Consider the following 183197-nt stretch of genomic DNA (forward strand, 5'->3'; position numbering starts at 1 on the left):
CCAACCCGGTCAGCGGCGAGAAGGTGCCCGTCTTCATCGCCGACTACGTCCTGATGGGCTACGGCACCGGCGCGATCATGGCCGTGCCGGCGCACGACGCACGCGACTTCGCGTTCGCCCGCGCCTTCGAGCTGCCGATGCGCTGTGTCGTCGACCCGTCGGACGACCGCGGCACGGACGCCTCCACCTGGCAGGACGCCTTCGGCTCGCACGACGCGAAGCTGGTCAACTCCGCGAACGAGGAGATCTCGCTGGACGGCCTGGGCGTCCTCGACGCCAAGGCGAAGATCACCGAGTGGCTGAAGGCACACGGCGCAGGCGAGGGAACCGTCAACTTCCGGCTGCGCGACTGGCTGTTCAGCCGCCAGCGCTACTGGGGCGAGCCCTTCCCGATCGTGTACGACCAGGAAGGCATCGCCCACCCGCTGCCCGAGTCGATGCTCCCCCTGGAACTGCCGGAGGTCGAGGACTACTCGCCACGCACCTTCGACCCGCAGGACGCGGACTCCAGGCCCGAGCCTCCCCTCTCCCGGAACGCCGACTGGGTCAACGTCACCCTGGACCTGGGCGACGGCAACGGACCCAGGCAGTACCGGCGCGAGACCAACACCATGCCCAACTGGGCCGGTTCCTGCTGGTACGAGCTGCGCTACCTGGACCCGGACAACGACCGGCAGCTCGTCGACCCGGCCATCGAGCAGTACTGGATGGGCCCGCGAGAGGGACAGCCCGGCGGTGGTGTCGACCTGTACATCGGCGGCGCCGAGCACGCCGTCCTGCACCTCCTGTACGCCCGCTTCTGGTCCAAGGTGCTGCACGACCTGGGCCACATCTCGTCCTCCGAGCCGTTCCACAAGCTGTACAACCAGGGCATGATCCAGGCCTTCGTCTACCGCGACAGCCGTGGCATCGCCGTCCCTGCCGCCGAGATCAAGGAGCGCGACGGCGCCTTCTACCACGAGGGCGAGAAAGTCAGCCGCGTCCTGGGCAAGATGGGCAAGTCCCTCAAGAACGCCGTCACACCGGACGAGATCTGCGGCGAGTACGGCGCCGACACGCTGCGCCTGTACGAGATGGCGATGGGACCCCTGGATGTGTCGCGGCCGTGGGACACGCGTGCTGTGGTCGGTCAGTACCGGCTGCTGCAGCGGCTGTGGCGCAACATCGTCGACGAGGAGACCGGTGAGGTCACCGTCGTGGACACGGAGCCCGGCGAGGACACGCTGCGTGCGCTGCACAAGGCGATCGACGGGGTCGGCCAGGACATGGCCCAGATGCGTTTCAACACGGCGATCGCCAAGGTCACCGAGCTGAACAACCACCTGACCAAGGCCGGCGGCCCGCTGTCGAGGTCGGTGGCCGAGCGGCTGGTCCTGCTGGTGGCGCCGCTGGCACCGCACGTGGCGGAGGAGCTGTGGCGGCGCCTGGGCCACACCGAGTCCGTGGTCCACCAGGACTTCCCGGTGGCGGACCCGGCGTACGTCGTGGACGAGACCGTGACCTGTGTCGTGCAGATCAAGGGCAAGGTCAGGGCCCGACTGGAGATTCCCCCGTCCATCACGGACGAGGAACTGGAGGCACTGGCGCTGGCCGACCCCGCGGTCGTGGCCGCGCTGGGCGGGGCCGGGATCCGCAAAGTGATCGTGCGGGCGCCCAAGCTGGTCAACATCGTCCCCGAGTGATGCCTGCCGTACGCGGTTAGGTTTTGGTCAGGGCTTTCCCCTACGGGCAGGTTGGGGGTTCCGATGGAACCCTTGGCCTGCCCGTTCCGTTTACGGTGGAAGGGGCACCGGTACCGGCAGCCGCATCGACAACCGAGGGGCGTCCATGGAAGCCGCGATCACGATCCTGGCGCTTCTCTTCGTCGCGTTCGTCGCGCTGGGTGTGTACATCGGAGTCAAGGCGGTCCGCGCGGCCAAACGGGGCGTGGACCGCACGATCACGCAGGCGCGACGCACCGTGGAGGACACCACACTCCGGGCGAAGAGCTACGGGCAGGTGGGTGTCGCGGGTGCGCTCGCGCAACTGCGGCTCGACCTGCGTACGTCCATGCGGGCCACCCAGGACGCGTTGCAGGCGGGCGTGGCGGAGGACGCCTCGCTCTCGGAGTCCCTGGGCCTGTTCGAGCGGCTGAGCGTCCATGGACGCGAGCTAGACGACGAGCTGAAGCGGCTGGAGCGCGAGCCGGACCGGGCGACGGTCGCCGCGCTGTTGCCGAAGCTGAAGGAGCGCACGGAGCGGATCACGCATTCGGCGGATTCGCTGCGGTGGGCGGCGCGGGACCGTGCGCAGCGGTTCAACGAGGACGATCTGGACGCGCTGAACGCGCAGATCGACGTCGAGGCGGGGGCGCTGCGGCACTGGACGGTGGAGGACCCGCAGGCACCCGGAGCGGGTGCGGGACCGGCGGCGGGGGCGGCCGGCACCGGACCGAGGACGGATACGGAGCGGGGGCGCGGCCCGGGTGTGGAGTGGCCGGAGCCGTCCGCGGGAGCCGGGAGCAGCAGTACGGCCGAAGCGAGCTGGACGGGTCCGGCCGACGAAGAGGTGCCGCAGGCGATCACGGCTCCGGACCCGCGGCTCCGGACCAGCTATCCGTGGCAGAAGTCGGCCAGGCCGGAGACGACGAACTGAGGCCCGGGCAGGCGCCCCGTACGGTCGGCGGGGTGCGCGCCGCGTGTGAGCGAGGGTGGCAGGATGCGTGGCGAAGCGACCGCGAATGATCAGCGGTCCGGGGGCGGGCTCCCGGACCACAGTCCCGGAAGGTAATCTCCGGCTCATGTCCCGCCATGTCGCGATCGTCACCGATTCAACGGCCCACCTGCCGCGCCAGGCGATGGAACGGCACGGCATCACCTCAGTGCCGCTGACCGTCGTCCTGGGCGATCAGGCACTGGAAGAGGGCACGGAGATCTCGGCCCGCTCGCTGGCTCTCGCGTTGCAGAAACGCCACTCCGTGACCACGTCCCGGCCCAGCCCCGAGGTCTTCGCCGCGGCGTACCGGGCTGTGGCCGAGGCGGGGGCTTCCGCCATCGTGTCCCTGCATCTGTCGGCCGAGCTCTCGGGCACCTACGACGCCGCGCTGCTCGCGGCCAAGGACGCGCCGGTGCCGGTACGGGTGGTGGACACCGGAATGGTCGCCATGGCGCTGGGGTTCTGCGCGCTGGCGGCGGCGGAGACGGCGGAAACGGGCGGCAGCCTGGACGAGGCGGTGGCGGCCGCAGAGAAGCGGGCGGCAGGAACGTCCGCGTATTTCTATGTCGACACGCTGGACTATCTGCGCCGAGGCGGCCGTATCGGCGCGGCACAGGCGCTGCTGGGTTCCGCGCTGGCGGTGAAGCCGATCCTTCAGCTGGACGGCGGCCGGATCGATCTGCTGGAGAAGGTGCGGACGGCGTCCAAAGCCATCGCGCGCCTGGAAGAGATCGTTGCCGAGCGAGCAGGTGCGGGCTCGGTGGACATCGCCGTACACCACCTCGCCGCGCCCGACCGTGCCGAGCGGCTGGCCGAGCGGCTGCGCGAACGGATTCCGGGACTGGGCGACCTCCACGTCAGCGAGGTGGGCGCGGTGATCGGGGCGCACACCGGGCCGGGACTGCTGGGCGTGGTGATCTCGCCGCGCTGAGTTGGCTGTGGTGTGGTCACCGTGGTGAGCGCGTTGTGGTGAGTGCGCCGTGGAGAGACCGCCGTGGTGAGCGTGGCCTTGAGGTACACCCGGGAGGGTGGCGAAGTTATCCACAACTGGGCGGTTATCCACGGGAATCGGAGCTGCTCGGCGGGTTCGGGCCGATGTGCCTAATGTCGTGAGGCATGGCCCTTCGATCACTTCGGACACCCGTTCCCGCACCGGCTTCGGCCCCCGTTCCGGCACGCTCTCCCGACCTCGGTACTGGTTCTGACCTCGGTACTGGTCCTGACCTCGGCCGTGGTCGCGCCGCTGGTCCAGGTCCCGGTCCAGGTCCCGGTTCCGGTCTCGATTCCGGTCCCGGTCCAGCGCCGGGCGGCCGGGCGCGACATGGGCCCGGTCGCGGCCCCAGCGGTGCGGCGGGCACCGGCCCCGGCGCTCGCCATGGACGGCGGCGGCCTCCACGTGGGCAAAGCGCAGCCGTTGCGGCGGCTTCGCGTCGTCGGGCGGATGCGCTGATGACGAACGCCCTCGACGGCGTGCTCGGCTCGACTGCGGCGGAGCCGGGTTCGCTCCCGTCCTTGTCTTCGGCTTCGGGTTCGGCCTCAACTCTGTCTTCGGCTTCGGTCCCGGCTTCGGTCCCGGCTTCGGTCTACGTTCCAGTCCCGGCACCGGCGTCGGCTCTCACGACGTCCGTCGGTGGACAGGGCACGGGCCTGTCGCGGCGGAGTCGGCGGCTGGTACTCGCGCTCCGCGAGAGGCTGCCGATCTGGTTGCAGCTCCGGTGCGGTCTGGAGCCGAAGACGCTTGCCGCGCTGGCCGTTGTTCTCGTCGGAGCCGCGGTCCTTGCCGCGGTGCACTTCTGGACCGTCCGCCCGCAGTCGGTACGTGCACCTGAGCCGGTGAGAGGGGGAGAGGCTGCCCCGGCGGCCGTTCGGGAACCCGCGCACCCCGGAAGCCCGGCGCCGCCAGGCCCGTCCGCCGGGCAGCCGCCCGCAGCTGACCCCGGAGGCCAGATCGTCGTCGATGTGAGCGGCAAGGTGCGTATGCCAGGTATCCGGCGGCTGCCGGCCGGTTCGCGGGTCGCCGACGCGTTACGGGCGGCCGGAGGCGTGCGTGAGGGCACGGACATCACCGGTATCAACAGGGCGCGGGTCCTCATGGACGGCGAACAGGTCGTGGTGGGGCCCGCCGCGGTCCCGTCCAACTCCGGGACAACAGGCGGCGGTGGTCCTGCAGCGGGTCTGCCGGGGCCGACGGCGCCGGTGAGTCTGAACACGGCGACCATGGATCAGCTCGAAACCCTTCCCGGGGTCGGCCCCGTCCTGGCGCAGCACATCGTCGACTACCGCACGGAACACGGTGGTTATCGCTCCGTCGGCGAACTCCGTGAGGTCAACGGAATCGGCGACCGCCGGTTCGCGGACCTTCAGCCTCTGGTCCGGCCATGATCAGCCCCGGTACGGGGCCCGGGGCCGTTCCTCGGGGCAGCACAGGGGGCAGCGCCATTCCCCGGGGCAGCACGAGCGGCAGCGCCGACAGCCCTGGCAGCGTCGACGTTCACAGGACGTCGGGGCGGCGTCTCGGCGTGCCGGATCCGCGGCAGGAGGGGGCGGCGGATCTACGGCTCGTCCCGCCCGCTCTCGCAGCCTGGGGGGCCGCGTGGCTCGGTCTCGGACTGCCGGGGCGGTGGACGGTCTGGGGAGCCGTGGTCTGTGCCGGCCTGGCTCTGGGACTTCTGGCCTCGCTGCGGCTGTCGGCCTCGGCGGACAGGAGAAGGCGGACCAGGGCCACTGCCGCGGGAGCGGTCCTGCTCTGTGCGGCGGCCGGGGCGGCGACTGCCGGGCTGCACGGCGCCGATGTCCGGCGGGGGCCCGTACCCGCTCTGGCGCAGTCGTACGCGCGGATCGATGCGGAGGCGACCGTCACCTCGGATCCCCGGAAAGCCCGGTCACGGGTCCGCGGTGACCACAGCACGCCCGCCACGCTGCTGCTCGACGCCGAGGTCACCCGGGTAACCGCTCCCGACGGTGCCGTCACCCGGATCAGTACGCCGGTACGCGTCATGGTCTCGCCCGGCGGCACCGCGGCGCCCTGGGAGCGGCTGCTGCCGTCCACCCGTCTCCAGCTGACCGGCCGCCTCGCGCCACCGACGCACGAAGGGGAACGTATTGCCGCCGTACTGCGGGTGGAGGGCGAGGGGCCACCGCGGATCACCGGGCCTCCGTCGCTTCTCCAGCGCACGGCGGGGGAGCTGCGTTCCGGGCTGCGTGAGGCGACCGACGGGCTCGACGCGGATGCGCGGGCTCTGCTGCCGGGCCTCGTGGTCGGCGACACCTCCAGGATTCCGCCCGAACTGCACGACGCCTTCAAAGCCACCGACCTCACACACCTGCTGGCCGTATCGGGCGCCAATCTGTCGATCCTGCTCTTTCTGCTCGTCGGGCCGCCAGGCAGCGCCCTGCGGGCGGAACGGCGGGGGCTGGCACCCCGGTTGGGGATCTCCCTGCGGGCGACCGCGCTGATCGGCGGGGCACTCACTCTCGCGTTCGTCGTCGTCTGCCGACCCGAGCCGAGCGTCCTTCGCGCGGCTGCATGTGGCCTGATCACCCTGCTCGCCATCGGAACAGGCCGTCGCAGATCCCTGATTCCCGCACTTGCGGCGGCTGTTCTGCTCCTCGTGCTGTACGACCCGTGGCTGGCCCGTAGTTACGGATTCCTGCTGTCCGTGCTGGCCACCGGTGCGTTGCTCACGCTCGCGCCCCGGTGGAGCGCGGCTCTGCAACGGCGACGGGTTCCTCCCCGGCTCGCCGAGGTGCTGGGCGCGGCCGCGGCCGCCCAGGCGGTGTGCGCGCCCGTGGTCGTGGTCCTCGCCTCGCGGGTCAGCCTGGTGGCGATCCCCTGTAACCTGCTGGCCGAATTCGCGGTGGCGCCCGCGACGGTTCTCGGGTTCGCCGCGCTCGCGGTGGCCCCGGTGGCCATGCCGGTGGCCGAGGTGCTGGCCAGGGTCGCGGGCTGGCCGGTCGGGTGGATCGCGTCGGTGGCCCGTACCGGGGCGGGTCTGCCCGGGGCGGAGGTCGAGTGGCCGGGAGGATGGGCCGGGGCGGCGTTGCTCGCCGGACTCACGGGCCTGTTGGTGCTGTTCGCCCGCCGCCTGGCCCGGCACCCGTGGGTCTGCTCGGCTGCCGCGTTGCTCCTGGTCCTTGCGCTGCTGCGGCCGGTGCCGCTGACCCGGATCCTGACGGGTTGGCCGCCTCCTGGCTGGGCGTTCGCGCTGTGTGACGTCGGGCAGGGCGACGCCATGGTGCTCGCCGCGGGGGAGGGGGCCGGGGTGGTCATCGACACCGGGCCCGAACCCCGGTTGATGGACCGGTGCCTCCGGGACCTCGGAGTCACCCGGGTACCGATACTGCTCCTGACCCACTTTCACGCCGACCACGTCCGGGGTCTGCCCGGTGCGTTGCGCGGCAGAGCGGTGGGCGCGATCCAGACGACGAGCCTCGACGAACCGGCCGAGCAGGCCGCGTTCGTGCGGAGGACGGCCGCCGCCGCGGGGATTCCGGTGGTGCGGGCGGTGCCGGAGGAGCGACGCCGCATCGGCCCGCTCGACTGGCGTGTTCTCTGGCCGGGCGACGGAACGGGGCGCGCACCGGCAGGGCGTACGGAGGCGGGGCGTACGGGGGCGGGTCGTACAGAGGCGGGGCGTGTGGGGGCGGAGCGTACGGGGGCCGGGGGAGCGGGTGGGGGCTTTGGCACGGCGGAGCCGAACGACTCCAGCGTCACCCTTTACGTACGGGCAGCGGGAGGGCTGACGCTGTTGCTCCTGGGCGACCTCGAACCCCCGTCGCAGCAAGCGCTGTTACGTACGTATCCGTCCATGCCACAGGTGGACGTTCTCAAGGTGGCCCACCACGGCTCCGCCTTCCAGGACACCGCGCTCCTGCACAGCACACGGCCGAGACTGGCTCTCATCTCCTGCGGCACGGGCAACCCGTACGGCCACCCGTCGGCCCGTACCGTCGACGCGCTCAGGACCGGAGGAGCGCAGGTGCTGCGTACGGACAGGGACGGCGCCATCGCGGTGACCGGAGCCGGGAAACAACTGCGGGCGGTGGGCCGGTCCTGACCACGGACACCGCAGCGGAGACCCAGCCTCGGTCGGCGGTCCCAGGACCTGTGGCTCATGGCGGGGGAGCACGCACCGGGACAGACTACGGTCATGAATCCGCAACCGCCGCAGGCCGCCGACGCCGCAGCACCAGGCCCCTCCGCAGGCCCCTCCACAACCCACGACGCCACGGCCTCCGGCTCCGCCGGACCGGAGATGGTCGCGGCGTACCTCGACCGCATCGGTGCCGAACGGCCCGCGCGGGCCGATGCCGAGGCGTTGCACGTGTTGCAGCTCAGGCACCTCAGGACCGTGCCCTTCGAGAACCTCTCGATCCATCTCGGCGAGGAGATCGTGCTGGAGGAGCAGGCGCTCCTGGACAAGGTGGTGAACCGTGGGCGGGGCGGCTTCTGTTACGAGCTGAACGGTGCCTTCGCCGTGCTGCTGAGGGCCCTCGGCTTCCGTGTGACGCTGCTCCAGGCCCGGGTCTTCGGCGACGGTGGGCGCCTCGGCATTCCGTACGACCACATGGCGCTGCGGGTGGAGACCGAGGACGGTACGGGGCCGTGGCTGGCGGACGTGGGCTTCGGCGACCACGCCCTGCGGCCGCTCGCGCTGGACGACCGTGCCGAGCAGGAGGATCCGCGCGGTGTGTTCAGGTTCCGGGCGGCGCCGCAGGGCGATCTCGACCTGCTGCGGGACAACTCGCGCCAGTTCCGCCTCGATCTGCGGCCTCGGGTACTGGCGGACTTCCGTGCCGGGGCCTGGTACCACCGCACCTCACCCGACTCCCACTTCACCCGGTCCCTCGTCTGTTCACGGGTCACCGATACGGGCCGGGTGACGCTGAGCGGCCGTTCGCTGGTCACGACCGTCCGGGGCGAGCGGCACAGCACGGAGCAGGCCACGGACACCGAGGTGCTCGCCGCCTATCGCGACCACTTCGGTCTGCGACTCTCCCGGCTGCCCGAAGTCCATGAGCGCCGCGACATCCCGCACAAGTGACCGGCGGTGAGCGGAACGGTCAATTCGGACCTTCGGTGATACCTCGCCACAATCCCCTCCGAGCGCTCCGTTTGCCTCGAACGTCGCATCAGTGGTCGAATGCATGCTCGTCGGTGGGCCGCTGCTCCGACAACGACGAGCATGCTGTCAGAGGCCCCGAAGTGTGAAACCGCCACTGGGAGTGCGTAAGAGATGTTCGGCCGTTGGCTGGGAAGCAGGAGTCGCACGGGCGCCGCGCACCAGGGCGCCTTCGCCGGGTTGGCGGTGCCGCGTTCCGCCGGTGTGCTCAGCTGCCGGGTGCTGGACCCGGTCAACGAGCCGGTGCGGCATGCCGAGTACACGGTGACCGACAGTGCGGGCCGCAGGGTCGTCGGCGGTGAGACCGACCCCTTCGGCAGTGTCCTCGCCACCGTCCCGGCGGGCGATTACCGGCTGGCGGTCACGGCGGACGGCTTCACCCCGTTCCATGGGGCGGCCGTCGTCTCCGAGAACGCCCACGCGAGCCTCGGCGATGTGACGCTTCAGATGTCACAGCCCCCGCAGCTGCCCGACCCCGGCGAGTGGGAGGTCGAGCCGAACCACTCGCAGATCGGCTTCACCGCCCGCCACATCGGCATGGCCCGTATCCACGGCAGGTTCAACACCTTCGCCGGTGCGGTACGGATAGCCGACCGCATGGAGGACTCCGCCATGCACGTGATCATCGACGCCGCCTCGATCGACACCAACGTCCAGATGCGCGACGACCACCTGCGCTCCGGTGACTTCCTCGATGTCGGGCGCTACCCGACGCTGGAGTTCTACAGCGACCGCTTCGTCCACCGCGGCGGCAGCCGCTGGGGCGTCACCGGTGCGCTCACGCTGCACGGGGTCAGCCGTACGGTGACGCTGGACACGCAGTACCTCGGTCTGGGCAACGGCCTGGAGGGCGAGGTCCGCGCCGCCTGCCGTGCCTCCACCGAACTGCACCGGGAGGACTTCACCCTCACCTGGCAGACGATGCTGGCCCGCGGCATCGCCGCGGTCGGCTCCAGCATCTCCATCGACATGGACATCCAGATCGTCCCCAAGGGCTGAGCCGGAGCACGCCCGGCCAACCGTGCACGAGCTGGTCAGGGCACCTCCAGCCACCCCTCGTACTCCGCGGCGAAGGCGTCGAGCGAGGCCGGGTCCAGGCGCCCGGCCGGGTCCTCGACGACCACCAGCCACTGGGCGTCCTCGGCGTCGTCCTCACCGGCCAGCGCGTCCCGTACGAGCTGCGGCTCCTCGGCCACGCCGAACCGGTCGGCCAGCTCCCCGGCCACCTCCTCCGCGGTGTCGCGGTCGGGCAGCACCAGTACATGTCTCACATCGCTCACCTGCCCATTCTCGGGCACCGGGACGGGTGCCCCGGGCCGGTGGTCCGTCCCCGGGCTGTCAGTGGGGCGTGGGATGCTGGAACGCGATGGCCACCAGGAAGAATTCTGCCGACGATCCGCTCGCCCCCGTCACGCTCGCCGTGGGCCAGGAGGACCTCCTCCTGGACCGTGCCGTGCAGCAGGTGGTGGCGGCGGCCCGCGCCGCCGACGCCGATACGGATGTCCGCGACCTCAGCTCCGACCAGTTGCAGCCCGGCACGCTCGCCGAGCTGACCAGCCCCTCGCTCTTCGCCGAGCGCAAGGTGGTGATCGTGCGCAATGCGCACGACCTCTCCGCCGACACGGTCAAGGACGTCAAGGCGTACGTCTCCGCGCCGGCCGAGGAGATCACCCTCGTTCTGCTGCACGCCGGGGGAGCCAAGGGCAAGGGGCTGCTGGACGCGGCGCGCAAGGCCGGCGCGCGTGAGGTCGCCTGCCCCAAGACGACCAAGGCGGCCGAGCGGCTGTCCTTCGTACGGTCCGAGTTCCGTGCGCTGGGGCGTTCCGCGACGCCGGAGGCGTGCCAGGCGCTGGTCGATTCCATCGGCAGCGAGCTGCGGGAGCTGGCCAGTGCGGCGTCCCAGCTGGTCGCCGATGTCGAGGGCACGATCGACGAAGCGATCGTCGGGCGCTATTACACGGGCCGTGCCGAGGCGTCCTCGTTCACCGTCGCCGACCGGGCGGTCGAGGGCCGGGCGGCCGAGGCGCTGGAGGCGCTGCGCTGGTCGCTGTCGACCGGGGTCGCGCCCGTCCTGATCACCAGCGCGCTGGCACAGGGCGTGCGGGCGATCGGCAAGCTCTCCTCGGCCCGGGGCGGCCGGCCCGCGGACCTCGCCCGCGAGCTGGGCATGCCGCCGTGGAAGATCGACCGGGTGCGGCAGCAGATGCGGGGCTGGACGCCGGACGGGGTCGCGGTGGCGCTGCGGGCGGTGGCGGCGGCCGACGCGGGCGTGAAGGGCGGCGGGGACGATCCGGAGTACGCCTTGGAGAAGGCCGTCGTCGCCGTTGCCCAGGCTGCGCGCTCGGGGCGGTAGCCAAGGGTTGCGCCGAGCGCGGCACCTGTGCCGGACTTTTCCGTAGCCCGTAGCCCGTAGCCCGTAGCCCGTAGCCCGTAGCCCGTAGCCCGTAGCCCGTAGCCCAGCCGCGCCGCGTCCCGTGGCCACCCCATCCTCGTACGGGTGCGTACGCGAAAGCCCCGGTCGCCGTCCTGGGGAGGACGAGCTGCCGGGGCTGTCGGTTCAAGCGTTTTGTGCGCCGCACCCGCGTGGCGAACGCAGGTTCGGTGTGCGGCACGGGGTGCCGGTCAGGAGCGGGAGAGAGGGCCCGCTGAGTCCGTACCGGCGATCACATCAGAAAGTTCAGGCCTGGAGAGCGGCAACCTTGGAGGCCAGCGCCGACTTCTTGTTGGCGGCGGCGTTCTTGTGGATGACACCCTTCGAGACAGCCTTGTCGAGCTGACGGGAGGCGTCGCGGACGGCCGTGGTGGCCTTCTCGACGTCACCGGCAGCGGCGGCCTCTCGGGCCTTGCGGACCGCGGTCTTGAGCGACGACTTGACGGCCTTGTTGCGCAGGCGCGCCTTCTCGTTGGTCTTGTTCCGCTTGATCTGGGACTTGATGTTCGCCACGAAAGAGCCTTTTCAGGTTCGTTGGATCTTCGATGTGCGCCACGCCGCTCGTGAGAGCCACGAGGCACAGCTGCCCACGTTACCAGTCACTCTGCGACCGGCCTAAACCGGTCTCTGCCCCGCGGCCATGGGACGATGGAAGCTACGTATTGATCCGACCGACCCGACATCGACCCGAGACACGGCGTTCGGCGTCTCAAGAATCAGGACCCTGCGTGCCCGCGACTCCTATCCACGTGCCCGAGCCGAGCCGTACCGACCCGGCGCTGATCCGCAATTTCTGCATCATCGCGCACATCGACCACGGCAAGTCGACCCTTGCCGACCGGATGCTTCAGCTGACGGGCGTGGTCGACCAGCGGCAGATGCGCGCTCAGTACCTCGACCGGATGGACATCGAGCGCGAGCGCGGCATCACCATCAAGTCCCAGGCGGTACGTCTGCCCTGGGCGCCCAACACCGCAGAGGGCAAGGGCAGCACCCATATCCTCAACATGATCGACACGCCGGGCCACGTGGACTTCACCTATGAGGTCTCCCGTTCGCTCGCCGCCTGCGAGGGCACGGTCCTGCTGGTCGACGCCGCGCAGGGCATCGAGGCCCAGACGCTCGCGAACCTCTATCTGGCGATGGAGAACGACCTCACCATCGTCCCCGTGCTCAACAAGATCGACCTGCCCGCCGCACAGCCCGAGAAGTTCTCCGAGGAGCTGGCCAACCTCATCGGCTGCCAGCCGGAGGATGTCCTCAAGGTCTCCGCGAAGACCGGTGTCGGCGTGGACGCCCTGCTCGACCGGGTGGTCCGGGACGTGCCCGCCCCGGTCGGCAAGGCCGACGCCCCCGCCCGAGCGATGATCTTCGACTCGGTCTACGACTCCTACCGCGGTGTCGTCACCTACGTCCGTGTCATCGACGGCCAGCTCAGCAAGCGCGAGCGCATCCGGATGATGTCCACGGGCGCCACCCACGAGCTGCTGGAGATCGGTGTCTCCTCCCCGGAGATGACCCCGGCCGACGGCATCGGCGTGGGCGAGGTGGGCTACATCATCACCGGTGTGAAGGACGTCCGGCAGTCCAAGGTCGGTGACACGATCACCTCCCTCCACAACGGTGCCACCGAGGCGCTCGGCGGTTACAAGGACCCCAAGCCGATGGTGTTCTCGGGGCTGTACCCGCTGGACGGCTCGGACTACCCGGACCTGCGCGAGGCGCTGGACAAGCTCCAGCTCAACGACGCCGCCCTGGTGTACGAGCCGGAGACCTCCGCGGCGCTGGGCTTCGGCTTCCGCGTCGGCTTCCTCGGCCTGCTCCACCTTGACGTGGTCCGTGAGCGTCTGGAGCGCGAGTTCGGTCTCGACCTCATCGCCACCGCCCCGAACGTGGTCTACCGCGTCGAGATGGAGGACGGCACCGAGCACATCGTCACCAACCCGAGCGAGTTCCCCGAGGGCAAGATCGACAAGGTGCACGAGCCCGTCGTGCGCGCCACGGTCCTGGCCCCGAGCGAGTTCATCGGCGCGATCATGGAGCTCTGCCAGAACCGGCGCGGCACCCTGCTCGGCATGGACTACCTGTCCGAGGACCGGGTCGAGATCCGTTACACCCTGCCGCTCGCCGAGATCGTCTTCGACTTCTTCGACCAGCTGAAGTCCAAGACCCGCGGCTATGCCTCGCTCGACTACGAACCCACCGGCGAGCAGTCCGCGCAGCTCGTCAAGGTCGACATCCTGCTGCACGGCGACAAGGTGGACGCGTTCTCCGCGGTCACGCACAAGGACAAGGCGTACGCGTACGGCGTGCGGCTCGTCGCCAAGCTGCAGAAGCTCATCCCGCGGCAGAACTTCGAGGTGCCCATCCAGGCGGCCATCGGCGCCCGGGTCATCGCCCGTGAGACCGTCCGCGCCATCCGCAAGGACGTCCTCGCCAAGTGTTACGGCGGTGACATCTCCCGTAAGCGGAAGCTGCTGGAGAAGCAGAAGGAGGGCAAGAAGCGGATGAAGATGGTCGGCAACGTGGAGGTTCCTCAGGACGCCTTCATCTCCGTGCTGTCGACGGACGAGTCGGCCGGCGAGGCCAAGGGCAAGAAGTAGCCCGACGCGGAGAAGCCCCGGCCATCCGTACCGACGAGTAGCGCAACGGGCCCCCGTGCCGCAGAACCCTGCGGCGCGGGGGCCCGTTCGTTATGAAGCGGCGGCCGGTTGCCTCTTACATGGCGCTCCCGCGCGCTCTACTCTGATCACAACCCGTTGGTTACTCACCAGTTAAACAAGCGTGATCCAACGGCAACGAGCGAGAGCGTCGAGCGAGAGCGTCGAGCACGAACGTCGAGCAAGTACCACGCGCCAGAACGACGAGCGAGAACGACGAGCAGGATCAGCAGAAGCAGCCGCAGTACCAAGAAGCCGGTCGAAGCAATGCCGCAGGCCCGGAGGACGCGTCGTGAGCGACACACAGACCTTGATCGATAACCGACCGCCCTCCGTGGCGACCCTCTTCATCGACCGCGTGGCGGCCACCCCGGACGGGGAGGCGTACCGCTATCCGGTGCCCGCCGTCTCGGGCCGGGGCCCCGACGAGTGGAAGTCGCTGAGCTGGGGGCAGGCCGCCGAGCGGGTCTACGCGATCGCCGCCGGGCTGATCGCGCTCGGGGTGGAGCCGGAGGAGCGCGTCGCGCTCGCCTCGGCCACCCGCGTGGAGTGGATCCTCATCGACCTCGGTGTGATGTGCGCGGGCGGCGCGACCACTACGATCTACCCCTCCACGAACACCGAGGAGTCCGCCTTCATCCTGGCCGACTCCGAGAGCCGGGTCCTGATCGCCGAGGACGCCGCGCAACTGGCGAAGGCCCGTGAGGCCCGCGCCGAGCTGCCGAACCTCGCCCATGTCGTCGTCATCGACCCGGCCGGTGCCGAGCCCGTCGAGGGCGACCCGGAGGGCTGGGTCCTCACCCTCGCCGACCTGGAGGCGCGGGGCGCCGAGCACCTGGCGAAGCACCCGGACGCGATCACCGACCGCGTCTCCGCCATCACGGCCGACCAGCTGGCCACCCTGATCTACACCTCGGGCACCACCGGCCGCCCCAAGGGCGTCCGGCTGCCGCACGACAACTGGTCGTACATGGCCAAGGCCACCGTGGCGACCGGTCTGATCACCGCGGACGACGTCCAGTACCTCTGGCTGCCCCTCGCGCACGTCTTCGGCAAGGTCCTCACCTCCGGGCAGATCGAGGTCGGTCACGTCACCGCGGTCGACGGCCGCATCGACAAGATCATCGAGAATCTGCCGGTCGTCCAGCCGACCTACATGGCCGCCGTCCCCCGGATCTTCGAGAAGGTCTACAACGGGGTCGCCGCCAAGGCACGGGCCGGTGGCGGCGCCAAGTACAAGATCTTTCTGTGGGCCGCCGGGGTGGCCCGGGAGTACGCGAAGGTCTCCCAGGACAACTTCCGGCGTACCGGCACGGCTTCCGTGCCCTTCGCGCTCGGCGCCAAGCACAAGGTCGCCGACACACTCGTCTTCGCCAAGATCCGCGAGGCGTTCGGCGGCCGGCTGCGCGCCTGTGTCTCCGGCTCCGCGGCACTGGCCCCCGACATCGGCTACTTCTTCGCCGGGGCCGGGGTCCACATCCTGGAGGGCTACGGCCTGACCGAGAGCAGCGCCGCGTCCTTCTGCAACCCGGGCGAGGCCTACCGCACCGGCACCGTAGGCAAGCCGCTCCCCGGCACCGAGGTGCGGATCGCGGACGACGGCGAGGTCCTGCTGCGCAGCCCCGGCATCATGCAGGGCTACCACCGGCAGGCCGACAAGACCGCCGAGGTGCTGGAGTCGGACGGCTGGCTGCACACCGGCGACATCGGTGAGCTCTCCCTCGACGGCTACCTGCGGATCACCGACCGCAAGAAGGACCTGATCAAGACGTCCGGCGGCAAGTACGTCGCCCCGGCGGAGGTCGAGGGCCAGTTCAAGGCGGTGTGCCCGTTCGTCTCCAACATCCTGGTGCACGGCGCGGACCGTAACTTCTGCTCCGCCCTCATCGCGCTCGACGGGCCCACCATCCTCGGCTGGGCCGCCGAGAACGGCCTGGAGGGCAAGTCGTACGCCGAAGTGGTGGCGGCGCCCGCGACGGTCGAACTCATCGAGGGCTACGTGAAGCGCCTCAACGAGGGCCTCCAGCGCTGGCAGACCATCAAGAAGTTCCGCCTGCTGCCGCGCGACCTCGATGTCGAGCACGGCGAGCTGACCCCCAGTCTCAAGCTGAAGCGGCCGGTCGTCGAGCGCGAGTACAAGCAGCTCATCGAGGACATGTACGCGGGCTCGCGCGAGGCGTAACGGGCGGTTCGGGCGCCGGGGGCACCGTCAGGTCTGCCGGAGAGTCGGGGCACCGTCAGGTCTGCCGGAGGGGGCGTCGAGCAACGGACGCGCCCTGCGGGACGCGCGTGGCGCGGGCGGGAGCGGCAGATGTGTACGTATCTCCCGCACCCGCCCGTCTTCCGCTTCTACCTGCCCACCCGCGTTCTGCTTCCTGCCACATTGCGTTCGAATCTGCTCGAATTTCTGCCCACTTCGGTAACTCGGTGCTTATGCACGCGGCCGGTCTGTCACTCTGTCGTTGTTGTCGGCGGCGTTTCGTGAGACCGGTAGGAGCCGCACGTGGGGCCCATTCCCTTGCAGCGGGACATCGTGCACCGTCCCGTCACCGGCGGTGCCGGTCAGTTCGACGACCCGCGCCTGGTCAGCCGTACCAGCCTGCCCGGAATACCGCTTGCCCCGTCCGCGGCGCGCAAGTTCGTGCGCGCCGCGCTCGCGGAGTGGGCCGGGATCGGGGTGCCCGCGGCCGTGGGCTTCAGCGACCGGCTGGCCGATGACGCGGTGACCGTCGCCAATGAGCTGGTCACCAACGCGGTCGTGCACGCCGGGACGGCCGTCGACCTGCTCTTCCGGCTGGAGGAAGCGGCCGACGAGACACCCGCCGCCCTCGTGCTGGAGGTCACCGACCACCACCCGGCCCGCCCGGTGAGCGGCGAACGGTCCGGGGCCGCGGCCGGCCCGCCGACGGAGCGGCCCGACCCCGCCGAGTACGGCCGCGGCCTCCAGCTCGTCGCCACCCTCGCCGAATCCTGGGGCATCACCTACCGCACCGGCCTCAAGACCGTCTGGGCCCGCCTGTCCGTCGACGAGTGGAGCGCGCCGCCGGGACCGTCCGAGGAGGACACCCTGCGGTGCGGCCTGCGGGCCGCCGAGATCCTCGCCCCCACCGTCCGGCGCGCCGAACGCGACGACGCGGGCTGGGACAACCGGGGCGCGCTCTCCTTCCTCGCCGAGGCGTCCGACCTGCTGGCGGGCCAGCTCGACGAGGACCTCGTGGCGGCCATAGCGGGACAGCTGCTGGTGCCCAGGCTCGCGGACTGGTGCGCGATCTGGCTGGAGAGCGAGGGCGGCGGGCCCGCGGCGGCACCCCGGCTCGCCCGCGTCTGGCACCACGACGAGACGGGAACCGAGGCGCTGCGCTCGGTGCTGGAGAAGGAACCACTCCGGCTGCCCGGCAGCGCCGGCTCCGGGCCCGTACCCATGCCCTGGCCCACGGACGGCGGTCCGGAGGCCGGCGAGCGGCACGGATCGCCGGACGGCGGCACAGGGGCCGGCGAGCGGCACGGGCCGCCGGACGGCGGCGCTCCCGAGGAGGAACCGGACGCGCGGCCCGGCGGCCGTGACGGGGCCGCCCTCGCCTACCGGATCACCGCGGGCGGCCGCACGCTCGGCGCCGTCCTCGTCGGACGGGAAGGCGTCGCCCGGGTCCCCGACGAGGTGGCCGCGCTGATCGAGGACTTCGTCCGCCGCCTCGGCCTCGCCGTCGGCGCGGCCCGCGCCTACACCCGGCAGGCCACGATCAGCCGCATCCTCCAGCGCGGACTGCTGCCCAGCAAGGTCGCCGAGATCCCCGGAGTCACCAGCGCCCTGGTGTACGAGCCGAGCGACGACGGCGTGGTCGGGGGTGACTTCTACGACATCTTCCCGTGCCCCGGCGACCGCTGGTGCTTCGTGCTCGGCGACGTCCAGGGCAGTGGCCCCGAGGCCGCCGTCGTCACCGGACTGGCCCGCCCCTGGCTGCGGCTGCTGTCCCGGGAGGGCTTCGGCGTCGGCGAGGTCCTGGACCGGCTCAACCGGCTCCTCCTCGACGACGCCATGGAGGCCGCGGAGGCCGCCGCCCTGATGGTCGCGGCGGCGGGCGGGCAGCAGCTCCAGGACGGCTCCCAGTCCCGGTTCCTCTCCCTGCTGTACGGGGAGATCGTCCCGCTCCCGGACGGCGGGGTGCGCTGCACCGTGGTCAGCGCGGGCCACCCGCTGCCCCTGCTGCTGCGGCCCGACGGTTCCGTACGTCCCGCGGCCGATCCCCAGGTGCTGCTCGGCGTCGTCGAGGACGTCGCGTACGAGAGCCAGAGCTTCGACCTGGCGCCCGGGGACGCCCTGCTCTGCGTGACCGACGGGGTGACCGAGCGGCGTTCGGGGCGGCTCCTGTTCGACGACGGGGACGGGCTCGCGCGGGTGCTCTCCGGATGCGCCGGGCTGCCCGCGGAGACGATCGCCGACCGGATCAAGCGGGCCGTCCACGAGTTCGCCGAGCTGCCGCCGGACGACGACGTGGCCCTGATGGTGCTCCGGGCCGACTGAGGGCGGGCGAAGGGACCGCCCCGGCCCCGCAGCGGGTCGGGGCCGCTCCCGCGGCGAGTGACAATGGACGGTATGCCTTCCGTACTGCCCGATGGTGAGCCCGTGCCCGACGACGGGGCGCTGCCCCGCCATGCCCTGGAAGGCGCCGCCGACCGACCGCTCGGCTTCTATCTGCATGTGCCCTACTGCGCCACCCGCTGCGGCTACTGCGACTTCAACACCTACACCGCCACGGAGCTGCGCGGCTCCGGCGGCGCCCTGGCCTCCCGCGACAACTACGCCGCGCACCTGATCGACGAGGTCCGCCAGGCCCGCAAGGTCCTGGGCGACGACCCCCGGCCGGTCCGGACCGTGTTCGTCGGCGGCGGCACCCCCACGCTGCTGCCCGCCGCCGATCTCGTACGGATGCTGGGGGCGATCCGCGACGAGTTCGGGCTCGCGGACGATGCCGAGATCACCACCGAGGCCAACCCGGAGTCCGTCGATCCGGCCTATCTGGCCGCCCTGCGCGAAGGCGGCTTCAACCGGGTCTCCTTCGGCATGCAGAGCGCCCGGCAGCACGTCCTGAAGATCCTGGACCGTACGCACACCCCCGGGCGCCCCGAAGCCTGTGTCGCCGAGGCCAGGGCGGCGGGCTTCGACCACGTCAACCTGGACCTGATCTACGGCACCCCCGGCGAGTCCGACGACGACTGGCGGGCCTCCCTGGACGCGGCCATCGGCGCCGGCCCCGACCATGTGTCGGCCTACGCCCTGATCGTCGAGGAGGGCACCCGGCTCGCCCGGCGCATCCGGCGCGGCGAGATCCCGATGACCGACGACGACGCACACGCCGACCGGTATCTGATCGCGGACGAGGCGATGGCCGCCGCGGGCTTCTCCTGGTACGAGGTGTCCAACTGGGCCCGGACCCCCGAGGGCCGGTGCCTGCACAACGAGCTGTACTGGCGCGGCGCCGACTGGTGGGGCGCCGGGCCGGGCGCGCACAGCCACGTGGGCGGGGTGCGCTGGTGGAACGTGAAGCACCCGGGGGCGTACGCACAAGCGCTCGCCGAGGGTCGCTCGCCCGGGGCGGGGCGCGAGATCCTCGCCCCCGAGGACCGCCGGGTCGAGCGGATCCTGCTGGAGCTGCGGCTGCTCGAAGGGTGCCCACTGTCGCTGCTCAGGCCGGACGGCCTCGCGGCCTCGCGACGGGCCCTCACGGACGGGCTGCTGCAGGCCGGTCCGTACGAGGAGGGGCGCGCGGTCCTCACCCTGCGGGGGCGGCTGCTGGCCGACGCGGTGGTGCGGGACCTGGTGGACTGAGCCGCCCCGGGCCGGTACCTGCCCCGGGCCGGCCCCCGCCCCCGGTGCCTGCCCCCGCCCCGCTACGGCTTGCAGTCCTCGCGGGCCAGCGGCTTCGGTATGCCCGCCGGTTTGCCGCACAGGACGGTCCGTTCGGCGTCCGGCCCGGGGCGGACCACCTTGATGATGTTGATGCCGTGCATGTTCTCGGCGGGGGACGCCTTGTCCCTGCTGAAGGTGATCGTCCCCGTGGGCATGCTGTTGAGGTCCACCGTGTGCAGCGTCGCCCAGGTCTCCGCCGCGCTTCGCCGGGTGTCCCCGCGGGCGGCGGCGTCGTACAGCGCGGCCGTCGCGCTGTAGGAAAGTGCGGTCTGACCGCTGGCGAACAGCTCGTCCTCATAGGCGGGTGCGCCCGCCGACAGCGCCGTCAGCTCCCCGTCGGGGTGCAGGTCGGCCAGCGCGCTGCGGGCATCGCTGTAGAAGCCGGGATTGGCGCCCTTGTCCAGCGGGGCCAGCGAGCTGTGGTAGAGCGTCACGTTCGCGGCGATGGACGTGCTGGCCTCGAAGGTGCCCTTCGTCAGATCGTCCCCCGTGAACACCGTCATGGGCTTCTTGGAGCAGAGCCCCTGCGAGAGGCCGCTCATCAGGTTCGGGACGTCCTCGACCCGCCCGGCGAAGTACAGCGCGTCGGGCACCGGGTCCAGCTTGCAGATCGTGGTCACCGGGGTGTTGAGGCTGGCGCCGCCGGAGAGCTTGTACGTGATGTCGTCACCCACGCCGAACCCCGCCTTGCGGAGCATCGACCTGCCCGCCTCGCGCTGCTCGGCCGTGTACCGGTCCTTGTCGCCGTTGCGCAGTTCCCGGGAAAGGACGATCGCGCTCGGGGCGGTCCTCCCGCCCTTGAGCTTCTCGGCGATCTGCCGGGCGACCAGACCGAGGGCGTACGCCTGCTCCTCGTCGGTCGCGGCGAGACCGAAGTAGTTCGGGTAGTCCCGGGGCAGGTCGCTGCTCGAATTGGTGGTGTCGACCAGCGGCAGACCGGCCTTCCGGAGCCGGCCGGTGGCCGCCGCGCTCTCCTGCGTATTGCGGCCGAAGCCGACCACGCCGACCACGGTCGGGTCCCGCTCCGCCACCTCGATTATCTTGTCCACCGTGGTCAGCTGATGGAGCATGTCCTGACCGCCGTTGGCCGTGAGGACCCGCAGCTTGACGGGCCGGTGCAGCGTCTTGTTCACCGAACGCTGGTGCAGATAGACGCCGGTCAGCTCCTCCAGCCCCTTGCGGGTGAGCTTGTCGTCGCCGTTCCGTGCGGTGAGCGGCCCCGCGTAGACGATGGTGACGTAGTTCTCGTTCGGCCCGATGTCCGCGTTCTCGTCTCGTATCGCCTTCTCGACGCGCTCGAAGCTGATGCCCGCGCCCACGCCGTTCAGTGTCAGCTTGTTGCCCTTGGCGAAGAGCACCTCGGGGGACGTGGCCACCCCGACGCACTCCCTGTCCTTCCCCGAGCCGCTCCAGATCGCGTCCGTGTTGCGGTCGGTCAGCGGGCCGTGGCAGTACTCCTTCTGCCAGTGCTCGCTCCACAGGAAGGTTCCCAGCAGACTCCCGACGAGGACGAGCGCGACGGCCGACCTGGACATCACCCACCACGCCCAGGTCCGCCGGACCCGATGGGTGACGAGTTCCGCGTGCGCGTGCTCATGGGTCAGCTTGCCGGTGGACAGCGGCAGCCGGAGCACCCACGCCAGCGTCGCGGCCGCGACGGGGGACTGGCCCAGGCTCAGATCGTCGACCCAGCGCTCGTAACGGGCCCGCGCCGCCGCGGAGAAGGTGGGCCCGCTCGCGGGCGGCGGGTCCGCGGGCAGCGGCGGGGTGTGCCGCATGATCCCGGCGGCGGGCAGGGACGCCAGCAGCAGCAGCGGGTCCACCTCGCTGCGCCGGGAACGTACGTTGTTGATCGCGTTGATCAGCAGGATGCCGCCGTTGTCCTGGGTGGCCGTGGGCAGGAACACCACCGGCGGGACCGTCCGCTTGCTGCGCCGCCAGTCCAGCGTGTGCGGCCGGTAGTTGTGCAGCAGGTCCTCCAGCAGGGCCTGGACCCGCAGCTCCAGATGGAACTGGCGCGCGTGCTCGTCGCCCGCCCGCGCGTCGGCCACCCGCTCGGCGACCGCCGCCGCGCGGGCCCGGATCACCCGCCAGGAACCGCTCGGCGAGAACCGGGACCAGCCGTCGGAGGGGTACCCCGTACTGGACGCGGCCAGTGAGGAGGTGGTCGCGAACCACCGGCTGGCCCGGCGCAGCCACAGCAGCGGGGGCGCGGCGCTGCTCAGCAGCCGTACGACGGCCAGGCCGAGCAGGGCGACGGCCGCCACCAGGGCGGTCAGCAGCCAGCCGATCTCGCCGAGCAGCACGCTGAGCACGGCGATGAAGACGGCGCCCATGAAGGTCTCCGGCCGCACCGAGGCCCGCAGCGAGTCCCACCAGTTGTTGCTCCCCGACCGGCTCGCCCGCCAGCGCAGCCTGCCAAGCTGCTCAAGAATCCTTTCCTCACGTCCGCGCGCCGAGCGCTCGCCGGGCTGCGCGAGCACCGTCGTGGTGGCCTGCTCGATGGCACCGAGGAGGCGTGAGCGGGGGAAGGAGAACGGCTTGTACTGCGAGCTCTCCCGGGTCTCCCAGGGCTCCTCGCTCAGCCTGCGCACCATGTCGAGCGCCGCGTCGTACGGGGTCCGGCCGTCGCCGTCGAGCAGCTTCACCGGGACCCGGCGCAGCTGATTGGCCCGGTGGATCTGGAGCACGATCTGCTCGACGCGCGCGTCGATCTCCGGGCCCACGTCGGCGTCGGCCGCCTGTGCGACCACCAGGGGCATCACCGGCCGGTTGACCTTGTACTGGTCGATCAGCTGCTGCATCAGGTGGAAGACGGCCGAAGCCGCCTCGTTCTCCGCACTGTCCTGCCACACCTCGCGTGTCATATTGCCCCCGTGCCTTCCCGTCGCCCGCCGAGCCCCTTCACCCCTCAATAACCGATGGTGCGTGTGTGGCGCAGGCGTTCAGCGGGATCGGTACCGGATCCTCTTCAACGGGGGCCGGACTTCAATCAGGAAGCGTGACGAAGTCGATCAACTCCTCGACCCGACCCAGGAGTTGCGGTTCGAGATCGCGGTAGGAGCGGACCTTGGAGAGGATGTGCTGCCAGGCCGCCCCGGTGTTCTCCGGCCAGCCCAGCGACCGGCACACCCCTGTCTTCCAGTCCTGGCCGCGCGGCACCACCGGCCAGCCCGCGATCCCCACCGACGAGGGCTTCACCGCCTCCCAGACGTCGATGTACGGGTGGCCCACCACCAGCACGTTCGCGTCCGACACCTGACCGGCGATCCGGGACTCCTTGGAACCCGGCACCAGATGGTCCACCAGCACCCCCAGCCGGGCGTCCGGTCCCGGTGAGAACTCGCGCACGATCGCCGGGAGGTCGTCGATGCCCTCCAGGTACTCGACCACCACACCCTCGATCCGCAGGTCGTCGCCCCACACCCGCTCGACCAGCTCCGCGTCGTGCCGGCCCTCCACATAGATCCGCCCGGCCCGCGCCACCCGCGCCCGCGCGCCGGGCACCGCCACCGAACCGGACGCCGTACGGGCGGGCCGCACAGGACCGGCGGCCGAGGGGCGTACGAGCGTGATGACCCGGCCCTCCAGCAGGAAGCCGCGCGGCTCCATCGGGAACACCCGGTGCTTGCCGAAGCGGTCCTCCAGGGTGACCGTCGGGCCCTGGGCCGTCTTCTCGCAGCGGATCACCGCACCGCAGAAGCCGGTGGAGACCTCCTCCACGACCAGATCGGGCTCGGCGGGGACCTCCGGGGCGGGGGCGGACTTCTTCCACGGCGGGGTCAGGTCCGGCTGATAGCTGCGCATGGCACGACGATAAGTGGGCGGCCTCTCACGACACGCCGAAGCGCTCCGCCAGCCGGTCCCGCTGCGCCCGTACGAACGCCGCGTCCACCACCGCCCCGTGCCCCGGTACGTACAGCGCGTCCTCGCCGCCCAGCGCCAGCAGCCTGTCCAGCGCGGCCGGCCAGCGGGAGACGACCGCGTCCCCGCCCGCCTGCGGTTCGCCGGACTCCTCGACCAGGTCGCCGCAGAGCACCACCGCCGGCTCCCCGTCCGACCCCGGCACCAGCGCCGCCAGATCGTGGCCGCTGTGCGCCGGACCGACATCGGCCAGCAGCACCTGCCGGCCGCCCCCGAGGTCGAGCGTCCACTCCCCGCACACTTCGTGGCGCGGGGCCACCAGGACATCCACCGCCTGCGCCGCCTGCTCCTCGGGCACCCCGTGGCGCACCGCGGAGGCGCGCAGACCGTCCGCACCGCGGTCGAGGAGACCGGCGATGCCGACCGCCCCGTACACCTGGGCCCCGGCGAACGCCGCGGTGCCCAGCACATGATCGAAATGCGGGTGGCTCAGTGCGATATGTGTCACCCTGCGGCCGAGCAACGCCTCCGCCTGCGTCCGCAGCTCGACGCCCTCGCGCAGCGTCGACCCGGTGTCGTAGAGCAGCGCCGCGCCCGCCCCGGCCACCAGCGCGACCGTCGCATCCCACCCGGGAAGCCGCCGCCGGCCCACACCGTTGCCCAACCGCTCCCAGCCGAACTCTTCCCAAGAGACGTCCATACGGCGACGCTATCGGCAACGACCTGCGCAGTCTCGCGGTAGCGTGGCCGGTCGCCCTTGCCTGGGGGGCACCCCGCCCCCGTACACTGGCCGGGGAGGATTGCTGGCACTCGAACGCACAGAGTGCCAGGCAGACACCGGAGACGACAGCTGGAGGTGTGCGCGATGCTCAGCGAACGCAGACTCGAAGTGCTGCGCGCCATCGTCCAGGACTATGTCGGCACCGAGGAGCCCGTCGGCTCCAAGGCGCTCACGGAGCGGCACAAGCTCGGGGTCTCCCCGGCCACCATCCGCAATGACATGGCCGTGCTGGAGGATGAGGGATTCATCGCCCAGCCGCACACGAGCGCGGGGCGCATCCCGACGGACAAGGGCTACCGGCTCTTCGTCGACCGGCTGGCGGGCGTCAAGCCGCTGTCCTCGCCGGAGCGCCGCGCCATTCAGAATTTCCTCGACGGCGCGGTCGACCTCGACGATGTCGTGGGCCGCACCGTACGGCTGCTCGCGCAGCTGACCCGGCAGGTCGCCGTCGTGCAGTACCCCTCGCTGACCCGCTCGACGGTGCGGCATGTGGAGCTGCTGGCGCTGGCTCCCGCCCGGCTGATGCTGGTCCTGATCACCGACACCGGCCGGGTCGAACAGCGTATGATCGACTGCCCCGCGCCGTTCGGTGAGACCTCTCTCGCCGATCTGCGGGCCCGGCTCAACAGCCGGGTCGTCGGACGCCGCTTCGCGGATGTTCCGCAACTGGTGCAGGAGCTGCCGGAATCCTTCGACAGCGAGGACCGGGCCACCGTCTCCACGGTGCTCTCCGTCCTTCTCGAAACGCTGGTCGAGGAGACGGAGGAGCGGCTGATGATCGGCGGCACCTCCAACCTCACCCGCTTCGGGCACGACTTCCCGGTGATGATCCGGCCGGTGCTGGAAGCACTGGAGGAGCAGGTCGTGCTGCTGAAGCTGCTCGGTGAGGCAACGGACTCGGGCATGACCGTACGTATCGGGCACGAGAACGCCCATGAGGGGCTCAACTCCACGTCCGTCGTCGCGGTCGGCTACGGTTCGGGCGACGAGGCAGTCGCCAAACTCGGCGTGGTCGGACCGACCCGCATGGACTACCCCGGAACGATGGGAGCGGTACGCGCAGTGGCACGTTACGTCGGACAGATCCTGGCGGATTCGTAAGTGGCCACGGACTACTACGCCGTACTAGGCGTGCGCCGCGACGCATCTCAGGACGAGATCAAGAAGGCATTCCGGCGGCTCGCCCGCGAGCTGCACCCGGATGTCAACCCGGATCCGAAGACCCAGGAGCGGTTCAAGGAGATCAACGCCGCTTACGAGGTGTTGTCGGACCCGCAGAAGAAGCAGGTCTACGACCTCGGTGGCGACCCGCTGTCCGCCTCCGGCGGAGGTGGCGCGGGCGGATTCGGACAAGGTGGCTTCGGCAACTTCTCCGACATCATGGACGCGTTCTTCGGCACGGCATCGCAGCGCGGACCCCGTTCGCGTACCCGGCGGGGCCAGGACGCGATGATCCGGCTGGAGATCGACCTCTCCGAGGCGGCCTTCGGCACCACCAAGGACATCCAGGTCGACACGGCGGTCGTCTGTACGACCTGCAGTGGCGAGGGCGCGGCCCCCGGCACCTCGGCCCAGACCTGTGACATGTGCCGCGGTCGCGGCGAGGTCTCCCAGGTCACCCGGTCCTTCCTGGGCCAGGTCATGACCTCGCGGCCCTGCCCGCAGTGCCAGGGCTTCGGTACGGTCGTGCCGACGCCCTGCCCGGAGTGCGCCGGTGACGGCCGCATCCGCTCGCGGCGCACCCTCACCGTGAAGATCCCCGCGGGCGTCGACAACGGCACCCGCATCCAGCTCGCCGGTGAGGGCGAGGTCGGCCCCGGCGGCGGACCGGCCGGCGATCTGTACGTCGAGATCCACGAGCTGTCGCACGCGGTGTTCCAGCGGCGTGGCGACGATCTGCACTGCACGGTCACCATCCCGATGACGGCGGCGTCGCTCGGCACCAAGGTGCCACTGGAGACGCTCGACGGCCTGGAGGAGATCGACATCAGGCCGGGCACCCAGTCCGGTCAGTCGGTGCCGCTGCACGGGCGCGGGATCACGCATCTGCGCGGCGGTGGCCGGGGCGACCTGATCGTGCATGTCGAAGTACTGACCCCGTCCAAGCTGGACGCGGAGCAGGAGCGACTGCTGCGCGAGCTGGCGAAGCTGCGCGGCGAGGAACGGCCCATCGGCCAGTTTCAGCCAGGTCAGCAAGGGCTGTTCTCCCGGCTGAAGGACGCTTTCAACGGCCGCTGAACCGGTCTCGGCCTGTCACCGCACCGCCCGTCGGTCTTGTACCGACGGGCGGTGCTGCGTACAGCGGTATACCGGTCATGCCGTCTCATGGCTGATTCGGCCCTGTGCGCCGGACATGGCACGATGCGGTCATGTCCTCCGAGTTGACCGATCTCTGCCGGTATCCGATCGTGCAGGCCCCTATGGCGGGCGGTGTCTCCTCGCCGGAACTCGTCGGCGCCGTCGCCGCCGCCGGGGGGCTCGGGTTCCTCGCCGCCGGGTACAAGACGACGGACGGCATGTACAACGAGATCAAACAGGTGCGCAGGCTGACCGGCGGGCCGTTCGGCGTCAACCTCTTCATGCCGCAGCCCGCCCTCGCCGACCCGAGCGCAGTCGAGGTCTACTGCCACCAGCTCGCCGGTGAGGCCGTCTGGTACGAGACCCCGCTCGGCGACCCGGACACCAGCGGCGACGACGGCTACGAGGCCAAGGTCGCGATCCTCCTGGAGGACCCGGTCCCCGCGGTCTCCTTCACCTTCGGCTGCCCCACCCGCGACACACTGGACGCCTTCGCCAAGGCGGGCACGTACACCGTCGTGACGGTCACCACCGCCGAGGAGGCGCAGTGCGCCCAGTGGGTGGGCGCCGACGCCGTCTGCGTCCAGGGCGTCGAGGCGGGCGGCCACCAGTCCACGCACCGCGACGACCCGCAGGCCGACAACACCGGCATCGGGCTGCTCTCCCTCGTCGCCCAGGTCCGCGAGACGGTACAACTGCCCGTCATCGCGGCGGGCGGGCTGATGCGCGGCTCCCAGATCGCCGCTGTGCTCGCGGCGGGCGCGGACGCGGCCCAGCTCGGCACGGCGTTCCTGGCCTGCCCCGAGTCCGGGGCGCATCCCCTGCACAAGCAGTCCCTGACCAACCCCCTGTTCGTCCGCACGGCGCTGACCCGGGCGTTCTCCGGCCGCCCGGCCCGCGGCCTGGTCAACCGCTTCATGACCGAGCACGGCCCGTACGCCCCCGCCGCCTACCCGCAGGTCCACTATGTGACGAGCGGGCTGCGCAAGGCCGCCGCCCGCACCGGGGACGCCCAGGGCATGGCACTGTGGGCCGGACAAGGGCACCGGATGGCACGCGAGCTGCCCGCCGGAGAGCTGATCGACCTGCTCGCCACCGAACTGGAAGCCGCCCGGGTGGCAGTGAGCGGAAGGAGTGCCCAGTGACGGCACCGGTCTTCGTCGTCGAACGGATGCCCAGCGGGCCCGAGTTCGTCCTGGACGGCCCCGAAGGGCGGCACGCCGTCTCCGTGCGGAGGCTGCACGCCGGTGAGGACGTCGTCCTGACGGACGGTCTGGGCCGGTGGGCGGAGGGCGTCGTACGGGCCGCCGAGGGCAAGGACCGGCTGGTGATCACGGACCTCGCGACCGTTCACGAGGAGCCCGCGCCCACCCCCCGTATCACCGTCGTCCAGGCCCTGCCCAAGGGTGACCGCGGCGAGGTCGCGGTGGAGACGATGACGGAGACGGGCATCGACGCCGTCGTCCCGTGGCAGGCCGCGCGCTGCATCACGCAGTGGAAGGGCGACCGCGGCCTCAAGTCCCTGGCGAAGTGGCGCGCCACTGCCAGGGAGGCGGGAAAGCAGTCGCGCCGGGTCCGGTTCCCCGAGATCACGGAGGCGATGACGACCAAACAGGTCGCCGCCCTGCTGGCCGCGGCGGACTTCGCGGGCGTGCTGCACGAGGACCGGGACTGCGACAGCGAACCGCTCGCCACCGCCGAACTCCCGGCGCGGGGCGAGATCGTGCTCGTCGTCGGCCCGGAGGGCGGCGTCTCCCCGCAGGAACTCGCCGCCTTCGCCGAGGCGGGCGCGCGGCCCTACCGGCTGGGCCGCAGCGTGCTGCGCACCTCCACGGCGGGGACGGCCGCTGCCGCCCTGCTGCTGGGCCGCACCGGACGCTGGGGCTGAGGGGCCGGAAGGGCGGAGTCCGGTAGCTCCGGGGGCTGTTGCGGCCGGGACCGGCATGTTCCGATTCGGACCGGCATGTTCCGATCCGGACTGGGCTGTTCCGGCCTGGATGCCCCGGACCGGCATGTTCCGTCCCGTGAGCGGACGTGTTCCCGAACCGGACCGGGCTGTTCAAGGACGTCCGGCTTCCGGCGAAGGCCTCGGCGTACGCCGACGCGCTCACCGCGGACCCGGGCTCCGCGCTGCTGCGCGCCAAGCTGGACCTGACCGTGTTCCGGATGCTGCGCGGCACCCGCTGGCTCGCCGTGCTCAGCCTCTGCATCGCGGGCGTGTCGATCGACCTCTTCCCGACCGAGGGCGAGGCCCCCAGGGAACTGCCCCTGTCGTTCGGCACCCGGCTGTACGCGATCGCGCTGATGGCCGTGGCCTGGGGCCTCGGCGCCCTCCTCCGCTACCGCCGACTGCGCAACGGGATCCGGCTCACCCTCCGGTCCCTGCTGAGCCGCGAACGCGGCATCCCCCAGGCGCTGTTCTGGACGGGCCTGATACCGGTCCTGCTGACGATCTGGTTCGACCGGCCGCGCAAGAAGTGATCCGCACCGACCCGGATAGCATGCCCCTGTACTGATCACCGACGACCGAGGAGACCCGGCCATGGCGGGAGAGCCGCAGACCGACTGCCTGTTCTGCAAGATCGTCTCGGGAGACATCCCGGCGACCATCGTCCGCGAGAGCGAGACGACCGTCGCCTTCCGCGACATCAACCCGCAGGCCCCGACACACGTCCTGGTCATCCCCAAGGCGCACTACCCGGACGCCGCCTCGCTGGCCGCCGCCGAACCGCAGATCGCCGCGGACATGCTGCGCGAGGCCGGACAGGTCGCCGCCGACGAGAAGATCGACGGGAGCGGCTACCGGCTGGTCCTCAACACCGGCTCCGGCGCCGGCCAGACCGTCTTCCACGCCCACGCCCATGTACTGGGAGGCCGCGGCCTCCAGTGGCCCCCCGGATAACGGGCGCCCCCAGCCATGTCCGTACGAGAACTGGTGGTGCTCGGCACCGCCAGCCAGGTCCCCACCCGGCACCGCAACCACAACGGCTATCTCCTGCGCTGGGACGGCGAGGGCATCCTCTTCGATCCCGGCGAGGGGACCCAGCGCCAGATGCTCCGGGCCGGTGTCGCCGCGCACGACATCAACCGGATCTGCGTCACGCACTTCCACGGCGACCACTCGCTGGGCCTGGCCGGAGTGATCCAGCGGATCAACCTGGACCAGGTGCCGCACCCCGTCACCGCGCACTACCCGGCGAGCGGGCAGCACTTCTTCGAGCGGCTGCGGTACGCGACCGCCTACCGCGAGTCCGTCGAGCTGACCGAGGCGCCCGTCGCCGCCGACGGGGTGCTGGCCACCACGGACACGTACACCCTCGACACCCACCGGCTCTCGCACCCCGTCGAGTCGTACGGCTACCGGCTGACCGAACCCGACACCCGGCGCATGCTGCCCGCCAGGCTCGCCGAGCACGGCATCCGGGGCCCGGACGTCGGCCGGATCCAGCGCGAGGGAGCACTCGGCGCGATCACGCTCGACGAGGTCTCCGAGCACCGGCGCGGACAGCGGTTCGCGTTCATCATGGACACCAGGCTCTGCGACGGCGTGTACGCGCTCGCCGAGGGCTGCGACATGCTGGTCATCGAGTCGACCTTCCTCGACGAGGACGAACGGCTGGCCACCGACCACGGCCACCTGACCGCCGGACAGGCGGCCCGGGTGGCGAAGGAAGCGGGCGTACGGCACCTCGTGCTGACCCACTTCTCGCAGCGGTACAACGACCCGGGGCTCTTCGAGGCCCAGGCCCGCGCCGCAGGGTTCGAGGGCGGACTCACCGTCGCCCAGGACCTGATCCGGGTCCCGCTGCCCACCCGGCACCTCTGAATCACGGCAGCACCCGAAACACACCAGCACCACCATTCGTGAGCGAGACGACGTGCACCTCCCCAAGGCAGAACTCCACCTCCACATCGAAGGCACCCTCGAACCCGAGCTGGCCTTCGCGCTCGCCGAACGCAACGGGGTGAAGCTGCCGTACGCCACCACCGAGGAGCTGCGCACCGCCTACCTCTTCGACGACCTCCAGACCTTCCTCGACCTGTACTACGCGCTGATGGCGGTGCTGCGGACCGAGGACGACTTCACCGAACTCGCCGACGCCTACCTCACCCGCGCCGCCGCCCAGGGCGTACGGCACGCGGAGATCTTCTTCGACCCGCAGGCGCACACCGCCCGCGGCGTCCCGATCGGCACCGTGATCGAGGGACTCGGCAGGGCGCTGGAGCGCAGCGAGGAGACGCACGGCATCTCCACCCAGCTGATCCTGTGCTTCCTGCGCGACCGGTCGGCCGAATCGGCGCTGGAGACCCTGGAGGCGGCGAAGCCGTATCTGCACCGGATCAGCGCCGTCGGCCTGGACTCGGCGGAGGTCGGCAACCCGCCCGCCATATTCCGTGAGGTGTACGAGGCGGCCGCGGCGCTCGGACTGCGCAAGGTCGCCCACGCGGGGGAGGAGGGCCCGCCGGAGTACATCCGGGAGGCCCTGGACGTCCTGGGCGTCGAGCGCATCGACCACGGACTGCGCTGCATGGAGGACCCCGGCCTGGTACGGCGGCTGGTCGCGGACCGGATCCCGCTCACGCTCTGCCCGCTGTCCAACGTACGGCTGCGCGCCATCGACATCCTGGAGGACCACCCCCTGCGGGAGATGATGGCCGCCGGGCTGCTCTGCACGGTGAACTCCGACGACCCCGCCTACTTCGGCGGGTACGTCGGAGACACCTTCCACGCGGTCCACGAGGCGCTCGCCCTGGACCACGAACAGCTGCGCACGCTGGCCCGCAACTCCTTCGAGGCGGCCTTCCTCGACCACGACGAGGAGCGCAGGGCGCGCTACCTCTCCGAGGTCGAGGCGTACGCGTTCGACTGACCGGACCCGCCCGCCGGACCGGCCGTCCGGAACGCGTTCCGGCCCAGGCGCCTGCGGCGCAGCGCGGGCACCGCGAGTTCCGTGACGGCCTGTTCCGGTGCACCGAGCTTGGGCACGGCGCCGGGCAGGCCACCGGTGGTCGCGGCGAGCAGCGCGGCCGGGGCACCACCGCGACGGCGGACCGAGCCGGGCACCAGCGGACGGCCACCGGTGTGGAGGGCGACGGCGGTGACGGGGGCCGCCACCAGCAGGGTGACCGCTCCCAGGACCAGGCCCATCGCCGGATAACCGGCCTGCTCGGAGAGCACACTGCCCAGGAGCGGGCCGCAGGCCACCCCGACGGACGAGGCCGAGCCCGCGAGGACCGCCCAGCGTCCGCGTATGTCCAGCGAGGCGGCGAGGCCGATCAGATACGACAGGACCACCGGGTAGACGGTGTTCCACAGGATCTCGCCGGTCGCGAACGAACCGAGGTCCCGCGCCGAGGAACTGAGCACGATGCTCACCGCGATGATCATCGTGCCGAGCCCGATCGGTACTGCCCTGCCGAGCCGCGCGCCCAGCATTCCGGCACCCATCACACCGAGCAGCCCGGCTCCGAGCGCGGCGGCGAACACCGCGCCGATGGTGACCTCGGAGAGCCCCACCTGTACGACACCGATGCGGCTGCTCACCCCCCACAGCGCGTTCTGCGCCATGGACCAGATGAGCATCCCGGCCGCCAGCACCAGACCGGAGCGGCGGTGCGGCAGGCGTCCGGAGACCTGCGCCGGGCTCCGCGCCGCCGTGGCGGTACCGAGCCGTGCGGCGGCGGGCCAGACGAGCAGGGCGACCAGTGCGATCGAGGCGAACGGCAGCCGGTGGCCGCCGCCCAGGTGCGGGATCGTCAGATAGAGGGCGCCCGCGGTCGCGGAGACGGTGAGCAGCCCGAGCGACGAGGTCCGGTGCGGGTCGCGCTGGGCGGCGATCCCGGCGGCGGCGACGGCGGTCGCCGTACCGGAACCGAGGCCACCGATCATCGCGCCCAGGACCACCAGCGGAACGGACCCGGCCAGCGCGGCACAGCCGTAGCCCACTATCGCCAGCGTCAGTCCGATACGTGCCGGTCTCCGCGCCCCCCAGCGCTCGACGCGGCCCGCCAGAGTGAAACCGGCACTGGCCGAACTCAGCAGTAGTGCACTGCCGACCAGGCCCGCCTGGGCCGCACTGAGGCCCAGATGGACGCTGAGCCGGCCGACGATGGTGGGGAGCAGATAGGCGGCGAGGTAACCGGCGGTGAACACGGCAACCAAGGGCCACGCGGCGCGAGGGCGCGAGGACATGGGCGTTCCTGAAGACATGCCTGAGAAGGCAGGGGGTGGCAAGGCGGGGAGGGTGGAACGAGGGGGGTGGAGCCAGGGGTGAAGACAGGGGTGGGGCAAGGGGGAAAAGCGGAAAATGAGGGGAGATGGGGCACTCGTCGGTAACAGCCCCCAACGGTGCTCGCGGGCCAATTTGTATCAAGTGCTCCCAGCCGATCGAAAGCCGCTCCAGTGTGATCTAGGTCACTTATGCGTTTATGCATTCCAGAGCCGGGTAACAGCGCATGTTTATGCAGGTCAGGTCGGTCTGAGCGGCACGGCGCAAACACCCCGTCCGACGACGCGAATCGGGCACACTGACCGGATCGGGCAGCGAACGCACGGACCAGATCCGCCACGGCCGGGGAGCGCACGGTGAGCACAGACATTCCAGGCATCGACCCGCTGCTGGCGCTGCGCGCCCCGCAGGACCCCGCGTGCGACGTCTTCCTGACCGGCACGGTCTTCCTCGACATCATCTTCACCGGGCTGGACAGCGCCCCGGTGCGCGGCACCGAGTCCTGGGCGCGGGGCATGGGCTCCAGCCCCGGCGGCGTCGCCAACATGGCCACCGCCCTCTCCCGGCTCGGCCTGCACACCTCACTGGCCGCGGCCTTCGGCGACGACCACTACGGGGAGTACTGCTGGGACGCCCTCGAACAGGGCGAAGGCATCGACCTGTCGATGTCCCGCACCGTCCCCGGCTGGCACTCGCCGGTCACGGTCTCCATGGCCTACGAGGGCGAGCGGACGATGGTCTCCCACGGCCACGAGGCGCCGGCCCCCGCCATGGCCACCGTGCCCGGCCGGACGTTCCCGCACTGCCCGCCGCGCGCACGGGCCGCCGTCGCCTCACTCGCCCCGGGCCGCAGCGAACCCTGGGTGGCCTCCGCCGCCCGGCACGGCGCCCGGATCTTCGCCGATGTCGGCTGGGACGAGACCGGCCGCTGGGACCTGGACGCGCTGCCGGACCTGGCGCACTGCGAGGCGTTCCTGCCCAACGCCGAGGAGGCGATGCGCTACACCCGCACCGACTGCCCGCGAGCCGCCGCCCACGCACTCGCCGGCCGCGTGCCCCTCGCCGTGGTCACCCTGGGCGCGGAAGGGGCGTACGCGGTCGACGGGCGGACCGGCGCCACGGCCGAGGTGCCCGCCATCGACGTGGCGGCACTCGATCCGACCGGCGCCGGTGATGTCTTCGTCGCCGGGTTCGTCACCGGGACCCTCGCCAACTGGCCGCTGGCCGACCGGCTGGCCTTCGCCGGGCTGACCGCGGCCCTCTCGGTGCAGGAGTTCGGCGGCTCGCTGTCCGCTCCCGGCTGGGCGGAGATCGCCGCCTGGTGGCAGCAGGTGCGCACCTGCGCCGACCAGGACCCGGCCGCGCTGGAGCGGTACGCGTTCCTCCAGGAACTGCTGCCCGCCGCCGCCCGCTCCTGGCCGCTGCGCCGCGCGGTGCCGACGATCGGCTTCCGTCAGTGAGCGGGTGAGCCGGTGAACACGTGCCCGGTAAAACCTCTCGGTGTTGTCGGTGGTGAGTCGTAGGCTTGGTAATCCAGAGGTTGTCGAGCAGCGAGAACCCTGCAACGGGAGGTATGCGCAGGCCCGCGGGCCGGCCCATGACTCAGACACCCACACAGCCGCAGGCGCGTGCCCAGATCAGGATTCCGGCCGCACACCCCATGGTGATGCTCCTGGGATCGGGCGACTCGCTGCTGCGCGTGATCGAAACGGCTTTCCCGGCGGCCGACATCCATGTCCGGGGCAACGAGATCAGTGCCACGGGCGAGGCAGCCGATGTCGCCCTGATCCAGCGCCTGTTCGACGAGATGATGCTGGTGCTCCGCACCGGGCAGCCGATGACGGAGGACGCAGTGGAACGGTCGATCGCCATGCTCCGGGCGAGCGGCAACGGGCAGGGGGGCCCGCACGGCGAGACACCCGCCGAGGTGCTCACACAGAACATCCTCTCCAGCCGCGGCCGCACCATCCGCCCCAAGACCCTCAACCAGAAGCGGTATGTCGACGCGATCGACAAGCACACGATCGTCTTCGGCATCGGACCCGCCGGTACGGGCAAGACCTACCTCGCCATGGCGAAGGCGGTCCAGGCCCTCCAGTCCAAGCAGGTCAGCCGGATCATCCTGACCCGGCCCGCCGTCGAGGCGGGGGAGCGGCTCGGCTTCCTGCCGGGCACGCTCTTCGACAAGATCGACCCGTATCTGCGCCCGCTCTACGACGCCCTCCACGACATGCTCGACCCCGACTCGATCCCGCGGCTGATGGCGGCGGGCACGATCGAGGTGGCGCCGCTGGCTTATATGCGGGGCCGGGCGCAACCCGTCTTCACGAACGTCCTGACGCCGGACGGCTGGTGCCCCATCGGCGATCTCCGGGTCGGTGACCTCGTCATCGGGTCGAACGGCGAGCCGACCCCGGTGCTGGGCGTCTACCCGCAGGGCGAGAAGGACATCTACCGCGTCAGCGCACAGGACGGCTCCTGGACGCTGTGCTGCGGCGAGCACCTGTGGACCGTTCGCACGGCCTCCGACCGCCGCCGTGACAAGCCGTGGCGGGTCCTGGAGACCCGGGAGATGATCGGCAACCTCCGCGCGGCGCACGCCCGCCGCTACGAGCTGCCGATGCTGACCGCGCCGGTGAGCCACCCCGAGCGTGACGTTCCCATGGATCCGTACGCGCTGGGGCTCCTGCTTGGCGACGGATGCCTCACCGGCTCCACCACGCCGTCGTACGCCACGGCGGACCCGGAGCTGGCCGAGGCACTGGAGGGAGCCCTCACGGGCATCACCCTGCGGCACCGGGGCGGGCCGGACTACGTACTGAACCGGATCAAGGCGCCGGGCGACGTGGTCACCCTGGAGAACCCCGTCACCGGCATCCTGCGTCAGCTGGACCTGCTGGGGACCCGGTCGCACTCCAAGTTCGTCCCGGACGACTATCTGCTCAACTCCGCCGAGGTGCGCCTGGGAGTGCTGCAGGGACTCCTCGACTCCGACGGCGGTCCGGTCACGCAGGCGGACCGCACCTGCCGTATCCAGTACTCGACGTTGTCGATCGCCCTGCGGGACGATGTGATCGCCCTCGTGCGGTCGCTGGGAGGCGTCGCGTACACGCGCCGCCGGGCCGCCGAAGGGCGGGCACCCGGCCCCGCCCAGGGGCGGGAGGTGCACCACCGCTACGACGCCCACGTCGTCGATATCCGTCTTCCCGAGGGCATCGAGCCCTTCCGTCTCGCCCGCAAGGCGGACGCGTACCACGCTGCCGGCGGCGGCGGACGCCCCATGCGCTTCATCGACGGCATCGAGCCGGCGGGCCGTGAGGAGGCCGTTTGCATTCAGGTGGCGGCCGAGGACTCGCTCTACGTCACCCAGGACTATCTGCTGACGCACAACACCCTCAATGACGCCTTCATCATTCTCGACGAGGCGCAGAACACCAGCGCCGAGCAGATGAAGATGTTCCTCACCCGGCTCGGCTTCGACTCGAAGATCGTCGTCACGGGTGATGTCACCCAGGTCGACCTGCCGAGCGGCACGAAGAGCGGTCTGCGGCAGGTCCAGGACATCCTGGAGGGTGTCGAGGACGTGCACTTCTCCCGGCTCACCTCCCAGGATGTCGTCCGGCACAAGCTGGTCGGCCGTATCGTCGACGCGTACGAGAAGTACGACAGCCGAGACAGCCACAACGGGAAGTAGTCGCAGCGCACCATGTCGATCGACGTCAACAACGAGTCCGGAACCGAGGTCGACGAGCAGGCGATCCTCGACATCGCCCGCTACGCGCTCGCCCGGATGCGGATCCACCCGCTGTCCGAACTCTCGGTGATCGTGGTGGACACCGACGCCATGGAGCAGCTCCACATCCAGTGGATGGACCTCCCCGGTCCGACGGATGTCATGTCCTTCCCGATGGACGAACTGCGTCCGCCGGCCAAGGACGACGAGGAGCCCCCGCAGGGGCTCCTCGGTGACATCGTGCTCTGCCCGGAGGTCGCGAAGAAGCAGGGTGAAGAGGCGGAGACCCAGCACTCCATGGACGAGGAGCTTCAGCTCCTGACCGTTCATGGAGTGCTGCATCTGCTGGGCTACGACCATGAGGAGCCGGACGAGAAGGCCGAGATGTTCGGTCTTCAGGCGGCCATCGTCGACGGCTGGCGCGGCGAGCACGGACTCACCGGCGCCTCGCCCGCCCCCACCGTCTCGTGAGCCTCCCGCTCATCACCGGTGCCGTCCTGCTGGTCGTCGTCGGCTGGCTGGCGGCCTGCGCGGAGACGGGCATCGCCCGCACGTCGAGCTTCCGGGCGGCGGAGGCGGTACGGGCGGGGCGGCGCGGCAGCGCGAAGCTGGCGCAGATCGCGGCCGACCCGACCCGGTATCTCAATGTCGCCCTGCTGGTGCGGGTCGCCAGCGAGATGTCCGCCGGGGTGCTCGTCACCTACGCCTGCCTGAAGGAGTTCCCGCAGACCTGGGAGGCGCTGGCCGTGGCGATGGGCGTGATGGTCCTCGTCAGCTATGTCGCCATCGGGGTCTCCCCGCGCACCATCGGCCGCCAGCACCCGCTGAACACGGCGACGGCGGCGGCGTACGTCCTGCTGCCGCTGGCCAGGATCATGGGCCCGATCCCCCAGCTGTTGATCCTCCTCGGCAACGCGCTGACGCCCGGCAAGGGGTTCCGCAAGGGCCCGTTCGCCAGCGAGGCGGAGCTGCGGGCGATGGTCGACCTCGCGGAGGCGGAGTCGCTGATCGAGGACGACGAGCGCCGCATGGTGCACTCGGTCTTCGAACTGGGTGACACGCTCGTACGCGAAGTGATGGTGCCGCGCACCGACCTGGTCTGCATCGAGCGCTACAAGACGATCCGTCAGGCCCTGACGCTCGCCCTGCGCTCCGGTTTCTCGCGGATCCCGGTGACCGGGGAGAACGAGGACGACATAGTCGGCATCGTCTATCTCAAGGACCTGGTCCGCAAGACGCACATCAACCGGGAGTCGGAGGCCGATCTGGTCTCCACGGCGATGCGGCCCGCCGCGTTCGTGCCGGACACGAAGAACGCCGGGGACCTGCTGCGGGAGATGCAGCAGGACCGCAGCCATGTCGCGGTCGTCATCGACGAGTACGGCGGCACGGCGGGCATCGTCACGATCGAGGACATCCTGGAGGAGATCGTCGGTGAGATCACCGACGAGTACGACCGCGAACTCCCCCCGGTCCAGGAGCTGGAGAACGGCTGCTACCGGGTGACCGCACGCCTCGACATCGGCGACCTCGGCGAGCTGTTCGGGATCGACGAGTACGACGACGAGGACGTGGAGACGGTCGGCGGGCTTCTCGCGAAGGCGCTCGGCCGGGTCCCGATCGCCGGTGCGTCCGCGGTGGTCGACCTGCCCGACAGCAGGAAGCTCCGGCTGACCGCGGAGTCCCCGGCGGGCCGCCGGAACAAGATCGTCACGGTGCTGGTGGAGCCGGAAGGGGCACAAGCGGAATGACACCGGAGCGGCTGAGGGCGTTCTGCCTGGAGTTCAACGCGAGCGCGGAGGAGTTCCCGTTCGGCCCGGAGACCTCGGTCTTCAAGGTGCTCGGCAAGATGTTCGCGCTCAGCGCGCTGGACGGGCGGCCGCTGACGGTCAACCTGAAGTGCGACCCGGACGAGGCGGTACGGCTCCGGGAGGAGCACGCCGCGATCGTCCCCGGCTGGCACATGAACAAACGCCACTGGAACACGGTGACGGTCTCCGGGGTGCCGGACAGGAAGCTGCGCGAGCTGATCGAGGACTCGTACGACCTCGTGGTGGCGGGCCTGCCGAAAGCGGAACGGCTGCGGCTGGACCGGCCGTAGCGCGCCTCGACCACGGTTCTCGCACGGCCCCACGGGCCCGCTCCACGGTGTGACCGGTCGTGGAGCGGGCCCGTGGGTCTGTTCATCCGCGGCGCAGCCCCGCCGCCACCGCCGCTCCGGCCACCAGCAGGATCGCCGCGGCCACCGCCGCCACCGTCCGTACGCCGTCGAACAACACGTCCTGCGTGGTCGCCAGCACCCCCAGCAGCGGGATGCCGATGGTGATGCCGACCTGCTGGGTCGTGGTGACCAGCCCCGTCGCCAGGCCCTGCTCCTCGTCCGGGACACCCGATGTCACCGCCAGGCCGTACGAGATGATCGCGCCCAGGTGGCACATGCTCGCCAGCGAGACGGCCACGGTCGCCAGCAGGATGCCCGAGTCCTCGCCGAGTCCCAGCAGCGCGCCGATGAACACGCCCTGGCCGAGCAGTGACAGCGCCAGCGTCCGGCGGGCGCCGATGCGGCCGATGAGCTTCGGGGCGTACATCCCTGCCAGCACCGAGAACACTCCCTGCACCCCGAAGACCAGCCCCGTCCCGAGGGCGGACAGGTCCAGGACCTCCTGGAGGTACAGGGTCAGGACGAACACGACGGTGCTCATCATCGAGAAGGTGATCAGACCGCCCAGATTCCCGAAGGCCACCGTCCGCCGCCTCAGCATCGGGAGCGAGACCAGGGGTGCCGCCGAGCGGGACTCCACGACCACGAAGGCGATCAGCAGGGCCACGCCCAGGACCAGCGTGACCAGGACGTCCGCGCCGCCGAACCCGCGCTCGGCCGCCGTCGACAGGGCGTAGATCAGGGCCAGCAGACCACCGGTCACACTCACCGCGCCCGGCACGTCGAGCTTCGGCCGGTCCGTCGTACGCGACTCGCCGAGCACCTTCGGGGCCAGCACCAGCACCACGGCGGCGGCGATGCTCAGCAGCCCCATCGTGGAACGCCAGCCCAGTGTGTCGGTCAGTACGCCGCCCGCCACCATGCCCACCGTGAAGCCCAGCGAGAGCAGGGTCCCGCTGATTCCCAGCGCCCGGTCCCGCAGCGGGCCCTCCGGGAACGTGGTGGTGAGCAGCGACATCCCGGTCGGCACGATCACGGCCGCGCCGAGCCCCTGCAACGCCCGCCCGGCCAGGAACGAGGCCGGGTCCCAGGCCAGTGTCGCCAGCAACGAGGAAGCCCCGAAGACGACGAGCCCGGCGAGAAACAGCCTGCGCCTGCCGTACAGATCGGCGATCCGGCCGAACAGCAGCAGGAATCCGCCGGACGGCAGGGCGAACGCGGTGACCGCCCATTGCAGCCCGGACGTGCCCAGGCCCAGGTCCTTGCCGAGTACCGGCAGTGCCACGTTCAGTACGGAGAAGTCGAGCGCCACCATGAACTGGGCGGCGCACAGCACGAAGAGGACCAGCCGGGCCCGGCCGGAGAGCCGTTCCGGGGCGCCGGCCGGTGCCGAGGTGCGGGAGGCCGAGGAAGCCGGGGAGGCCGGGGAGGCCGGGGAGGCCGGGGACGGGGGAGTGTCGATCGCCATGGCCCCACCCTGCGGCCACAGGAATATCCGTGGGGAGCGGGAACTTATCCTGTTGCTCGCACCACCAGGCAGGAGCGCGCACGGACAGCAGGGGGAGTACGTGGCCACACCGGCCCAGCACGCGACGGACGGCATCAAGGCGCACCGGCTCGCCGAACTGCGCGAATTCCTGATGAGCCGACGGGCCCGGGTCACCCCGGCCGAGGCGGGTCTGCCGGACGGCGGTGCCCGTCGCCGCACCCCAGGACTGCGCCGCGAGGAGGTCGCCGTCCTCGCCGGGGTGGGCGTCTCCTGGTACCAGTGGCTGGAGCAGGGGCGCGACATCACCGTCTCCCCGCACGTGCTGGACGCGGTCGCCCGGGTGCTGCGGCTCAGCAGCGCCGAGCGCCGCCACCTCTACGCCCTGGCCGGGCTGAACCCGCCCCCGGCCGAGGTCGACCCGGCCCACGCGGACATGTGCGAGGGGCTGACCCGGCTGATCGACGCCTGGATGCCGTTCCCGGCCCACATCATGGACCGCTACTGGAACACCGTGCTGTACAACGACGCGGCCTCGATGGTGCTGGGTATGCGCCCCGGCATCGTGCAGAACTGTCTGATCGCCTTCTTCACCGATCCGGTCTACCGCTCCCGGTCCGGGACCGGCTGGTCCGCGCTCGCCCCGCAGGTCGTGGCGCAGTTCCGGGCCGCCTGCTCGGAGTGCCCGGACGACGAGGGCTTCCGGGCCGTCATCGACGAGGCGAAGGGGGCGAGCGCCGAGTTCGCCGAACTGTGGCAGCGGCGCGACGTCGCCCCGGGCGGCCAGGTCCGCAAGGAGCTGCACCACCCGGTGGTGGGCACCCTGTCCGTGGAGTCCACCCAGCTCCGGGTGCCGGCCCGGCCCGACCTGGCGATCGTGCTGCACACCCCGCTGCCGGCCACCGGCACGGAGAGCAAGCTCCAGTGGCTGGCCTCTCCGGAGGGCCGGCGCGGTTCGATGTACCCGGTGCCGGGGTGAGGCACCCCGTTGCCGCGTCCGGGTCCGCCCGCTTCGTATGCTCGTGCCATGACTGAGAGCACCGACCTCGACCCCGAGGACCGCAAGATCGTCACGCTGGCACGCAGCACCCGCGCCCGCAACGGGGTGCCCGAGGGCGCGGCCGTACGGGACGAGACGGGGCGTACGTATGTCGCGGGCACGGTGGCGCTGGAGTCGCTGAAGCTGAGTGCCCTGCAGACCGCCGTCGCGATGGCGGTGGCCAGCGGTGCCACGTCGCTGGAGGCAGCCGCGGTCGTCTCCGCGGCCGAGACCCCTTCGGACGCGGACCGGGCGGCGGTACGGGACCTGGGCGGGCCGGACACCCCGGTGCTGCTCGCCGGGCCCGACGGCACCGTACGGGTCAGGGTGACGGCGGGCTGATACCCCGGCAGCGGCGTACCGGCCGGCGAAGTGCCGCACCCGGCCCGTCAGCTCCGCCCGCCCCCGTCGCACCGCCCTTCCGCGACGGGGCCGTCGGCTCCGCCCGAGCCCCGATGCGGCACGCCCGCACCGCTCTGTACCGACGCCCCGCACCTCCCCGGTGAGGGGCGTCCGGCGTTGCGGCGGCACGGGATCATGACAGCGTCTGATGGGCCATCAGTCGCCGCGATTCGTCTCCCTTGACTTCTTTCCGGCCGAGGCCGTCAATGGCCCCCCGCCGGCGCAGAGGAGCCGCTGTGCCGCCATCCCGCAGGAGGGGCACCCGTTCATGCGAGCAGCCATGCGAAGAACCCCCGGCCCGTGGCACCGCCGGGCCGCCGCGCTGGGCGTCACCGCACTCGTCGTCGCCGGTGCGGGAGTGCTCGGCGGCGGTCCGGCCCTGGCCAGGACGGCGGACTCCGCCGCGGTGGACTTCCCCACCCACTGCGTCCCGCCGCCCATCGCCGGAATTCCGCCCATCGACGGTCCCACCACCGCCGAGATCGCCGTCGACAACGCCGCCCCGAAGGTGGGCGACACCGTCACGGTGACGTACACCGTGGTCGAGCCCGCCGCGAGCAACCCCGTCGATCTGGCGCTGCCCGCCGACATCATGACGCCGACCGGGAAGGTCGTCGTCGCCGGTGCGCAGTCCGCCGAGGTCACGGTCGCCGGTCCGAGGAAGAACGAGCCGGTCCCCGGCAAGGGCGCCTTCCCGTCGTTCTCGATGACGGGCACGTTCACGGTCACCGCGCCCGGCGAGATCACCCTGTCGCCCGGCGACTACAACATCCACACCAGCTATCTCATGGAGCTGGACACCCCGTGCACGGTGACGGACCCGCCCGCCCCCGTCTCACGGACGATCGTCGCGACGGAGGGCGGCGGCCAGACCCCCGACGGCAGCCAGCGGCTCACCGCGTCCGTACGGGCGGGCACCCTCTCCATGGTCCAGGACGGCGACGGCGTCGAGATGTCGGCGGTCGACTTCGGCCGGGGCGGCGCCTCCCGCGGCTCCCTGCGGACGGTGACGGTCGAGGACTACCGCGGTGGTCCCGCGGGCTGGTCCCTGACCGGCAGGGTCACCGACTTCCAGGGCCCCGGCGACGCGAGGATCGGCGCCGGCGCGCTGCGCTGGACCCCGGTCTGCGCGACGAAGCCCGGCAGCCCGAGCACCTGCGCGGCCGGTTCGGCGGGCGCGGTCGGCAGCGCGGGCGCCACCCTGGCCTCCACCCCCGACGGCGCGTCCACCGGAGGCGAGTTCCGCGTCGACGCCCGGCTCGCGCTGGACGTACCGGCGTACACCGCCACCGGCGCGTACTCCGGAGTACTGACGCTCACCCTCACCTGACGGCGCGGCCCTGATCCACCGGGCGGGCCGGGCGCGCACCCGGCCCGCCCGCCCGCTCCGTCCGGACAAGCTCCGCAAGCTCCCTGGGGGTCCCGCACCGTGCGCAAGCTCTCCGTACTCCTCCTCACCGGCGCCCTGCTGCTGATCGCGCCGCCCGCCGCCCACGCCGCCGACAACGGCAGCTGGTCCGTCTACCCGGCCGCCGCCGGGTCCGCCGCGCGGCCGTACTTCTATCTCTCCGCCGACCCCGGCGCCACGCTCACCGACCGGGTCACCGTCACCAACAAGACCGCCCGGCCGCTCACCTTCCGGCTGTACGCGGCCGACGCGTACAACACCGCACGCGACGGCGGGTTCGCGGTCCGCGCGCAGGACGAGAAGCAGCGCTCCATCGGCGCCTGGGCGCGAACCGGCCGCGACCGGGTCACCGTGAAGGCGCGCGGCTCGGTCACCGTCCCGGTCACCATCACCGTCCCCGAGGACGCCGAACCCGGCGACCACCCGGGTGCCCTCATCGCCCTCGACGAGCGTGTCGAGGACGCGGAACAGGGCGCCGTCGCCCTCGGTGTCCGCAAGGCCGTCGGCGCCCGGATCTATCTGCGGGTGAACGGGCCCACCATGCCCGCGCTCTCCGTCGACGACATCCGCGTCGAGCACAGCCGGCCCCTGGTCCCCGGCACCGGAAAGAGCCGGGCCGTCATCTCGTACACCCTGCGCAACCGCGGCAACGTCACACTCGACCCCGAGGTCGCCCTCCGGGCCGAGGGACTCTTCGGCCGCACCCTGCTCGCCCGCGACCTCAAGAAGATCCCCTCCGAGCTGCTGCCCCGCCAGCAGGTGCGGCTGACGGAAACCTGGGCCGGAGCGCCCCAGCTCGAATGGGGCGAGATCCGCCTCACCGCCACTGCCCGGGACACCCGCGAGTCCGCGACCGCCTCGTACATCGCGCTTCCCTGGCTGGTCGCGGCGGCCCTGGGGGTGATCGTCGCGACGGGTACGGGGCTGTGGATACGGGCCCGCCGGGGCCGTGCGCGCACCTCCTGAGGCGTCCGCGACAAGCCCCGGTGCGGACCGCTGTGCGGCGCAGCCGCCGGGATCGGGGAGAATGGTCGCCATGAGCGCTCGACCGAACCCAGAAGCTGCTGCGCAGCAGGCGGAGAACAACGCCCCCCACCGGGCCGGCTTCGCCTGCTTCGTGGGCCGCCCCAACGCGGGCAAGTCCACCCTCACGAACGCTCTGGTCGGTCAGAAGGTGGCGATCACCTCCAACCGCCCCCAGACCACCCGGCACACGGTGCGCGGCATCGTGCACCGCGACGACGCCCAGCTGATCCTGGTCGACACCCCCGGCCTCCACAAGCCGCGCACGCTGCTCGGCGAGCGGCTGAACGATGTCGTGCGGACCACCTGGGCGGAGGTCGACGTCATCGGTTTCTGCCTGCCCGCCGACCAGAAGCTCGGCCCCGGCGACAAGTTCATCATCAAGGAACTCGCGGGCATCAAGAAGACCCCGAAGATCGCGATCATCACCAAGACCGACCTGGTCGACTCCAAGGCGCTCGCCGAGCAGCTGCTCGCCGTCTCCCGCCTCGGTGAGGAGCTCGGCTTCGAGTGGGCCGAGATCGTCCCGGTCTCCGCGGTCAAGGACCAGCAGGTCAGCCTGCTCGCCGACCTGATCGCCCCGCTCCTGCCGGAGAGCCCGCCGCTCTACCCCGAGGGCGATCTCACCGACGAGCCCGAGATGGTCATGGTCGCGGAGCTGATCCGTGAGGCCGCGCTGGAAGGCGTACGCGACGAGCTGCCGCACTCCATCGCGGTCGTCGTCGAGGAGATGCTGCCGCGCGAGGACCGCCCGGCGGACAAGCCGCTGCTGGACATCCACGCGAACGTCTACATCGAGCGCCCCAGCCAGAAGGGCATCATCATCGGCCCGAAGGGCAAGCGGCTGAAGGAGGTCGGCACCAAGTCGCGCAAGCACATCGAGGCGCTGCTCGGTACGCCGGTCTTCCTGGACCTGCATGTGAAGGTCGCCAAGGACTGGCAGCGCGATCCGAAGCAGTTGCGGAAGCTCGGATTCTGACCGCTGCGGGACGGCGCGTCCGGCCGTTCCCGCACGTCCGCACAGGGCCGGTCCCACACGACGACACGGCCGGTCCCACACGATGGGGCCGGCCGGTCCCACACGACGGGGCCGATCTCACGCACCCTCCTTGAGGATGCGTGAGATCAGCGTGCGCTGCGCCCCGGTCAGATCGGGGTCAGCGCAGTACACGGTCCGGTCGCCGATCGTGAGGCGGTACCGGAACCCGTCCGGCACCCCGGTCGGCGGGCTGTCCCGGCCGGCCGCGAGTGCCTCCTTGGCCAGGGTCTCCCACTCGGCCGCGTCCGGCCGCCCCGAGGTGTCCACCTCGCGGTGGCGTGCGATGCCCGCGAAACCGCCGGTCCGACTCACCTGAATACGCATGGGTCCTGTCTAGCCGGGGCGGGGGAGGGACTCAAGCGATCGAGTCCGGACGGGGGCGGGACATCAGCCGTGGAGTCCCTGTGTGCGGGACTCAAGCGGTCGGTACGCCCACCTCCGACCATGCCTTCAGGACCGCCTCGCGCTCGTCACCCTCCCCGAAGCGTTCGCGTGCGGCGGCCACGGTCAGCCGGGCGAATTCGGCGAAGTCCGCGTTCGCCGTCAGCTCACCGCCGGTCAGCACGTCGAACCAGATCTGGCCCGCCCGCTCCCAGGCGCTGCCGCCGAGCGCGGTGGCCAGCAGGTAGAAGGCGCGGTTGGGGATGCCGGAGTTGAGGTGCACCCCGCCGTTGTCCTCGTCCGTCTCGATGTAGTCGTCCATCGACGCGGGCTGCGGGTCCTTGCCGAGCACATCGTCGTCGTACGCCGTGCCCGGAGCCTTCATCGAGCGCAGCGCCACCCCGTTGACGCGGGGCGCGAGGAGCCCCGCGCCGATCAGCCAGTCGGCCTGCTCGGCGGTCTGGCCCAGGGAGTACTGCTTGACCAGCGAGCCGATGACGTCGGAGACCGACTCGTTGAGCGCGCCGGCCTGGCCCTCGTACGTCAGATTGGCCGTGTACTGGGTCAGCCCGTGGGCCAGCTCGTGGGCGATCACGTCCACGGCGACGGTGAAGTCCAGGAAGATCTCCCCGTCACCGTCCCCGAAGACCATCTGCTCGCCGTCGAAGAACGCGTTGTTGTACTTCTCGTCGTAGTGCACGGAGCCGATCAGCGGGAGGCCCTTGCCGTCGATCGAGCTGCGCCCGTACGCCGTGAGCAGCAGCTCGAACGTGGCGCCGAGGCCCGCGTACGCGCGGTTGACGCTGGCGTCCCCGGTGGGCTCCTGGCCCTCGGCGCGGACCCGGTGGCCCGGCAGGTTCGTGCGGTGGCGGCAGTCGTACAGGGTGCGGTGCGGCTTGGTGGGCACGGCGCCCGCGGTGGGCGGGGCGGCGGGTGAGCCGGCCAGGGCGGTCATCCGGCGCCGGGTGCGCCGGTTGCCGTCGGCGGCCAGGGTGCGGCGCGCCGGATCGGCGAGGAGCGGGTCGTCGGACTGCGACAGCTTGTCGAGGAGATGGGGCGGCACGATGGTGCAGAAGACGGGACGGAACCCGTCGTCGGTTCGGGGCTGCATACATCGACTGTGGCACTCCGTCATCGTCCTGTCACTGGTTGCGACGATGATTGACGAAATGGAGTGATGAGTCACTGTTTACCCGGCATGGATGTCCGGTCCCGCATACTGATACGGGCCGACGCCCCGGGTGTCTCTCGGTTACTCTCGTCGCATCATGCGTTTCGGGCTGCTTCTCCTTAGCTGCCGCGGCGAGGGCCTGTAGTCGTAGGCCGACCCCCTCCCCGCGGAGTCTGGTGCTGCAGCGACACAGTCGGCCGTTCCCCTTGCCGGACCCCCGAGGAGCCCTACGCCATGACCGCCACGAACATTTCCGGTCCGTCCGATTCCGGTGATTCCGTCGGCCGCCCCACGCCGGTCACCAACGCGACGCAGCTGCAGAAGCCGTCCGGGATGCCGGTCCACAAGTACCGCGGTTACGACGCCGTGGACATCCCCGACCGCACCTGGCCCGACAGCCGGATCACCGTGGCGCCGCGCTGGCTGTCCACCGATCTGCGCGACGGCAACCAGGCACTGATCGACCCGATGTCCCCGGCCCGCAAGCGCGAGATGTTCGATCTGCTCGTGAGCATGGGCTACAAGGAGATCGAGGTCGGCTTCCCGTCCTCCGGCGAGACCGACTTCGCGTTCGTGCGCTCCATCATCGAAGAGGGCGCGATCCCCGAGGACGTGACGATCTCCGTCCTGACGCAGGCCCGCGAAGAGCTGATCGAGCGGACCGTCGAGTCACTGGTCGGTGCCCGTCGCGCCACCGTCCACCTGTACAACGCCACCGCCCCCACCTTCCGCCGCGTGGTCTTCCGCGGTACGAAGGAGCAGGTCAAGCAGATCGCCGTGGACGGCACCCGGCTGGTCATGGAGTACGCCGAGAAGATCCTGGGCCCGGAGACGGTCTTCGGCTACCAGTACAGCCCGGAGATCTTCACCGATACCGAGCTGGACTTCGCCCTGGAGGTCTGCGAGGCCGTCTGCGACGTCTGGCAGCCCGAGGAGGGCCGCGAGATCATCCTGAACCTGCCCGCCACCGTGGAGCGTTCGACGCCCTCCACGCACGCGGACCGGTTCGAGTGGATGTCGCGCAACCTGTCCCGCCGCGAGTTCGTCTGTCTGTCGGTCCACCCGCACAACGACCGCGGCACCGCCGTCGCCGCCGCCGAGCTGGCCATCATGGCCGGTGCGGACCGGATCGAGGGCTGTCTGTTCGGCCAGGGCGAGCGCACCGGCAACGTCGACCTGGTCACGCTGGGCATGAACCTGTTCTCACAGGGCGTCGACCCGCAGATCGACTTCTCGCAGATCGACGAGATCCGCCGCACCAGCGAGTACTGCAACCAGATGGAGGTCCACCCGCGCCACCCCTACGCGGGCGACCTGGTCTACACCGCCTTCTCCGGCTCCCACCAGGACGCCATCAAGAAGGGCTTCGACGCCATGGAGGCCGACGCGGCCGCCCGGGGCGGGACCGTCGACGACATCGAGTGGGCGGTGCCGTACCTGCCGATCGACCCGAAGGACGTCGGCCGCTCCTACGAGGCCGTCATCCGGGTCAACTCGCAGTCCGGCAAGGGCGGAATCGCCTACGTCCTGAAGAACGACCACAAGCTGGACCTGCCGCGCCGGATGCAGATCGAGTTCTCCCGGATCATTCAGGCCAAGACCGATGCCGAGGGCGGCGAGGTCACCCCGGCCCAGATCTGGTCCACGTTCCAGGACGAGTACCTGCCGAACCCGCGGAACGCCTGGGGGCGCGTACAGATCCGCTCCGGTCAGACCACGACCGACACCGACGGCAGGGACACCCTGACCGTCGAGGCCACGGTCGACGGCACGGACACCGTACTGACCGGTACCGGCAACGGCCCGATCTCCGCGTTCTTCGAAGCACTGCAGGCCATCGGCATCGACGCCCGCCTGCTGGACTACACCGAGCACACGATGAGCGAGGGTGCCAGCGCCCAGGCCGCCTCGTACATCGAGTGCGCGATCGACGGCAAGGTGCTGTGGGGCATCGGCATCGACCCCAACACCACGCGCGCCTCGCTCAAGGCGGTCGTCTCCGCGGTCAACCGCGCGACCCGCTGACACCGCGGCCGGACCCCTTCGTACGGGAGTCCGGTTGACCCCGGAACGACACGGTCCGAGAACCCCGTCCACCCGCTCGCGGTGGGCGGGGTTCGGCCATATCCGGGGGTTGTGACCTCCGGGATACTGACGTCGCATCACGCATGTGGCTAACATCACGTCCAACACACGGCAATGTTGCCGGAGCGTTACGGAGGTGCACGACGTGCGGTCAGCCAGGGGACAACGTGCTCTGAAGCCGGTCATCTACGGCATCCGCACCGTCTGGGACGCCGTCGGTGACGGCGAGTTCTTCTGCCCCGGCTGCGGGGGCGACCGCAACTACCGCCGCCTCACCGGGCGTCGGCGCTTCACCGTGCTCGGTGTGCCGCTGCTGCGGCGCGGCAGCGCGGGGCCCGTCGTCGAATGCGCCGTCTGCCGGGCGCACTTCGCCACCGACGCCCTCGACCACCCCACCACCACCCGGTTCTCCGCGATGCTCCGGGAGGCCGTGCACACGGTCACGCTCGGCGTCCTCGCGGCCGGCGGCACCACCTCCCGCACGGTCCTGGACACCGCGGTCGCCACCGTGCGCGACGCCGGGCTCGACGACTGCACCCGGGAACAGCTCTTCACCGTCGTCGAGGTGCTCGCCGCCGACACCGGGCACGGCCCCGGCGCCGACCCCGCGGCCGAGGCGTGCGGGCCGACCCTCGCCATCGAGCTGCACGAGGTCCTGGGCCCCCTCGCGCCCCACCTGGCCACCGCGGGACGCGAGTCGGTGCTGCTCCAGGGCGCCAGGATCGCACTGGCCGACGGCCCGTACAGCCCGGCGGAACGCGAGGTGCTGACCACGGTCGGCAGCGCGCTCCAGCTCTGCGCCGACGACACCGCCCGCCTCCTCGCGGCGGCCGCCCGCACCCCCTCGTAACCGTCACCGACGGCCCGGCCGCCCGGTGGGCGACAATGGGTGCATGAGCTTGTTCCGGGACGATGGCGTCGTGCTGCGTACGCAGAAACTGGGCGAGGCCGACCGGATCATCACGATCCTGACCCGCGGCCACGGCCGGGTGCGCGCCGTCGCCCGCGGGGTGCGCCGCACCAAGTCCAAATTCGGCGCCCGCCTCGAACCGTTCTCCCATGTGGACGTGCAGTTCTTCGCCCGCGGCAGTGAGCTGATCGGCCGCGGCCTTCCGCTGTGCACCCAGAGCGAGACGATCGCTCCGTACGGTGGCGGCATCGTCGCCGACTACGCCCGCTACACCGCGGGCACCGCGATGCTGGAGACCGCCGAGCGGTTCACCGACCACGAGGGCGAGCCCGCGGTCCAGCAGTACCTGCTGCTCGTCGGCGGGCTGCGCACCCTCGCCCGGGGGGAGCACGCGCCGCATCTCATCCTCGACGCGTTCCTGCTGCGTTCCCTCGCGGTCAACGGCTACGCCCCCAGTTTCGAGGACTGCGCGAAGTGCGGAATGCCCGGACCGAACCGGTTCTTCTCCGTCGCGTCGGGCGGTGTCGTCTGCGGCGACTGCCGGGTGCCCGGGAGCGTCGTACCCTCGGCGGAGGCCCTCGTACTGCTGAGTGCGCTGCTCACCGGTGACTGGGAGACGGCGGACGGGTGCGAGGCGCGTCATGTCAGGGAGGGGAGCGGACTGGTGTCCGCCTATCTGCACTGGCATCTGGAGCGCGGACTGCGCTCGCTGCGGTACGTAGAGAAGTGACACAGGGAGACTGAGAAGCTCATGGCAGTACGCGGGATCCTCGGCGGCCGTAACCGGCGCACGTACAAGACCCCCGAGCCGCACCCCTCCGGCGCGACGCCTCCGAAGATCCCCGGCGAGCTCGTGCCCAAGCACGTCGCCGTCGTGATGGACGGTAACGGCCGCTGGGCCAAGGAACGGGGTCTCCCGCGCACGGAGGGCCACAAGGTCGGTGAGGGCGTCGTCATGGACGTTCTCAAGGGCTGTATCGAGATGGGCGTCAAGAACCTCTCGCTGTACGCCTTTTCCACCGAGAACTGGAAGCGTTCGCCGGACGAGGTGAAGTTCCTGATGAACTTCAACCGGGACGTCATCCGCCGCCGCCGCGACGAGATGGACGAGCTGGGCATCCGCATCCGCTGGGTGGGCCGGATGCCGAAGCTGTGGAAGTCCGTCGTCCAGGAACTCCAGGTCGCCCAGGAGCAGACCAAGGACAACGACCGGATGACGCTGTACTTCTGCGTCAACTACGGTGGCCGCGCCGAGATCGCCGACGCCACGCAGCGCATCGCGCAGGATGTGGCGGCCGGGAAGCTCGACCCGTCGAAGGTCAACGAGAAGACGTTCGCGAAGTACCTCTACTACCCGGACATGCCGGACGTGGACCTCTTCGTGCGCCCCAGTGGCGAGCAGCGCACCTCCAACTACCTGATCTGGCAGAGCGCTTACGCCGAGATGGTCTTCCAGGACGTCCTGTGGCCGGACTTCGACCGCCGCGACCTGTGGCGCGCCTGTCTGGAGTACGCACAGCGGGACCGCCGCTTCGGCGGGGCCGAGGAGGCGGCGGCCCAGCAGGGCTGAGCGGGTCGGGGGCCGGCTCTCCGGCCCCCGTTCGCGGGCCCCGGGGCGTTCGCGGGCCCCGGGATGTTCGCGGGCGCGGGTGTCAGCTCTTCGTCCGCGCGCACTCCGCGCAGGTCCCGAAGATCTCCACGGTGTGCGCGACGTTCACATAGCCGTGCTGTGCGGCGATCGTCTCGGCCCACTGCTCCACCGCGGGTCCTTCGACCTCGACGGCCTTGCCGCAGATCCGGCACACCAGATGGTGGTGGTGGTCGCCGGTCGAGCACCGCCGGTACACCGACTCGCCCTCGGTCGTGCGCAGCACGTCGACCTCGCCCGCGTCGGCGAGGGACTGCAGGGTGCGGTAGACCGTGGTCAGCCCCACCGAGTCGCCGCGGTGTTTGAGCACATCGTGCAGCTCCTGCGCGCTGCGGAACTCGTCCACCCCGTCGAGCGCCGCCGCGACCGCCGCGCGCTGCCGGGTGGACCGGCCGCGTACCGGGGCTGCGTTCGTGCCACTGATCGGCGCCGTGGCCACTGGTGCCTCCTCGTGTCGCCCGTTCATCTGTCGGGCCATTGTGCCAGCCCGCCCCGGTGACCCGGTCAAGCCCGCGCATCCTCCGTGACCTGGCGGGCGGCCGGTACCTCAAGGGTGCACCCGTCCCGGTCCGCCGTGTTCGCACGGGCGCGCCGTTTCGCGAGCGGCGTGGCGAGCGCGGTCAGCAGCACGAACGCGGCGATGGCCATCAGCACGATCGTGGCGCCGGGGGGCACGTCCTGGTAGTACGTCGTCACCGTTCCCGCGAGGGTGACGACGGTGCCGATGACGACGGCCAGGACGAACGTCACCTTGAAGGACTTCGAGATCTGCTGCGCCGCCGCGACGGGCACCACCATCAGCGCGCTGACCAGCAGCAGTCCGACGACGCGCATCGCGACGGTGACCGTCACCGCGGCCGTGACCGCGACCAGCAGGTTCAGCGCGCGCACCGGCAGTCCGGTGACACGGGCGAACTCCTCGTCCTGGCTGACCGCGAACAGCTGCCTGCGCAGCCCCACGGTCACCAGCATGACGAAGGCGGCCAGGACACAGATCGCGGTGACGTCGGCCTCGGAGACCGTGGACAGCGAGCCGAAGAGGTACGACATCAGGTTCGCGTTGGAGCCGGTGTCGGACATGTTGATCAGCATGACGCCGCCCGCCATGCCGCCGTAGAAGAGCATGGCCAGGGCGATGTCGCCGCGGGTGTGTCCGTACCAGCGGATCAGCTCCATGACGACCGCACCGGCCACGGCGACGGCCGTGGCCATCCAGACGGGGCTGGTGGAGAGCAGGAAGCCGAGGCCGACCCCGGTCATCGCGATGTGGCCGATGCCGTCGCCCATCAGGGCCTGGCGGCGCTGGACCAGGTAGATACCGATGGCGGGGGCGGTGATGCCGACCAGGACGGCCGCGATCAGGGCCCGCTGCATGAAGGGGGGGTTCAGGAATTCCAGCATGATCAGGTCAGCAGTCCCGTCCGGACGGGCTCGGAAGCCGCGTGGGGGTGTACGTGGTCGTGGCCGGGGAGGGCGTGCTGGCCCAGGGCCTCGGGGGGCGGTCCGTCGTGTGTCACGCAGCCGTCGCGCAGCACGATCGCCCGGTCGATCAGGGGCTCCAGCGGGCCGAGCTCGTGCAGGACGAGCAGGACGGAGATGCCGGCGGCCACCTGCTCGCGCAGGGTCGAGGCGAGGATCTCCTGGCTGGCCAGGTCGACCCCGGCCATCGGCTCGTCCATGATCAGCAGTTCCGGTTCGGCGGCGAGGGCGCGGGCGATCAGGACCCGCTGGTGCTGGCCGCCGGACAGGGCGCTCACGGAGTCCTTGGCGCGGTCGGTGAGGCCGACGAGCTCTATGGCCCGGTCGACGGCCGCCCGGTCCGCCCTGCCGGGCAGCCGCAGCTTCGTACGGGACAGCCGCCCGGAGGCCACGACCTCGCGGATCGTGGCCGGGACGCCGCCCGCCGCCGTGGTGCGCTGCGGTACGTAGCCGACGCGCCCCCACTGGCGGAAGCGGCGCAGCTCGGTGCCGAACAGTTCGACGGTGCCGCCGGTGAGCGGGACCTGGCCGATGACGGAGCGGACGGCGGTGGACTTGCCGGAGCCGTTGGCGCCGAGCAGGGCCACGACCTCACCGCGGTGGACGGTCAGGTCGACACCGCGCAGCACGGGGCGTGCGCCGAGGGTGGCCGTGGCGCCGCGCAGGCTGATCACGGCTTCTGGTGCGGTACTCCCGGGCTCAGGCATGAGCGCCTCCGATGCTGCTGCGGGTGGGGCGGGTGTTACGTCGGTCACTTCGCGCCGAGTGCCTTCTGCAACGCGGTCAGGTTGGACTCCATGACCTCGATGTAGTCAGCGCCCTTGGACGCGCCGGTGATTCCCTCCAGCGGGTCCAGGACGTCGGTTTTGAGGCCGGTGTCCTTCGCGAGGGTCCTGGCGGTCTTGTCGCTGGCCAGCGTCTCGAAGAAGACGGTGGTGGCCCTGCTCTTCTCCGCGACGGTGTGGATCTCCTGGATCCGGGCCGGGCTGGGCTCGGCCTCGGGGTCGATCCCGGCGATGCCCTCCTGGGTGAGCCCGTAGCGCTCGGCCAGGTATCCGAAGGCGGAGTGGGTGGTGATGAAGGTCTTGGTGGCGGTGTCCCGCAGACCGGTCTCGAACGACGTGTTCAGCGCGCCCAGCCTGTCGACCAGGGCGGTCGTGTTCTTCGCGTAGTCCGCGGCGTGGTCGGGGTCCGCCTTCTGGAGGGACTTCCCGACGCCCTTGGCGACCTCGGCGTACTTCACCGGGTCCAGCCAGATGTGCGGGTCGGCGCCCGCTTCCCCGCCCTCGTGCTCGTGGCCGTGCTCGCCCTCGTGGCCGTGCTCGCCCTCGTGACCTCCGACCTCGGCGCCGTGGTCCTCCAGCGTGGTGAGCTTCGCCGCGTCGACGCTGTCCTTGACCCCGGACTGGGCGATCGCGTCGTCGACGGCGGGCTGGATGCCCTTGAGGTAGAGGACGTAGTCGGCGTCGCTCAGGCCGCCTATCTGCCTCGGGGTGAGCTCCAGGTCGTGCGGCTCGACACCCGGCTTGGTCAGGGTGGTGACGTCGACGTGCTTCCCGCCGATCTCCTCGGCCAGGAACTGCATGGGGTAGAAGGACGCCACCACCTTCAGCTTGTCACCGCTCCCGCGGTCGGTGGCGTCGGAGCCGGCGCAGCCGGAGAGCGCGGTGAGGCCGAGCGCTACTGATCCGGCGACGACGGCGGTGGGTATGAGGCGGCGTACGTTCATGACAGTCATTTTCAACAAAAGTGGAAACGATTGTCAACAAGGCTGATGAGATGCCCGGAAGGACGCCCGAAGATCGCTTGACCCCCCACCGATTTGATCCGGGGGGTGCGCCCGCCGGTAATCTGAAGCATTCGCCCGCTCGTCACCCGATCACCACCCCCCACCGAGGCGCTCCGCGCCGCCCCTGTCCCATTTCACCGTCGTAATGAAGAGAGCACCGTGGCCGCCGACAAGATCGACACCATCGTCAGCCTGAGCAAGCGCCGTGGCTTCGTCTACCCCTGCAGTGAGATCTACGGCGGCCAGAAGGCCGCGTGGGACTACGGGCCGCTGGGCGTGGAGATGAAGGAGAACCTCAAGCGTCAGTGGTGGCGTTACATGGTCACCTCGCGCGAGGACGTGGTCGGTCTCGACTCGTCGGTCATCCTGGCCCCCGAGGTCTGGGTCGCCTCCGGCCATGTCGCCACCTTCTCCGACCCGCTCACCGAGTGCACCTCGTGTCACAAGCGCTACCGCGCCGACCACCTGGAAGAGGCGTACGAGGAGAAGCACGGCAAGCCCCCGGTCAACGGGCTCGCCGACCTCAACTGCCCCAACTGCGGCAACAAGGGCACGTTCACCGAGCCCAAGCAGTTCTCGGGCCTCCTCTCCACGCACCTCGGCCCGACCCAGGACTCCGGCTCGGTCGCCTACCTGCGCCCCGAGACCGCGCAGGGCATCTTCACCAACTTCGGCCAGGTCCAGCAGACTTCGCGCAAGAAGCCGCCGTTCGGCATCGCCCAGATGGGCAAGTCCTTCCGGAACGAGATCACGCCGGGCAACTTCATCTTCCGCACCCGCGAGTTCGAGCAGATGGAGATGGAGTTCTTCGTCAAGCCGGGCGAGGACGAGCAGTGGCAGGAATACTGGATGGAGCAGCGCTGGAACTGGTACACCGGCCTGGGCATGCGCGAGGAGAACATGCGCTGGTTCGAGCACCCGGCGGAGAAGCTCTCGCACTACTCCAAGCGCACCGCTGACATCGAGTACCGCTTCCGCTTCGGCGGCAGCGAGTGGGGCGAGCTGGAAGGCGTCGCCAACCGCACGGACTACGACCTCAAGGCGCACTCCAAGGCCTCGGGCACGGACCTGTCGTACTTCGACCAGGAGGCCGGCGAGCGCTGGACTCCGTACGTCATCGAGCCCGCCGCCGGTGTCGGCCGCTCGCTGCTGGCCTTCCTGCTGGACGCGTACATCGAGGACGAGGCGCCCAACGCCAAGGGCGTCATGGAGAAGCGCACCGTGATGCGCCTCGACCCGCGCCTGGCGCCGGTCAAGGTCGCGGTCCTGCCGCTGTCCCGCAACCCGCAGCTCTCGCCGAAGGCCAAGGGCCTGGCCACCGACCTGCGCAAGAACTGGAACATCGAGTTCGACGACGCGGGCGCCATCGGCCGCCGTTACCGTCGCCAGGACGAGATCGGTACGCCGTTCTGCGTCACCGTCGACTTCGACACCCTCGACGACAACGCGGTGACCGTGCGCGAGCGCGACACCATGCAGCAGGAGCGCGTCTCCCTGGACCAGATCCAGGCCTACCTGGGCGCCCGTCTGCTCGGCTGCTGACGCCCCGCACCCGACAGCGGCGAAGCCCCCGGTTCCGTGGACGGAGCCGGGGGCTTCGTTGCACACTGGGGCCCACGCTCCCCCTCAGGAGGCACGCATGCCGTCCATGACCACGAGCAAGGTCACCAGATCGGACCAGCACGGCGGTGAACACACCGTCCAGGTACGGAAGTCGGGGACGCAGCGCCGGCTGACCTGCGACACCTGCGGGTGGCACATCGTGGCGCAGTTCCTGCCCTGGCTGAAGGCCGGGGAACACCTGGCCGAGGCCCATCGGGCGACGGTCGACCCGACGGCCTGAGCGGCCCGGAAATCGGGTACGTGGCTCCACCCCGGTCGCGGTACGGTTTCCCTCATGTATTCGTTCTTCCAGATCTACGAGTGAGAGCGCGGCGGGCTCGACCACCCGCCGCCCACCGGATCGATCCAGATCAGTTCATTCCTCACTTCTCACCACGAATGGGAGAACGCCGTGGCAAAGAGCCGCAACAACCTCCTCGGTGTGGGCGGACAGCGCAAGAAACTGTCCCGCGCCGAACAGCAGGGCGCGGGTCCCGCGCGCAACGCCGACCGCAAGACGGCCGAGGAGAAGAAGCAGGAGCTGCTGCGCAAGATGCGCGAGCGCGCCGAGGGTGCCCAGGCCGCACCGTCGGACGACGCCGCGGCAGCCGGCCCGGCGGCACAGCAGGACACCCCCGCCGGCAGCTGACGCCTTCTCGGTTTCCGTACGACCGTGGGCCCGGATCACCTCAGGTGATCCGGGCCCACGGTCGTACGCGCCCTCAGCCCACCGTGCGCGGCAGCCGCAGGCTCAGCAGGGTCGTCAACGCCACCGCCGCCAGCTGCACCAGCAGTGTCACGATCAGCGCGTCCCGCATCCCCGAGCCCGGCACCAGCGCGAGGAACAGCGTCCCGAGCGTCGCCACGCCCAGCGCCAGCGCCGCCTGCTGCGCCGTCGTCATCACACCGCCGCCCACACCCGCCCGTTCGGCCGGTACGTCCGAGAGCACGATGCGCAGCAGGACGGGCAGTTGGAGCCCCTGCCCCAGACCGGCGATCGCGACGCCCGGCAGCAGCCCCGGCAGCCCGAGTGCGGGCCACCTGAGCCACACGGTGAGCGCCAGCACCACCACGCCCAGCCCCTGGATCAGCCCGCCCGCCGTCACGACCCGGCTGCCGAACCTGCGTACCAGCCGCGGACCGGCCAGCGAGGCGGCGAAGAAGGCCACCGCCATCGGCGCCAGGGAGAGCCCGGCGGCCGCCGGGCCCAGCTTCAGGCCCTGCTGGAGCGCCACCGCGATCACGAACATGAAGCCGCCGAAACCGATCGAGAACGGCACCACCAGCGCGAGCCCCCGCCGCAGCGATTCGAGCCGCAGCAGGCTCGGCGGCACCAACGGCATCCGCCCGAGCCGGTCGGCCCGCCGCTCCACCCGGTAGAAGGCGTACGCGGCGAACGGGAACAGCCCCAGCGACACCCACGTCCACACCGGCCACCCCGCGGCACGCCCCTCCGTCAGCGGCGCCAGCAGCGTCACCAGCGACAGGGCCAGCAGCAGCGTCCCCGGTACGTCGATCGGCGCGGGCCGCTCCGAACGGGTCTCCGGCACGGCACGCGCGGCCAGGACGAGCCCCACCGCGGCCACCGGAACGTTCACCAGGAACACCGACCGCCAGCCCGCGCTCTCGCCGAACACCGAGGACATCGGGGCGGCGGCGACCAGCACCCCGCCCAGGATCTGGCCCGCGACCATGGAGAGCCCGGCCGTCGCCCCGTACAGGCTCATCGCCCGCGCCCGCCGGTGACCGGCCGTCGACGCCTGGATGGTGGCGAGCACCTGCGGCAGCATCAGCGCCGCGGAGGCACCCTGTGCCACCCGCGCCCCGACGAGAGTCCAGGCGTCCGGGGCCAGCCCGCAGGCGAGCGAGGTCAGCCCGAACGCGGCCATGCCCAGCAGGAAGAGCCTGCGGCGGCCCGCCATGTCGCCGAGCCGTCCGCCGAGCACGAGCAGGACGGCGTAACTGAGTCCGTAGCCCGCGACGACGAGTTCGAGCAGGGCCGGACCCGCGTCCAGGCTGTGGTCGATCGTGGGCAGCGCGACATTGACGATGAAGAAGTCGATCAGCGGCAGGGCCGCCCCGAGCAGCACGGTGAACAGCCCGAGCGGTCCGAGCACCGGGGTGGGGTGGTCGTGGCGGGCCACCGGGGTCCCGGCGGCGGCAGGCTTCACGCGGGTCGCCCGGGGGGCCCGTGTGCGGGTGTGCGTTCGTACGGAGGATTCACTCACAGCGTCGACTCTCGCCCCGTTCCCAGCCTGGTACCAGAGTCTCCTTATCCTGGTACAACCAGTACCTGGCATCCTGCCGCTCGCTTCGGCAGGCTGGAAGGATGACGACCATGGCGCCCGAGTCCGACATCCGGCGGCACGAACTCGCGGGCTTCCTGCGCAGCCGCCGCGAACGGATCACCCCCGAGCAGGTCGGCCTGGTCCGGGGCCGGCGCAGACGCACCCCCGGGCTGCGCCGCGAGGAGGTCGCCCAGCTCTCCGCGGTTGGCGTCACCTGGTACACGTGGCTGGAGCAGGCACGCGACATCCAGGTCTCGCCCCAGGTCCTCGACGCCCTCGCCCGTGCCCTGCTGCTCGACCGGAGCGAGCGCTCCCACCTGTTCGCGCTCTCCGGCGCCACCGACCCGGCACCGGGCACCGAGTGCCCCAGCGTCACCCCGGCGCTGCGCACCCTGCTGGAGCAGCTGGAACCCATCCCGGCCTGCGTCCAGAACAGCCGGTACGACATCCTCGCGTACAACCGCACCTACGGGCGGCTGCTCTGCGACCTCGACGCCCTGCCGCCCGAGGACCGCAACTGCATGATCCTGGCCTTCACCAACGCCGACTGGCGGGCCGCGGTCGTCGGCCTTCCCGAGGTCAACCGCACCATGGCGGCCAAGTTCCGTGCCTCCATGGCCGGTCATCTCGCCGAGCCCGCGTGGAAGGCGCTGCTCAAGCGGCTCGAAACGGAGTCGGCCGAATTCCGCGAGGTCTGGGAGCGGCACGAGGTCGTGAACCAGGGCGGCCGGACCAAGTACATCCGCAACGCGGAGGTGGGGCTGCTCCACGTCGAGCACACCAACCTCTGGCTCGGCCCCGCCAGCGGCCCGCGGCTGGTGAGCTACCCGCCCGCCGACGCCGGGACCCGGGAGCGTCTGGAGCGCCTGCGGTCCCTGGCAGCGGCCGAGCCCCCGTCGTACGGGACAATGGGGGAATGACCACGCTCGCCCCCGCGCTCCCGCAGCTCCGTATCGGCCCGCACACCGTGCAGCCGCCGGTGGTGCTCGCCCCCATGGCCGGTATCACCAATGCCCCGTTCCGGACCCTGTGCCGGGAGTTCTCCGGCGGCAAGGGGCTGTTCGTCAGCGAGATGATCACGACGCGGGCGCTGGTCGAGCGCAACGAGAAGACCATGCAGCTCATCCACTTCGACGCGAGCGAGACCCCGCGCTCCATCCAGCTGTACGGAGTGGACCCGGTCACCGTCGGCAAGGCGGTCCGGATGATCGTCGACGAGAACCTCGCCGATCACATCGATCTGAACTTCGGCTGCCCGGTCCCCAAGGTCACCCGCAAGGGCGGCGGCTCCGCGCTCCCGTACAAGCGGCCCCTGCTGCGGGCCATCCTGCACCAGGCCGTCTCCCACGCGGGCGCGCTTCCGGTCACCATCAAGATGCGCAAGGGCATCGACGACGACCACATCACCTACCTCGACGCGGGCCGCATCGCCGTCGAGGAGGGCGTCACGGCCGTAGCCCTGCACGGCAGGACCGCGGCCCAGCACTACGGCGGCACCGCCGACTGGGACGCCATCGCCCGCCTCAAGGAGCACGTCCCGGAGATCCCGGTCCTCGGCAACGGCGACATCTGGTGCGCGGACGACGCGCGCCGGATGATGCGCGAGACGGGCTGTGACGGGGTGGTCGTCGGCCGGGGCTGCCTGGGGCGTCCCTGGCTCTTCGGCGACCTGGTGAGCGCCTTCGAGGGGACGCCGACGCGCCGGGCGCCGGGGCTGCGCGAGGTCGCGGACGTCATGCTGCGTCACGCGACGCTGCTGGGGGAGTGGATCGGCGACGAGACCCGTGGCGTGATCGACTTCCGTAAGCACGTGGCCTGGTACCTCAAGGGCTTCTCCGTCGGCTCCGAGATGCGCAAGAAGCTGGCGATCACCTCCTCGCTGGAGGAACTGGGCGGTCAGCTGCGCGAACTGGACCTGGACCAGCCCTGGCCGGACGGCGCGGACGGGCCGCGCGGGCGCACTTCGGGCAACAACCGGGTCGTCCTGCCGGACGGCTGGCTGAAGGACCCCTACGACTGCGCGGGCGTGAGCGCCGACGCGGAGCTGGACACCTCGGGCGGCTGAGCCCGTCACGCGCTGTGCCCGGAGGGCAGGCGGCAGGCACCGGGTGCCTGCTTCCTGTCCTTGCTCGTTTGAGCGCGAGATGCGGCGAGGTTCGGCAAGGTTCGGCGGGAAATCGCCGGTGCCGGACCGTCCTGGGGCACCGTCCGGCCCCGATTTCCCTCCGCAGGTCGCTCTTGGTGCTTCCGGCGTGACCCAGTGGCGTCATCGGGGCGTCCGGATGGTGACATCTGAGCATCACCGGTAGCGTGATTCGCGCCACTCCTGAGGGGGTGGCAGCTCAGATGAGCGTCGTATGGGGAGGTGTACTTCTCAAATGGTGGCACTCGGTGCCAGGCGTCTTTGGTTTGATCGGCCGAAGTCGTCGCCACGCACCGTGGATGAGTCAAGGGAAATCTGTTGCTGTGTGTGCCTGTTCATTCAAGAAGTGAAGGCAGTGGTCCGGTCGGCGGATCGGCGTCGTCACTTTCGATCTGCTGGCGGACGGGTGGTTGAGACCGCATGACGCGCAAGTGGACGTACCCAGACACCTTCGATCTGGGTATGTTCCTCGCCGTCAGGGCAGCCACCGCGTCCTCGAGGAGTCGAGACCCGTGTCGGAAAACAAAGATCCCCAGAAGTTCGTCTACGACTTCACCGAGGGCAACAAGGATCTGAAGGACCTCCTGGGCGGCAAGGGCGCCAACCTCGCCGAGATGACCAACCTCGGGCTGCCCGTCCCTCCGGGCTTCACCATCACCACCGAGGCGTGCAAGGTCTACCTCGACAGCGGCGAGGCGCCCGCGGCGCTGCGCGAAGAGGTGAGCGCGCACCTCGCGGCGCTCGAAGCGCGGATGGGCAAGAAGCTCGGCCAGGCCGACGACCCGCTGCTGGTCTCCGTCCGCTCCGGCGCCAAGTTCTCGATGCCCGGCATGATGGACACCGTCCTCAACATCGGCCTCTCCGACGCCTCCGTCGTCGGTCTCGCCGCCCAGGCGGGCGACGAGCGCTTCGCGTGGGACTCCTACCGCCGCCTCATCCAGATGTTCGGCAAGACCGTCCTCGGGGTCGACGGCGACCTCTTCGAGGAGGCGCTGGAGGCGGCGAAGACGGCCAAGAAGGTCAGCGTCGACACGGACCTCGCCGCGGCCGACCTGAAGAAGCTCGTCGCGAAGTTCAAGAAGATCGTCGGGGCGGAGGCCGGACGCGACTTCCCGCAGGACCCGCGGGAGCAGATGGACCTCGCCATAAACGCGGTCTTCGACTCGTGGAACACCGACCGCGCCAAGCTCTACCGCCGCCAGGAGCGCATCCCCGGCGACCTCGGCACGGCCGTCAACGTGTGCTCGATGGTCTTCGGCAACCTCGGTCCCGACTCCGGTACGGGAGTGGCCTTCACCCGTGACCCGGCCAGCGGCCACCAGGGCGTCTACGGCGACTACCTGCAGAACGCGCAGGGCGAGGACGTCGTCGCCGGTATCCGCAACACCGTGGCGCTCGCCGAGCTGGAGTCGATCGACAAGAAGTCGTACGACCAGCTGATGCAGATCATGGAGAAGCTGGAGACCCACTACAAGGATCTCTGCGACATCGAATTCACCATCGAGCGCGGCCAGTTGTGGATGCTCCAGACCCGGGTCGGCAAGCGCACCGCGGGTGCCGCCTTCCGGATCGCCACCCAGCTCGTCGACCAGGGCCTGATCGACGAGGCGGAGGCGCTCCAGCGCGTCAACGGGGCGCAGCTCGCGCAGCTGATGTTCCCCCGCTTCGACCACGAGGCCACGACCGAGCTGCTCGGCCGCGGGATCGCCGCGTCCCCGGGCGCCGCCGTCGGCAAGGCGGTCTTCGACTCGTACACGGCCATCAAGTGGTCCCGGTCCGGCGAGAAGGTCATCCTCATCCGCCGCGAGACCAACCCGGACGACCTCGACGGCATGATCGCCGCCGAGGGCATCCTGACCTCCCGCGGCGGCAAGACCTCGCACGCCGCGGTCGTCGCCCGGGGCATGGGCAAGACCTGTGTCTGCGGCGCCGAGGACCTGGAGGTCGACACCAAGCGGCGCCGGATGACGGTGGGCGGCCGGGTGATCGAGGAGGGCGACGTCGTCTCCATCGACGGCTCCAACGGCAAGGTGTACCTCGGCGAGGTACCCGTCGTACCGTCCCCGGTCGTCGAGTACTTCGAGGGCCGGATGCACGCGGGCGCCGACGACGCCGACGAACTGGTCGCCGCCGTGCACCGGATCATGGCGTACGCGGACCGGGTGCGCCGGCTGCGCGTACGGGCCAACGCGGACAACGCCGAGGACGCCCTGCGGGCCCGGCGCTTCGGGGCCCAGGGCATCGGCCTGTGCCGCACCGAGCACATGTTCCTCGGCGAGCGCCGCGAGATGGTCGAGAAGCTGATCCTCGCGGACACCGACGCCGAGCGCGAGGCCGCCCTGGCTACGCTGCTGCCGCTGCAGAAGGCCGACTTCATCGAGCTGTTCGAGTCGATGGACGGGCTGCCCGTCACCGTACGGCTGCTCGACCCGCCGCTGCACGAGTTCCTGCCCGACATCACCGAGCTCTCGGTACGGGTCGCGCTCGCCGAGTCCCGCAACGACGCCAACGAGAACGATCTGCGCCTGCTCCAGGCGGTCCACAAGCTGCACGAGCAGAACCCGATGCTGGGCCTGCGCGGAGTACGTCTGGGCCTGGTCATCCCAGGTCTGTTCGCGATGCAGGTGCGCGCCATCGCCGAGGCGGCCGCCCAGCGCAAGAACGCCAAGGGCGACCCGCGCCCCGAGATCATGATTCCGCTCGTCGGCACGGTCCAGGAGCTGGAGATCGTCCGCGAGGAGGCCGACCGGGTCATCGCCGAGGTCCAGGCGGCCACCGGAACCAACCTGAAGCTGACCATCGGCACGATGATCGAGCTGCCGCGCGCCGCGCTGACCGCGGGCCAGATCGCCGAGGCGGCCCAGTTCTTCTCGTTCGGCACGAACGACCTGACCCAGACGGTGTGGGGCTTCTCCCGCGACGACGTGGAGGCATCGTTCTTCACCGCGTACCTGGAGAAGGGCATCTTCGGGGTGTCGCCGTTCGAGACGATCGACAAGGACGGCGTCGGCGCGCTGGTGCGCAGCGCCGTCGAGGCGGGCCGGGCGACCCGCCCCGACCTCAAGCTCGGCGTCTGCGGCGAGCACGGCGGGGACCCGGAGTCGGTGCACTTCTTCCACGAGGTGGGCCTGGACTACGTCTCCTGCTCGCCGTTCCGTATCCCGGTGGCACGCCTGGAGGCGGGCAGGGCCGCCTCGGAGCCGAGGGGCAGCGACAGCCGCTGACGCGGGGCCGCCCGAGCGGCGGGGGCCGCCGACACGGCGCCGAGGACCATCACCGAGAGACGGCGGCACCCTGTGCGGGGGTGCCGCCGTTTCGCTGGTGCGGTGCGGTGCGGTGCGGTGCGGTGCGGTGCGGTGCGGTGCCGTGCGGCAGTGGTGTCTGCGGTGCCGTGAGGCGTGGGTTCCGCGGCCCTCGTCCGCCGGGGTGCGGGTGCGTCCGGACGAAGGGGCCTCGCGCCGTTTCGCGCCGCAGACCTCCCATGTCTATTCGCTCCGGCGCTTCGGGGTGCGCGGCCGAATCCGCCCCGGCCGTCTCCGCCCCGTTCCGCTCCCCTTGCTTCGTTTAGTGCGCAAAGAAAGAAGACGTAAGGACCGGGGTGCGGCCCATGGATCCCCACCCATGGACCGCACCCGGCTTACCCCCGCCGGGCACGGAGCCGCACCGTCGCCGACCGCCGCCGAACACACAAAGCCCCCCACGGCCTTCACGCGTTCTTCCGGTGGCGCCGGATTCGTACCCGACGCCGTACAGCCTTTCGGGTGAAGCGGAACGGGGCGAGACGTTTCAACTGTGGCCGAAACCCCGTGGTGACCTCCTGTGACTGCCCGCATACCCTTTGGTGGGGGCGATTGCGGTGCAACAGGTGGGGGAACGGTGCTGCGTATCCATGTGTCCGGGTCGGACCTTTCCAAGGTGCGGATGGCCACCAGGCCCGACGCATTGTGGGAAACCATTCTCAGTTTCCATCGATTGAGAGACCGACGCGCTTCCACGGTGTTCGGGAAATGGCGAACGGAATCCCGGGCCCGGTTGAATGGTGAAGCACACCTGCTGGCCGCGGTAGTTCCACCGCGTGGTTATTTCCCGGATTTCCTGACGCCTTCCCGGGAAGGCAACGAGCCATTCGGCCTCGATGTCGGAATAGAAGCCCTCCGTGACACCCCCGCCGACCGGCTCCACCAGGAACTGGCGCTGCTGGCCGCCGGACGGCAACGAGGGGGACGGCCGCCGGGCGAGCGGGCCCACGGTGCGCCCGGCCGCTCGCCCGAAGCCCTGCTGGAGGCGCTCTCCGCAGGCCGCACCGAACCGCTCGGCCGTCTCATAGGTGCCCTGCGCAGCTACCACCGCGCCGCCGTCGAGCCGTACTGGCCGCACATCCGGGCGAGCATCGAGGCCGACCGGGCCATCCGGGGCCGCGCCCTGCTGGACGGGGGCGCAGACGGGCTGCTGGCCACCCTGCCGCCCATGATCCGGTGGCGCTCACCCGTGCTGGAGGCGGACTATCCCGTCGACCGCGAACTGCACCTGAACGGGCGGGGGTTGCTGCTCCAGCCGTCGTTCTTCTGCCGGGGCACCCCGGTCGTCTACCGCGACCCCAGCCTCCCGCCCGTCCTCGTCTACCCGGTGACCCACCACGGCGCCCCGTTCTTCGCCGAACCCGGTCCGTGGCTCGGCCGGCTCGTCGGGCACACCCGCTCCGCCGTCCTCCAGGCCATCGGCAACGGCTGTACGACGAGCGAGCTCGCCCGCAGGGCCGGGGTGTCCCTGGCATCGGCCAGTCAGCACGCCTCCGTGCTGCGCGAGGCGGGCCTGGTCCTCACCCTGCGCCACGGCAGCTCGGTCCTGCACACGCTCACCCCGCTGGGCGGCTCGCTGCTCAGGGGCGGCGCTCCGCTCGCCCTTTCCTGACCCACCGGGCAGCAGGCCCCGGGAGCGGGGCTCCGCAGGCCGAAGCCCCCCCCCATGAAGCGCTGACGGAGCCCGATGAACCACTACTGGGTAACGTGGACCGGGACAAAGTGCCACATAGCGCATGACGCGGGGGTCATGGCGCCACCGAAACGAGAAGCGAGACAGTCATGCCTCAGATGATCTTCGTGAACCTGCCGGTGAAGGACCTGGAGACGTCGAAGAACTTCTTCGGAAAGCTCGGGTACGACTTCAACCCGCAGTTCACCGACGAAACAGCGGCCTGCCTGGTCATCAGCGACACGATCTTCTTCATGCTCATCACCGAGTCGCGCTTCAAGGAGTTCACCAAGAAGGACATCGCCGACTCCGCGAAGTCGACGGAGGTCATCCTCTGTCTGAGCGCCGAAAGCCGCGCCAAGGTCGACGAAGTCGCCGACGCCGCGCTCGCCGCCGGAGGGTTCCCGGCCAACGAACCCATGGACGAGGGCTATATGTACGGCCGTTCCTTCCAGGACCCCGACCACCACCTCTGGGAAGTCATGTGGATGGACCCGGAGGCCGTCGTGGGCGAGGGCTGATCCTCCGGCGCTCCCGCCGCGGCGGTGTTCCGGGCGTCTCGTCCCGGAACACCGCGTCAGCCGTATCAGGCGCGTCTTGGCCGTACCGGGCGCCTCAACCGTCCCCCGCGCGCCTCAGCCGTATCAGGCGCGGAACGGGCCCTTCACCTCGTACGTGATGCCGCCCGACGAACTCCCGCTGGTGCCGCGCTGCGAGGAGAAGTAGAGCCGGGTGCCGTCCGGGGAGAACGCGGGTCCGGTGATCTCCGAGCCGGACTGGCCGGTGATCCGCAGGAACGGGGCGACGGTGTCGTCCGGGGTGATCAGGCAGATCTCCATGTTGCCGCCGTCCTCCGCGACATAGAGGTCCCCCGAGGCGGACCGCGTCACGTTGTCCACGCCGGTCAGCGGAGCGCCGCCGCTGACCAGGGAGTCGTCGTAGGCGAGCGACAGGGATGAGGCGCCGGCGTCGTACGCCCACACCCGGTTGTCGCCCTTCGTGGTGAACCAGCAGGTGCCCGCCGCGTAGAAGCAGCCCTCGCCGCCGTTGAAGACCTTGGCGCCGGAGACCTGGTAGCGGGTCTGGGTGGGGGAGCCGTCCGGGTCGGGGACGGTTGCCCAGGTCACCGGGCCCGAGGTGCCGGTGCCGGCCACCAGCACCTGGAGCGTGCCGCTCGCGAGGTTGCCCCAGGTCGTGGGCCGGAAGCGGTAGAAGCGCCCGTCGGACTCGTCCTCGGTGAGGTAGACGTACCCGTGGTCCGGGTCGGACGCCGCGGCCTCGTGCTTGAAGCGGCCCAGCGCGGGCCGCTGTACCGCCGCGTTCACGCCCCACGGGTCGGTCTCGTAGACGTACCCCCGGGTGACCTCCTCGCAGGACAGCCAGGTGTTCCACGGGGTCTTCCCGCCCGCGCAGTTGTTGTTGGTGCCGGACAGGATCCGGTACGCGGAGGTGACGGTGCCCGAGGAGTCGAAGCGCACGGCGCTCGCCCCGCCGCCGCTGCCCGAGGACACCTCGGCGTTGGACACATAGATCCAGCCGGTGCCGTCGGCGTACGTCGCCCCGCCGTCGGGGGCGCTGTGCCAGCGGTACGAGGTCCCGGTCACGGTCTGTCCCGAGCGGGCGACGATCCGGCTGCTGAAGCCGCTCGGCAGTTGGATGCCGTTGCCGTTGGCCGCCTGCGGCGCGCCGTACGGGCCGGTGCCGGGCTGGGCCGGGTCGGCGAAGGCGGCACCCCGCCACAGGGTGCCGCCGAAGGCCGCCGCCGAGCTGCCGATCACGGCTGTGCGCAAGAAGGTCCGACGTTCCACGATCACTCCACGAATGACGGGAGGGCCCGCCGGTCCGGTCGGCCCGGCGAGTCGCGCGTCAGGACAGTAGAGCCACCGAATTGACGGTGCGTCAACAACCGGTGAAGGGCGTGTGGATACGGTTCGTCCGTTCGGGCTCCAGGCGTACGGCGGAGAGCGTGCGGACTCCCCGTGTACACGGAGAACCGTACGCGGACCTCGTCGTCGGACCGGTCCGGGGCGAGCGGGTCCGCGTGCCCGCGACCGGGCCGTGCGAGGGCGGCGCGGAGGTGTCGCCTAGTGTCGAGTACATGCCCGAGATCACCCTGACCACCCTGATACTGCTCTGCCTCGCCGCCGCCGTGGCGGGCTGGATCGACGCGGTGGTCGGCGGCGGTGGGCTGCTGCTCCTGCCCGCGTTGCTGCTCGGCCTGCCGCATGTCCCGGCCGCCCAGATCCTCGGCACCAACAAGGCGGTCGCGATCGTCGGCACCTCGGGCGCCGCCGTGACGTATGTGCGCAAGGCGCCGGTCCAGGTGGGGACGGCCGTCCGGATCGGGCTGATGGCCCTGGCCGGGTCGATGACCGGGGCGTTCTTCGCCGCCGGGATCAGCAGCGATGTACTGCGCCCGGTGATCATGGTGGTGCTGCTGGGGGTCGCGGCCTTCGTGATGCTGCGGCCGGCGTTCGGCACGGCGGCGGCGGCGGGCGGCGGTACGGGCAGGAAGGTCACCCGGGCCCGTACGGTCACCGCGATCGTGCTGGTCGGCGGTGGCATCGGCTTCTACGACGGACTGTTCGGGCCGGGCACGGGCACCTTCCTGGTGCTGGCGCTGAGCGCGGTGCTCCATCTGGATCTGGTGACCGCCTCCGCCACCGCCAAGATCGTCAATGTGTGCACGAACGGCGGGGCGCTGGCGATGTTCGCCTACCAGGGCACCGTGCTGTGGCAACTGGCCGCCGTGATGGCCGTGTTCAATCTGGCGGGCGGCATGATCGGCGCGCGCATGGCCCTGCGCAAGGGCAGCGACTTCGTCCGCGGGGTGCTGCTGGTGGTGGTGTTCGGACTGGTCGCCAAGCTCGGCTTCGACCAGTGGACGGCGTAGCCCCGATCCGCCACGTGCCCCGTTCCGCCACGTGCCCCGTTCCGCCGCGCCCCGGCACTTCGGTGACTCGGCACTCCGGCGCCTCGGTACTCCGGTGCCTCGGTTCAGCGGACCTCGGTGAGGTGTGCGTACGCCACCACGTTGCCCTGGTAGCCGGTCTCCTTGCTGAAGCCGCCGCCGCAGGTGATCAGCCGCAGTGAGGCGTGCGGCGAGTCGCCGTAGACCCGCTGGTCCGGGAAGTCCTCGCTCTCGTACACCTCGATCGCGTCGATCGAGAAGACGGCCGTGCGGCCGTCCTCGCGGACGACCTCGACCGCGGTGCCCTTCTTCAGCGCCCCCAGCGCGTAGAAGACGGAGGGGCCCCGCGCGTTGTCCACATGCCCGGCGACGATCGCGGTGCCCTTGGCGCCGGGCGGGACGCCGTCCTTGTACCAGCCGGCGATGTTGCGGTTCCCGGCCGGCGGCACGTCGAGGCTCCCGTCGGCGCCCAGGCCCAGCCGCGTCATCGGCGCGTCCACGTCGATGCTCGGGATGCGGATGCGGACCGGCGCGGAGGGCCGCAGCGGTTCGGCGACCGGGGAGCCCGGCTGGAGTTGCGGCCCGGCGGCGAAAGCCTGGGCGGTGGACGGCTGGGGCGGGATCAGCTGGGTGGCGGAGCCGTTCTGGACGAGCCAGATACCGCTCAGTACGGCGATGCCCACCAGCCAGCCCTTGGCCTTCTGCGCCTTCTGGGACACGTCGTCGTCCTTGGTCGTGTCATGCCGTTGTCGTGCCGTGCCGTTGAGGAGGAGTGGGCCCGGGGGGCCGGAGCCCCGCTCCCCGGATCAGCCGCCCTGGGTGCTGTCGGAGCGACGGCGCATCAGCCACACCCCGCCGACGGTCGCCGCGCCGAGGACGCCGATGCCCGCCGTGATCTGCGTGGTGTCGGGCCGCACGCTGCCGCCGACCCCGGTCTTCACGTGCCCGGAGGGCCGGTCGTGCTCGGAGGACTGGTCGTGCTCGGAGGGCTGGTCGTGTTCGGGCTTGGATTCCGGCGGGGTGGGCTTGCCCCCGGCGATCACTTCGAGGTCGCCCGCGGCTTCCTTGCCGTTGTCGCAGGAGACGCCGATCTCGTACGTGCCGGGCTCGGTGTCGTGCGGGACCGTGAACTGGCCGACCGCGGACTCCTTGTGGGTGCCGGGGCGCACCTCGAAGTCCCCGGCTTCCAGGGAGTTCGCGTCGCCGATGCCCGATCCCTTGGGGCCGCAGGCGGTGGTGTTCACGGTGACCGTGGCGCCCGGCGCGGCGGACGCCGGGGTGATCTCCAGCCGGCCGAGGTCTCCCGCGTACGCGGGAGCGGCGGCGGTGAGACCGAGCGCCATGACGGTGAGCGCGGCGGAAGCGGTGCCGGTCACGAGGCGGGCAGGACTGCGCATGGGGATCCTCCGTGCAGACGGCGCGAGCGGGTGTGTCCTGCTTCCGAGATAACGGGCGCCCCGCCGTCCCTGCCTTCTGACGTCCGATCAGCTTTCACCCGTACGGCCGGGCGCGGCACCCTTGCCGGAGGGAGTCCGCGCAGGTCGTGGCGGTGCGGCTGGGCCGTACGGTCCGCCCGCCGCTGTGTGGTGCCGATCGAGTGAGACGTACAACTGGAATGTGATGCACGTCACAGGAATGGCTCCCGTGGTGCCGGGCACACGTGTGACACCCCCCCACGGGACGGATTACCACCGCCGCCCCCACGGCAACCGCCCTCACCGGCCCACCCCCCCTGGGCCCGGTGGGGGCGGTTTCTTGCCGTCCGGGAGTCACCTGGCGCCCTCCGGGCCCGGCCTCTGCGGCGTTCCGGTGTCACAGGCCGTTCGTGGCGGTCCAGGTGACGAGCGGCGGGCGCACCCGGGCGCACAGCGGCTGCCCCTTGGCGTCGGTGAGCCGCAGTCGCGCGGTGAGGTGCCCGGTCCGGGCGGCGGCTTCGAGGGCGGCCGGATCGATGTCGCTGAACATCAGTTTGGCGCGCCGGAACATGCTGAACAGGCCGGTGTCGTCCACCGTCCCCCACGACAGGTAGACGAAGCGTCCGCCCAGCCGGTTCTGGACGTACGGCCCGGTGACCTCGATGCCGTCCGCCGTGGCCGTCGCCGTGCAGTCCAGCGTCCAGGTGGCGGACGGGGCGTCGCCCGGGTGCGGGTCGAGCAGCTCGTCGGGCCTGTCCTTGCGCTGCACGCCGACGTGGATGTTGTCGAAACCGGGGAAGTCGGTGTCGGGGCCGCAGGTGCGGCCCGGGAGATCGGAGGCTTCGATATGGATCTGCATGCCCCCATGCTCCTGCACCGGCCCGGCGGCCGGGCGGCCCCGGTGTTCCCGTCCCCTCATGTCCCGTCACCCCGGCGTGCACCCCGGCGTCCGTGGGTCCTGCCGCCCCGGCGCCGTACGCCTCGGCTCAGACGGAGTCCCAGGGGGCGTCCTCGTACACCTTCGTCAGCCGCCCCATCAGCTCCTCGTCGACCGCGAACTCCGTGTCGTCGATCCGCCGGACCGGAGCGATGCCCTGCGAGTTGGTGACGAAGGCCGCCCGGTACGCACCGAGGCCGTCCAGGGTCACCGGGCGTCGTACCGACGGCCGGTCCGTTCGGGCCAGTCCGCTCTCCAGCAGGGTCATGGTGATGCCGGTCAGGGCGGGTGCCTGCGGCCACACCACCGAAGTGCCGTCCCAGAAGCCGATGTTGGTGATCGCACCCTCGGTCACCACACCGCCGGGCGCGGTCAGCAGCGCCTCGTCGAAGCCCGCCCGCTCGGCCAGCCGGCCGTAATAGGTCTGCCCGAATTCGCCGGGGCGCTTGATGTGCGGAACCACCCGTGCGTACGGCACCGACATCAGGCTCTTCGCGTCCGTGGCCATCCGCGCGGGCGCGCGCACCGTGACCATGAGCGTCGTCTCCGTCCCGCCCGGCGGCAGGAAGCCGTGGACCCGGGTGGAGGCGTCCCGGACCCCGGCGCCGTCCAGGGCGTGCCGGATCAGCTCCCGTACCCGCTCCCCGTCCAGCGCGAGCGCGAACAGTTCGCGGCTCGCACGGTCCAGCCGGTCGAGGTGGAGGGCGAGGCCGCGCACCCTCCCGTCCCTGATCTGCATGGCCGTGAAGTGGCCGTAGTCGAAGAAGGCCGGGATCCGCAGATCCTCCTCGGTGGCCGGGTGCCCATTGACCTCGACGTACAGCGCCGGTGCGGGAGTTGTCATGCGGTCCACCGTATGCCGCGGCACTTCCCGGCGGCGAGGCTTGACCTCAACCATGGTTGAGGCGTGAGTCTCTCCGGCATGGACCTCAACACGCCCGCGTCACCCGTCACGACCGCCGCCCCGCTGAAGGTGGCCGTCATCCTCGCCAGCACCCGCGACGGGCGCTTCGGCCCGGTCGTCGCCGACTGGTTCCTCGCCCACGCGGCGGATCGTCCGGACATCGAGACCGACCTGGTCGATGTCGCCGAACTCGACCTGCCGTACTCCCTCTCCTACCGCCCGGATCCCGCGACGCTGACCCAACTCGCCAAGGTCACACCCCGGTTGGCGCAGGCCGATGCCTTCGTCGTCCTCACCCCCGAGTACAACCACTCCTTCCCCGCCCCGCTGAAGAACCTCATCGACTGGCACCACGCCGAATGGCAGGCCAAACCGGTCGCCTTCGTCTCGTACGGCGGGATCTCCGGAGGGCTGCGGGCCGTCGAACACCTCCGTCAGGTCTTCGCCGAACTGCACACCGTCTCCGTACGCGACACCGTCTCCTTCCACAACGCGGGCGCGCTCTTCGACGACGAGGGCCGGCACAAGGACCCCGCGGTCCCCGACGCGGCGGCGAAGACGCTGCTCGACCAGCTGGTCTGGTGGGGACACGCCCTGCGTGAGGCCAAGGTGAGGCGTCCGTACGGCGCCTGAGCCCGTTCGGGCCGACAATCGGGGGAGGCCCAGAGGGGGCAGGAGCCCCCCGTACCCCGCCCCCCGTACCCCGAGGAGACCGACGATGACAGCGCCGGCATGGCTGACCGTACTGACCACGACGGACAGCGAGGACAAGGCCCACGCCCTGGCCCGGGGCGCGGTGGAGGCACGGCTCGCCGCCTGCGCCCAGATCTCCGCGCCCGTCTCCTCGGTCTACCGGTGGCAGAACGCCATCGAGACCAACGAGGAGTGGCAGGTCCTCCTGAAGACGACGGCCGAGCGCTACGACGAACTGGAGGACCACATCCGGGCGGCGCACGACTACGACATCCCGGAGATCATCGCGATCCCGGTGGTCCGCGGCAGCGCCCGTTACCTCGGCTGGGTGACGGCGGAGACGGCGCCCGAAACCGCCCTGTGACGGCGAGCGTGAGCGCCGCCTCGCCGGAGTCCGGATCCGGCGAGCTGCCGTTCTTCGTGTACGGCACGCTGCTCCCCGGTGAACCCAACCACGACCTCTTCCTGCGGGGGCGTACGGCAGGGGAGCGGCCGGCCGTGCTGCCGGGCGCCCTGCTCTACGACGGCCCTGGATACCCGTACGCCATCGAGGGCCCCGGCACCGTCCACGGCACCCTCATCAGGGCGGTGCCGGGGGTGTACGGGGAGCTGCTGGGGCTGCTCGACCATCTGGAGGAGTACCTGGGGCCGGGGCACCCGCGCAACCTGTACGAGCGGGTGATCCGGAAGGTCGAGGTCCCGGCGCCCGAAGAGCCGGTGCACGGTCCGGCGCCCGAAGCACTGGAGGCAGTCGGCCCGGCACCCGACGGGCCGGTGCACGCCTGGGTCTATCTGGCGGCGGCGGCCGTCACCCGCTCGCTGCACACCGGCGGCACTCTCATCCCCGACGGGCGGTGGACCACCGGGCGGCCGCCACCCGGAGCGCGCACACCCTGAACTCCGGCACCCGTGACACCGGGTCGAGGGCCGGGTCCGCCGGTCGGTCGGCCCGGCCCGGCCCACAGGTGCGGTCCGGCCCTTGCGGCCGACGCCCCGCATACCGCTGTCCGCGCTCACGCCGGTCCGCGCTCACCCTCGCCCCCGCTCACCGCTTTCCGGCGGCGAGGGCGTCCGTCACGCCCGGTTCCTCGGGCCCCAGGAAGTGCGGATCGGGTTGGAACACCGCGTCCACGGCCGCCTTCCCCGCCGCGAACATCTCCCGCGCCCCGCCGTAGTACCAGGTCGCATCGCGCTTCGCGTCGACCCCGACCCCGTACGCGTCGATCCCGGCGGACCGGCACAGGGTGATCGCCCGCCGGATGTGGAAGCCCTGGCTCACCAGGACGGCCCGGTCGACCCCGAAGATCTTCTTGGCCCGTACACACGAGTCCCAGGTGTCGAACCCGGCGAAGTCGCTCACGATCCGCGCGTCCGGCACCCCGCGCCCGGCGAGATACGTGCGCATCGCGTCCGGCTCGTCGTACTCCACCCGGCTGTTGTCCCCGGTGACCAGCACGACCTTCACCTTGCCGGTCCGGTACAGCTCGGCGGCGGCGTCCAGCCGGTGCGCGAGATAGGGCGAAGGTCTCCCCTTCCACAGCCCGGCCCCGAACACCACGGCGACATCCCGGGCCGGAGCGTCGGCCGTGGTCCGGACCCGGGCGTCGGCGGTGGTGTGCATCCAGGTCGCGGGCGCGATCCCCACCACACAGGCGAGCATCAGGCCCTGCGCCACCCGCCGCTGCGCGCGCCGGGTGCGGGGCAGTGGCAGCCGCGGCGCCGTCCCGGACCGCCCCAGCGCTTCCGGCCGTCGCGGACCTCGCAGCCGTCGCAGCGGCTTCGGCCACGTCGGTCGAGTGAGTCGCATGGGAGCCCCCCCTGTCGATCTGCTGTGCGGTCCCACCTGATCGGACGAGCAAAACGGCCAAAAGGTTCGCCGACCTGGGAAACCGGCCCTCCATGCCCCTGGAACCGACCCCGTCATCGCAGCAGCCCGGCCGCAGTCATCGCATCAGGCACGACCTGCCCCGGCGGCGCCCGGCGGGCGAACGGATGCGGGCCTCCGCCCGGCTCCGGGGGCCCGTGCCCGGCGCGTTGTCCGCCCCGGTCGCTACTGTCGGGACCATGGACGGGACACAGGGCGCACGCGGGGCATACGGCGCACACGCCGCACAGGACATCAGAACCAGCCCTTACGGGCCGGGCGACACCGAGCGCTGGGACACCGAGCCGGACAAACGGCCCGGCCGTACCGCCTTCCAGCGCGACCGGGCCCGGGTGCTGCACTCCGCCGCGCTGCGCAGGCTCGCCGGGAAGACCCAGGTGGTGACGCCCGGTACCCGCTCCAGCGCCTGGGACGCCAGCCCCAGGACCCGGCTCACGCACTCCCTGGAGTGCGCCCAGGTCGGCCGGGAGCTCGGCGCCGTGCTCGGCTGCGATCCCGATCTCGTGGAAACGGCCTGCCTCGCCCACGACATGGGCCACCCCCCGTTCGGCCACAACGGCGAACAGGCGCTCAACGACTTCGCGTCCGACTGCGGCGGTTTCGAGGGCAACGCCCAGTCGCTGCGTCTGCTGACCCGCCTCGAACCGAAGCGTTTCGTCCGCGACACCCGGACCGGGGAACTGGCCAGCGTCGGGCTCAATCTGACCCGCGCCGCCCTGGACGCCGCCACCAAGTACCCCTGGCCGCGCGGCGCCCACCCCACCGACCCCGGCTCACCGAAGTTCGGGGTCTACGAGGACGACCTGCCGGTCTTCGAATGGGCCCGCAAGGGCGCCCCGCAGGACCGCACGTGCTTCGAGGCCCAGGTCATGGACTGGTCCGACGACGTCGCGTATTCCGTGCACGACTTCGAGGACGGGCTGCACGCCGGGCACATCGACCCCAACTGCCTGCACGCCGAGCCGGAGCGGCGCGAGATCGGGGCCGTCGCCATCGGGCGCTACGTACCGGCGGACACCGACCCGCAGGAGCTCTCCGACGCCCTGGACCGGCTGCTCGAACAGGACTGGTGGCCGCACGGCTACGACGGCTCCGCCGTGGCCCAGGCCCGGCTGAAGGACGCCACGAGCCAGCTCATCGGCCGCTTCTGCCAGGCGGCCGAGACCGCGACGCGCGAGGTGTACGGGCCGGGGCGGCTCGGCCGGTACGGGGCGGAACTGGTGCTCCCGCGCGAGGTCCGCAACGAGTGCGCGGTGCTCAAGGCGGTCGCCGACCGCTATGTGATGCAGCGCGCCGAGCAGGAGGCCATCCGCGCCGACCAGCGGGTCGTCATCGCGGAGCTGGCCGCCGCTCTCACCGCCCGCGCCCCGGAGGGCCTGGAGCCGCAGTTCCGGTCCCTGTACGACGAGGCGCCCGACGACCGGGCCCGCAAGCGGGTCCTGGTCGACCAGATCGCCGCCCTCACCGACGCCTCGGCCCGCTCCCTGCACGCCGCCCTCACGGTCCGCCACCACTGAACGTGGTGTGCTGGGAGCACGTACCGCGCCGAGCGCGGGGACTCCGGCTCCGTACGGGTGCGGGGGCCCCGCGCCGCGCGGAGCCGGCACGGGTCGGCAGACCGGCCCATGACCACCGGGTGTGACCTGATCGGGGTACACCCTCTTTCGTCATCACGCTGCGTGCGGGACGCTCGCAGGTGGTGGCGCCGCGCAGCACTGCACTGAGGAGGCATCAAGTGGTCGACGCACATCGGACGTTCGTCATCATCGGCGGAGGACTCGCGGGAGCGAAGGCGGCCGAAACACTCCGGGCGGAGGGTTTCAGCGGCCGGGTGATCCTCATCGGCGATGAGCGCGACCATCCGTACGAACGGCCTCCCCTGTCCAAGGGGTACCTGGCCGGCAAGGAGGAGCGCGACAGCGTCTTCGTCCACGGGACGGCCTGGTACGCGGGCGCCGACGTCGAGCTGCACCTCGGCCAGCCCGTCACCGCCGTCGACCGCTACGCCCGCTCCGTACAGCTCGGCGACAACACCGTCATCCACTACGACAAGCTGCTGCTCGCCACCGGTGCCGAACCGCGCCGCCTCGACATCCCGGGCACGGACCTGGTCGGCGTCCACCATCTGCGCCGCCTCGCCCACGCCGACCGGCTGCGCAACGTCCTGTCCGCGCTCGGCCGCGACAACGGCCATCTGGTGATCGCCGGAGCCGGCTGGATCGGCCTGGAGGTCGCGGCGGCGGCCCGGAGCTACGGCGCCGAGGTCACCGTCGTCGAGCCGGAAGCGACCCCGCTCTACCAGGTCATCGGCCCCGAACTGGGCCAGATCTTCACCGAGCTGCACAGTGAGCGCGGCGTCCGCTTCCACTTCGGCGCCCGCCTCACCGAGATCACCGGCCAGGACGGCCTGGTCTTCGCCGCCCGCACCGACGACGGGGAGGAGCACCCGGCCCACGACGTGCTGGCCGCGATCGGCGCCGCCCCGCGCACCGCGCTCGCCGAGGCCGCCGGACTCGAACTCGCCGACCGCTCGCGCGGCGGCGGTATCGCCGTCGACGCCTCCCTGCGCACCTCCGACCCGCACATCTACGCCGCCGGGGACGTCGCCGCGGTGGACCATCCGCTGCTCGGTACCCGGCTGCGGGTCGAGCACTGGGCGAACGCGCTCAACGGCGGACCGGCCGCGGCGCGAGCCATGCTCGGCCAGGAAGTCAGCTACGACCGGGTGCCGTACTTCTTCTCCGACCAGTACGACCTCGGTCTCGAATACTCGGGCTGGGCGCCGCCGGGCAGCTACGACCAGGTCGTCATCCGGGGGGACGCGGGCAAGCGGGAGTTCATCGCCTTCTGGCTGAAGGACCGCCGGGTGCTGGCCGGGATGAACGTCAACGTGTGGGATGTCACCGACACCGTCCAGGAGCTGATCCGGGCCGGACAGCAGATCGACCCGGAGGCGCTGGGCGACCCCTCGGTCCCGCTGGGATCCCTCCTCTGAACGCCGCGCGTCCGCCCGGAGCCCTGCCCTGCGCGGACGCGACCCGGGGTGCCGTACCCACAGCGCACGTCCGGCACCCCGGTACCTGCCCGCGCCTTCCTCTCCGGGATCTCCCCCTGGGACATCCCCCCGGACCTGCCCGCCGGGTCCGGCCCGCGTCCGGTTGTCCGAGCCCACCCGTAGACTTCACCCGTGGCTGGCAGGATCAATGACGACGACGTGAAGGCGGTACGGGACGCGGTCCCGATCGACTCCGTCGTGTCCGAATACCTCCAGCTCCGTAACGCGGGCGGCGGAAACCTCAAGGGGCTCTGCCCCTTCCACGACGAGAAGTCACCCTCCTTCCAGGTCAGCCCCAGCAAGGGGCTCTTCCACTGCTTCGGCTGCCAGGAGGGCGGCGACACCCTCGCCTTCGTGATGAAGATCGACCACCTCACGTTCTCGGAGACGGTCGAGCGCCTCGCCGCCCAGGCGGGCATCACCCTGCGGTACGAGGAGGGCGGCTACAACCCCTCCCACCAGCGCGGCGAACGCATCAGGCTGATCGAGGCGCACAAGGCCGCCGCCCAGTTCTACGTGGAGCAGCTGGACGGCCCCGAGGCCGAGCTCGGCCGCAAGTTCCTCGCCGGACGCGGCTTCGACCAGGCGGCCGCCGCCCACTTCGGCGTCGGCTACAGCCCCGCGGGCTGGGACCACCTCACCCGCTATCTGCGCGGCAAGGGCTTCAGCGACAAGGAACTGATCACCTCCGGCCTGTCCCAGGACGGCCGCCGCGGCCCCATCGACCGCTTCCGCGGCCGGCTGATGTGGCCGATCAGCGACACCTCGGGCGAGATCGTCGGCTTCGGCGCCCGCAAGCTGCGCGACGACGACAACGGGCCGAAGTACCTCAACACCCCCGAGACCTCGATCTACAAGAAGTCCCAGGTGCTGTACGGCATCGACCTGGCCAAGAAGGACATCGCCAAGGCCAGCCGCGCCGTCGTCGTCGAGGGCTACACGGACGTCATGGCCTGCCATCTGGCCGGGGTCACCACCGCGATCGCCACCTGCGGCACCGCCTTCGGCAACGACCACATCAAGATCCTGCGCCGCCTCCTGATGGACAACGGCAGCGCCCGGGTGATCTTCACCTTCGACGGCGACGCGGCCGGTCAGAAGGCCGCCCTGCGGGCCTTCGAGGACGACCAGAAGTTCGCCGCGGAGACCTACATCGCGATCGCCCCGGACAACATGGACCCCTGCGACCTGCGCCTGGCCAAGGGCGACGAGTCCGTCCGCGACCTGGTCGAACCCCGCACCCCGCTCTTCGAGTTCGCGCTGCGCCAGATCGTCCGGCGCTACGACCTGGAGACACCCGCGGGCCGCGCCGCGGCGCTCGACGAGGCCGCCGCCGTCGTCGCCAAGATCAAGACGAGCAGTGTGCAGCGCGAGGTGGCCGTCCAGCTCGCCGGTTTCGTGGGCATCCTCGACCAGGAATTCGTCGTGCACCGGGTCGCGCAGCTCGCCCGCTGGGCCCGCAACGACCGGGGCGAGCGGGGCTCCGCGTCGGGCGGTCCCTCCCGAGGCTCCGCCGCGCAGCAGTCCGTCCAGGCGCCCACCGCGCCCGCGGGCCCCGCGCTCAACCTCCGCAGCCCCGCCCACCGCACCGAGCGCGAGCTGCTCAAGCTCGCCCTCCAGAAGCCCGCCCTGGTGTCCCCGGCGTTCGACGCCTACGGCATGGACGAGTTCACGGCCCCGCCGTACGCCGCCGTACGCCAGTGCATCGCGGACGCGGGCGGCGCCGAACAGGGCCTGGCCGAGACCCGCGAGTATCTGGTCGCCGTCCTGGACGCCGCGCCCAACGACACCGTGCGCAACCTCGTCACCGAGCTCGCCGTCGAGGTCTTCCACGGCAAGTCCATCGACGAGACCTACGCGGGCATGCAGCTCGTCCACGTCCGGCTGCGCGCCGTGGACCGCCGGATCAACGACGTCCAGGGCAGCCTCGCCCGCCTCGGGAGCAATGTGGCGCCGGAGGACCTGGCAGCCGCGCAGAACGAGGTCTGGGTGCTCCAGCAGTACTCCCAGTCCCTCCGCGCCAACGGCGCCGACGCGCTCTGACCCGCGCCCCCAATCGCTGGTGACCCACGTCCCCACGCATCAGGACCCACGCCCCAAGCGCCCGGCGACCGCACCCCCACGCGCCCGGCCTCACGCTCCCCAGCTCCCGGTGCCCCGCGCCCCCACGCGCCCGCTCCGGCCCGGGGACCGTAACGGCGTCCCGGAACCGACCGCCCCCAGCATCCCGAACCGACCGTCCCCAGCATCCCGTAATCGCCCGGTCACGCACCGGACCCAGAAAGTGGTCGCACGCCCCTCGTGGGAGCCATGTGTCGTGCCCCACACTGGGAGCGGTGCCTGAGGCATCGGAGCGCGAACGGTCCACGAAGGCGGACCCCCACCCCCGCGATCCGCGCAGCGATCACCTGGAGGTCGCCCCCGTGCAGACCCGGACCGTGACGACGACGACCGAGCATGTGCCGGCCATTCCGGCGCAGAACCGGGCCGTGCACCACCCGGAGACCGCGGTGGACCCGCCGTCGGAACCCGACGCGGTCATGGAGGAGTCGTCGGAGGTGCCCGAGCTCCCGGAGCCGCGGAGCAGACCGGACGCCGGTGGTCCGTCGTCCGACCTCTTCCGGCAGTATCTGCGGGAGATCGGCCGGATACCGCTGCTCACCGCGGCCGACGAGGTGGACCTCGCCCGCCGCGTCGAGGCCGGGCTCTTCGCCGAGGAACGGCTCGCGAGCACCCCCGACCCCGACTCCCGGCTCGCCGTCGACCTGGACCGTCTCGTCGTCATGGGGCGGATGGCGAAGCGCCGGCTCATCGAGGCCAACCTGCGCCTCGTCGTCTCCGTCGCCAAGCGGTACGTGGGCCGCGGCCTGACGATGCTCGACCTCGTCCAGGAGGGGAACCTCGGACTGATCAGGGCGGTCGAGAAGTTCGACTACGCCCGGGGCTACAAGTTCTCCACGTACGCGACCTGGTGGATACGCCAGGCCATGTCCCGCGCGCTCGCGGACCAGGCCCGGACCATCCGGGTCCCGGTCCATGTCGTCGAGCTGATCAACCGCGTCGTACGGGTCCAGCGCCGGATGCTCCAGGAACGCGGCTACGAGCCGACCGCCGAAGAGGTGGCCGCTCAGCTCGACCTGACCCCGGAACGGGTCGTCGAGGTCCGGCGCCTGGCCCAGGAACCCGTCTCGCTCCACGCCCCCGTCGGCGAGGAGGACGATGTGTCCTTCGGCGACCTCATCGAGGACGGCGACGCTGCCTCACCGGTCGAGTCCGCCGCGTTCCTGCTGCTGCGCGAACACCTGGAGGCGGTGCTCTCCACGCTGGGCGAGCGGGAACGCAAGGTGGTCCAGCTGCGCTACGGGCTGGCCGACGGGCGGCCCCGCACCCTTGAGGAGATCGGCCGCATCTTCGGCGTGACCCGCGAACGCATCCGCCAGATCGAGTCCAAGACCCTCAGCAAGCTGCGGGACCACGCCTTCGCCGACCAGCTCCGCGGCTACCTCGACTGAGGAGCCCGCCCGGACGGGCCCGAAACCCCGGCCCGTCCGGCAACGCGTCCGGCCTGGGCACCGGTCCGGTCCCGGACCGACCGGCACACGGGGGCGGCGTCGCGCCCCATGCGCCGGTCGCCGCCCCCATGTACCGGTCCGGTCTCAGTCCACCTCGGCGAGCGCCTCGGCGAACTGTGCCGCGTACAGCCGGGCGTAGGCGCCCTTGGCCGCCAGCAGCCCGTCGTGCGAGCCCTGCTCGACGATCGACCCGTTCTCCATCACGAGGATGACATCGGCGTCCCGGATCGTGGAGAGCCGGTGCGCGATCACGAAGCTGGTCCGGCCGTGCGCGAGGCGCGCCATCGCCTTCTGGATCAGCACCTCGGTACGGGTGTCCACCGAGCTGGTCGCCTCGTCGAGCACCAGGATCACCGGGTCGGACAGGAACGCCCGCGCGATGGTGATCAGCTGCTTCTCGCCCGCGCTGACCCCGGAGCCCTCGTCGTCGATCACCGTGTCGTAGCCGTCCGGCAGGGTACGGATGAAGCGGTCGGCGTGGGCCGCCCTCGCCGCCTCCTCGATCTCCTCCCGGCCGACCTCGCGCGAAGCGCCGTACGCGATGTTGTCCGCGATCGATCCGCCGAACAGCCAGGTGTCCTGGAGGACCATGCCGATCCCGGACCGCAGGTCGTCGCGCGACATCTTCGCCACATCGACGCCGTCCAGGGCGATCCGGCCGCCCGTCACCTCGTAGAACCGCATCAGCAGATTGACCAGCGTCGTCTTGCCGGCACCCGTCGGGCCGACGATCGCGACCGTCTGACCCGGCTCGACGCTCAGCGACAGATCCTCGATGAGCGGCTTCTCCGGGTCGTAGCGGAACGACACCTTCTCCAGCGAGACCCTGCCGAGCAGCTCCTCGGGACGCTCCCCGTTCTCCGGGTCCGCGCCCTGCTCCTCCGCGTCCAGCAGCTCGAAGATCCGCTCGGCCGACGCGACGCCCGACTGCACCAGGTTCGCCATCGAGGCGACCTGGGTCAGCGGCATCGAGAACTGCCGCGAGTACTGGATGAACGCCTGCACATCACCGATCGACAGCGCACCGGAGGCGACCCGCAGCCCGCCGACGACGGCGACGAGCACATAGTTCAGGTTCGACACGAACATCATCAGCGGCTGCATGATCCCGCTGTTGAACTGGGCCTTGAAGCCCGCCTCGTACAGCGCGTCGTTCTGCTCGGCGAAGTCCCTCGCGGACTCCTCCTGCCGCCCGAAGACCTTCACCAGGGTGTGCCCGGTGTACATCTCCTCGATGTGGGCGTTGAGCTTGCCCGTCACCTTCCACTGCTGCACGAACTGCGGCTGCGAGCGCTTGCCCACCCGGGCCGCCACCACCACCGACAGCGGGATCGTCACCAGCGCGACCAGCGCCAGCAGCGGCGAGATCCAGAACATCATGATCATGACGCCGACGATGGTCAGCAGGGAGTTGATGAGCTGGCCCATGGTCTGCTGCATCGTCTGCGAGATGTTGTCGATGTCGTTCGTCGCCCGGCTGAGCACCTCACCGCGCTTGGCCCGGTCGAAGTACGACAGCGGCAGCCGCGCCATCTTCGTCTGGATGTCCTCGCGCAGCTGGAACACGATCCGGTTGATCACCCGGATCGAGATCCGGGTCGACACGAACATCAGCAGCCCGGCGCCGATGTAGACCACCAGCGCCATCAGCAGGACGTTCCCCACGGCGCCGAAGTCGATGCCCTCGCCCGGAGTGAAGTCCACCCCGGACAGCATGTCGGCCAGTCCGCCGCTGCCCTTCGCGCGCAGCCCCTCGATGGCCTGCGCCTTGGTGGTGCCCTCCGGCATCCCCCGGCCGATCACGCCCGCGAAGATCAGGTCGGTCGCCCGGCCGAGGATCTTCGGGCCGACCACCGAGAAGGCCACACTCAGCACCCCGGCGGCCAGCATCAGATACAGCGAGGACTTCTCCCGGCTGAACCTCTTCAGCAGCCGCTTCCCGGACCCCTTGAAGTCCATGGACCGCTCGGTGGGCCCTCCGGCCATCATCCGTCCGCCCGGCCCGGCCATTACGCGGCCTCCGCTTCCGTCAGCTGGGAGAGCACGATCTCCCGGTATGTTTCATTGCCGTCCATCAGTTCGCGATGGGTGCCGCTCCCGACGACCCGCCCCTCGTCCAGCACCAGAATCCGGTCGGCGTCACGGATGGTGGACACCCGCTGCGCCACGATCACCACGGTCGCCTCGGCCGTCTCCCGGGACAGCGCCGCGCGCAGCGCCGCGTCCGTCGCGTAGTCCAGCGCCGAGAACGAGTCGTCGAAGAGATAGATCTCCGGCTGCTGCACGAGCGTCCTGGCGATCGCCAGACGCTGCCGCTGACCACCGGAGACATTGGTGCCGCCCTGCGCGATCGGCGCGTTCAGCCCGTGCTCCAGCCGCTCCACGAACTCCTTGGCCTGGGCGACCTCCAGCGCGTGCCACAGCTCCTCGTCGCTCGCGTCCGGATTCCCGTACCGCAGATTCGTCGCGACCGTCCCCGAGAACAGATACGGCTTCTGCGGCACCAGGCTCACGGTCTTCGCCAGCAGGACCGGGTCCAGCGTCCGTACGTCCGTACCGTCGACCAGCACCTCGCCGTCCGTCACGTCGAACAGTCGCGGTACGAGGCCGAGCAGCGTCGACTTCCCGCTGCCCGTCGACCCGATGATCGCGGTCGTCTCACCGGGGCGCGCCACCAGGTCCACGGTCCGCAGCACCGGCTCCTCGGCACCCGGGTACCGGAACTCCGCGCCCCGCACCTCCAGATGACCGTGCCTGGTCAGTTCCGTGACCGGGGCGAGCGGCGGCACGACGCTCGAATCGGTCTCCAGGACCTCCTGGACGCGTTCGGCACACACCTCGGCACGCGGCACCATCATGAACATGAAGGTGGCCATCATCACCGACATCACGATCTGCATCAGATAGGCGAGGAACGCGGTCAGCGCGCCGATCTGCATCCCGCCGCTGTCGATGCGGTGCGCACCGAACCAGACCACCGCGATGGACGACAGGTTCACCACCGTCATCACGGTCGGGAACATGAACGCCATGAGCCGGCCGGTCGACACCGACACATCGGTCAGGTCGTTGTTCGCCCCCCGGAACCGCTCCTCCTCGTACCCGTCGCGCACGAAGGCGCGGATGACGCGGTTGCCGGTGATCTGCTCGCGCAGCACCCGGTTCACCGTGTCGAGCCGCTCCTGCATCGTGCGGAACAACGGCCGCATCTTCTTCACGATGAGGCTCACCGCGATACCGAGGATCGGCACCACCGCCAGCAGGACCGCGGACAGCGGCACGTCCTGGCCGAGGGCCATGATGATGCCGCCGACACACATGATCGGCGCCGACACCATCAGCGTGAACGCCATCAGCACCAGCATCTGGATCTGCTGGACGTCATTGGTCGTCCGGGTGATCAGCGAGGGCGCACCGAAGCGCCCCAACTCACGTGCCGAGAAAGCCTGCACCCGGTCGAAGACCGAGGCCCGGACGTCGCGCCCGAGAGCGGACGCGGTGCGCGCGCCGTAGTAGACGGCGCCGATGTTGCAGAGCACCTGCAGGACGCTGACGGCGATCATCACGCCGCCGAACTCCAGGATGTAGCCCGTGTCCCCCTTCACGACACCGTTGTCGATGATGTCGGCGTTGAGGCTGGGCAGATAGAGGGTGGCGCAGGTCTGCAACAGCTGGAGGAACACCAGCAGCGCGATGGGTTTTCTGTACGGGCCGAGATAGGCCCGCAGGAGTTTTATGAGCACGCGTATCTCTCGGAGTCGGCGAACGGCAGGGGTCGACCCATTTTCCGGTACGCCGTACGCAGACCGCGAACGCTTTTTCTCAAGGCCGGGTCAAAATCCTGCCGCGCCCGACGGGGCCCGGCCCGCCGCGGAATCGGGCGGAAACGGGCGGCTCGGACGCGGCCCGACCCCGTACGCAGGGGCCCTGCCCGCGTCCTGCCTCAGGCCCCCGCGCCCACGTCGGCTCCGGACGCTCCGGCTCCGGAAGTCCCGGTCCCGGAGGCTCCGGTTCCGAACGCCCCGGCCCCGGACACCCCGGCCCCGGACACCCCGGCCCCGGACACCCCGGCCCCGGACACCCCGGCCCCGGACACCCCGGCCCCGGACGCTCCGGCTCCGGATGCCCCGGCCCCGGACGCTCCGGTTCCGAACGCCCCGGGATGAATCTGATCGCGCGTCGCCGCGTACTGCTGACGTACCGCCCGGCCCTCCGCCAGTTCCTCGCCCGGCTCCAGCACCTGCGCCGCCGCACCCTGCCAGGCCGGGGGAGTGCGCGGATCGAGGGTCCCCTGGGAGACCCCGAGCGCCCAGGCCGCCTGCCGTGCCGCACCGAGTGCCGCGTACTCGGCGGGCTGCGGGACGACCACCTGGGTACCGAACACCGCGGGTGCCAGTGCCCGCACGGCGGGCAGCTCGGCGGCCGCTCCCAGCAGGAACACCCGCCGCACCTCCACACCGCGCCCGCGCAGCACGTCCAGCGCGTCGGCCAGCGAGCACAGCATCCCCTCGAACGCCGCCCGCGCCAGATGCTCCGGCTTCATCGCCTCGCGCCGCAGCCCGGACAGCGTCCCCGCGGTGTGCGGCAGCTGCGGGGTGCGCTCGCCCTCCAGATACGGCAGCAGCACCAGCCCCGAGGCTCCCGGAGTCGACTTCAGCGCCAGCGCCGACAACTCCTCCAGCCCCTCCACACCCAGCATCTCCGCGGTCCCGCGCAGCGCGCGTACCGCGTTCGAGGTGTGGACCACCGGCAGATGCATCCCGGTGGCGTCGGCGAACGAGGTGATCATCCCGGTCGGGTCGGCCAGCGCCTCGTGGTGCACCGCCATCACGGACCCGGAGGCCCCCAGCGACACCACCGCATCGCCCACCGCGACCCCGAGCCCGAAGGCCGCGGCCATCGTCTCGCCGGTCCCCGCCGAGATCAGCAGCCCCTCCGGCGTCGTCCCGGCACAGTCGGCGGGGCCGAGCACCTCGGGCAGCGCCGCCTGATGTCCCAGCGCCAGCTCGACCAGATCGGGCCGGTACGAACCGGTCCCCGCCGACCAGTAGCCGGTCCCGGACGCGGCGCCCCGGTCGGTGGTCCGCCGGGCCGGTCGGCCCAGCAGCTGCCACACCAGCCAGTCGTGCGGCTGTGCGACGGCGGCGACGCGCTGGGCGTTCTCCGGCTCGGCCCGCGCCAGCCAGCGCAGCTTCGCCACCGGCTGAGCGGCCTGCGGTACGGACCCGACCGCCTCGGCCCAGGCCTGCCGCCCGCCGAGCCCGTCGATCAGGTCGGCCGCGGCGACCTGCGCCCGCCGGTCGTTGCCGAGCAGCGCCGGACGGACGAGATTGCCCTGGTGGTCCAGGGGGACGAGCCCGTGCTGCTGCGCGGACACACCGATGGCCTGCACTCCTTCGAGCAGACCGCCGGAGGCCGCCTCACCGAGTGAGAGCAGCCATGCCTGCGGGTCGACCTCGGAGGCTTTCGCCTCGACCGGATGCGCGGCATACCCCTGCCGCAGCACGGCGCCCGTGTCCGTGTCGCAGACGACGATGTGAGTGAAGGCGGAAGAACTGTCCAAGCCGGCGACTATGCCCATACCCAGATTCTGCCGCACCCCGGGACCTTTCCCGCAACCGGCGCCGACCGGCACCGGCGCCGGCACCGGTCCCGGCCCCGGATCCTCAGGTGTTGGTGGTGCCCCAGTCGTCCTCCGCGCCGTTCAGGCTGCTGCGCTCCCGCAGCGACCTGACCCGCTCGGCCACCGACGCGGGCATCTTGTCCCCGACCTTCTCGCTCACCGAGTGGTACGCCTTGCCCGCGAAGTCCCGGCCGCTGCTCGCCGCGGACTCGGCGGCGTTGCGCACCGCGGGGTTCTCGGCGAACTGACGTGCGGACTTCTTCAACTGCTCATAACGCTCGCGCCCGGCTCGCGTGCCGAGCACGTAACCGAGGGCCAGTCCGGCGATGAACGTGAGCCGGTACCGCATGGCTGCCACCCTTCCTTCGCTCCGTGCGACGTGTGCAGGCCGCCTACCCGCGCGCACCCGAGATCACCCGGAGCGATACCGATTGGCGGAGCACCCCCCTGCTTGCGCTAATGTATGTGTCGCAGCGAACGCGCGCCGCCCGGCAGCCGCCAGGTAGGTACGATTCGAGGCAACGCAGCAATCCCCTGTAGCTCAATTGGCAGAGCAGCCGGCTGTTAACCGGCAGGTTACTGGTTCGAGTCCAGTCGGGGGAGCGCGGTCCCCTGTAGCTCAATTGGCAGAGCATTCGGCTGTTAACCGGAGGGTTACTGGTTCGAGTCCAGTCGGGGGAGCGGAACGGAAGAGGACCCCTCGGGGTCCTTTTTCGTGTGCCCGCACCTGGTGCCGGGGGGGTCCGGAAGTGACACTTTCGGGTCTGCTTCGCGTCACCTGGAACCGGGCAGCGCAAAGCGCGGTCCTCATGGTCAGGCGAAGTCGACCATCCGAAGCGAGAGATCGTATGACCGGCTATGCTGCGGCAGACGGTGCGCACACATGTACGCGCCACGCCGAAACGGGGCGGTAGCTCAGCCGGTTAGAGCAGCGGACTCATAATCCGTCGGCCGTGGGTTCGAGTCCCACCCGCCCCACCGAGCGCCCCAGGCAGAATCGATTCTGACCTGGGGAAACGCGTTTTTCGGGGGCGTTTCGCGTGTGGCGGTCGCCTCGCGGCGGTGTGGCGAACGGGGGGGCCTTCGCGCGCCGAGGTGAGCTCTGAATGGGCTTTGACCTGGAGTTTTGTAGCGACGCCTCCGTGGGAGCGTTGTGGAACGGTCCCACGGCTGTTGGGGGAGGCGCCGTACTCCGCTCGCCCGGCGTCACGTGATGTTGCTCCTTCCGTACCTGTCGGAGCGGATCAGGCTGGACGAGGTCGACCGTGAGCATCGGGTGGGATCAGGCGGACAGACTCCTGTGCCGCACAGAGTCAAAGTGTGGGTCGCATCGTTCGTACCCTTCATGATTGGAAATCTGCGCGACCGCCCGCTCGTTTCTGATGGTGGTCGGCTCCGCCCGACCCGACGCGCGGCATCGTTCCTGGCTCACTCCTCAGGGCGAGGGCGCACGCCGTCGTCACATCCCAGACAGTCTTCGGTATCGAGGGCCTGGACCGTCCGACAGTGGTTGCAACTCCAGTGCGTCGGGGCGGGTGTGGCCTGATGCGCATCTTTCGGACGGACCGACAGGTCCGCGTCCCGGCGCAGCATCTTCTCGATCGAACCGTTGGGGTCGAGGCGCGGTATGGCGGAGATCAGCAACCTTGCTGCCCATCGGTGGTCTGCCGAATCAGATGAAGCGGCCCACGCGAGAAGCGAAGGACGCCTATCGCCCGAGGTCATAATGGCGACGGCGTGAAAGAGGCCTGCCCGGTAGCGAGGCCAGGCGGTCATATCCCGGTCGACCAGCTTCTGACCGTCCCACGGAACGTGACCTCCCTCCAGGTTAATCAGTACGTTCGCTGCCGACCACGCCATCCACGAGGAGTCTGCTTCTAGAGACGCCAGCAACGCCGTCTGCTGGGCGTCCGTGAGGATCTGCCCGATACCTGGGAGCAGCGACGGCTCGACCAGGGGCGGTGTGCTCGCGAAGAGCCATTCGTCCAGCAGAGGACCGGGCTCGGTGATCTGCTGGAGGCGATGCGCCTGGGCTGCCACGGTCGCCTTGTCGATGCCGTATGCGTCCGCCGTCGCGTCGAGCCACGCCCGGCGCTTGGCCGCGCTGACGTGGGCGAAGGCGCGATCGATCTCGCTCGCCGGAGAATCGGAATATCCGGTCGCCGCGAGAAGGTCGCCGAGGGCGGTGAGCGACCAGAAGTCCCCGTTTGTGGGCTCTGGGCACGGGGCGTGCAGTGCCACGAGGTCTGAGAGGAGGGCCGCCCTGTCGTCCAACGCGCCGGACGCCCAGTTCCGCAGCCCGGCAGCGAGGTTCCCCCAACGCCGACGCGTGTCGAATCCCGTGCGCGCGAGTGCGGCGTAGATCCTTTCGGCGTAGCGCCCCGGCACGTGCTGCGCGAGGGCGAAGACGCGCTCACCGGCGTCGTCGGGAAGCTCACCGAGATGTTCGGCTGCGCCCAAGGCGACTCGGTCCAGCCCCGGTGCCAGGCGGCCTCCGCCGACCATTTCCCAGCTGCGCCGGCTTTTCCGAACCATCTCGGGGTCCTGTGGCAGAGGAAGGGTCAGTACCGCGCGGAGCGATTCGACATCCATCCTGCTCAGGGGGGAGGCGTCCGTGCGCGCGTCCGTCAGTGCGCACAGGGTCCGGGCGATCGACTTTGCGGTGGCGTCGAGCTCGGGCAGGTCGACAAGGCCCGCTCGGCGTCGCCGCGCCGTCGGCGGGAGGGCCAGCAGACACGCGGCCTCCACAAAGGGCCAGGGTCCTGCATCGCGCGTTTTGTCCCACAACTTCGGGAGGAACTTCGGTGTTTCGCTAGGGCCACGTGAGGGGATTGGTTCGCCCACGAGCGCGCCGAGGGCTCCGTCTGTCAGCTGACCCAGAGCCCGTTCCATCTTGTCGTCGGAAAGAGTCACGATCCCACGCTCTGCGAGATCGGCCACCATGAGGGTGGCCTCCCGCCGTGTCTCGCCGACGTCTAGTAGAGCCTCTGCCGTACGGGGATCGAGTCCGGCAGCGAGTGTGATCGCTCCGTCAGAGTCCGTGTGGACGACGGCAAGGCGCAGCCAGCCTCGCAGTTCCTCGGCCCCGCACGAGCGCGCCCACATGGCCGTGGCGATCTCGGCGAAGACCTTACTCCGGGCGGTGAGTTCGCCCGCGCCGTTGACCACGAACACGGCCACGTGCTCGTCCCAGAACCGGAGAACGTGCTCCGCCACTTCCCCGGCCGCAGCGGGCGGCATGGCCCATCGCAGCGGATCCCGCAGCATGCTGGTTAGGGACTCGACGGCGCGTGCGGTCGGAGGGGTCGCCCCGCCGACGAGGAGCTGTCCGAGCGTGACGAACCCGTCGAGGAGCATGCCAGTGGTCAATGCAGGTGACCAGGGCCGGGCCGGGGTGAGAGTCCCACGCAACCGCTCCCACCGGTCGACGGACTGTTCCACTGCGCGGTGCAACAGCGCTGCTCGCCCCTTGGGGAGCTCAGCGTCCGACGCGTTCGCGCAGACGAGAGCGAGCAGAGAGGCGAGCAGTGGCACCGCGAGCAGATGCGCGTGCTCCTCCTTCGCGTCCTCCATCCAGGCACGTCGCGTCGTTAGGAAGGCCGCTTGCTCTGGTTCGGGAATCCGTGCCTCGGCACACGCGACGAGGACGCTATCGACCGTCGCGTCGAGGTTGCGTGGAGGCGCGAGCTCGACGCGGGGCAAGCCGAGCCGGGCAGCAGCTCCCTGCGCGTTCACCCGGGTCGTCACCACGAACCCACAGGAGGGATGGAGGGCCGTGAGGATCTCTTCGAGTTGCTGCGCGACCCAAGGGGCCCGCGCCCCGCATTCGTCGAGCCCGTCACAGAGGAGGAGTGCGCGCCCCCGGACAATCTCCTCCTGGAGGTATGCGGCGAGCGGCGCCCGGTTCGCGTCCGGCAGGGTGTCCGCCACGGCGTCGACGACCAAGCTCTCGACGGTCAGACGTCCCGGCTGGCCCTTCAGTAGGCGCGGCAGTGAGATGAGGATCGGGACGGGGGCGTCGGCGCAGCTGGCGCAATGAGCCGCGATCTCCCGTATCGCCACTGACTTCCCTGAGCCAGGCTGCCCCACGATGAGCATGCGGCGCCAACGCCTCAGGTACCGGAGGAGGGAAGAGGGGGCGCGCTCGCCCTCCACGGCGATCTGGAGGGAGCCGATGAGGTCCTCTACGACGAGGGGCGCGAGGTCCTCGGCGAGCAGGCTGAGGTCGATCCGCCCGGCCTCAGAGATGAGCCGGGTGCGGTACGCGTCGACAGCGTTCCGACGAGAGGCCAGGCGCGTCGCCACCGGACCCTCCTGGTCCGGGAGCACGGTCACCCCGGCGGCGGTCAGGGCAGCGACCCACTCCTCAGCGGAACTTCCGAGAGCCTCGCCCGCCTGCCGGTGGAAGAAGTCGGCCAAGGTGCTCACGGCACGGCGCCCCTGCGCGTCCGCGACCACGAGGTCCATCAGCGCCGCCAGAAGGTCCCTGTGCGATGCCGGTCCGGTCGAGCCGGGTAGGTGAAGGACACGCGCCCGTTCGAGGATGAGCCCGCTGATCTGCGACGGAATCCGGTCGACAAGGAGTGCGAGGGCTCTGGACTCGTCACCGGTTTCCATGCGTAGGCCCGCACGGTGGCGCCGCAGAGCCCGATCGAGGTTCTTTACCGGCCCGACGAGTTCCTCCCCGGCGATAACCAGAAGGTCGTCAGGACCAAGTGTCGGAACCTGTCCCACCCACCCCGTCAGCGTCTCCTCCAGGGGACGCCCCCGGTCGATCTTCCGCTTCGCGGAAACGTAGGCGCGACGGCCGTCGGAGAAGGTGACACGGATATCGTCGGTCGGGTCGCTGGTCTCGAAGTCCAACCGGACGGGCCACACCCCTGCGGGTACGTCCAGCCCCGACACAGGGCGGCTACGGAGCCCGTGTACGGCCAGGTGCGCTGCCAGTTCGCACCGGAAGACACTGCCTACCTCCCCGGCCTGCCCCGCCCTGCTCACTCCGACCGCACCCCGTCCGCCTGACCCAGACTCAACCGGGCCTCCGGCGGAGCACCGCCCATGCTAAGCCGTCACGCCGAGGGGCGAGGGCGGGACGAGGACGGTTCCCGGCAAGCTCTAAAGCCTTCCGGCAGCACAAGATCCGCGAGGAGAGACAGGCGCTCCGGCACCACGCCGGCGATCTGCGCATACAGGTCCTCCCACGGGCCCCAGCTCAGCGCCTCGATCAGTACGAGGCGTCCCTGTGGGCAGGGGCCGAGTGCCTGGGCGATAGCTGCCATCGCCTTGCCGCGGTGCCCGGGCGCGGTGAGGGCGTCGGCCAAGGCGCGGGCCGTCTCGCGGGCGCCCGTCCGGCAAAGCGCCTTGACGACGGCCGGCGTGGCCGCCTCGTGTCGCGGCTGGCCAGATCTATCGCCGACGGATAGACAAGCACACGAAGCTCCTGGCGGACACGGGTGATCTTGGCCGAGAATCCGGCCCCCAGGATCTTCGTCGTTGGGTAACCGTGCCCAACTCGCGTCCAACCGCAGTCAAAGCGAGGCCCTGCCCCTGGAGGTCGCCCTCCACGGCACCCCGATACCTCGTCGAACACAACGTTGTGGCCAATGCCGACCCCGAGGCCGACGACGCCAGACCGACGGCACGTCGCTCGACGGCGGCTCTTGCGTGCCACCCTGGAGCGCTGTCCTGGAACGTGATCCGCCTGGCAGGACTGTCTTGGAGTAATCAGCTCGATGTGATGCAGCATCACATCGGCCCTCGGTATATGTAGGATTTCACGTACCTGAGGGGGTGGGGGCTTGGCCGAGCAGGTGACACAGCAGGAGGACGCCGAGCGGGATCGGGTTCTGGAAGCAGTGCTTGGCCCGATCAGTGAGGCGTATTACTCGGAAAGCGTCCGCTCGGGGAGCGGCGCGCGGCTGCGGGCCCAGGCCGCGCAATCCACAGTCACGCTCTTCGCAGGCGGACTGGTGGCGACACTGGCCTTCACCGGGCTCGCCGACCGCCCCGCCGTCACCCGCGCCTTCGCGGTCGCCGCCATTCTGTTCTGGCTGGTCGCGGCCTTCCTCTACGTGCTGGCCGTCGCCACGCTGCCTAAGTTCGACCCGACGGACACGGCTTATGTCACTCGGCGTATCGATCTTGTTAATGAGGTGCTCAAACGCGGAAAGAAAGAGGCTGAACATGTCGATTCCTGGCAGAAAAGGGCGAGTTGGGTCGTAGGTGCCGCACTTCTGATCACTCTTGTCACTTATGCGCTGGCGCTGGGTTACGGCCCGAAGAAGGAGACGGTCTCCGGTGCTGTCCTGCTCCGTCCCGCCTACGCACAGCAGTTGCGGCCACTCTGCGGTTCCTTGCCTCACCGCGTGGAAGGCATGGTCGACACGAGCACTCTCAAAGGGCCCTTCGTGCGGATCGAACTGGCTGCCGGAGCGTGCGGCAGCAAGGTCGCCGTACTGCAGGTCCCACGGTCAGAGGTGACCGGTATGAGGCTCGAAGGAGATTGAGGTGCCCATCGTGTTCCATGTGTTGTGTGTCGGTCCACGGATGGATCCCGCTGGTGTCCCGTCCTGCCTGGACGGCCTGCGGGCGGCCGGGGGGGAGGTCGACGCCCTGGTCGTGCTCGGCACCGCCGGTGGGGACACCGGATATCCGGTGGCGACCGACCTGATCGACGGGCTCCTGTACGCCTGTCTGGATGCCGGGCAGGCTGAGGTGCCTCCGGTGGTGGTCGTCCCCGGTTTCGGTGACGTCTCGCCCGTGGCCCCGAGAGGCGTGCTGGTGGACGCCGTGACCCGGAACTGGGCGGAGTACGCCCCCGCCCTGCTGGCGGGTGAAGATCAGGGCATCGTCAATCTGCTGCGGACCGGCCCGTTCGCCGCTTTTGAGGGCTGGGCCGCCCGGTTCCGTACCGACCTGACCGGATGGCACCACGGCCTGCTGCCCGGCGAGGGTTCGCTGCGCTTGGAGCGGGACGGCCGGTCGCTCGGCCTGGTGGCTGGCAACTCGGTCTTCCGGATGATCACCGCGGAATCGGGCGCGGACCTCGTGACGCTGTCTCGCGAGCAGTTGTCCCACGCGGTCGACGGCCGGTACGAGGACTGGGCCGGGAGCAACGCGCTTAACCTGCTGCTGGCCGGCCACGCCGCAGGGCTCCCCGCCGACCTGGACCTGGCGGCGGCAGGCACGTTGCCCGTGGCGGCGGACCCCGCGAGCGGCACGTGGACGGCCCTGCCCGACCTGCGTAACCGCAGCCACCGGCTGCTGCGGATCGAGTGTGACAGGGATGCCCCGACCCGCGTGCTGGACTGCGCGGCGGCCGGTGCCCCGGAGCTGATCACTTTGCCGAGCCGCGCGCGTCTCGTGGCGCCCGCTCCCCGCCCCCGGCTACGGGCCGAAGAGTACGACGAGGCGGCGGCGGTCAAATCGTTCTACGAACAGATGTCCACGGGGCGCGCCGTGCTCGTCATCGCCTCGGGGCTGCACAGCCCCGGCGGGCCCGTTGAGGTGGACGGGTTCCACCGGCGCCTCGTCGACGAGTTGTACGGTGAGACGCCGGGGATGACACCGCCGTTGGCCGAGGTTTGGTCGGCGGCCCGCGACCGGCTCGACCCGGGCGTGCTCGACGGCCACGTACGGATGCTGCGTGCAGAGGCCGGAGCGGTCTTGCCGGGGCTGTCGCGGCTGCTTCAGGCACCGTGGTGGCAGGTGTATGACTTCACCGCCTCGGGGGTGCTGGAGGAGGCCTGCCGCGGCGACGCGGCACTCGGCGAGACGGTCGAACCGGTCGATGCCCGCACCGATTACGCGCCGGGTCAGACCAACCGCCTCAGGGTGGTGGCGATGCACGGCAACGCACGCGACGGCTCGGGCTCGGTGGACTTCGGCGTGCCCACGGAGGCGGGGGGCGACCCGCGGTCGTTGTGGTTCCAGCGCCTGAAGTCCGAACTTTTGGAGCGCCCGGCTGTCTTCATGGCCGCCTCGCCGAGCAGCCCGGCCTTGTGGGCGGCGCTCGAGCACGCTGCGCTGGAGGAGAACGCGGACCGCTATCCCCTCTTCGTGGTCGCACCGCCCGGCAGCGCCGGCGAGCAGGCGAGGATGCGCCTCAAGGGAGTCGTCCACATCCAGCAGTCGCCCGAGGAGTTCGCGGCCCGGCGGCTGCAGTCCAACGTGCAGTCGCTGAAGGACGGGAAGCAGCGGGTGGTGGAGCTGCGCTCGGCGACCCGCCAGGGTACAGGGATCAGCCTGGTCTCCTCGCTGCTGGACAGCGCGCGCAAGGGCAGCAGCGACTTCCTGAAGGGGAGCGACCCCACCTGGGGCGACATCAAGGGCGGCTTCGCGGCCAAACTCTCGGTCCTGGACCGTATCCAGGCCGGGGCAAGGAAGAACGGCCGGGGGAAGTACCCGGTGGTCCTGGTGGAGGGGCGGGCTGGCACGGGCAAGACGACGGCACTGATGCACCACGCCTACCGACTGCACCGGGAGGGCCGTACCGTCGGGTGGATCGACCGGGACACCGACATTCCGCTTTCCGAGATCAAGAGGCAGGCGAGCCGCATAGAGTTTGACACGATCATCGTCGATGACGTCGACATCTTCGGTAGCCGGGCCGCTTCGCTTCTAGCGAGCCTGAGCGACGGCGGCCGCACCCAGGTCATTGCTGCGATCCGGACCACCCGGGTGAGGGAACTGGACGCTACCTTCAGCCCGAAGGTGGTCTCCGCCGACGAGCCGCTGAGCGACGACGACCTAGGCTCGGTGGTGAAGGTCCTCAGGAAGCACGGACTGCTGGGATTGCTCAAGGAGTACAAGTGGCCGCCCCGCGCCAGGATGGAGAAGCTCCGCGACCTCTGCGAACGCAGCCTGCTTGCGGCGATGATCCATGTGGTGTCCGGAAAGTCCTTCGAGGACAAGGTTCGCAGTGACTTCGACGACCTACCGGTCGAGGAGCGGGCGATCTACTCGGTGATGTGCGTCCTGGAAGCGGACCAGGTCTACAAGCGGCGGGGCATGGAGCAGGAGGATCTACTTAGTGTTATGACGCCGACGGTGTCCATGGCGCGTACCAAGCGCGGCATCGAGGAGTTGGTCCGGTCGAAGTACCTAGTCCGAGGAGAGGGCGGCGCGCTGTACTGCCGTCACCGGACCATCGCCGACCAGGTGGTCGGCTCCGTTCTGAAGAGCATGCCCGACTCCCTGGCGATGGCCGTGCGGCTGCCCCTCCAGTTCTACGCGGGGCAGGCGCGGCACATCCGGGACCTTGACAACCCCTACCGCCGCATCATGATCCGGCTGCTCAATCACACGATGATGCGCAAGCTCGGGCTCGGACCGGTCCTCGTGCAGGCCATCTACGACTCGGTGCTTGACGAACTCGGGGACGACTTCCACTACTGGCTCCAACGTGGGGAGTACGAGCTGGAACGCGGCGATCTCGGCGTCGCGCAAAACCATCTGGAGTCGGCCCGGGGCTGTCCGGGAGGTGCCGACGACTTCAAGGTGAGCACCGCCTGGGGCGCCATCCGTCTGTCCCGGTCGGCACAACGGCCGGAGGACAACGAACTGCGGACCAAGGCGCTGGAGGCGGTCGACGTCCTGGAGTTGGTCACCGTGAAGCACGGCGGCGCGTCCCCGCACACATTCGCGGTCCTGTCGAAGCGGGGCACTGAGTGGCTTGAGGCTGTCCAGCCGCTACTGAGCACCCACGAACTGTCGGATCTGGCACGGAGGATCACTGACGTCATGGAGAAGGGCCGGGAGGCCTGCCGTGACAACCACACCTTCCTGGATGTGGCGGACCGGTACGCGCCGAGAATGACCAGGCTCTTCGAACGAGCCCGAGGTGTGCCGCTGTAACGGCCGGGACCGCTGCTGGGCCACCCGCCACGAACTGCCCGAGGGCAGGTACGCCGACTAATACGGAGACAGCCTGTTGCACTGGAACCGGTATATCCCCGTCCGCTCGGCCGCTGGTCAACATGGCCGAGGACACGGAGAGTAGTGCTGTCGATATGAGTGCATCGCTCTGGGTGTTCGCGTCTAGCGTGCCGCTTGGTCTGGTCTCGTAGTGCTGGTAGGGCTCATCGGGTGAGTCGTCCAAGAGGTGCTGGGCTCAGCCGCGGCGTTGGGGACGTGGTGTGGCGAACGCCTAACCGAACCCGATCCGAGCGGGATCGAGGGGGATGCAGCCGGATGGAAACGGGTGGCTATGTCCGTTGTTTTGGCATCGTCGCAGGTGAGAGGCGTCACGCTTTTGGGTTCGAGTCCCACCCGCCCCACCGAGCGCCCCAGGCAGAATCGATTCTGACCTGGGGAAACGCGTTTTTCGGGGGCGTTCTGCGTGCGGCGGACGCCTCGCGGAAGTACGGCGAACGTGAGCCTTCGCGCATCAAAGACGGCCCGGCACGGCTTTGACCTGGGATCTTGTAGTGATGTCGCCGTGGCAGCGTCGCGGAACAGTCCCACGGCCGTTGAGGGAGACGTCGCACCAACCTCACGGCATCAGCCCGACATTGCCCCTCACCGCCTGGTCTGCCTCGTGTGCAACGAGCTGCCGCCGTGAATGTTGGTGAAATATCATAGTTATGTACATCATGGACTCGCGGTGAGGGGTGGCTGGTATGTCTGTGACCCAGGTCGATCTCGATGACGAGGCGCTGGCCGAGGCGATGCGGCTCATGGGTGTTTCGACGAAGAAGGAGACGGTCAACGGGGCTCTGCGGGACTACGTGGCGCGCATCAAGCGGCTGGAGGCTGCCGAGAAGCTGGCCGCGCGTGGTGAGCGGGGCGAGTTCGAGGCTGCCGCTGCGGCGCATGCAGCTGCCAAGCGCGCCCGGCGGGCAGCCTTCGAGTGATCACGTACCTCCTCGACACGTCCGCCCTGTGGCACCTCTTCCGTACGCCGGGGGCGTTGCGGCCCTGGGAAGGGCACATCGTCGCCGGCGTGTTCCATGTCTGCGAGCCCACGAGGGCGGAGTTCCTCTACTCGGCCACGAGCCCGGCCCATCGGGACGAGTTGGCCGAAGAGGTGGATGACCTCTGTCATTTCTCGCCGGTTCCCAAGAACGCGTGGCGCTGGGTCGAAACCGCGCAGTACAAGCTCACCCAGCGAGCGCGGCACCGTGCCGCCGGATCCATCGACCTCTTGGTGTGTGCGACAGCGGTCCATCACGGTCACACGGTGCTCCACGTGGACAACGACTTCGCCACGGTGGCGACGGTTCTCAAGGAAGTGCAGCAGCGGGACGTACGCGGCCACCCATCCGACCTGTAGGACTTTTTGGCGGTGAGACCGGCGACCGTACGGATAAGTTCCCCCGGGTCACCCGTCGACGCTCGCTGCGGTCCGGCGCGCATAAGCGCGGCGACGGCCTGACCGCGACACCGGACTTATGGGCAGGGGCCCATCGTCCTGGAGAGTGATGCGGCGAGGGCGCTCAGGGGTGTTCGGCGCGGCTGACCACCAGCTCGCCCTTGTTCTCGCTGTCGTCCAGCCGGCAGACCCGACTCACCGCGCGGACTGCTGGTAGTCGCCGCCGAGATAGGCCTGTCCTGGCAGCTTGGCTCTCACTTCTCCTCGTCCTCGTCCTCGTCCTCCTCGTCCTCCTCCTCGTCCTCCTCCTCGTCCTCCTCCTCGTCCTCCTCGTCCTCCTCCTCCGGTTCGTCCTCGTCCTCGTAGTCGTCTTGGTCCTCGGACTCGTCCTCGTCCTCCGGCTCGTCGTACTCTTCGTCGCCAGTTCCGTCGGATTCGTCCTCGTCTTCGAGGCCCTCCTCGTGGCTGCGGACGACTTCACCGTCGCGGATCTCGCCGCGCCAGCCTTCGACGTCCTCGTCCTCCGTGAGAGTGGCGTACCGCTGGAAGTGCTTGAGGTCCAGACGCAGCCGCCGGCCCTGCGCACGCCAGATGTTGCCGGTCTTCTCGAAGAATCCGGACGGCGTGTACTCGACGACAGCGATGACGCGGGTCAGATTGGGCGCCAGTTCGTGGAAGGTGATGGCGCCATGAGTCGTGCCTTTGGCGCCTTCGGATGTCCAGACGATGCGGTCGTCGGGCACCTGCTCCTGCACCGTGGCCTTCCAACTACGGCTGGAAAAAGCGACCTTGAGCTTCCAGTCGCTCTCGATCTCATCCGATTGGGAGACGCTGGTGACGCCCTTGGTGAAGGAATTGAACTCGTCGAGCTCGGTCCACCGGTCGTACACCGCACGCAGGGGTTTCCCGACGTCGATGACCTCGACGATGTTCGTCACCTTGGTGTTGCCGGATTTCCCGCCTCCGCCGCCGAAAGCGTTCTTGACCGAATCCACGGCCTTGTCCTTCATCGCGCCGGCTTTCTCGCCCACGAAGGCCTTGACCGGGTTCTCACCCCCGAGTACCCGCTTCCCGACGTCGAGGAGCCCCCCGCCCCCGCTGCCTTCGTCTGTGTCCCCAGAGCCCTGCGCGAGTTCGGTGAGTTTCCCGCCGGCGGACTCCAGCAGTCGCTGCCCTTGGGCCCCCACATAGGCGGACAGTTGCTCCTTGACCTGGTCCAGGCCGGACGGGCTCGTGTCCGTGGCGTCGTCCTCCTGCTTGGCCATGAGAGCTACCTCCTACGGCTGGCGCGGTTCGCGGTCTTCTTCGCAGCAGCCTTCTTCGGCGGCGGCTTCTTGGCAGGCTTCTTGGCCGCCGTTTTCTTGGCCGCGGTCTTCTTCGCCGCGGTCTTCTTGGCGGGCGCCTTCTTGGCGTGCGCCTTCTTCGCTGTCGGGCGTTTCGCCGGACGACGGGGGCGCTTCTCCTCTTCCTCCTCAGGCTCCTCTCCTTCCTCGGGCTCCTCTTCTTCCTCGGACTCTTCTTCTTCCTCGGGCTCTTCCTCGTCCGAGATTTCCTCGGCTTCTTCTTCCTCCTCGTCCAGTCCTCCGAGCAGCGCCTCGGTCCGCTGCTGGAGCGCATCGGCGACTGCTTCGAGGCGGCGGTTCGCCGACGCGGACAGCGCCGCCCGCCCGGCGTCCAGCACTTCGCCCCGTGCCTGCTCCATCAGCGGCGCCACCGCAGGATTCTCGGCCAGCTTGCGGGCGCCCAGGGTGACGAGCTCCCGTGGATTGAGTGGCAGTTGTTGTCCCACCACGAGAGAAGCGAGGCCGAGCGCCAGCTTCCCCTTCTTGGTTCGGCCGAGGACATAGCCTGCCGCCACGGCGGCGGCGAGCGCGACCTTCTTGCTGTCTTCCATGAGTGCCTCGCAAACGCTGGGATATGGGGTGCGTGCCCTTTCAGGCGACGGGAGCGCTAACGGACCCGCGCGCTTCGGCCACTGCTGTCCTCGTCATCGCTTTCGTCGTCCGATCCGGGCAGGTGGACGTCGGACACCTTGATGTTGATCTCGACGACTTCCAGGCCCGTCATCGTCTCCACCGCGTCCGTCACACGTGTGCGGATCTCTTTCGCCGCATCCGCGATGGGTTCGCCGTATTCCACGATGACGTCCAGGTCGATCGCGGCCTGCGTCTCGCCGACTTCGACCTTGATTCCCCTGCCGGGGTCGGATGATTTGGACATCCTGTCCCGTACGGATCCCAGTGCCCGCGAGGTGGTGCCGCCCACGGCGTAGATTCCGTCGGTCTCGCGTACCGCGATGCCCGCGATGGTCGCGACGACGGCGTCGGCGATGGTGGTGGTGCCGCGTGTTCCCCCACCGCCCCTGTTCGTATCGGAAGCGCTGCCGGTGATATCGGTGCTGGCCATCGAGATCCTCCAGAGAGAAGAGGGGGGGGGTGTCTGCGAGCGGCACGAGGATGCTGCAGCAAGCCGCTGATCCGCATCGCGTTGCGCGCTCTCCCTCCAATGTCCTCCGCCCTCCAGCAAGCCGCCATTCGTGTGCTTCCCGGTGGCCCCGTTCGGTCGATCACCGCATGCGGAGCTGCCGTCCGGTGCACAGACTGGTGAACATGCCAGAGCAGCGTGCCGGGCAAGCCCGGACCTCCCGATCCACTCGTTCCTCTGCCGGCAAAGAGCAAGTAAAGGGTGCGGAGGAGGCGGCCGAACGCGCATGTCAGAGCCTGAAACGGCTGATCAGGCACAGAGCCGAAGGCGTCTCTGCCATCTCGCGGACCGACGACGGCTGGCATGTCGACGTGGATGTGCTCGAACTTCCGCGCATTCCCGATACCACCAGCCTGCTGGCCACGTACGAAGTGGACCTCGACGAGGACGGCTCGCTGCTGCAGTACCGCAGAGTCCGTCGATACCGCCGTGGTCAGGCGGACACGTGAGCGCCCGGCACAAGAGCCAATCCGGAGAGACGGTCATCCCTTGAGCACATACAGCGAGGAGGTAGTCCGCGTTCCGCGCGCCGGCAGCCTCTATGACGTCCTGGAACTCATCCTCGACCGCGGCATGGTCATCGACATCTTTGTTCGCGTATCGCTGGTCGGCATCGAGATCCTGAAGATCGATGCGCGGATCGTCGTCGCCAGTGTCGACACCTACCTGCGGTTCGCCGAAGCCTGCAACCGCCTTGACCTGGAGAACGATTCGACCAGCAGGACGGTCCCCGAACTCTTCGGTGGCGGCATGGCCAAGAGCGTGGGCAAAGCCGGGGCGAAGAAGGCCGCGCATTCCGTGGGCGACAAGGTCAAGAAGGCCGTCGGTATCGGCGAGGACGACGAGGACGAGCAGGAGGAGGAGCGCCCGCGCCGCTCCAAGACGTCCCGTTCGCGAGGCACTGACAGCGAACGCCCCCGCCGCCGCAAGGAGGAGAGCTGACCGATGACCACTTCAGGCATGTACGTATACGGCATCGTCGACAGCTCCCACCCGCTTCCTCCCGGCGCCGTAGGAGTCGGCGATCCGCCGGCCCCGGTGCGGCTGCTGCCGGCCGGGGACCTCGCTGTCGTGGTCAGCGCGACCCACCCGGCGCTCAGGGCCCGGCGTCGCGACCTGATGGCACATCAGAACCTGCTCCTGGCCCTGGCCGAGGCCGGACCGGTGCTGCCCATGCGCTTTGGCATGGTGGCGCCGGACGAGGCCACGGTGCTGGCGGACGTCGCCGCGCGCCGAAGCGAGCACGCCGGGGTTCTGGAGCGGCTGGACGCTCGCATCGAGATGAACGTCAAGATCACGCCGGTCCAGGACAACCTGGCGGCGCTGATCCGCGAGGACCCGGTGGTGCGCAGGATCCGTGAGGAGACGCGCCGTCACCCCGGTTACGAAGCCAATGTCCGTCTGGGCGAGGCCGTAGCCGCAGGTCTGCGACGCAGGGCCGCGGCGGCAGCGGCCCGACTGCCGGTCGAATTCGCGGGGATCGCCGAGGGCATGCGCCCGGGACCGGACGTGGAGGGCTGTGTCCTGAACGCGTCGTTCCTCGTCCCCCGACGAGAGGAGGGGCGTTTCCGTCACGTCGCCGAACAGTTCGCCGCACGCCATCCGGACCGGCTGGATCTGCGGCTGACCGGACCTCTGCCGTGCTACAGCTTCGTAGCTCCGGAGCCCGTCCCGGCCAGGGCCTGACATGGGCCTGATTTCGGGTGTGCTGCTTCTTCCCCTGGCACCGGCACGCGGCGTGGTCTGGATCTCCGAACGGCTCATCGACGCGGCAGAGGCGGAGATGTACGACCCCGGGGTGATCCGGGAGCGGCTCGCTGCGCTGAGCCGCTCCCTGGACGACGGTGAAGTCGACCTCGCGCAGTTCGAACGCGAGGAGGAGCGGCTGCTGGACATTCTCGACAGGAAGTCGCCGAGACCTGGAGGCGGACCGTGACGGAACTGGACAGCTGGACCTCGGGGCCCCCGTCGCACGCGCCGTCCACAGCCAACCTGGCGGAGATTCTGGAACGGGTGCTGGACAAGGGCATCGTCATCGCCGGTGACATCAAGATCGACCTGCTGGACATCGAGCTGCTGACGATTCGCCTGCGGCTGTTCATCTCGTCCGTGGAGACAGCGAAGAAGGCGGGCATCGACTGGTGGGAGACCGATCCCGCCCTTTCCTCGCGCGCCGCGCACAACGCTCTGGCTGAGGAGAACCAGCGGCTGCGCGAGCGGATCGAGGCGCTGGAGGGCGATGACCCGGAGGAAGTCGGCGGCACCCAGGAGGCCGGCGGTAGAAGGGAGTTGCGTCGCCGATGACTGTGACACCGCATCGCGCACTCCGTTCGACCGGGAGCATCGGCGACATCGGCTCCTGCGCCACCTACGTGTTCGCCGTCTGCCGGGCGGACCACCCCGGTCAACTCGCCGCCTATGGGCATGCTGAGGGTGGGCCGTTGCGGCTTCTGGCAGTCGGCCCGCTGTGCGCCGTGGTCCAGGACGTGCCGGCGGCAGAGTTCTCCGAAGCCGCCCTGCGCGACCGGCTCGCCGACGCCTCCGAACTCGAACGCTGCGCGCGAACCCACCATGACGTCGTCACCGCGGCGGCCGCAGGCGGTCCCACGGTGCCGCTGCCGCTGGCCACGCTCTATCTCGGTGACGAGCGGGCCGACGCCGCACTCGGAGAGAACCAGGAACGCTTTCGCGTGGCGCTGGACCACATCGCCGGACGGGCCGAATGGGCGGTCAAGGTCTACCTCACCCAGTCTGACGCGGAGGCCCGGTCCGTACTGCCGGCCGCCCCCCAGACCCCCGCGCCCGATTCGCGGTCCGGGGCTCAACGGGTCTCGGGCCGCGATTACATGAACCGTCTGCGCAGCCGCCGAAACCTGCGCGAGGTACACCGGGAGAATGCCCTGGCCGCGTCCGAGCAGGTGGACAGAGTGGTGCGGGAGATGGCAGTAGATTCGGTCCGGCGTCGTCCACACGGCCCCGAGGTCACTGGCAAGGACCGGATCCAGGTCTTGAACGCGGCCTATCTGATCGCCGAGAACCGGAGCGGGGAACTGGCCGCAGCGATCGGACTCCTCCGCGACTCCGCGGATTTCAACGGCACCGAGATCGACGTCTCCGGGCCTTGGGCCCCCTACTCGTTCACGGACGGAGGAGATCTTGCACGGAACCAGTGACCCCGTCCCCTGGCAGGGCCCGGAAGCCACGGCCCCCATCGGTGTCCCCCTGGTCGATCTGCTCGACAGGGTGCTCGGTACCGGCGTCGTCATCAGCGGAGACCTGGTGATCGCCATCGCGGAGGTGCCACTGGTCCGCCTCTCTCTGCACGCCTTGCTGGCATCCGTCAGTGAACGGGTCCCCGCGCCGTGGGCCGATGGAGGGCCCCTGTGAACGACACCCGCGTGGACATCGATCCGCACAACGTCGGCCGCGACCTGGCCTCGCTGGTGCTGACCGTCGTGGAACTGCTCAGACAGCTGATGGAACGCCAGGCGATCCGCCGCTTCGACAGCGGAGAGCTGTCGGAGGAGCAGGAGGAAAGCGTGGGGACCACGCTGATGCTCCTCGACGAACGGATGACGGAACTCTGCGAGCAGCACGGGCTGCGCCGCGAGGACCTCAACCTGGACCTCGGCCCCCTCGGTACCCTGCTGTCCCACGAGATTCGTTGACGGCTCGCCATCCGGCCCGCGGGCTCTCGGCGGATATGGCGTCGGTGTGGGTCATCGGGCGGGCCTCCGGATGATCTGTGGCAGGTAATCGAAGCCGCCGAGAGCAAGAACCCCGAACGGTAGTGGGCGGGTGAACAGTTGACCGCGTTGTGGTCTCCGGTCTGCGCCCTGCGACGCAGCGGGGGAGCACATACACGGTGAGGCGAACGCCTCACCGCTCCGTATCAGGCCGGATCGAGCAGACCCCAGCAGGATGGATACGGGTGGACACGTCCGGTTCCTCGATATACCCGCAGGTGAGATGGGTCACTTGAATGGGTTCGAGTCCCACCCGCCCCACCGAGACGGATGCGGCAGGGCTGTTCCGGCCGCATCCGAGCACCCCGACCGGTTGAGACCGGAAGGGGCCGCTCCGGCGTTTGCGGGGTTGCCGGGGAGCGGTCGGCCGGGTCTTCGGCGGGGTGGTCGCTACCATCGCCTGTGACCGAAACGACCGGACAACCTGTACACCGCACGCGCATATTCGCCGACCTGACGCCGCTGCGTACGTCGGCCGACTACCGGCGGCTGTGGTTCGGGAACACGGTGTCCTGGATAGGGCAGGGCATGACGGCACTCGCCGTGTCGCTCCAGGTCTACGACATCACCGGGTCCGCCTTCTCGGTCGGGCTCATCGGGTTCTGTTCGCTCGTGCCGCTCGTCGTGTTCGGGCTGTACGGCGGGGCCGTCGCCGACACGGTCGACCGGCGCAGACTCGGGCTCTTCAGCGCCTCCGGGTCGTTCCTGCTGTCCGTGGGGCTGATGGCCGTGACGGTCGCCGGGGTGGAGCGGGTGGGGCTGCTGTACGCGGTCGTCGCCCTCCAGGCCGTCTGCTTCGCGCTCAACTCACCGGCCCGCACCTCGATGATCGCCCGGCTGCTCCCGGCCGAGCAACTGCCCGCCGCCAACGCGCTCAGCTCCATGACCAGCACGACCGGGGCGCTCGTCGGCCCGATGCTGGGCGGGCTGATCGTCGGCTGGTGGGGCTACCGGGCCGCGTACACCGTCGACGCCGTCACCTTCACCGCCTCCCTGTACGCGATGTGGCGGCTGCCCTCGATGCTCCCGGACCGGGGCGAGGAGGACGAAGGGGCCGTGAAGAAGCGGGCCTCCGTGCTGGACGGGCTGCGCTTCCTCGGGACCCGGCCCAATCTGCGGATGACGTTCTTCACCGACCTGTGCGCCATGGTGCTCGCCCACCCGCGGGCGCTGTTCCCGGTGGTCGCCGTGGTCTGGTACGGCGGTGACGCGAAGACCACCGGGCTGCTGGTCGCCGCTCCGGCGTTCGGGGCGCTGCTGGGCGGCGTGTTCTCCGGCTGGCTCGGGCGGATCAGGCGGCACGGGCTCGCGGTCGTGGTCGCCGTCGCCTGCTGGGGCTCCGGCATCGCCGTCTTCGGGCTGACCCGGCACCTCTGGCTCGGGCTGGTCCTCCTCGCGCTCGCCGGGTGCGCCGACACGATCTCCATGGTCTTCCGCAGCACCATGCTCCAGGCCGCGGTGCCGGACGAGATGCGCGGGCGGCTCCAGGGCGTCTTCATCGTCGTCGTGGCGGGCGGGCCGCGGCTCGGGGACTTCCTGGCCGGATCGGTCGCCGATCTGACCTCCCCGGCCGTGGCCGTCACCGGCGGCGGTGTCGCCTGCGTGGTCGCGGTCTCCCTGCTGGCGCTGCGGTGGCGCGGCTTCCTCCGCTACGACGCGCGGGACCCGCAGCCCTAGGGTGACCGGTACAGGGGGGTGCCTCTGTCTCCCTCGGTCAAGCGGGTGGGCAGTTTCGGTCCAGGGTCGAACTTCGACGTGGGACATGAGACTGTCCGGTCGTGTCGGAGATGACGAGTGGGTTGGAGACGGCTCTGGCCGGCGCCTCGTCTCCTTCGTGGCCGCGACGTGTTCGTGCCGGGCATGACCTCGCTTCCTTCGCTGATGTTCCTGAGGCTGCGGAAGCGTTGGTGGGTCTGTTGCTGGACGTCGGGGACACGGTGGTGATCCGGCGGACGGCGGAGGCCCTGGCCCGGGTGGGGACGGTGGCAGCCGTAAGGCTCATCGCTCTCGCGGTTGCCGAGGCCGACGACCACCGGGCCGACTGGATCCAGACCGGTGTGCATGACGCGCTCGTGGGAACGGACGGTTTGCCGGACATCGCAACGGTCTGCGGGCAGATTGCCGGGGACCCGGAAGCGGCTGTTCGTCGGGGTGCCGCGGAGGTCTCGGCGTGGGCGGACGACACGAGATCGCACCGGGTCGGGCAGGGGCCGGACCTCCCGGCAGCGTCTCCGACGGCACCCGTCGGGCCCGGGGACGCCCCCAGGTCGTGCCTTCGGCAGGAGGAGGGGGCGGGTCGGGGTGGAGGGTGAGGCGCGGAGGGGTGGAGGGTGAGGCGCGGAGGGCGTGGCCGTTACGCCCCGGTCACGCCGTCTCCTCCTCGCCCACGATCGAGCGCGCGATGCCCAGTTCGACCAGGTCCTGCGGGCGCAGCCGCAGCTGGTCGGCCGTCGCGCCGGTCTCGGCCGCCGGGCGCTTCAGGATCGCCGCCGCCAGTTCGGGGGCGATGACGGAGAAGTAACTGTCCGGTGTGACATGGGTGTTGTCCGGCGCCGCGAGGGCCAGCGCGCCACCCGAGCCGCCCTCGCCGATCACCAGGGTGGTCACCGGTACCCGGGCCGCCGCGATCGCCGCGAAGGTGTCGGCGATGGCCGCTCCCGCGCCCGCCCGTTCCGCTTCGGCGTCGTTCGCCGCTCCGGGGGTGTCGATCAGGGTGAGGACGGGGACGCCGAGCCGGTCCGCGAGCCGGATCACCCGGGCCGCCGTGCGGTACCCGGCCGGACGGGTCGGGGTGCCGCACTGGGCGACGTACGCGACCGGCCGGTCCTCGCGCAGCCCGAAGCCGCACAGCAGCCCCGCGTCCGTGCCGCCGCACCGGTCGCCGATGAGCGGCAGCAGATGGTCGAAGTAGTCCTCCAGATACGCCCCGGCGTGCGGGCGCCCCGCCGCGCGGGCCTGCTCCACGGCGTCCCGCCCGGTCTCCGGGAGACCGGTGGCCGCGAGCGCGCGCGGCACCGGCGCGGCGGGCAGGGCGTCGTGCGGCCCGAGCGCGAGCAGCCAGCGGGCCACCGTCCCGGCCAGCTCGCCCGGCGCGACGACCGCGTCGATCTGGCCCGCGGCCAGCTGACCCTCGGCGGTGTACGCGTACGGGTCCGCGTCGGCGGGCCGCACCCGGGACCCGGCGAACCCGACCTGCGCGCCCGGCAGTGCCAGCACCACATCGGCGCCCGCGCCCACCGTGGCCCAGCCGCCGCCGGTCGTGGGATCGCGCACCACCGCGATCTGCGGCAGTCCGGCGGCGCGCAGCCGGGCCGAGGCGCGGGCCACCCGCTGGAGCTGGGTCAGCGCGACCATGCCCTCCTGCATCCGGCTGCCGCCCGTCGCGACGAGGGCGACCAGCGGGATGCGCCGCTCCAGCGCCAGCGCGTACGCGGCCTCCAGCCGGTCCCCGGTGGACTGCCCCAACGAGCCGCCCAGGAAGCCGAACTCGAAGGAGACCAGCGCGCACGGCCGTCCGCCGACCGCACCGGTGCCGTAGACGACGGACTCCTCCTCGCCGGTACGCGCGGCGGCGCGGGCCCGTGCCTGCCCGTACCCGGACCAGGCGAGCGGCCCGTCGGCCGGGGCGGGGCGCTCGGGCGGACGGTGCTCGTCGAAGTCGGCGGTGACGGCGGCGAGGGCCTCGCGGGCCGTCATGCGGCTAGACATGGAGCGACCTCTTCATGATCTTGCCCAGGTCGTTGCGGGGCAGGGCGTCCAGATAGCGCACCGTGCGCGGGCGCTTGTGCGGGGCCAGCTGGGCGGCCACATGGTCCGCCAACTCCCGTTCCGACGGGGGTGATCCGGGGTCGGACGGCACCACCCAGGCGACGATCCGCTCGCCGAGGTCCGGGTCCGGTTCGCCGGTGACGGCGGCCTCGCGGACGCCCGGGTGCTCCAGCAGGGCGTTCTCGATCTCGCCCGCGCCGATCTTGTAGCCGCCGCTCTTGATCAGGTCGGTGCCCTTGCGGCCGACGATCCGGACATAGCCGTCCGGGTCCAGGGTGGCCATGTCGCCCGTACGGAACCAGCCGTCCTCGGTGTGCGCGGCGGACGTGGCGTCGGGGCGGTTGAGATAGCCGGTGAAGAGATTCGGGCCGCGGACCTGGATCTCGCCGATGGCCGCGGGGTCGTCGAGCACGGTGCCGTCCTCCTCGGTCAGCCGGAGTTCGACGCCGGGCAGTGGCGGGCCGACCGTGCCGGGGCGCGGTTCGCCGTCCGCCCGGACGCCCGTGTTCATCAGGGTCTCCGTCATGCCGTACCGCTCGATCACCCGGCGGCCGGTCGCGGCCGCGATCCGCTCGTGGTCATGGACCGGCAGCGCGGCCGAACCGGACACCAGCAGCCGGGCGTTGGCGAGCGCCCGCGCGAGGCCGTCGGACGAGGACGGGTCGGCAAGCGCTTCCGCCAGCCGGTGGTACATCGTCGGCACGCCGAACAGCATCGTGCCTCCCGCTGCCAGCTCCCGGGCCACGCCCTCGGTGGAGAACCTGCCGAGATGGCGTACCGAACCGCCACGGCGCAGCGGGCCGAGGACGCCCAGGATCAGACCGTGCACATGGAACAGGGGCAGGGCGTGTACGAGAACGTCGTCGGCGGTCCACTGCCAGGCGTCCTCCAGCGCGTCGAGCGAGGCGGCGATCGCCCGCCGGGGGAGGATCGCGCCCTTGGGCGGCCCCGTGGTGCCGGAGGTGTAGACGATCAGCGCGGGGGACTCGGGGGAGGGCTCGGGGAACGCGGAGCCGACCGGACCCGCCTCCGTGCTCACGTCCAGCCGCTCCAGTGCGGCCAGCGCGGGCGGCAGTACGTCGGCGGCCGAGGCCAGCACCATCGAGGGCGCGCTGTCGGCGACGATATGCGTCAGCTCCCGTTCGCCCGTCTTCGGGTTCAGCGGTACCGCGGGCACCCCCGCCCGCAGCGCGGCCACCACCGCGACCACGGTCCGCGCGGTGGGCGTGGCCCATACCGCGACCCGGCCCGCGCCGGTGATCCGGCCCGCGAGCGCGTCGGCGGCGGCGCTCAACTGTGCGTAGGACAGGGAGACTTCGTCGAACCGGACGGCTTCGCGTGCGGCGTGCGGGCCGGACGCGTCCTGGAGTGCGGGAAGAAGTGACATCACCCTGCGAACCCTAAGGGCTGTCCGGTCGTCCCCGGCGGGCGCGCGACGACAGCCACGGCGCCGTGCCACGTGGCCGAAACGCCCGACTGCGTTCAGTGGGCGGGCCGCGGGCGGCGGGAGGGCCCCGGATCGTCGAAGCGCTTCCGTCCGCCGGGCCGCCCTCGGAGTCGATCTCGGGCCGCCCTCAGGGCTGGTCTCGGGCCGTACCCCTGGTACGGCAACCCCGGCACGTACGGCAGCTGGCGCCACTGGCAGCAGGGCGGTCGGACCCCGCCGGAGGGCATCGGCGCCGACCTCTACCCGAAGCTCGGCCCGTACGACTCCGGTGATGTCGCCGGGGCCGTCGAGCAGCACATGAAGTGGATCGAGCAGTCGGGCGCCGGTGTCCTCGTCTACAGCTGGTGGGGACAGGGGGGTTACGAGGACTCGCTCGCCGGGCGGGTACTGGACGCCGCGGCCCGCCACGGGATCGAGGTCGCCTGGCACATCGAGCCGTACAGCGGCCGGACGGCGGCCTCCGTGGTCGACGACATCGCCTATCTGAACGGGAAGTACGGCAGCCATCCCGCCTACTACCGGGACGCCGCGCACGGGAACCGCCCGGCGTTCTACGTCTTCGAGAGCCTGAAGATCCAGGACTGGTCGGCCCTGGACGCCGTCCGCGACAGCGCCGTCGTCCTCGCCCAGACCACCGACACCACCAAGGTCGCCCACTTCGGGGGGATCTACACCTACGACGGCATCGCCGGTGCCACCGCCCCCGGCTGGAAGCAGGCGGGGGACTACGCCAAGGCCAACGGCCTGGTCTGGGCGCCCTCGGTGGCACCCGGATACATCGACGACCGTGCCGTGCCCGGCAACACCACACCCACGCTGGGCCGGAAGAACGGTGCCTCCTACGACCTGGAGTGGAGCAACGCGCTCGACCCGGCCATCGGCGGATCGCCCACCTGGGTCTCCGTCACCTCCTTCAACGAATGGCACGAGGGCAGCTCGATCGAACCGGCGTCGGGCACCCCGCCCGCCGGACACGGCTACCAGACCTTCGACGGCGCGTACGGAAAGACCGGGGCAGCCGCCGAGACGGCCTACCTGGACCGGACGGCCTACTGGGTGAAGCAGTTCACCCAGCGGCGCGCGGCGGCTCCCGCCACACGCTGACCGCCCCACGACGAACGGCGGCGTCCCGGCGGGGACGCCGCCGTTCTCCGCTCGCACGGCCGCGGCCTCAGCCGTCGCGCTTGATGTTCCGCATCCGGCCGTACGCGTACACACTGCCGGCCAGCGCCAGATCGGACAGCAGCATGAATCCGATCGAGTACGAATCCTTGGCGGTGAAGATCGCGCCCATGACCAGCGGCGGTACGAAGCCGCCGAGGCCGCCCATCGCGCCGACGATGCCGGTCACGCTGCCCACCTTCGGCTGGGGCGTCACCTGCGAGACCAGGGCGAAGACACTGCCGCTCGACGTGCCGAGCCCGGCCGCCATGACGAGCAGCGCGATCGTGCCGACCGGCATCAGATCCGGGTCGAACGCCTGGACGATCGCCATCAGTGCGGCGACCAGCAGCGCCACCGAGGTGACCAGTGCCGGGTGGATCCGGTCCGAGAGCCAGCCGCCGATCGGCCGGAAGACGACCGTGACGAGTGCGAACCCTGCCGCCTTGGTGCCGGCCTCGGTCGGCGACATGTCGTACCAGGTCTTCAGATACGTCGGCAGATACACCCCGAAGGCCACGATGCCGCCGAAGCCGATCGCGTACAGCGCCGACAGCTCCCAGGTGACCCGCAGCCGCCCGGCCTCGCCGAGCCGGTGGGCCAGTGTGTCGGTCGGGATCTGCCGGTCGGGCCGGTCGCTGACCAGGACGGCGGCGAGAATCGCGTACACCGCCAGTGCCGCCGCGACGACCAGGAACGGCAGGTTGTCCCCGTGCTCGGCGATGCGCGGAGTGAAGTAGCCCGACAGTGCCACGCCGCCCATGCCCATGCCGAACACACCGAGCGCCAGGCCCCGGTCGGCGGGCGGGAACCACGAGTTGACCAGCGGAATGCCGATCGCGAACGTGGTGCCGCCGAGCCCCAGCAGAAAGCCGACGGCGAGCATCGCCCCGTACGAGTTCTTCGCCGGGATCAGCAGCAGCACGGGCACGATCGTGAGCGCCGAGATGACCGGGAACATCAGCTTGGCGCCGTACTTGTCGGTGAGCGCACCCACCGGGATACGCCCGAGCGAACCGACGATCACCGGCACGGCCACCAGGAACGACTGCTGGAACGAGCTGAGCCCGAGCCGTTCCTTGTAGTCACCGGACATCGGCGCGATCAGGTTCCACGCCCAGAAGGTCAGCGCGAAACCGATCGTGGCCACGGCCAGATTGCGGTACGCGGCCGAGGACTGCCGGCCGGCCGGTGCGGGGGACTGCTTGACGGCTGTATCCACGGGTCAAGTGAAGGGCGCGGGGGCGCGCGGGGCCCGCTGGGTTGCTCCATGCGGGGCGCACACCGCACCGGACACCCCAATGGCCCCACGACCGCCGCCGTTTCGGACCCGTGCCCGCCCCCGCCCCCACGGGCCCCGGGCGCCCCGACGGCTCCACGAGCCCCGCCGCCGATCGGCGCGGGCTGCGAGAATCGCGGCATGGACCGGCTGGACAGGGAAATCCTCGGCATTCTCCAGGAAGACGCGCGGATCTCGTACCGCGATCTGGGCGTACGCGTCGGGCTCAGCGCCAACGCCGCGGGCGACCGGGTACGCCGTATGCGCCGCGACGGAGTCATCCGCGGCTTCACCGTCATCGTCGACCCGGCCGCCGACACCCGCTCCGGCCTGGTCGTCTTCATCGACGTGAGCCTGCGCCTCGACACGACGAACGAGGAGTTCGAGCGCTCCGTGCTGATGCTGCCCGGCATCACCGAGGTGGTGCATGTGACGGGCGGGCACGACTACCTCGTACGCGCCACGGCCGCCGACCCCGGCTCCCTGGACACGCTGCTGCGGCGGCTCAAACGGGACGCGGGCGTGGCGCACTCCAACACCAGGATCGCGCTGAGAGCGGCCCCGTCCCACTAGCCGTCCCGCACTGCCCGGACGCCGTTGTCGCGGCAGCAGTCCCGGCACCCGCCCCCGACCGTCCCGGCGCCCGGCCTCGACCGGTGTGGCACCCGGCCCCCGACCGTCCGGGCAGCCGCCCCCGACCGTCCCGGCACCCGGCCCGCACAGCTCCGGCACCCCCCGCCCCCGCACCGCCGGGTCTCAGAGCGGCGCCTGCCAGGTCACCGTCGTCGACCGGTTGCCGTCCTCGTCGCGCCCGTCGTCCGCGACCACCAGCCGCACCGCGCTCCGCCCGTCGGGCAGCCGGGCCGTCGCGTCCACCTCCACCTCGATGGCCGACACTCCGGCCCTGCGGTGCGCGGCGGCCAGCGCACCGCGCAGGGCGGTCAGCAGCTCCTGGTCCGCCGGTTCGCGCACGAGCGCGTCCACCGCCCCCGTGAAGTGCACCGAGGGCTGGAAGCCGAGGACGGCCGCCGCTCCACCGGTCTCCCGCAGCACCCGGCCGCGGAAGGTGGCGGGGACCTCCGCGGGCGGCTGCTGGAGGGCGAAGATCGTCGTGCGGACCTCCTGAATGGTGGAGTCCAGCTCGTCCACGGCCTTGCCGAGCAGCTCGTCGGTCTCCCCGGAGGCGGCCCGGCGGCGGGTCGACTCCAGCATCATCTCGGTCGCGAAGAGCCGCTGGACGACCAGATCGTGCAGATCCCGGGCGATCCGGTCGCGGTCCTCGTACACCGCGAGCTGCTCCCGGTTGTGCTGGGCGTCCGCCATCACCAGCGCCAGCGCCGCCTGCGAGGCGAACTGCGAGGCCAGCAGCCGGTCCACGGCCGTGTACGGGTGCTCGCCGCGCCGCCGGGGCAGCGCCAGTGTGCCGATGAGCCGGCCGCCGCTCTGCAACGGCAGCATCATGCTCGGCCCGAACCGGGACCGTACCTCGGTGGTCATCCGGGGATCGGTCGCCGAGTCGGCGATGAAGACCGGCTCGCCGCCCAGCAGCTGCACCAGGACGGGGGAGCCGGGCTCGATGGTCGTCCCCACGATGCCCGCCGGGTCGTCCAGCGTGGAGGCGGCCACGATCTCCATCCCGCCCTCGTCGGTCGGCTGGAGGATCACCCCGGCAGACGCGCCGGCGAGCACCCTGGCCCGTTCGGCGACGGTCATCAGGGCGTCGGAGGCGTTCGTGCCGGTCAGCAGGGCCGTGGTGACGGCGGCGGCCCCCTCGATCCAGCGTTCCCGCTGCCGGGCGGTCTCGTAGAGCCGGGCGTTGCCGATCGCGATCCCGGCCTGGGTGGCGAGGACCCGCAGCAGCGCCATGTCCGTGTCGGTGAAGTGCCCGGAGCGCTTCTCGGCGAGATAGAGGTTGCCGAACACCTGGGAGTGCACCCGGATCGGCGCGCCGAGGAAGGAGCGCATCGGGGGGTGTCCCGGCGGCAGTCCCGCCGCCCGCGGGTTGGTGGTCAGGTCGTCGGAACGCAGGGGCTGCGGGTCCTCGATCAGAACGCCGAGGATGCCCGACCGGCCGTCCGGGAAGCCCTCGATGTGCTGCCGTTCCTCGTCGCTCATCCCGGCGGTGTACAGCTCGGTGATCCGGCCCTCTTCGGGGTCCAGGATGCCGAGTGCCCCGTAGCGCGCCTCGGTCAGCGCGGTGGCGGTCTCCGCGATCTGCTGGAGCGTGGTGCGCAGTTCGAGATCGCTGCCGACGCTGAGGACCGCCTCCAGCAGCATCGGGAGCCGGGGCTTCGCCGACCGCCGTGTGGCTGTTCCGCCGCCCGCTCCGGCCGCGCCGTGCTCTTCGGCGGTGTCCGCCGCTCCGGCCGGTCCGTGCTCTTCGGTCATGCGCATCGCCCCCTGGGCCGTTCAGCCCGCCAGCGGGTTGAGGACCAGCGGCTGGATCTTGCCGTCCAGCATGGCTCCCAGACCGAGCACGGAGCAGACGTCCGGCCGTTCGGCGATGTGCACCGGCATTCCGGTCGCGTCGCGCAGCATCTGGTCCAGGCCGGGCAGCAGTGCGCTGCCGCCCACCATCATGATCCCCCGGTCCGCGAGGTCGGCCACCAGGTCGGGCGGGCAGTCGCGGAGCACCTTGCCCAGGCCGTCGAGCACCGCGGTGAGCGGGGTGTGGATGGCCTGCCGCACGGCGGCGGTGTCCACCTGCACGGAGCGGGCCAGGCCGGTGGCCACGTCACGGCCGTGGATCTCGGTCAGGGCGGGGCCCCCGGGGGTGAGGCCGTTCCCGCTGAGCGCAAGCTGCAAGGGGCGCACGGACTGGCTCGGCAGCATCAACTCGTGGTGCTGGCGCAGATGCTGGATCACCGCGTGGTCGATGGCGTCGCCGCCGATCGGGATCCGGACGGCGGTCACGATCGAGCCGAGCGAGAGCACCGCGATCTGCGTGGTGGCGGCCCCGCACACCATGATCATGGTGGCGGTCGGCTGCTCGACCGGCAGTCCGCAGCCGACGGCCGCCGCGATCAGGGTGTCGACCAGTTCCACCCGCCGGGCGCCGAGCCCGACCAGGGTCTCCACGGCGGCGCGCTGGGCCAGCGGATCGCTGTCGTGCGGGGTGCAGGCGGCGGCGCGCAGCCGGGGCTTGCGGCGCAGCTGGCGGCGGAGCTTCTCGCCGAGCAGATGGCGCAGCATGCGCTGGGCCATCTCGATGTCGACGACGGTGCCGCCGGAGACGGGGCGGACCACCCGGATGTACGCGGGTGTGCGGCCGGTCATCTGCTCGGCGAGCGCGCCGACGGCGATGAGCGATCCGGTTCGGGTGTTGACTGCGGCGACGCTCGGCTCGTCGACGACGAGGCCGAGCCCTTTGACGTACACACGGGTCCTCGCGGCCCCGAGATCGACGGCGACATGGCAACGGCGCAACTGCTCAAGGCTGACGGTCACGGCAGGTTCTCCCGAGAGCGTTGATGTGGGGCACCGGCGGCAGCCGGTTCTCTTCGCATCGTGACGCGCCGGGAGCCCCGGCGCGCGCTGGGATGAGCCGTAAGAGGGAACGGAGCTGACGGATCGCCAAGTGAGCGCCGTGTGCGCGCCGGGCGGGCGGCGGGCCGGAGCGGCGGGCCGGTGCCTGGTCAGCCGGGCCGGCCGGGGAGCACCCGCTGGAACAGCCCCCAGGTGAACTCGGCGACGAAGGGCCGTCCGCTCTCCGGGTCGGTGATCGCGAGCGCCCATCGGGTCGGCGCGCTGCCCTCCATCGGCCGGGCCGGGGCGAACGCCCGCGCGACCTCGTCCACGGTGCACGACCACGGGAGCAGGTCCGCGGCGGTACGCAGTTCGGGGCCTGCCGTCGCCGGGGCGCGCACCAGCCACTCGTTCCATACGGCTCCGCCCGGCGCGGCCATCACCTCGAACCGCAGACCGGGCCAGAGCGGCACCGGCCACAGCAGCGCCTCGCACTCCAGGTCGCCGACCTTCCGGGGCAGGGTCAGCTCGGGCTCGCCGAGCACGGAGCGGTAGCGGCGCAGGGCCCCCTTGGACGCGCCGCCCCGGGGAGCGCGCACCATGGCCTGCCAGTGGCGGTTCGCCTCGCGCATATCGGCGAGCGAGGCGCTCAGTTCCTGTCGGGCCTCCTCGACCAGATCGGGCTGGTGGTCGGCCATCCGGCGCAGCAGGACGAGCTGGAACTGGAGGGGCCCGAACGGGGCGGGAGCGGTCATGCCGCCCATCCTCCCGTGTGCCGGACGTGCCGGACCGGCACGCGGGGGAAACTGGGCGGAGGGCCGTGCGCTCCGGGCCCGTACCGCCATGCGATAACCCCGGAGGGCCGTGCGCTCCGGGCCGTACTGCCATGCGATGGCCGGATCGCGGGATCGCCCTACAGGTCCTCGCCCAGCATCCGGCGCAGGAGGTCCCGCAGTACCGTGCGCTCCGCGTCGGAGAGGCCGGCCAGCGGCTCCCGGGCGAAGTGCAGAGAATCGCGCAGCTCCCGGGCCGTGCGGGCGCCCTTCTCCGTCGGAGCCGCCAGCTTCACCCGGCGGTCGGCCGGGTCGGGCCTGCGCTCCACCAGCTCCCGGGACTCCAGCCGGTCGACGATCCCCGTCACGTTCGACGGCTCGCACTTCAGTTTCTGGGCGATCTTCCGCATGGGCATCGGCTCCAGGGAGAGCAGCCCGAGCACCCGCGCCTGCGCCCCGGTGAGCGAGTGCGTTGCCGCGGCGCGGTCGTACTCCTCGTAGTAGCGCGCCACGACGGTGCCGATGAGCTCGACGACCTCAAGGGTCAGGGGGTCTGTACGGGTGGCCATGATGCCCAGCGTACCCATTTACTTGACAATATGAAATATTCAGGAGCATGGTTGTTTCACGTCATGAAGCTTTTTTGCCCGGCGGGAGCCCCCCGTTTGTGAGGCACTTCCGTACGACATAGAGGAGACCCCGAGCCCATGTCTGCAGCCCTTCCCACGTCCAGCCGTGAATGGCACCTCGTCGCGCGCCCGCACGGCTGGCCCAAGGCCGAGGACTTCGCGCTGCGTGAGGTCTCGGTCGTCGCCCCGGCCGAGGGCCGCGTCCTCGTCCGCAACAAGTACTTCTCGGTCGACCCGTACATGCGCGGCCGGATGAACGACGTGAAGTCGTACACCCCGCCCTTCAAGCTCGACCACCCCATGGACGGCGGCGCGGTCGGCGAGGTCATCGCCTCGAACGCCGACGGCATCGCCGTCGGCGACCACGTCCTGCACGGCCTCGGCTGGCGCGAGTACGCCGACGTGCCCGCCCAGCACGCCGTGAAGGTCGACCCGGACCTGGCCCCGCTCTCCGCCTACCTCGGCGTGCTCGGCATGACCGGTATGACCGCCTACGCGGGCCTGTTCGAGGTCGCCTCCTTCAAGGAGGGCGACACCGTCTTCGTCTCCGGCGCCGCAGGTGCGGTGGGCAGCCAGGTCGGCCAGCTGGCGCGGCTCAAGGGCGCCTCGCGCGTCATCGGCTCGGCGGGCTCCGACGAGAAGGTCAGGCTCCTCGTCGAGGAGTACGGCTTCGACGCCGCGTTCAACTACAAGAGCGGCCCGGTCCGGGACCAGCTCCAGGCCGCCGCCCCCGACGGCATCGACGTCTACTTCGACAACGTCGGCGGCGAGCACCTGGAAGCCGCGCTCGCCTCGTTCAATGTGCACGGCCGCGCCACCATCTGCGGAATGATCGCCCAGTACAACGAGACCGAGCCGGTCCCCGGCCCGCGCAACATGGCGCTGATCATCGGCAAGCGGCTGCGTCTCCAGGGCATGCTCGTCAACGATCACGCCGCGCTCCAGCCCCAGTTCGTCAAGGAGGTCGCCGGCTGGCTGGCCTCGGGCGAGCTGAAGTACGACGAGACCGTCGTCGAGGGCATCGAGCACGGCTTCGACGCCTTCCTCGGCCTGCTGCGCGGCGAGAACACCGGCAAGATGATCGTTTCCCTCGCCTGACCGCCACCCGGCCCGCTCGGCACACCCGTTAGTCTCATCCCAGGCCGTCGCGATCGTGGGCGCGAGTCGCGGCGCATCAGCAGGAGGAATCCTCAGCATGACCATCCAGAACATCGCCGTCGTCTACACCGCCGTCGCCACCGCGGAGAACGGCCGGGACGGCCGCGTCTCCTCCGACGACGGCAACCTCGACGTCATAGTCAACCCTCCGAAGGCCATGGGCGGCAGCGGCAGCGGCACCAACCCGGAGCAGCTCTTCGCGGCCGGATACAGCGCCTGCTTCCAGGGCGCACTGGGCGTCGTCGCCCGCCAGGAGAAGGCCGACATCTCCGGCTCGACCGTGACCGCGTCGGTCGGCATCGGCAAGAACGAGGCCGGTGGCTTCGGCCTGGAGGTCGCGATCAGCGCCTCCATCCCGAACGTCGACAAGGCCACCGCCCAGTCGCTCATCGAGAAGGCCCACCAGGTCTGCCCGTACTCGAACGCGACCCGCGGCAACATCAAGGTCGAGCTGTCGGTCGCCTGACCCGACCTGACCTGACCCGATCGCTCGCGCGAGGGCCGCATCCCCGTCACCGGGGGTGCGGCCCTCGCCCGTGGCCGGGCGCAAGTACCCTGACGCCCATGAGTGATCTCGGGGCGGGCTTCGGCTACTTGATGAAGGGGCAGCGCTGGGCTGTCCGGCACGGACGATGGTTCGGGTTCGGGCTGCTGCCCGGACTCGTCACCCTGATCGTGTACGCGGGCGCGCTGATCGGACTCGGTTACGGAGCCGACGACTTCGTCGCCTGGGCCACCCCGTTCGCCGACGACTGGTCCTCACCCTGGCTGGGCCTGCTGCGCAACACCCTCGTCGTCCTCGTCTTCGTCTTCGGCCTGTTCCTGGCGGTCATCACCTTCACCGCCGTGACCCTGCTGGTCGGCCAGCCGTTCTACGAGTCGCTCTCCGAGGAGGTCGACCGCAGCGAGGGCGGCGAGGTGCCCGAGTCGGGTCTGCCGCTCTGGCGCGAACTGTGGATCTCCGCCCGCGACTCCCTCCGCGTCCTGCTGCGCGTCGCCCTGTACGGAATCATCCTCTTCGCCCTCGGATTCATCCCGGTCCTCGGACAGACCGTCGTCCCCGCCATCGGCTTCTGCGTCTCCGGCTACTTCCTGTCCGAGGAACTCACCGCTGTGGCACTCCAGCGCCGTGGCATGGTGCTGAAGGACCGGCTGACCCTGCTGCGCGGACGCCGGATGCTGGTGCTCGGCTTCGGCGTTCCGCTGACGCTCGCGTTCCTGGTCCCGTTCGTCGCCGTGTTCCTGATGCCGGGCGCCGTCGCCGGAGCCACCCTGATGGTCCGTGACCTGGTCGTGCCCGAAGGCGCCGTTGGGGCCGCCGGGAGCGCCGGGAGCTGTGCGGCGAACGCTGCCCCGGCGACGGCCCCGGCGCCCCACCCGTACCCGGTCGACGGCGCCTGAGCGCGGCTCGCGCCCCGGGGGCCGGGGGCCGGGAGCCGGTCAGGCGCTGTGGACCTCCAGCGCCGTGCGGACCGCCGACTCCAGCGCCCCCTCGATCCAGGCGGGCTTGATCGAGGTGTGGCAGCCCGCGAAGTGCAACGGACCCTCGGGCGTGCGGACATCGGGGAACAGCTCGGTGTGCTGGCCGGGCAGGAGGACGGACGCCTCGCCGTACGCGTACGGGTCACGCATCCATGACTGGGTGCGGCCGACGCCCGTGTAGAAGACCTCGATGCGCTGCCCGTAGACCTCCTGCATCCCGGCCAGGGCGCGCGGGTAGCGCTCGTCGTCCTCCAGCGAGTCCCACTTCAGGGCGTCGTCGGCCCAGCTGTAGGAGGCGAGGACGACGCCGCCGGGGCTGCCGCCGACCGGGTAGGAGGGCTGGAACATGAAGCGGTTGGGGTTGTCCGTCACCGAGCCGCCGCCGAAGACATGGGCCGCCTCGGGCTGGTTGCGGGCGGTGGCCCGGCAGGCGGCGTAGTGCGCCCGCTGGCCGTCCGGGACATGGCCGGGCGGTACGGCGGGGTGGGCACCGAGCAGCGAACCGTCGGCGGGCGCCCGGCCGAGCCGGTAGGCGTCGTACAGTCCCGGGCGGACCCGGTCGAGCTGCTCCTTCCAGTCCTTCTCCTCGAACTCCCACCAGCGCAGGTTGAATTCGAGGAGGACCTTGGTCGCCGCGTCGTAATGGATCTCGGTGACCGCGCGGCGCTTGCCGTACGACATCGCGGGCTGGACCGGGATGTGGCGCAGCCCGGAGAACGGCACGGTGACGATCGCCCGGTCACCGGTGAACGTCTCACGCTCGACCGCCCCGCCGCGCCCTTCTGAGACCGTCTCGACACTGACCCCGTCCGCCCCGTGGCTGATCCGGGTGACCCGGCGGTCCAGCCGCACCAGGTCCTTGACCCGTCCGTACATGGCGTCGACCAGGGTGGCGCTGCCGGCGGGCAGTTCGAAGAACGCGGTGCCCGGGCTGATCAGCGAGGCCCCGATGAAGCTGTGCACAAAGGCGAGATGGAGTCGCGAGGTCATGTTCTCGACCGTGCCGATGAGGTCGACCGTGCGCACGTCGAGCTTGGCGGCCTCGGTCAGGAAGCGGTACATCGACCAGTGCCCGTACTCCTGGATCACCTCCGCCCAGCCCTTGACGAGGTCGGCCCCCTCCTTGCCGTCGATCTTCTTCCGTACGGGGGCGAAGGCGTCCCGCACGATCTGGGACGCGGGCGTGTTCTCGTACTTCGCGGGCACACCGAAGGAGCGGTTGACCGCCCGGGGCTTCTTCGCGTAGTCGGCGCGCCGGACCCGGACGCCGTTGACATGGATCCAGGTGCGGTTGGCCGCCCGGCCGCCGCCGTCCACATCGACGAGGTGGAAGCGGCGGCGCTTCAGGTCGAAACTGTCGATCAGCCCGGTGACCAGCGGGTGGCTGTCCGGGATACGCATCGCCCCGGCCTCGGCGTACTGCTTCGGGTCCGCGAAGGGCGCCGCGGACTTCTCGTGGCCGCCGGACCGGAAGGTCTTGATCCGGCCGCCGACCCGGTTGCCGTTGGCCTCGATGACGGTGACGGTGTGCCCGGCGGAGCGCAGCAGATGGGCCGCGGTCAGCCCGGCCGGTCCGGCACCGATGATCAGGACCTTCTTGGGGGTGCCGCCGGACCGGGGCAGGCCCGCGCCCAGCAGCACCTCCCGGTAGCGGGGCACCAGCGGCTTGTCGTTCTCGTCCCGCACCAGGATGGCGCGGGCCACGGTGAGGCAGGTGTTCCAGTCGGACCCGGACACCGCGGCGGTGACGGTACCGGCCGGGGCCGCACCGGCGGGCGAGGCGCCTGCGGCGGTCGCGGCCAGAGCGGCGGCACCGGCGGCCGCTCCGGCGACCACCTGACGCCGAGAGGGCTGCTCCGGCGAGGAGTTGGCGGAAGAAGAGTCGGAAGTGGAGTAATCCATCGAGGAGTTAGGCATAACGATCACCCTGAGGCCCGCGCGGGGCGGCGATGGACAAAATACGCCTCAGCCGCCGTAAATCACCCGCAGGGGACCGTTGTCGATCTTTCTTGCTATGGCGTCATTCCTGGTCAACCCGCGTGTCGGGGGTCGGTGAAGGGTCCTGTCGCAGCAGCCGCAGGAAATCCTGGAAGGCACCCGGCATGTCCACCGACTCCGGGTCCAGCAGCCACTGGTACGGCAAGCCGTCCAGTACCGCCACCAACAGCACCGCCGCCTGCTCCGGGCTCTGTCCGCCCGGCAGCCGGTCGCCGCACTCGGTCCGGAGCATCGCCGCCATCCGGGGCCGGACCTGTGTGCAGCGCCGGGTGAAGAACTCCCGCGCCGGGTGGTCCTCCGTGACGCTCTCGCCGAGCGGCGCCGAGAAGGTCTGGACGATGCCGGGGCGCATCGCGTTGTCCTCCACCAGCGAGCCCAGCAGCTCCGGCCGCCAGGAGCCGTCGCCCGGTGCGCCGCCGGTGTCCCAGCCCGGAGGCGCCCCGGGAGGCCGTCAGCCGCAGCGGGAATCCGTACACCCTCGGCGCACCGGCCTCCCGTGCGCCGTCAACGTACCGAGAACCCGTACACGGTGCTCGACAGGAACTCCTCGCCCGGCCGGAGCACCGTGCTCGGGAACTCCGGCCGGTTCGGGGAGTCCGGGAAGTGCTGGGTCTCCAGCGCGATCCCGGCGCACGGTCCGTACGGCGACCCGTCGAAGTGGTCGGCGGTGTACAGCTGAAGCCCCGGCTCCGTCGTGCGCACCGTCAGCACCCGCCCCGACCAGGCGTCGTACAGCTCCGCGGCGACGGCGTCCCCGGCGGGAGCGTCCAGCACGAAGTTGTGGTCGTACCCCGCGCCCACCACCCTCGTCCCGCGGAAGTCGCACCGGGTCCCCGCCACCGGCACCGACCCACCCGTCGGCAGCGACTCGCCGTCCACCGGGGTGATCCGCCCGGCCGCGATCCACAACTGCTGCCCGAGCGCGCTGCCGCTGTCGGCGCCCGCCAGGTTCCAGTACGTGTGGTTCGTCGGATTCAGCACCGTCGGCGCGTCCGTCGTCGCCCGGTACCCGATCCGCAGCGCCCCGCCCGCGTCCAGGCTGTACGTCACCGAGAACGCGAGCCGCCCGGGAAAGCCCTCCTCGCCGTCCTGCGCGACCAGCGAGAGACGGACCCCGTCCGGGACCTCCCGCGCCTGCCACACCCGCTTGTCGAAGCCGCGCGTCCCGCCGTGCACATGGTTGCGGCCCTCGTTGCGCGTCACCCGGTGCCCGGTGCCGTCCAGGACGAACCCGGCGCCCGCGATCCGGTTCGCGTACCGCCCGACCACCGCCCCGAAATACGGACCCGGGTACTTCTCGTAGCCCGCGACGTCCGGCAGCCCCAGCGCCACCCCGGTCCGCGTGCCGTCCCGTGCCGGTACCTCGACCGACTGCACGATCGCACCGTAGGTCAGCACCCGCACCAGCGTCCCGTCCCGCTCCAGGGTCCAGCGCTGGACACCGGTGCCGTCCGCGAGAGTGCCGAAATCTTCCGTACGTATGGCCGTGGGCCCGCCCGTCGTCATGATTGCGGACCCTACGCCGGGGGCCGCTCCGCCGTAACGTTGCGGTACGCGATCTCCGCCAGCCTGGCCTGTCCGTCGCGCCCCGGATGGAACCAGTCCCACCGGCTGAGCTGCGTACCGGTGAACCGGTAGTCGAAGACCGCCCCGCCGTCGTACCGACAGCGCCGGTCCTTCGCGCACACCTCGCGCAGCACCTCGTTGTACGCGACCACCCGGTCCTGCACCGCGTCCCGCCGGGCCACGGCCGCCGGGCCCATGTCGTCCGCGTCGCCCAGCATCGACTTGCAGATCCCGAGCTTCCAGATCTGCTTGCCCAGCTCGTTCTCGCGCCCCGTGGACCAGAGCCGCTTCAGATCCGGCACGCTCGACACATAAACCTGCGCCTTCGGGGCCGTACCGCGCAGCTGACGCATCGACGCCTCGAACGAGGCCCGGAAGTCCGCCACCGGCGTCATGATCGCGACCGATTCCCGGCAGGCGTCATTGGCGCCGATCATCACCGTCACCAGCTCCGGCTTCTCCTTCGCCGCCAGCGCCATCTGCTCCGGCAACTGGGCTATCCGGGCCCCCGACACGGCGTGGTTCCAGCTGCGCGCGGCCACGTCCGTCGTGCCGAGCAGCCGCACCGCGAGGCTGCGCACCTCGCCGTCCGTACCGGTCGCCCAGGACACCTCGGGGCAGTCGGTCAGCACCGAACAGGCGTCGAACCCCCGGGTGATGGAGTCCCCGACGGCCGCGACCGAGGACGGACTGCGGTCCCAGTCGGGGGTGGGGGAGGGGGACGGAGAGGCGCCGCGCGACGACCCCGACGCGCTGCGGGCGGTCTCATTCGGCCCATTGGTGCAGCCCGCCAGCGCGACGGCGGCGCCGAGAAACGAAACCGCTGTCAGCACGGCGACAGCGGTACGCGAATGAGGGCGTCCCGCACGCTCCGACATCCCTGATCCCTCCGGTCATTCACTGGTTTATGCCTCTGGTAATGCCCCCGGCAAGCCCCGCCGCCCCAGGTCACGGGCGTGCGCGCCCCGCAGGGTGAAAGCTGGACGAATGATGGGCCCGGGACCGACGGTACGTCACACGCCCGACCCCGGGGCACGGTAGTTTCTCCTCGTCGAACCAGTGGCGCCTCGCCCACCCGCGTATACGTGGGGGGCTTCGGCACATTACTTCACGTCACATACTGTCCCTTTTCAGGAGATTAACTCCCGATGCTGTTTACTGATGACAACCTCGGGAACTGGCCGAAAAGAGACGGTACGAGCGCGAGGCCGCTGGGGAAGGCGTACCTCGTCCCACACTGGAGGTCCCGGTGACGACACGTGGAGTCCTGTACGTTCACTCCGCACCGCGCGCGCTGTGCCCACATGTCGAATGGGCGGTAGCGGGTGTCCTCGGTGTGCGGGTTCAGCTGGACTGGATCAGACAGCCGGCCGCTCCCGGCACCTGGCGGTCCGAGTTTTCCTGGAAGGGCAGGCCCGGCACCGCCTCACAGCTCGCCTCGGCGCTCCGGGGCTGGGATCTGCTGCGCTTCGAGGTCACCGCCGAGCCCTGCCCCACCGCCGAGGGTGAGCGCTACAGCTCCACCCCCGAGCTGGGGATCTTCCACGCCGTCACCGGGATGCACGGCGACATCCTGATCCCCGAGGACCGGCTGCGGGCCGCGCTGGCCCGCTCCGTGCGCGGCGAGAGCGACCTGGAGGCGGAGATCGCCAAGCTGCTCGGCAAGCCGTGGGACGACGAACTGGAGTCCTTCCGGCACGCGGGCGAGGGCGCGCCGGTCCGCTGGCTGCACCAGGTGGTGTGAGAACGGCCCCTGATGGGGGGAAAACGGCTTCTGGTACGGCTGTGGCCCGCCTCCCCCGAACCGGGGAGGCGGGCCACAGCCGTACCAGGACCTGCGTCAGACCGAGCGGAACGCCAGCACCACGTTGTGGCCGCCGAAACCGAACGAGTTGTTGATCGCGGCGATCGGCCCCTCGGGCAGCGGACGCGGCTTGTCGCGGACGACGTCCGCCTCCACCGCGTCGTCGAGGTGATCGATGTTGATGGTCGGCGGCGCCATCCGGTTGTACAGCGCCAGGACCGTCGCGACGGTCTCGATGCCGCCCGCGCCACCGAGCAGGTGACCGGTCATCGACTTGGTCGCGGAGATCGCGACGTGGTCGAGATCGTCGCCCAGGACCTTGCGCAGGGCCTTGATCTCGGCGATGTCACCCTGCGGGGTCGACGTGGCGTGCGCGTTGAGGTGAACGACCTCGGACGGCTTGAGGTCCGTCGAGTCGAGCAGGTTCCGCATCGCGGCGGCGATGCCGCGCCCGGTGGGCTCGGGCTGCGCGATGTGGTGGGCGTCAGCGGAAAGCCCCTGGCCCAGCACCTCGCAGTAGACCCTGGCGCCACGTGCGGCGGCGTGCTCGGCGGACTCCAGGACAACGACACCGGCGCCCTCGCCGAGGACGAAACCGTCCCGGGCCGTGTCATAGGGACGAGACGCCTTCTCGGGCTCGTCGTTGCTCTTGGACATCGCCATCATGTTGGCGAACGCGGCGATCGGCAGCGGGTGGATCGCCGCCTCCGTGCCACCGGCGACGACCACGTCGGCGCGGCCGGTGCGGATCATCTCGACGGCGTACCCGATGGCCTCGGCGCCGGAGGCGCAGGCGGAGACCGGGGTGTGGACACCGGCCTGGGCGTTGACCTCCAGGCCGACGTTGGCGGCCGGACCGTTGGGCATGAGCATCGGAACGGTGTGCGGGGAGACGCGGCGTACGCCCTTCTCCTTCAGCACGTCGTACTGGTCGAGCAGGGTGATCACGCCGCCGATGCCGGAGGCGATGACCGTGCCCAGACGCTCGGGGCGGATCTTCTCGTCCTCACCGGCCTTGCCGGTGAAGCCCGCGTCCGTCCACGCCTCACGGGCCGCGATCAGCGCGAACTGCGCCGAGCGGTCCAGCTTGCGGGCGAGCGGGCGCGGCAGAACCTCGCCCGGGTCGACGGCCGCGAGGGCGGCGATCCGGACGGGCAGTTCGGCGAAGCGCTCACCTTCGAGGGGCTTGACGCCGGAGCGACCGGCCATCAGCCCTTCCCAGGTCGATGCGGAGTCGCCACCCAGCGGAGTGGTTGCGCCGATACCGGTGACGACCACGGTGCGATTGGTCGGGATCACTGGAAAATCTTCTCCACGTGTAGAGGGTCGTGAATCAGCGGCGCCACCGCCGGGTGGCGACACACGAGCCGGGGCTGGATCAGCCCTGGTGCTTCAGGATGTAGTCGGCGGCGTCGCCGACCGTCTTGAGGTTCTTGACGTCCTCGTCGGGGATCTTGACGTCGAAGCGCTCTTCGGCGGCGACGACGACCTCGACCATGGACAGCGAGTCGACGTCCAGGTCGTCGGTGAAGGACTTGTCCAGCTGGACGTCCTCGACCGGGATTCCGGCGATCTCGTTGACGATCTCGGCGAGACCGGTGACGATCTCTTCCTGGGTGGCGGCCATGTTGGCGCTCCTTCGATGGTTTTCTTCAGGGTTCGGGTGTGCCGGACCAAAAGGTCCGGTGTGCCTAGGGGAGGGTAACGACCGTCGCGGCGTAGACGAGACCCGCCCCGAAGCCGATGACGAGCGCGGTGTCGCCGCTCTTCGCTTGACCGGTCGCCAGGAGCCGCTCCATTGCGAGCGGAATCGAGGCGGCGGACGTGTTGCCGGTGGTTTCCACGTCGCGGGCGACCGTGACGTGCTCCGGCAGCTTCAGGGTCTTCACCATCGAGTCGATGATCCGCATGTTGGCCTGGTGCGGAATGAAGACGTCCAGGTCTTCCGGGGCGATCCCGGCCGCGTCCAGCGCCTGCTGGGCGACCTTCGCCATCTCGAAGACGGCCCAGCGGAAGACCGCCTGGCCCTCCTGCGTGATGGCCGGGAACTTCTCCGGACGGTCGGTGTGGAACACGTCCCAGGCCACGGTCTGCTTGATGGTCTCGGACTTGTCGCCCTCGGAACCCCAGACGGTGGGGCCGATGGCCGGCTCCTTCGAGGGACCGACGACGACCGCGCCCGCGCCGTCGCCGAACAGGAAGGCCGTCGCACGGTCCTCCAGGTCGGTGAGGTCGCTGAGCCGCTCCACGCCGATCACCAGGACGTACTCCGCCGAACCCTCGACGATCATGCCCTTGGCGAGGGTCAGGCCGTAGCCGAAGCCCGCGCAGCCGGCGGAGATGTCGAAGGCGGCGGGCTTGCCCGCGCCGATCTTGTGGGCGATCTCGGTCGCGATGGCCGGGGTCTGCTTGAAGTGCGAGACGGTGGAGACGATGACCGCGCCGATCTGCTCGGGCGTGATCCCGGCATCGGCGATCGCCTTGCCCGATGCCTCGACGGACATCGCGGACACGGTCTCCTCGTCGGAGGCCCAGTGGCGGGTGGCGATGCCGGAACGCGAGCGGATCCACTCGTCGGACGAGTCGATCGTTTCGAGGATCACCTCGTTCGGCACGACACGGGTGGGGCGGTAGCCGCCGACACCCATGATGCGCGCGTACGCGGCGCCCTGGCTGGGCCTGATCTTCGACATGCTCTCGGGCTCCTTAGGCACCCGCGTGCTCGGAGATGAGCGCGCGGGCCGCGTCGAGGTCGTCGGGTGTCTTGAGCGCGAGGGTCTTCACTCCGGGCAGCGCCCGCTTGGCCAGCCCGGTGAGGGTGCCGCCGGGGCAGGCTTCGATGAGTGCGGTCACCCCGAGTGCCTGGAAGGTCTCCATGCACAGGTCCCAGCGGACCGGATTGGCGACCTGTCCGACGAGCCGGGAGATGATCTCGGCACCGGTGGCGACCGTGGCGCCGTCGGCGTTGGAGACGTACGTCACGGTCGGCTCGGAGACCTTGAGGTCCGCGGCGGCCACGCGCAGCTTCTCCACGGCCGGGGCCATGTGACGCGTGTGGAACGCGCCGGCCACCTTGAGCGGCACCACGCGGCGTACGCCCTCGGGCATGTCGTCGACCAGTGCGGCGATCTGCGCGGCCGTGCCCGCCGCGACGATCTGGCCGCCGCCGTTGATGTTGGCCGGGGTCAGGCCCAGCTTCTCCAGGTGGGCGACCGAGACGTCGGGGTCGCCGCCGAGCAGCGCCGCCATGCCGGTCTCGGCGACCGCGGCGGCCTCGGCCATGCCGAGCCCCCGGGTGCGTACGAGACGGAGCGCGGCCTCGTCGTCGATGACACCGGCGAGTGCGGCGGCGGTGATCTCACCGACGCTGTGGCCCGCGACGACACCGGGGGAGGCGTCGAGGGCGGCGGCCGACAGCAGACCCGCGGCGACGAGCAGCGGCTGGGCCACCGCCGTGTCGCGGATCTCGTCCGCGTCGGCCTTCGTGCCGTAGTGGGCAAGGTCGAGCCCGATGGCGTCGGACCAGGCCGCGATGCGGTCGGTGGCACCGGGGAGGTCGAGCCAGGGAGTCAGGAAGCCGGGCGTCTGAGCGCCTTGGCCGGGAGCGACGAGTACGAGCACACTCACACTCTCTCTTGTGGACGGCCCGATACGCCCGTGGGGACAGGGACGAAGAACCGTCGGGGGAATTGTTGAAGTCCGACAAAAGTCTAGGACTGAGGATCCGCCGCGGCCAAGCGCCCCAGGATGAGGGCGATTCGCAGGGTGAACGCCGAGCGCACATCGGACGGTGACCAGCCGGTGACGTCGGTCACACGTCGTAGCCGGTAGCGCACGGTGTTGGGGTGGACGAAGAGCATCCTGGCGGCACCTTCGAGGCTGCTCGCCTGCTCCAGATAGACACTCAGAGTCTCCAGGAGCGCCGAGCCCGCCTCCTCCAGCGGTCTGTAGATCTCCTCCACCAACTGGTCCCGCGCGGCGGGGTCGCCCGCCATCGCGCGCTCCGGAAGGAGATCGTCCGCCAGTACCGGGCGCGGCGCGTCCTGCCACGCCGAGCAGGCCTTCAGCCCGGCCGCCGCGGCCTGCGCGGACCGGGTGGCGGCGAGCAGGTCGGGCACCACGGGGCCGGCGACCACGGGCCCCGCCGCATACGGGCCGATCAGGCCCTTGGCGACCTGGAGCGGGTTGTCGCTGCCGCCCGCGATGACGACGAGGCGGGTGCCCAGTACGCCGGTCAGGACCTGGAGCTTGGCGTGCCGGGCGGCCCGCCGGATCGCCTCCACGGTCAGCTCGCTGTCCCCGTCGGGCGCGGTGCCCAGGATCACGCAGACGTGCTCGGGGGAGTTCCAGCCGAGCGCGGCGGCCCGGGACACGGCACCCTCGTCCGCCTCCCCGGAGAGCACCGCGTTCACCACGAGGGATTCCAGCCGGGCGTCCCACGCGCCCCGGGCCTCGGCGGCCTGGGCGTACACCTGGGCGGTCGCGAAGGCGATCTCCCGGGCGTAGACGAGCAGCGCCTCGCGCAGCACCGACTCGTCGCCGGGCGCGGCGACCTCCTCGATCGCGGTCTCCATGACCTCGATCGTCGTCCGCACCATCTCCACGGTCTGCCGCAGGGTGATCGCCCGGGTCAGCTCGCGCGGAGCCGTCCCGAACACATCGGTGGAGATGGCCTGCGGGGTCTCCGGATGCCGGAACCACTCGGTAAAGGCGGCGATACCGGCCTGGGCGACCAGGCCGATCCAGGACCGGTTCTCCGGGGGCATCGCCCGGTACCACGGCAGCGTCTCGTCCATGCGGGCGATGGCGTTCGCGGCCAGCCGGCCGGAGGACTGCTCCAGGCGCTTCAGGGTCGCGGCGTGCAGGTGGGCGTCGTTCGCAGCGGACTGCTCAGGATCGGGTCGGGGCACGTACCCAAGACTGCCTTATCGGGGCAGGTGGTCGGGGGGCCGGGCTACCGTGGTCCGGTGATTTCCGTACACAGGTCGGACAACCGCTACGCGGGCGGGGACGCGGCGGCCGGGATCGAGTCCCTGCACGCCTTCTCGTTCGGACGTTTCTACGACCCGGACAACCTCCGCTTCGGCGCGTTCCTGGCGTGCAACGAGGAGCGGCTCGCCCCCGGCGCGGGCTTCGACGAGCATCCGCACAGCCACACCGAGATCGTCACCTGGGTGATCGAGGGCGAACTGACCCACCGCGATTCGACGGGCCGCTCCACGGTCGTCCGCGCCGGGGACCTCCAGCACCTGAGCGCCGCCGCGGGCATGCGCCACGTCGAACGCAACGACACGGACGCCCCGCTGACCTTCCTTCAGGTGTGGCTGGCCCCGCTGGAGCCGGGCGGCGAACCCGCGTACACCGTCGTCCCCGGCCTCGCCGACTCCACCCCGTACGAGGTGTCCCGTGCCGGGGCGACGCTCCGGGTGCACAGGCTCGGTGACGGCGAACGGGCCGCGGTGCCGGACGCGGCACGGGTGTACGTGCATGTGGTACGGGGCCGGGTCACCCTGGGCGGGCAGGAGTTGGGGCCCGGTGACGCGGCGCGGATCACGGAGGCCGAAGGGCTGGAAGCGGTCGCGACGGGCGCGGCGGAGCTGCTGATCTGGGAGCTGGCGGGCTGAGAGCGGGCGGGTGACCCCTGATCGGGACCCCGTACCTCCGTGATCAGGACCCGGCGCCCGTGTGCCTCGCTTCGGGGCGGTAGGCGTGGGGCGGCCGGGTCAACCGGGTTGGCCGATCAGCGCAGCCCGTCCACGAACGCCCGCCAGGCGTCGGCGCCGAGGATGATGGCGGGGCCGTCCGGGTTCTTGCTGTCGCGGACGGGGACGGAGCCGCAGGAGGCGTCGGCCATCTCGACGCACTCGCCGCCGGTGTTTCCGCTGTAGGACGACTTCCGCCAGGTCGCGCCGCCGGTGACGGTGCACTCGACGCAGTCGCCGCCCGTGTTTCCGCTGTAGCTGGACTTACGCCACCGCGCACTCTTCAGATCGGGGCCGGTCTCCATAACGCTCCTCCATCACGCGGGCGATCAGCGTCACCGAATCCTCCACGGAGAGTGCGGTGGCCTGGAGATGAGCGTATCGGAGCGAAGCCTCCCTGACCGTGTCGGGACTGGCGGTCATATGGCCGGAGATGACGTCCTCGGTGTAGACGATGTCCGGATCGTCGCTGAAACGTAGTTGGTTGAACGACCCTGCCAGGCTTGCATGTTCACCGGCAGAGAAGGGCAACACCTGAATCCGCATCCAGCGGTGCGCGGAGAACTCCAACAGCTTGCCGAGTTGTGCGCGCATGACCTCGTGGCCGCCGATCGGCCGGTGCAGCACGGCCTCGTCGAGGATCGCCCAGGCCATCGGCGGCCGTTCCTGTTCCAGGATGCGCTGGCGCTCCATGCGGCCCGCCAGCAGACCTTCCAGATCGTCCGGCATGCCGGTGGCGAGCACCGCTCTCGCGTACTCCTCCGTCTGCAACAGTCCGTACACCAGCTGTGCCTGGTACGTCGAGATGTACGCGGCCTTCGCCTCCATGTCCGCGTACGGCTGGAACCAGGTCGGCAGTTGGCTGCGCAGGACCAGGCCGATCAGCCGCGAGAACACCCCGTCCGTACCCAGCGCGGCGTCCAGCCGCTCCGAGAAATCGCGGGTGGGGACCTTCTTCGTCGTCTCGATCTGGCCGATCAGCGAGCCCGTGCAGAAGATGAGCGCGCCCAACTGGCCCTGTTTCAGGCCGTGCGCCTCGCGTTGGCGGCGCAACTCCCAGCCGTAATAGTCCAGGGGGGAGGCGCTGGGATCGAGGCACTGGATGTTGGCCACTGCGGGGGACCTCCGGCGTTCAACGCCTGGCGGCGTTCGTTTCCGTACGTAGCCGAGCGTAGCCAATCGGTCGCACGATGGTGACATGAATCACGTAACTGCTCCCCGGCCCGACCCCGGAGAGCCCGCATACCGCGCCGAATTCGCGATGGGTGAGCACTCGGCCCGGCATCTGCGCCGCATCCTGCGGCTGTACCTGACCGGCTGGGGCCTGCTCGACGTCGCCGACGCGGCGGAACTCGCGTTCACCGAGCTGATCGCCAATGTGGTGCGGCACGTTCCCTGCCGCCGCTGCCAGACCTTCATCTTCCGGCTGCCGGACGGTGACGGTGTGCGCGTGGAGGTGGCGGACGCCAGCCCGCAGGAACCCGCCGTCGCTGTGGGTGACGTGCTCGCCGAGGGCGGGCGCGGGCTGGTCCTGGTCGACGCCGTCACCGACAAGTGGGGTGTGGAGACACGGCGGGACGGCCGCGGCAAGACGGTGTGGTTCGAGTGCATGTCCGCCGCGCCGGGGGCTGCTCGCCCTCCGGTTACGCCGCGAGCTCCCTCAGCACCGCGTCCGTGAACGGCGTCCACGCCTCGGCCGCCCACGGTCCGAAGGGCCGGTCGGTCAGCGCGACGCAGGCCGCGCCCGCGACCGGGTCGATCCACAGGAACGTACCGGACTGGCCGAAGTGTCCGAAGGTGGCCGGGGACGAGGAAGTGCCCGTCCAGTGCGGGGACTTGGCGTCCCGGATCTCGAAACCGAGGCCCCAGTCGTTCGGGTTCTGGTGACCGTAGCCGGGCAGTACGCCCTTGAGGCCCGGGTGCACCACGGTCTGGGCTTCGAGGACCGTACGGGGGTCGAGGAGGCGGGGAGCCTGTACCTCGGCGGCGAACCGGACCAGGTCGTCCACGGTCGAGACACCGTCGCGGGCGGGCGAGCCGTCCAGCGTGGTCGACGTCATGCCCAGCGGCTCCAGGACCGCCTGGCGCAGATACTCCGGGAACGGGATGCCGGACGCCTTGGCGATGTGGTCCCCGAGTACCTCGAAGCCCGCGTTGGAGTACAGCCGACGGGTGCCGGGAGGCGCCGTCACCCGGTGCTCGTCGAAGGCGAGGCCACTGGTGTGCGCGAGGAGGTGGCGCACCGTGGACCCCTCGGGACCGGCCGGTTCGTCCAGCTCGACCGCCCCCTCCTCGTACGCCACGAGCGCCGCGTAGGCCGCGAGCGGCTTGGTGACCGAGGCGAGCGGGAAACGGTGCGCGGTGGGGCCGTGCGTACCGAGGACGGTGCCGTCCGCTCGTACGACGGCCGCCGCCGCGGTGGGGACGGGCCAGTTGTCGATCATCGCCAGGCTCTGCATGCGTACGAGCCTAAACCCGTCCCCGTTTGCGCTTGCTTCGAGTGCACTCCAAGGTTCTAGCGTGGAGGTCATGACGGTGATGGAGAGCACTTCCGTACGGACGGACGCCTGCGCGGCTGCTCCACGGGCGCATCCGCGTCCCGAGGGGCAGGACTGCTACACCATCAGCGAGGTCGTCGCGTTCACCGGACTCACCGCGCACACCCTGCGCTGGTACGAGCGGATCGGGCTGATGTCGCACGTCGACCGTTCGCACACGGGGCAGCGCCGGTTCAGCAACCGCGATCTGGACTGGCTGTCCTTCGTCGGCAAGCTGCGGCTGACAGGGATGCCGGTCGCCGACATGGTCAGGTACGCCGAGCTGCTGCGCGAGGGCGAGCACACCTTCGAGGAACGGCAGGAACTGCTGGAGGCGACCCGCCGCGACGTGAAGACGCGGATCGCGGAACTCCAGGACACGCTCGCCGTCCTCGATCACAAGATCGACTTCTATGCGGGCGCCCGTCGGGCGCCGGAAAGGCCCTGTGTCTGATGACTGACAACAAGATCGCCACCACGGAGCTGGGCAAGGGCGGACCGCAGGTCGGTGTGCAGGGACTCGGCTGCATGGGCATCAGCGAGTTCTACGGGGACACCGACGAGACCGCCGCCCGGGACACCCTGGAAGCGGCGCTGGAGGCGGGCGTCACCCTCTTCGACACCGCCGATGTGTACGGGCGCGGGGCCAACGAGGAGTTCCTCGCCCCGTTCGTCGGCGCGCACCGCGACGAGATCACCCTGGCCACCAAGTTCGCCATAGAGCGGACCGACGACCCGCACTACCGCGGGGTGCGCAATGACCCCGCGTACATCCGGCAGGCCGTCGAGGACAGCCTCCGCAGGCTGAACACCGACGTCATCGACCTCTACTACATGCACCGCCGCGACCCGCTCGTGCCGCTGGCCGAATCGGTCGGGGCGATGGCCGACCTGGTCCGCGAGGGCAAGGTCAAGCAGCTGGGCCTGAGCGAGGTGACCGGTCCGGAGCTGCGTGAGGCGCACGCCGTGCACCCGATCGCCGCCCTCCAGTCCGAGTGGTCGATCTTCAGCCGGGACGTGGAGAACAGCGCGGTCGGAGCGGCGGTCGAACTCGGGGTGACCTTCGTGCCGTACTCGCCGCTCGGCCGCGGCTTTCTGACCGGGGCGTTCACCGACGCGGGCAAGGACCTGTCGGAGAGCGACTTCCGCAAGCACCAGCCGCGCTTCACCGGCGAGAACGCCCGGAAGAACGCCGCTCTGCTGGAGCCCGTGCACAAGATCGCCGCGGCGCACGGGGCGACGCCCGCGCAGGTGGCCCTCGCCTGGGTGCAGCAGCGCGCCGGGGTGTACGGCCTGGCCGTGGTCCCGATCCCGGGGACCCGCAAGCGCAGCCGCCTGCTGGAGAACGTCGCGGCGACCCGGCTCACCCTGACGCCCGAGGAGCTGGCCGTGCTGGAGCCGATCGCCGGGCAGGTGGCGGGGGATCGCTACCCCGACATGAGCAGCACGTCGGCGGCCCGCGAGTAGGACGGGAACGGGTTGCCCGGGGGCGCGCGGGGGCCGCTGGGGTTGCGGAGCCCGCTGGGGCCGCCCCGACGCGGAGACCGCGGACGGGCCGCCCCGGCCTCACGCCCACCCCGGCCTCACGTCCGCCCCGGCGCGGAGACCGCGCACGGGCCGACCTGGCCCCACGCCAGCCCCAGTGCGGACACCGCGCACGCCCCGCCCCGCCCTCACGCCAGCCCCAGCGCGAACACCGCGAACCCCGCCGCGAGCAGCCCCGCCGTCGCGCGGCGGGCGTTCGCGGCGCGGGTGCCCGCCTTCCAGGGCTCCTCGAAGCGGCGCGCGTACCGGGCGATCAGCACCAGCAGCCCGGCGAACAGCGGCATCCAGGCCAGCCGGGCCAGAATCCAGCCGAGTGAGTCGGGGCCGGTCGTCAGCCCCGGCACGGCACCGGCGAACGACGCCGGGACGGCCGCGGCGAGCATCGCCGTCTGGTGCCAGCACAGGATCGTCATCGCCGACAGGTTGATCACGACGACCGGCGCCCACACCAGCGGCTTGCGCAGCAGCCGGCCGATCCGGTCCCGCAGCAGGATCGCCGCACCGCTCTGCGCGGCGGCCAGCGCCAGGACCAGTAGCGACGGCGGATGCGAGTTGGTGCGCGCCTCACCCGGTACGCCGACCATCGACGCCGGGTAGTGGAAGACGAGCAGCAGCGCGGCGAACAGCACACCGCCGCCGACGAGCAGGACACGCGCGCCCCGCTTCCCGATCCGCCCCTCGCCCCACGAGACACCGAGCTGATACGCGAAGAGCCAGCCCGGCAGGATGTTCAGCACACTCAGCCAGGACGGGACGGCCTCCGCGAACGGCCCGTAGCGCAGGAAGTCCACGACGGCGACCGACGCCAGCAGCGGCACGGCGGCCCAGCCGCCCAGCTTCTTCGCGATCCTTATGCACAGCGGGGTGAGGGCCGTGACCACGGTGTACACCCCGACGAACCAGAGCGGCTGGATCACCAGCGTCGACCCCGTACGCAGCGTGTCGCCGGGCACGCCCAGCGCGTACAGCACCGGGATCAGCACCGCCCAGACGGCGGTCACCCCCAGCACCGGCCTGCCCAGCCGGGCCAGCCGGCCGCGCAGCCAGGCACCCGTCGTGGACTTCCGGCGGCGGTAGGAGAGCACCGAGGCGTACCCGCCGACCAGGAAGAAGATGCCGAGCATCTGGAGCACCCAGCTGATCGGGGCGAAGAACCCGAAGGCGGAGAGCGGGCTCGCGTTGTGCAGGGCGCCGCCGCCGTCGAGCGTGAAGCCGCCGAGCAGCCAGTGGCCGGTCGGCACGGCGAGCAGGGCCAGGGCCCGCAGCCCGTCGACGGCCCGGTCTCGATGGGCGGGGGTGCGGGCGTCGATCCGTGTCGCGAGCTGCTTGACGTTCATCGTCCGGCCCCTTCCGCGATGGCGGCGAAGGCGCGGAGCGAGTCCGTCCCGGGCACGAAGTAGCCGGTGTGCCCCTCGGCCTCCCGCGCGGGGACGCGGCGGGCCCCGAAGTGTGGATCGGCCGGGTCGTTGCCGTGCCCCAGACCGGCGAACCGTACGTTCGGCACCCGGTCGATCCAGTCGGTGGCGTCCTTCGCCGCCCAGACCCGGGCCCGGGTGTGCAGCTCGCCGACGTTGTCGGCGCGCATGCCGGGGGAGCCGAGTACCACCAGGTCGGTGGCGCGCAGCCGGGGCGCGGCGAGGCCGCAGACGACGGAGCCGTAGCTGTGGCAGAACACCGCGGGCTCGGGCAGGGCGTCGGCCGTCAGCCCGGCGGTGAACCGGGCCAGCCGGTCCGCCCCCGCCTCGGCCAGATCACCGGTCGCGGCGTCGAGACCGACGCCCACGGGGGTGGTGTAACCGGCCCAGGCGATGACCGCGCTGCCCGGACCGCTCTGCGCGTACAGCGACTTCGCCATGCCGGCCGGAGTGCCGTACACATCGTCTCTCCGGTCGAAGGTCCCGGCGTCGATGTCCGAACCGGGGACCACGACGGACACCCGGCGCGCGGACCTCAGCTCCCCGAACACCTCGGCGACCTGACCCCGGCCGCGCGGGTCGAACGCGAGGATCTGCCGCCCCGGCGCCGCGAGACTCCGGTACCGGAGTTCGTGACCGGCCTTCAGGGACAGCGCGTTGGCGCGGTAGCGCAGCTCGACCGGAGCGCCGTCGAGATTGCCGACGACCAACGGGTGGCGTACCACCAGCATCTGCTGCTGCTCGGCGCTCAACCCCCGGAAGAACGCGGCCACTTCGGCCGGAGTGGTCCGCCCCGGATCGGGCAGCGTCCGCCCCAGCGCATGGTCCGCCCGCCAGGAGGCGCTGCCCGGCGGTGGCCCGGTCAGCGCCTGTTGCGCGTCCCCCGACACCCACCCGGCGGACCCCGCCACCACCGTGGTCGCCAGTGCGACCGCGACCAGGGTCCTCGCGTATCGACGCATCTCGCCCTCCCTCTCCGGCTGTCGTACGCCGATCGGCGCGACGGAGAGGAAGGTAGGAAGAGGACGGGGGGAAGAGCGTCACACCGGGGAGCCAAGTGCGAGGTGATACCGGGGTAGGGGGTGTATGACCCGGGGCGCTACGCCCCCGTGTCCCCCGGCGCCACCAGCCCCGACTCGTACGCGAAGATCACCGCCTGCGCCCGGTCCCGCAGATCCAGCTTGGCCAGCACCCGGCCGATGTGCGTCTTCACCGTCTGCTCGGCCAGCACCAGCCGCCCCGCGATCTCCTGGTTGGACAGCCCCCGCGCGATCAGCTCCAGCACCTCGCTCTCGCGCGGCGTGAGCCCGTTCAGCCGCAGCGCGGCGCCGCTGCGGGCCGCCCCGGACGGCCGCTGAGCCGCGAAGTCCGCGATCAGCCGGCGGGTCACGGACGGCGCCAGCAACGCGTCCCCCGCCGCCACCACCCGTACCGCCGAGATCAGGTCCGCCGGCGGGGCGTCCTTCAGCAGGAACCCGGACGCGCCGGCGCGCAGCGCCTCGTACACGTAGTCGTCCACGTCGAAGGTGGTGAGCATCAGCACCTTCGGCCGGTGCACCACGCCCACCGGCGGGTTCAACAGCTCACGGGCCGCCGCCAGGCCGTCCATCTCGGGCATCCGGACATCCATCAGCACCACATCGGGATGCTGGTTCCGGCTCACCTCGACGCCCCGGCGCCCGTCCGGCGCCTCGCCCACCACGTCGATGTCGCTCTGCGCCGACAGCAGTGCCGCGAAACCTGCCCGCACCATGGCCTGGTCGTCGACGATGATCACGCGGATGGTCAAGAGTCCTCCGAAGTCGGGTGGGCGGACGGGGCCGGCCGGGCTACCGGAGCCGGCCGCGCCGACGGGGCTCCGGCCGGTGGCAGCGGCATCCGGGCGGCCACCCGGAAACCCCCGTCGGGCAGCGGGCCCGTGTCCAGGGATCCGCCGGTCAACCGTACGCGCTCGCGCATCCCGACCAGCCCGTGCCCGGTCCCCGTCGTCTCCAGCGGCGAACGGGTCAGGTTCGCCGGGCTGTTGACGACCAGCACCGTCAGATGGCCCGCGCCCGCCGTGATGGACACCTGGGTCCGCGCCCCCGGCGCGTGCCGGATCACATTGGCCAGCGCCTCCTGCACGATGCGGTACGCCGACAGATCCACCGCCGACGGCACCTCGCCGAGATCCGCCGCCAGCGACAGTTCGGCCGGCACCCCCGCCCGCACCGTCGCCTCCACCAGCTGCTGCACACGGTCGATGCCGGGCTGCGGCGCCCGGTCACCCTCCGTGCCGTCACTGCGCAGCACCGACAGCAGCCGCCGCATCTCGCCCAGCGACTCCCGCGCACTGGCCGCGATGGCCGTGAACTCCTCGCGCGCCTCGTCCGACAGACCGCTGATCCGGTACGGCGCGGAGTCGGCCTGCACCGTGATCACCGACATATGGTGCGCGACCACGTCGTGCAGCTCGCGGGCGATCCGGGTCCGCTCCTCCAGCAGCGTGCGCTGTGCCCGCTCGGTCTCGCTGATGGTCTCCTGCTCGGCGAGCCGGCGCTGCGCCTCGCCCCGTTCCCGTACCGCGGTCCCGATCACCAGCACCACCGCGCCGAGGATGAACAGCAGCAGCGCGCTGCCGTTGCTGCGCTCGGGCGCGACCAGATACAGCACCAGACCGACGGTGCCCGTCAACAGCCAGACACCGATCACGGTCCGCCGGGTCTCGCGCAGACCGATCGCCAGCAGCAGGAACAGATAGGCGACGATGGCCGGCGGGGTCCACGGCCAGGCGTCGTACTTCTCGACCGGCTTCGACAGGAGGACGAACGCGCCGAGGATGTCGGCGGGAAAGATGATCCACCAGGCCTGCAGGGGCCGGTGCGCCAGCATCAGCAGCGGGGCGGCCTGGGCGACGGCCAGGGCTCCGGCCACGCCTCCCGTCAGACCGTACTGCGCGGTCAGGACGTTGATGGTGACCGGGACGAAGACCGAGGTGAGCGCGATCACCACCGCGTACGGAAGCAGCCGCTGCCACCGTTTCGGGGCACCGGCCAGGAGCGGAGTGGGCGGATGGGACACGTGGGACAGCCCGTGGGCGAGCTCGCGCAGATTGCGGCGGGCGGCGCTCAGCAGACCATCGGCGGGCGGCGGCGGCCCGGCGGGGGAAGTGGACATGGCCTGATCAGCCTAGGCAGGACGGCTGCCCCACGGCGTCATACCGGAGTGTCGAACTGCCCGCCGCCCCTCATACCCGGGTACGGGGTGCGGGCGCGGGTGACGGGATGGGTGCGCCGGCACGGGTACGGGGTGCGGGCGCGGGTGACGGGATGGGTGCGCCGGTACGGGGACGGGGTGCGGGTGGTGCGAGTGGGACCGCGCCCCCGCGCTCCCTACAGCTCCGCCAGCAGTTGCGCCTTCTTCGCGCTGTACTCGTGGTCCGTCACCAGACCGGCCTGATGCAGCTCCCCGAGGTGCCGTATCCGCTCGGCGATGTCCGCCGGATCGCGCCGCCCGGCGCCCACCAGGGCCGGGGCGGGGCCGACCGGCGCGGGATGGGTCCTGCGCACGGATTCGAGTACGGCGGCGGCGAAGGGCAGCGACTCGTGCACCGGCCCGTAGCCGAGGCCGAAGAGCACCGCCGCCGGGTCCTGGTCCGCCCGTGCCGGGTGTCCGGCGTCGGGGCGGGCGGACCCGGGCGCCGAGGACGCCGGGGCGACGGGACCGGCCGGTCCGTGCGGGTCGCCGGGACGGCCGCCCGCGCCGCCGGTCACCGCCACCGCCGTACGGGGCACGAGGCGCAGATAGCCTTCGAGCGCCTCGGGCGAACGCCATTCGACCCCACACAGTTCGGCCACCGGGAACGTCTGGTCGCCCGCCTTCCACTTGGCGCTGGAGGCACCGGTCCACGACCACCGGAAGGAGATCCGCTCCCCGTCGAAGCTGGCCCTGCCGTCGTACGCCTTGAAGTGCATCGGCGCCTCGGGAACGGTGACCAGGAACCGGTCGGCGGGTATGCCGTCGTCGGGTCCCAGCAGGGCGCGCAGCTCGTCCGCGTAGTACTCGGCGAGCACCTCCCGCTCCGCCGGAAGCACCAGGCGGTACGGGTCGCACCCGTCCTTCAGCTGTCCCGCGGCAGCCTCGACCAGGGGATCGGCACCCGGTCTCGGCACCGCGTGAAGAACTACCGTGCCCCGCTTGCCGGGGGTAAGCGTCACCGACGCCAACGCCGCATACGGGATGCGGCGTTCACGCAGGCTCTGGAAGAGCTTCGGCGTGCGGATACCCCGTTCGAAGCGGATGAGCACGGAGTCGGTGTCGAACTCCCAGGTGGCATGAATTCCGGCCAGCACATCACCCATGTGCCTCATCGTATGTGGCACAGGCCCGTACGTCCCCCCTCGGCGTAAGTCGCAATTCATCGGACAGCCACCGCGCTCTACGCGCGTCAGGTGTCCCGCTCGCCGGAAATACCGCTGCGGCAGGCGCTGTCGGCCCCCGCACAGCTGACCGAACCGTACGCGCCCACGCCGATCGCGGCGAAGTTGCTGAGGCTTTCGGTGCCCGGCTCGAAATAGCCGCTGTGGCCGATCGCGTCGCCCGCCGACACGATCCGCGCCCCGAAGTCCGGGTCGACCGGGTCGGCCCCGTGACCGATCCCGCCGACCGCCAGGTACGGGACGTCCTGGATCCAGTCGTCGCGGTCCCGCATCGCCCACACCCTGGCGTCGGTGTCCAGCTGCTCGGCGCTGTCGGCCCGCATGCCGGGGCTGCCCGCGACCGCGATGTCGGACACCCTGGCGGGCACTTCGTGGGCGGCGACCCCGCACAGCACGGAGCCGTAGCTGTGGCAGAAGAGCGAGACGGCCGAGGTGCCCGGCAGCGCGCTCACCATGGCGTTCAGCCGGACCGCCCCGACCGCCGCGAGCCGGCCGAGGGCGGCGTCCATGCCGATGCCCGCGGGGGCGGTGTAGTCGGCCCAGGCGATGACGGCGGTAGGGGTGCCGGGGCGGGCGGCGCGCTCGGCCCCGTACAGCGACCGCGCCATGCCGACCGGCGCCGAGTACGTGCGTCCGGCGGACCGCTCCAGCGTCAGCAGATTGGTGTCGACGCCCGGCACCACGACGGAGACCCGGGAGGCCCGGTCGAGATCGCCGAAGACCTCGGCGGCACGGCCCTTCCCGGACGGATCGAAGGCCAGGATCTGCCGGTCCTTCGCGAGCATCGACCGGAAGCGCTCCAGCCGGTGCACCGCCTCGCCCCGGCCGTCCGGGGAGAGCGTGCTGTCGTGGGCCCGGGCGGACTCCACGGACTGTGCCTGTTTCAGGGCCAGCCGGTTGGCGTGGTAGCGCAGGGTGACCGGGGCGCCGTTCAGATTTCCCACGACCAGGGGGTACTCGTCCGCGAGCGCCACCTGTTGTCCGGTGGTCAGTGTGGCGAAGAAGTGGGCCAGCCGGTAGGGCGGCGCGGTGACGTCCGGCAGCGCGTGACCCGCTATGCGGTCCCGCGCCCACGAGGAGAGGGCGATCTCGCGCGGCTCGTCGGAGCGTTGCTGGCGGACGGCGGTCCAGCCCGTGGTCGCCAGCATCACGAACACGACCGCGACGGCGAGCAGCGCGCGCCATGCGGTCAACGTGGGGGAGGAGTCGAAGGAAGTCACTGCCCCACACATTAGGAGACGTGCGACGACCGCCGTTACGAGGGTGACGCACATCACTGGGCCACGGGGAATCGACGTCGGATTCCTGACGCTCCGTAGGCAACTCGCGTACGCTCCGGTGCGCTCCGGGGGCCGTCGGCCCGTGCTGATGTCCGATGCGCGCACCGGCGTGTGAGTGGGTGTGAGGTCGGCCACGGCGGAGGCTGAGAGCTGCGGCACAGAGGGCTGGGCCGGGCGCGCGCGGGCGGGCGGACGGGGCTGCGGTTCAGGAGGGGGGTGCGCTCAGGGCGGGATGGCGCCTCGGGACGGGAAGATGCGCCTCAGGACGGGATGACGCCTCGGGATGCGTTGGTGTCCCTCAGGGTGCGATGACGCCCCGGGGCGCGATGGTGTCGCTCAGGACGGGATGGCGTCCGGCGGGTCGACGGGTGCTTCCCGGCGCCAGTCGTCCGCGAGGGCGGGGCCGAGCTGGTCCAGGTACACCTCGGTCAGTGAGCGCAGGGAATTCAGGCTCGGGTCCCGGCCCTGGCCCCACAGCTGTCCGGCCACCCGCATCACCCCGCAGAACGCCGCCACGGCGACCCGCGGCCGCGGGTCGGTCGCCAGGTCGAGCCCTTCCCGGTCCGCGATCAGGTGGGCGATCTGCTCCTCCAGGTCGATGCCCCGCCGCATATGGGCGGCGAGCAGGGACGGGGTCGACTCGATCAGCTGGTAGATCCGCACATGGAGGTCGACCGTGACGACTTCTTCCTCCATGCACTCGCCGATACTGTTCCAGGCGCACAGCACGGCACGGCGCATTGCCTCGAAAGGGGCCTCCGCGGCCGGGCGTTGACGCAGCTCCGACAGGAAGCGGGACTCCACCATCTCCTGGATGGCGAAGGCGGTGTCCTCCTTGCTCGCGAAGTAGCGGAAGAAGGTGCGCTGGGAGACCTCGACCGCGTCGACGATCTCGTCGACGGTGGTCCGCTCGTATCCCTGGGTGATGAAAAGATCGAAGGCGGCGTGCAGCAGGGCGTCGCGGGTGCGCTGTTTCTTGCGTTCGCGCAGCCCTGCCGGGTGCTCGCCGTGCTGCCCGTCGGTCACTTACCGGTCCTCTTTTCGCCGCTTTGTCCAGCTCAGCTTACCTGTGAGCTACGTGACAGTTACTGTCTTGTGAAATGGTTTGTCAACTGTCAGTGACTGTCACTAGTCTCCCCGTATGACTAGTCAGACCACCGTCGAGAAGGCTTCGCGGGAGCCGGAAGACACGCTCGTTCCCGCACCGGCCAAGGGGCTGCGCGGCCATCCCTGGCTGACGCTCTTCGCCGTGGCCATCGGCGTGATGATGGTCGCGCTCGACGGCACGATCGTCGCGATCGCCAACCCCGCCATCCAGAAGGACCTCGGCGCCTCGCTCGCCGACGTCCAGTGGATCACCAACGGATACATGCTCGCCCTCGCGGTCTCCCTGATCACCGCGGGCAAACTCGGTGACCGGTTCGGCCACCGCCAGACCTTCCTCATAGGTGTCGTGGGCTTCGCCGCGGCATCCGGGGCCATCGGCCTCTCCGACAGCGTGGCCCTGGTGATCGTGTTCCGGGTGCTCCAGGGTCTCTTCGGCGCCCTGCTGATGCCGGCCGCGCTCGGCCTGCTGCGCGCCACCTTCCCGGCCGAGAAGCTGAACATGGCGATCGGCATCTGGGGCATGGTGATCGGCGCCTCGACCGCGGGCGGTCCGATCCTCGGCGGCGTGCTCGTGGAGCACGTCAGCTGGCAGTCCGTCTTCTTCATCAACGTGCCGGTCGGTGTGATCGCCGTCATCCTCGGCATCGTGATCCTCAGGGACCACCGGGCCGAGAACGCCCCGCGCTCGTTCGACATCGGCGGCATCGTCCTGCTGTCCCAGGCGATGTTCTGTCTGATCTGGGCCCTGATCAAGGGCGCGGAATGGGGCTGGGGCGACTACAAGACGCTCGGCTTCCTCGGCGCCGCCGTGGTCCTGTTCTTCGTCTTCGCGCTCTCCCAGAAGAACGTGCGCGAGCCGCTGATCCCGCTGGCGATGTTCAAGTCCCTCCCGCTGTCCGCGGGTGTGGTCCTCATGGTGCTGATGGCCTTCTCCTTCATGGGCGGGCTGTTCTTCGTCACCTTCTACCTCCAGAACGTGCACGGCATGAGCCCGGTCGACAGCGGGCTGCACCTGCTGCCGCTGACCGCGATGATGATCGTCGCGTCCCCCGTCGCGGGTGCTCTGATCACCAAGTTCGGCCCGCGCGTCCCGCTCGTCGGCGGCATGGTCTGCACCGCGATCGCCTGCTTCGGGATGTCCCAGCTGACCATCGGCACCGGCACGCTGACCATGTCGATCTGGTTCGCCCTGCTCGGCCTCGGCCTCGCGCCGGTCATGGTCGGCGCCACCGAGGTCATCGTGGGCAACGCCCCGATGGAGCTCTCCGGTGTCGCGGGCGGTCTCCAGCAGGCCGGCATGCAGGTCGGCGGCAGCCTCGGTACGGCGGTGCTGGGCGCCGTCATGGCCTCCCAGGTCGACGCCAAGCTCGCCGACAACTGGGCGGCGGCGGAGCTTCCGCCGGTCTCCGGCGAGAAGCTGGAGCAGGCGTCCTCGGCCGTCGAGGTCGGCATGCCGCCGGTCGCGCCGGGCACCCCGCCGGAGATCGCGGCGAAGATCGCGGGCGTCGCCCATGACACGTTCGTGTCGGGCATGAGCACCGCGTTCATGGTCTCGGGCATCGTCGCGGTGGTCGCGGCGCTGGTCGCCATGCTCACCAAGCGCGGTGCGAACGCCGAGGCGGGCGCCGGAGTCGGCCACATCTGACCCCGCGCCCCCGACGGCGCGCGAGCGTCAACACAGCGCGAACGACAGCCCCGCCGGACCCTCCGGCGGGGCTGTCGCCTATCAGGGTGATCCGGCCCCGGCCCCCTTCCCCGGACCTCGCTCCGCGGGTCAGGGTGCGATCAGAAGATCCGCACGACAACGGGGGTTGATCCATCATGCGTACGACCGTTTTCGCCGCCGCGGCCCTGGCCGTCACCGCACTCGTCCCACAGGCCGCCGCCATGATCCCGGCCGGAGCCGGAGCGGCACCCGGGGCCGGCACCGCACCGAAGGCCGCCGGAGTCCGGCTCGGCACCTGCGGGGCGGGTCAGCTCTGCCTCTGGAAGAAGCCCGACTTCACCGGCGCCCGGCAGACCCATGAACTGTCCGCCGTCGACATCGAGAGCTGCGTCCCGCTGCCCCCGGGCAGCGAAGCCCAGGCGCTCGCCAACCGCACCGGGCGCCCCGTCACGACCTACCAGTCGGCGGAGTGCGCGGAGACGGGCGAGTTCGAGACGTACCCCGGCGGCGGCACCTGGGTGCCCCGCTCCCCGTACCAGGTCAGGGCCTTCAAGATCTGGGAGAACTGACGCGAGGGCGGCCGGACACGCCGAAGGGCGGCGGGGCCACCGGCCCCGCCGCCCTCCCCGGCCCCGGTGCTTACGCGTCGCCGCCCGCCGCACCCGGATCGGCCGAGGCCACATCCAGGAGCTCGTAGCGGTCGACCGCCGTCTTCAGCGCCGAACGGTCCACCTTCCCGTCCTTCGCCAGCTCGGTGAGCACCGCGAGAACGATCGACTGCGCGTCGATGTGGAAGAACCTGCGCGCCGCCCCACGGGTGTCGGCGAAGCCGAAACCGTCCGCACCCAGCGACTGGTACGCGCCGGGCACCCAGCGCGCGATCTGGTCCGGCACCGAACGCATCCAGTCCGACACCGCCACGAACGGCCCCTCGGAGCCGGAGAGCTTCCGCGTCACGTACGGGACGCGCTGCTCCTCCTCCGGGTGCAGCAGGTTGTACCGCTCCACGTCCACGGCCTCGCGGCGCAGCTCGTTCCAGGAGGTCGCCGACCAGACGTCCGCCCGGACGTTCCACTCGTCGGCGAGGATCCGCTGCGCCTCGACCGCCCACGGGACCGCCACACCGGACGCCATGATCTGGGCCGGGATCCGGCCCTTCTCACCGCTCCGGTAGCGGTACACGCCCTTGAGGATGCCGTCGACATCCACGTTCTCGGGCTCGGCCGGGTGCTGGATCGGCTCGTTGTACACGGTCAGGTAGTAGAAGACGTCCTCGTTCTCCTCGGGCGTCCCGCCGTACATCCGCCGCAGACCGTCCTGGACGATGTGCGCGATCTCGTACCCGAAGGCCGGGTCGTACGCGACACAGCCCGGGTTCGTCGAGGCGAGCAGCTGCGAGTGGCCGTCCGCGTGCTGGAGACCCTCACCGGTCAGCGTCGTACGGCCGGCCGTGGCGCCCAGCACGAAGCCGCGCGCGAGCTGGTCGGCCATCTGCCAGAACTGGTCACCGGTGCGCTGGAAACCGAACATCGAGTAGAAGACGTACACCGGGATCAGCGGCTCGCCGTGCGTGGCGTAAGCCGAACCCGCGGCGATCAGCGACGCCGTACAGCCCGCCTCGGAGATGCCGTCGTGCAGCATCTGCCCGGTCGGCGACTCCTTGTACGCGAGCAGCAGATCGCGGTCCACCGCCTCGTACTGCTGACCGAGCGGGTTGTAGATCTTCGCACTCGGGAAGAACGCGTCCATGCCGAAGGTGCGGTACTCGTCGGGCGCGATCAGCACGAAACGCTTGCCGATCTCCTTGTCCCGCATGAGTTCCTTCAGGATGCGGACAAACGCCATGGTCGTGGCGATCGACTGCTGACCCGAACCCTTCTTCGCGGGTGCGTACGTCTTGTCCTCGGGCAGGACCAGCGGCTTCGCCCGCACGACACGGGTCGGGACATAACCGCCCAGACCCTTGCGGCGGTCGTGCATGTACTGGATCTCTTCCGAGTCGCGGCCCGGGTGGTAGTACGGCGGGTAGCCCTCGTCCAGCTGCTTGTCCGTGATCGGGATGTGCAGCCGGTCACGGAAGCGCTTGAGGTCCTCGACCGTGAGCTTCTTCATCTGGTGGGTCGCGTTGCGGCCCTCGAAGTTCGGCCCCAGCGTCCAGCCCTTGACCGTCTGCGCGAGGATCACGGTCGGCTGGCCCTTGTGGGCCTTGGCCGCCGCGTACGCCGCGTAGACCTTCCGGTGGTCGTGGCCGCCGCGCCCCAGGTGCAGGATCTGCTGGTCCGACATGTCCTTGACCATGTCGCGCAGCCGCGGGTCGTCACCGAAGAAGTGGTCACGGATGTACGCGCCGGTCTCGGTGGCGTACGTCTGGAACTGCCCGTCCGGCGTGGTGTTGAGCTTGTTGACCAGGATGCCCGTGCGGTCCTGTGCGAGCAGCGGGTCCCAGGAGCGGTCCCAGACGAGCTTGATGACGTTCCAGCCGGCCCCGCGGAACTGCGACTCCAGCTCCTGGATGATCTTGCCGTTGCCGCGCACCGGACCGTCGAGCCGCTGAAGGTTGCAGTTCACGACGAAGGTCAGGTTGTCCAGGCCCTCACGGGCGGCGATGGAGAGCTGGCCGAGCGACTCGGGCTCGTCCATCTCGCCGTCACCCAGATAGGCCCAGACGTGCGAATCGGAGGTGTCGGCGATGCCGCGCGCCTCCATGTAGCGGTTCATCCGCGCCTGGTAGATCGCACCGAGCGGGCCCAGGCCCATGGAGACGGTCGGGAACTCCCAGAAGTCCGGCATCAGCCGCGGGTGCGGGTAGCTGGACAGACCGTTCGGCGCCTTCGACTTCTCCTGGCGGAAGGCGTCGAGCTGCGTCTCGCTCAGCCGGTCGAGCAGGAACGCGCGGGCGTAGATACCGGGGGACGCGTGCCCCTGGAAGAAGATCTGGTCGCCGCCGTCACCCCCGTCCTTGCCGCGGAAGAAGTGGTTGAAGCCCACGTCGTACAGCGAGGCGGAGGAGGCGAAGGTGGCGATGTGACCGCCGACCCCGATCCCGGGACGCTGGGCGCGCGACACCATCACGGCCGCGTTCCAGCGGGTCGCGTTCAGGACCTTGCGCTCGATCTCCTCGTCGCCGGGGAAGAACGGCTCGTCCTTCGTGGCGATCGTGTTCACGTAATCCGTACTGCGCATCTCCGGCACGGCGACACGCTTCTCGCGCGCGCGCTCGATGAGGCGGAGCATCAGATAGCGGGCCCGCTCACGGCCTCGCTCGTCGACGGCGGCGTCGAGAGAGTCGAGCCATTCCTGGGTTTCCTCGGGATCGAAGTCCGGGACCTGGCTCGGAAGGCCGCCAATGATGATCGGGTTGCGATCGGATCCGGAAGCCACGCTGTTCCTTCGCTGTTCGGTGCTGCTCTACGGGGCCTGGTTACGGGGAACGGACCCCCGGGACGGCTGCTGTGCGCCGCCTCCATCGTGTACCGCGAGGGCGTAAACGTCATCTCTACCGCGGGGTAACCGTCAGGTGGTGAAATCTCACGTCCGGGGCACGAGTAGGGGCAGCACACGGATGGGTCGGGCCAAACCGCAACCATACGCCCAAGCCGTCCAAGCGTTCCCAAAGGCTGTTCGACTCCTATTGGCGGATCGAAACGGCATAAGCTGAGGAAGGACGTATACGGACTGGGCGGCATCGAAGGCCCTGCGGGAGACCCGCCGGACGTAGCGGCGACGTGGCAGGGAACGTCACCGTTTAGGCGGTCTCGCACGCTGGGTACTTGCGCGATTCGCCGAGCCCGTGTGGACTACGGCCAATGCCCCGCGCACGCGCGTGGCTGAAGCATTTTCCGAAACATGATCAGGAGGCATCCCGTGAGCGCGACCGCGGACCACGCGGAGGAACGGACCAACCCGGCAGCACGCCTGGGGTTCGAACCCGGACAGGTGGTCCAGGAGATCGGCTACGACGACGACGTCGAGCTGGAGCTCCGTGAGGGCATTGAGGCCACTACCGGCCAGGATCTCGTCGACGAGGACTACGAGGACGTCGCCGACGTCGTCCTGCTCTGGTTCCGTGACGAGGACGGCGACCTTACGGACGCGCTGGTGGATGCCATCGGTCTGCTCGAGGACGGCGGTACGGTCTGGCTGATGACGCCGAAGACCGGCCGTGACGGATACGTCGAACCGAGTGACATCAATGAGGCTGCCCAGACGGCCGGTCTCGCCCAGACCAAGAGCATCAGCGCGGGCAAGGACTGGACGGGCAGCCGTCTCGTCACCCCCAAGGGGGCCAAGGCCAAGCGCTGAACCCTCTCTCTCACCACCCGGGGCCCCCGACGGCAGTACGCCGCCGGGGGCCTTCGTATGTGTCGGCGTACCGCCCATGCGTAGGGTGGTGACCACCCGGACGGCCCAGTCCGGGTGAAGCGGTGAAGTAGCGAAGGGACGCGTTTCCATGGCGATCGAGGTCGGCACCCAGGCCCCGGATTTCGAGCTCAAGGACAACCACGGCCGCACCGTGAGGCTCTCGGACTACCGGGGCGAGAAGAACGTGGTGCTGCTGTTCTACCCGTTCGCCTTCACCGGCGTCTGCACGGGCGAGCTGTGCGCGCTCCGTGACGAGCTGCCGCAGTTCGAGAACGACGACACCCAGCTGCTCGCCGTCTCCAACGACTCCATCCACACCCTGCGGGTCTTCGCCGAGCAGGAGGGCCTGGAGTACCCGTTGGTCTCCGACTTCTGGCCGCACGGCGCGACCTCGCGGGCGTACGGCGTCTTCGACGAGGACAAGGGCTGCGCGGTGCGCGGCACCTTCATCATCGACAAGGAGGGCGTCGTCCGCTGGACCGTCGTCAACGGTCTGCCCGACGCGCGCGACCTGAAGGACTACATCGCGGCGCTCGCGGCGATCTGATCCCGGATTCGCACCGCCCGGCCAAAAGCCTGTTTTGGCCGGGAACCGGTCACTAGGATCCATTCGTTGATCCGATGCCAACGCACTACGGGGACGCTGGTGTCTGCCGGCCCCTGAAAACCTATGGGAGGACTCGTGGGAGTCAGCCTCAGCAAGGGCGGCAACGTCTCGCTGACCAAGGCCGCGCCCAACCTGACCGCGGTCATCGTCGGTCTGGGCTGGGATGCCCGTACCACCACCGGTGGTGATTTCGACCTCGACGCCAGCGCGCTGCTGACGAACGCCGAGGGCAAGGTCGGAAACGACGGGAATTTCGTTTTCTTCAACAACCTCAAGAGCCCCGACGGTTCCGTCGAGCACACCGGTGACAACACCACCGGTGAGGGCGAGGGTGACGACGAGGTCGTCAAGGTGAACCTGGCGGGCGTTCCCGCCGATGTGGAGAAGATCGTCTTCCCGGTCTCGATCTACGAGGCCGAGAGCCGCCAGCAGAGCTTCGGCCAGGTACGCAACGCGTACATCCGCGTGGTCAACCAGGCGGACAACACCGAGCTGGCGCGCTACGACCTGAGCGAGGACGCCTCGACGGAGACCGCCATGGTCTTCGGCGAGCTCTACCGCAACGGCGCGGAGTGGAAGTTCCGCGCCATCGGTCAGGGGTACGCCTCGGGGCTGCGCGGTATCGCGCAGGACTTCGGCGTCAACGTCTGACCGGCACCCGGTGACGGCTCCGCCGAGGCGCTGAGCCGCACCCGCACGTCCCCGTCCGGCGCCGCACACCGTGCGGCGCCGGACGCGCTCACCAGGGCGCTCACGCGCTCGTGTCCGGGCGTCCGAGCGTCCGGCGACATCGTCCAACGACTCGGGGAGGACACACATGGGCGTCACGCTCGCCAAGGGAGGCAATGTCTCCCTCTCCAAGGCCGCTCCCAACCTCACCCAGGTGCTGATCGGGCTCGGCTGGGACGCACGATCCACCACCGGAGCCGACTTCGATCTCGACGCCAGCGCCCTGCTGTGCCAGTCGGGGCGGGTGCTCGGTGACGAGTGGTTCGTGTTCTACAACAACCTCACCAGCCCGGACGGCTCCGTGGAGCACACCGGTGACAACCTCACGGGTGAGGGTGACGGCGACGACGAGTCGGTCATCGTGCACCTCGACCAGGTGCCTGACCACTGCGACAAGATTCTTTTCCCCGTCTCGATCCATGAAGCGGACCATCGCGGGCAGACGTTCGGCCAGGTCAGCAATGCCTTCATCCGCGTGGTGAATCAGGCGGACGGCCAGGAACTGGCGCGCTACGACCTCAGCGAGGACGCCTCGACGGAGACCGCGATGATCTTCGGCGAGCTCTACCGGTACAACGGCGAGTGGAAATTCCGTGCAGTGGGGCAGGGGTACGCGTCGGGGCTGCGAGGTATCGCTCTAGACTTCGGGGTCAACGTTTCGTAAAGCCGCGCACGGCGCGGGGGAGCCCCGTACTCACCGGGGGAGACCCTTACATAACACGATGGGGTAGCCAGTGGTTCTGAAAACCTTCGGCTGGTCGTTCGCGGTCACCGCGCTCGGCCTGGTCGCAGCGGCGTTCTACGGGGGGTGGCAGGCATTCGGAGTGGTGGCGATCCTGTCGGTCCTGGAGATCTCGCTGTCCTTCGACAACGCGGTGATCAACGCCGGAATCCTGAAGAAGATGAATGCCTTCTGGCAGAAGATCTTCCTCACGGTGGGTGTGCTCATCGCGGTCTTCGGTATGCGGCTGGTCTTCCCCGTCGTGATCGTGGCCATCAGTGCGCAACTCGGTCCGATCGAGGCGATCGATCTTTCCTTCAACGACCCTGACAGGTACAAGGAACTGGTCACGGACGCGCATCCGTCGATCGCCGCCTTCGGTGGCATGTTCCTGATCATGATCTTCCTCGACTTCATCTTCGAGGACCGCGACATCCAGTGGCTGCGCTGGATCGAGCGTCCGCTCGCCAAGCTCGGCAAGGTCGACATGCTGTCGGTCTGCGTCGCGCTGATCCTGCTGCTGATCGCGGCCATGACGTTCGCGACCCAGGCCCACCAGCACGGTGGCGGGCACGCGGACAAGGCGTCGACCGTCATGCTCTCCGGTATCGCGGGTCTGATCACGTACCTCGTGGTCGGCGGGCTCTCCAGCTTCTTCGAGAACAAGCTCGAAGAGGAGGAGGAGCGCGAGCACGAGGCCGAGGAAGAGGCCAAGAAGGCGGGTAAGCCGGTCTCGGCGGTCGCCCTCGCGGGCAAGGCCGCGTTCTTCATGTTCCTCTATCTTGAGGTCCTGGACGCGTCCTTCTCCTTCGACGGTGTCATCGGCGCCTTCGCCGTCACCAACGAGATCGTGCTGATGGCCCTCGGCCTCGGTATCGGTGCCATGTACGTCCGTTCGCTCACCGTCTACCTGGTCCGCCAGGGCACGCTGGACGACTACGTCTACCTGGAGCACGGCGCCCACTACGCCATCGGCGCGCTGGCCGTCATCCTGCTCGTCACCATCCAGTACGAGATCAACGAGCTCATCACCGGCCTCGTCGGCGTCGTGCTGATCGGCTGGTCGTTCTGGTCCTCGGTGCGCCGCAACAAGGGGATCGCCGCGGCCGGCGGCGACGGGGGCGACACCTCGGGATCCAAGGCGGAAGTCTCCTCCGGGGTGTGACCCGGTAGGTATTGAGGAACGCTCTCTGCGGGGCGGCCCACACGGCGACGGCTCTCCGGTAGGACCCGGACCCGGCCCGGTGGCCGCCCCGCAGTGATGTGTCCCGCGCCGATGCGCGGGACAGCGCGGTACATGCGGGTGGGGTCGGGATACCGGTCACGAAACAGGTGGGGGTTGGGATGGGCTTCTTCGACGGCCTGTGGCCGGGGCGAGCGGCACAGTTCGAGGCGGGCGATTCCGCGACGAGTTCGATCGTGCTCTCCAAACGGAACGCCACGGTCTCGCTGAACAAACAGGGCGCGCTCTCCGGCAATCTCCGGGTCAATCTGTCCTGGCAGATGCGGAGCTCGGACATCTCGGGCGGGTCGCGCGGGAGCGGCTCGCTGCTGCGCCCGTTCAAGCTCTTCAAGCCCGAGGTGGTCCAGGCGCACACCCAGGGCATGGTCAACGTCGACCTGGACCTCGGCTGCATGTACGAACTCCAGGACGGCACCAAGGGAGTCGTGCAGCCGCTGGGCAACCTGATAGGCGATCTGAACGGCCCGCCGTACATCCGGCTCAGTGGCGACGACCGCTTCGGCGCACCGTCGGGGGAGACGGTCTACGTCAATCTCGACCAGCGCGACCAGATCAAGCGGCTGCTGTTCTTCTGCTACATCTACGACCAGACGCCGGCGTTCGACCGTACGCACGCCAAGGTGACGCTCTACCCGGGCAACGGCCCGCGCATCGAGATCGAGCTGGACGAGCGCGCCCCGCAGGCCCGCTCCTGCGCTGTGTTCACCGTGGAGAACATCAAGGACGAGCTCATCGTGCGGCGCGAGGTGAAATTCGTCTACGGCTTCCAGTCGGAGCTGGACCGGATGTACGGCTTCGGGATGCAGTGGGGGCGCGGCTACAAGACCCGGGCCTGAGAGCCGGCCGCCCACCGGCCGGACCGGCCCCCGGGGCCCGGCGGCTCAGGAACGGACGAACTGCGGGCCCTGCGGGGGCAGCACGAAGTGCGGGTCCGGCGCGAAGGCGGCGGCCGCCGCGGGCTGCGGATAGCCGTACGTGGGCGGCGCGGAGACGGGTTGCGGGTAGCCGTACGCGGGCGGCGCCGACGTCGGCTGCGGGTAGCCGTAGCCGGGGGGCGCCGTCGCGGGCTGCGGATAGCCGTACGCGGGCTGCTGATGCTGGACCGTGGCCTGCGAGTCCGCGGCGAGCGGGTGGGCCGGGAGCGGCCCCTGTGCGGCTTCCTCCTGCGCCTGCGCCGCCGCCCGCGCTTCCGCCTGAGCCTCCGCCTCCGACTCGTCGACCGAGATCCCGAAGGCGGTGGCGAGCCCGATCAGACCCGTCGGATAGCCCTGTCCGACCGCCCGGAACTTCCAGCCCTCCCCGCGCCGGTAGAGCTCGCCGCAGATGATCGCGGTCTCCTCACCGGTCTCCGCCCGGATATCGAAGACGGCCATCGGCTCACCGTCCGCGAGCGCGGCGTCGAACAGCAGTATCCGCAGGTCCCGGACCTGCTGGAAGGGCGCGCCGTCGGAGGACGCGGCGATGACCACCTGGTCCACCGAGGGATCGAGCGCGGCCAGATCCGCCTCGATCGTGTCGGTCAGCCCTTCGGCGACGCTGCGCTTCGGCAGCCGTCGCACCAGACCGGAGGGGTGGCGGGGCTGGTTGTAGAAGACGAAGTCCTCATCGGAGCGCACACGGCCGGAGGTGCCCAGCAACAGGGCGGAGGCATCCACATCCGGAACGTCGGCCCCCGGGGTCCAGCGCAGCACGGCCCGTACGGCCATGGCGTCGAGGGGGACGTTCGAGCCCTTCAGCATCGCGTGCGTCATGCCCGTCATCCTGCCTGCTGGCCGCCCGTGCGGACAACGCGGGGGGCGCAACGGACAGGTCCGGCGGCGCCCGGGGGAGGCGTGACCATACCGCGCGGAGGGAGTGGGCAATGGGCGGGTAACCGGAAATTCATGCACATGGGGAACTGTTGACACCCGCCCGTACGTACTATTACCGGCCATACGTTTGTCCAGCCGGTCAGGCAGTTCGGGGGAAACTCATGCGTCATTTCGGGCATATCTCGCCCGCTGCTCGGGAGGGCCTGTTCTTCCAGGAGCCGTGCGAATTCCACGCGAGCTCGTCCGCCAGGCTGCTGTCGGTCGCCCTGGGAGCCACCCTCTACTCTCCGGCCACCCGGCCGAACCTCGCCGAAGACGTGATCAAACAGGCGGGGCTCGGAGTCGTCTCCATGGTGCTCTGCCTGGAGGACTCGATCAACGACACCGAGGTGGTCGAGGCCGAGGCGAACCTGGTCAGACAGTTCACGGAGCTCGCCACGCGGCCCGACCAGGTCCCGCTGCTCTTCATCCGGGTCCGCGAGCCCGGCCAGATCAACGACCTGGTCGACCGGCTCGGCCCGGCGGTCCGGATGTTGTCCGGATTCGTACTACCGAAATTCACGGAGGAGCGGGGCACGCTCTTCCTGGAAGCACTCGCCGACGCGGAAGCGGCCTGCGGGCAAAGACTCTTCGCCATGCCGGTTCTCGAATCGCCGGAGCTCCTCCATCTGGAGACCCGGAGCGAAACCCTTCACGGAATCGCCCGCTCCGTGGACAAGTACCGCGACCGTGTCCTCGCGCTGCGGCTCGGCGTCACCGACTTCTGCTCGGCCTACGGTCTGCGCCGGGCGCCCGACATGACGGCGTACGACGTCCAGATCGTCGGTGCCGTCATCGGCGATGTCGTCAACGTCCTGGGCAGGGCGGACGGGACGGGCTTCACGATCACCGGACCGGTGTGGGAGTACTTCCGCCTCCAGGAACGCATGTTCAAACCGCAGCTGCGCCGCAGCCCCTTCCTGGAGGGCCGGGCGGAGGAACTGCGTACCGCACTCATCGAGCACGACCTGGACGGCCTGCTGCGGGAGATCGGGCTCGACCGGGCCAACGGGCTGCTCGGCAAGACCTGCATCCACCCGTCGCACGTGGCTCCCGTGCACGCACTGTCGGTGGTCAGTCACGAGGAGTTCAGCGACGCCCAGGACATCCTGCGGCCGGAACGTGACGGCGGCGGTGTACTGCGTTCCGCGTACACGAACAAGATGAACGAAGTGAAGCCGCACCGGGCCTGGGCCGAGCGCACGCTCCTGCGGGCCGAGGTCTTCGGTGTGGCGAGGGAAGACGTCGGCTTCGTGGAACTGCTGGCCGCCGGCCTGGCGAACTGAGCGCGCGCCGATGAGCGAGCGCGCGACGAGAGAAGAGACTGTGGACGTGGTGTGGTCGGGCAGCTGGGTTGCCGAGCGACTGGGGGTCGAGCTGACCGGCGACGGGGAGCTCCGGGAAATGCTGGGCCTCGCCCTGCGCCGCAATCCCAAGCGGGCGCATCTGCTCGTGTCGAACGTGCTCGGCAAGCATGTGCCGCAGCGGCCTTCGGTGGTGTACGGCGCCGGGTTCGAGCTGGGCGAGCGGGTACGGGCGCTCCTGGGTGACACCGAGGCCGCCCGCGCGGTCGTCCTCGGCTACGCCGAAACGGCCACCGGCCTCGGCCACGCCGTCGCGGACGGGCTCGGGACGGCCCCGTACCTGCACTCGACGCGACGCCCGGTGGAGGGCGTCGCCAGGGCGGGCGGCTTCGAGGAGTCCCACTCCCACGCCACGTCGCACCTCCTGCTTCCGGAGGACGGGGCGCTGCTGGCGGGCCCCGGCACCGACGGCGCCCCCGCGCCGCTGGTCCTGGTCGACGACGAGTTCTCCACCGGCAACACCGTGCTCAACACGATGCGCATGCTCCATGAGCTGTACCCCCGCGAGCGGTACGTCGTGGTGGCCCTGGTGGACATGCGCTCGGAGCGGGACCGCGGCCGGCTGGCCGAGTTCGCCGCCGAGACCGGTGCCCGCGTCGACCTGGTGGCGCGCGGCGCGGGGACGGTCAGCCTGCCGGACGGCGTACTGGAGCGGGGCCAGGCACTGGTCGCCGCGCAGGAGGCGGAGCAGGAGGCGCGGGAGTCGGGGCAGGCGGCACCGGAGTCCGGACAGATGGCACCGGAGTCCGGGCAGGCGGCACCGCAGTCCGGACAGACGGCCCCGGCTTCCGGCCGCGCGCCGGTGGAACCGGCGGCCACCTGCACCCGGATACCACTGGGCTGGCCCGCCGGCGTCCCCGACGGCGGCCGGCACGGCTTCACCCCCGCCCACCGGGCGCTCCTGGAACCGGCACTGCCGGGCATGGCCGCCCGGATCGCCGACGCGCTGGGCGACGCCCGCCGCGTACTGGTCCTCGGCTTCGAGGAACTGATGTACGCGCCGCTGCGCCTCGGCACCGCGCTGGAGGCCCTCACCGACGCCGACGTGCGGTACTCGACCACGACGCGCTCACCTGTCCTGGCCGTCGACGACCCCGGCTACGCGATACGCAGCCGACTGGTCTTCCCGGCCCACGACAACCCGGCCGACGGCCCCGGCGACCGGTACGCCTACAACGTGGCGGGCGCCGGTTTCGACGCGGTCGTGGCCGTCGTCGACTCCACCGCCGACACCCCCGAGCTGCACGCCCCGGACGGCCTGCTGGCCCGGCTCGGAGCGCACACCGGCAGGGTCCTGCTCGCGGTCGTCCCCTCGTACACCCCGGCACCCGCCCCGGCCGCCGAACCCGCGTCCGCCCCCGCCGCCGAGCCCGCCCCCTCACACGCCTCCTCGTATGCCTCCGACCGGCAGGAACCCCGCATGCTGCCCGAGCCCCTCCGCGGCCCCGACTTCTCCTCCTACGCGGCCACCGATGTCGGCTGGCTGCTCCAGGATCTCTCGGACACGGAGCTGGAAGCACCCACCGAGGAGCGCGAGGAGGCGATACAGAGCGGTGGCGCGCACTACGCCGAGTCGCTGCCCGTGGAGTACCAGCCCAGCGCCGAGTACCAGGCCCTGTTCCAGGCGGCCCTGGACACCTCGGCCGCACGCATCGCCCGAGCCGTCGGGACCGTCACCGAAACCGTCCTCGCCGAGCGCGGCCCGCGCCCGGTGCTGGTCTCCCTGGCCCGTGCCGGCACCCCCGTCGGCGTACTGATGCGCCGCTGGGCCCAGCACCGGCACGGCCTCGACCTGCCGCACTACGCCGTCTCCATCGTGCGCGGGCGGGGCATCGACGCCAACGCCCTGCGCTGGCTGGCCGCCCACCACGACCCGGCCGACGTCGTGTTCGTCGACGGCTGGACCGGAAAGGGCGCGATCACGCGCGAACTGGCCGTGGCACTGGCCGAGTTCGAGGGCTTCAACCCCGAGATCGCGGTCCTGGCCGACCCGGGCGGCTGCGTGCGTACATACGGTACGCGCGAGGACTTCCTCATTCCGTCCGCGTGCCTCAACTCCACGGTCTCCGGCCTGATCTCCCGTACCGTCCTGCGCGCCGACCTGGTCGGCCCCGAGGACTTCCACGGGGCGAAGTTCTACCGGGAGCTGGCCGGCGCGGATGTGTCCGGCCACTTTCTGGACACGGTCGCGGCCCGCTTCGACGAGGTCGTGGACGACGTCGACGCCGAGGTCAAGGAGCTGCTGACCGTCGACCGGGCACCCACCTGGGAGGGCTGGGCCGCCGTCGAGCGGATCAGCGAGGAGTACGGCATCCATGACGTCAACCTGGTCAAGCCGGGTGTCGGCGAGACCACGCGCGTCCTGCTGCGCCGGGTCCCGTGGAAGATCCTCGCCCAGCGGAGCGCGGGCGCGGACCTTGAGCACATTCGGCTGCTGGCCGCGCAGCGCGGGGTCCCGGTCGAGGAGGTCGATGAACTTCCGTACACCTGCGTGGGTCTGATCCACCCGCAGTTCACCAGGGGCGCGACGGGCGCGGACGGCAAGGCGGTGACGGAAAAGTGACCTCCACCGAGAAGCCGACGGGGACGTCCGCCGGGACGTCGACCGGGACGTCGACCGGGACGTCGACCGGGACCTCCGCCGGGACCTCCGCCGGGACGTCGACCGGGACCTCCACCGGGGATGGCGCCGGAACCTCCGCCGGGGATGGCGCGGTGACCATGGTCGCCAGCGACCTCGACCGCACCCTCATCTACTCCTCCGGGGCGCTCCACCTCACCGTGCCGGACGCCGAGGCCCCCCGGCTGCTGTGCGTGGAGGTGTACGACCACAAGCCGCTCTCGTACCTGACGGAGACGGCGGCCGGACTCCTGCGGGACGTGGCCCGTTCGACGGTCTTCGTACCGGCCACCACCCGTACCCGCGAGCAGTACCACCGCATCCACCTCCCCGGCCCGGCCCCCCGCTACGCCATCTGCGCCAACGGCGGGCACCTCCTGGTCGACGGGGTCTCCGACCCGGACTGGCAGGCACAGGTGGCGACCCGGCTCGCCGACGAATGCGCCTCGCTCGCCGAGGTCCGGGCCCACCTCGTCGCCGCCGCCGACCCGGCGTGGCTGCTCAAGGAACGGGTCGCCGAGGACCTCTTCGCCTACCTCGTCGTCGAGCGCGCGCTGCTGCCCGGGGACTGGGTGAAGGAACTGGCGGAGTGGGCGGACGGCCGCGGCTGGACCGTCTCGCTCCAGGGCCGGAAGATCTACGCCGTGCCCCGGCCCCTCACCAAGAGCGCCGCGATGCGGGAGGTCGCCCGCCGCTGCGGCGCCACGCTCACCCTCGCCGCCGGTGACTCGCTCCTCGACGCCGACCTGCTGCTGGCCGCCGACCGCGGCTGGCGCCCCGGCCACGGAGAACTCGCGGACAGCGGCTGGAGCGCCCCCCACGTCGAGGCACTCGGCGAGAGCGGGGTAGCGGCGGGCGAGGAGATCCTGCGCCGGTTCCTGGGCGCGGACACGGCGTAGGGCCGGGCTTCCGGGCGTGGCGGCCCCGGGCTGGTCAAGCTGCGTACGGGAGACCGACCGCACGAAGGAGCGACGCGCGATGACCAAGGGCAACGAAACCAAGATCACGGACGAGCTGTACGCGTACATGCTGGCGCACAACCCGCCGCTGGACGCGGTCCAGCGCGAGCTGGTGGAGACCACCTACGCGCGCTTTCCCGACCACGCCGGGATGCAGTCGGCCGCGGAACAGGGCCCGCTGCTCGCGTTCCTCGTCCGGCTGACGGGCGCCAGGCATGTCGTGGAGGTCGGCACGTTCACCGGCTTCAGCGCCCTGGCGATGGCGCAGGCGCTTCCGGCGGACGGGGTCCTGATCGCGTGCGACATCTCGGAGGAGTGGACGGCGTACGGCCGGGAGGCATGGGCGGAGGCGGGCGTCGCCGACCGCATCGACCTGCGCATCGCGCCCGCCCTCGACACCCTGCGGGCGCTGCCGTCCGAGCCGCACATCGACTTCGCCTACCTGGACGCGGACAAGGGCAACTACATCCCGTACTGGGAGGAGTTGGTGCCCCGGATGCGCCCCGGCGGCGTCATCGCCACGGACAACGTGCTGTTCCACGGCGGGGTCACGGACCCGGAGGCGACCGGGGGAGCGGCGGCGATCAAGGAGTTCAACGACCATGTCGGCGCCGATGTCCGGATGGACAGCGTGCTGCTGACGGTCGCGGACGGGCTGACGCTCTCCCGTAAGAAGTAGCGCGCCGGCCCGCCCCCCCCCCGCCGGTACCGGGGCGTTCGTCGCCCGGGTCTCAGCCGCAGCAACCGCCGCCGCAGCAACCACCACCTCCGCCTCCGCCGCCGGACGGGGCGGGTGCGGACGCGGCCGATCCGCCCACGGCCACGGTGGAGAGCAGCTTCACGGTGTCGTCGTGCCCGGCGGGGCAGGCGGCGGGGTCGGAGGATTCCGCCATCGGGCGGCTGAGTTCGAATGTGTCTCCGCAGGTGCGGCAGCGGAATTCATAGCGAGGCATGGCCCCAGGCTAGGGCCAACGCCGGTACGGGGCTACGCCCGAAGGCGTGGGCCCGGTTTCCGGGTGGCCTACCTGTGGGCGTCCGGCACGGTGAGGGGCGGCCGCCCGCGGCGGGCCTCGTGGGCGGCCTGTTCCGGGTGACGGGCGCGCCAGTACGGGTTGTCGTGCGGCAAGCCGCCGCTGACCCTCCCGTACATCCCGAAGAACATCAGCATCACGCCGACCACAAAGCTGAACAGCACGTTCTGGATCTGGAAGGCGAGGAAGTTCATACCGGTGTCCAGGAGCGCGAGATTCACGAATCCGCTGAGGATGAAGGCGATGCCCAGGACCATGTTGAGGGTGGAGGCGAAGTTGCCGCCGATGACCATTCCGGCGAAGAGCAGCAGCCCGACGCAGATGGACAGCACGCTGAGCGCACCGTTGGTGTTGAGGCCCGCGACCGTGTCGCCGCCGGTGTCGAAGAAGCCGATCTTGTCGATCAGCCCGAGGATGCCGAAGGCGAGCAGCACCAGTCCGGTCAGCCCGGCTCCGATCCGGTAGACCTGGCTGAGCCGGTGGTCGACCGGGAGGTGCTCGTCGAGCTGGATGCCGGTGCGCCGCCGAACGGAATGCGGCGGCCCGGGGCGGGATACGAGGGGTGCGCGAGGTTCATGACGTGCGTGTATGGCCATGTCGGACTCCTTCGGCCTCCTGTGAAGCCGCGTACTTCCAGGATCGGCCACCCGCGACCACGGGACAAATCGGACGCCGGCGTGTGCGGGGCAGCGCGGTGCAAGCGTGGTGCCGGGCCGGGCGCAGCCACGCTTCGACTCCCCTCCCCCTCCGCCTGAGGCTCGGCCTCCGCCTCGGGTCTCCGCCTCGGGCTCGGGCTCGACGTCGGGCCTCGGGTCTCCGCCTCTGGCCTCCGCCTTCGGCTCCGCCTCCCCCTCAGGCTCCGGCCCCGCGCTCCTCACGGATCTCGGAGACCACCCGGGCCGCGGTCTGCCGCACGGCCTCGGTCTCGGTCAGGAAGTGCCAGTAGTCGGGGTGCCGTCCCTCAAGGCCGCTGATGGCACGGTCCAGCCGGGCCACGGCGTCGTCCAGTGGCCGGGCGTGGCGCGGATCGGGCGTGTTGCGTCCGGCCATGGCCAGCCGCTGGGCGTCCCGGATGGCGAACCGGGTCCGCTGGATCTCCTGCTCCGGGTCCTTCGCCACGGCGTCCAGCCGCTGCAACCGGTCACCGGCGGCGGACACCGCCTCATCGGTCGCGTTCAGCAGGGCCCGGACCGTGCTCAGCAGGGAGATGGCGTCGGGCCGGCGCTGTTCGTCCCGGGCCTTGGCGGCCTCGGCGAGCTTCTCCTCGGCCTGCCGGATGTTCACCGACGCCTGCTCGGGGACGGGCTGGAGGTCCTGCCAGCACGCGGCCGAGAACCGCCGCCGCAATTCGCTGAGCACCGGCTCGACCGAGCCCGCGCGCGTCGTCAGCGCCTGGGCGCGGGTGCGCAGCGACACCAGCCGCCGGTCGATCTCGGCGGCCCGCTCCGGCAGCCGCTCGGCCTCGGCCCGTACCGCCTCGGCGTCACGCAGCACCGTGTCGGCCCGCTGGAGGGTCTCCGCCACCCCGTGCCGGCCGGCGCCCTGATTGAGCTTGGTCAGCTCCGGGGCGAGGGCCGCCAGCCGTGCCGCGAGATCGTCCGCCCGCAGCCCGGACGCCCGCACCGCGTCGAGAGCGTTGCTCGCACCGAGCAGCGCATGCCGGGCCCGCTCCACGGCGGGCACGAGCCGGGCGAGCTGGGTCTCCGCACTGCCGAGCAGCGGCCCGAGCCCCTGCGCGAACCGATCCAGCTCGCCCTTGACCCGTACGAGATCGTCCTTGGCCCGGGTCAGCTCGCTCCGGGCGTGGGTGGCGACGGACGGTTCCAGATCGTCCCGGTCGAGGTCGTGCGCGTCGACGGCCGTGATGTAGGCATGGCTGACCTCGTCGATGCGCCGTCCCAGCGCGGCGAAGTCGTCCGCCGCCTTGCGGCCACGCGAGGAACTGTCGACGGCGGTGATCGTCTCGATCGAGATCCGGAGGTCGCGCTGAGCGGTGTCCAGCTCGTAGAAGGCTTCGGCTGCCGCGTCCTTCGCCGCCTGAGCGTCGGCGCGCTGGCTCTCCCCGCGCCCGCCGAACCAGCGGCGCGTACCGCCACCGGCGAAGGAGGCGGGCAGCGCGGCGACGAGGAGGGGCACCGGCAGCAGCATCAGCGCCACCACGTCCCGGACCCCCTGGACGGCGGAACTCCCACCCGCTCTTGCCTGCGGCCGCGCGTGTGTCGCCGTCACATCCCTCTCCCGTGCTGTTTCGCCCTGCCCGGTACATTCTCCCACCAGGTAAGGACGAACACACGGGTCGGTTAGTTCGCGCTTCGCACGGTGACTTGTCCATTGTCGCTGCGGGCCTTCACCACGTGCGGGCTGCTGTCGCTGCGGGCCACCTCCACGGAGACGTCGCCGTTGTCGGCCGAGGCGTTCACGGCGTACGCCTGTTTCCCCGGCGGCAGGTCGATGGTGATGCCCCCGTTGTCGCTGACGGTGTCCACGAGATCCGGCACGGTGCTGAACCCCAGCTGGACCGACCCGCTGTCCGACCGGGCGATCACGGACGTGCCGGAGATCCTCTCCGCGACGACGGAACCGTTGTCGCTCACCAGTTTCAGGGGCCCGCGCGAGTCCCGTACGACGACTCCGCCGTTGTCGGAGGAGAGGTCGAGCGGGGTATCGAACCCGGCGGCGCTGACCCGCCCGTTGTCCGAGCCCGCCTTCACGCTCACCCCGCGCGGCACCTTCACCCGGTGCAGGGAGTCGCAGTTGCTGGTCAGGGCGTCGCACGTCACCTTGAGCGTCAGGGTGTCGTCCACCATCTTCCAGGATGTGTTGGGCCCGCTGCCCAGCATCACCCAGCCGTCGACCTGCCGCTCCACCTCGACCTGTTCCACGTCGGCGGATACGAGTTCGATGCTGGAGTTCTCGGACACGATGGTCAGCGTCCGGCCCTCGATGCCGAACGCCTTGCGCTCGACCGGGGCACTGTCGACGTCGGTCCCACAGCCACTGAGCGCCAAGGCGAGCAGGACGGCCCCACCACCGACGAGAACCGCCCGCCCCCGCCCGGCCCCACGAACCCGGAAGGGCACACCGCCCCCACGGGTGCCGCTGATGCCACGGGTAGCGCGGTGAGCACGTGTACGGAATTCCACGGTGATCGGTCCCCCAGGTGATGCTGTCGGATGATGCCGCTCGATGCGGCGCCACGGCCGGTACGCCCTTCGCGGCCGGTGCGGCTTCACCGTATGCACCGGAGCCAGCGACGAGAATCCGGATGGCTACCGTCTCCGGGGTGGGGATATCCCCCCTCCCACCCCCGCGCCCCCTTCTACAGAACCGCCGGCACCGGGGCCACAGAACCGGTTTGTGAGCGGGGGCCCTGAGCCATGTACGCTGTTGCCTCATCCACGGGTGCGTAGCTCAGGGGTAGAGCGCTGCTCTTACAAAGCAGATGTCGGCAGTTCGAAACTGCCCGCGCCCACCAAGGTAAAGGCGAATCCCCAGGTCAGGGTGTATGTGACCTGGGGATTTGTCATTCCTACGCTTCGCCACCGCTCTGACTGCACACTGGCTACTTCCCCACTACAGGGCGGCAGCTCCTAAATCTCTCCTATGAGATGACGACAACAGCGCAGATCAGCAGCTGAATTCAGCGCCACAACGACGCGGCCCTCCCGCACCCGTCACCGGGCCATCGGAGACCACATCCGCGCCGCCCGCCTCACCGCTGGCCCGACGCAGGAACAGGTGGCGCTCCGCACCGGAACGCGGGCCACGTACAACCGGATCGAGATGGGCCACTCGGCTGCGCTTGTCGACACCCTCATCCGAATCGCCGACGCGATTAGCCTCGGTCTTGCATGACGGTCCGTCGGTTCTTCCGTCGGGCCGTTTCGCTGTTGCGGGTTGGTCGTGGGAATGCTGGTGGCCCGGCTGTCGCGTCGGGTGGGCGCCGGGTTCCACTGCTCTGGTGGGGTGATGCTGCTCGGAGGGACTCGAAGGTGCTGGTCAGCCGGGGTTCGGCAGGGCTTGGAGCCGGTCGGCCGCTGCGCTGATCACGTCGGTCCAGGGCCAGTGCGCCGCGAGGCGGAGGTAGCGGCGGCGACCGGTGGTGACGAGTTGTGCGGCGGCTGAGAACAGGCGGAAGCGAAGCTTCTTCGGTTCCCAGCGGCGGGTCTGGCCGGTCAGGGCGAGCATCGGCATCCAGGCCAGCAGGTCCAGGGCGAGCTGGATGATCTCCAGCCAGATCTGGTTCTGCGCGAAGCCGTGGAGCGGGAGGTTGCGCAGGCCGGTGGAGCGGGCGTCCCGGATGCGGTCCTCGCAGCGGGCGCGCTGGCGGTGGCGCAGTTCGAGCCCGGCGATCGCCTCGCCGCCGGGAGTGTTGGTGGCGAAGCAGGTCAGGCGCATGCCGTCGGCGTCGGTGAAGCGGAGCTGGGCGCCGGGGTGCGGGCGCTCCTTGCGGACGATCAGCCGTATCCCCTTCGGCCACCCCTTCAGACAGTCCCCGCCGATCTCGGCGACCCAGGCGCCGTCGCGGACCTCGCCGCCGGGCTCGACGGCCGGCGTCCAGGCCGATGCCGGGACCTTCAGCACGGCCTGGTGGACGGCGTCGGTGATGGTCATGCCGACCGAGTACGACAGCCACCGGCCCCGCGCCGCGAGCCAGTTGACGAACTCATGGGTGCCGCCCCCGGAATCGGTGCGGACCAGGGTGCGGCGCCCGCGGCGGAACCTCTTCGGGAGCTGGGCCAGGGCCAGTTGGGTGGCGGTGATGTGGTCGGCGGCGGTGTTGCTGCCCGCGTTTCCCGGCCGCAGCAGGCCCGCGACCGGCTCACCGGCGCCGCCCGCCCCGTGGTCGACGAAACCCATGATCGGATGATGGCCGAACGTCCGCTTCCAGGTCGCCGCGGCGTCCTGCTTGTCCGAGTGCGCGATCACCAGCACCCCGTCCAGGTCCACGATCACCTGTCCGCCCTGGTCGGGGGCGGCTTCCCCTGCCAGGGCCCAGACATGTTCCCGGACGCCGGCGCGGGCCCGGCGGATCGCGGTCAGCGCGTGCTTCCCGCTGCCGGCGAGCGTTTCGACCAGGCGTGAGACGGTCGGGTCGGAGGCCACCGCCCCGAACACCGTCGGCTCAGCCCGCAGCACGGCGACATCGGACAGACAGTCCCCGCCCAGCGCGACCGCGAGTGCCACATCGAGCAGGGTCTTGCCTGGATCATGCACCGCCCGCGCTTTGCGCCACGGCGCCAACGCCGCCGATATCGCCGTATCCAGGCCGCTCTTGCGGACTGTCTCCACCAACAGCACGGCCCCGGCCTGCGAGACCGCTCCGCCGCCACTGCCCTCGACACGGACACGGGGGTACGACCCGGTATTCTTCTTCACCTGAGGAGTGCAGCTTTCCTGACGACGACATGGACCCTAGACAAGTCCCATCGTCCCAGGTCAGAGGGGCTCCTCGCTTATTTGATCAAGCCTCGGACACTCACACTCGCGAAAGCGCGAGGCTAGGGCCCGGCGTGGGATCAGCCGGGCAGTGCCTGATTGCCTGATCGCGCGGCGGGTGAACGCGGTGTAGGTGGTATCTCGGCGACTCCCGCGTTGAAGATGAGCTCACCGGTGTCGGGTCTTCCACCGTGTTCGGGTAGCTGATCGTCTGCCAGGTGTGCTCGGCAGTCTTCCCGATGGCCTGTTTGACGGACGGTTTTCATTCCGGTGGTGAACGAGGAGCGGGCGTCGGCCCGGCGGCAGGCGGCGATCACGCTGGCGGTGTAGAACTGCGAGTCCGCCCGCAGGTTCCGCACACCTATGCAGCCTGCTTCTCGGGCGGTTGTCAGGGCCTCGGCCACCAGTTTCGGGGCACCCCGTGAGTCGGCAGGTCAGCACGCGCCATTCTTCGATTTCTTGATGGGAACAGTCGGTGGATCGACCCCTCAGTGGCGGTCACTGGTTCGGGCAACGGTCTCGGCGACCAGGTCGTCCCCGTCGGCGCTGGGCGGGATCGCACGGTCCCGCACCGGGCTGCGGAACGCGAGGTTGGTGGTGACATGACCGAAGGTCGCGAGCCTATTGGTGAGGTCTTCAAGGTCGGGCATCGACCGGGCGATGACCTTCAGCAGGAAGCAGTCCTCGCCGGTCACGTGATGGGCTTCCATGATCTGCGGCGTGCAGTCCAGCAGATCGAAAAACTGCTTACCAGCAGGGGTGGTCAGCCGGAGCCGAACGAACGCCGTGAGCGTGTAGCCGAGCGCGGCGGGGTCGATGACGGCACGGTAGCCCTGGATGGCACCCAGGTCGGTGAGGCGGCGTACCCGGTCCGCCGTGGAGGACGCCGACATGGAGATCGCCCGTGCGAGCTCTGCGGTGGTCATCCGCCCGTCCGCCTGCAGGAGCTGGAGGATGGCGTTGTCAGTCACATCGAGTATCAGGCGTTGATTCACAGGCATATCCACGAAATTACCGCCGACTCCGAGCCCAGAACAAGCGGGACTCCGGCGTTGGCCCGTTCAGTCTCACGGCTGACGCGGAGATTATTTCCGGTATGACTGTTTCCCAAACCAGCCGGAACCAGGTCGCGCTCGCCGCGATCTGCCTGTCCGCGCTGATGTTCGGCCTGGAGATCTCGAGCGTTCCGGTGATCCTGCCCGTGGTCGGAAAAGAGCTGCACGGTGGGTTCGCCGACCTGCAGTGGATCATGAATGCTTACACGATCGCGTGCGCCACCGTGCTCGTGGCGGCCGGTCTCCTGGCGGACCGATTCGGCCGCAGGCGGCTGTTGGTGGCCGCGGTGGCCGCGTTCGGGCTCACCTCGCTGCTGTGCGGGCTCACACAGGACGTCGCGGTGTTGATCGCCGGCCGGTTTCTGCAGGGCATGAGCGGTGGCGTGATGCTCATCTGCCAGGTAGCGATTTTGTCGCACCAGTTCCGGGAGGGGCGACAGCGCGCCCGTGCGTTCGCGGCGTGGGGCATCGTCTTCGGGATCGGGCTCGGTTTCGGCCCGGCGATCGGCGGCGGGCTGGTATCTCTGGCGAGCTGGCACTGGGTGTTCCTCGTCCACGTCCTCGTCGCCGCGGTCACCCTGGTCCTGATCGCGATAGGTGTGAACGAGTCCCGTGACCCCAAGGCCGGAAGGGTGGACCTGCCCGGAATCGGCACGCTCAGCCTGGCGGTGTTCGGGCTGGTTTTCTTCATCACCCAGGGGCCAAGCCTGGGGTTCACCAGCGCCCTGGAGCTGGGCATCCTCGGGCTGTCGGCGGCGTGCTTCGCCGCATTCGCCGTCGTGGAACGGACCGTCAGGCATCCGGTGTTCCAGTTCTCGGTGTTCCGGATCCCCGCGTTCTCCGGGGCTCTGCTGGGCTCGATGGGCATGAACTTCAGCTTCTGGCCCCTGATGATCTACCTGCCCATCTATCTGCAGAGCGGTCTCGGCTACGGCATCAACACCGCGGCGGCGGCCATGCTCGCGTACACGATCCCAACGCTGCTGCTGCCGCCCCTGGCGGAGCGGCTGGCACTGCGGTACCGGCCCGCAGTGATCATCCCCCTCGGGCTGTACACGATCGGTCTCGGGTTCCTGCTGATGAACCTGGGCAGCGGCGCCGACGATGCGAGCTGGCTGACGATCCTGCCCGGAGCACTGCTGGCCGGCACCGGCCTCGGGCTGACCAACACGCCGGTCACCAACACCACGACCGGTTCGGTGCCCAGCAACCGGTCGGGCATGGCATCCGGTATCGACATGAGCGCCCGGATGACTTCGCTCGCCGTAAACATCGCCCTCATGGGGCTGCTGCTGACCATGGGCATCACAGGCAGCCTCCGGGACCGGGTGACCGGGCAGCTCACCGAGCCCCAGGTCCAGGCGCTGGCCGAACGGGTAGCGAACGGCGACGACACGGCGACACTGCGGCACACGTTCCCTCAACTCACGTACCCAGACTTGGCGGAACACTTGGTGCGCCCTGCGCTCACGCAAGGCTTCGGCCTGATCACCCTGTACGGCAGCATCGTCGTGTGGATCATCGCGACTGCCAGCCTCCTGGTCTTCCGCCGCTCTCCGCGCCGCGAACCGGCCAGCTCGCTCAGCTGACGACCACGACGCGACCGCTTCCCGTCGGCAAGTTGCCTTGAGAGACCTGCGACCGCGTGGGCCACATCCAGCAGGATCTTGCTCGGATCGTGCACCGCTCGCGGATTCCACCAGGGGGCCAGAGCCGCCGAAATCGCCTGGTCCAGTTCGGCCCGGCGAACGGTCTCGACCAGCAGTACAGCCCTGGCCTGGGACACCACTCGATGGCCGCCGCCCTCGACCCGGACACGGGGGCACGACCCGATACTCTTCTTCACCTGAGAAGTGCTTCTTTTCTTGCAGCCAACAGGACCCTAGACAAGTCCCATCGTTGCAGGTCAGGAGCACTTCTCGCGTTTACGATCAAGCACTGGACGGCCACCCTCGTGAAAGCGCGAGGTTAGTGTCCCGCTCGCCGACCTCGTCCGGGAGTAGCCGGGTCCGTCACCTGAGTCCGTGCCGGTTCGGGTCGCGACAGACGCCTTTTGTGGTGCCGCATCCGGAGCAGCCCTGCCCGCCTTCCTCGTTCGCGGGCGGGGTGAAAATCGATGTGCTGTGCATGGTGGTTCCGATCAGGAGGTGTGGCAGGGGCACGCGCAATCGGGACGCCGGCAGTGGTCGTGACCGTCGGCCAGGTGCGGTTGCTGAGCTGCGCGGCAGTGGGTGCTGTGTGTGTCGCCGCGGATCTCCTCGGCCAGGGCCAGTACGTCATCGAGCCGGGATCCTGCGGCCGCGGCCTCGGCCAGCTCGGTGTTCGTGATCGGTTCGCCGTGCCACAGGAGCGTGATCCCGTGTTCGGGGCACCGGGCCATGCCGTCGGTCTCGATCGCGAATTCGTGGACGCCGCCGCTGTGGTGGCACTTCACTCGGATCCCCTCCCCAGCGGGTCCGGGGTAGCGGCCTCGGTGTTCGGCCATTGCCGGTGGTCGCTGGGGGCGCGCCAGTCGTAGTGGGGTCCGGTGTGGCCGGGGGGCTGGGTGCAGCGGGCGAAGGTGCCGGGGTTCTCGGACCAGCAGTACCCGTATCCGATCGGCGCGCTCACCGGCGTGCCTTCTTCCACGCGCGGCCGAGCCGTATGACGGTCGCGCACTGTGCCCCCGTACGGCAGGCGTCGCACGTCAGGGTGTGCCCGAGATACGCCAGATACGCGCGCTCCGGGGGCGGGAACGCGGTCCGCTGCTGCGTCGACGCCATCACCGGGCCGCCCTCCGCCCCGAGCACGCCAGGGCGTCCACACACTCACGGGGGAACCACGCGTACGCGGCACCGGTGGCGGGGGTGACGCGCTGCTCGCCGAGGTCGACACCCAGGTCGGTGCCGAGCGGCGCCGCGCACCAGACGCAATGCCAACCGCGCTGCTGCTGCTCGGTGAGATCGCTGACCGTCGGCAGCTGCGTCACCGCCACGGGGGGCTCTTTGGCCGGGCCTTGAGTGGTCATACGAACACCCTCACAGGGCGACGCGGGCCGCCAGGCCCGAACGCGGCGCCAAGCACCACCGCGTCTGTCGGTGCGCCGCTTCCGTCAGGCTTCTCCAGCCATCCACGCCCCCGCAGATACATGGTGGGCGGGCAGCGGAACTCCCACGGCGGAGTGTGGATCGTGAGAGCCGGTAAGTCGGCAGGCTCTTCCTTCGTGCCGTACGGCACCAGCCACCAGGCACGGTTGGCTTCCGGATGGACGAGGACGGGGCCGAGCCTGGCGGACCCGACGCGCTGCATCGCTTCAACCGACCGCAGAAGGTCAGCCTCCACAACCAGCCAGCCGCGGCCTACAGGGATATGGGCAAGCTCTTCGCCCGCCCATGACTGGTGTGCACGTAAAGGGTCCGGAGCACAAGAAGCCAGCCATGTCGTGCCCGCATTGCGTGTCCGTGAGGCCATGACCAGCACGTTAGGGAACCGGGGTGCAGATGCGCGCGGCGATTGCGCCGGATTGCGAATCGCTCCGGCGAGTTTGGCGCGGTTGCTTACGAGAGGTCCAGTGACGCCCGCGCGCGGCCGATCAGGCGCCGCGCCTGCGGGCCGTGAACCGCGGCCTCCGCCATCCAGTCCCACGCCCGCTCGTACAAGGCGATGGTCTCCTCATCGTCGAGCCACATCTCGGTGCTGATCGTCTCGACGATGACGCGCCGCCGGTCGTAGATCCAGAACCCGTGGCCGGGCGCGCGCCGTAACTGTGCCCCGAGAGGGATGACACCGAGCTCGATGGTGTCAAGACCGATCAGCCCGGCCAGGCGGTCGAGCTGTGCGGCCATGACCTCGCGGGGGCAGGTCACCACGTACAACGCGCCCTCCCACAGCAGGAACCGGAACCGCTTCCCGGGTTCGTACAGCACGTCCTGGCGTCGGATGCGGGCGCGTACTGCGGCCTCGATGTCCTTGGGGATCTGGCGGAACTCGGCGTTCGAAGCGAACACGTGCCGGGCGTAGTCCGCGGTCTGGAACAGCCCAGGGATACGGGACACTTCCACACCGCGAATGACCTTGGTGGCCGTAGTTTCCTCGATGGCCAGCTCTTGGCGGGCCCGGTGTCCGCCGGCCAGCTGGCGGCGCCATGATCTGTACTGGGTCTCCAGGCCGACGAGCCGGCTCTTCAGCTCGGCAGCCAGGTCCGGGCGACCCACCGCCTCGGCCCACTCCGTGAGGTCCGCTGCGTTGGGGGTCTGCTTTCCGGTTTCCAGGCGCGAGACCTTCGAGCGCTGCCAGCCGAGCGCCTCGGCTGCACCCTTGCCGTCGAGGCCGGCCTCGGTGCGCAGCTCGCGGAGCCGTGCGCCGAGGACGACCCGGGCAGATTGGAAGTCAGTGCTCACACGGTCGAAGTTACCGCCTGGCGAAGTCGGCGGTGGGAGTTGCGTGGTGCCAGGCTGCGTCCCGGGCCTGGCAGGCGGCGGCGATCTCGGTCGGGTCCTCGCTCAGGATCACACCGAGGGTCGTATCGGCCTCGTCGAAGACGAACCGGGCGAGGAGCTTCGAGTCGAAGAGCCAGAAGTCGTTTTCTGGCAGACCGAGTTGTGCAGCTTGGGAGCGGGGCAGGTTTCGAATGTCCTCGCCTGCGGTGACGTTGCTGTGCCCGCTGTCGAGGAGGAACCGCTGTCCCTCGGTCAAGGGTCGGTCGACGAGCCGTACCCGCTCGAAGCGCTTCCCCTGCTCGGTCTGCCGGCGGACGTTCTCGCGCCACGCGTTGTCCGGCTCCGTTGCGATGTCCGCGCCCTCCTTCCAGCGGGCCCACTTCGGGCTGTTGCGGTCGGAGGCGTAGCCGCGGCGGGTCTCCAGCCGGAAGGCGGTGTGCCTGAACTCACGGAACAGCGAAGCGATCTCAGAGAAGGGGACCATCTCGCGGACGGCGGTGCGCGGGGCGAACCGGATGAGGAGATCGCGCGGGACGAGCACGAACGTCTCACTCTCTTTGACGTCGCGAAGACGGGCGAGCTGCTCGGGGCCGGTCACTCGGTCGCCCTGAACGAGGATATCTGTGGTGCCTTCTACCTCGTAGAGGGTGGGGCAGTCGCCGTCGTCGCTCGTGGTGCCGAGGAACCTGAGCGTCATGGTGCCCTCCGTATGCGCTGGGTGAGTGACCAGGATGCGACGGATAGTGAGGGGTCGCTGGCGGATTGCGGCAGATTGCGGATTGCCGTGGGCTGCGGGCAATTGCGTGCAACTGCAGGGACTGGCTGCGCTCTCGTGCCAGACGAGCGAAAGTGCCCCCTCCGTCCGAAGGCGAAGGAGCAACCTGCAGTGTGGGGACCATGGAACCGTTCGGCTCCTTGCCGTGCTCGCACCAGGGCCACCCCCGCGTACGGGGACCATCGCTTGATGCGGGCCTCGGCCGACTGGTGCTCAGGGCCACCCCCGCGCGTGCGGGGGATCGTGTTCTTGAACTGAGGCTCTGTGCGGCCCGGCCATGAGAGTCGCAGTATCGTCCCCGGCGCGGCGGCACACTTGCCCCATGGATCAAGGGGTCGCCGCGTTTGTTGCGGGAATTGTGGGCATGGCCGGTGCGCTCGGCGGTGCGGCGGCGGGCGGGTACGCCGCAGTTCGAGGGGCTCGGATCGCGGCCGAGAGCGCGGCTGCTGCTACACGGCGCCAGGTCCAGGAACAGGCTGCGGCCGAGCACGCCCATTGGCTCACGGATCTGCGCAGGGAGAAGTACTCCACTCTGGTCCGCACCAGCGGCAACTTCGTCGTGCATATCGTCCCTCTCGTGACGTTCGGGCAGCGCCGGGATGATCCCGACTCGCCGCTGAACAATGCGTGTGACGCCTACCGCGACCAGCTTCACGAGGCACGATTCCTCGCCGACCGGGCGCTACAGGCGGCGATCGACGATGCCATGGAGTTGGTGGGGAACGTGGGGCACGAGCCGTACGACAGCGAGACGGAAAGAGTGGCATTCCGCCATCAGTTGGTTGCTCAAGCGATTGAGTGCGGGCGTGCGATTGAAGACGCGGCGAGGGCGGAGCTGGGCCTGCCTGCCCGGGAGCGGGCCCCGGAATAGGAGCAGGGGGCGGGGCGCCCCGACGGCGGGAGAGATCGGCGCCACCACGGCAACCACTCCTGGATTACGTCTCGTTGTGGGCCGCTCGTCGCCCCTGTACCTTCCGCGTACGGATCTGTAGGGCTCGGAGGGGGCGGGATGCCTGGGTACGGTCGCGCGGACAGTGAGTGGGATCTACTCGTCGGTGCCGGAGGGGAGTTCCTCGTCGAGCGGGCGAAACTTCGCAGGACCACCTCGTACACCGAGCTCAACGTCACTTTGAGCAGGCGAACCGGCTGCAGGACCTTCGACTTCGAGCGTGCTGACGAACGGGCTGCCATGGGGCACCTGTTGGGACTGATCGTGGAGCGGGATCAGGGGCTCGCGCCCTCCGAGCCGCAGCTCATGATCTCCGCTCTCGTGAACTATCTGAGCGCCAACGACGCCGGTCCCGGTTTCTACCAGTTGGCCAAGCAACTCCGGCTGCTGCCCCTCAGTGCGTCGAGGGACGAGAAGGACGAGTTCTGGATCGATCAGATGAGGCGGGTCTCCGCACGGCATGGGGCCGGTCCGGCCGCGGTCTGAGATCTGCCGTGGTGCGAGGCTCCCGTCCATGGCGCCCCGCGGTACCCCGTGAACATCCCCGGCCGTGATCCGGTCGTCCCCGTCGGGATGCGGTCCGGCTGTGGGCGGGGCACCGTGGAGGCATGGCCGGACATCCGCCTGTGATCGTTCATCCGCCCTCGCCGACCGGTGGGCGGCGGGTCACCGTGCGTGGTCAGATCGTCGGGCTGGCGCACGGACGGGGTGATGTGGCCGCGCTTCTGCGGGAGGCGGGGCTGGCGTCGGGTGCGGATCGGGTCGTGGAGCTGGATCAGCCGCACTTGATCGAATGGCGAGGCGGCGACCTCGAAACCTGGAGGTGAGCCGCGTGAAGCCTCGACGTGCGCCGCGGGGGTGGGTCTCGATCGAGCCGCCTCCTGGTTATTACGTCGGTGAGCCACCCGACGACGTGCAGCGCGGTCTCATCCTCGACTGGGTGGTCAATGAGCGGATCGCGAGCGGGTGGCGGGTGGAGTCGCGGTCCGGGACGCAGGTGGTGCTCGTGCGCGGGCATCCGGTGAACCATGTGCTGCACGCGTTCCTGACCGTCTTCTCCTGCCTCATGTGGGGTGTCGTGTGGCTGGGGCTGGCCGTCACGAATCGCGTCGAGCGCGTTGCCCTCACGGTCGATGTCCAGGGCCACATCGTCACCGTCAACGCTCCGTGAACACGTGGTGCGCAGGCGGTGATGCGGGCCGGGGCGTTGTCAGTGACGCGGTACACAATGGAGATATGTGCCGCAGTATCAAGACCCTTCGTCCGCCGGCCATCCCCGAAGAGGCCACCGAGGAGGACATGCGCGCCGCTGCCCTTCAGTACGTACGCAAGGTGTCCGGGTTCCGTGCGCCCGCCGCGCACAACCGGGAGGTCTTCGACCGAGCCGTCGACGAGATCACGGCAGCCACGATGAAGCTGCTCGACGGCCTGGAGGTCAGGGGCGCCGCCAGAGGGTGATCGTTCGGGGAGGTACGGGGCGGGTGCTCCTCAGGGAGCGGCGGGTGCCGATACCGGTGCGGACGCGGGGGGCGTTACCTGGGCGGGTACGGCAGCGACTGCGGCTGCCGCCGCTGCTGCCGGGCGGCGCATGAGGAGCGCCGCCAGTGCGCCCGCCACGAACAGGGCCAGTACCGAGACAGCCGTCCCGAACCAGGTCGCCCCCAGCCACTGGCCGCCGAAGTAGCCGAGCCCCACGCTGTAGCCGGCCCAGGCCACCCCCGCCACGGCCGACCACGGCAGGAATTCCTTCGCCTTGCGGTGGGCGGCGCCCGCGCCCAGCGAGACCACGGAACGGCCCGCGGGGGCGAAACGGGCGATGACGACGAGCCCGCCGCCGCCGCGGTTGAGTGCCGCGCCGAGACGTTCCTGTGCCGTGGTGAGGCGGCGTGAGCGGGCGATGGCCCGGTCCAGCCGGTCCCCGCCGCGCCAGGCGAGGCGGTACGCGACGAGGTCGCCGAGCACCGATGCGGTGGCCGCGCTCAGGGTCAGTACGAGCAGGGACGGCACCTGCTGGGTCGCTTCACCGGCGGCGCCGTTGACCGTCGTGGAGCCCGCGGCGGCGGCCGTGGCGGCCGTGATCACCAGGACACCACTGGGCAGGAGGGGCACGAAGACGTCCAGGAGCACCGAGAGGGCGACCACCGCGTAGATCCATGGGCTGCTGGTCAGCGCGCCCACACTCTCAAGCACCTACTACTCCCCGATTCGTGTCGACGCCGCGACGTCGCAGGGGAGCGGCAGGGGCGGCAGGGTCAGCTGTACAGCGTACGCCCGCTGTTTACCCGGAGATCACCAAGTGCGGGTGATGTTGTGCAGCTCACGTACACCTCGGGGAGTGCGCCGTCGTTAGGGCCGGGAGGGAACGGCCCGGCGAGAGTGAGGAGCAGCGGATGACGGTACGAGCGGCGGTACGGGTGGGACGCGCGGGATCGGGGGTGCTGGCGGCAGCCGCGGTCCTGGTGATGCTGACCGGTGGTGTCAGCGGGGCGGAAGGGGGCGGGGAAGCGCAGCGGACCGGAGTCGACGGGGCGCTCGGCGCCGGTCCGGGCGGTGGCGCCGGCGGGCGGGGGTTCGATATGCGGGTCGAGGGGCGTTTCTCCCCGCCGAACGCGTTCGTTCCCTCCAGCGCCGTCACCTATGACACGGAGCTCGTCCCGGCGGCCGCCCGGATCGCCGTCGAGCAGCGGTCGGACCACTTCGGGACCCGGGTCGCGGCGCGGCTGCGCGGGCTCGTTCCGAACCGTGTCTACGGGATGCATGTGCACACCGCATCCTGCGGCGCCGATCCGAAGGCGGCGGGGCCGCACTACCAGCACCGCGCCTCGGCGACCGCGGACCCGGACAACGAGGTCTGGCTCGACTTCCGGACGGACCGGCACGGGAACGGCTCGGCGTGGGCCCGGCACGGCTGGGGCTTCCGGGAGGGCGGGGCGAGGTCGGTGATCATTCACGATGCGGCGGGCGGCGCGGGAGAGCGGGCCGCCTGCTTCACGGTGCCGTTCGGGTCGTACGGGCGGGTGTGAGGCGCACTCGGGCTCAAGGCTGACCGCGGCTGACCGCCCGGCCCGGTGCGGGGGGCGGGGCGCGTGCCCGTAGCCGCGCCCGGCTCCTCCCCGCCGTCGCGGAGGAGCCGGGCGCCGCATGAGGGGATGGGGTCAGGCCGTGACGGCCGGTGCGTGCTCGCGTGGGCGCTCGTCGCTGCGTACGCGCGCGGCCCGTGCGGAGAACAGCCGGTCCAGGGCCAGGGCGCCTGGGCCCGTGAAGACCAGCAGAAGGAACGCCCAGCAGAAGAAGACCACTGCTTCGCCGCCGTTCTGCAGGGGGAACAGCGCGTTCGGCTGGTGCACCGTGAAGTACGCGTACGCCATGGAGCCGGAGGCGAGGAACGAGGCCGCACGGGTGCCGAGGCCGAGTGCGACCAGGGTGCCGCAGACCAGTTGGATCAGGGCCGCGTACCAGCTCGGCCAGGTGCCGGCCGGCAGGGTCCCGCCGCCCATGGCACCGCCGAGCACTCCGAAGAGTGAGGCGGCGCCATGGCAGGCGAAGAGGAAGCCGACGACGAGGCGGAACAGGCTGATCGAGTAGGGCTGGGCCCGGTTGAGCGATTCGAGCATGGGGGGAGGGCTCCTTCGGTCTGGTGGGGACGTGAACCGATTGAGCGCACCAGGTTAGGGACACCTCACCAGTGCTTGCAAGTTCAACATTCTGTCGACTGTCTGAAAATCGACTACTTCTCGGTGGTGAGGGATCGCTCCAGAACCGTCTCCAGCTGGGAACCTGCGGTGTTCTCCCTGGCCTGAACCAATGTCAGCGCAGCTTTCCGGCCATGCAGCGTGAGCGTCATCAACTGGTTGCCGAACCAGGGGCCGCCCGACTTCCGCCAGCGCACCGGCGGCGTGCCCGTGCGTCCGTGCCGTGCCAGCACCCGGCCGAGCCGCCGGCCCGCGCGGCTCCAGCCGAAACGGAAGCCCGTCCTGATCGTGGCGGGAATCGAGTTGTGGACGGGAGAGCAGGTCAGCTGCAGGATGTGGGCGTCCGGGGGGCCGCCCGGGGTGGACGCGGGCCACTCGGGCTCGGTGATGTATGCATGGTGCACATCGCCTGAAAGAACGCAAATCGTCGCAGGGGCGTCCGGGCCGCTCCCCGCCTCCCGCAGAAGCTCCGTCAACTGGCGGAAGGATTCCGGGAATGCCGCCCAGTGTTCCAGGTCGGACGCCCGGCGCAGCCTCTCGCCGAGGCGCGCCCAGCGCTCGCCCCGCTCGCCGCGGCACAGCGCGGCGTTCCAGCTCTCGGCGTCATGGATGAGCGGCGGCAGCAGCCACGGCAGCGAGCTGCCGATCAGGAGATGGTCGTACGAACCGGGGTCGGCGAGGGCCTCCTCCCGCAGCCAGCGGGCCTCGTCGGCGTCGAGCATCGCCCGCTGCTGCTCGTCGAGAACACGGGCCGCCCGGGTGTCCACCATCAGCAGCCGTACTCGGCCGAAAACACGTCGGTAGCTCCAGCGTGTGAGGGCGGGGTCGGCGTCCGTCCCGGCGGCGAAGAGCCGCAGCGGTTCGGTGCCGTCCGGTGTGGCCCGGACCGCCGCGTACAACGGGTCCCGGGCCAGTTCGGCGGGGGAGAGGTTGCCCAGGTGCTGGTAGACCCAGTACGACATCAGCCCGCTGACGATCCGCTCGTGCCACCAGGGGGTGGCCCGGATGTCCGTCTGCCAGGCGGCGCTCGTGTTCCAGTCGTCGATGACATCGTGATCGTCGAAGATCATGCAGCTGGGGACCGTGGAGAGCAGCCAGCGCACCTCGGGGTCGCGCCAGGACTCGTCGTACAGGTGCGTGTATTCCTCGTAGTCGGCCACCTCCGCGCCCGGTGGCTCGTTCGGATCGCGGCGCGCCGCGATCCGGCGCCGGGTCGCCGGGGACGTCTCGTCGGCGTACACCTGATCGCCGAGGAGCAGCAGGACGTCGGGGCGTACGGCGTCGGGGTCGGCGGCGAGGTGTCCGGCCAGGGTGTCGAGGGCGTCCGGGCCCACGGGGTCACGCCCGCCCGCGGGGGCGGCCGCCCAGCGGCAGGAGCCGAAGGAGATCCGGACGTTCCGCTGCCCGGGCCCCGTCCCGTCCGCGGCCCCGCCCTCGATGGAGGGGGTGGTGATCGTGCTCGCGGGGAAACGGGACTCCTCGGGCGGCCACACCCGCCGGGTGCCGAGCAGTACTTCGTACGCCGTCGTCGAGCCGGGCGTCAGCCCCGTCACGACCACCAGGGCGTAGTGGTGTCCGGCGACCGCGAACGTCGGGGACGAGCCCGACGCCCCGTCCGCGCACCGGACTTCGACGGTGCAGGGGCGGTCGGTCTCGACCCAGACGGTCGCGCTGGAACCTGTCTCCCAGTCGACGTACCGCAGCAGTGGTCCCAGGCGCAGCCCGGCCATGTGGTGCCCTCCTCGTACCGCCGTGACGGGTGATCCGGTCACGGGCGGGCCCCGTGTCGGATGGCCCGTACGGTACGGAACGCCGAGGGAGGGCGTAACGGTTCCGCACGGTGATCCGCCGCCGGGCTGGGCGGTTCACCGTGCGGGCCGCCGGGCGGACTACCGGGCCGGTGGGCGGACTACCGGGCCGGTGGGGTCGGTGCCGCCTGCCCTGCCCGGTGGGTCAGCAGTTGTTCAGGGTGGCCTGGAGCGCACTCTTCTCCGTCGCGTCGACGCTCAGGTCGTAGTAGTGCTTCACGTGCACCCAGGCGCGCGCGTACGTGCACAGGTACGCGCTGCGCGACGGCAGCCACTCGCCCGGGTCCTTGTCGCTCTTGGACTGGTTGACGTTGTCCGTGACCGCGATGAGCTGCGGGCGCGTCAGGTCGTTGGCGAAGGACTGGCGCTGGGCCGTGGTCCAGCCGCTCGCGCCGGAACGCCAGGCCTCGGCGAGCGGGACCATGTGGTCGATGTCCAGGTCGGAGGCGACGGTCCAGGTGGCCCCGTCGTACTCCGAGTACCAACTGCCGCTGACCGCCGCGCAGCTGGAGTCCTGCTGGACGTTCGTACCGTCGCGCTTCAGGACGACTTCGCGGGTGTTGCAGGCGCCCGACTGGGTGATCCAGTGCGGGAACTTGTCACGGCTGTAGCCGCTGGAGGAGCCCTCGGCCCCGACGGTGAGTTCGCCGAGGTAGGTGCGGGCGGTGGCGGCGCTGACCGGGGTGGGCATGGCGGCCTGTGCGGTCGGCGCGGTGAGCAGTGCGGAGGTGGCGGCGAGTGCGGCGGATGCAGCGGCGACGGCGATACGACGCGCGTAGACACCAGACATGCGAACTCCCTTGATGTGGGGGGACCTTGGACGGGCGGCCTGTGAAGCCCGGCCATCGTGGCGGCGCCAGGTTTCTGTGAGGGGGGCGCCAGGTAACAGGGTGGCGACATGCGCACGTCACATCAAGGGGTCATGCGGTTCGGTCTGACGTTCACTCCGAAGTTTTTGCTGATCGGCGTGGGGTCTTGGTGGGTATGGGAGTTGATGATCCGTTGACCGACGGTCCGGCGGTTCGCGTCGTGTTGATGGTGGTTGGGCCATCCTGACGGCCCGGGGGGCCGGGGCTGGGGGCTGGTGGTCCTGGGGGCCGGGTGGTTACGGAGGGCCGGCGCTCCGGGGGGCCGGTGGTCCTTCCCTCTTCCGGGTCTGCGGTCCGACGGCCCTGCGGGGCGGCCTTAGGGTGGCCGCGTGCTGCTACCGGTCACCATCACGCTCGGGGTCGTCCTCGCCCTGCTTCTGGCGTTCGCGGCCGCCGTCGCCGCGTGGGCCTCGCTGGGCCGTTCGCGCGAGATCGTCCTCGCCGGGCTGCGGGCCGCGGCTCAACTCGGCGTGGTCTCCCTGGTCATCGGCTGGGTCATCCACTCCCTGGCGCCCCTGCTCGGCTTCGTGGCGCTGATGTTCGTGGTGGCGGTGTGGACGGCGGGGCGCCGGATCACCGGCAATCGCAGCTGGCGTTGGGCGGCTCTGCCGATCGGTGCCGGGGTGCTGCCGGTGGTGGGCGTCCTGCTGCTCACCGGGCTGGTCCAGGTCCGGGGCATCGCCCTGATCCCCGTCACGGGCATCCTCATCGGGGGTGCGCTCACCGCCACGGTGCTCGGGGGCCGGCGCGCTCTGGACGAGCTCGGGACCCGGCACGGGGAGGTGGAGGCGGGGATGGCGCTCGGGCTGCTGGACCGGGACGCCCGGCTGGAGATCGCCAGGCCCGCGGCGGCGGACGCGTTGCTGCCGGGGCTCGATCAGACCCGGACGGTGGGGCTCGTCACCCTGCCCGGGGCGTTCGTGGGCATGCTGCTGGGCGGCGCCTCGCCTGTGGAGGCGGGCGCCGTGCAGCTGTTCGTGCTCGTGGCGTTGATGGCGGTGCAGGTGGTGGCCGTCGCGCTGGTGCTGGAGCTGGTGGCGCGAGGGTGGCTGCACCGGGACTGAGCCCGGGAGGGCCCGAAACTGAGCCGAGCCCGGGAGGGGTGGCGGGGAGGGGCGCGGCTGGTCGTCAGGCGGCGCTGATGTGCAGGCGTATCGAGCCGTCGTCCGCGGCTTCCACCCGGATCTGCGTCAGGTCCTCGACATGGGCGTCCGGGGAGAGCGCGGCGGCGCGCGGGCCGACGCCCACGACGCGCATGCCGGCCGCCCGGCCGGCCGCGATGCCCGCCTCCGAGTCCTCGAACACGATGCAGTCGGCCGCGTCGAAGCCCAGCTCGGCCGCGCCCTTCAGGAAGCCCTCGGGGTCCGGCTTGCTGGCGCCGACCTGCTCGGCCGTGACGCGGGCGGCGGGCATCGGCAGGGCCGCCGCCGTCATCCGGGCGCGGGCGAGGGCCTCGTCGGCCGAGGTCACGAGCGCGTGCGGGAGGGTGGAGAGCGCTGCCATGAAGGCGGCCGCGCCCCCGATCGGGACGACGCCGTCGACGTCGGCGGTCTCCTCGGCGAGCATGACCCGGTTCTCCGCGTAGTTCTGCTCCATGGGGCGGTCCGGGAGCAGGACGGCCATCGTGGCGTACCCCTGGCGGCCGTGGACCACCTTGAGTACGGACACCGGGTCGAGACCCTGCTTCAGTGCCCAGCGATGCCAGCAGCGTTCCACCACGGCGTCGGAGTTCACGAGGGTGCCGTCCATGTCCAAAAGGAGGGCGCGTGCGGTGAGGACGGTGGCCGACATCGGCTGGCTCCTGGGCGCGGGGGATTCGCGTGCACCCCGGTGAGAGGCGACGCGGGTGACGTACAGCGGGTGACGTACAAGAGCGGCCCCGCCCGCCGGTCAGGGAGTGCGAGCGGAGGCCACTTTGTTCCATCACGATACAAAAAGCTGCCCCGGAATGCGAATCCCGCCCGCCGCCACCCTCTTCCCGTGCGTCAGTGCCCGCCGCCGCCCTCTTCCCGTGCGTCAGAGCCCGCCGCCGCCCCTCCCCGTACGTCAGTGCCCGCCGCGCCCGCTCGTCTCCGCCTCCAGCGCGCGCCGCGTGTTCGGCCCGTACACGCCCGCCGGGTCGCCCTGGATGGCCTTGTACGACTGGTAGACCTGTACGGCCTCCTCGACCCGGTCCGTGTAGTCGGCGTTCGAAGGCCCCTGGTAGAGCCAGACCTCCTTCAGGCGGTTCTGGAGCTCGGCCACCTCGGGGCCGTGGTCGCCGGGCCGCAGTGTGGGGCCGGTCAGCTGCACGGGCGGTGCGGCCGACGGTGCGCCCGGTGTCTTCGTGGCTGCCGAGAGGGACGGGGTGGGCGTGGCCGGCGAGGCCGACGCCGAGGCGGAACGGGTCGGCTCCGCGCTCCCCGACGGCGACGCGGACCCGGTGGCCGACGCCGAGGGCGACACCGGGGCCGAGCGGGACGGCGAGGGCGACGCGGCGGCCGACTCCGAAACGGAAGCCGCCGGCCCGCCACCCGCGTACGGGGCGCTCGCCGCCGTCTCCGGCAGGGCCTCGTCCCGGTTGTCGTTCCCGCTGAACAGCCCCCCGACGAAGGCCGCGATGCCGACCACGGCGGCCACGGCCACCCCCACGGCAAGGACGGTGAACGGCCCTCGACGGCGGGGCTGGACCGGGTCGGCGTCCGGGTCGATGCCCGGGCCGGTGACGGCGCCGAAGGTGGCGGTGCGCCGGTTGGCCCCGTCCGGCCCCTCGGCGTACCGCGGTTGCGCCGCCGTCGCGTCCATGGCCTCGTACGCCGCTCCGTGTCCCGCCGCGTCCGCCGCCCCGCCCATCGGCGCACCGCCCGGGAACCGCGGCATCCCGGTGTCCGGGAACAGCGGCATCGTGGTGTCCGCGGTGTCGGGTGCGGCATGGCCGTGGACCGGGCCGGGCTCCGCGCCGTAACGGCGGGCGTCGTCCGTGCCGGGGCCGGTGGCCGCCTCATGGCCCTCACCGCGACCTCGGTCCCGGCCGCCGTCGCGGGCCGCACCGGAGCCCCGGCGGCCGGGGGCCGTGCCGTCGCCGCCCAGTTGCACGTACGGCCTGATCCGCAGCGGATCGAAGTCCTCGGCCGCGGCGGTCTCCGCGGCGCGCGCGGCCCGCCGCTCCTCCCCGGTGAGCCGTGCGGCCCCCGCCCCGCACACGCAGCCGTCGGGTCCGCCGCGCGGGGCTTGCGGCGCCTGCCCCGTGACCGGCTGCCGGCCGGCGAGTCCTCTGCCGCACTCCGGGCACGCATGTCCGGTCATAGTGGGTCCCCTCCCTAGAGCTGCTGCGATTATGCAGGCCGCCGCCGCGCAGCCCAACGCCTTGGGGCCGCTCGGCAGGCCGTAAACGGACAGAACGGCAAGGATAGGGGTGTATCGGATCCGAGGAGATGCTCATGGCCCAGCAGCTGAGCCCGCCGCCCCTTGCTCCCGGCGAAGGACGGTCCACGCGAACCGTCCTGGTCGCCATCGGCGCACTGCTGCTCGGCATGTTGCTCGCCGCACTCGATCAGACCATCGTCTCCACGGCACTGCCGACGATCGTCAGCGACCTCGGCGGCCTGGACCACCTGTCCTGGGTCGTCACCGCCTACCTGCTGGCGGCGACCGCGGCGACCCCGCTCTGGGGCAAGCTCGGCGACCAGTACGGGCGCAAGAAGCTGTTCCAGACGGCCATCGTCATCTTCCTCATCGGCTCCGCCCTCTGCGGCGTCGCCCAGAACATGCCCCAACTGATCGGCTTCCGGGCCCTCCAGGGGCTCGGCGGCGGCGGTCTGATGGTGCTGTCCATGGCGATCGTCGGCGATATCGTCCCGCCGCGCGAACGCGGCAAGTACCAGGGCCTGTTCGGTGCGGTCTTCGGTGTGACGAGTGTCCTCGGGCCACTGCTGGGCGGCTTCTTCACCCAACAGCTCAGCTGGCGCTGGGTCTTCTACATCAATCTGCCGATCGGTGCCGTCGCGCTGGTCACCATCGCGGCCGTCCTGCACATCCCGGTCCGTCAGACCAAACACACCATCGACTACGCGGGAACCTTCCTCATCGCTTCGGTCGCCACCTGCCTGGTCCTCGTCGCCTCCCTCGGAGGGAACACCTGGGCCTGGGGGTCGGTGCAGATCATCGCCCTCTCCGTGCTGGCCGTGCTGCTGCTCATCGCCTTCATCGTGGTGGAGCGGCGCGCCGCGGAGCCCGTACTGCCGC

The 183197-nt window shown here is 70.6% G+C and carries 169 protein-coding genes, 4 tRNA genes and 2 pseudogenes; 100 read left to right on the forward strand and 75 right to left on the reverse strand.

Annotated elements, in window-relative coordinates; translation table 11 throughout:
• The 8 genes from A6A29_RS29155 to A6A29_RS29190 form a co-directional block, all read left to right on the forward strand.
• The coding region (locus A6A29_RS29155; protein WP_073724462.1) for a class I tRNA ligase family protein at positions 1-1682 on the forward strand (1682 nt) is incomplete at its 5' end.
• Between the two features lie 145 nt (positions 1683-1827).
• Positions 1828-2634: a hypothetical protein gene (locus tag A6A29_RS29160; protein WP_073724464.1), complete on the forward strand. Its 807-nt coding sequence runs from the start codon at positions 1828-1830 to the stop codon at positions 2632-2634.
• A 145-nt stretch (positions 2635-2779) separates the two neighbouring features.
• Positions 2780-3625: a DegV family protein gene (locus A6A29_RS29165; RefSeq protein ID WP_073724466.1), complete on the forward strand. Its 846-nt coding sequence runs from the start codon at positions 2780-2782 to the stop codon at positions 3623-3625.
• A 300-nt stretch (positions 3626-3925) separates the two neighbouring features.
• Positions 3926-4144, forward strand: a complete 219-nt coding sequence (locus A6A29_RS47135; protein ID WP_073724468.1) for a hypothetical protein — start codon at positions 3926-3928, stop codon at positions 4142-4144.
• On the forward strand, positions 4144-5076 hold the full coding sequence (locus tag A6A29_RS46000) for a helix-hairpin-helix domain-containing protein (RefSeq protein ID WP_241838715.1): 933 nt from the start codon (positions 4144-4146) through the stop codon (positions 5074-5076). Before A6A29_RS47135 ends, A6A29_RS46000 begins: the two co-directional genes overlap by 1 nt.
• Positions 5073-7751, forward strand: a complete 2679-nt coding sequence (locus A6A29_RS29180; RefSeq protein ID WP_079183078.1) for a ComEC/Rec2 family competence protein — start codon at positions 5073-5075, stop codon at positions 7749-7751. Before A6A29_RS46000 ends, A6A29_RS29180 begins: the two co-directional genes overlap by 4 nt.
• A gap of 198 nt (positions 7752-7949) precedes the next feature.
• Complete coding sequence (locus A6A29_RS29185) at positions 7950-8738, forward strand: arylamine N-acetyltransferase family protein (RefSeq protein ID WP_073724472.1); 789 nt, start codon at positions 7950-7952, stop codon at positions 8736-8738.
• 192 nt (positions 8739-8930) lie between these two features.
• Positions 8931-9815 carry a YceI family protein gene (locus A6A29_RS29190; protein ID WP_073724475.1) on the forward strand — a complete coding sequence of 295 codons (885 nt, stop codon included), beginning with the start codon at positions 8931-8933 and terminating at the stop codon, positions 9813-9815.
• 35 nt (positions 9816-9850) lie between these two features.
• On the opposite strand, the gene A6A29_RS29195 is transcribed toward A6A29_RS29190, so the two are convergent.
• Entirely contained in the window at positions 9851-10096 is a 246-nt protein-coding gene (locus A6A29_RS29195; RefSeq protein ID WP_073724477.1) for a hypothetical protein, read from the reverse strand.
• Between the two features lie 86 nt (positions 10097-10182).
• Between A6A29_RS29195 and holA the strand changes: the two genes are divergently transcribed.
• A complete protein-coding gene (holA, locus tag A6A29_RS29200) occupies positions 10183-11169 on the forward strand; it encodes a DNA polymerase III subunit delta (RefSeq protein WP_073724479.1) in 987 nt (328 codons plus the stop codon).
• 324 nt (positions 11170-11493) lie between these two features.
• On the opposite strand, the gene rpsT is transcribed toward holA, so the two are convergent.
• Positions 11494-11760, reverse strand: coding sequence for a 30S ribosomal protein S20 (gene rpsT, locus A6A29_RS29205; protein ID WP_073724481.1), 267 nt, complete (start codon positions 11758-11760; stop codon positions 11494-11496).
• Between the two features lie 215 nt (positions 11761-11975).
• On the opposite strand from rpsT, the gene lepA reads away from it, so the two are divergent.
• The 4 genes from lepA to hemW all read left to right on the forward strand — a co-directional run bounded on the left by lepA (position 11976) and on the right by hemW (position 19734).
• Positions 11976-13850, forward strand: a complete 1875-nt coding sequence (gene lepA, locus A6A29_RS29210; RefSeq protein ID WP_073724483.1) for a translation elongation factor 4 — start codon at positions 11976-11978, stop codon at positions 13848-13850.
• 349 nt (positions 13851-14199) lie between these two features.
• The gene (locus A6A29_RS29215; RefSeq protein WP_073724485.1) at positions 14200-16089 is read left to right on the forward strand and encodes an AMP-dependent synthetase/ligase; all 1890 of its coding nucleotides are present in this window, start codon (positions 14200-14202) and stop codon (positions 16087-16089) included.
• A gap of 321 nt (positions 16090-16410) precedes the next feature.
• Positions 16411-18429, forward strand: a complete 2019-nt coding sequence (locus A6A29_RS29220; RefSeq protein WP_073724487.1) for an ATP-binding SpoIIE family protein phosphatase — start codon at positions 16411-16413, stop codon at positions 18427-18429.
• Positions 18430-18492: 63 nt separating this feature from the next.
• Entirely contained in the window at positions 18493-19734 is a 1242-nt protein-coding gene (gene hemW, locus A6A29_RS29225; protein WP_073724489.1) for a radical SAM family heme chaperone HemW, read from the forward strand.
• A 62-nt stretch (positions 19735-19796) separates the two neighbouring features.
• Here the strand turns inward: hemW and A6A29_RS29230 are convergent, their stop codons facing one another.
• The 3 genes from A6A29_RS29230 to A6A29_RS29240 form a co-directional block, all read right to left on the reverse strand.
• Positions 19797-22682, reverse strand: coding sequence for an ABC transporter substrate-binding protein (locus A6A29_RS29230; RefSeq protein ID WP_073724491.1), 2886 nt, complete (start codon positions 22680-22682; stop codon positions 19797-19799).
• Positions 22683-22803: 121 nt separating this feature from the next.
• Positions 22804-23622: a DUF3097 domain-containing protein gene (locus tag A6A29_RS29235; RefSeq protein WP_073724493.1), complete on the reverse strand. Its 819-nt coding sequence runs from the start codon at positions 23620-23622 to the stop codon at positions 22804-22806.
• A 25-nt stretch (positions 23623-23647) separates the two neighbouring features.
• Complete coding sequence (locus tag A6A29_RS29240; RefSeq protein WP_073724495.1) at positions 23648-24379, reverse strand: MBL fold metallo-hydrolase; 732 nt, start codon at positions 24377-24379, stop codon at positions 23648-23650.
• Positions 24380-24544: 165 nt separating this feature from the next.
• Between A6A29_RS29240 and hrcA the strand changes: the two genes are divergently transcribed.
• The 8 genes from hrcA (at position 24545) to A6A29_RS29280 (ending at position 31629) form a co-directional block, all read left to right on the forward strand.
• Positions 24545-25561 carry a heat-inducible transcriptional repressor HrcA gene (gene hrcA, locus A6A29_RS29245; protein ID WP_073724497.1) on the forward strand — a complete coding sequence of 339 codons (1017 nt, stop codon included), beginning with the start codon at positions 24545-24547 and terminating at the stop codon, positions 25559-25561.
• On the forward strand, positions 25562-26698 hold the full coding sequence (gene dnaJ / locus A6A29_RS29250; RefSeq protein ID WP_073724499.1) for a molecular chaperone DnaJ: 1137 nt from the start codon (positions 25562-25564) through the stop codon (positions 26696-26698).
• Positions 26699-26829: 131 nt separating this feature from the next.
• Positions 26830-27903 carry a nitronate monooxygenase gene (locus tag A6A29_RS29255; protein WP_073724501.1) on the forward strand — a complete coding sequence of 358 codons (1074 nt, stop codon included), beginning with the start codon at positions 26830-26832 and terminating at the stop codon, positions 27901-27903.
• Complete coding sequence (locus A6A29_RS29260; protein WP_073724503.1) at positions 27900-28646, forward strand: 16S rRNA (uracil(1498)-N(3))-methyltransferase; 747 nt, start codon at positions 27900-27902, stop codon at positions 28644-28646. Before A6A29_RS29255 ends, A6A29_RS29260 begins: the two co-directional genes overlap by 4 nt.
• A gap of 146 nt (positions 28647-28792) precedes the next feature.
• Entirely contained in the window at positions 28793-29239 is a 447-nt protein-coding gene (locus tag A6A29_RS29265; protein WP_073724505.1) for a hypothetical protein, read from the forward strand.
• Between the two features lie 61 nt (positions 29240-29300).
• Complete coding sequence (locus A6A29_RS29270; RefSeq protein ID WP_073724507.1) at positions 29301-29660, forward strand: histidine triad nucleotide-binding protein; 360 nt, start codon at positions 29301-29303, stop codon at positions 29658-29660.
• 15 nt (positions 29661-29675) lie between these two features.
• A complete protein-coding gene (locus A6A29_RS29275) occupies positions 29676-30584 on the forward strand; it encodes a ribonuclease Z (RefSeq protein ID WP_073724509.1) in 909 nt (302 codons plus the stop codon).
• Between the two features lie 52 nt (positions 30585-30636).
• On the forward strand, positions 30637-31629 hold the full coding sequence (locus A6A29_RS29280) for an adenosine deaminase (protein WP_073724511.1): 993 nt from the start codon (positions 30637-30639) through the stop codon (positions 31627-31629).
• On the opposite strand, the gene A6A29_RS29285 is transcribed toward A6A29_RS29280, so the two are convergent.
• Positions 31593-32951 (reverse strand): MFS transporter, encoded by a 1359-nt coding sequence (locus A6A29_RS29285; protein ID WP_073724513.1) that lies wholly within the window; start codon positions 32949-32951, stop codon positions 31593-31595. The genes A6A29_RS29280 and A6A29_RS29285 overlap by 37 nt on opposite strands.
• Positions 32952-33344: 393 nt before the next feature.
• On the opposite strand from A6A29_RS29285, the gene A6A29_RS29290 reads away from it, so the two are divergent.
• The 5 genes from A6A29_RS29290 (at position 33345) to A6A29_RS29310 (ending at position 38822) form a co-directional block, all read left to right on the forward strand.
• A complete protein-coding gene (locus tag A6A29_RS29290; protein ID WP_073724515.1) occupies positions 33345-34448 on the forward strand; it encodes a carbohydrate kinase family protein in 1104 nt (367 codons plus the stop codon).
• A 137-nt stretch (positions 34449-34585) separates the two neighbouring features.
• Positions 34586-36682, forward strand: coding sequence for a PhoH family protein (locus tag A6A29_RS29295; protein WP_073724517.1), 2097 nt, complete (start codon positions 34586-34588; stop codon positions 36680-36682).
• A gap of 12 nt (positions 36683-36694) precedes the next feature.
• On the forward strand, positions 36695-37192 hold the full coding sequence (gene ybeY / locus A6A29_RS29300) for an rRNA maturation RNase YbeY (RefSeq protein ID WP_073724519.1): 498 nt from the start codon (positions 36695-36697) through the stop codon (positions 37190-37192).
• Positions 37189-38472 carry a hemolysin family protein gene (locus A6A29_RS29305; protein ID WP_073724521.1) on the forward strand — a complete coding sequence of 428 codons (1284 nt, stop codon included), beginning with the start codon at positions 37189-37191 and terminating at the stop codon, positions 38470-38472. Before ybeY ends, A6A29_RS29305 begins: the two co-directional genes overlap by 4 nt.
• Positions 38469-38822: an MmcQ/YjbR family DNA-binding protein gene (locus A6A29_RS29310; RefSeq protein ID WP_073724523.1), complete on the forward strand. Its 354-nt coding sequence runs from the start codon at positions 38469-38471 to the stop codon at positions 38820-38822. The genes A6A29_RS29305 and A6A29_RS29310 overlap by 4 nt, the downstream gene beginning before the upstream one ends.
• An 82-nt stretch (positions 38823-38904) precedes the next feature.
• Here A6A29_RS29310 and A6A29_RS29315 read toward each other — a convergent pair whose 3' ends face one another.
• Positions 38905-40350, reverse strand: a complete 1446-nt coding sequence (locus tag A6A29_RS29315; RefSeq protein ID WP_073724525.1) for an MFS transporter — start codon at positions 40348-40350, stop codon at positions 38905-38907.
• 100 nt (positions 40351-40450) lie between these two features.
• Between A6A29_RS29315 and A6A29_RS29320 the strand changes: the two genes are divergently transcribed.
• The 5 genes from A6A29_RS29320 to era all read left to right on the forward strand — a co-directional run bounded on the left by A6A29_RS29320 (position 40451) and on the right by era (position 45219).
• Positions 40451-41347 (forward strand): helix-turn-helix transcriptional regulator, encoded by an 897-nt coding sequence (locus A6A29_RS29320; RefSeq protein WP_073724527.1) that lies wholly within the window; start codon positions 40451-40453, stop codon positions 41345-41347.
• 48 nt (positions 41348-41395) lie between these two features.
• The gene (locus tag A6A29_RS29325) at positions 41396-41749 is read left to right on the forward strand and encodes a cytidine deaminase (protein ID WP_073724530.1); all 354 of its coding nucleotides are present in this window, start codon (positions 41396-41398) and stop codon (positions 41747-41749) included.
• A 340-nt stretch (positions 41750-42089) separates the two neighbouring features.
• Positions 42090-43139 (forward strand): hypothetical protein, encoded by a 1050-nt coding sequence (locus A6A29_RS29330; protein ID WP_073724532.1) that lies wholly within the window; start codon positions 42090-42092, stop codon positions 43137-43139.
• Positions 43140-43238: 99 nt separating this feature from the next.
• A complete protein-coding gene (locus tag A6A29_RS29335) occupies positions 43239-44183 on the forward strand; it encodes a WxL protein peptidoglycan domain-containing protein (RefSeq protein WP_073724534.1) in 945 nt (314 codons plus the stop codon).
• Between the two features lie 61 nt (positions 44184-44244).
• The gene (gene era / locus A6A29_RS29340) at positions 44245-45219 is read left to right on the forward strand and encodes a GTPase Era (protein WP_198953375.1); all 975 of its coding nucleotides are present in this window, start codon (positions 44245-44247) and stop codon (positions 45217-45219) included.
• A gap of 117 nt (positions 45220-45336) precedes the next feature.
• On the opposite strand, the gene A6A29_RS29345 is transcribed toward era, so the two are convergent.
• Together A6A29_RS29345 and A6A29_RS29350 are read right to left on the reverse strand one after the other, a co-directional pair.
• Positions 45337-45603: a protealysin inhibitor emfourin gene (locus A6A29_RS29345; protein WP_073724536.1), complete on the reverse strand. Its 267-nt coding sequence runs from the start codon at positions 45601-45603 to the stop codon at positions 45337-45339.
• 91 nt (positions 45604-45694) lie between these two features.
• Positions 45695-46771, reverse strand: a complete 1077-nt coding sequence (locus A6A29_RS29350; RefSeq protein WP_073724538.1) for a M4 family metallopeptidase — start codon at positions 46769-46771, stop codon at positions 45695-45697.
• A gap of 294 nt (positions 46772-47065) precedes the next feature.
• On the opposite strand from A6A29_RS29350, the gene leuA reads away from it, so the two are divergent.
• From leuA to A6A29_RS29370, 4 genes are all read left to right on the forward strand, one after another.
• Positions 47066-48856 carry a 2-isopropylmalate synthase gene (leuA, locus tag A6A29_RS29355; RefSeq protein WP_073724540.1) on the forward strand — a complete coding sequence of 597 codons (1791 nt, stop codon included), beginning with the start codon at positions 47066-47068 and terminating at the stop codon, positions 48854-48856.
• Positions 48857-49061: 205 nt separating this feature from the next.
• Positions 49062-49766, forward strand: coding sequence for a tellurite resistance TerB family protein (locus tag A6A29_RS29360; protein WP_073725423.1), 705 nt, complete (start codon positions 49062-49064; stop codon positions 49764-49766).
• A gap of 43 nt (positions 49767-49809) precedes the next feature.
• The gene (gene recO, locus A6A29_RS29365) at positions 49810-50556 is read left to right on the forward strand and encodes a DNA repair protein RecO (protein ID WP_073724542.1); all 747 of its coding nucleotides are present in this window, start codon (positions 49810-49812) and stop codon (positions 50554-50556) included.
• A 21-nt stretch (positions 50557-50577) separates the two neighbouring features.
• A complete protein-coding gene (locus tag A6A29_RS29370; protein WP_073724544.1) occupies positions 50578-51396 on the forward strand; it encodes an isoprenyl transferase in 819 nt (272 codons plus the stop codon).
• Positions 51397-51478: 82 nt separating this feature from the next.
• Here the strand turns inward: A6A29_RS29370 and A6A29_RS29375 are convergent, their stop codons facing one another.
• The 4 genes from A6A29_RS29375 to A6A29_RS29390 form a co-directional block, all read right to left on the reverse strand.
• On the reverse strand, positions 51479-51913 hold the full coding sequence (locus tag A6A29_RS29375; RefSeq protein ID WP_073724546.1) for a Fur family transcriptional regulator: 435 nt from the start codon (positions 51911-51913) through the stop codon (positions 51479-51481).
• 65 nt (positions 51914-51978) lie between these two features.
• Entirely contained in the window at positions 51979-52878 is a 900-nt protein-coding gene (locus A6A29_RS29380; RefSeq protein WP_198953412.1) for a metal ABC transporter permease, read from the reverse strand.
• A complete protein-coding gene (locus A6A29_RS29385; protein ID WP_073724550.1) occupies positions 52878-53660 on the reverse strand; it encodes a metal ABC transporter ATP-binding protein in 783 nt (260 codons plus the stop codon). Before A6A29_RS29385 ends, A6A29_RS29380 begins: the two co-directional genes overlap by 1 nt.
• Positions 53661-53704: 44 nt before the next feature.
• A complete protein-coding gene (locus tag A6A29_RS29390; protein WP_073724552.1) occupies positions 53705-54682 on the reverse strand; it encodes a metal ABC transporter substrate-binding protein in 978 nt (325 codons plus the stop codon).
• A gap of 219 nt (positions 54683-54901) precedes the next feature.
• On the opposite strand from A6A29_RS29390, the gene A6A29_RS29395 reads away from it, so the two are divergent.
• From A6A29_RS29395 to A6A29_RS29405, 3 genes are all read left to right on the forward strand, one after another.
• Positions 54902-56284, forward strand: a complete 1383-nt coding sequence (locus A6A29_RS29395; protein ID WP_073724554.1) for a glycine--tRNA ligase — start codon at positions 54902-54904, stop codon at positions 56282-56284.
• Positions 56285-56381: 97 nt separating this feature from the next.
• On the forward strand, positions 56382-56585 hold the full coding sequence (locus tag A6A29_RS29400) for a hypothetical protein (protein WP_073724556.1): 204 nt from the start codon (positions 56382-56384) through the stop codon (positions 56583-56585).
• A gap of 171 nt (positions 56586-56756) precedes the next feature.
• Positions 56757-56993: a DUF6243 family protein gene (locus tag A6A29_RS29405; RefSeq protein ID WP_073724558.1), complete on the forward strand. Its 237-nt coding sequence runs from the start codon at positions 56757-56759 to the stop codon at positions 56991-56993.
• Positions 56994-57066: 73 nt separating this feature from the next.
• On the opposite strand, the gene A6A29_RS29410 is transcribed toward A6A29_RS29405, so the two are convergent.
• A complete protein-coding gene (locus A6A29_RS29410) occupies positions 57067-58488 on the reverse strand; it encodes an MFS transporter (RefSeq protein ID WP_073724560.1) in 1422 nt (473 codons plus the stop codon).
• Between the two features lie 185 nt (positions 58489-58673).
• Here A6A29_RS29410 and A6A29_RS29415 point away from each other — a divergent pair, with 185 nt between their 5' ends.
• The 5 genes from A6A29_RS29415 to A6A29_RS29440 all read left to right on the forward strand — a co-directional run bounded on the left by A6A29_RS29415 (position 58674) and on the right by A6A29_RS29440 (position 66267).
• Positions 58674-59552, forward strand: a complete 879-nt coding sequence (locus A6A29_RS29415) for an MmyB family transcriptional regulator (protein WP_073724562.1) — start codon at positions 58674-58676, stop codon at positions 59550-59552.
• Complete coding sequence (dusB, locus tag A6A29_RS29420; RefSeq protein WP_073724564.1) at positions 59549-60697, forward strand: tRNA dihydrouridine synthase DusB; 1149 nt, start codon at positions 59549-59551, stop codon at positions 60695-60697. Before A6A29_RS29415 ends, dusB begins: the two co-directional genes overlap by 4 nt.
• 590 nt (positions 60698-61287) lie before the next feature.
• A complete protein-coding gene (ppdK, locus tag A6A29_RS29425) occupies positions 61288-63999 on the forward strand; it encodes a pyruvate, phosphate dikinase (RefSeq protein WP_073724566.1) in 2712 nt (903 codons plus the stop codon).
• A gap of 652 nt (positions 64000-64651) precedes the next feature.
• Entirely contained in the window at positions 64652-65686 is a 1035-nt protein-coding gene (locus A6A29_RS29435; protein ID WP_073724570.1) for an ArsR/SmtB family transcription factor, read from the forward strand.
• Between the two features lie 170 nt (positions 65687-65856).
• On the forward strand, positions 65857-66267 hold the full coding sequence (locus A6A29_RS29440) for a VOC family protein (protein WP_073724572.1): 411 nt from the start codon (positions 65857-65859) through the stop codon (positions 66265-66267).
• 123 nt (positions 66268-66390) lie between these two features.
• Here the strand turns inward: A6A29_RS29440 and A6A29_RS29445 are convergent, their stop codons facing one another.
• Positions 66391-67554 carry an alkaline phosphatase PhoX gene (locus A6A29_RS29445; RefSeq protein WP_073724574.1) on the reverse strand — a complete coding sequence of 388 codons (1164 nt, stop codon included), beginning with the start codon at positions 67552-67554 and terminating at the stop codon, positions 66391-66393.
• Positions 67555-67844: 290 nt separating this feature from the next.
• Between A6A29_RS29445 and A6A29_RS29450 the strand changes: the two genes are divergently transcribed.
• A complete protein-coding gene (locus A6A29_RS29450; protein WP_073725425.1) occupies positions 67845-68639 on the forward strand; it encodes a sulfite exporter TauE/SafE family protein in 795 nt (264 codons plus the stop codon).
• 104 nt (positions 68640-68743) lie between these two features.
• Here the strand turns inward: A6A29_RS29450 and A6A29_RS29455 are convergent, their stop codons facing one another.
• The 4 genes from A6A29_RS29455 to A6A29_RS29470 all read right to left on the reverse strand — a co-directional run bounded on the left by A6A29_RS29455 (position 68744) and on the right by A6A29_RS29470 (position 71853).
• A complete protein-coding gene (locus tag A6A29_RS29455; protein WP_073724576.1) occupies positions 68744-69376 on the reverse strand; it encodes a class F sortase in 633 nt (210 codons plus the stop codon).
• 87 nt (positions 69377-69463) lie between these two features.
• Positions 69464-70054, reverse strand: coding sequence for a hypothetical protein (locus tag A6A29_RS29460; RefSeq protein ID WP_073724578.1), 591 nt, complete (start codon positions 70052-70054; stop codon positions 69464-69466).
• 415 nt (positions 70055-70469) lie between these two features.
• On the reverse strand, positions 70470-70931 hold the full coding sequence (locus A6A29_RS29465; RefSeq protein ID WP_073724580.1) for a DUF5990 family protein: 462 nt from the start codon (positions 70929-70931) through the stop codon (positions 70470-70472).
• A gap of 127 nt (positions 70932-71058) precedes the next feature.
• Positions 71059-71853, reverse strand: a complete 795-nt coding sequence (locus tag A6A29_RS29470) for an aminotransferase class IV family protein (protein WP_073725427.1) — start codon at positions 71851-71853, stop codon at positions 71059-71061.
• 78 nt (positions 71854-71931) lie between these two features.
• Here A6A29_RS29470 and A6A29_RS29475 point away from each other — a divergent pair, with 78 nt between their 5' ends.
• From A6A29_RS29475 to A6A29_RS29485, 3 genes are all read left to right on the forward strand, one after another.
• Positions 71932-72546 (forward strand): NADPH-dependent FMN reductase, encoded by a 615-nt coding sequence (locus A6A29_RS29475; protein WP_073724582.1) that lies wholly within the window; start codon positions 71932-71934, stop codon positions 72544-72546.
• Between the two features lie 85 nt (positions 72547-72631).
• The gene (cutA, locus tag A6A29_RS29480; protein WP_073724584.1) at positions 72632-72970 is read left to right on the forward strand and encodes a divalent-cation tolerance protein CutA; all 339 of its coding nucleotides are present in this window, start codon (positions 72632-72634) and stop codon (positions 72968-72970) included.
• Positions 72967-73503, forward strand: a complete 537-nt coding sequence (locus A6A29_RS29485; protein ID WP_073724586.1) for a gamma-glutamylcyclotransferase family protein — start codon at positions 72967-72969, stop codon at positions 73501-73503. The genes cutA and A6A29_RS29485 overlap by 4 nt, the downstream gene beginning before the upstream one ends.
• A gap of 148 nt (positions 73504-73651) precedes the next feature.
• Here A6A29_RS29485 and A6A29_RS29490 read toward each other — a convergent pair whose 3' ends face one another.
• Positions 73652-74413, reverse strand: a complete 762-nt coding sequence (locus A6A29_RS29490; protein ID WP_079183082.1) for a SanA/YdcF family protein — start codon at positions 74411-74413, stop codon at positions 73652-73654.
• 257 nt (positions 74414-74670) lie between these two features.
• Here A6A29_RS29490 and A6A29_RS29495 point away from each other — a divergent pair, with 257 nt between their 5' ends.
• From A6A29_RS29495 to A6A29_RS29510, 4 genes are all read left to right on the forward strand, one after another.
• Entirely contained in the window at positions 74671-76008 is a 1338-nt protein-coding gene (locus A6A29_RS29495) for a deoxyguanosinetriphosphate triphosphohydrolase (RefSeq protein ID WP_073724588.1), read from the forward strand.
• Positions 76009-76226: 218 nt separating this feature from the next.
• Positions 76227-77486: an NAD(P)/FAD-dependent oxidoreductase gene (locus tag A6A29_RS29500; RefSeq protein WP_073724590.1), complete on the forward strand. Its 1260-nt coding sequence runs from the start codon at positions 76227-76229 to the stop codon at positions 77484-77486.
• A 192-nt stretch (positions 77487-77678) separates the two neighbouring features.
• The gene (gene dnaG / locus A6A29_RS29505; protein ID WP_073724592.1) at positions 77679-79589 is read left to right on the forward strand and encodes a DNA primase; all 1911 of its coding nucleotides are present in this window, start codon (positions 77679-77681) and stop codon (positions 79587-79589) included.
• A gap of 380 nt (positions 79590-79969) precedes the next feature.
• A complete protein-coding gene (locus A6A29_RS29510; protein WP_073725431.1) occupies positions 79970-81058 on the forward strand; it encodes an RNA polymerase sigma factor in 1089 nt (362 codons plus the stop codon).
• A 144-nt stretch (positions 81059-81202) separates the two neighbouring features.
• Here the strand turns inward: A6A29_RS29510 and A6A29_RS29515 are convergent, their stop codons facing one another.
• From A6A29_RS29515 to A6A29_RS29530, 4 genes are all read right to left on the reverse strand, one after another.
• On the reverse strand, positions 81203-83128 hold the full coding sequence (locus A6A29_RS29515) for an ABC transporter ATP-binding protein (protein ID WP_073724594.1): 1926 nt from the start codon (positions 83126-83128) through the stop codon (positions 81203-81205).
• Entirely contained in the window at positions 83128-84861 is a 1734-nt protein-coding gene (locus tag A6A29_RS29520) for an ABC transporter ATP-binding protein (protein WP_073724596.1), read from the reverse strand. The genes A6A29_RS29515 and A6A29_RS29520 overlap by 1 nt, the downstream gene beginning before the upstream one ends.
• Before the next feature lie 200 nt (positions 84862-85061).
• Positions 85062-86699 carry an FGGY family carbohydrate kinase gene (locus A6A29_RS29525; protein WP_241838716.1) on the reverse strand — a complete coding sequence of 546 codons (1638 nt, stop codon included), beginning with the start codon at positions 86697-86699 and terminating at the stop codon, positions 85062-85064.
• Between the two features lie 85 nt (positions 86700-86784).
• Entirely contained in the window at positions 86785-87090 is a 306-nt protein-coding gene (locus tag A6A29_RS29530) for a hypothetical protein (protein ID WP_073724598.1), read from the reverse strand.
• Positions 87091-87271: 181 nt separating this feature from the next.
• On the opposite strand from A6A29_RS29530, the gene A6A29_RS29535 reads away from it, so the two are divergent.
• The 3 genes from A6A29_RS29535 (at position 87272) to A6A29_RS29545 (ending at position 87719) form a co-directional block, all read left to right on the forward strand.
• Positions 87272-87344 (forward strand) — tRNA-Asn (locus A6A29_RS29535).
• A 5-nt stretch (positions 87345-87349) separates the two neighbouring features.
• Positions 87350-87422: transfer RNA gene (locus tag A6A29_RS29540), tRNA-Asn, on the forward strand.
• A gap of 223 nt (positions 87423-87645) precedes the next feature.
• Positions 87646-87719: transfer RNA gene (locus tag A6A29_RS29545), tRNA-Ile, on the forward strand.
• A gap of 450 nt (positions 87720-88169) precedes the next feature.
• Here A6A29_RS29545 and A6A29_RS29550 read toward each other — a convergent pair.
• The gene (locus A6A29_RS29550; protein WP_241838717.1) at positions 88170-91604 is read right to left on the reverse strand and encodes an NACHT domain-containing protein; all 3435 of its coding nucleotides are present in this window, start codon (positions 91602-91604) and stop codon (positions 88170-88172) included.
• A gap of 935 nt (positions 91605-92539) precedes the next feature.
• Between A6A29_RS29550 and A6A29_RS29560 the strand changes: the two genes are divergently transcribed.
• The 4 genes from A6A29_RS29560 (at position 92540) to A6A29_RS29575 (ending at position 98013) form a co-directional block, all read left to right on the forward strand.
• On the forward strand, positions 92540-93247 hold the full coding sequence (locus A6A29_RS29560; protein WP_073724604.1) for a hypothetical protein: 708 nt from the start codon (positions 92540-92542) through the stop codon (positions 93245-93247).
• Between the two features lies 1 nt (position 93248).
• Positions 93249-96596, forward strand: coding sequence for a P-loop NTPase (locus A6A29_RS29565; protein ID WP_073724606.1), 3348 nt, complete (start codon positions 93249-93251; stop codon positions 96594-96596).
• Positions 96597-97360: 764 nt separating this feature from the next.
• The gene (locus A6A29_RS29570; protein ID WP_073724608.1) at positions 97361-97594 is read left to right on the forward strand and encodes a type II toxin-antitoxin system VapB family antitoxin; all 234 of its coding nucleotides are present in this window, start codon (positions 97361-97363) and stop codon (positions 97592-97594) included.
• On the forward strand, positions 97591-98013 hold the full coding sequence (locus A6A29_RS29575; RefSeq protein WP_073724610.1) for a PIN domain nuclease: 423 nt from the start codon (positions 97591-97593) through the stop codon (positions 98011-98013). The genes A6A29_RS29570 and A6A29_RS29575 overlap by 4 nt, the downstream gene beginning before the upstream one ends.
• Positions 98014-98306: 293 nt before the next feature.
• Here A6A29_RS29575 and A6A29_RS29580 read toward each other — a convergent pair whose 3' ends face one another.
• From A6A29_RS29580 to A6A29_RS29590, 3 genes are read right to left on the reverse strand one after another with little or no spacing between them, the layout of a single operon-like run.
• On the reverse strand, positions 98307-99317 hold the full coding sequence (locus tag A6A29_RS29580; RefSeq protein ID WP_073724612.1) for an SRPBCC family protein: 1011 nt from the start codon (positions 99315-99317) through the stop codon (positions 98307-98309).
• 5 nt (positions 99318-99322) lie between these two features.
• Positions 99323-99946, reverse strand: coding sequence for a hypothetical protein (locus A6A29_RS45500; protein WP_073724614.1), 624 nt, complete (start codon positions 99944-99946; stop codon positions 99323-99325).
• A gap of 56 nt (positions 99947-100002) precedes the next feature.
• Positions 100003-100458: an Asp23/Gls24 family envelope stress response protein gene (locus A6A29_RS29590; protein ID WP_073724616.1), complete on the reverse strand. Its 456-nt coding sequence runs from the start codon at positions 100456-100458 to the stop codon at positions 100003-100005.
• A 203-nt stretch (positions 100459-100661) separates the two neighbouring features.
• On the opposite strand from A6A29_RS29590, the gene A6A29_RS29595 reads away from it, so the two are divergent.
• The 9 genes from A6A29_RS29595 to A6A29_RS29635 all read left to right on the forward strand — a co-directional run bounded on the left by A6A29_RS29595 (position 100662) and on the right by A6A29_RS29635 (position 105959).
• Positions 100662-100985: a gas vesicle protein GvpO gene (locus A6A29_RS29595; RefSeq protein WP_073725433.1), complete on the forward strand. Its 324-nt coding sequence runs from the start codon at positions 100662-100664 to the stop codon at positions 100983-100985.
• A 40-nt stretch (positions 100986-101025) separates the two neighbouring features.
• On the forward strand, positions 101026-101478 hold the full coding sequence (gene gvpJ / locus A6A29_RS29600) for a gas vesicle protein GvpJ (RefSeq protein WP_073724618.1): 453 nt from the start codon (positions 101026-101028) through the stop codon (positions 101476-101478).
• Positions 101479-101481: 3 nt separating this feature from the next.
• Entirely contained in the window at positions 101482-102222 is a 741-nt protein-coding gene (locus tag A6A29_RS29605; protein WP_073724620.1) for a GvpL/GvpF family gas vesicle protein, read from the forward strand.
• A 1-nt stretch (position 102223) separates the two neighbouring features.
• Complete coding sequence (locus A6A29_RS29610) at positions 102224-102472, forward strand: gas vesicle protein GvpG (RefSeq protein ID WP_073724622.1); 249 nt, start codon at positions 102224-102226, stop codon at positions 102470-102472.
• Positions 102469-102840, forward strand: coding sequence for a gas vesicle protein (locus A6A29_RS29615; protein WP_073724624.1), 372 nt, complete (start codon positions 102469-102471; stop codon positions 102838-102840). The genes A6A29_RS29610 and A6A29_RS29615 overlap by 4 nt, the downstream gene beginning before the upstream one ends.
• Entirely contained in the window at positions 102837-103709 is an 873-nt protein-coding gene (locus A6A29_RS29620; protein ID WP_073724626.1) for a GvpL/GvpF family gas vesicle protein, read from the forward strand. The genes A6A29_RS29615 and A6A29_RS29620 overlap by 4 nt, the downstream gene beginning before the upstream one ends.
• Positions 103693-103923, forward strand: a complete 231-nt coding sequence (locus A6A29_RS29625) for a gas vesicle protein (RefSeq protein ID WP_073724628.1) — start codon at positions 103693-103695, stop codon at positions 103921-103923. Before A6A29_RS29620 ends, A6A29_RS29625 begins: the two co-directional genes overlap by 17 nt.
• Entirely contained in the window at positions 103920-104204 is a 285-nt protein-coding gene (locus tag A6A29_RS29630; RefSeq protein ID WP_073724630.1) for a gas vesicle protein K, read from the forward strand. Before A6A29_RS29625 ends, A6A29_RS29630 begins: the two co-directional genes overlap by 4 nt.
• 480 nt (positions 104205-104684) lie before the next feature.
• Positions 104685-105959, forward strand: a complete 1275-nt coding sequence (locus A6A29_RS29635) for an MFS transporter (RefSeq protein WP_073724632.1) — start codon at positions 104685-104687, stop codon at positions 105957-105959.
• Between the two features lie 687 nt (positions 105960-106646).
• Here the strand turns inward: A6A29_RS29635 and A6A29_RS29645 are convergent.
• Entirely contained in the window at positions 106647-107990 is a 1344-nt protein-coding gene (locus A6A29_RS29645; RefSeq protein WP_073724634.1) for a carboxyl transferase domain-containing protein, read from the reverse strand.
• The gene (locus A6A29_RS29650; protein ID WP_073724636.1) at positions 107983-109437 is read right to left on the reverse strand and encodes an acyl-CoA synthetase; all 1455 of its coding nucleotides are present in this window, start codon (positions 109435-109437) and stop codon (positions 107983-107985) included. Before A6A29_RS29650 ends, A6A29_RS29645 begins: the two co-directional genes overlap by 8 nt.
• Positions 109438-109509: 72 nt before the next feature.
• Here A6A29_RS29650 and A6A29_RS29655 point away from each other — a divergent pair, with 72 nt between their 5' ends.
• A complete protein-coding gene (locus tag A6A29_RS29655) occupies positions 109510-110601 on the forward strand; it encodes a glycoside hydrolase family 99 protein (RefSeq protein ID WP_079183086.1) in 1092 nt (363 codons plus the stop codon).
• Positions 110602-110668: 67 nt separating this feature from the next.
• On the opposite strand, the gene A6A29_RS29660 is transcribed toward A6A29_RS29655, so the two are convergent.
• Positions 110669-111880, reverse strand: a complete 1212-nt coding sequence (locus tag A6A29_RS29660; RefSeq protein WP_073724638.1) for an MFS transporter — start codon at positions 111878-111880, stop codon at positions 110669-110671.
• Positions 111881-112078: 198 nt separating this feature from the next.
• Between A6A29_RS29660 and A6A29_RS29665 the strand changes: the two genes are divergently transcribed.
• Positions 112079-112510 (forward strand): Lrp/AsnC family transcriptional regulator, encoded by a 432-nt coding sequence (locus A6A29_RS29665; RefSeq protein ID WP_073724640.1) that lies wholly within the window; start codon positions 112079-112081, stop codon positions 112508-112510.
• Between the two features lie 183 nt (positions 112511-112693).
• Here A6A29_RS29665 and A6A29_RS29670 read toward each other — a convergent pair whose 3' ends face one another.
• From A6A29_RS29670 to A6A29_RS29685, 4 genes are all read right to left on the reverse strand, one after another.
• Positions 112694-114325: a GAF domain-containing sensor histidine kinase gene (locus A6A29_RS29670; RefSeq protein WP_079183103.1), complete on the reverse strand. Its 1632-nt coding sequence runs from the start codon at positions 114323-114325 to the stop codon at positions 112694-112696.
• Positions 114326-114346: 21 nt separating this feature from the next.
• A complete protein-coding gene (locus A6A29_RS29675; protein ID WP_073724642.1) occupies positions 114347-115384 on the reverse strand; it encodes a rod shape-determining protein in 1038 nt (345 codons plus the stop codon).
• 188 nt (positions 115385-115572) lie between these two features.
• Positions 115573-116166, reverse strand: coding sequence for a hypothetical protein (locus A6A29_RS29680; protein WP_073724644.1), 594 nt, complete (start codon positions 116164-116166; stop codon positions 115573-115575).
• A 149-nt stretch (positions 116167-116315) separates the two neighbouring features.
• A complete protein-coding gene (locus A6A29_RS29685) occupies positions 116316-116744 on the reverse strand; it encodes a MarR family winged helix-turn-helix transcriptional regulator (RefSeq protein WP_073725437.1) in 429 nt (142 codons plus the stop codon).
• Between the two features lie 138 nt (positions 116745-116882).
• Here A6A29_RS29685 and A6A29_RS29690 point away from each other — a divergent pair, with 138 nt between their 5' ends.
• The 3 genes from A6A29_RS29690 (at position 116883) to A6A29_RS29700 (ending at position 119363) form a co-directional block, all read left to right on the forward strand.
• Complete coding sequence (locus A6A29_RS29690) at positions 116883-117902, forward strand: NADP-dependent oxidoreductase (RefSeq protein WP_073724646.1); 1020 nt, start codon at positions 116883-116885, stop codon at positions 117900-117902.
• Positions 117903-117999: 97 nt separating this feature from the next.
• Positions 118000-118428, forward strand: a complete 429-nt coding sequence (locus tag A6A29_RS29695) for an organic hydroperoxide resistance protein (RefSeq protein ID WP_073724648.1) — start codon at positions 118000-118002, stop codon at positions 118426-118428.
• Positions 118429-118526: 98 nt separating this feature from the next.
• A complete protein-coding gene (locus A6A29_RS29700) occupies positions 118527-119363 on the forward strand; it encodes an EI24 domain-containing protein (protein ID WP_241838718.1) in 837 nt (278 codons plus the stop codon).
• A gap of 39 nt (positions 119364-119402) precedes the next feature.
• Here the strand turns inward: A6A29_RS29700 and A6A29_RS29705 are convergent, their stop codons facing one another.
• The 4 genes and pseudogenes from A6A29_RS29705 to A6A29_RS29720 all read right to left on the reverse strand — a co-directional run bounded on the left by A6A29_RS29705 (position 119403) and on the right by A6A29_RS29720 (position 123886).
• Positions 119403-121361 carry a flavin monoamine oxidase family protein gene (locus A6A29_RS29705; protein ID WP_241838719.1) on the reverse strand — a complete coding sequence of 653 codons (1959 nt, stop codon included), beginning with the start codon at positions 121359-121361 and terminating at the stop codon, positions 119403-119405.
• A gap of 103 nt (positions 121362-121464) precedes the next feature.
• Positions 121465-121869, reverse strand: a pseudogene (locus A6A29_RS29710) (TetR family transcriptional regulator C-terminal domain-containing protein); the annotation flags it as partial.
• A gap of 77 nt (positions 121870-121946) precedes the next feature.
• Entirely contained in the window at positions 121947-122948 is a 1002-nt protein-coding gene (locus tag A6A29_RS29715; protein ID WP_073724652.1) for an aldose epimerase family protein, read from the reverse strand.
• Positions 122949-122959: 11 nt separating this feature from the next.
• Entirely contained in the window at positions 122960-123886 is a 927-nt protein-coding gene (locus tag A6A29_RS29720) for an SGNH/GDSL hydrolase family protein (RefSeq protein WP_073724654.1), read from the reverse strand.
• A 371-nt stretch (positions 123887-124257) separates the two neighbouring features.
• On the opposite strand from A6A29_RS29720, the gene A6A29_RS29725 reads away from it, so the two are divergent.
• Entirely contained in the window at positions 124258-124752 is a 495-nt protein-coding gene (locus A6A29_RS29725; RefSeq protein WP_073724656.1) for a DUF3145 domain-containing protein, read from the forward strand.
• 96 nt (positions 124753-124848) lie between these two features.
• Here A6A29_RS29725 and fabF read toward each other — a convergent pair whose 3' ends face one another.
• The 5 genes from fabF to A6A29_RS29750 form a co-directional block, all read right to left on the reverse strand.
• A complete protein-coding gene (fabF, locus tag A6A29_RS29730; protein WP_073724658.1) occupies positions 124849-126111 on the reverse strand; it encodes a beta-ketoacyl-ACP synthase II in 1263 nt (420 codons plus the stop codon).
• Between the two features lie 79 nt (positions 126112-126190).
• Positions 126191-126439 carry an acyl carrier protein gene (locus A6A29_RS29735; RefSeq protein WP_014045780.1) on the reverse strand — a complete coding sequence of 83 codons (249 nt, stop codon included), beginning with the start codon at positions 126437-126439 and terminating at the stop codon, positions 126191-126193.
• Between the two features lie 64 nt (positions 126440-126503).
• Positions 126504-127505, reverse strand: coding sequence for a ketoacyl-ACP synthase III (locus tag A6A29_RS29740; RefSeq protein ID WP_073724660.1), 1002 nt, complete (start codon positions 127503-127505; stop codon positions 126504-126506).
• A gap of 13 nt (positions 127506-127518) precedes the next feature.
• Positions 127519-128433, reverse strand: a complete 915-nt coding sequence (locus A6A29_RS29745; protein ID WP_073725439.1) for an ACP S-malonyltransferase — start codon at positions 128431-128433, stop codon at positions 127519-127521.
• Positions 128434-128522: 89 nt separating this feature from the next.
• Positions 128523-129722: a PucR family transcriptional regulator gene (locus tag A6A29_RS29750; protein WP_073724662.1), complete on the reverse strand. Its 1200-nt coding sequence runs from the start codon at positions 129720-129722 to the stop codon at positions 128523-128525.
• A gap of 57 nt (positions 129723-129779) precedes the next feature.
• On the opposite strand from A6A29_RS29750, the gene A6A29_RS29755 reads away from it, so the two are divergent.
• Positions 129780-130436 carry a pirin family protein gene (locus A6A29_RS29755; RefSeq protein ID WP_073724664.1) on the forward strand — a complete coding sequence of 219 codons (657 nt, stop codon included), beginning with the start codon at positions 129780-129782 and terminating at the stop codon, positions 130434-130436.
• A 116-nt stretch (positions 130437-130552) separates the two neighbouring features.
• Here A6A29_RS29755 and A6A29_RS29760 read toward each other — a convergent pair whose 3' ends face one another.
• Together A6A29_RS29760 and A6A29_RS29765 are read right to left on the reverse strand one after the other, a co-directional pair.
• A complete protein-coding gene (locus tag A6A29_RS29760; protein WP_073724666.1) occupies positions 130553-130819 on the reverse strand; it encodes a DUF397 domain-containing protein in 267 nt (88 codons plus the stop codon).
• Complete coding sequence (locus tag A6A29_RS29765) at positions 130779-131627, reverse strand: helix-turn-helix domain-containing protein (protein WP_073724668.1); 849 nt, start codon at positions 131625-131627, stop codon at positions 130779-130781. Before A6A29_RS29765 ends, A6A29_RS29760 begins: the two co-directional genes overlap by 41 nt.
• An 85-nt stretch (positions 131628-131712) precedes the next feature.
• Here A6A29_RS29765 and A6A29_RS29770 point away from each other — a divergent pair, with 85 nt between their 5' ends.
• A complete protein-coding gene (locus A6A29_RS29770; RefSeq protein ID WP_073724670.1) occupies positions 131713-132192 on the forward strand; it encodes an ATP-binding protein in 480 nt (159 codons plus the stop codon).
• Here the strand turns inward: A6A29_RS29770 and A6A29_RS29775 are convergent.
• Complete coding sequence (locus tag A6A29_RS29775; protein ID WP_073724672.1) at positions 132158-132973, reverse strand: serine hydrolase domain-containing protein; 816 nt, start codon at positions 132971-132973, stop codon at positions 132158-132160. The genes A6A29_RS29770 and A6A29_RS29775 overlap by 35 nt on opposite strands.
• A 70-nt stretch (positions 132974-133043) precedes the next feature.
• Between A6A29_RS29775 and A6A29_RS29780 the strand changes: the two genes are divergently transcribed.
• Both A6A29_RS29780 and A6A29_RS29785 read left to right on the forward strand, forming a co-directional pair.
• Entirely contained in the window at positions 133044-133505 is a 462-nt protein-coding gene (locus A6A29_RS29780; RefSeq protein ID WP_073725441.1) for a MerR family transcriptional regulator, read from the forward strand.
• On the forward strand, positions 133505-134518 hold the full coding sequence (locus A6A29_RS29785; protein WP_073724674.1) for an aldo/keto reductase: 1014 nt from the start codon (positions 133505-133507) through the stop codon (positions 134516-134518). The genes A6A29_RS29780 and A6A29_RS29785 overlap by 1 nt, the downstream gene beginning before the upstream one ends.
• A gap of 206 nt (positions 134519-134724) precedes the next feature.
• Here the strand turns inward: A6A29_RS29785 and A6A29_RS29790 are convergent, their stop codons facing one another.
• The 7 genes from A6A29_RS29790 to A6A29_RS29820 form a co-directional block, all read right to left on the reverse strand.
• Positions 134725-135933 (reverse strand): acyltransferase family protein, encoded by a 1209-nt coding sequence (locus tag A6A29_RS29790; RefSeq protein ID WP_073724676.1) that lies wholly within the window; start codon positions 135931-135933, stop codon positions 134725-134727.
• Positions 135930-136973 (reverse strand): alpha/beta hydrolase, encoded by a 1044-nt coding sequence (locus A6A29_RS29795; RefSeq protein ID WP_073724678.1) that lies wholly within the window; start codon positions 136971-136973, stop codon positions 135930-135932. The genes A6A29_RS29790 and A6A29_RS29795 overlap by 4 nt, the downstream gene beginning before the upstream one ends.
• Positions 136974-137110: 137 nt before the next feature.
• Positions 137111-137800 carry a response regulator gene (locus A6A29_RS29800; protein WP_073724680.1) on the reverse strand — a complete coding sequence of 230 codons (690 nt, stop codon included), beginning with the start codon at positions 137798-137800 and terminating at the stop codon, positions 137111-137113.
• Positions 137797-139167, reverse strand: coding sequence for a sensor histidine kinase (locus A6A29_RS29805; RefSeq protein WP_073724682.1), 1371 nt, complete (start codon positions 139165-139167; stop codon positions 137797-137799). The genes A6A29_RS29800 and A6A29_RS29805 overlap by 4 nt, the downstream gene beginning before the upstream one ends.
• Before the next feature lie 215 nt (positions 139168-139382).
• Complete coding sequence (locus tag A6A29_RS29810; RefSeq protein ID WP_073724684.1) at positions 139383-140351, reverse strand: DUF4429 domain-containing protein; 969 nt, start codon at positions 140349-140351, stop codon at positions 139383-139385.
• An 86-nt stretch (positions 140352-140437) separates the two neighbouring features.
• The gene (locus tag A6A29_RS29815; protein ID WP_073724686.1) at positions 140438-141649 is read right to left on the reverse strand and encodes an alpha/beta hydrolase; all 1212 of its coding nucleotides are present in this window, start codon (positions 141647-141649) and stop codon (positions 140438-140440) included.
• 396 nt (positions 141650-142045) lie between these two features.
• A complete protein-coding gene (locus A6A29_RS29820) occupies positions 142046-142735 on the reverse strand; it encodes a TetR family transcriptional regulator (RefSeq protein ID WP_073724688.1) in 690 nt (229 codons plus the stop codon).
• A gap of 238 nt (positions 142736-142973) precedes the next feature.
• On the opposite strand from A6A29_RS29820, the gene A6A29_RS29825 reads away from it, so the two are divergent.
• Positions 142974-144461 (forward strand): MFS transporter, encoded by a 1488-nt coding sequence (locus A6A29_RS29825; RefSeq protein WP_385732805.1) that lies wholly within the window; start codon positions 142974-142976, stop codon positions 144459-144461.
• Positions 144462-144637: 176 nt separating this feature from the next.
• Positions 144638-145051, forward strand: coding sequence for a peptidase inhibitor family I36 protein (locus A6A29_RS29830; protein ID WP_073724692.1), 414 nt, complete (start codon positions 144638-144640; stop codon positions 145049-145051).
• A gap of 70 nt (positions 145052-145121) precedes the next feature.
• On the opposite strand, the gene aceE is transcribed toward A6A29_RS29830, so the two are convergent.
• On the reverse strand, positions 145122-147863 hold the full coding sequence (gene aceE / locus A6A29_RS29835; RefSeq protein WP_073724711.1) for a pyruvate dehydrogenase (acetyl-transferring), homodimeric type: 2742 nt from the start codon (positions 147861-147863) through the stop codon (positions 145122-145124).
• Positions 147864-148346: 483 nt separating this feature from the next.
• On the opposite strand from aceE, the gene A6A29_RS29840 reads away from it, so the two are divergent.
• The 6 genes from A6A29_RS29840 (at position 148347) to A6A29_RS29865 (ending at position 152980) form a co-directional block, all read left to right on the forward strand.
• Positions 148347-148784: a DUF3052 domain-containing protein gene (locus A6A29_RS29840; protein WP_073724713.1), complete on the forward strand. Its 438-nt coding sequence runs from the start codon at positions 148347-148349 to the stop codon at positions 148782-148784.
• Between the two features lie 148 nt (positions 148785-148932).
• Positions 148933-149391: a peroxiredoxin gene (locus A6A29_RS29845; protein WP_073724715.1), complete on the forward strand. Its 459-nt coding sequence runs from the start codon at positions 148933-148935 to the stop codon at positions 149389-149391.
• Between the two features lie 135 nt (positions 149392-149526).
• Entirely contained in the window at positions 149527-150102 is a 576-nt protein-coding gene (locus tag A6A29_RS29850) for a TerD family protein (protein ID WP_073725443.1), read from the forward strand.
• Positions 150103-150268: 166 nt separating this feature from the next.
• Positions 150269-150844, forward strand: coding sequence for a TerD family protein (locus A6A29_RS29855; RefSeq protein ID WP_073724717.1), 576 nt, complete (start codon positions 150269-150271; stop codon positions 150842-150844).
• Between the two features lie 70 nt (positions 150845-150914).
• Positions 150915-152066 carry a DUF475 domain-containing protein gene (locus A6A29_RS29860; RefSeq protein WP_073724719.1) on the forward strand — a complete coding sequence of 384 codons (1152 nt, stop codon included), beginning with the start codon at positions 150915-150917 and terminating at the stop codon, positions 152064-152066.
• A 179-nt stretch (positions 152067-152245) separates the two neighbouring features.
• Positions 152246-152980, forward strand: a complete 735-nt coding sequence (locus tag A6A29_RS29865) for a TerD family protein (RefSeq protein WP_073724721.1) — start codon at positions 152246-152248, stop codon at positions 152978-152980.
• A 45-nt stretch (positions 152981-153025) separates the two neighbouring features.
• On the opposite strand, the gene A6A29_RS29870 is transcribed toward A6A29_RS29865, so the two are convergent.
• Positions 153026-153904, reverse strand: coding sequence for a TerD family protein (locus A6A29_RS29870; RefSeq protein WP_073724723.1), 879 nt, complete (start codon positions 153902-153904; stop codon positions 153026-153028).
• Positions 153905-154116: 212 nt separating this feature from the next.
• On the opposite strand from A6A29_RS29870, the gene A6A29_RS29875 reads away from it, so the two are divergent.
• The 4 genes from A6A29_RS29875 to A6A29_RS29890 all read left to right on the forward strand — a co-directional run bounded on the left by A6A29_RS29875 (position 154117) and on the right by A6A29_RS29890 (position 159616).
• Complete coding sequence (locus tag A6A29_RS29875) at positions 154117-155280, forward strand: HpcH/HpaI aldolase/citrate lyase family protein (protein WP_073724725.1); 1164 nt, start codon at positions 154117-154119, stop codon at positions 155278-155280.
• 10 nt (positions 155281-155290) lie between these two features.
• Positions 155291-157921 (forward strand): phosphoribosyltransferase, encoded by a 2631-nt coding sequence (locus tag A6A29_RS29880; RefSeq protein ID WP_073724727.1) that lies wholly within the window; start codon positions 155291-155293, stop codon positions 157919-157921.
• Between the two features lie 158 nt (positions 157922-158079).
• A complete protein-coding gene (locus A6A29_RS29885; protein WP_073725445.1) occupies positions 158080-158877 on the forward strand; it encodes an HAD family hydrolase in 798 nt (265 codons plus the stop codon).
• A gap of 79 nt (positions 158878-158956) precedes the next feature.
• The gene (locus A6A29_RS29890; RefSeq protein ID WP_073724729.1) at positions 158957-159616 is read left to right on the forward strand and encodes an O-methyltransferase; all 660 of its coding nucleotides are present in this window, start codon (positions 158957-158959) and stop codon (positions 159614-159616) included.
• Positions 159617-159668: 52 nt separating this feature from the next.
• On the opposite strand, the gene A6A29_RS29895 is transcribed toward A6A29_RS29890, so the two are convergent.
• The 4 genes from A6A29_RS29895 to A6A29_RS29910 form a co-directional block, all read right to left on the reverse strand.
• Positions 159669-159890: an FmdB family zinc ribbon protein gene (locus tag A6A29_RS29895; RefSeq protein WP_073724731.1), complete on the reverse strand. Its 222-nt coding sequence runs from the start codon at positions 159888-159890 to the stop codon at positions 159669-159671.
• A 68-nt stretch (positions 159891-159958) separates the two neighbouring features.
• A complete protein-coding gene (locus A6A29_RS29900) occupies positions 159959-160564 on the reverse strand; it encodes a DUF4383 domain-containing protein (protein WP_073724733.1) in 606 nt (201 codons plus the stop codon).
• Between the two features lie 256 nt (positions 160565-160820).
• Positions 160821-162197, reverse strand: a complete 1377-nt coding sequence (locus A6A29_RS29905) for a hypothetical protein (protein WP_073724735.1) — start codon at positions 162195-162197, stop codon at positions 160821-160823.
• Positions 162198-162268: 71 nt separating this feature from the next.
• Positions 162269-163048, reverse strand: a complete 780-nt coding sequence (locus A6A29_RS29910; protein ID WP_073724737.1) for a DUF4097 family beta strand repeat-containing protein — start codon at positions 163046-163048, stop codon at positions 162269-162271.
• 320 nt (positions 163049-163368) lie between these two features.
• Between A6A29_RS29910 and A6A29_RS29915 the strand changes: the two genes are divergently transcribed.
• A tRNA-Val gene (locus tag A6A29_RS29915) sits at positions 163369-163443 on the forward strand.
• 221 nt (positions 163444-163664) lie between these two features.
• The gene (locus tag A6A29_RS29920) at positions 163665-163823 is read left to right on the forward strand and encodes a helix-turn-helix domain-containing protein (protein WP_274535848.1); all 159 of its coding nucleotides are present in this window, start codon (positions 163665-163667) and stop codon (positions 163821-163823) included.
• Positions 163824-163967: 144 nt separating this feature from the next.
• Here A6A29_RS29920 and A6A29_RS29925 read toward each other — a convergent pair whose 3' ends face one another.
• Both A6A29_RS29925 and A6A29_RS29930 read right to left on the reverse strand, forming a co-directional pair.
• Complete coding sequence (locus A6A29_RS29925) at positions 163968-165347, reverse strand: IS1380 family transposase (protein WP_073724741.1); 1380 nt, start codon at positions 165345-165347, stop codon at positions 163968-163970.
• A 548-nt stretch (positions 165348-165895) separates the two neighbouring features.
• Entirely contained in the window at positions 165896-166408 is a 513-nt protein-coding gene (locus A6A29_RS29930) for an Lrp/AsnC family transcriptional regulator (protein WP_073724743.1), read from the reverse strand.
• A gap of 95 nt (positions 166409-166503) precedes the next feature.
• Here A6A29_RS29930 and A6A29_RS29935 point away from each other — a divergent pair, with 95 nt between their 5' ends.
• The gene (locus A6A29_RS29935; protein ID WP_073724758.1) at positions 166504-168051 is read left to right on the forward strand and encodes an MFS transporter; all 1548 of its coding nucleotides are present in this window, start codon (positions 166504-166506) and stop codon (positions 168049-168051) included.
• A 23-nt stretch (positions 168052-168074) separates the two neighbouring features.
• Here A6A29_RS29935 and A6A29_RS29940 read toward each other — a convergent pair.
• The 7 genes and pseudogenes from A6A29_RS29940 to A6A29_RS29975 form a co-directional block, all read right to left on the reverse strand.
• A pseudogene (locus tag A6A29_RS29940) lies at positions 168075-168308 on the reverse strand (IS1380 family transposase); the annotation flags it as partial.
• A gap of 294 nt (positions 168309-168602) precedes the next feature.
• Positions 168603-168896: a hypothetical protein gene (locus tag A6A29_RS29945; protein ID WP_073724760.1), complete on the reverse strand. Its 294-nt coding sequence runs from the start codon at positions 168894-168896 to the stop codon at positions 168603-168605.
• On the reverse strand, positions 168893-169072 hold the full coding sequence (locus tag A6A29_RS29950) for a hypothetical protein (protein ID WP_073724762.1): 180 nt from the start codon (positions 169070-169072) through the stop codon (positions 168893-168895). The genes A6A29_RS29945 and A6A29_RS29950 overlap by 4 nt, the downstream gene beginning before the upstream one ends.
• Positions 169069-169224 (reverse strand): hypothetical protein, encoded by a 156-nt coding sequence (locus A6A29_RS45505; protein ID WP_158074487.1) that lies wholly within the window; start codon positions 169222-169224, stop codon positions 169069-169071. The genes A6A29_RS29950 and A6A29_RS45505 overlap by 4 nt, the downstream gene beginning before the upstream one ends.
• Positions 169224-169436 carry a hypothetical protein gene (locus A6A29_RS29960; protein WP_241838721.1) on the reverse strand — a complete coding sequence of 71 codons (213 nt, stop codon included), beginning with the start codon at positions 169434-169436 and terminating at the stop codon, positions 169224-169226. Before A6A29_RS29960 ends, A6A29_RS45505 begins: the two co-directional genes overlap by 1 nt.
• Before the next feature lie 562 nt (positions 169437-169998).
• On the reverse strand, positions 169999-170841 hold the full coding sequence (locus A6A29_RS29970) for a helix-turn-helix domain-containing protein (protein WP_073724768.1): 843 nt from the start codon (positions 170839-170841) through the stop codon (positions 169999-170001).
• Between the two features lie 10 nt (positions 170842-170851).
• Complete coding sequence (locus tag A6A29_RS29975) at positions 170852-171577, reverse strand: DUF6879 family protein (RefSeq protein ID WP_073724770.1); 726 nt, start codon at positions 171575-171577, stop codon at positions 170852-170854.
• A gap of 400 nt (positions 171578-171977) precedes the next feature.
• On the opposite strand from A6A29_RS29975, the gene A6A29_RS29980 reads away from it, so the two are divergent.
• The 5 genes from A6A29_RS29980 (at position 171978) to A6A29_RS30000 (ending at position 174062) form a co-directional block, all read left to right on the forward strand.
• Complete coding sequence (locus A6A29_RS29980; RefSeq protein WP_143197117.1) at positions 171978-172526, forward strand: hypothetical protein; 549 nt, start codon at positions 171978-171980, stop codon at positions 172524-172526.
• Positions 172527-172664: 138 nt separating this feature from the next.
• Positions 172665-173090 (forward strand): hypothetical protein, encoded by a 426-nt coding sequence (locus A6A29_RS29985; RefSeq protein ID WP_198953386.1) that lies wholly within the window; start codon positions 172665-172667, stop codon positions 173088-173090.
• Between the two features lie 122 nt (positions 173091-173212).
• Positions 173213-173431, forward strand: a complete 219-nt coding sequence (locus A6A29_RS29990) for a hypothetical protein (RefSeq protein ID WP_073724774.1) — start codon at positions 173213-173215, stop codon at positions 173429-173431.
• A 5-nt stretch (positions 173432-173436) separates the two neighbouring features.
• Positions 173437-173775 carry a hypothetical protein gene (locus A6A29_RS29995; protein ID WP_073724776.1) on the forward strand — a complete coding sequence of 113 codons (339 nt, stop codon included), beginning with the start codon at positions 173437-173439 and terminating at the stop codon, positions 173773-173775.
• 65 nt (positions 173776-173840) lie between these two features.
• Positions 173841-174062 (forward strand): DUF2277 domain-containing protein, encoded by a 222-nt coding sequence (locus tag A6A29_RS30000; RefSeq protein ID WP_073724812.1) that lies wholly within the window; start codon positions 173841-173843, stop codon positions 174060-174062.
• A gap of 30 nt (positions 174063-174092) precedes the next feature.
• On the opposite strand, the gene A6A29_RS30005 is transcribed toward A6A29_RS30000, so the two are convergent.
• The gene (locus A6A29_RS30005; protein ID WP_073724814.1) at positions 174093-174794 is read right to left on the reverse strand and encodes a DedA family protein; all 702 of its coding nucleotides are present in this window, start codon (positions 174792-174794) and stop codon (positions 174093-174095) included.
• Between the two features lie 200 nt (positions 174795-174994).
• Here A6A29_RS30005 and A6A29_RS30010 point away from each other — a divergent pair, with 200 nt between their 5' ends.
• Positions 174995-175627: a superoxide dismutase family protein gene (locus tag A6A29_RS30010; RefSeq protein WP_073724816.1), complete on the forward strand. Its 633-nt coding sequence runs from the start codon at positions 174995-174997 to the stop codon at positions 175625-175627.
• Between the two features lie 132 nt (positions 175628-175759).
• On the opposite strand, the gene A6A29_RS30015 is transcribed toward A6A29_RS30010, so the two are convergent.
• The 3 genes from A6A29_RS30015 to A6A29_RS30025 form a co-directional block, all read right to left on the reverse strand.
• On the reverse strand, positions 175760-176218 hold the full coding sequence (locus tag A6A29_RS30015) for a DoxX family protein (RefSeq protein WP_073724818.1): 459 nt from the start codon (positions 176216-176218) through the stop codon (positions 175760-175762).
• Between the two features lie 113 nt (positions 176219-176331).
• On the reverse strand, positions 176332-178026 hold the full coding sequence (locus tag A6A29_RS30020) for an alkaline phosphatase D family protein (RefSeq protein WP_073724820.1): 1695 nt from the start codon (positions 178024-178026) through the stop codon (positions 176332-176334).
• A gap of 223 nt (positions 178027-178249) precedes the next feature.
• Complete coding sequence (locus A6A29_RS30025; RefSeq protein ID WP_073724822.1) at positions 178250-178894, reverse strand: HNH endonuclease family protein; 645 nt, start codon at positions 178892-178894, stop codon at positions 178250-178252.
• A gap of 408 nt (positions 178895-179302) precedes the next feature.
• Between A6A29_RS30025 and A6A29_RS30030 the strand changes: the two genes are divergently transcribed.
• Positions 179303-180037 (forward strand): ABC transporter permease, encoded by a 735-nt coding sequence (locus tag A6A29_RS30030; RefSeq protein ID WP_073724824.1) that lies wholly within the window; start codon positions 179303-179305, stop codon positions 180035-180037.
• 64 nt (positions 180038-180101) lie between these two features.
• Here A6A29_RS30030 and A6A29_RS30035 read toward each other — a convergent pair whose 3' ends face one another.
• Entirely contained in the window at positions 180102-180764 is a 663-nt protein-coding gene (locus A6A29_RS30035) for an HAD-IA family hydrolase (RefSeq protein WP_073724826.1), read from the reverse strand.
• A gap of 255 nt (positions 180765-181019) precedes the next feature.
• Positions 181020-182258, reverse strand: a complete 1239-nt coding sequence (locus A6A29_RS30040; RefSeq protein WP_079183087.1) for a peptidoglycan-binding domain-containing protein — start codon at positions 182256-182258, stop codon at positions 181020-181022.
• Between the two features lie 134 nt (positions 182259-182392).
• Between A6A29_RS30040 and A6A29_RS47140 the strand changes: the two genes are divergently transcribed.
• A partial coding sequence (locus tag A6A29_RS47140; RefSeq protein ID WP_241838722.1) for an MFS transporter occupies positions 182393-183197 on the forward strand: 805 nt, incomplete at its 3' end.

The sequence above is a fragment of the Streptomyces sp. TSRI0281 genome, assembly GCF_001905125.1.
In the GTDB taxonomy this organism is placed as follows: Bacteria; Actinomycetota; Actinomycetes; order Streptomycetales; family Streptomycetaceae; genus Streptomyces.

What these genes read in the sequence shown, in the direction of transcription:
- A6A29_RS29160 (WP_073724464.1), top strand. Translation starts at nt 1,828, where the DNA reads ATGGAAGCCGCGATCACGATCCTGGCGCTTCTCTTCGTCGCGTTCGTC.
- A6A29_RS29165 (WP_073724466.1), top strand. Translation starts at nt 2,780, where the DNA reads ATGTCCCGCCATGTCGCGATCGTCACCGATTCAACGGCCCACCTGCCG.
- A6A29_RS46000 (WP_241838715.1), top strand. Translation starts at nt 4,144, where the DNA reads ATGACGAACGCCCTCGACGGCGTGCTCGGCTCGACTGCGGCGGAGCCG.
- A6A29_RS29180 (WP_079183078.1), top strand. Translation starts at nt 5,073, where the DNA reads ATGATCAGCCCCGGTACGGGGCCCGGGGCCGTTCCTCGGGGCAGCACA.
- A6A29_RS29185 (WP_073724472.1), top strand. Translation starts at nt 7,950, where the DNA reads ATGGTCGCGGCGTACCTCGACCGCATCGGTGCCGAACGGCCCGCGCGG.
- A6A29_RS29190 (WP_073724475.1), top strand. Translation starts at nt 8,931, where the DNA reads ATGTTCGGCCGTTGGCTGGGAAGCAGGAGTCGCACGGGCGCCGCGCAC.
- holA (WP_073724479.1), top strand. Translation starts at nt 10,183, where the DNA reads ATGGCCACCAGGAAGAATTCTGCCGACGATCCGCTCGCCCCCGTCACG.
- hemW (WP_073724489.1), top strand. Translation starts at nt 18,493, where the DNA reads ATGGACGGTATGCCTTCCGTACTGCCCGATGGTGAGCCCGTGCCCGAC.
- A6A29_RS29230 (WP_073724491.1), bottom strand. Translation starts at nt 22,682, where the DNA reads ATGACACGCGAGGTGTGGCAGGACAGTGCGGAGAACGAGGCGGCTTCG.
- A6A29_RS29235 (WP_073724493.1), bottom strand. Translation starts at nt 23,622, where the DNA reads ATGCGCAGCTATCAGCCGGACCTGACCCCGCCGTGGAAGAAGTCCGCC.
- A6A29_RS29240 (WP_073724495.1), bottom strand. Translation starts at nt 24,379, where the DNA reads ATGGACGTCTCTTGGGAAGAGTTCGGCTGGGAGCGGTTGGGCAACGGT.
- hrcA (WP_073724497.1), top strand. Translation starts at nt 24,545, where the DNA reads ATGCTCAGCGAACGCAGACTCGAAGTGCTGCGCGCCATCGTCCAGGAC.
- A6A29_RS29255 (WP_073724501.1), top strand. Translation starts at nt 26,830, where the DNA reads ATGTCCTCCGAGTTGACCGATCTCTGCCGGTATCCGATCGTGCAGGCC.
- A6A29_RS29270 (WP_073724507.1), top strand. Translation starts at nt 29,301, where the DNA reads ATGGCGGGAGAGCCGCAGACCGACTGCCTGTTCTGCAAGATCGTCTCG.
- A6A29_RS29275 (WP_073724509.1), top strand. Translation starts at nt 29,676, where the DNA reads ATGTCCGTACGAGAACTGGTGGTGCTCGGCACCGCCAGCCAGGTCCCC.
- A6A29_RS29285 (WP_073724513.1), bottom strand. Translation starts at nt 32,951, where the DNA reads ATGTCCTCGCGCCCTCGCGCCGCGTGGCCCTTGGTTGCCGTGTTCACC.
- A6A29_RS29295 (WP_073724517.1), top strand. Translation starts at nt 34,586, where the DNA reads ATGACTCAGACACCCACACAGCCGCAGGCGCGTGCCCAGATCAGGATT.
- ybeY (WP_073724519.1), top strand. Translation starts at nt 36,695, where the DNA reads ATGTCGATCGACGTCAACAACGAGTCCGGAACCGAGGTCGACGAGCAG.
- A6A29_RS29310 (WP_073724523.1), top strand. Translation starts at nt 38,469, where the DNA reads ATGACACCGGAGCGGCTGAGGGCGTTCTGCCTGGAGTTCAACGCGAGC.
- A6A29_RS29315 (WP_073724525.1), bottom strand. Translation starts at nt 40,350, where the DNA reads ATGGCGATCGACACTCCCCCGTCCCCGGCCTCCCCGGCCTCCCCGGCC.
- A6A29_RS29325 (WP_073724530.1), top strand. Translation starts at nt 41,396, where the DNA reads ATGACTGAGAGCACCGACCTCGACCCCGAGGACCGCAAGATCGTCACG.
- A6A29_RS29330 (WP_073724532.1), top strand. Translation starts at nt 42,090, where the DNA reads ATGCGAAGAACCCCCGGCCCGTGGCACCGCCGGGCCGCCGCGCTGGGC.
- era (WP_198953375.1), top strand. Translation starts at nt 44,245, where the DNA reads ATGGTCGCCATGAGCGCTCGACCGAACCCAGAAGCTGCTGCGCAGCAG.
- A6A29_RS29345 (WP_073724536.1), bottom strand. Translation starts at nt 45,603, where the DNA reads ATGCGTATTCAGGTGAGTCGGACCGGCGGTTTCGCGGGCATCGCACGC.
- A6A29_RS29350 (WP_073724538.1), bottom strand. Translation starts at nt 46,771, where the DNA reads ATGCAGCCCCGAACCGACGACGGGTTCCGTCCCGTCTTCTGCACCATC.
- leuA (WP_073724540.1), top strand. Translation starts at nt 47,066, where the DNA reads ATGACCGCCACGAACATTTCCGGTCCGTCCGATTCCGGTGATTCCGTC.
- recO (WP_073724542.1), top strand. Translation starts at nt 49,810, where the DNA reads ATGAGCTTGTTCCGGGACGATGGCGTCGTGCTGCGTACGCAGAAACTG.
- A6A29_RS29370 (WP_073724544.1), top strand. Translation starts at nt 50,578, where the DNA reads ATGGCAGTACGCGGGATCCTCGGCGGCCGTAACCGGCGCACGTACAAG.
- A6A29_RS29385 (WP_073724550.1), bottom strand. Translation starts at nt 53,660, where the DNA reads ATGCCTGAGCCCGGGAGTACCGCACCAGAAGCCGTGATCAGCCTGCGC.
- A6A29_RS29390 (WP_073724552.1), bottom strand. Translation starts at nt 54,682, where the DNA reads ATGAACGTACGCCGCCTCATACCCACCGCCGTCGTCGCCGGATCAGTA.
- A6A29_RS29400 (WP_073724556.1), top strand. Translation starts at nt 56,382, where the DNA reads ATGCCGTCCATGACCACGAGCAAGGTCACCAGATCGGACCAGCACGGC.
- A6A29_RS29415 (WP_073724562.1), top strand. Translation starts at nt 58,674, where the DNA reads ATGACGACCATGGCGCCCGAGTCCGACATCCGGCGGCACGAACTCGCG.
- dusB (WP_073724564.1), top strand. Translation starts at nt 59,549, where the DNA reads ATGACCACGCTCGCCCCCGCGCTCCCGCAGCTCCGTATCGGCCCGCAC.
- A6A29_RS29440 (WP_073724572.1), top strand. Translation starts at nt 65,857, where the DNA reads ATGCCTCAGATGATCTTCGTGAACCTGCCGGTGAAGGACCTGGAGACG.
- A6A29_RS29450 (WP_073725425.1), top strand. Translation starts at nt 67,845, where the DNA reads ATGCCCGAGATCACCCTGACCACCCTGATACTGCTCTGCCTCGCCGCC.
- A6A29_RS29460 (WP_073724578.1), bottom strand. Translation starts at nt 70,054, where the DNA reads ATGCGCAGTCCTGCCCGCCTCGTGACCGGCACCGCTTCCGCCGCGCTC.
- A6A29_RS29465 (WP_073724580.1), bottom strand. Translation starts at nt 70,931, where the DNA reads ATGCAGATCCATATCGAAGCCTCCGATCTCCCGGGCCGCACCTGCGGC.
- A6A29_RS29470 (WP_073725427.1), bottom strand. Translation starts at nt 71,853, where the DNA reads ATGACAACTCCCGCACCGGCGCTGTACGTCGAGGTCAATGGGCACCCG.
- A6A29_RS29475 (WP_073724582.1), top strand. Translation starts at nt 71,932, where the DNA reads ATGGACCTCAACACGCCCGCGTCACCCGTCACGACCGCCGCCCCGCTG.
- cutA (WP_073724584.1), top strand. Translation starts at nt 72,632, where the DNA reads ATGACAGCGCCGGCATGGCTGACCGTACTGACCACGACGGACAGCGAG.
- A6A29_RS29490 (WP_079183082.1), bottom strand. Translation starts at nt 74,413, where the DNA reads ATGCGACTCACTCGACCGACGTGGCCGAAGCCGCTGCGACGGCTGCGA.
- A6A29_RS29495 (WP_073724588.1), top strand. Translation starts at nt 74,671, where the DNA reads ATGGACGGGACACAGGGCGCACGCGGGGCATACGGCGCACACGCCGCA.
- A6A29_RS29515 (WP_073724594.1), bottom strand. Translation starts at nt 83,128, where the DNA reads ATGGCCGGGCCGGGCGGACGGATGATGGCCGGAGGGCCCACCGAGCGG.
- A6A29_RS29525 (WP_241838716.1), bottom strand. Translation starts at nt 86,699, where the DNA reads ATGGGCATAGTCGCCGGCTTGGACAGTTCTTCCGCCTTCACTCACATC.
- A6A29_RS29530 (WP_073724598.1), bottom strand. Translation starts at nt 87,090, where the DNA reads ATGCGGTACCGGCTCACGTTCATCGCCGGACTGGCCCTCGGTTACGTG.
- A6A29_RS29570 (WP_073724608.1), top strand. Translation starts at nt 97,361, where the DNA reads ATGTCTGTGACCCAGGTCGATCTCGATGACGAGGCGCTGGCCGAGGCG.
- A6A29_RS29580 (WP_073724612.1), bottom strand. Translation starts at nt 99,317, where the DNA reads ATGGCCAAGCAGGAGGACGACGCCACGGACACGAGCCCGTCCGGCCTG.
- A6A29_RS45500 (WP_073724614.1), bottom strand. Translation starts at nt 99,946, where the DNA reads ATGGAAGACAGCAAGAAGGTCGCGCTCGCCGCCGCCGTGGCGGCAGGC.
- A6A29_RS29590 (WP_073724616.1), bottom strand. Translation starts at nt 100,458, where the DNA reads ATGGCCAGCACCGATATCACCGGCAGCGCTTCCGATACGAACAGGGGC.
- A6A29_RS29595 (WP_073725433.1), top strand. Translation starts at nt 100,662, where the DNA reads ATGCCAGAGCAGCGTGCCGGGCAAGCCCGGACCTCCCGATCCACTCGT.
- A6A29_RS29605 (WP_073724620.1), top strand. Translation starts at nt 101,482, where the DNA reads ATGACCACTTCAGGCATGTACGTATACGGCATCGTCGACAGCTCCCAC.
- A6A29_RS29610 (WP_073724622.1), top strand. Translation starts at nt 102,224, where the DNA reads ATGGGCCTGATTTCGGGTGTGCTGCTTCTTCCCCTGGCACCGGCACGC.
- A6A29_RS29620 (WP_073724626.1), top strand. Translation starts at nt 102,837, where the DNA reads ATGACTGTGACACCGCATCGCGCACTCCGTTCGACCGGGAGCATCGGC.
- A6A29_RS29645 (WP_073724634.1), bottom strand. Translation starts at nt 107,990, where the DNA reads ATGTCTAGCCGCATGACGGCCCGCGAGGCCCTCGCCGCCGTCACCGCC.
- A6A29_RS29650 (WP_073724636.1), bottom strand. Translation starts at nt 109,437, where the DNA reads ATGTCACTTCTTCCCGCACTCCAGGACGCGTCCGGCCCGCACGCCGCA.
- A6A29_RS29665 (WP_073724640.1), top strand. Translation starts at nt 112,079, where the DNA reads ATGGACCGGCTGGACAGGGAAATCCTCGGCATTCTCCAGGAAGACGCG.
- A6A29_RS29670 (WP_079183103.1), bottom strand. Translation starts at nt 114,325, where the DNA reads ATGACCGAAGAGCACGGACCGGCCGGAGCGGCGGACACCGCCGAAGAG.
- A6A29_RS29680 (WP_073724644.1), bottom strand. Translation starts at nt 116,166, where the DNA reads ATGGGCGGCATGACCGCTCCCGCCCCGTTCGGGCCCCTCCAGTTCCAG.
- A6A29_RS29685 (WP_073725437.1), bottom strand. Translation starts at nt 116,744, where the DNA reads ATGGCCACCCGTACAGACCCCCTGACCCTTGAGGTCGTCGAGCTCATC.
- A6A29_RS29690 (WP_073724646.1), top strand. Translation starts at nt 116,883, where the DNA reads ATGTCTGCAGCCCTTCCCACGTCCAGCCGTGAATGGCACCTCGTCGCG.
- A6A29_RS29695 (WP_073724648.1), top strand. Translation starts at nt 118,000, where the DNA reads ATGACCATCCAGAACATCGCCGTCGTCTACACCGCCGTCGCCACCGCG.
- A6A29_RS29700 (WP_241838718.1), top strand. Translation starts at nt 118,527, where the DNA reads ATGAGTGATCTCGGGGCGGGCTTCGGCTACTTGATGAAGGGGCAGCGC.
- A6A29_RS29705 (WP_241838719.1), bottom strand. Translation starts at nt 121,361, where the DNA reads ATGCCTAACTCCTCGATGGATTACTCCACTTCCGACTCTTCTTCCGCC.
- A6A29_RS29715 (WP_073724652.1), bottom strand. Translation starts at nt 122,948, where the DNA reads ATGACGACGGGCGGGCCCACGGCCATACGTACGGAAGATTTCGGCACT.
- A6A29_RS29720 (WP_073724654.1), bottom strand. Translation starts at nt 123,886, where the DNA reads ATGTCGGAGCGTGCGGGACGCCCTCATTCGCGTACCGCTGTCGCCGTG.
- A6A29_RS29735 (WP_014045780.1), bottom strand. Translation starts at nt 126,439, where the DNA reads ATGGCCGCCACCCAGGAAGAGATCGTCACCGGTCTCGCCGAGATCGTC.
- A6A29_RS29740 (WP_073724660.1), bottom strand. Translation starts at nt 127,505, where the DNA reads ATGTCGAAGATCAGGCCCAGCCAGGGCGCCGCGTACGCGCGCATCATG.
- A6A29_RS29760 (WP_073724666.1), bottom strand. Translation starts at nt 130,819, where the DNA reads ATGGAGACCGGCCCCGATCTGAAGAGTGCGCGGTGGCGTAAGTCCAGC.
- A6A29_RS29770 (WP_073724670.1), top strand. Translation starts at nt 131,713, where the DNA reads ATGAATCACGTAACTGCTCCCCGGCCCGACCCCGGAGAGCCCGCATAC.
- A6A29_RS29775 (WP_073724672.1), bottom strand. Translation starts at nt 132,973, where the DNA reads ATGCAGAGCCTGGCGATGATCGACAACTGGCCCGTCCCCACCGCGGCG.
- A6A29_RS29780 (WP_073725441.1), top strand. Translation starts at nt 133,044, where the DNA reads ATGACGGTGATGGAGAGCACTTCCGTACGGACGGACGCCTGCGCGGCT.
- A6A29_RS29785 (WP_073724674.1), top strand. Translation starts at nt 133,505, where the DNA reads ATGACTGACAACAAGATCGCCACCACGGAGCTGGGCAAGGGCGGACCG.
- A6A29_RS29790 (WP_073724676.1), bottom strand. Translation starts at nt 135,933, where the DNA reads ATGAACGTCAAGCAGCTCGCGACACGGATCGACGCCCGCACCCCCGCC.
- A6A29_RS29795 (WP_073724678.1), bottom strand. Translation starts at nt 136,973, where the DNA reads ATGCGTCGATACGCGAGGACCCTGGTCGCGGTCGCACTGGCGACCACG.
- A6A29_RS29805 (WP_073724682.1), bottom strand. Translation starts at nt 139,167, where the DNA reads ATGTCCACTTCCCCCGCCGGGCCGCCGCCGCCCGCCGATGGTCTGCTG.
- A6A29_RS29810 (WP_073724684.1), bottom strand. Translation starts at nt 140,351, where the DNA reads ATGGGTGATGTGCTGGCCGGAATTCATGCCACCTGGGAGTTCGACACC.
- A6A29_RS29825 (WP_385732805.1), top strand. Translation starts at nt 142,974, where the DNA reads ATGATGGTCGCGCTCGACGGCACGATCGTCGCGATCGCCAACCCCGCC.
- A6A29_RS29830 (WP_073724692.1), top strand. Translation starts at nt 144,638, where the DNA reads ATGCGTACGACCGTTTTCGCCGCCGCGGCCCTGGCCGTCACCGCACTC.
- A6A29_RS29845 (WP_073724715.1), top strand. Translation starts at nt 148,933, where the DNA reads ATGGCGATCGAGGTCGGCACCCAGGCCCCGGATTTCGAGCTCAAGGAC.
- A6A29_RS29855 (WP_073724717.1), top strand. Translation starts at nt 150,269, where the DNA reads ATGGGCGTCACGCTCGCCAAGGGAGGCAATGTCTCCCTCTCCAAGGCC.
- A6A29_RS29865 (WP_073724721.1), top strand. Translation starts at nt 152,246, where the DNA reads ATGGGCTTCTTCGACGGCCTGTGGCCGGGGCGAGCGGCACAGTTCGAG.
- A6A29_RS29870 (WP_073724723.1), bottom strand. Translation starts at nt 153,904, where the DNA reads ATGACGGGCATGACGCACGCGATGCTGAAGGGCTCGAACGTCCCCCTC.
- A6A29_RS29875 (WP_073724725.1), top strand. Translation starts at nt 154,117, where the DNA reads ATGCGTCATTTCGGGCATATCTCGCCCGCTGCTCGGGAGGGCCTGTTC.
- A6A29_RS29880 (WP_073724727.1), top strand. Translation starts at nt 155,291, where the DNA reads ATGAGCGAGCGCGCGACGAGAGAAGAGACTGTGGACGTGGTGTGGTCG.
- A6A29_RS29885 (WP_073725445.1), top strand. Translation starts at nt 158,080, where the DNA reads ATGGTCGCCAGCGACCTCGACCGCACCCTCATCTACTCCTCCGGGGCG.
- A6A29_RS29890 (WP_073724729.1), top strand. Translation starts at nt 158,957, where the DNA reads ATGACCAAGGGCAACGAAACCAAGATCACGGACGAGCTGTACGCGTAC.
- A6A29_RS29895 (WP_073724731.1), bottom strand. Translation starts at nt 159,890, where the DNA reads ATGCCTCGCTATGAATTCCGCTGCCGCACCTGCGGAGACACATTCGAA.
- A6A29_RS29900 (WP_073724733.1), bottom strand. Translation starts at nt 160,564, where the DNA reads ATGGCCATACACGCACGTCATGAACCTCGCGCACCCCTCGTATCCCGC.
- A6A29_RS29930 (WP_073724743.1), bottom strand. Translation starts at nt 166,408, where the DNA reads ATGCCTGTGAATCAACGCCTGATACTCGATGTGACTGACAACGCCATC.
- A6A29_RS29935 (WP_073724758.1), top strand. Translation starts at nt 166,504, where the DNA reads ATGACTGTTTCCCAAACCAGCCGGAACCAGGTCGCGCTCGCCGCGATC.
- A6A29_RS45505 (WP_158074487.1), bottom strand. Translation starts at nt 169,224, where the DNA reads ATGGCGTCGACGCAGCAGCGGACCGCGTTCCCGCCCCCGGAGCGCGCG.
- A6A29_RS29975 (WP_073724770.1), bottom strand. Translation starts at nt 171,577, where the DNA reads ATGACGCTCAGGTTCCTCGGCACCACGAGCGACGACGGCGACTGCCCC.
- A6A29_RS29980 (WP_143197117.1), top strand. Translation starts at nt 171,978, where the DNA reads ATGGATCAAGGGGTCGCCGCGTTTGTTGCGGGAATTGTGGGCATGGCC.
- A6A29_RS29985 (WP_198953386.1), top strand. Translation starts at nt 172,665, where the DNA reads ATGCCTGGGTACGGTCGCGCGGACAGTGAGTGGGATCTACTCGTCGGT.
- A6A29_RS29990 (WP_073724774.1), top strand. Translation starts at nt 173,213, where the DNA reads ATGGCCGGACATCCGCCTGTGATCGTTCATCCGCCCTCGCCGACCGGT.
- A6A29_RS30000 (WP_073724812.1), top strand. Translation starts at nt 173,841, where the DNA reads ATGTGCCGCAGTATCAAGACCCTTCGTCCGCCGGCCATCCCCGAAGAG.
- A6A29_RS30010 (WP_073724816.1), top strand. Translation starts at nt 174,995, where the DNA reads ATGACGGTACGAGCGGCGGTACGGGTGGGACGCGCGGGATCGGGGGTG.
- A6A29_RS30015 (WP_073724818.1), bottom strand. Translation starts at nt 176,218, where the DNA reads ATGCTCGAATCGCTCAACCGGGCCCAGCCCTACTCGATCAGCCTGTTC.
- A6A29_RS30020 (WP_073724820.1), bottom strand. Translation starts at nt 178,026, where the DNA reads ATGGCCGGGCTGCGCCTGGGACCACTGCTGCGGTACGTCGACTGGGAG.
- A6A29_RS30025 (WP_073724822.1), bottom strand. Translation starts at nt 178,894, where the DNA reads ATGTCTGGTGTCTACGCGCGTCGTATCGCCGTCGCCGCTGCATCCGCC.
- A6A29_RS30035 (WP_073724826.1), bottom strand. Translation starts at nt 180,764, where the DNA reads ATGTCGGCCACCGTCCTCACCGCACGCGCCCTCCTTTTGGACATGGAC.
- A6A29_RS30040 (WP_079183087.1), bottom strand. Translation starts at nt 182,258, where the DNA reads ATGACCGGACATGCGTGCCCGGAGTGCGGCAGAGGACTCGCCGGCCGG.